Origin of the sequence: Burkholderia sp. AU33545, from assembly GCF_020419685.1 — a bacterium.
Taxonomy (GTDB): Bacteria; Pseudomonadota; Gammaproteobacteria; order Burkholderiales; family Burkholderiaceae; genus Burkholderia; species Burkholderia diffusa.
In genome coordinates, this window is sequence record NZ_JAIZRQ010000008.1 from 57,123 (window position 1) to 286,854 (window position 229,732).

General features: G+C 67.2%; 201 protein-coding genes, 4 pseudogenes and 2 riboswitches (2 of these 207 only partly in view). Of the genes and pseudogenes, 120 read left to right on the top strand and 85 right to left on the bottom strand.

All coding sequences use genetic code 11. From position 1 onward, the window contains the following. On the bottom strand, positions 1–4,602 hold the 5' portion of the coding sequence (locus tag LGM71_RS25395) for an AAA family ATPase (RefSeq protein ID WP_226117151.1). Its footprint begins 483 nt before the window's first position; the window shows 4,602 of its 5,085 coding nt (coding positions 1–4,602); the start codon lies at positions 4,600–4,602; the stop codon falls past the left edge of the window. A gap of 359 nt (positions 4,603–4,961) precedes the next feature. Here LGM71_RS25395 and LGM71_RS25400 point away from each other — a divergent pair, with 359 nt between their 5' ends. The 3 genes from LGM71_RS25400 (at position 4,962) to LGM71_RS25410 (ending at position 7,702) form a co-directional block, all read left to right on the top strand. Then, a complete protein-coding gene (locus tag LGM71_RS25400) occupies positions 4,962–6,446 on the top strand; it encodes a winged helix-turn-helix domain-containing protein (protein WP_185715869.1) in 1,485 nt (494 codons plus the stop codon). Positions 6,447–6,549: 103 nt separating this feature from the next. Then, positions 6,550–6,921 carry a response regulator transcription factor gene (locus tag LGM71_RS25405; RefSeq protein ID WP_059606148.1) on the top strand — a complete coding sequence of 124 codons (372 nt, stop codon included), beginning with the start codon at positions 6,550–6,552 and terminating at the stop codon, positions 6,919–6,921. 106 nt (positions 6,922–7,027) lie between these two features. Further along, on the top strand, positions 7,028–7,702 hold the full coding sequence (locus LGM71_RS25410; protein ID WP_124627256.1) for a response regulator transcription factor: 675 nt from the start codon (positions 7,028–7,030) through the stop codon (positions 7,700–7,702). Positions 7,703–7,781: 79 nt separating this feature from the next. Here the strand turns inward: LGM71_RS25410 and LGM71_RS25415 are convergent, their stop codons facing one another. From LGM71_RS25415 to LGM71_RS25425, 3 genes are all read right to left on the bottom strand, one after another. After that, positions 7,782–8,750 (bottom strand): LysR family transcriptional regulator, encoded by a 969-nt coding sequence (locus tag LGM71_RS25415; protein ID WP_226117153.1) that lies wholly within the window; start codon positions 8,748–8,750, stop codon positions 7,782–7,784. A 148-nt stretch (positions 8,751–8,898) separates the two neighbouring features. Next, on the bottom strand, positions 8,899–10,323 hold the full coding sequence (locus LGM71_RS25420) for an efflux transporter outer membrane subunit (protein WP_226117154.1): 1,425 nt from the start codon (positions 10,321–10,323) through the stop codon (positions 8,899–8,901). Beyond that, positions 10,320–11,348 carry an HlyD family secretion protein gene (locus tag LGM71_RS25425; RefSeq protein ID WP_226117155.1) on the bottom strand — a complete coding sequence of 343 codons (1,029 nt, stop codon included), beginning with the start codon at positions 11,346–11,348 and terminating at the stop codon, positions 10,320–10,322. The genes LGM71_RS25420 and LGM71_RS25425 overlap by 4 nt, the downstream gene beginning before the upstream one ends. 83 nt (positions 11,349–11,431) lie before the next feature. Between LGM71_RS25425 and LGM71_RS25430 the strand changes: the two genes are divergently transcribed. Continuing rightward, positions 11,432–13,012, top strand: a complete 1,581-nt coding sequence (locus tag LGM71_RS25430) for an MFS transporter (protein WP_226117156.1) — start codon at positions 11,432–11,434, stop codon at positions 13,010–13,012. 151 nt (positions 13,013–13,163) lie between these two features. Here the strand turns inward: LGM71_RS25430 and LGM71_RS25435 are convergent, their stop codons facing one another. Then, positions 13,164–13,985: an alpha/beta fold hydrolase gene (locus LGM71_RS25435; RefSeq protein ID WP_226117157.1), complete on the bottom strand. Its 822-nt coding sequence runs from the start codon at positions 13,983–13,985 to the stop codon at positions 13,164–13,166. Between the two features lie 552 nt (positions 13,986–14,537). Here LGM71_RS25435 and LGM71_RS25440 point away from each other — a divergent pair. Together LGM71_RS25440 and LGM71_RS25445 are read left to right on the top strand one after the other, a co-directional pair. Further along, a complete protein-coding gene (locus tag LGM71_RS25440) occupies positions 14,538–14,963 on the top strand; it encodes a DUF3331 domain-containing protein (protein ID WP_059606170.1) in 426 nt (141 codons plus the stop codon). A gap of 59 nt (positions 14,964–15,022) precedes the next feature. Then, a complete protein-coding gene (locus LGM71_RS25445; RefSeq protein WP_226117158.1) occupies positions 15,023–15,844 on the top strand; it encodes an alpha/beta fold hydrolase in 822 nt (273 codons plus the stop codon). A 51-nt stretch (positions 15,845–15,895) separates the two neighbouring features. Here LGM71_RS25445 and LGM71_RS25450 read toward each other — a convergent pair whose 3' ends face one another. Then, positions 15,896–16,537 (bottom strand): HD domain-containing protein, encoded by a 642-nt coding sequence (locus tag LGM71_RS25450; protein WP_226117161.1) that lies wholly within the window; start codon positions 16,535–16,537, stop codon positions 15,896–15,898. 271 nt (positions 16,538–16,808) lie between these two features. On the opposite strand from LGM71_RS25450, the gene LGM71_RS33215 reads away from it, so the two are divergent. The 3 genes from LGM71_RS33215 (at position 16,809) to LGM71_RS25460 (ending at position 20,668) form a co-directional block, all read left to right on the top strand. Next, positions 16,809–16,943: a hypothetical protein gene (locus LGM71_RS33215; protein ID WP_260436532.1), complete on the top strand. Its 135-nt coding sequence runs from the start codon at positions 16,809–16,811 to the stop codon at positions 16,941–16,943. 99 nt (positions 16,944–17,042) lie between these two features. Beyond that, on the top strand, positions 17,043–18,845 hold the full coding sequence (locus LGM71_RS25455) for a winged helix-turn-helix domain-containing protein (RefSeq protein WP_226117163.1): 1,803 nt from the start codon (positions 17,043–17,045) through the stop codon (positions 18,843–18,845). A 311-nt stretch (positions 18,846–19,156) separates the two neighbouring features. After that, positions 19,157–20,668 (top strand): mechanosensitive ion channel domain-containing protein, encoded by a 1,512-nt coding sequence (locus tag LGM71_RS25460; RefSeq protein ID WP_226117164.1) that lies wholly within the window; start codon positions 19,157–19,159, stop codon positions 20,666–20,668. A gap of 59 nt (positions 20,669–20,727) precedes the next feature. Here the strand turns inward: LGM71_RS25460 and LGM71_RS25465 are convergent, their stop codons facing one another. Both LGM71_RS25465 and LGM71_RS25470 read right to left on the bottom strand, forming a co-directional pair. After that, positions 20,728–21,636 (bottom strand): LysR family transcriptional regulator, encoded by a 909-nt coding sequence (locus tag LGM71_RS25465; protein ID WP_226117166.1) that lies wholly within the window; start codon positions 21,634–21,636, stop codon positions 20,728–20,730. A 328-nt stretch (positions 21,637–21,964) separates the two neighbouring features. Next, positions 21,965–22,234, bottom strand: coding sequence for a XapX domain-containing protein (locus LGM71_RS25470; RefSeq protein ID WP_174910995.1), 270 nt, complete (start codon positions 22,232–22,234; stop codon positions 21,965–21,967). A 309-nt stretch (positions 22,235–22,543) separates the two neighbouring features. Between LGM71_RS25470 and LGM71_RS25475 the strand changes: the two genes are divergently transcribed. The 4 genes from LGM71_RS25475 to LGM71_RS25490 all read left to right on the top strand — a co-directional run bounded on the left by LGM71_RS25475 (position 22,544) and on the right by LGM71_RS25490 (position 25,924). Then, a complete protein-coding gene (locus tag LGM71_RS25475; protein WP_124627236.1) occupies positions 22,544–23,230 on the top strand; it encodes a hydrolase in 687 nt (228 codons plus the stop codon). A 169-nt stretch (positions 23,231–23,399) separates the two neighbouring features. Then, entirely contained in the window at positions 23,400–23,567 is a 168-nt protein-coding gene (locus tag LGM71_RS25480) for a DUF1427 family protein (RefSeq protein ID WP_059606194.1), read from the top strand. Positions 23,568–23,586: 19 nt separating this feature from the next. Then, a complete protein-coding gene (locus tag LGM71_RS25485) occupies positions 23,587–25,476 on the top strand; it encodes an amidohydrolase (protein ID WP_226117168.1) in 1,890 nt (629 codons plus the stop codon). 1 nt (position 25,477) lies between these two features. Beyond that, complete coding sequence (locus LGM71_RS25490) at positions 25,478–25,924, top strand: DoxX family protein (protein ID WP_226117174.1); 447 nt, start codon at positions 25,478–25,480, stop codon at positions 25,922–25,924. Positions 25,925–26,090: 166 nt separating this feature from the next. On the opposite strand, the gene gfa is transcribed toward LGM71_RS25490, so the two are convergent. The 4 genes from gfa to LGM71_RS25510 form a co-directional block, all read right to left on the bottom strand. Further along, positions 26,091–26,666: an S-(hydroxymethyl)glutathione synthase gene (gfa, locus tag LGM71_RS25495; RefSeq protein ID WP_059606341.1), complete on the bottom strand. Its 576-nt coding sequence runs from the start codon at positions 26,664–26,666 to the stop codon at positions 26,091–26,093. Positions 26,667–27,104: 438 nt separating this feature from the next. Further along, entirely contained in the window at positions 27,105–27,509 is a 405-nt protein-coding gene (locus tag LGM71_RS25500; RefSeq protein ID WP_226117176.1) for a cupin domain-containing protein, read from the bottom strand. Between the two features lie 4 nt (positions 27,510–27,513). Further along, entirely contained in the window at positions 27,514–27,993 is a 480-nt protein-coding gene (locus LGM71_RS25505) for a carboxymuconolactone decarboxylase family protein (protein WP_059606201.1), read from the bottom strand. Positions 27,994–28,141: 148 nt separating this feature from the next. After that, on the bottom strand, positions 28,142–28,642 hold the full coding sequence (locus tag LGM71_RS25510; RefSeq protein ID WP_059606204.1) for an Ohr family peroxiredoxin: 501 nt from the start codon (positions 28,640–28,642) through the stop codon (positions 28,142–28,144). Between the two features lie 456 nt (positions 28,643–29,098). On the opposite strand from LGM71_RS25510, the gene LGM71_RS25520 reads away from it, so the two are divergent. The 3 genes from LGM71_RS25520 (at position 29,099) to LGM71_RS25530 (ending at position 34,077) form a co-directional block, all read left to right on the top strand. Continuing rightward, positions 29,099–31,066 carry an efflux transporter outer membrane subunit gene (locus LGM71_RS25520; RefSeq protein WP_319000403.1) on the top strand — a complete coding sequence of 656 codons (1,968 nt, stop codon included), beginning with the start codon at positions 29,099–29,101 and terminating at the stop codon, positions 31,064–31,066. A 34-nt stretch (positions 31,067–31,100) separates the two neighbouring features. Next, positions 31,101–32,417 carry an HlyD family efflux transporter periplasmic adaptor subunit gene (locus LGM71_RS25525; RefSeq protein ID WP_226117183.1) on the top strand — a complete coding sequence of 439 codons (1,317 nt, stop codon included), beginning with the start codon at positions 31,101–31,103 and terminating at the stop codon, positions 32,415–32,417. Positions 32,418–32,520: 103 nt separating this feature from the next. Further along, entirely contained in the window at positions 32,521–34,077 is a 1,557-nt protein-coding gene (locus tag LGM71_RS25530) for a DHA2 family efflux MFS transporter permease subunit (protein ID WP_059606346.1), read from the top strand. Here the strand turns inward: LGM71_RS25530 and LGM71_RS25535 are convergent. The 6 genes from LGM71_RS25535 to LGM71_RS25560 all read right to left on the bottom strand — a co-directional run bounded on the left by LGM71_RS25535 (position 34,071) and on the right by LGM71_RS25560 (position 40,046). Then, a complete protein-coding gene (locus tag LGM71_RS25535) occupies positions 34,071–34,301 on the bottom strand; it encodes a hypothetical protein (protein ID WP_226117186.1) in 231 nt (76 codons plus the stop codon). The two genes, LGM71_RS25530 and LGM71_RS25535, sit on opposite strands and share 7 nt — an antisense overlap. Positions 34,302–34,708: 407 nt before the next feature. After that, positions 34,709–35,866, bottom strand: coding sequence for a VTT domain-containing protein (locus tag LGM71_RS25540; protein ID WP_226117194.1), 1,158 nt, complete (start codon positions 35,864–35,866; stop codon positions 34,709–34,711). A gap of 22 nt (positions 35,867–35,888) precedes the next feature. Next, entirely contained in the window at positions 35,889–37,160 is a 1,272-nt protein-coding gene (locus tag LGM71_RS25545) for a DUF3734 domain-containing protein (RefSeq protein ID WP_226117197.1), read from the bottom strand. A 10-nt stretch (positions 37,161–37,170) separates the two neighbouring features. After that, positions 37,171–37,953, bottom strand: a complete 783-nt coding sequence (locus LGM71_RS25550) for a 3-hydroxybutyrate dehydrogenase (RefSeq protein WP_124902551.1) — start codon at positions 37,951–37,953, stop codon at positions 37,171–37,173. A 15-nt stretch (positions 37,954–37,968) separates the two neighbouring features. Next, a complete protein-coding gene (locus tag LGM71_RS25555; RefSeq protein ID WP_124627218.1) occupies positions 37,969–38,748 on the bottom strand; it encodes an acetoacetate decarboxylase in 780 nt (259 codons plus the stop codon). A gap of 296 nt (positions 38,749–39,044) precedes the next feature. Continuing rightward, complete coding sequence (locus LGM71_RS25560) at positions 39,045–40,046, bottom strand: bestrophin family protein (RefSeq protein WP_226117199.1); 1,002 nt, start codon at positions 40,044–40,046, stop codon at positions 39,045–39,047. Between the two features lie 229 nt (positions 40,047–40,275). Between LGM71_RS25560 and LGM71_RS25565 the strand changes: the two genes are divergently transcribed. Continuing rightward, positions 40,276–41,484 (top strand): NAD(P)/FAD-dependent oxidoreductase, encoded by a 1,209-nt coding sequence (locus LGM71_RS25565; protein WP_124627214.1) that lies wholly within the window; start codon positions 40,276–40,278, stop codon positions 41,482–41,484. A 109-nt stretch (positions 41,485–41,593) separates the two neighbouring features. On the opposite strand, the gene LGM71_RS25570 is transcribed toward LGM71_RS25565, so the two are convergent. Both LGM71_RS25570 and LGM71_RS25575 read right to left on the bottom strand, forming a co-directional pair. Then, entirely contained in the window at positions 41,594–42,094 is a 501-nt protein-coding gene (locus tag LGM71_RS25570) for an Ohr family peroxiredoxin (protein WP_124902555.1), read from the bottom strand. A 349-nt stretch (positions 42,095–42,443) separates the two neighbouring features. Further along, positions 42,444–43,964, bottom strand: a complete 1,521-nt coding sequence (locus LGM71_RS25575; RefSeq protein WP_174911030.1) for a PLP-dependent aminotransferase family protein — start codon at positions 43,962–43,964, stop codon at positions 42,444–42,446. Between the two features lie 192 nt (positions 43,965–44,156). Between LGM71_RS25575 and LGM71_RS25580 the strand changes: the two genes are divergently transcribed. Both LGM71_RS25580 and LGM71_RS25585 read left to right on the top strand, forming a co-directional pair. Next, complete coding sequence (locus LGM71_RS25580) at positions 44,157–44,900, top strand: SDR family oxidoreductase (protein WP_059606219.1); 744 nt, start codon at positions 44,157–44,159, stop codon at positions 44,898–44,900. An 83-nt stretch (positions 44,901–44,983) separates the two neighbouring features. Beyond that, entirely contained in the window at positions 44,984–46,030 is a 1,047-nt protein-coding gene (locus LGM71_RS25585) for a LysR family transcriptional regulator (protein WP_226117201.1), read from the top strand. Here the strand turns inward: LGM71_RS25585 and LGM71_RS25590 are convergent. The 12 genes from LGM71_RS25590 to LGM71_RS25645 all read right to left on the bottom strand — a co-directional run bounded on the left by LGM71_RS25590 (position 45,975) and on the right by LGM71_RS25645 (position 58,843). Beyond that, positions 45,975–46,910 (bottom strand): LysR substrate-binding domain-containing protein, encoded by a 936-nt coding sequence (locus tag LGM71_RS25590; protein WP_226117203.1) that lies wholly within the window; start codon positions 46,908–46,910, stop codon positions 45,975–45,977. The genes LGM71_RS25585 and LGM71_RS25590 overlap by 56 nt on opposite strands. A gap of 40 nt (positions 46,911–46,950) precedes the next feature. Further along, positions 46,951–47,676 carry an amino acid ABC transporter ATP-binding protein gene (locus tag LGM71_RS25595; protein ID WP_124627204.1) on the bottom strand — a complete coding sequence of 242 codons (726 nt, stop codon included), beginning with the start codon at positions 47,674–47,676 and terminating at the stop codon, positions 46,951–46,953. A gap of 40 nt (positions 47,677–47,716) precedes the next feature. Beyond that, complete coding sequence (locus tag LGM71_RS25600) at positions 47,717–48,373, bottom strand: amino acid ABC transporter permease (protein WP_226117205.1); 657 nt, start codon at positions 48,371–48,373, stop codon at positions 47,717–47,719. Beyond that, positions 48,370–49,134 carry an amino acid ABC transporter permease gene (locus LGM71_RS25605; protein ID WP_059683861.1) on the bottom strand — a complete coding sequence of 255 codons (765 nt, stop codon included), beginning with the start codon at positions 49,132–49,134 and terminating at the stop codon, positions 48,370–48,372. The genes LGM71_RS25600 and LGM71_RS25605 overlap by 4 nt, the downstream gene beginning before the upstream one ends. 43 nt (positions 49,135–49,177) lie before the next feature. Then, complete coding sequence (locus LGM71_RS25610) at positions 49,178–49,996, bottom strand: transporter substrate-binding domain-containing protein (protein ID WP_226117207.1); 819 nt, start codon at positions 49,994–49,996, stop codon at positions 49,178–49,180. 40 nt (positions 49,997–50,036) lie between these two features. Next, positions 50,037–51,107, bottom strand: a complete 1,071-nt coding sequence (locus LGM71_RS25615) for an ABC transporter ATP-binding protein (protein WP_124627198.1) — start codon at positions 51,105–51,107, stop codon at positions 50,037–50,039. Positions 51,108–51,147: 40 nt separating this feature from the next. Then, positions 51,148–51,990, bottom strand: a complete 843-nt coding sequence (locus LGM71_RS25620) for an ABC transporter permease (protein WP_059683865.1) — start codon at positions 51,988–51,990, stop codon at positions 51,148–51,150. Further along, positions 51,987–52,913, bottom strand: a complete 927-nt coding sequence (locus LGM71_RS25625; RefSeq protein WP_124627196.1) for an ABC transporter permease — start codon at positions 52,911–52,913, stop codon at positions 51,987–51,989. Before LGM71_RS25625 ends, LGM71_RS25620 begins: the two co-directional genes overlap by 4 nt. Positions 52,914–52,917: 4 nt before the next feature. Next, positions 52,918–54,015: an ABC transporter substrate-binding protein gene (locus tag LGM71_RS25630; protein WP_226117209.1), complete on the bottom strand. Its 1,098-nt coding sequence runs from the start codon at positions 54,013–54,015 to the stop codon at positions 52,918–52,920. A 149-nt stretch (positions 54,016–54,164) separates the two neighbouring features. Continuing rightward, positions 54,165–55,637, bottom strand: coding sequence for an aldehyde dehydrogenase family protein (locus LGM71_RS25635; RefSeq protein ID WP_226117211.1), 1,473 nt, complete (start codon positions 55,635–55,637; stop codon positions 54,165–54,167). Beyond that, the gene (locus LGM71_RS25640; RefSeq protein WP_226117213.1) at positions 55,634–57,328 is read right to left on the bottom strand and encodes a 5-guanidino-2-oxopentanoate decarboxylase; all 1,695 of its coding nucleotides are present in this window, start codon (positions 57,326–57,328) and stop codon (positions 55,634–55,636) included. Before LGM71_RS25640 ends, LGM71_RS25635 begins: the two co-directional genes overlap by 4 nt. A gap of 483 nt (positions 57,329–57,811) precedes the next feature. Continuing rightward, complete coding sequence (locus tag LGM71_RS25645; RefSeq protein WP_226117215.1) at positions 57,812–58,843, bottom strand: ABC transporter substrate-binding protein; 1,032 nt, start codon at positions 58,841–58,843, stop codon at positions 57,812–57,814. Between the two features lie 136 nt (positions 58,844–58,979). After that, a riboswitch (guanidine-I (ykkC/yxkD leader) is annotated at positions 58,980–59,101 on the bottom strand. A gap of 432 nt (positions 59,102–59,533) precedes the next feature. Further along, positions 59,534–59,667, top strand: a riboswitch (guanidine-I (ykkC/yxkD leader). 57 nt (positions 59,668–59,724) lie between these two features. Here LGM71_RS25645 and LGM71_RS25650 point away from each other — a divergent pair. From LGM71_RS25650 to LGM71_RS25685, 8 genes are all read left to right on the top strand, one after another. Continuing rightward, positions 59,725–60,492: an urea amidolyase associated protein UAAP1 gene (locus tag LGM71_RS25650; protein WP_226117217.1), complete on the top strand. Its 768-nt coding sequence runs from the start codon at positions 59,725–59,727 to the stop codon at positions 60,490–60,492. Positions 60,493–60,503: 11 nt separating this feature from the next. After that, a complete protein-coding gene (locus LGM71_RS25655) occupies positions 60,504–61,160 on the top strand; it encodes an urea amidolyase associated protein UAAP2 (protein ID WP_151047463.1) in 657 nt (218 codons plus the stop codon). Between the two features lie 37 nt (positions 61,161–61,197). Then, the gene (gene uca / locus LGM71_RS25660) at positions 61,198–64,794 is read left to right on the top strand and encodes an urea carboxylase (RefSeq protein WP_226117219.1); all 3,597 of its coding nucleotides are present in this window, start codon (positions 61,198–61,200) and stop codon (positions 64,792–64,794) included. Beyond that, positions 64,791–66,677 (top strand): allophanate hydrolase, encoded by a 1,887-nt coding sequence (gene atzF / locus LGM71_RS25665; protein WP_226117221.1) that lies wholly within the window; start codon positions 64,791–64,793, stop codon positions 66,675–66,677. The genes uca and atzF overlap by 4 nt, the downstream gene beginning before the upstream one ends. A gap of 64 nt (positions 66,678–66,741) precedes the next feature. Further along, positions 66,742–67,716 (top strand): ABC transporter permease, encoded by a 975-nt coding sequence (locus tag LGM71_RS25670; protein ID WP_059606232.1) that lies wholly within the window; start codon positions 66,742–66,744, stop codon positions 67,714–67,716. Positions 67,717–67,761: 45 nt separating this feature from the next. Continuing rightward, entirely contained in the window at positions 67,762–68,670 is a 909-nt protein-coding gene (locus LGM71_RS25675; protein ID WP_059606234.1) for an ABC transporter ATP-binding protein, read from the top strand. Between the two features lie 506 nt (positions 68,671–69,176). Next, positions 69,177–69,680, top strand: a complete 504-nt coding sequence (locus tag LGM71_RS25680) for an inclusion body family protein (protein ID WP_126224699.1) — start codon at positions 69,177–69,179, stop codon at positions 69,678–69,680. A 64-nt stretch (positions 69,681–69,744) separates the two neighbouring features. After that, positions 69,745–70,263 carry an AidA/PixA family protein gene (locus tag LGM71_RS25685; protein WP_124627174.1) on the top strand — a complete coding sequence of 173 codons (519 nt, stop codon included), beginning with the start codon at positions 69,745–69,747 and terminating at the stop codon, positions 70,261–70,263. Between the two features lie 158 nt (positions 70,264–70,421). Here the strand turns inward: LGM71_RS25685 and LGM71_RS25690 are convergent, their stop codons facing one another. Together LGM71_RS25690 and LGM71_RS25695 are read right to left on the bottom strand one after the other, a co-directional pair. After that, positions 70,422–71,123, bottom strand: coding sequence for a FadR/GntR family transcriptional regulator (locus LGM71_RS25690; RefSeq protein WP_226117223.1), 702 nt, complete (start codon positions 71,121–71,123; stop codon positions 70,422–70,424). A gap of 145 nt (positions 71,124–71,268) precedes the next feature. Beyond that, on the bottom strand, positions 71,269–71,514 hold the full coding sequence (locus LGM71_RS25695) for a hypothetical protein (protein ID WP_174912656.1): 246 nt from the start codon (positions 71,512–71,514) through the stop codon (positions 71,269–71,271). On the opposite strand from LGM71_RS25695, the gene LGM71_RS25700 reads away from it, so the two are divergent. The 10 genes from LGM71_RS25700 to LGM71_RS25745 all read left to right on the top strand — a co-directional run bounded on the left by LGM71_RS25700 (position 71,501) and on the right by LGM71_RS25745 (position 85,980). Then, entirely contained in the window at positions 71,501–72,523 is a 1,023-nt protein-coding gene (locus tag LGM71_RS25700; protein ID WP_226117225.1) for a zinc-binding alcohol dehydrogenase family protein, read from the top strand. The genes LGM71_RS25695 and LGM71_RS25700 overlap by 14 nt on opposite strands. Before the next feature lie 17 nt (positions 72,524–72,540). Then, positions 72,541–73,653: a mannitol dehydrogenase family protein gene (locus LGM71_RS25705; protein WP_226117233.1), complete on the top strand. Its 1,113-nt coding sequence runs from the start codon at positions 72,541–72,543 to the stop codon at positions 73,651–73,653. Positions 73,654–73,717: 64 nt separating this feature from the next. Then, the gene (locus tag LGM71_RS25710; RefSeq protein WP_226117234.1) at positions 73,718–75,025 is read left to right on the top strand and encodes an enolase C-terminal domain-like protein; all 1,308 of its coding nucleotides are present in this window, start codon (positions 73,718–73,720) and stop codon (positions 75,023–75,025) included. Between the two features lie 40 nt (positions 75,026–75,065). Next, positions 75,066–76,403: an MFS transporter gene (locus LGM71_RS25715; RefSeq protein ID WP_124902570.1), complete on the top strand. Its 1,338-nt coding sequence runs from the start codon at positions 75,066–75,068 to the stop codon at positions 76,401–76,403. 67 nt (positions 76,404–76,470) lie between these two features. Further along, positions 76,471–78,012 carry a UxaA family hydrolase gene (locus LGM71_RS25720; RefSeq protein WP_124902571.1) on the top strand — a complete coding sequence of 514 codons (1,542 nt, stop codon included), beginning with the start codon at positions 76,471–76,473 and terminating at the stop codon, positions 78,010–78,012. Between the two features lie 181 nt (positions 78,013–78,193). Then, entirely contained in the window at positions 78,194–81,649 is a 3,456-nt protein-coding gene (locus LGM71_RS25725; RefSeq protein ID WP_226117235.1) for an adenylate/guanylate cyclase domain-containing protein, read from the top strand. A 92-nt stretch (positions 81,650–81,741) separates the two neighbouring features. Continuing rightward, positions 81,742–82,791 carry a patatin-like phospholipase family protein gene (locus LGM71_RS25730; protein WP_124902573.1) on the top strand — a complete coding sequence of 350 codons (1,050 nt, stop codon included), beginning with the start codon at positions 81,742–81,744 and terminating at the stop codon, positions 82,789–82,791. A 63-nt stretch (positions 82,792–82,854) separates the two neighbouring features. Continuing rightward, positions 82,855–83,475, top strand: a complete 621-nt coding sequence (locus LGM71_RS25735) for a hypothetical protein (protein WP_226117236.1) — start codon at positions 82,855–82,857, stop codon at positions 83,473–83,475. A 292-nt stretch (positions 83,476–83,767) separates the two neighbouring features. Beyond that, the gene (locus tag LGM71_RS25740; protein WP_226117238.1) at positions 83,768–84,487 is read left to right on the top strand and encodes a response regulator transcription factor; all 720 of its coding nucleotides are present in this window, start codon (positions 83,768–83,770) and stop codon (positions 84,485–84,487) included. Further along, a complete protein-coding gene (locus LGM71_RS25745) occupies positions 84,487–85,980 on the top strand; it encodes a sensor histidine kinase (RefSeq protein ID WP_226117244.1) in 1,494 nt (497 codons plus the stop codon). The genes LGM71_RS25740 and LGM71_RS25745 overlap by 1 nt, the downstream gene beginning before the upstream one ends. 276 nt (positions 85,981–86,256) lie before the next feature. On the opposite strand, the gene LGM71_RS25750 is transcribed toward LGM71_RS25745, so the two are convergent. Next, positions 86,257–87,357, bottom strand: a complete 1,101-nt coding sequence (locus LGM71_RS25750) for an AraC family transcriptional regulator (protein ID WP_059606252.1) — start codon at positions 87,355–87,357, stop codon at positions 86,257–86,259. A 320-nt stretch (positions 87,358–87,677) separates the two neighbouring features. Here LGM71_RS25750 and LGM71_RS25755 point away from each other — a divergent pair, with 320 nt between their 5' ends. From LGM71_RS25755 to LGM71_RS25765, 3 genes are all read left to right on the top strand, one after another. Next, entirely contained in the window at positions 87,678–89,312 is a 1,635-nt protein-coding gene (locus LGM71_RS25755; RefSeq protein WP_226117245.1) for an AMP-binding protein, read from the top strand. Continuing rightward, the gene (locus LGM71_RS25760) at positions 89,312–90,490 is read left to right on the top strand and encodes an AraC family transcriptional regulator (protein ID WP_226117246.1); all 1,179 of its coding nucleotides are present in this window, start codon (positions 89,312–89,314) and stop codon (positions 90,488–90,490) included. Before LGM71_RS25755 ends, LGM71_RS25760 begins: the two co-directional genes overlap by 1 nt. A 103-nt stretch (positions 90,491–90,593) precedes the next feature. Beyond that, positions 90,594–90,746 carry a hypothetical protein gene (locus LGM71_RS25765; RefSeq protein WP_226117247.1) on the top strand — a complete coding sequence of 51 codons (153 nt, stop codon included), beginning with the start codon at positions 90,594–90,596 and terminating at the stop codon, positions 90,744–90,746. Here LGM71_RS25765 and LGM71_RS25770 read toward each other — a convergent pair. The 8 genes from LGM71_RS25770 to LGM71_RS25805 form a co-directional block, all read right to left on the bottom strand. Further along, the gene (locus LGM71_RS25770; protein WP_226117248.1) at positions 90,735–91,967 is read right to left on the bottom strand and encodes an MFS transporter; all 1,233 of its coding nucleotides are present in this window, start codon (positions 91,965–91,967) and stop codon (positions 90,735–90,737) included. The genes LGM71_RS25765 and LGM71_RS25770 overlap by 12 nt on opposite strands. A 136-nt stretch (positions 91,968–92,103) precedes the next feature. Further along, complete coding sequence (locus tag LGM71_RS25775; RefSeq protein ID WP_226117251.1) at positions 92,104–93,531, bottom strand: MFS transporter; 1,428 nt, start codon at positions 93,529–93,531, stop codon at positions 92,104–92,106. Between the two features lie 184 nt (positions 93,532–93,715). After that, positions 93,716–94,159, bottom strand: a complete 444-nt coding sequence (aroQ, locus tag LGM71_RS25780) for a type II 3-dehydroquinate dehydratase (protein ID WP_226117253.1) — start codon at positions 94,157–94,159, stop codon at positions 93,716–93,718. A 19-nt stretch (positions 94,160–94,178) separates the two neighbouring features. After that, on the bottom strand, positions 94,179–95,012 hold the full coding sequence (aroE, locus tag LGM71_RS25785; protein WP_226117505.1) for a shikimate dehydrogenase: 834 nt from the start codon (positions 95,010–95,012) through the stop codon (positions 94,179–94,181). Next, positions 95,012–96,232 carry a CaiB/BaiF CoA transferase family protein gene (locus LGM71_RS25790; RefSeq protein ID WP_226117255.1) on the bottom strand — a complete coding sequence of 407 codons (1,221 nt, stop codon included), beginning with the start codon at positions 96,230–96,232 and terminating at the stop codon, positions 95,012–95,014. The genes aroE and LGM71_RS25790 overlap by 1 nt, the downstream gene beginning before the upstream one ends. After that, entirely contained in the window at positions 96,232–96,690 is a 459-nt protein-coding gene (locus tag LGM71_RS25795; RefSeq protein ID WP_226117257.1) for a MaoC family dehydratase, read from the bottom strand. Before LGM71_RS25795 ends, LGM71_RS25790 begins: the two co-directional genes overlap by 1 nt. 2 nt (positions 96,691–96,692) lie before the next feature. Beyond that, positions 96,693–97,085, bottom strand: a complete 393-nt coding sequence (locus LGM71_RS25800; RefSeq protein WP_124902582.1) for a VOC family protein — start codon at positions 97,083–97,085, stop codon at positions 96,693–96,695. Further along, positions 97,082–98,032 (bottom strand): ketopantoate reductase family protein, encoded by a 951-nt coding sequence (locus tag LGM71_RS25805; RefSeq protein ID WP_226117259.1) that lies wholly within the window; start codon positions 98,030–98,032, stop codon positions 97,082–97,084. The genes LGM71_RS25800 and LGM71_RS25805 overlap by 4 nt, the downstream gene beginning before the upstream one ends. A gap of 99 nt (positions 98,033–98,131) precedes the next feature. Here LGM71_RS25805 and LGM71_RS25810 point away from each other — a divergent pair, with 99 nt between their 5' ends. The 12 genes from LGM71_RS25810 to LGM71_RS25865 all read left to right on the top strand — a co-directional run bounded on the left by LGM71_RS25810 (position 98,132) and on the right by LGM71_RS25865 (position 108,958). Continuing rightward, the gene (locus LGM71_RS25810; RefSeq protein ID WP_226117261.1) at positions 98,132–99,034 is read left to right on the top strand and encodes a LysR family transcriptional regulator; all 903 of its coding nucleotides are present in this window, start codon (positions 98,132–98,134) and stop codon (positions 99,032–99,034) included. 227 nt (positions 99,035–99,261) lie between these two features. After that, positions 99,262–99,942 (top strand): hypothetical protein, encoded by a 681-nt coding sequence (locus LGM71_RS25815; RefSeq protein ID WP_226117263.1) that lies wholly within the window; start codon positions 99,262–99,264, stop codon positions 99,940–99,942. A gap of 31 nt (positions 99,943–99,973) precedes the next feature. Beyond that, a complete protein-coding gene (locus LGM71_RS25820; protein WP_048021211.1) occupies positions 99,974–100,471 on the top strand; it encodes an Lrp/AsnC family transcriptional regulator in 498 nt (165 codons plus the stop codon). A gap of 150 nt (positions 100,472–100,621) precedes the next feature. Then, entirely contained in the window at positions 100,622–101,701 is a 1,080-nt protein-coding gene (locus tag LGM71_RS25825) for a homoserine dehydrogenase (RefSeq protein ID WP_226117265.1), read from the top strand. Beyond that, positions 101,698–103,128: an aldehyde dehydrogenase family protein gene (locus tag LGM71_RS25830; protein ID WP_226117267.1), complete on the top strand. Its 1,431-nt coding sequence runs from the start codon at positions 101,698–101,700 to the stop codon at positions 103,126–103,128. Before LGM71_RS25825 ends, LGM71_RS25830 begins: the two co-directional genes overlap by 4 nt. A gap of 80 nt (positions 103,129–103,208) precedes the next feature. Beyond that, on the top strand, positions 103,209–104,006 hold the full coding sequence (locus LGM71_RS25835; RefSeq protein ID WP_226117269.1) for an ABC transporter ATP-binding protein: 798 nt from the start codon (positions 103,209–103,211) through the stop codon (positions 104,004–104,006). Between the two features lie 31 nt (positions 104,007–104,037). Then, positions 104,038–104,817, top strand: a complete 780-nt coding sequence (locus tag LGM71_RS25840; RefSeq protein WP_226117278.1) for a transporter substrate-binding domain-containing protein — start codon at positions 104,038–104,040, stop codon at positions 104,815–104,817. 66 nt (positions 104,818–104,883) lie between these two features. Then, positions 104,884–105,567, top strand: coding sequence for an ABC transporter permease (locus LGM71_RS25845; RefSeq protein WP_226117279.1), 684 nt, complete (start codon positions 104,884–104,886; stop codon positions 105,565–105,567). Positions 105,568–105,577: 10 nt separating this feature from the next. Further along, positions 105,578–106,276: an ABC transporter permease gene (locus tag LGM71_RS25850; protein WP_226117281.1), complete on the top strand. Its 699-nt coding sequence runs from the start codon at positions 105,578–105,580 to the stop codon at positions 106,274–106,276. A 44-nt stretch (positions 106,277–106,320) separates the two neighbouring features. Then, positions 106,321–107,490 (top strand): trans-sulfuration enzyme family protein, encoded by a 1,170-nt coding sequence (locus LGM71_RS25855; RefSeq protein WP_124627126.1) that lies wholly within the window; start codon positions 106,321–106,323, stop codon positions 107,488–107,490. 104 nt (positions 107,491–107,594) lie between these two features. Next, a complete protein-coding gene (locus LGM71_RS25860; protein ID WP_226117283.1) occupies positions 107,595–108,524 on the top strand; it encodes a homocysteine S-methyltransferase family protein in 930 nt (309 codons plus the stop codon). Further along, complete coding sequence (locus LGM71_RS25865; RefSeq protein WP_124627122.1) at positions 108,521–108,958, top strand: Lrp/AsnC family transcriptional regulator; 438 nt, start codon at positions 108,521–108,523, stop codon at positions 108,956–108,958. Before LGM71_RS25860 ends, LGM71_RS25865 begins: the two co-directional genes overlap by 4 nt. A 128-nt stretch (positions 108,959–109,086) precedes the next feature. Here LGM71_RS25865 and pntB read toward each other — a convergent pair whose 3' ends face one another. The 3 genes from pntB to LGM71_RS25880 form a co-directional block, all read right to left on the bottom strand. Beyond that, a complete protein-coding gene (gene pntB, locus LGM71_RS25870; RefSeq protein ID WP_059683965.1) occupies positions 109,087–110,502 on the bottom strand; it encodes a Re/Si-specific NAD(P)(+) transhydrogenase subunit beta in 1,416 nt (471 codons plus the stop codon). A gap of 13 nt (positions 110,503–110,515) precedes the next feature. Next, complete coding sequence (locus tag LGM71_RS25875) at positions 110,516–112,117, bottom strand: Re/Si-specific NAD(P)(+) transhydrogenase subunit alpha (RefSeq protein ID WP_226117285.1); 1,602 nt, start codon at positions 112,115–112,117, stop codon at positions 110,516–110,518. Positions 112,118–112,570: 453 nt separating this feature from the next. Then, positions 112,571–113,161 carry a dimethylsulfonioproprionate lyase family protein gene (locus LGM71_RS25880; protein WP_226117287.1) on the bottom strand — a complete coding sequence of 197 codons (591 nt, stop codon included), beginning with the start codon at positions 113,159–113,161 and terminating at the stop codon, positions 112,571–112,573. A gap of 157 nt (positions 113,162–113,318) precedes the next feature. On the opposite strand from LGM71_RS25880, the gene LGM71_RS25885 reads away from it, so the two are divergent. The 5 genes from LGM71_RS25885 to LGM71_RS25905 all read left to right on the top strand — a co-directional run bounded on the left by LGM71_RS25885 (position 113,319) and on the right by LGM71_RS25905 (position 119,257). Next, positions 113,319–113,633, top strand: coding sequence for a hypothetical protein (locus tag LGM71_RS25885; protein WP_226117289.1), 315 nt, complete (start codon positions 113,319–113,321; stop codon positions 113,631–113,633). Then, the gene (locus LGM71_RS25890) at positions 113,623–115,413 is read left to right on the top strand and encodes an acyl-CoA dehydrogenase (protein ID WP_124902595.1); all 1,791 of its coding nucleotides are present in this window, start codon (positions 113,623–113,625) and stop codon (positions 115,411–115,413) included. Before LGM71_RS25885 ends, LGM71_RS25890 begins: the two co-directional genes overlap by 11 nt. Positions 115,414–115,492: 79 nt before the next feature. Next, positions 115,493–117,121, top strand: coding sequence for an electron transfer flavoprotein-ubiquinone oxidoreductase (locus LGM71_RS25895; RefSeq protein ID WP_413226917.1), 1,629 nt, complete (start codon positions 115,493–115,495; stop codon positions 117,119–117,121). Between the two features lie 49 nt (positions 117,122–117,170). Next, complete coding sequence (bktB, locus tag LGM71_RS25900) at positions 117,171–118,364, top strand: beta-ketothiolase BktB (RefSeq protein WP_124629830.1); 1,194 nt, start codon at positions 117,171–117,173, stop codon at positions 118,362–118,364. Between the two features lie 38 nt (positions 118,365–118,402). Then, positions 118,403–119,257 carry a 3-hydroxybutyryl-CoA dehydrogenase gene (locus tag LGM71_RS25905; RefSeq protein WP_124613136.1) on the top strand — a complete coding sequence of 285 codons (855 nt, stop codon included), beginning with the start codon at positions 118,403–118,405 and terminating at the stop codon, positions 119,255–119,257. Positions 119,258–119,347: 90 nt separating this feature from the next. Here the strand turns inward: LGM71_RS25905 and LGM71_RS25910 are convergent. Further along, positions 119,348–119,824: pseudogene (locus LGM71_RS25910) on the bottom strand (hypothetical protein); the annotation flags it as partial. Between the two features lie 164 nt (positions 119,825–119,988). Here LGM71_RS25910 and LGM71_RS25915 point away from each other — a divergent pair. Then, positions 119,989–120,192, top strand: a complete 204-nt coding sequence (locus LGM71_RS25915) for a hypothetical protein (RefSeq protein ID WP_226117293.1) — start codon at positions 119,989–119,991, stop codon at positions 120,190–120,192. 278 nt (positions 120,193–120,470) lie between these two features. Then, positions 120,471–123,992 (top strand): pyruvate carboxylase, encoded by a 3,522-nt coding sequence (locus LGM71_RS25920; RefSeq protein WP_226117295.1) that lies wholly within the window; start codon positions 120,471–120,473, stop codon positions 123,990–123,992. A gap of 146 nt (positions 123,993–124,138) precedes the next feature. On the opposite strand, the gene deoC is transcribed toward LGM71_RS25920, so the two are convergent. Further along, the gene (gene deoC, locus LGM71_RS25925) at positions 124,139–124,819 is read right to left on the bottom strand and encodes a deoxyribose-phosphate aldolase (protein WP_226117297.1); all 681 of its coding nucleotides are present in this window, start codon (positions 124,817–124,819) and stop codon (positions 124,139–124,141) included. 146 nt (positions 124,820–124,965) lie between these two features. Here deoC and deoR point away from each other — a divergent pair, with 146 nt between their 5' ends. After that, the gene (deoR, locus tag LGM71_RS25930; protein WP_124625545.1) at positions 124,966–125,736 is read left to right on the top strand and encodes a DNA-binding transcriptional repressor DeoR; all 771 of its coding nucleotides are present in this window, start codon (positions 124,966–124,968) and stop codon (positions 125,734–125,736) included. Between the two features lie 38 nt (positions 125,737–125,774). Here the strand turns inward: deoR and fucP are convergent, their stop codons facing one another. From fucP to LGM71_RS25945, 3 genes are all read right to left on the bottom strand, one after another. Continuing rightward, positions 125,775–127,148, bottom strand: a complete 1,374-nt coding sequence (fucP, locus tag LGM71_RS25935) for an L-fucose:H+ symporter permease (protein WP_226117299.1) — start codon at positions 127,146–127,148, stop codon at positions 125,775–125,777. Between the two features lie 41 nt (positions 127,149–127,189). Further along, on the bottom strand, positions 127,190–128,116 hold the full coding sequence (gene rbsK, locus LGM71_RS25940; protein ID WP_226117301.1) for a ribokinase: 927 nt from the start codon (positions 128,114–128,116) through the stop codon (positions 127,190–127,192). Between the two features lie 310 nt (positions 128,117–128,426). Then, complete coding sequence (locus LGM71_RS25945; protein WP_226117310.1) at positions 128,427–129,398, bottom strand: AraC family transcriptional regulator; 972 nt, start codon at positions 129,396–129,398, stop codon at positions 128,427–128,429. A 94-nt stretch (positions 129,399–129,492) separates the two neighbouring features. Here LGM71_RS25945 and LGM71_RS25950 point away from each other — a divergent pair, with 94 nt between their 5' ends. Next, positions 129,493–130,326, top strand: a complete 834-nt coding sequence (locus tag LGM71_RS25950) for an oxidoreductase (protein WP_226117312.1) — start codon at positions 129,493–129,495, stop codon at positions 130,324–130,326. A 220-nt stretch (positions 130,327–130,546) separates the two neighbouring features. Beyond that, entirely contained in the window at positions 130,547–131,383 is an 837-nt protein-coding gene (locus LGM71_RS25955) for an alpha/beta fold hydrolase (protein ID WP_226117313.1), read from the top strand. Between the two features lie 207 nt (positions 131,384–131,590). On the opposite strand, the gene LGM71_RS25960 is transcribed toward LGM71_RS25955, so the two are convergent. Both LGM71_RS25960 and LGM71_RS25965 read right to left on the bottom strand, forming a co-directional pair. Further along, positions 131,591–132,997, bottom strand: a complete 1,407-nt coding sequence (locus LGM71_RS25960; protein WP_226117506.1) for a 3-deoxy-D-arabino-heptulosonate 7-phosphate synthase — start codon at positions 132,995–132,997, stop codon at positions 131,591–131,593. Between the two features lie 133 nt (positions 132,998–133,130). Further along, on the bottom strand, positions 133,131–133,730 hold the full coding sequence (locus LGM71_RS25965) for an NAD(P)H-dependent oxidoreductase (protein WP_059605835.1): 600 nt from the start codon (positions 133,728–133,730) through the stop codon (positions 133,131–133,133). A 109-nt stretch (positions 133,731–133,839) separates the two neighbouring features. On the opposite strand from LGM71_RS25965, the gene LGM71_RS25970 reads away from it, so the two are divergent. After that, positions 133,840–134,757, top strand: coding sequence for a LysR family transcriptional regulator (locus tag LGM71_RS25970; RefSeq protein WP_226117314.1), 918 nt, complete (start codon positions 133,840–133,842; stop codon positions 134,755–134,757). 168 nt (positions 134,758–134,925) lie between these two features. Here the strand turns inward: LGM71_RS25970 and LGM71_RS25975 are convergent, their stop codons facing one another. Next, complete coding sequence (locus tag LGM71_RS25975) at positions 134,926–135,687, bottom strand: 2-keto-4-pentenoate hydratase (protein ID WP_226117317.1); 762 nt, start codon at positions 135,685–135,687, stop codon at positions 134,926–134,928. Positions 135,688–135,953: 266 nt separating this feature from the next. Here LGM71_RS25975 and LGM71_RS25980 point away from each other — a divergent pair, with 266 nt between their 5' ends. From LGM71_RS25980 to LGM71_RS26030, 11 genes are all read left to right on the top strand, one after another. Continuing rightward, a complete protein-coding gene (locus LGM71_RS25980; RefSeq protein WP_059605845.1) occupies positions 135,954–136,433 on the top strand; it encodes a universal stress protein in 480 nt (159 codons plus the stop codon). A 15-nt stretch (positions 136,434–136,448) separates the two neighbouring features. After that, positions 136,449–136,640: a DUF2964 family protein gene (locus LGM71_RS25985; RefSeq protein WP_059511565.1), complete on the top strand. Its 192-nt coding sequence runs from the start codon at positions 136,449–136,451 to the stop codon at positions 136,638–136,640. 816 nt (positions 136,641–137,456) lie between these two features. Continuing rightward, positions 137,457–141,236 carry a nitrate reductase subunit alpha gene (locus LGM71_RS25990; protein ID WP_226117319.1) on the top strand — a complete coding sequence of 1,260 codons (3,780 nt, stop codon included), beginning with the start codon at positions 137,457–137,459 and terminating at the stop codon, positions 141,234–141,236. Further along, the gene (gene narH / locus LGM71_RS25995) at positions 141,233–142,762 is read left to right on the top strand and encodes a nitrate reductase subunit beta (protein ID WP_124625530.1); all 1,530 of its coding nucleotides are present in this window, start codon (positions 141,233–141,235) and stop codon (positions 142,760–142,762) included. The genes LGM71_RS25990 and narH overlap by 4 nt, the downstream gene beginning before the upstream one ends. Then, a complete protein-coding gene (narJ, locus tag LGM71_RS26000; RefSeq protein WP_226117321.1) occupies positions 142,759–143,454 on the top strand; it encodes a nitrate reductase molybdenum cofactor assembly chaperone in 696 nt (231 codons plus the stop codon). The genes narH and narJ overlap by 4 nt, the downstream gene beginning before the upstream one ends. Before the next feature lie 24 nt (positions 143,455–143,478). After that, positions 143,479–144,162: a respiratory nitrate reductase subunit gamma gene (gene narI / locus LGM71_RS26005; protein ID WP_059605860.1), complete on the top strand. Its 684-nt coding sequence runs from the start codon at positions 143,479–143,481 to the stop codon at positions 144,160–144,162. A gap of 9 nt (positions 144,163–144,171) precedes the next feature. Then, positions 144,172–144,960, top strand: coding sequence for a peptidylprolyl isomerase (locus tag LGM71_RS26010; RefSeq protein ID WP_226117325.1), 789 nt, complete (start codon positions 144,172–144,174; stop codon positions 144,958–144,960). A gap of 15 nt (positions 144,961–144,975) precedes the next feature. Then, positions 144,976–146,241, top strand: coding sequence for an MFS transporter (locus tag LGM71_RS26015; protein WP_226117326.1), 1,266 nt, complete (start codon positions 144,976–144,978; stop codon positions 146,239–146,241). Positions 146,242–146,339: 98 nt separating this feature from the next. Next, positions 146,340–148,076, top strand: coding sequence for a site-specific integrase (locus tag LGM71_RS26020; protein WP_226117327.1), 1,737 nt, complete (start codon positions 146,340–146,342; stop codon positions 148,074–148,076). A 90-nt stretch (positions 148,077–148,166) separates the two neighbouring features. Continuing rightward, complete coding sequence (locus LGM71_RS26025; protein ID WP_059605872.1) at positions 148,167–148,490, top strand: TfoX/Sxy family protein; 324 nt, start codon at positions 148,167–148,169, stop codon at positions 148,488–148,490. A 59-nt stretch (positions 148,491–148,549) separates the two neighbouring features. Continuing rightward, positions 148,550–149,461 carry a hypothetical protein gene (locus tag LGM71_RS26030; RefSeq protein ID WP_124625519.1) on the top strand — a complete coding sequence of 304 codons (912 nt, stop codon included), beginning with the start codon at positions 148,550–148,552 and terminating at the stop codon, positions 149,459–149,461. Between the two features lie 31 nt (positions 149,462–149,492). Here the strand turns inward: LGM71_RS26030 and LGM71_RS26035 are convergent. After that, positions 149,493–150,389 (bottom strand): annotated as a pseudogene (locus LGM71_RS26035) (branched-chain amino acid ABC transporter substrate-binding protein); the annotation flags it as partial. Between the two features lie 638 nt (positions 150,390–151,027). Here LGM71_RS26035 and LGM71_RS26040 point away from each other — a divergent pair. Beyond that, entirely contained in the window at positions 151,028–152,452 is a 1,425-nt protein-coding gene (locus LGM71_RS26040) for a PLP-dependent aminotransferase family protein (RefSeq protein ID WP_124901537.1), read from the top strand. Positions 152,453–152,576: 124 nt separating this feature from the next. Here LGM71_RS26040 and LGM71_RS26045 read toward each other — a convergent pair whose 3' ends face one another. Further along, positions 152,577–153,194: a LysE family translocator gene (locus tag LGM71_RS26045; RefSeq protein WP_226117329.1), complete on the bottom strand. Its 618-nt coding sequence runs from the start codon at positions 153,192–153,194 to the stop codon at positions 152,577–152,579. 67 nt (positions 153,195–153,261) lie between these two features. Between LGM71_RS26045 and LGM71_RS26050 the strand changes: the two genes are divergently transcribed. After that, the gene (locus tag LGM71_RS26050; protein ID WP_226117331.1) at positions 153,262–154,185 is read left to right on the top strand and encodes a LysR family transcriptional regulator; all 924 of its coding nucleotides are present in this window, start codon (positions 153,262–153,264) and stop codon (positions 154,183–154,185) included. A gap of 122 nt (positions 154,186–154,307) precedes the next feature. Here LGM71_RS26050 and acnB read toward each other — a convergent pair whose 3' ends face one another. Beyond that, the gene (gene acnB / locus LGM71_RS26055; RefSeq protein ID WP_124625504.1) at positions 154,308–156,893 is read right to left on the bottom strand and encodes a bifunctional aconitate hydratase 2/2-methylisocitrate dehydratase; all 2,586 of its coding nucleotides are present in this window, start codon (positions 156,891–156,893) and stop codon (positions 154,308–154,310) included. 273 nt (positions 156,894–157,166) lie between these two features. Here acnB and LGM71_RS26060 point away from each other — a divergent pair, with 273 nt between their 5' ends. After that, on the top strand, positions 157,167–157,916 hold the full coding sequence (locus tag LGM71_RS26060) for a glutathione S-transferase family protein (protein ID WP_226117333.1): 750 nt from the start codon (positions 157,167–157,169) through the stop codon (positions 157,914–157,916). Positions 157,917–157,974: 58 nt separating this feature from the next. Here LGM71_RS26060 and moaD read toward each other — a convergent pair whose 3' ends face one another. The 5 genes from moaD to fdhD all read right to left on the bottom strand — a co-directional run bounded on the left by moaD (position 157,975) and on the right by fdhD (position 162,326). Next, positions 157,975–158,232: a molybdopterin converting factor subunit 1 gene (gene moaD / locus LGM71_RS26065; protein ID WP_124625502.1), complete on the bottom strand. Its 258-nt coding sequence runs from the start codon at positions 158,230–158,232 to the stop codon at positions 157,975–157,977. A 79-nt stretch (positions 158,233–158,311) separates the two neighbouring features. Then, the gene (locus LGM71_RS26070) at positions 158,312–158,875 is read right to left on the bottom strand and encodes a molybdenum cofactor biosynthesis protein MoaE (RefSeq protein ID WP_124625499.1); all 564 of its coding nucleotides are present in this window, start codon (positions 158,873–158,875) and stop codon (positions 158,312–158,314) included. 46 nt (positions 158,876–158,921) lie between these two features. After that, positions 158,922–160,040 carry a GTP 3',8-cyclase MoaA gene (moaA, locus tag LGM71_RS26075; protein WP_226117507.1) on the bottom strand — a complete coding sequence of 373 codons (1,119 nt, stop codon included), beginning with the start codon at positions 160,038–160,040 and terminating at the stop codon, positions 158,922–158,924. 202 nt (positions 160,041–160,242) lie between these two features. Continuing rightward, on the bottom strand, positions 160,243–161,457 hold the full coding sequence (glp, locus tag LGM71_RS26080) for a gephyrin-like molybdotransferase Glp (protein WP_226117335.1): 1,215 nt from the start codon (positions 161,455–161,457) through the stop codon (positions 160,243–160,245). Further along, positions 161,457–162,326 (bottom strand): formate dehydrogenase accessory sulfurtransferase FdhD, encoded by an 870-nt coding sequence (gene fdhD, locus LGM71_RS26085; RefSeq protein WP_226117337.1) that lies wholly within the window; start codon positions 162,324–162,326, stop codon positions 161,457–161,459. The genes glp and fdhD overlap by 1 nt, the downstream gene beginning before the upstream one ends. A 407-nt stretch (positions 162,327–162,733) precedes the next feature. On the opposite strand from fdhD, the gene LGM71_RS26090 reads away from it, so the two are divergent. The 4 genes from LGM71_RS26090 (at position 162,734) to LGM71_RS26105 (ending at position 166,888) form a co-directional block, all read left to right on the top strand. After that, positions 162,734–164,134 (top strand): cytochrome ubiquinol oxidase subunit I, encoded by a 1,401-nt coding sequence (locus LGM71_RS26090; RefSeq protein WP_059605895.1) that lies wholly within the window; start codon positions 162,734–162,736, stop codon positions 164,132–164,134. A 3-nt stretch (positions 164,135–164,137) separates the two neighbouring features. Then, on the top strand, positions 164,138–165,145 hold the full coding sequence (cydB, locus tag LGM71_RS26095; RefSeq protein ID WP_226117339.1) for a cytochrome d ubiquinol oxidase subunit II: 1,008 nt from the start codon (positions 164,138–164,140) through the stop codon (positions 165,143–165,145). A gap of 176 nt (positions 165,146–165,321) precedes the next feature. Continuing rightward, positions 165,322–166,242: a bestrophin family protein gene (locus LGM71_RS26100; protein ID WP_226117341.1), complete on the top strand. Its 921-nt coding sequence runs from the start codon at positions 165,322–165,324 to the stop codon at positions 166,240–166,242. Positions 166,243–166,474: 232 nt separating this feature from the next. Then, complete coding sequence (locus LGM71_RS26105) at positions 166,475–166,888, top strand: VOC family protein (RefSeq protein ID WP_226117344.1); 414 nt, start codon at positions 166,475–166,477, stop codon at positions 166,886–166,888. A gap of 117 nt (positions 166,889–167,005) precedes the next feature. On the opposite strand, the gene trpS is transcribed toward LGM71_RS26105, so the two are convergent. The 5 genes from trpS to LGM71_RS26130 all read right to left on the bottom strand — a co-directional run bounded on the left by trpS (position 167,006) and on the right by LGM71_RS26130 (position 173,508). Continuing rightward, complete coding sequence (gene trpS / locus LGM71_RS26110; RefSeq protein ID WP_059605907.1) at positions 167,006–168,019, bottom strand: tryptophan--tRNA ligase; 1,014 nt, start codon at positions 168,017–168,019, stop codon at positions 167,006–167,008. 208 nt (positions 168,020–168,227) lie between these two features. After that, positions 168,228–168,383: a hypothetical protein gene (locus tag LGM71_RS26115; RefSeq protein WP_170296427.1), complete on the bottom strand. Its 156-nt coding sequence runs from the start codon at positions 168,381–168,383 to the stop codon at positions 168,228–168,230. Between the two features lie 567 nt (positions 168,384–168,950). Then, entirely contained in the window at positions 168,951–171,230 is a 2,280-nt protein-coding gene (locus tag LGM71_RS26120) for an FdhF/YdeP family oxidoreductase (RefSeq protein WP_226117346.1), read from the bottom strand. A gap of 399 nt (positions 171,231–171,629) precedes the next feature. Further along, positions 171,630–172,445, bottom strand: a complete 816-nt coding sequence (locus LGM71_RS26125; protein WP_059605914.1) for a family 1 encapsulin nanocompartment shell protein — start codon at positions 172,443–172,445, stop codon at positions 171,630–171,632. Beyond that, positions 172,438–173,508, bottom strand: a complete 1,071-nt coding sequence (locus LGM71_RS26130) for a Dyp-type peroxidase (RefSeq protein WP_226117348.1) — start codon at positions 173,506–173,508, stop codon at positions 172,438–172,440. Before LGM71_RS26130 ends, LGM71_RS26125 begins: the two co-directional genes overlap by 8 nt. A gap of 416 nt (positions 173,509–173,924) precedes the next feature. Between LGM71_RS26130 and LGM71_RS26135 the strand changes: the two genes are divergently transcribed. The 4 genes from LGM71_RS26135 (at position 173,925) to LGM71_RS26150 (ending at position 177,246) form a co-directional block, all read left to right on the top strand. Next, positions 173,925–174,299 (top strand): LysR family transcriptional regulator, encoded by a 375-nt coding sequence (locus LGM71_RS26135; RefSeq protein ID WP_226117350.1) that lies wholly within the window; start codon positions 173,925–173,927, stop codon positions 174,297–174,299. Further along, the gene (locus tag LGM71_RS26140) at positions 174,296–174,748 is read left to right on the top strand and encodes a phosphate-starvation-inducible protein PsiE (RefSeq protein WP_124901555.1); all 453 of its coding nucleotides are present in this window, start codon (positions 174,296–174,298) and stop codon (positions 174,746–174,748) included. The genes LGM71_RS26135 and LGM71_RS26140 overlap by 4 nt, the downstream gene beginning before the upstream one ends. A gap of 364 nt (positions 174,749–175,112) precedes the next feature. Next, a complete protein-coding gene (locus LGM71_RS26145; protein ID WP_226117351.1) occupies positions 175,113–176,648 on the top strand; it encodes an FAD-dependent oxidoreductase in 1,536 nt (511 codons plus the stop codon). 265 nt (positions 176,649–176,913) lie between these two features. Beyond that, a complete protein-coding gene (locus tag LGM71_RS26150; RefSeq protein WP_175817575.1) occupies positions 176,914–177,246 on the top strand; it encodes a four-helix bundle copper-binding protein in 333 nt (110 codons plus the stop codon). Positions 177,247–177,250: 4 nt separating this feature from the next. On the opposite strand, the gene LGM71_RS26155 is transcribed toward LGM71_RS26150, so the two are convergent. Then, a complete protein-coding gene (locus LGM71_RS26155) occupies positions 177,251–178,840 on the bottom strand; it encodes an ATP-binding protein (protein WP_226117353.1) in 1,590 nt (529 codons plus the stop codon). 158 nt (positions 178,841–178,998) lie between these two features. Between LGM71_RS26155 and LGM71_RS26160 the strand changes: the two genes are divergently transcribed. The 5 genes and pseudogenes from LGM71_RS26160 to LGM71_RS26180 all read left to right on the top strand — a co-directional run bounded on the left by LGM71_RS26160 (position 178,999) and on the right by LGM71_RS26180 (position 183,002). Further along, positions 178,999–179,508: a hypothetical protein gene (locus LGM71_RS26160; protein ID WP_413226913.1), complete on the top strand. Its 510-nt coding sequence runs from the start codon at positions 178,999–179,001 to the stop codon at positions 179,506–179,508. A 226-nt stretch (positions 179,509–179,734) separates the two neighbouring features. After that, positions 179,735–179,950: pseudogene (locus LGM71_RS26165) on the top strand (transporter); the annotation flags it as partial. A 37-nt stretch (positions 179,951–179,987) separates the two neighbouring features. Next, positions 179,988–180,989 (top strand): glycosyltransferase family 2 protein, encoded by a 1,002-nt coding sequence (locus LGM71_RS26170; RefSeq protein ID WP_226117357.1) that lies wholly within the window; start codon positions 179,988–179,990, stop codon positions 180,987–180,989. Continuing rightward, the gene (locus LGM71_RS26175; protein ID WP_226117359.1) at positions 180,986–182,062 is read left to right on the top strand and encodes a glycosyltransferase family 9 protein; all 1,077 of its coding nucleotides are present in this window, start codon (positions 180,986–180,988) and stop codon (positions 182,060–182,062) included. The genes LGM71_RS26170 and LGM71_RS26175 overlap by 4 nt, the downstream gene beginning before the upstream one ends. Further along, positions 182,052–183,002, top strand: coding sequence for a glycosyltransferase (locus LGM71_RS26180; RefSeq protein ID WP_124625466.1), 951 nt, complete (start codon positions 182,052–182,054; stop codon positions 183,000–183,002). Before LGM71_RS26175 ends, LGM71_RS26180 begins: the two co-directional genes overlap by 11 nt. Positions 183,003–183,028: 26 nt before the next feature. On the opposite strand, the gene LGM71_RS26185 is transcribed toward LGM71_RS26180, so the two are convergent. Continuing rightward, the gene (locus tag LGM71_RS26185) at positions 183,029–184,093 is read right to left on the bottom strand and encodes a sigma-54 interaction domain-containing protein (protein ID WP_226117361.1); all 1,065 of its coding nucleotides are present in this window, start codon (positions 184,091–184,093) and stop codon (positions 183,029–183,031) included. Between the two features lie 350 nt (positions 184,094–184,443). Here LGM71_RS26185 and LGM71_RS26190 point away from each other — a divergent pair, with 350 nt between their 5' ends. Continuing rightward, a complete protein-coding gene (locus LGM71_RS26190) occupies positions 184,444–185,811 on the top strand; it encodes a sigma-54-dependent transcriptional regulator (protein WP_124625462.1) in 1,368 nt (455 codons plus the stop codon). A gap of 121 nt (positions 185,812–185,932) precedes the next feature. Here LGM71_RS26190 and LGM71_RS26200 read toward each other — a convergent pair. Continuing rightward, a pseudogene (locus LGM71_RS26200) lies at positions 185,933–186,557 on the bottom strand (glycosyltransferase); the annotation flags it as partial. Positions 186,558–186,800: 243 nt separating this feature from the next. Here LGM71_RS26200 and LGM71_RS26205 point away from each other — a divergent pair. The 8 genes from LGM71_RS26205 (at position 186,801) to LGM71_RS26240 (ending at position 191,791) form a co-directional block, all read left to right on the top strand. Next, positions 186,801–187,208: a BON domain-containing protein gene (locus LGM71_RS26205; RefSeq protein ID WP_124901563.1), complete on the top strand. Its 408-nt coding sequence runs from the start codon at positions 186,801–186,803 to the stop codon at positions 187,206–187,208. A gap of 27 nt (positions 187,209–187,235) precedes the next feature. After that, the gene (locus LGM71_RS26210; RefSeq protein WP_226117363.1) at positions 187,236–188,264 is read left to right on the top strand and encodes an SDR family oxidoreductase; all 1,029 of its coding nucleotides are present in this window, start codon (positions 187,236–187,238) and stop codon (positions 188,262–188,264) included. 46 nt (positions 188,265–188,310) lie between these two features. Beyond that, entirely contained in the window at positions 188,311–188,610 is a 300-nt protein-coding gene (locus tag LGM71_RS26215; RefSeq protein WP_059605954.1) for a DUF2795 domain-containing protein, read from the top strand. A gap of 67 nt (positions 188,611–188,677) precedes the next feature. Next, complete coding sequence (locus tag LGM71_RS26220; RefSeq protein ID WP_059605957.1) at positions 188,678–189,244, top strand: hypothetical protein; 567 nt, start codon at positions 188,678–188,680, stop codon at positions 189,242–189,244. 112 nt (positions 189,245–189,356) lie between these two features. Next, positions 189,357–190,214 carry an SDR family oxidoreductase gene (locus LGM71_RS26225; protein ID WP_124901565.1) on the top strand — a complete coding sequence of 286 codons (858 nt, stop codon included), beginning with the start codon at positions 189,357–189,359 and terminating at the stop codon, positions 190,212–190,214. A 28-nt stretch (positions 190,215–190,242) separates the two neighbouring features. Next, positions 190,243–190,854, top strand: a complete 612-nt coding sequence (locus LGM71_RS26230) for a DUF4142 domain-containing protein (protein WP_124901566.1) — start codon at positions 190,243–190,245, stop codon at positions 190,852–190,854. Positions 190,855–190,913: 59 nt separating this feature from the next. Then, a complete protein-coding gene (locus LGM71_RS26235; RefSeq protein ID WP_124901567.1) occupies positions 190,914–191,525 on the top strand; it encodes a hypothetical protein in 612 nt (203 codons plus the stop codon). A gap of 2 nt (positions 191,526–191,527) precedes the next feature. Beyond that, positions 191,528–191,791: a hypothetical protein gene (locus LGM71_RS26240; protein WP_185715836.1), complete on the top strand. Its 264-nt coding sequence runs from the start codon at positions 191,528–191,530 to the stop codon at positions 191,789–191,791. A gap of 55 nt (positions 191,792–191,846) precedes the next feature. On the opposite strand, the gene LGM71_RS26245 is transcribed toward LGM71_RS26240, so the two are convergent. Further along, positions 191,847–192,494: a UdgX family uracil-DNA binding protein gene (locus LGM71_RS26245; RefSeq protein ID WP_226117365.1), complete on the bottom strand. Its 648-nt coding sequence runs from the start codon at positions 192,492–192,494 to the stop codon at positions 191,847–191,849. Between the two features lie 539 nt (positions 192,495–193,033). Between LGM71_RS26245 and LGM71_RS26250 the strand changes: the two genes are divergently transcribed. Both LGM71_RS26250 and dctA read left to right on the top strand, forming a co-directional pair. Then, the gene (locus tag LGM71_RS26250) at positions 193,034–193,957 is read left to right on the top strand and encodes a LysR family transcriptional regulator (protein WP_059605973.1); all 924 of its coding nucleotides are present in this window, start codon (positions 193,034–193,036) and stop codon (positions 193,955–193,957) included. 43 nt (positions 193,958–194,000) lie between these two features. After that, the gene (gene dctA, locus LGM71_RS26255) at positions 194,001–195,323 is read left to right on the top strand and encodes a C4-dicarboxylate transporter DctA (protein WP_226117367.1); all 1,323 of its coding nucleotides are present in this window, start codon (positions 194,001–194,003) and stop codon (positions 195,321–195,323) included. A 24-nt stretch (positions 195,324–195,347) separates the two neighbouring features. Here dctA and LGM71_RS26260 read toward each other — a convergent pair whose 3' ends face one another. The 5 genes from LGM71_RS26260 to LGM71_RS26280 all read right to left on the bottom strand — a co-directional run bounded on the left by LGM71_RS26260 (position 195,348) and on the right by LGM71_RS26280 (position 199,105). Then, positions 195,348–196,130 carry a substrate-binding domain-containing protein gene (locus LGM71_RS26260; protein ID WP_226117369.1) on the bottom strand — a complete coding sequence of 261 codons (783 nt, stop codon included), beginning with the start codon at positions 196,128–196,130 and terminating at the stop codon, positions 195,348–195,350. A 54-nt stretch (positions 196,131–196,184) separates the two neighbouring features. Beyond that, the gene (locus tag LGM71_RS26265) at positions 196,185–197,480 is read right to left on the bottom strand and encodes an MFS transporter (protein WP_124901570.1); all 1,296 of its coding nucleotides are present in this window, start codon (positions 197,478–197,480) and stop codon (positions 196,185–196,187) included. Between the two features lie 278 nt (positions 197,481–197,758). Continuing rightward, positions 197,759–198,241: a PRC-barrel domain-containing protein gene (locus LGM71_RS26270; RefSeq protein ID WP_124625445.1), complete on the bottom strand. Its 483-nt coding sequence runs from the start codon at positions 198,239–198,241 to the stop codon at positions 197,759–197,761. Positions 198,242–198,331: 90 nt separating this feature from the next. Beyond that, complete coding sequence (locus LGM71_RS26275) at positions 198,332–198,763, bottom strand: CBS domain-containing protein (protein ID WP_059605984.1); 432 nt, start codon at positions 198,761–198,763, stop codon at positions 198,332–198,334. An 87-nt stretch (positions 198,764–198,850) separates the two neighbouring features. Continuing rightward, positions 198,851–199,105, bottom strand: coding sequence for a hypothetical protein (locus LGM71_RS26280; protein WP_124625443.1), 255 nt, complete (start codon positions 199,103–199,105; stop codon positions 198,851–198,853). A gap of 154 nt (positions 199,106–199,259) precedes the next feature. Between LGM71_RS26280 and LGM71_RS26285 the strand changes: the two genes are divergently transcribed. From LGM71_RS26285 to ligD, 9 genes are all read left to right on the top strand, one after another. After that, a complete protein-coding gene (locus LGM71_RS26285) occupies positions 199,260–199,562 on the top strand; it encodes a hypothetical protein (RefSeq protein WP_124625620.1) in 303 nt (100 codons plus the stop codon). A gap of 458 nt (positions 199,563–200,020) precedes the next feature. After that, on the top strand, positions 200,021–200,332 hold the full coding sequence (locus tag LGM71_RS26295; protein WP_124625440.1) for a hypothetical protein: 312 nt from the start codon (positions 200,021–200,023) through the stop codon (positions 200,330–200,332). Between the two features lie 50 nt (positions 200,333–200,382). After that, positions 200,383–200,694 carry a hypothetical protein gene (locus LGM71_RS26300; protein WP_059602383.1) on the top strand — a complete coding sequence of 104 codons (312 nt, stop codon included), beginning with the start codon at positions 200,383–200,385 and terminating at the stop codon, positions 200,692–200,694. 246 nt (positions 200,695–200,940) lie between these two features. Further along, positions 200,941–202,374 carry an RNA polymerase factor sigma-54 gene (locus LGM71_RS26305; RefSeq protein WP_226117371.1) on the top strand — a complete coding sequence of 478 codons (1,434 nt, stop codon included), beginning with the start codon at positions 200,941–200,943 and terminating at the stop codon, positions 202,372–202,374. Between the two features lie 70 nt (positions 202,375–202,444). Beyond that, complete coding sequence (locus LGM71_RS26310; protein ID WP_044843386.1) at positions 202,445–202,633, top strand: DUF3008 family protein; 189 nt, start codon at positions 202,445–202,447, stop codon at positions 202,631–202,633. A gap of 54 nt (positions 202,634–202,687) precedes the next feature. After that, positions 202,688–202,849 carry a DUF1328 family protein gene (locus LGM71_RS26315; protein ID WP_027792525.1) on the top strand — a complete coding sequence of 54 codons (162 nt, stop codon included), beginning with the start codon at positions 202,688–202,690 and terminating at the stop codon, positions 202,847–202,849. Then, positions 202,846–203,232, top strand: coding sequence for a DUF3022 domain-containing protein (locus LGM71_RS26320; protein ID WP_226117373.1), 387 nt, complete (start codon positions 202,846–202,848; stop codon positions 203,230–203,232). The genes LGM71_RS26315 and LGM71_RS26320 overlap by 4 nt, the downstream gene beginning before the upstream one ends. Before the next feature lie 265 nt (positions 203,233–203,497). Next, positions 203,498–204,523 carry a Ku protein gene (locus LGM71_RS26325; protein WP_226117375.1) on the top strand — a complete coding sequence of 342 codons (1,026 nt, stop codon included), beginning with the start codon at positions 203,498–203,500 and terminating at the stop codon, positions 204,521–204,523. A gap of 24 nt (positions 204,524–204,547) precedes the next feature. Beyond that, positions 204,548–207,322 (top strand): DNA ligase D, encoded by a 2,775-nt coding sequence (gene ligD, locus LGM71_RS26330; RefSeq protein WP_226117377.1) that lies wholly within the window; start codon positions 204,548–204,550, stop codon positions 207,320–207,322. Positions 207,323–207,336: 14 nt separating this feature from the next. Here ligD and LGM71_RS26335 read toward each other — a convergent pair whose 3' ends face one another. Together LGM71_RS26335 and LGM71_RS26340 are read right to left on the bottom strand one after the other, a co-directional pair. Continuing rightward, positions 207,337–208,659 carry a cation:proton antiporter gene (locus tag LGM71_RS26335; protein WP_124625430.1) on the bottom strand — a complete coding sequence of 441 codons (1,323 nt, stop codon included), beginning with the start codon at positions 208,657–208,659 and terminating at the stop codon, positions 207,337–207,339. A 45-nt stretch (positions 208,660–208,704) separates the two neighbouring features. Next, positions 208,705–209,061 (bottom strand): DUF3175 domain-containing protein, encoded by a 357-nt coding sequence (locus tag LGM71_RS26340; RefSeq protein WP_059680902.1) that lies wholly within the window; start codon positions 209,059–209,061, stop codon positions 208,705–208,707. A 132-nt stretch (positions 209,062–209,193) separates the two neighbouring features. On the opposite strand from LGM71_RS26340, the gene LGM71_RS26345 reads away from it, so the two are divergent. The 5 genes from LGM71_RS26345 (at position 209,194) to LGM71_RS26365 (ending at position 211,725) form a co-directional block, all read left to right on the top strand. Continuing rightward, positions 209,194–209,601 carry a hypothetical protein gene (locus LGM71_RS26345; protein ID WP_226117378.1) on the top strand — a complete coding sequence of 136 codons (408 nt, stop codon included), beginning with the start codon at positions 209,194–209,196 and terminating at the stop codon, positions 209,599–209,601. Between the two features lie 90 nt (positions 209,602–209,691). Then, complete coding sequence (locus tag LGM71_RS26350; RefSeq protein WP_226117510.1) at positions 209,692–210,057, top strand: DUF3022 domain-containing protein; 366 nt, start codon at positions 209,692–209,694, stop codon at positions 210,055–210,057. A 302-nt stretch (positions 210,058–210,359) separates the two neighbouring features. Further along, positions 210,360–210,908, top strand: a complete 549-nt coding sequence (locus tag LGM71_RS26355) for a type 1 glutamine amidotransferase domain-containing protein (RefSeq protein WP_226117379.1) — start codon at positions 210,360–210,362, stop codon at positions 210,906–210,908. 3 nt (positions 210,909–210,911) lie between these two features. Continuing rightward, a complete protein-coding gene (locus tag LGM71_RS26360; protein WP_124625425.1) occupies positions 210,912–211,253 on the top strand; it encodes a DUF1488 domain-containing protein in 342 nt (113 codons plus the stop codon). 262 nt (positions 211,254–211,515) lie between these two features. Further along, positions 211,516–211,725, top strand: a complete 210-nt coding sequence (locus LGM71_RS26365; RefSeq protein WP_124625423.1) for a hypothetical protein — start codon at positions 211,516–211,518, stop codon at positions 211,723–211,725. 41 nt (positions 211,726–211,766) lie between these two features. On the opposite strand, the gene LGM71_RS26370 is transcribed toward LGM71_RS26365, so the two are convergent. Continuing rightward, entirely contained in the window at positions 211,767–213,017 is a 1,251-nt protein-coding gene (locus LGM71_RS26370) for a phosphatidylserine decarboxylase family protein (RefSeq protein ID WP_226117380.1), read from the bottom strand. On the opposite strand from LGM71_RS26370, the gene LGM71_RS26375 reads away from it, so the two are divergent. The 5 genes from LGM71_RS26375 to arsH all read left to right on the top strand — a co-directional run bounded on the left by LGM71_RS26375 (position 213,016) and on the right by arsH (position 216,274). Further along, positions 213,016–213,390, top strand: a complete 375-nt coding sequence (locus LGM71_RS26375; RefSeq protein WP_226117381.1) for a hypothetical protein — start codon at positions 213,016–213,018, stop codon at positions 213,388–213,390. The two genes, LGM71_RS26370 and LGM71_RS26375, sit on opposite strands and share 2 nt — an antisense overlap. Before the next feature lie 150 nt (positions 213,391–213,540). Then, positions 213,541–213,876, top strand: coding sequence for an ArsR/SmtB family transcription factor (locus LGM71_RS26380; protein WP_059602419.1), 336 nt, complete (start codon positions 213,541–213,543; stop codon positions 213,874–213,876). Positions 213,877–213,898: 22 nt separating this feature from the next. Next, positions 213,899–214,393, top strand: a complete 495-nt coding sequence (locus tag LGM71_RS26385; RefSeq protein ID WP_059602423.1) for an arsenate reductase ArsC — start codon at positions 213,899–213,901, stop codon at positions 214,391–214,393. 67 nt (positions 214,394–214,460) lie between these two features. Then, on the top strand, positions 214,461–215,531 hold the full coding sequence (gene arsB / locus LGM71_RS26390; RefSeq protein WP_226117382.1) for an ACR3 family arsenite efflux transporter: 1,071 nt from the start codon (positions 214,461–214,463) through the stop codon (positions 215,529–215,531). Between the two features lie 20 nt (positions 215,532–215,551). Continuing rightward, positions 215,552–216,274 carry an arsenical resistance protein ArsH gene (gene arsH, locus LGM71_RS26395; protein WP_124901583.1) on the top strand — a complete coding sequence of 241 codons (723 nt, stop codon included), beginning with the start codon at positions 215,552–215,554 and terminating at the stop codon, positions 216,272–216,274. Between the two features lie 83 nt (positions 216,275–216,357). Here the strand turns inward: arsH and treY are convergent, their stop codons facing one another. The 6 genes in view from treY to treS are tightly spaced (at most 32 nt apart) and all read right to left on the bottom strand, a layout consistent with a single transcriptional unit that may run on beyond the window. Then, positions 216,358–219,123, bottom strand: a complete 2,766-nt coding sequence (gene treY / locus LGM71_RS26400) for a malto-oligosyltrehalose synthase (protein ID WP_226117383.1) — start codon at positions 219,121–219,123, stop codon at positions 216,358–216,360. Further along, a complete protein-coding gene (gene malQ / locus LGM71_RS26405; RefSeq protein ID WP_226117384.1) occupies positions 219,120–221,426 on the bottom strand; it encodes a 4-alpha-glucanotransferase in 2,307 nt (768 codons plus the stop codon). Before malQ ends, treY begins: the two co-directional genes overlap by 4 nt. After that, positions 221,423–223,294 carry a malto-oligosyltrehalose trehalohydrolase gene (treZ, locus tag LGM71_RS26410; RefSeq protein ID WP_226117385.1) on the bottom strand — a complete coding sequence of 624 codons (1,872 nt, stop codon included), beginning with the start codon at positions 223,292–223,294 and terminating at the stop codon, positions 221,423–221,425. Before treZ ends, malQ begins: the two co-directional genes overlap by 4 nt. A 9-nt stretch (positions 223,295–223,303) precedes the next feature. After that, positions 223,304–225,418 carry a glycogen debranching protein GlgX gene (gene glgX / locus LGM71_RS26415; RefSeq protein ID WP_124901587.1) on the bottom strand — a complete coding sequence of 705 codons (2,115 nt, stop codon included), beginning with the start codon at positions 225,416–225,418 and terminating at the stop codon, positions 223,304–223,306. A gap of 32 nt (positions 225,419–225,450) precedes the next feature. Beyond that, positions 225,451–227,652, bottom strand: coding sequence for a 1,4-alpha-glucan branching protein GlgB (gene glgB / locus LGM71_RS26420; protein ID WP_226117386.1), 2,202 nt, complete (start codon positions 227,650–227,652; stop codon positions 225,451–225,453). Next, positions 227,649–229,732 carry the 3' portion of a maltose alpha-D-glucosyltransferase gene (gene treS / locus LGM71_RS26425; protein ID WP_124901666.1) on the bottom strand. 1,327 nt of this gene lie beyond the right edge of the window, so the window shows 2,084 of its 3,411 coding nt (coding positions 1,328–3,411); the start codon falls outside the window, past its right edge; its stop codon occupies positions 227,649–227,651. Before treS ends, glgB begins: the two co-directional genes overlap by 4 nt.

Sequence of the window (229,732 nt, forward strand, 5' to 3'; positions counted from 1 at the left end):
CGATCGCAACGCGCGGACGATGTCGGCCGCCCGCACGCCGGATGCACGAATGTCCTCGAGGCTCGCGAGCGCTTCGCCGAGATCGGGCTGCGTGCCGCGCAGCCAGCGCATGCACGCGCCGACGCTCGACACGATGCTCGTCAGCGGCTGATTGATCTCGTGCGCGATCGATGCGGCCAGCTCGCCCATCACCGTCATGTGCGCGGTGCGTGCGAGCTCCGTTCGTGCATGCCGCAGCGCGGCCTCGGTCTCGAGCCGGCGCGCGTTCTCGTCGATCAGTTCCGCATAGAGCCGGGCGGATTCGAGCGCATTGGCCGCTTGCGGCGCGAGCACTTCCAGCATCGCGATGCGCCGCGGCGAAAACACGCCGTTGGTCAACGCATTCTCGAGATACAGCACGCCGATCAGCGCACCCTGCTTCAACAGCGGCAGGCAGAACAGCGAGCGCGTCGGATGCGCGCGCAGGCTGTCGGCGTGGTCGGGCATGCCTTCGCGCTGCGCGTTCGCGAGCACGACCGGCTTGCGGGTCCGGGCGACGGTGTTCAGGATCGACAGCGGGACATCCTGCTCGGTCGGTTCGCCGCGGGCAATATCGACGATCACGTCGCTGCCGACGACGCGCGCGGTCGCCTCGATCGTCAGCCGGTCGTGCCGGGCGAGCAGCAGCAGGCCATAGCGTGCGCCGGCGTACACGATCATGTTGCGCATCAGTGTCTGGATCAGGCGCTCCAGCACGATTTCTTCGGATAGCGAATGGGCCGCGCGCATCGCGAGCGCGAAATCGAGATCTTCGCGCGCGGGCAGGGCAGGGCCGCCCGGCGACGGGTCCATCACGAGGAACGGATGCTGCGCTTCCATCGCCTGCGCTTTGCCGGTCGCGCCCCAGCGCCGGTAGCACGCGTGGGCGAGCCGCAATTGGTGGCGCGCGGGACCGGCGAGCCCGAGCGACGTGGCGTGATGCGCGGCCAGTTCGTGCGCGAGCGCCTGTTCGTGCACGAAACCGTGTTCCGCCGCGAGGCTGGCCGACGCCTCGTACTGCTGCATCGCGACGATATGGTCGCCGCGCACGCGCGCGAATTCGGCATCGATCAGCGCGAGCTTGTTGCGGAACGTCGCCGGATTGCGTTCGCTCCACGCGGCGAAGCGGGCGCGTTGCGGCGCATGGCGTTCGAGCAGCCGCTCGGGCGGCGTGGCGCCGCGGTCGCTCGCGATGCCGGCCAATACGCCGAACAGGTGGAAGTCGGACAGCATGATGTGCGCGGGCGTCGACCACGCGCTCGAAGCGGCTGCCTCGAGCGACGCACGCGCCGCGTCCGCGTCGCCGAAAATGAAGGCCGCCTGGCCGGCGAGCACGTCGGTCCAGAATTGCAGGACCGACATCGGCGTCTTCGTCGACGCCCGGGCACGCCAGGTGCCGATCGGCCGATGGTAGCCGAGCTGCAGCGCGTCGATGAATTCGGACTGGGTGGACACGAGATCGACGATGTCGTCGTAACGCGCGCCGCGTGCGATCTGCAGCAGCGGATCGATCTCGTCGCGGATCGCCGGCAGTGCTTCGCCCATCGAGAGCAGATCGCTGACGATATGGTTGCAGCTGTAGCACATCCAGCGCAGCTCGGCGCTCGCATTGCCCGCCGCTTTCGCATCGCGCGCGCGGTCGAGCGCGTACGACAGCGGTTGAGTCCAGACGCTCACCTGGTCGAGCGCGATCAGCGTCGCGGAGCGGTAGCGCTCGAAGCCGTGGCGATTCACCAGTGCGAGCGCGACCTTCGCGAATTCGAAGCCGTCTTCATACGCGTCGTGATGCCCGGCGATGCTGACGCCGTACCACGCAAGCCCCTGCACCGACGCGGCGGTGATGCCGTGGCGCAGGGTCAGCCGGACCATCGTCGCGAAATGCAGCAACATCAGCCCGCCGCTCGGATAGAACATCGCGGCTTCGAGTGCGGTCAGCAGCGCCATCGTGGCTTCGACGCGCGTATCGGTCATCACGGGCAGGTCGACGAGGTCGCGGATGGCGCGGCCGTCGAGGGCTTCCCGCACGGCGTCGCAGGCTGCCGCGAGATCGGCTTCGGCCGGCTCGGCCGGCAGTTCCACGCCGAGCAGCGCCAGCCCGGCCAGCGCGACGTCGACGGCCTGCCGGTAGCGCGACTCCACCGTGAGCTGCGCGGCCTTCAGCCGGTGCGCCTCGGCACGATCGGCCGGCGTGCGCGTACGCGCCATGAGCTCGTCGATCGCGTCGGATGCCTGCGCGGTTTCGCCGATCGCGAGCAGCAGGCCGCTGCGCAGGATGCCGATCCGGCTCGCGAGACCGTAGTGCTGCGACCACGCATGAGGACCGAGCAGCGCTTGCGCGGACGCGAGAAACGACAGCGCGCGATCGCGCGCGGCGGCCGGGGCCGCCGCCTCGGCGGCGGCGACCAGGGCATCCGCGAAAGCGAGCGCGAGCACGCCGTCGAGCGGCGCGGTTTTCGCCTGCTCGATCTGGGTGGCGAGTTCCAGCAGGGATTCGGTCGACCGCGCGTTCGCGCGGCCGAGCATCGCGGCGGCGATCCGGGCGTGGGACTGCGCGCGCTCCGCGCGCCCGGCAAGCGCGTGGACGGCTTCGAGGATGCGGTCGTGAACGAAGCGCCAGCGGTTGCCGGAGAGCGACACGAGCCCCGCCTGGCGCGCGGGGTCCAGCCAGAAACGGAGTTCGGCCCACGTCTTGCCGGCTGCGGCGCACAACAGCGCGTCGTCGGCGTCGGTGCCGATATAGGCCAGCAGCGACAGCAGCGTTCTCGATTCAGGCGGCAACCGCTGCATCCGGATCGCGAGCAGGCTCACGACGTTCTCGGTCGGGTGGTGCGCGTCGATGTCCGACGCACGCCACTGCCACGTTTGCCGCATCGGGTCGTAGCCGAGGAGCTGCTCGTCGATCAGCGTGCGCAGCAGGTGCTGGATGTGGAACGGATTGCCGCCCGTCCTGCGGTGAACGATGTCGCCGAGCTCCGACAGCCGGGCCGGCGCCTCCCCGAGCATGCCGGCCAGCATGTGCGTGACGTCGGGTGCGTCGAGCGGCGCCAGCGTCAAGGCCGACAGGCGGACGGGGTCGAGCTGTTGCAGGAAGCGGCGGAACGCCGGTGTGTGATCGTGTTGTGGTCCGCTTCGATAACCGGCCACGATGCAGAAATTGGCCGGCGGATCGACCGCGATCGACGCAAGAAACGCGAGCGTCGCGTCGTCTGCCCACTGGATGTCGTCCAGCGCCATGACCAGCGGTTCGGCCGGCGCCGCGAACGCACGGAAGGCATTCACGACGATCTGGCACAGATGAAATTCCGGAATCGCATCGGTATGGTCGAACGCGACGGGCTCGACATCGAGCAGCCACGCAATCTCCGGGAACATGCCGGACAGCAGGCTGGCCTGACGCCCCACACATTCGCGCAGCCGCGCGGCGATCGCCGCGATTTCGTCGTCGGGCCTGGCCAGCGCGCTGCCGAACAGCGCGCGCAATGCCTGCAGCACGGGCGCGTACGGCCGTGCGGGCTGGAATTGGTCGACCTTCGCCGACGTGCACCAGGCCGTGCGCAACGCCGCTCGCGCATGGCGCATGAAGTCCTCCGCCAGTGCGGTCTTGCCGACGCCGGCCGGCCCGTCGATCAGGACGATGGCCGTTTCGCCGGTTCGCGATACGGCCGCCAGCACCGCCTCGAGCTGGCGGGATTCGGCTTCGCGGCCGACCAGCTGATCGGGCGCGCGCAAGCCGGCGAGCGGATCGCTGCCGCCGAGCGCGAACGGCTCGACGCGGCCTGCGGCCAGCCAGTCACGCAGGATACGTTCGAGATCGTGCTGCACCGTTTCGCAGGACGGGTAGCGATCGGCGGGCTCCTTGGCGATCAGTTTCAGGATCAGGTCGCTCAGGACGGCAGGCAGGTCGTCACGAAAGGTCGTGGCCGTCGCCGGCTGCATGGCGACATGCGCGTGGACCCATTCGGACGTCGACGTGGCCTTGTAAGGCATCGCGCCCGTCAGCAGGCGGAACAGCGTGATACCGAACGCATACAGGTCGGAACGCTCGTCGACGCATGAGCTGTCGGAGACTTCGGGCGCCGCGTAGGCCGCGAAATCGGTGCGCATCGTACTCGCCACGGCGCGTTCCGTCCGACGGTCCCACGCATGGGCGAACGAGCGGAGCATCACCGTGCCGTCCGGTGCGATGACGAAACTGGCCGGTTGCAGATCGCCATGCAGCCAGCCGCGCCGATGAAGCTCCCCGAGCGTGCGCGCGGCCTGGATCGCCGCGTCGAGAAAGACGTCGAGCGGCAGCCGCCCGTCCGCCAGCGTGTCGAAGCCGCGCACGTCCGGGCGGGGATAGACGAGCACCGGGCCGTCCGCGGCGCGGATCAGCGCAACCGGCATGAGCGCCCACGCCGGCTCCAGCGCTTCGTTCAATGCGTATTCGTGCTCGAATTGCCGGCAGCGCTGGTCGGATTCCCACCCGGTCTGGCACGCGGACCACACCTGCCCCGTTCCTGCGTCGGTCAGGTCGAACCACAGCACGTCGCCCGATCGGACGGCATTCGACAGGCGGGCGCGCGCCAGCCAGTCGGCATCCATTCGCTTCGTGTCGTCCGGGGCGCGCAAGGGTTGGTTCACGGTAGGGGCAGGTTCGGTGGAGCAGGGTGTAACCGGCGCGTCATACGAAATCGGCCGGGCTGGATTGCGCACGTTCGGGCGGCGGCCCGTGCATTGTCCATCAGCCCGACGAACTCTGCAGGCCCCCCCCGCGCACCATTCCCGACGACCGAGCCGGCCGGTACCCGACTAAACCTATAGATAATGGCCGGCGCGCCTGCCACGCCATACGATAGGTTCAAGCCTCCCGACACGCATCGATGCGTGTCCGGCGGGCCGAACAGGGGGTGTCGCCTCGCGAGGCGGCGCAAGGTGCGGAGCAGCATAAGCGAGTGCGGATCATGTACACGTTCGGGCGGGTGACGGTTTCCCTTGAGTGCCGCGAAGTCTGCGTCGACGGGCAGCCCCGGTATATCGGCGCCCGGGCATTCGAGATTCTCGAGCTGCTGGTGAAGGCGGCCGGCAGGCTCGTGTCGAAGGACGAGATCATGCAAGCGGTGTGGCCGAACACGATCGTGGTCGAGAACAACATCCAGGTGCACGTCTCGACGCTGCGCAAGCTGTTCGGCGGCAAGCACGGGTGGATACGAACCGAATCGGGCCGCGGCTATCGGCTCGCGCCGCCGGCCGACCTGGCTTATGCGGACCGTCAGCCGGACCGGGTCGAGCCGGCGCGCGGCGCCCGCGCGGGCACCGCCCCGCGCAAATGTCCGCTGATCGGCCGCGAGCAGGAAGCGGCCGAACTGCACGCGCTGCTCGAGCGGGAGGCGCTCGTGACGCTGGTCGGCCCCGGCGGCGTCGGCAAGACGCATCTCGCGCTGGAGGTGGCGACGGCCTGGTCGGCGGTGCGCGGCATCGAGATGGTCCGGATCGATCTTGCCGGCTGGCAGGGCGGCGCGACGCTGGAGTCCGCGGTGCTGGACGCGCTCGACCTGCCGCTCGGCCCGGCCGCCGGGCCGGCCGACGTCGTGCGCGCGATCGCCGCGCAGCGCGTCATGCTGGTGCTCGATAACGCCGAGCAGCATGTCGACGAACTGGCGGACCTCTGTGAAGCGATCGCGGAGGCGAATGCCGGCACGATACTCGTCGTGACCAGCCGCGAACCGCTGCGTGTCGCCGGCGAGCGCGTTTATCGCGTCGGGCCGCTGCCCGTGCCGCCGGCCGGCGCGAACGACGGCGAGATCGTCGCGTGCGGTGCGGTGCGCATGTTTCTGGCCCGGGCGCGCGCGATGGGCACCGACATCCCCGCGGATGCGAAGACGCTGGACGCGATCGCGACCATCTGCCGCCGCCTGAGCGGCCTGCCGCTCGCGCTCGAGCTCGGCGCGGCCCGCGTCGCGTTGCTCGGGATCCAGGGGCTGGCAGCCGATCTCGACAAGTCTGTCCTGTCGTTGTCCGGCGGTCTGCGCACGGCGCATCCGCGCCAGCAGAACCTCAGGGCCACCATCGAATGGAGCTATCGGCTGCTCGACGATGCGGAGCGCACCGTGCTGTGCCGCCTCGCGGTATTTCCGGATGCGTTCCGGCTCGATGCGGCGTGCGCGCTGGCCGCGTGCGACGAACTGGGTGCTGCCCGCGTGCTCGACTGCCTGGTCAGCCTTGCATCGAAATCGCTGCTGGTCGTCCATTCGGTCGGACTCTCGAAGCATTATTCGCTGCTCGAGGTCGTGCGTGCGTATGCGCTCGAGAAGCTGGCGGAGTCGGGCGAAGCCGGCCGCCTGCATGCCCGGTGTGCGTCCTTCGTCGGCGAGGCGCGCGCGGAGACGCTGCCGCCGGCGCAGGCGACGTCCGTGCAACCGCTGCTGGCGGCACGGTCGTGGGCGTGACACACGGGTTGTGCGCGCGTGGCGCGCAGCGGTAACGCCGTCCGACGCGGCGTAAGCTGCATGGCGATGTTCTGGATTGACAAAATTTTCAGGTTCTCATTTCATGGCCATTGTTTGCATCATCGATGACGATGCGTCGGTCCGTAAGAGTCTTGCCAGCCTGCTGAAATCGGCTGGCCATACCGCATTGCCGTTCGCGTCGGGCGAGGAATTCCTCGCGGCCGGCCCGCTGGACGACGCGGCTTGCGTGCTGGTCGATCTGAAGATGAAGGGGATGAGCGGTCTCGACGTCCAGCGTCTGCTGGTCCAGCGCAAGGCGACGCTTCCGGTCATCTTCATGTCGGCGCACGGCGACGACGAGTCGGTCCGTCGCGCGCTTGCGCAAGGCGCGGTCGCGTTCTTGCGCAAGCCGTTTCCATCGGACGATATGCTCAACCTGATCGATCACATCGCATCCGGCGCGCCGCCTGCGTGAGCGGTGGCCCGTCGACCGGCCGCGCCGCAGGCGGCGCGGCGGTTCCGGTCGGCCTTTTCTTAGTTTATCATTCGATAATGAAGCGGATGCCTACACAGGGAATGCAATGGCGAGCACGCCGGATATGACGTCGATCGGCAACCGGGGCGGGGGCGACTCCGCCCCGATCGTCTATGTGGTCGACGACGACGAAACGCTGCGGCGCGCGTTGAGCTCGCTGTTGCGTTCGGCGGGATGGCGCGTCGAGACGTTTGCGTCTTCGCGGGCGTTTCTTGCGTTCGAGCGGCCTGCCGTGCCGAGTTGCCTGATCCTCGACGTGCGTCTCGCCGACGAGAGCGGGCTGGCCCTTCAGGAGGAAGCGGTGCGAGCGGGCCTGAACGTGCCGATCCTGTTCATGACCGGTTACGGCGACGTGGCCACGACGGTCAAGGCGATGAAAGGCGGCGCGCTCGACTTCCTGACGAAGCCGTTCGACGACGATGCGATGCTCGATGCCGTCGGTCACGCACTGGCCCGCGATGGCGAGCGCCTCGCGCGCGACCGTGCGCTGGACGCGGTGCGCGCGGCCTATGCGTCGTTGACGCCACGCGAACGAGAAGTGATGAGCCTGGTGGTCGCTGGCCTGATGAACAAGCAGATCGCAGCGAATCTCGGGCTGCAGGAAATCACGGTGAAGGTGCATCGGGCCCAGGTCATGAAGAAGATGCAGGTCCGCACGCTGCCGGATCTCGTGCGGCAAGCCGAGGCGCTGGGCGTGGGCCCGGCCGGCGCGCGCGACTGAGCGGGACGGCCGATCGTTCGACGCAACGGCGCCGGCTTCGACGCGGTGCGCCCGGCCGGGACGATGCGGACGACGGCATTCATGCGGCCACTTCGCTGTCGGCATCCGCGGTGTGCGTGACGGCGCGCGCGTCGTGTCGCGCTGCCGGCCGGGCATCGGGGTTGTCGTCGAACGCCGCGACGAGATGTTCGGCGAGCGTTCTGATGCGCGCGGGCAGGTTCCGGCGCGAGTGATAGAGCAGCGATGCGTCGAGGTCACCGACCTGCCAGTCGGGCAGCAGGCGAACGAGTGCGCCGTCGCGCTCGAGCGGCCGCGCGAGATGCTCCGGAAGCACCGCGAAGCCGGTGCCGCGGGCTGTCGCGAGAATCAGCGCATCGAGGCAGTTCGAGCGGATCGCGCCGGCCAGCCGTATCTCGGCGCTCGCGCCGGTACGCCGGTGCCGCAGCGGCCATACCGAGCCGCTACCCGGTTTGCCGCCGCGCGCATCCATGCGTTCGAGCGCCTGTGGCGAGTCGGTTGCCCCACCTGCTGCGCGATACCGCGGGCTCGCGTAAAGGCCCATCGGGATGCGCCCAAGGCGCCGCTCGATGCACGTCAGGCTCGACGTGCGTTCGGTGACGATCGAGAGATCCGTTTCGCCGCTCAGGGCCGCGCTCGGGTGATCGACCCAGTCGACCCGGATTCGCACGAGCGGATGCTGCCGATTGAAATCGGCCAGGGCCGGCACCAGGCGATCGACGCCGAACAGGTTCGACACCTCGATCGAGATGTCGCCTTCCATCTCGCTGGCATTGGCGTGACAGCAATCCGAAAAGTGCTCGTATTGCTCCAGCAGCGCGCGCGCCTGCTCGAGCACGTCCTCGCCGACGCGCGTCAGCGTCACCTTGCGCGTCGTGCGGTGAAACAGCAGCACGCCGAGCGACGTTTCCAGGCACCGGATCGCGCGGCTGATGCAGGGAACGCCGAGCCGATGGGCTTCGGCGGCTTTCGTGAAGCTGCCTTGTTCGGCAACCGTCTTGAGTATCTCGAGCGTTTTCAGGCGATCCATGACACGTCTCGCTTTGGTGGATTCGGACATGACCAATTTATGCGGCACGCCGGCCCCAGGCAACGCAAAAAACGTTAGGTAAGCTTAAGAACGATATGAAAATACGTGAGGCCGTTTGAACCGAGGCAGCGGGCGCGTTGATGTTCTTTCAGAACCGGTCTTCGCGATTCGCGATGTTCGCCGGTTTCGCTGCAGGCGGCGCCCATCCGCCGCCCAGGGCGCGCACGAGATCGACCGTCGCGATAGCGAGTGCCTGGCGGCTATGAATCAGCTGGCGTTGCGCGGTCAGTGCGTCCCGGTCCGCGTCGATGACCTCGAGATAACTGACGTAGCCGTGCCCGTAACGGTTCAGCGACAACCGCGCCGCTGCTTCGGTGGCGCGGGCCGCGCTGTCGTAGCGCACGATCCGCTCCTTCTGCGCGGTGATGTCGTTGAGCGCATCCTGGACCTCGCGCAACGCGCTCAGCGCGGTCGCGCGATAGTTCGCGTCGGCGAGTGCCGCGCCGGCCGTCGCGGCGGCCACCGCGGCCTCGCGCTTGCCGCCGTCGAACACCGTTTCGGCCACGCTCGCGCCGAGGCCCCACAGGGAACTGTTGCGGTCGAGAAACGTGTGGAGGTCGCGGCTGGCGAATCCGCCCTGGGCGGTCAGCGTCAAGGTCGGAAGCCACGCGGTGCGGGCGACGCCGATTTCGAGCGACGCCGCGTCGACGCGGCGCGCCGCCGCATAGACGTCCGGGCGTTGCGCGAGCAGCGCGGACGGCAGACCGGGCGGCACTTCCGGCACGCGCATGGCGGACGCGGTCGGCGCGACCGCGAAGGCGGTCGGCGAGACACCGGTCAGCACGGCGAGCGCATCGACGAGGTTTTCGCGCAGCCGCCGGCTGTCCGCGAAATCGGCGCGAGCCGTATCGAGATCGGCCGCCGCACGCAGCGCGTCGAGATCGCTTGCCGCGCCGGCCCGCACGCGCGCGGCGATCACGTCGAGCGCGGTGCGTCGCAGCTCGATCGCGCGGGCGAGCGTCGCGAGATCCTGCTCGACGAAATGGAGCGTCAGGTAGTCGCTCGCGACATCCGTCGCGACGCGTAGTCGAACGGCTGCACGATCCGCGTCGGCCTGCAGCACGTTCTGCCTGCCGATCTCCGCATCGCCACGCAGGCGCCCCCACAGATCGACTTCATAGCTGGCGTTGAACGGCACCGACCAGTTGTGCATCGTGCGTTTCGGCAATGCGTTGTCGACCGTGCCGGATACGCGCGAGCGGCTGAACGACGGATCGACGCCGACGGTTGGCGCCAGTGCGGCTTCGCGCACACCGAGCAGCGCCTGCGCCTGGTCGACGCGCGCCGCGGCGGCGCGGATGTCCTGATTGCCGGCGAGCGCGGCATCGACGAGCGCGACGAGTGGCGGATCGCCGAACGATGCGGGCCATTCGACGAGCGACGGTGCGGGGTCGCCAGGCGCATCAGCATGGCGGAACCGGTCGGAGCCGACCGCGACGGGAGCGAGCGGCTGCGGCGCGATCGTGCACGCGCTCAGCAGGCCGGCGGCGAGCAGGGCGGCGAGGCGGGTCATGGCTGCGTGCGGCTGCGTTGCAGCGAGACGATGACCGACAGGCCGGGCCGAATACGCGGCTCGGTCGAGGCCGGGCCGTCCAGCAGGATCTTGACGGGCACCCGCTGCGTGACCTTCGTGAAGTTGCCGGTCGCGTTGTCGGGCGGCAACAGCGAGAATTGCCCGCCCGTCGCGGGCGACAGGCTGTCGACGTGTCCGCTGAAGGTCCGGTCCGGCAGCGCGTCGAAGCGCAACTGCACGACGTCGCCGGTGCGCACATGCCGAAGCTGGGTTTCGCGGAAGTTCGCAACCACCCACGGGTGCGGTTCGACGACCGTGAGCAGCGCCTGACCGGGTGCGACATGCTCGCCGGTCTCGACCGTCTTCTTGCCGACGTAGCCGTCCGACGGCGCCACGACGGTCGTGTACTGACGCTGCAGCTCCGCATCGCGCAACTCGGCGTCGTTCTGGGTCGACACGGCATCGGCGGCCTGCCGCGCGGCCTGCGCGCTGCGCTGCTGCGCTTCGGCCGCGTCGATGCGCGCGCGGGCGGACTTGCGCGCCGAGTTCGCGGCATCGAATTCCTGCTGCGACAATCCGCGCGGGGTTTCGCGGGTCAGTTCGCGTGCCCGTGCGTAGTCGAGCTCGGCCTTCTCGGCGTCCGCGCGTGCCGACACGAGCGCCGCGTCGGCTTGCTCGACCAGCGCCTTCGCGCGGCTCGCATCGGAGTGCGCTTGTGCGACGCGGGCGCGCTGCAGCGCGACGCGCACGTCGAAATCGCGCGGATCGAGCCGCACGAGCGGGTCGCCCGCATGCACGAACCGGTTGTCGTCCACCAGCACGCGCTCGACCGTGCCGGCCACGCGCGGCGAGATCACGTGCAGGTGGCTTGTCACGTACGCGTCGTCGGTGCCGCGGTCATGCGCGTCGAATTCATAGACCAGCAGCGCGACGAGCAGCAGCGCGCATCCGGCGATCAATACGACCGGCCACTTGCGCGAGCGCGCGGGGGAGGTGGGCGGCACGTCCGGCGAGTTCGTGGTCACGATCGGGATACTCCATGGAACAGACGGGATTCGTCACATCGCGCTATGCTTGCGCGAGCCTTTTGTGCGGGAGCCGCTCGACGATGAACACCACGTTCGCCCCCGGTGGCACGACACCGGCGCCGGCCGCAGCGCCGGCCTCCGACATACCGACGTTTCGTTCGATCGCCGCGATCGCGGCGGTGCTGCTCGGCGCGATCATTTCGACCTTGACGTCGCGCATCACGTCGCTCGGGCTCGCCGACGTGCGCGGCGCGCTCGGCGTCGGTTTCGACGAGGGCGCGTGGATCAACACCGCGTTCATCGCATCGCAGATGTTCGTCGGGCCGCTCGCGATCGCGGCGGCCTTCGTGTTCGGCACGCGTCGGGTGCTGCTGGCGGGTGCCGCGGTATTCCTGGTCGTCGAAAGCGTGCTGCCGCTGTGCACGAATTTCGGCACGTTCATCGTGTTCCAGAGCGTGGCCGGTTTCGCGTCCGGCGTGTTCGTGCCGCTGACCGTCGGGTTCGTCGTCCGCACGCTGCCGCCACGGCTGATTCCGTTCGGCATCGCCGCGTATGCGATGAACCTCGAGATGTCGCTCAACCTCTCGGCGACGCTCGAAGGGTGGTACAGCGAACACCTGAGCTGGCGCTGGCTGTTCTGGCAGAACGCGCTGCTGACCGTGCCGTTCATCGTCTGCCTGATGCTGTCGCTGTCCACCGAGCCGATCAAGCGCCTCGCGTCCGGCATCGACGCGCGCGGCATGCTGCTCGGCGCCGGCGGGTTCGCGTGCCTGTGCGTCGCGCTCGATCAGGGCGAGCGGCTGTTCTGGTTCCAGTCGCCGCTGATCGTCGCGCTGCTGTGCATCGGCATCGTGATGGTGGCCGCGTTCCTGATCCACGAACTGGCATCGCGACGGGCCGGGCTCGATCTCGGCTACCTCGCGCTGCCCAACGTCGCGTTGCTGATCCTGCTCGTCGGCCTCGTGCGCTTTACCGTGCTCAACACGAGCTTCATTCCGTCGGCGTTTCTCGCGAGTACCTACGGGCTGCGCCCGCTGCAGATCGGCGACACGCTGCGCTGGATCGCGATGCCGCAACTGCTGTTCGCGCCGTGCGTGGCGTGGCTGCTGCAACGCGTCGATCCGCGCCGGCTGATCGTGGCCGGCTTTGCGATGGTGGCGGTCGCGTTCGCGCTCGGCGCGCAACTCACGCCCGTCTGGGCCGAACCCGACTTCATCCCGTCGCAACTGCTTCAGGCATTGGGTCAGACGATGGCGCTCACGTCGGTCGTGTTCTTCTTCGGCAAGCACGTGACGGCCGAGCACGCGCTGACGTTCGGCGCCGTCGTGCAGACGACGCGCCTGCTGAGCGGGCAACTCGGCACGACGTCGATCGCGGTGATCCAGCGCATCATGGAGGCTACCCATTCGAATCTCGTCGGTCTGCATGTCACGCTGTCGGATCCGCAAACGCTGGAGCGCTTGCGAGCCGGCGCGGCGGCGCTCGTGTCGCACGGCGCGACCTTCGCGACCGGCGACCAGGCGGCCTATGTGTTGCTCGATCGGGCCGTCCGCGTCCAGGCGACGACGCTCGCACTCGCAGACAATTTCCGTGTCGCGATGACGTTCGCGGTCGCGGGGGCGCTGATCGGCATGCTGCTCAGGCCGGCGCGTGCGCCGTAAGCGCCCGACGCCGGATCGGCGGATATCCCGCATCGACGATCCTGGCGATCGTGCACGCCGCAACGGAATCGTGACGACCTGAAAAATCCTGAAACGTGCCAAACGACGCGCCGGCGTGGCGGCCGGGCGCGCCGTACGGTGACGCGTGCGCTTACGCTTTCAGAAACGCGAGCAGTTCGGCATTGATCCGGTCTGCGTCGACGACGCACATCCCGTGCGAGCCGCCGGGGATGACCTTGAGCTCCGCGTGCTTCACGATCTTCGCGGACAGGCGAGCCGAATCGTCGATCGGCACGATCTGGTCGTCGTCGCCGTGCAGGATCAGCGTCGGGACGTCGATCTTCTTCAGGTCGTCGGTGTAGTCGACCTCGGAGAATTCCTTGACGCACAGATACTGGCCATGGATGCCGCCCATCATGCCCTGCGCCCAGAACGCGTCGATCGTGCCCTGCGACACCTTGGCATTCGGACGATTGAAGCCGAAGAACGGCACGGCGAGATCCTTGTAGAACTGCGAACGGTTCTCGGCGACGTTCTTGCGGATTCCGTCGAACACGTCCATCGGCAGGCCGCCGGGATTGGACGCCGATTTCACCATCTGCGGCGGCACGGCGCCGATCAGCACGGCCTTCGACACACGCTTCGTGCCGTGGCGCCCGATGTAGTGCGCGACTTCGCCGCCGCCGGTGGAGTGGCCGACGAGCGTGGCTTCGCGCAGGTCGAGCGCATTCATCAGCGCCGCGAGATCGTCGGCATACGTGTCCATGTCGTTGCCTTGCGACGGCTGGCTCGAGCGGCCGTGACCGCGGCGATCGTGCGCGATCACGCGGTAGCCGTGCTGCACGAGGAACAGCATCTGCGAGTCCCACGCGTCGGCGCACAGCGGCCAGCCGTGCGAGAAGACGACCGGGCGGCCGCTGCCCCAGTCCTTGAAGTAAATCTGCGTACCGTCTTTGGTGGTGATCGTGTTCATCGCATGGGCTCCTTGATGGACGGAAGCGGTGTGTTTGGGGGCGGCGGCCGCGGCGGCCGGCAGCGCGGCGGCTGCAACGGCGGTCGCGCCGGCAAGCAGCATGTCTCGGCGACGCGCCGAGGGAACGGCGTCGATGTCTGCTGGACGCATGGGAACTCCTTGAACGTGCGGTGGAACGATGCCGCGTTGGATGGATGGTTCGGATCTGCCCGCATGCGGCAATCGCGCCGGCAGCCGGCGTGCGTTCGCGGTCGCGGGCCGGCAGGCGCGCGAAGGCAGCGAACGAACGTCGACAGGAGCCTATCCCGCGGTCATGCGCCATGTACTGAAATCGGGCTGAATTTTCATGAAGCCGGTCGCGGCGCATGCCGCGCAAACGCACCGGCCAGAAAATTTAAGCCCGGAATAAAGACTCTTCAGCGGCGGCTCGCTATCGTCAGCATCAGGTCATCCCGTCGCGGGTCGGTGCCGGTCCGCGTCGGCGGATGGCGATCGCGACGCGGGCGGGTGTGCAACATCCGGACCGCTCGCCACTTGCCTGGGTACGCCGCCATGGACGAATTCAATCGCTGGGAGCACGTGATGACGCTGCTCGACCCGTCGCCGGCCGCGAGTCGGTGCGCGCCGTCGCATCTTCGCGACCCGGACCCCGCGCGCCGTCGCCATCGTGACGACGCGCCGCCTGCGTCGAGCGGCGGCGCGCGCCGCCGGTGCGCGATCGTCGCCGCCGAGCGGCAGACCGATTCGTCGGTGTTGATCTCGTGGAGCGACCCGACGCGCTGCCGCTACGACGAGCAGCGCTGGATCAGCGCAAAGTCTCGCGCCCTCGGGCGCTGCGCGCTGACCGGCATCACGATTCACACGGGCGATGCGATCTACAAGCCGCAGTGGCGCGGCGCGAAGCGCCCCGCGAACTACCGGGAGGTGATCCTCGCGTCCGAACTGGAGCGGTTCATCGCCAGGCTGTCCCGTTCATGATCCGTCCGTCGGCCCTGGCTGACGGCCGCCACTTTTTCACCGCTGAGGAAGAAATCCGCATGAGCACGTTCACGACACGCGACGGCGTTTCGATTCACTACAAGGACTGGGGAGCAGGGCGACCGGTCGTGTTCATTCACGGCTGGCCGTTGAATGCGGACATGTGGGACGTCCAGATGCATCATCTCGCGTCGAACGGCTTTCGCTGCATCGCCTACGACCGGCGCGGCTTCGGCCGGTCCGGCCAGCCGTGGACGGGCTACGACTACGATACGCTGGCCGACGACCTCGCGACGCTGATCGAGACGCTCGGGCTGCGCGACGTGACGCTCGTCGGCTTTTCGATGGGCGGCGGCGAAGTGGCCCGCTACATCGGCCGGCACGGCACGCGACACATCGCGAAGGCCGTCCTGATCGGATCGGTGACGCCGCTGGTCGCGCGGCGCGACGACCATCCGGACGGTGTCGACGTGGCCGTGTTCGACGGTATCCGCGCGGGCATCATGGCCGACCGCGCGGCATTCTTCGAGCAATTCTGGCCGCTGTTCACCGGTTCGAACCGGGCCGCTTCGACGATCTCGCGCGCCGCGCTCGACTGGACGTCCTTCATGGCGCTGCAGGGCGGCTTGAAGGGCACGCTCGATTGCGTCGGCGCGTTTTCCGAAACCGATTTCAGGGCGGATCTCGACAAGTTCGACGTGCCGACGCTCGTGATTCACGGCGACGACGACCAGACGGTGCCGTTCGCGCTCACGGGCGCCGCCGCGGCGAAGCGCGTGCCGCACGCGACGCTGAGCGTCTACGAGGGCGGGCCGCATGCGTTGTATCTGACGCACGCGCAACGATTGAACGACGAGCTGCTGGCGTTCGCCCGCGCATGACTCGACGGCGGTTGCTGCCGTGACGTGGCGGAGCGAGCCTGGCCGACCGGCTCACTCCGTCCATTTCGACCCGAGCACCAGGCCGCAGAAATTCGTCCGGCGATAGTCCGGGTCGCACCGCTCGAGCACGTCGGCGCAGACGTTGCCGAACGCAGTCGCGGGGCGATGCGCGGTGCCCGCGGCGAGCGCCTCGAGGAACAGTTCCTTGAAACACGGGCCGCGTGGCCACGCGTTGAGGATCTCGTCACGTTCGGACCGGCTTACTTCGTCGAAATGGCGTGCAAAGAGATCCGTCTCGATGCCCGCGCCGAGCAGCGCCGTCAACGGCGTCATGTACGGGTGAATGCCAAAGGTCGTGTGCAGCGCGATTGCACGCCACACCTCAGCCGCGTCGTCGGCAGCGACGCCGTATCCGCCGAGGAATGCATGCGCGGCATTCGCGCCGTCGATCTCGAAGCGCCGGCGCGAATGCCGGTAGCGCTCCGTCAGTCCGAAGTCATGGAACAGCGCCGCGACGTACAGCAGCTCGGCGTCGAATGCGATGCCGCGACGCAGCCCGATGATCGACGCGAACGCGAACACGCGCATCGCGTGCCGGAACAGGAGTTCCGGCCCGCCGGCGCGCACGGCCGCGGCGGCCTCCCGTGCGATCGGGCCGTCGGGAATCCGGATGCCGGCGATACGGTTGCCCATGGTCGTGTTCCTCGCGGCGTGACGGCAGTCGCTCGACGCTGGCGCCGTGGAACCATCGTCGCGCGTCGCGCCGCTGAATGTCCTGAGCGGCGCCTGAATCGTTCTGAACGGAAAATCCGACCGGCCGTCACGGCTGGAATCGGTTTCGCCGCGCCTTGCACGTCGTTGTTACCGGCTTTTTTCTCGGGAGCCATCCGAACCGCCATCTCAATTCACGAGACTACGAAATCAAGTTCGGTCAATCGGCCGTTTTATCCTACGAAACAGGTTCATGAGTAAACGGCTATTTCACGCATTGAAAATGCAGGTTGCCGTGGTGCGTCGTGCCTTGCCAGTTGGGGCGGGGCACGTCGTCGTGGCGATCGCGGCATTCATCTATTCAAAAAATTTGCTGTTTGAGTTCTGATAATTTGAATCATTTGACCGGACAAATGCCGTAGCATTGCCGTCAGACCGGTGTCATTTCTGACAGGGCATCGATGAATGCAATCGATTAAAAATTCCCATGATCCGGATTGGAACACTTCACGTTTTTCTCGACAGACGTGAAATTCGCTCGAACGGCAAGCTGCTGCGTATCGGCAGTCGCGCATTCGAAATTCTCGAACTCCTGATTCGTGCGAACGGCGCACTTGTATCGAAAGACGAAATCATGCAGCGCGTGTGGCCGCACACGATCGTGGAGGAAAACAACCTGCAGGTGCATATCGCCGCGTTGCGCAAGGCGCTCGCCGACGACCGGAACCTGATCGTCACGGTGCCGGGGCGCGGCTATCGGCTGGTTGGCGGCCACGCCGAAGGCGCGGCGCCCGCACCTCCCGCAACGTCGCGGCTGACGGCCGCGCCGACCGCGCTCGTCGGCCGCGAGCAGACCGTCGCCGACGTCCTTGCGGCGCTCGACACCGCGCGCGTCGTGACGCTGGTCGGTGCGGGCGGCATCGGCAAGACGCGGGTCGCGCTCGAAGCGGCGATGCGGGCCGAGGCGCGCTTTCCGGATGGCGCCGCGTTCGTGTCGCTGGCCACGGTGGCGAGTCCGCGATTCGTGCCCGACGCACTGGCGGGTGCGTTCGGCATCGTGGAGCCGACCGGATCGCTGACGCTCGAAGCGGTGCTGGCGAGCGTGGCGAACCGCCGGATGTTGCTGGTGCTCGACAATTGCGAGCATCTGCTCGACGCCGCCGCGCAGATCGCGACCGCACTGACCGAATCCGACGCCGGATTGCGCGTCCTCGCGACCAGCCGCGAGGCGCTGCGTATCCAGGGCGAGCGGCTGTGTCCGATTCCGCCGCTCGATGTCCCCGGCGAAGGCGCCGACGATGCTCAGACCCTGAGCGCCAGCGCGGTGCAACTGTTCTCGGCGCGCGCGCGTGCCGCCGATCCCCGCTTTCCGCTCGACGAACGCAGCGTGGCGCTGATGGCGTCGGTGTGCCGCCGTCTCGACGGTCTTCCGCTCGCCATCGAACTGGCAGCAGCCCGCGCGGCCGTGCTCGGCATCGATGTGCTGGCCGCGCATCTCGACGATCATTTCAGGTTGCTGACCGGCGGTTTTCGCACGGCCTTGCCGCGTCATCAGACGCTGCAGGCGATGTACGACTGGAGCTACCGCTTGCTCGGGGACGCGGAGCGCCTGCTGTTGCGGTGGCTCGGCGTGTTCCGCGACAGCTTCTCGATCGACGCGGTGCGGGATATCGTCGGAACGAAGGGGTTGGCCGATGCGGACCTGCTCGACACGATCGCCGGCCTCGTCTCGAAGTCGCTGCTGAGCCTCGAGAGCGCGCACGGCGCACCGCGCTACCGGCTGCTGACCACGACGCGCGCCTATGCGCTGCAGCAGCTCGAGAACAACGGCGAATGCGCGGCCGCGGCACGCGCGCATGCGAACTACTTCCATACGTTGTTCAGGCGTGCGCCCGGCGGCGGCGGCGACGACGACGGGCCGCGGGCCGAATCGCGTCTCGACGTGATCCGCCGCGAACTCGGCAATCTGCGCGCGGCGCTCGACTGGGCATTTTCGCCGAATGGCGATGCGGACGTCGGCGTCGCGCTGGCGGCTGTCGCGGTCCCATGCCTGTTCGACCTGTCGCTGGTGGACGAATGTCGCGAACGGGCGCGCGCGGCGCTCGATGCAATGCGGAACATGGACGAGACACGTGCGCGCGAGAATGCGCGCGTGCGCCTGCTGGCCGCCTATGCCGCCGCGCTCGCCCATACCTCGGGGCCGACGCACGTCGTACACGACGCGTGGTCCGAAGTGCACGCGTTCGGGTTCGAAGCGGGCGAGGCCGAGTTGCCGCCGCGCGAATCGTAACGGCGCGCGCCGCCGGCGAATTCAGAACGTTTCAGCCTGAACTCAGGACCGGGCCGGCCGGTGCGTCTACATTGCATGTACGGAGACCGTCGGCGATTCGCAGGCGTGCGCGCAGCAGACCGGGCCGCACCGCAGCATCGATGTCGCGACGCCACTGAATGCCAGCGCGGGGCGGCAGCGACACTCGCGTTGCCGCCGCGACTTCGCGCGTCATCGAACGACTACCGCATGAAACCTGTCCAGTCCGACCTTTCTCGCCACGATTCGTTGCCGGCGGCCGCTCGCCGGATCGGGTAGCGCGCCATGCGATCGTGCGGATTCCCCGCCCGTCGCGCAACGCGCACGCGGCCCGTTCCGGCATGCTGAACCTGTCGGTCACGGTCGCTTACGGCGCGCCGATCGTCGTTGCCGACCTCGTTGCATGGCGGTTGCTCGGGCCAGGCCGTTCGACGACGAAAGCGGTCTGGCGCTGTGCGTCGTTCGCCGCGCTGACCTATGTGCTGTTCGCAACCGGCGTGAGCCCGCTCGCGGTGCCGGCGTCGCCCGACCGGTTCGACCGGCTGGCGATCCAGGCGATCGGTGTCGCGTGGTGGCTGCAGTGCGCGCTGGTGTTCAGCCTGATGCTCGACCATCTGCTGCTGCCGCGCGCGTGGCGCAACCAGCGGCTGTTTCATGACATCGCCGCAGGCGCCGTGTTCGGTGCGGCCGCGGTGGCTGCGCTGGGATATGTCCTGGGTCTGCCGCTGAGCGGCCTGGTCGCGACCTCGGGCGCGGTGGCCGTGATCCTGGGCCTGGCCGTCCAGAACACGCTGAACGACGTGTTCTCGGGCCTCGTCCTGAATACCACCCAGCCGTTTCGCCTGGGCGATACGGTGGCCATCGGCGAGCTGGAAGGGCGGATCGTCGAAAGCAACTGGCGCGCGACCAAGATGATCAATAGCCTCGGCAACCTGGTCGTCGTGCCGAACAGCACCGCGGCGAAGGCGACGATCGTCAACCTGAGCGAACCGCCGAGCGTGCACGGCGTGACGCTGACGATCGAGATCGATCCGGAAGTGCGGCCGGCCGTCGTCGTCGATGCGCTCGACCGGGCTGCCTCCAGTTCGCTCGACGTGCTGGCCAGCCCCGCGCCAGTCGCGGTGGTCAAGGCATTCAGGACCAACTCCGTCGAATACGAACTCGTCTGTTACGTCGACGCGCTGCAAAAAAAGGTGGCGGTGCGTAACCGGCTCTACGATCTGGCCCACCGGCATCTGGCCGCCGCGGACATCGCGTTGCGCCCGCTTGGCGGAACGGCCGCGGCGCACCGACCGGTGTCGCGCGGTCAACGGCTGCTGCGCGCGGTCGAGCTTTTCCGGCAACTCGGTGACGAGGATCTGGCGGTGCTGGCCGACGCGCTGGCGTCTCGCGTATTCCACAAAGGGGAGGTGATCTACGCGTCGAATTCCGATACGCGCCTGCTGACGATCGTCGGGTCCGGCGTCGCATCGGTGTTCGTGCCGGGCGCGACGGGCGACATGGAGGTCAGGCGGATGGCGCCCGGCGACGCGATCGGCCAGTCCGTCGTGCTGGCCGGCACGCAACTTCATGCGAGTGTCTATGCCGTGACCGCGGTGACGGCCTATCAGTTGAGCAGCCGCGACCTGACGCCGCTGATCGCGAGGAAGCCGGAACTCGGACGATTGATGTGCGAATCCCTGACCGAACACATCGCGACCGAGGAAAAGATGATGATCCCGCCGGCCGCGAAGGCGCACGCGTCGTTCAACCTGATCGAATGGCTCGAGAAGGAGATGAAGCGCCTGCACGATTCGTTCGGCTGATGCGGCGGGAGATCTTGGGGACACGTTCGATCGACGGGCGCAGCCGACGGGCGGCGGAATCAGGCGAGCGCGGTGAAGCGGTCGACGAGATCGGGGTGGGCGAGCTGCTCGACCCACCAGTGCAACGCGCGTCCGGCCTCGTCGCCGCGCCACGCGATATAGCAATGCGTCGTGTCGCGCATGCCGGTCACCTTGCGTGCGACGAGCTTGCCTTCCGCGATCGCGCGTGCCGCGATGCAATCCGGCAGTGTGCCCACCGCGAGTCCTTCGCACTGCGCGGCCAGCTTTGCGGCGAGCGTGGGGACCGCGAGATACGGCTGCCCGGCGTCGACGGCGACCGAGCGTGGCTGCAGTTCGCGAGAGGTGTCGCTGATGACGGCGCCGCGATGCTCGACGACCGACGCCATCGACAGCGGTTCGGGCAGCGCCGCGAGCGGATGGGTCGGGGCGACGGCGAACACATGCCGGATCGTGCCGATCGGCCGCGCGACGATGTCCGGCAGTTCCGGCGGCTCGCCCGCCGCGCCGACGACGAGATCCGCGCGGCGCGAAATCAGCGCATCCCAGGTGCCGCCGAGGACTTCGGTGGACAGGCGCAGCCGCGTGTTCATCTCGAGTTCGTAGAACGCATGCACGTAGGGCCACAACGCCTCGAACGGCAGGATCTCGTCGATGCAGATGCGAACCTCGGTTTCCCAGCCTTGCTGGGCACGCAGCGCCTTGAGTTCGAGCTGTTCGGCGGCATGCAGCAGCCGGCGGCCCTCTTCGACGACTACGCGACCCGCGTGCGTGAGCTTCGCGCGGCGCCCGCTCCGGTCGAACAGTGCGACGTCGAGGTCGCTTTCGAGCTTTTGTACGAGATAAGTCAGCGCGGACGGTACGCGGTGCAGGAGCTCCGCGGCTTCGGCGAACGTGCCGGTGCGGTCGATCGCGTCCAGTGCCTCGAGCGCTTCGAATGACAGCTTCATGATGAATTCCACGGGGGCGTCGGCCTGCCATGTTATCGCCAAGCACCGCCGAGTCCAATACGATTCGGAACAATTCGTCCGTGAATCGGAGCCGGGGCACCATCCTGTCCGCGCAGGATTGCCGCTCGCGGTTGCGGCGTCCGATCGGTATTGGTGGTGTGTGCCGTCTCCGGAGCGTCGGCACACGGGGGGAGCCGTGCCGACCGGGGCCGCGTTTCGCGGGTGCTGCGCGTTTTTGCGTACCCGCGTGCCGTCGGCGTCGGTAGATCGGTTGGCGTGCCGATCTGCCTGCGCGAATCCGGTCGATCAGCTTGGGGTACGACGGTGTCTATTGAGGTTTCTTCGCGGCGGCATCGGATGCCTGGGCGCCGGGCAGCGCGCCGAACATGTGCTGGCTGCACTTCGCCTCGTTCCACGCGGTTTTCAGATGAATCCCTCCGAGCATCCGGCGTGCGACCGGCAGGATCTGTTCGCCGGCAAGAATGCCCAGCAGGCCGGCCAGCGCGATCGTGGGCGGAGCAGGCGACGGCACGCCGATCAGGTAGTAGACAGCGCCGGCGAGCATTCCGGCAAGCAGCGATGAAATGTACGGCTTCATGATTCAGAGACAAGTGAATGACAACCGTGTGAAAAATACGGATAACTACCGATCCGGAGACGAGCATGAATTCATTCGATAGCCTAGCAGGTCTTTTCTGATGTGACCGTTGAATTCTGCGGTTTTTAAGATCTTTTAAGGCCTGAATTTAGGGATTTTATTAATAGAATTGATTAAGTGGCATTACCATCGATTCGCGTGTTGAATGACAACGGCTGGCAGGCGAACCTTCCGGCACAGCGCATTGGGCGCCTCCCGCTTGCCGGCGAGGCAGGCAAATTTTTCTCCGCGTCAAAGGACATGACCGCCATGAGCAATCCGAAGCTTGAAGTACTCACCCCCCATAACAGCCAGCTGATCTTCATCGACCAGCAGCCGCAGATGGCATTCGGCGTGCAGTCGATCGATCGTCAGGCGCTGAAGAACAACGTCGTCGGGCTCGCGAAGGCCGCGAAGGTATTCAACATCCCGACCACGATCACGACCGTCGAAAGCGACAGCTTCTCGGGTCACACCTATCCCGAACTGCTCGACGTGTTCCCGAACCAGAAGACGCTCGAACGCACGTCGATGAACTCGTGGGATGACCAGAAGGTGCGCGACGCGCTGGCCGCGAACGGTCGCAAGAAGGTGGTCGTCTCGGGCCTGTGGACCGAAGTCTGCAATACGACGTTCGCGCTCTGCGCGATGCTAGAAGGCGACTACGAGATCTACATGGTGGCCGATGCATCGGGCGGCACGTCGAAGGACGCGCACGACTTCGCGATGCAACGGATGATCCAGGCCGGCGTGGTGCCGGTGACGTGGCAGCAGGTCCTGCTCGAGTGGCAGCGCGACTGGGCACACCGCGAGACGTATGACGCCGTGATGGCGATCGCGAAGGAACATTCGGGTGCGTACGGCATGGGCGTCGACTACGCGTACACGATGGTCCACAAGGCCGCGCCGCGCACCGCGACGCCGCACGAGTCGATCCCGGCCGTGCCGGCGAAGTAAGCGCGGACAGTCAGCGACTGTCGATGCCGAAGCGGCGTGTTCGATCCGGACGCGCCGCCTCGGCGATGCGTCGACGCGGACGGTGGAACGTGACGATTCACGATGCCGTCCGCCAGGCGTTTGCCAGGACCTAGGGCCTGCATTCCAACCTGTCCGAGAAATTGATCGTATGGAACCTTATCTGGTTTCCCTTGGTGCGGGCTTGCTGATCGGTGTCATTTACAGCGCAATCAAGGTCCGCTCTCCGGCACCGCCGCTGATTGCCCTGGTCGGGCTGCTCGGCATGGTGATCGGCGTGCAGGTCATCCCCACCCTCAAACAGCTCTTTGGCTTCTGACCGAATCGAGGTGATGTATATGACCGCAACCGAGTCCCAACCGGATCTGATCCTTCACAACGGAAGGTTCACGACTCTCGACCGCGCAAACCCCACCGCGACGGCGGTGGCGATCGCCGCGGGCCGCTTCGTCGCGGTCGGCAACGAGGCGGACGTCATGCCGCTGGCCGGCCGTGCGACCAAGGTCGTCGACCTCGGGGGCCGCGCCGTGCTGCCGGGCCTGATCGACAATCACTGCCACGTGATTCGTGGCGGCCTGAATTACAACATGGAGCTGCGCTGGGACGGCGTGCCTTCGCTCGCGGTCGCGATGGACATGCTCAAGCGGCAGGTCGCGATCACGCCTGCGCCGCAATGGGTGCGCGTGGTCGGCGGCTTCACCGAACATCAGTTCGTCGAGAAGCGCCTGCCGACGATCGACGAACTCAACGCAGCTGCGCCCGATACGCCGGTGTTCATCCTGCACCTGTACGACCGCGCGCTGCTGAACGCGGCCGCGCTGCGCGTGGTCGGCTATACGAAGGACACACCCGAGCCGCCGGGCGGCACGATCCTGCGCGATGCCGCGGGCAACCCGACGGGCCTGCTGCTCGCGAACCCGAACGCGACGATCCTCTACGCGACGCTCGCGAAAGGGCCGAAGCTGCCGTTCGAATATCAGTACAACTCGACGCGCCATTTCATGCGCGAACTGAACCGTCTCGGCGTGACCGGCGTGATCGACGCGGGCGGCGGTTCGCAGAACTACCCCGACGATTACGAAGTGATCCGCAAGCTGCACGATGCGGGCGAGATGACGATCCGGATCGCGTACAACCTGTTCACGCAGAAGCCGAACGCCGAGAAGGAAGACTTCGTGAACTGGACGAAGAGCACCAAGTATCACGACGGCACCGACTATTTCCGCAACAACGGCGCGGGCGAGATGCTGGTGTTCTCGGCGGCGGATTTCGAGGACTTCCGCGTCGCGCGTCCGGACCTGCCCGCGCAGATGGAGGACGATCTCGAAGGCGTCGTGCGCGTGCTCGCGCAGAACCGCTGGCCGTGGCGCATGCACGCGACCTACGACGAAACCATCAGCCGCGCGCTCGACGTGTTCGAGAAGGTCAACAAGGACATCCCGCTGGAAGGGCTGAACTGGTTCTTCGATCACGCGGAGACGATCACCGAAAAATCGATGGATCGTATTGCGGCGCTGGGCGGGGGCATCGCGGTGCAGCACCGGATGGCGTACCAGGGCGAATACTTCGTCGAGCGCTACGGTGCGCAGGCGGCTGAAGCAACGCCGCCCGTCGCGAAGATGCTCGGCAAGGGGCTCAAGGTTTCGGCCGGCACCGACGCGACGCGTGTTGCCTCGTACAACCCGTGGGTGTCGCTCGCATGGCTCGTGACGGGCAAGACGGTCGGCGGCCTGCGCATGTATCCGCAGCGCAACCTGCTCGATCGCGAGACCGCGCTGCGCATGTGGACCGAATACGTGACGTGGTTCTCGAACGAGGAAGGGAAGAAAGGGCGTGTGGCCGTCGGGCAGCTTGCCGACCTGGTGGTCCCGGATCGCGATTTCTTCGCGTGCGCCGAGGACGACATCGCGGGCACGACCGCATTGCTGACCGTGGTCGGCGGAAAGATCGTATGGGGCGCAGGGCCGTTCGCGTCGCACGACGTGCCGATTCCGCCCGCGATGCCGGACTGGTCGCCCGTGCGCGAGTACGGCGGCTATGGCGGCTGGGGCGCGACGCAGCGCAACGGCGCACCGCTGCAACGGGCGGCGGCCGCAGCGATGTGCGGTTGCGCGAATGCCTGCAACGTGCACCAGCATGCGCACGCGGGTGCATGGGCAAGCGCATTGCCGACGTCCGACGCGAAGGGCTTCTGGGGCGCTTTCGGCTGTTCGTGCTGGGCGATCTGACATGTCGACGCGCACCTTCTACGGCAACCCGGCATGGGTCCGCGTGCTGCTCGCGCAGCCGTGGATCGGTGCGCTGGTGCGGCTTGCACTCGTCTCCGCGTTTCTGATCGGCGGCATCAACAAGGCGATGCATTTCGACGAAGCGGTGGCCGAGCAGGCGCATTTCGGCCTGCACCCGGCCGCGCTGTGGGCGGTGCTCGCGATCGCAGTCGAGATCGGTGGTTCGCTCTGCGTGGTGTTTCGCCGCTTCACGTGGCTCGGCGCCGGCAGCCTCGGCATGTTGACGCTCGTCGCGATGGTCGTGGCGAACGATTTCTGGAACCGCTCGGGCGTCGAACATTTCATGGCGCTCAACAGCTTCTTCGAGCACTTGGGCCTGATTGCCGCGCTGGTTCTCGTCACGATGGTCGGCGACGCCCCGCGTGTGGAGGGGGGCGGTCGCGCCTGAGCGCCAGGGCGGCATGGCGCATCAGGAAGGTTGTTCGATCATGGCGCCCGTTCGCGGCGCCATGACTTGCACTGAAGATCGCGCACGGTTTCGTCGTCATCGCCGACCCGACGGACGACCGGCGCGACGACGACGCGTGCCGCGCGCCGGCCGTGGCGCCGCGCCTTCACGCCTCCCGGTACGTCCCCTTGGCCTTGGCCGTATGCGTTGCCAGAATGTCCATCAGCGCCGGGCTCAGGCAATCGTAGGGCTCCAGTCCCTTGCCGCGCAGCGTGTCGCGCACGTCCGCCATCAACGACGGCGGCGTGCCGCTCTCGATGATCGACGATACGAACGCGGCGAAGCCTGGGCCGTCCCAGCCGACATCCTGCGACAGTTCGGTATGGATGAAGTCCAGGCCGTAAAACGCATGATCGGCATTTTCGATTCGCCCGAACAGATGCGTGCCGCAGGCGGTGCACGCGTGGCGCTGGATCAGCGCCTTGTCGTCCACGACCCGCAGTTTCTCGCCGTGCGCGGTCACGGTGACCTTGTCGCGCGGCACGACGCCCACGACTGCAAACAGCGCACCAGCCGGTTTCCAGCACTTCGTGCAGCCGCACGCGTGATTGAACGCGACCTGGGCGTCGACCCGAACCTCGACCGGATCCTGCGTGCACAGGCAGCGCAGCGTACCGCCCGCGAATTCGGCGGCTCCCTTCTGAATGCCTTGATCGACAGCGGGATGAATGGCGACGGACATGTTCATGCTCCTCTTCGTTGCTTCAGTTGAACGACGGTTCGGATCGACTTTCCTGCGTGCATCAGATCGGGTGCGTCTTTGCGCCGAGGCTCCATCATCGACCCTTTGAGCGCGCCATGCACGGCTGCAATCCGCTGAAGAATCGATCTGCCTTTCATCGCAACGCACGGATGCGGGAGCCCGCATCCGTGCTCCGGCCGCATGTTGGCTCTTACGCGCTGGCATCAAACTGGGGGGGAGTATATGCGGATACTGGCGGGGAGTATACCCGGCGATCAACCGAGGGCGGCGATCGTCGAGACGGGGCACGCCGAACGGGTGCCACACGGACGCCACGCTCGGGCGTCGCCCAATTTCGTCCGGCGCGCCTGAGCGCGCCTCCGGCAGGTTGAACGTACGGGGCGGGCCCGGCGCTGCCGGGCCTCGACGACGGTCCCGCTATTTCACTGGCGTGAGGACGGGGGCGCCCTTGTTCTTGATCAGGAACACGACGAATTTTGCCGGCTTCGTGCTGCTGGCGTTTCGTCCAACTGTGTGCACGTCCTCCGGGCCCTCGTGGAACGTGTCGCCGGCATGGAGCGTGACCGTCTTGCCGCCGTTCAGGCCCATTACGATGCTGCCGTCGAGCACATAGACGAATGCGTGTGCGTCGTGGCGATGGATCGGGTCGACGCTGCCTGGCGGATAATCCACGATGATCATCTCGACTTCCTTGCCCGGATACTCGGGCAACGGTTCCGTTGTCAGTTGCGTGACCTTGGCTTGCGGTGCGGCGGCGACCGGCTGAACGGGCATCAGCAGCGACAGCGCAAGCGGTGCAAGTGCGAACACGATGCGTTTCATGTCGTTACTCCAGGTTGGCCTTGTCGAGCCCGAACATCTTGTCGAACGAGCCGGGCACGACGCGGAACGCGACGTTCAGCCGGTTCCAGCAGTTGATCGCACCCACGAGGACGGTGAGATCCGACAGTTCCTTCTCGGAATAATGGGCCCGCACGCGTTCGTAGAGATCGTCCGGTACGCCATGCGACGAGAGATGCGTCAGTGCCTCGGTCCATTCGAGCGCGGCGCGCTCGCGCGGCGAAAACAGCGGCGACTCGCGCCAGATCGCGACGTGATGCACGCGCAGTTCACGCTCGCCATGAATCTTCGCCATCTTGATGTGCATGTCGACACAGAACGCGCAGCCGTTGAGCTGCGACGCGCGAATCTCGACGAGCTCGCGCACCGGAACCTCGATCGTCGTCTTCTGAAGCAACCCGTCGAGTTCGACGAGTTTCCTGGTCAGATCCGGCGATTGCTGAAAATAATTGATACGTTGCGTCATGATCCGTTCTCCTGATTGGTGAAAGTGGCACGAGTGGCCGTGCGCATGGCGATGCATCGCACGACCTGCCTGTCAACCATCGTAATAGCCGGTCCAGCGGGCCGGTAGAACCGGGAACGTGCGCACTCTGTTGCCGCTTCGGCACCAATCACGTCGACACGGCGACGACATTGCAGATTCCCTGCCGCGCCATCTTCGAATAGGGGCACAGGCGCTCCGTGTCCCGGACGAGACGCTCCGCGACATGCCGGTTCACGCCCGGCATGCGGATGGTGACGTTGGCGGTCAGCGCATATCCGCCATCGACCGGATCGCGACCGAACGTCACTTCGACAGCGACGGTCGCTTCCCGGATGTCGATCCGGTCGCGTTGCGCGAGCAGGCTCAGCGCGCCGTGAAAGCACGCGGCGTAGCCGGCAGCGAGAAGTTGTTCGGGGTTGGTCCCGCCGCCCGGGCCGCCGAGTTCGGTCGGCAATCGCAGATCGAGGGCGAGACAGCCGTCGTCGGATCGTGCGACGCCCGATGCACGGCCATGACCGGACTGGCCGCCGGATACGGTGACCGTGGTCGTGTAGAGCGCCGCGAATTCTCGTCCGCGGTATTTGTCGAGCAGCGTCAGCGGCGGAGGTTGCAACCTCTCGTTCTCCATATTCCTCCCGGTTGCGTGTATTGATCGGCGCGAGTGTTCCGAGCCCTGCGGATCGGCGCGGCGCGTCGTTTCCCGAAGCGAATCGGCGCAACGGTGCAACGCTTGCCTGCGGGCCGTTCCCCACGACCGTCATCCGAACGATGGCCCCAGCGCTCTTGCATGCTAGGCAAAGACGGATCGTCGGACCAGATCGTTCAGGGATGCATGGTGTTTCCCGCTTCGCACCAATGCGGCGAGAGCGGCGGATGTCGCTCGCATCGAGCGTTCCACGACCGCGGGGACGCAGCCGATTGGTGCCGATGAGGAACGGGAAAGTGTTCCGATGCGGGTCTACCTGCGCGTGAGTGCGGATCCTAGTATGACGGCACGGGAATGCGGGCCGACCTTCGGTTCGCGCATGCAGGCAACCCATCGGTGACGCGACATGCGGCACACCTACGTAATCGGAGGCTCGCGATGGACACTTTGAATATCGATTGGCCGACACTTTCGCACGTACCGATTCGTACGGAACCCAACATCGACGCTGGCGCGCATCTCGTCAGCGAGCGCGACGGGTATGTGCATCACGGCATCTACGTGGGAGACGGCCTGGTTGTTCACTACGGCGGCTTCGATCGTTCCGCGAGGCGGTGTCCGGTGGAATGCATCCCGTTGCGTCGCTTCGCGGCGGGAAACGGCATCCGTGTTCAGGCGGATCCGGACGCCATCTATACCGGAATCGCTGTCGTCGAGCGGGCCTGGTCGCGCCTCGGCGAGGACCACTATCGGCTCCTGACGAACAACTGCGAGCACTTCTGCAGCTGGTGCGTGTGCGGTGTCGGTCACAGCGGGCAGGTACGCCGCGGCTTGCTGAATCCATGGATCGGCATCCGGACATTGATCGCGCTCGTGAAGGGACGCGCGACGACCATGCTTTCAACCGCGTGGCGGTATGGATCGCGCGTGTCCCGAGCCGGCGTGCCGGTGATCGTCGCATCGGCGTTGTCGGCATGCGCGAACTACGCCGGCATTCACGGCGATGCGGCGATGATCGATCCACAGCATTACGCAACGCAATGGAGCCTGCCGTTCGAGCAAGGACATTGGCCGACCGCGGATTGGGCCGATCAGTTCGGTGACGGCCAGTTGAAGTCCTTGATCGACGAGGCACTCAACAGCAGCCCGACGCTCGATCAGGCGCGTGCACGCGTGGCGGCCGCGCAGGCCTACAGCGAATCCGCGCGAGCGGGGACGATGCCGCGCGTCGACGCCAGCTACGCGCTCACGCGCCAGCAGTTTTCCGGAACGGCGCTCGTGCCGCCGCCGTACGGCGGGTCATGGCAGACGGAGAACCGCGGCATCCTGGGCGCTTCGTACGAGCTCGACCTCTGGGGCAAGAAACGCGAGGCGCTGCGCGCGTCGGTGTCCGATCTGCAGGCGAGCCGCGCCGACGCGGAAGCGGTCAGGCTGACGCTCACGACCGCGATCGCGCGTACCTACAACGAATTTGCACGCCTGTTCCTGTTGCACGACATCGCGCAGCGGGAGATCGCCCGGCGCGAGCAGATCGATCGCATCGCCGCGGGCCGAATCGCGACCGGGCTCGATACGCAGGTCGAGCGAGAGACCGCCCGTGCGAATCTCGCGACCAGCCGTGCGTTGCTGAAATCGCTCGACGGCCGGATCCTCGCGGCGCGCTACCAGATTGCCGCGCTGGTTGGCGCCGGTCCCGATCGCGGCCTGGGGATCGCGCGCCCGACGCTCGGCACCGGCAACGAGGTACGCCTGCCCGACAATCTGCCTGCGGATCTCGTGAGCCGGCGCCCCGACATCGTAGCTGCCCGATGGCGTGTCGATGCGCTCGCGCACGGCGTGAAGGAAGCGAAGGCCGAGTTCTATCCGGACATCAACCTGAGCGCCGCGATAGGACTCGATGCGTTCGGCTTCGGCCGTTTCCTGACGGCAGCGAGCCGCACCGCGTCGGTCGGACCGGCCATCCACCTGCCGATCTTCGACGCTGGCGCACTCCGTGCGCAACTGAAGGGGCGCTATGCGGACTTCGATCTCGCCGTCGCGACCTATAACCAGGCGCTCGTCACCGCGCTGAGCGAAGTCGCGACGCAAGTCGCCGACGTGCGTTCGACGGACGCACAGCTGGTCGATGCGCAGACCGCGCAGCAAGCCGCGCTGAAGGCGGCCGCGCTGGCGCTCGTGCAGTACAAGGCCGGTCTCACGAATCAATTGACCGTGTTGAACGCCGACGTCAACGCACTTTCCGCCGATCAGCGCGTCGCGAATCTGCGCATGGACCGCCGCGATCGTCAGATTGCGCTCGCGTCCGCGCTGGGCGGCGGCTTCGTCGACGCGTCATTCGCAGGCGCGGGCACCGTGGCACATGCCGATGCGCGCGTATCGGCCGTGCCCGCTGTCGCCGCGCGCTGAGCGGCGATCCATCGAATCTGCCTGGAGAATTGAAATGAGCGAAATCGATCCCCCGGTACGCAAGCCGGTCGACACACCCCGCGTGAATCGTGATACGTCGCCGTCGGGAGGCGACGATGTCGCAAGCGAAGACGCGACGCGCCGCCGCCGGCTGCTGCTGGCGCTGCTCGGCGTGACGGTCGTGGCGGCGTCGGTTGCCTACACCGCGTACTACCTGACGTTCGCGCGCTACCACGAATCCACCGACGATGCGTACGTCAGCGGCAATCTCGTGCAACTGACGCCGCAGGTGGCGGGTACCGTCGTTGCCGTGAACGCCGACGATACGCAGATCGTGAAGGCGGGGGAACCCGTCGTCACGCTTGACGCCGCCGATGCGAAAGTCGCGCTCGGCAACGCCGAAGCGGCGCTGGGTCAGACCGTGCGGCAAGTGAGCAGTCTCTACGTGAACGACGATCTGTATGCCGCGAACGTCGCGCAGAAGCAGTCCGATCTCGTGCGAGCCCAGGAGGACCTGCGTCGTCGCGTGGCCGTCGCCGATACGGGAGCCGTGTCGGCCGAGGACATCGCGCACGCGCGCGACACCGTGGCGGCCGCGCGGGCGGCGCTCGACGCCGCGCGTCGACAGGCGGAGGCCAACCGCGCATTGACCGACCGCACGACGATCGATCAGCACCCGAACGTGCAGGCGGCCGCGTCGAAGGTACGCGACGCGTATCTGGCGTACGCGCGCAACGTGCTGCCCGCGCCCGTCACCGGCTATGTCGCGAAGCGCTCGGTTCAGGTCGGCCAGCGCGTGTCGCCCGGCATGCCATTGATGGCGATCGTGCCGCTCGACGGCGTGTGGGTCGACGCGAACTACAAGGAAAGCCAGTTGCGCAACATGCGCATCGGTCAACCCGTCACGCTGACGGCCGACGTGTACGGCGGAAAGGTCAGGTATCACGGCCGCGTGGTCGGCTTCTCGGCGGGCACGGGCAGCGCATTCGCGAGCCTGCCCGCGCAGAACGCGACAGGTAACTGGATCAAGATCGTTCAGCGACTGCCCGCGCGCATCCAGCTCGACCCGAAGGAACTCGACGCGCATCCGCTGCGCATCGGACTGTCGATGGACGTCGACGTGGATACGCGCGACGACACGGGCCCGCAGCTCGGCGCGGCGACGAACACGTCATATCGCACGGACGTGTTTGCCGAATACGGCGCACAGGCGGACGCCGAGATCGAGAAGATCATCGCGCGCAACATCGTCATCGGGCGTGCGGGTACGACGGCGCGTGGCGGCGAACCGACGGCTTCCGCCACGCGCGATGCAAAGGGCCCGCGCGACACGACGCGGCGCGCGAGTTGAACCGTCGACCCGGATGCGCGTTGCAGTCGCGTTCCGGTCGATTCAATCATCCGACTGGCCGGAACGATGTGCCGGCGCGGTCGACCTTCGGAGTGTGAGCAAGATGAATTCCTCGACTCAACCCGCGCCGCCACCGCTGACGGGCGGAAAGCTGGTGCTGGCGACGCTCGCCGTCGCGCTCGCGACGTTCATGAACGTGCTCGATTCGTCGATCGCCAATGTGGCGATTCCGACCATCTCCGGAAACCTCGGCGTATCCGTCGACGAAGGCACGTGGGTGATCACGCTGTTCTCGGCGGCCAATGCCGTCGCAATTCCGCTGACCGGATGGCTCACGCAGCGCGTCGGGCAGATCAGGTTGTTCGTGGCCGCGATCGTGCTGTTCGTGTTCTCGTCGTGGCTGTGCGGCATCGCGCCGAACCTGCTCGTGCTGCTCGCCGCGCGCGTATTGCAGGGCGCCGTCGCGGGGCCGCTGATTCCGCTTTCGCAGGCGATCCTGCTGGGTTCGTATTCGAAGGAGAAGAGCTCGACCGCGCTCGCGCTCTGGTCGATGACCGCGACGGTCGGCCCGATCGCCGGTCCCGCGCTGGGCGGCTGGATCACCGACAGCTACAGCTGGTCGTGGATCTTCTACATCAACATTCCGGTCGGCCTGTTCGCGGCCGGCGTGACGTGGATGATCTATCGCGACCGTGAGACGCAGGTGCGCAAGCTGCCCATCGACAAAGTCGGCCTGATGTCGCTGGTCGTATGGGTCGCGACGCTGCAGATCATGCTCGACAAGGGCAAGGATCTGGACTGGTTCAGCTCGCCCGTGATCTGCTCGCTTGCCGTGATTGCGGCCGTCAGCTTCCTGTTCTTCCTGATCTGGGAGTTCACGGCGCGCAACCCGATCGTGGACATTCGCCTGTTCGCGGTGCGCAACTTCCGCGGCGGCACGATCGCGATCTCGGTCGCATACGCGGTATTCTTCTCGAACCTCGTGATCCTGCCACAATGGATTCAGGGCTATCTCGGCTATCGATCGGTGGACGCCGGACTCGTGACGGCGCCGCTCGGGATCTTCGCCGTGCTGCTCGCACCGTTGATGGCGAAGATCATGCCGAAGTCCGACGCGCGGGTGCTCGCGACGCTGGCCTTCGTGGGTTTCGCGGGCGTGTTCTTCATGCGCTCGCGTTACACGACGGGCGTCGACCCCTACACGCTGGTGCTGCCGACCCTGTTGCAGGGTATTCCGATGGCGCTCTTTTTCACGCCGCTTACCGCGATCATTCTGTCGGGCCTCGCGCCCGACCGGATTCCGGCCGCCGCCGGGCTGTCGAATTTCGTGCGCGTGTTCGCGGGCGGTGTCGGCACCTCGCTGATCGCGACCGGATGGAACGACCGGACGATCCTGCATCATGCGCGGCTCGCCGAGCAATCGAGCGTGAACAACCCCGCTTACACGAGTGCCGTCACGCAGCTCCAGGCGACGCTCGGCGGCGGCGTCGATCAGGCGTCGGCGTTTTTCGAACGCACGCTGAATGCACAGGCTGCGATGCTCGCGCTGAACGACATCTTCTGGTTGTCGTCGATCATCTTCATCGTGATCATTCCGCTGGTCTGGCTCACCCGGCCGGGCAAGGGCAGCGGCGGCGGGATCGCGGCAGGCGGTCACTGAACGAGGCCGTTGGCGTCGCGCGGTGGCGATCGCTCGCACGCCGCCGAGCCGGGATGCGCCAAACCCTTGAAGATCGATGTCGGCATGGTGTCCGTCAAAATGATGGACACCATGCGGTCGCATTCGGCGGACCGGGCGGGTCGTTGCAGGAAGCGGCCACACCTTGCGTCAAACGCTTCGTCAAACTGATCAAGCCGTCCGGGGCCAACCAGTGCCTTCGTCATCACGGAAACGCGCCGGATGGCGTACCAAGCGTGCTGACGTCGAACGTCCGTTACGCCGATCTCACTGTCTGTGTCGGGGAATGTGCCCGCCAGGCGCGCAACGGCGGAAGGAACGCTTTATCCGTTACGCGATCGACAGATCGTCTGGCCCCCGGGTTCGAGACAAGCGGCGCAGTCGCCGCATGGCGCAACTGTGGTCGGGAGAGGATGTCAGGTCCGCCGACGATATGACCAAGAAGAGGCGTGAAACCCGGCTAGCGTGGGTCGCGATGCCGAGGTCCGGCACTCGCTGCGTGAGCCGATGGAGGCGCCATGGAGGTGTTGTCCGTCGCCAGGCGAATCGGCGGCCCGACAGGCCGCCAACGGTGCGATACCGCGCTGCCCGGGAACGCGGGCGCGCCACGGCGTCAATACGTGAAGGCTTTCCGCTCTTCCGGGGCGATTGCCGCGTCGTTCATCGCGACCATCGGTTCCACGTCGAAGCCCGCGACGCGCCATGCATCGATACCGCCGGTGAGCGGTAACGCGAGCTTGACACCGGACAGGCGCAACTGCCTGGCCACCGACACGGCAGACGTTTCGTGCGGGCACGCACAATAGATGACGAGCGTCCGGTTCGTGCCATAGCGCTCCATGATCTGGCGCGGCTTGCGTTCATCGCCGATCACCGCGCCCGGGATGACGAACGGATCGAGCATTCTTCGCTCGGCGGAACGGATATCGATCACGGCCGGCCGCGGATTGCTCGCGAGCAACGCATGCAGTTCACCCGCGCTGATCCGCGCTTTCCCGAGGGCGCTTGCCAGCATCCGTCGGCGGCAGTGGCGATACGGAAGATACAACGCCGGTGCGATGCCGATCACGATGAGCACATGCCAGCCAAGACGGGTGACGAGGGCGAAGACCGCGTCGATCTGCGAGGCGAACAGTGTGCCGACGGCCAGACCGATCGACGCCCACAGCGCAATGCCGACGCAGTCATGCAAGATAAAGGCGCGCAACCTGACGGCCATCGCGCCGCATAGCGGAACGGCCACGAGTGACAGGCCGGGTACGAACCGCGCGATCACGAGCACGCGAACGCCCCAACGCCCGAAGAAGCGCTCCGTCGTCCTGACGCACGCGTCGCGCGACGGTGTCAGTTTGCAGACGGTGTGAAGCGTGCGCTTGCCGTACCGTTTTCCACCCTGGTACCAGACCAGGTCGCCGAGCAGGCCGCCAACCACGGCGGCGGCGAGTATCGTCGAGAAATGCAGGAGCGTCGACGACGCGACATGGGTCACGAGCGCGATGCCTGCGCCTACCGTGACCAAGGTCGGAATGGCAGGCAGCGGCAGGCCGAGCGACGACCCGAGAACGTTCAGGAATACGATCAACGTGCCGTACCGCGCGATCATTTCATGCGACATCATGGTGCTCTCCTTGAGGCGGGCGCATGCGCGATCTCGACGATCGGTCATGGCTCCGCCTGAAGCGGTCCTGCAAGGGCGGTACCGCGAGTCGGGAACAGAGCAGGCGGGCCGCCGGTCACGCGTCGCCGGCACGCGGTCGACCGCCCGGCTCACCCGCGGCTGGCGTCGATACGGGTTACCCGGCGACGGACGATTCCTTCTCAGGCGGCAGTTGTTCCGCGGGAGAAGCATGCTTGCCGAGGCTGCCGGCTTCGTCCACGTCGTGCCGATAGCGGTGCACGTCTCGCGTGACGAAGCCGATTTCCCGGCTCGGAATCTCGAACCACTCCGGGTGTCCGAACGAACGGCGAATATCCTCGAGACCGCTCGCCCAATGCTCGCGCATCGTGTCCTTGCTGAACTCATAGTCCTTGTAGTGCCCCTCGAACGTCTTGTTCTTGTAGATCAGGTGCACCACGTTCACGGCACTGCCATCCGCCGTTTTCTGAGCTTCCCGCAGCAGCGGGTGGGCAAGCCGCACGTGTTCCGGAATGTGTTCGAGCAGCGCCTTGATCATCTGCGCATGTTTCTGGTTCTGCGACATGAACGCGGTGATCGCGCGCGTGCGGCTCGAATACTGAATGTCCTTGGTGCGCTCGCTGACATCGAGGAAGTTGCCCGGCAACTTGCCGCGCGAGCTCCACAGATCGAGCTGGAAGACGAGCGTGTCCTTGTGCTGGCTTTCGCGGATGATCTCGGTGAGCGGCGTATTGGAAACGAGGCCACCGTCCCAGTAGAACTCGCCATCGATCTCGACGGCCGGAAAGCCCGGCGGCAGCGCACCGGACGCGATGAAATGCTCCGGCGCCAGGCGCATTTTCGTATTGTCGAAATAGACGAGATTGCCCGTTCGCACGTTGACCGCTCCGACGGAAACGCGAATGTTTCCGTCGTTGATGCGGTCGAAGTTGGCGTACCGCAGGAGCGTTTCACGCAACGCCGACGTGTCGTAGTAGCTGACCTGATCGGGACGCTTTGCGCCGAATCCGGCGAAAGGCACGTGCGTGCGCGGCGAGAAGAATCCGTTCTGGCCTTCCATCAGCGTTCGCGTGGCGGCCCATGCGCTCGACCACCTGCGCCCCACGTCGGCAAGCCCGGGCCACGCCGACATGCACGCGCCGACGTGAGCGAGCGGATCGCCCGGCTGACTGATGGTGTTCCAGAAGCCGCGGAGTGCATCCGTGCGGTCCGCCGGCGCATTGCCGGCGATAATCGCCGTATTCAGCGCGCCGATCGATATGCCGGCGATTCGCGTCGGCTCCACGCCGACTTCGGCCATGCCTTCATACACGCCGGCCTGATAGGAGCCGAGTGCGCCGCCACCCTGCAGCACGAGTCCGATTTCGTCATACGCGGGCAGCTTGATGCGATGGGGCTGCTTCAGCTTGTTACGCTGGCTCGAATACATGGTGTTCTCCTTACTGCATGAACCAGCCGTGGCTGACGACGATCGATTGTCCGGTGAGCGCGTTCGACTCGAAGCCGGCCAGGAACGCAACCGTGTGCGCGACATCGGCCGCCGACGTGAATTCGCCGTCGACGGTCTCTCTCAACATCACGTCCTTGACGACCTGCTGTTCGGAGATGCCCAGCGCTTTCGCCTGCTCCGGAATCTGCTTGTCGACCAGCGGCGTCCTGACGAAGCCCGGGCACACGACATTGGCGCGTACGCCGCGTGGCCCGCCTTCCTTCGCGACGACGCGCGCGAGACCGAGCAGCCCGTGCTTCGCGGTCACGTAGGCGGACTTCAACGGCGAGGCCTCGTGCGAATGCACCGAGCCCATGTAGATCACCGTGCCGCCCTTGTTCGACGCGTACATGTGCCTGATGACGGCACGCGTTGTCAGGAATGCACCGTCCAGGTGAATGGCCAGCATCTTCTTCCAGTCGGAAAATGCGTAGTCCTCGATCCGGTTGACGATCTGGATGCCGGCGTTCGACACGAGCACGTCGATTCCGCCCAGCCGGTTCACCGTTTCGGCCATGCCCGCATCGACGGCTTCCTCGCTGGTGACGTCCATCGCGATCGCCAACGCCTTCCCTCCGCTCGCGACGATATCGTCCGCAACCTTGCGCGCGGCCGCGAGGTTCAGATCGGCGATCACGACCGTGGCGCCGTCCGCTGCTAGCTTGCGTGCGCACAGATCGCCGATACCGCTTGCCGCGCCCGTCACGAGCGCGACCTTGTCATTCAGTGCCATACGTCCTCCGGAGGTTTACTGGTTGACCGCGAGCTTCAGCGACGCGGCGGGGGCGAGGTAGTCATGGGCCACTTCGCCGATATCGAGTGTGAGATGTGCGATGACGTGGCGCGCGCCGATCACCTTGCGAACCGGCAGGTCGGCAACCGACGCGAGCGCATGCGGATGCAGTTCGAGCGCGGCAGGCCCCTCCCATGCGCCGATCACGTCGACATCGCGCAGGAAGAAGCGCACCAGTTCGCAGATGCGCGCGGTGCCGTCGACGTGCGGAATGACCTTGAGCAGATAGTTGGGCGTGCCGGCGAGCTTGCGGCGCTCGGCTTCCGTGTCGAGCGCGCGGTACTTGTAACCCATCGTTCCGGTGGCGATGCGCTGCGTGCCGTAGTCGAGCGTGCCGAGCAGCGTGTCCTTGCCGTCGACGCAGAGCCGCGGCGACGCCAGTTTCTTGGGAAATCCCCAGATTTCCCGTCCGGCGGCGATGGGGCCTTCGTCGTCGAGGTACATCGCATGCGTGAAATTGGCTCGCGTGCCGTCCTCGTCAAGAACGGAGATCACCTGACCGCTTTCGGTGTAGTCACCGAATCCCGACGAATCGGGCATCCGGATGAACTCGTAATGGACGACGGCCTGGTCGACCGTCAGAGGTTCCGGGACGACGGCCCGGAGGGCGTCCATGTCCGTCTCGTACGAGATGATGAAATACTCCCGATTGACGAAGCGGAAGGGCGGACGCGGATACGCCGGGTTGTGCACGGGCATCGCGAATGCGTTGCTGCGGATGTCTTCTTCTGTCACGGATCGTTCCTCGGTTGATGAGGTGCTGGGTCACACCCATGGCAACAGCCTTGGCTGCCGCGGCCAATGACGCGCGACGACGCGACGCGGCGCAGACGGCCGCGCGGGTCGCACGTTGCACTTGCGGTGTCGTGTCCGTTTCCCGGAGGGGATCGGGCATGCATGCACGGCCACCGTCATCGCCAAGCGTAGGCGATGTGCTCGTGCGGCAGTAGCGTCGCGACGGACCTCATCATGTTGTCTCGGCGACAACAATCGACGAACGGAGGATGGCGAAACGAAAAACGTGTGACGCGCTACAGCGCGATGATGGTGCGGCTCGACGGATCGCGCGCATGTTCACCGAGCATCGCTTTCAGATCGCGCTCGATCGTGCTGCACAGCGTCGAAATGGGCACGTCGTTGGCGCCGCCTTCGAACGGGTTCTCCGTGCTTTCGCCAACCTGCTCGAGCGAGGTGTACATCCAGGAAACGGCGACGCTGCACGGCACGACCAGCCAGACCATGTTGCCGTGCATGAAACCGCTGACGCTATCGTTCAACCGGTTGAATTCGTTCAGAAGACCGAACGGAAGCGACAGGCAGAAAAACCGGACGAACAGGGAGCTGACGGTCGCATACTGACGCGGGTAGGGAAAGTTCTTGAAGCGTTCCGATCTTGCCTGGAGATCGATGAAATCGCCGACGGTTTTCTGAAGCTCCATGTAAAAGTTCGAATTCAGATGCCCGGCCATGTGAAGCGTCCGGAGCGAAGTGCCCTGCAGGCTCAGCACGAACGTTGCGATGCAAGCCGAGGAGAGCGACTGTTCCGTTTCGGTCGAGGAGAGGTACTTCGGCAACAATTCGCTGATGTCCTTTTCCCACTCCGGAACACGATAGAACCGGCGGTACTCTGCGTTGTAGCGTTTGTTCGTGCTTTCCCAGATGCGCGGGCGGCGCAGGTCGTAGCGCAGCGCGGTCAGCCACGCCAGGTGGCGATCGACGAGTGTTCGGGCGATCTCGTCATCGGTGACGAAGTCGCGGACGAATTGGCCCCAGCGCCGGCTCGTGCTCAGGATATCCGTCCAGATGTCCAGCGCGTCCATTGCGCGGTTGTAGGTTTGGACGTTCTTGAAGCCGACGATGAACGACGTCGCAGTTCCGAGCAGAACCACGATCGTCAGGGGGATCGACAGCCACGTAACGGAGAAAAACTTGTACAGGACAACCGGAACGGAACCGAAAACGAGCAGCTCGTAAATTTTCCAGCGCGTCCAGATCAGGAACTCCGACAGTTTGTACGATTTCCCCATGTGCATTTTATTTGCCTCATCGTTGAGTCAGGTGGGTGACGAAGACGGCGTTCGAGTCGCGTGCGATCGTTCGTCGACATCATGCCCGCGATCGATCAGTGCGGCGTGTGATGGATTGGTGCCGAAGCGGCAACATCGTGAGCACGACTGCGGATCTACTGCGCAATGCCGTGTCGACCTAGGATGACTTCGCGCGGCGAGTTGCCGCCATCGACATCAACCGAGGGCAATGATCATGTCGCAGAAGATCCTGATAGTGGGTGCCGGTTTTGCCGGCGTGTGGGGCGCACTGGGCGCGGCGCGCGTGCTGGATGGTGCCGGTGTGACGAGCGGCGACGTCGAGATCACGTTGATCTCCCCGAAACCGGAACTGCAGATCCGGCCGCGGCTGTACGAAAGCGAGCCGCAGCGGATGGCCGCACCGTTGCTGCCGCTGCTCGATGCGGTCGGCGTGAAGTTTCTCGAAGGTAGCGTCGAGGAGATTTCCGTCCGCGAGAAGACGGTCAGTGTCGCGTGCGCCAACGGCCAGCGACGTCTGCTCGCGTATGACAGGCTGTTGTTGACGAGCGGCAGCAGGTTGGGCAAGCCGCCGGTGCCGGGGCTCGCGGAACACGCGTTTTCGGTCGATCGCATCGAGGACGCCGTCGCGCTCGACGACCACTTCGCGGCGCTCGCGAAACTGCCGGAATCGCCGGCACGCAATACGGTCGCGGTGGTCGGCTGCGGCTTTACGGGTATCGAGGTTGCCACCGAGTTGCCCAAGCGTTTGCGCGAGTGGTTCGGCCCGCAGACGAAAGGGCGTGTCGTCGTGATCGGCGCGCAGGACGACATCGGTCCCGATCTCGGCCCGAATCCTCGGCCGTATGTCGCCGAAGCATTCGCGTCGCTGGGCGTCGAGGCCGTGCTCGGATCGCGCGTCGTGTCGGTCGCGGCCGACGGCGTTCGTACCGCGTCGGGCATGCACATCGAGGCGATGACCGTGATCTGGGCGGGCGGAATGCTTGCGAGCCCGCTGACGTCGCAAGTCTCGTCGCACCTGGATCCGCTCGGGCGCGTCGAGGTCACACCGGATCTTCGCGCGGCGGAAGCGCCGCACGTATTCGTCGCGGGAGACGTGGCGCGGGCGCGCAGCGACGATGACGGGCACTATGCATTGATGTCGTGCCAGCACGCGATCGTGATGGGGCAATTCGGCGGGCACAACGTCGCGGCGGATCTGATCGGCGTGCCGACACTGGAATACCGGCAGCCGTTCTATGCGACATGCGTCGACCTGGGCGATTGGGGCGCCGTGTACTCGGAAGGCTGGGATCGGCAGATCAAACTGACGCATGCCGAAGGAAAGGCGCGCAAGCAGATGATCAACACGCAATGGATCTATCCGCCGGCACCGAATCGTGCCGAGGCACTGGCGGCCGGTAACCCGCAGGCGTCGTTCGATTGACCGATCGCCCCCCGCGCGCGCGTCGCGAGATGCGCGGCGGGGGGCATGCCGCTGCGGCAACGAACGCCGTCGGCGGACGACGCGCTGTCGCGGCGCGACAGGCGCCGGGTCAGTCGACGACGGTCACGATATTGACGGTGCCTTGCCGGGCCATCTTCGCATATGGGCACAAGCGTTCCGCGGTTCGAACCATTTCTTCCGCGACGTTTCGATCGACGCCCGGCATCCGTACCCGAACGTCGATGAGCAACGCATAGCCGCCGTCCATGGGATCGCGGCCGAATGAAACCTGCACTTCCACGGCGGTATCGGGGGTTTCCATATCGGCGCGCTTCTCGAGCAGATTGAGCGCGCCGTGGAAGCACGCGGCGAAGCCGGCCGCGAACAACTGCTCCGGATTGGTCCCGTTGCCGGGCCCGCCAAACTCGGTGGGCAGGCGCAAGTCGACGGCGAGATTTCCGTCGTCCGAGCGGACGACGCCGGATGCGCGGCCGTGTCCGGTCTCGCCGCCGGACACGGTGACGGTCGTGGTGTAAAGCGGTTGAAAATCCCGGCCTCGATACCTGTCGAGGAGGGAAAGCGGCGGGGCTTGCAGCTTGTTGTCATCCATGATGCGTGCTCGAATTCAGCGACACGCTTCGACCTCGGTCATTCGATCGTCGAAACGTCTTGCGAAGGGGCCGGAACGCCCGGGCAAGTAGCGTCGTCAAGGAATGACGGGCACGGAGGATCGTCCGAGGAATGCGGCAATCTTCCGGTGCAGCCCGATTCCCGGTTCGTCTACGGGAGAAAGACGCTTCCATGCTAGAGGCGCGCGCGGGATGGCGGTATGGCCGTTCCGGGCGATTGTATGTTTCCCGTTGGACACCAATCGGGAACGCGGCACGAATTTCAATCAGGCGCCCGGCGGCAGCGGTTGCCGGCACGCAAGGCCTCACGCGATTGGTGCGCGCCGCGCGTCAGCGGCCCAGGCACGCGCGCAGCGCTCGTGCGTGACGTTGCGCTTCGTCCGCGTCGGCGATGTTCGCGAACCCGATGATGAGGCCGCGTGGCGTTTGCTGCGTGTGGCTGTTCGTGTACCAGATCGACAGCGGCAGGACCGCGAGCCCGGCTTCGCGGGCGCGCGCGGCGACGGTGACATCGTCGACCGGCCCCTCGGGCCCAACCGTGAACCGCACCGCGAACTGGATGCCGCCAGGCGGCAGGTCGACGATCAGCCGCTTGCCGAACGCCTGCCGCAATGCGTGCACGATCAGCGTGCGGCGCTCGCCATACAGCGTGCGCATGCGCTTCAGGTGCCGGGCGAAGTGACCCTGTTCGATGAAATCCGCCAGGGCCGCCTGCAGGAGCGCCGGCGAGCCTGCGTTCATGCTGCAGGCCACGCGTTCGACACGCTCCACCGCACGCTCCGGCACGACTGCGTACGCGAGCCGCAAGCCGGGATACATCGCCTTGCTGAAGGTACTGCAATAGATCACGCGATCGCGCCGGTCGAGACTCTTCAGCGCCTGCAGCGGGCGGCCCAGATAGCGGAACTCGCTGTCGTAGTCGTCCTCGACGATCCACCCGGACGTCTTTTCGGCCCAGTCCAGCAGCGCGATGCGGCGGGACAGCGACAGCGTATGCCCGAGCGGGCTCTGATGCGACGGCGTCACGAGCGCGAAGCGCGCATGCGCGTCCAGCTGCAGGCCGCGCTCGACGTCGATTCCCTCGGCATCCACCGGCACCGGGACGAGGTGCACGCCCGTCTCGGAGAGGAAACTGCGTGCGAGCAGATAGCCGGGGTCCTCGAACCAGACGCGGTCGTTCGGACGCGCGAGGCTGCGCAGCACGAGTTCCAGCGTGGCGCGGTAGCCGCTGGTGATGAACACCTGTTCCGGCACGCAGGTGACGCCGCGCGACAGCCCCAGATAGGTGGCGATGTGTTCGCGCAGCGGCCTGTAACCGGCCGGATTCGGGTAGCCCAGCAGCGCACGATCGCCGCTGCGCGCGCGCAGCGACACGAGGCGGTGCCAGACCTTGCGCGGAAAGGCGTCGAGGGCAGGGACCCCGGGCTGCAACGGGCGCGGCTCGCCGCTCATCGCGACGGCGATCGGTTGCGCGCGCCGCGGAGGCGGGCTGTCGCGCGACATGCCCGGTACCTGAAGCACGTCGGCGCTGTCGACGTGCGCCGCCGATTCGTCGTCATGCGCGGGGGTCGCCCGCGGCAGCGATTTCGGCAGGGACGGCGAGACGAACGTGCCTGCCGCGCCGCGCATTTGCAGATATCCCTCGTCGACCAGGATCGTGTAAGCCTGTTCGACGGTGCCGCGCGCCGTGTTCAATTGCGTCGCCAGACCGCGTAACGCCGGCACGCGATCGCCCGGACGCAGGTGGCCCGCGGCGATCGCGGTTCTGAACCGCTCACAGATCTGCAGATAGATCGGCAACTGATGCTGCCGGTCGATTTCGATGGTCAGCATGGAGGATTGCGCAGACATGACGGCCTCGTGGGTAACGGAACAGACACGGCATGGACCAGTCCGATCGACGATTCTTGGCACTGATGGATAGGACATGATTCTTCCACAATTGCTCCACGCGATGCGACGGTCATCACCGCCTTCACCGGATCCGGCACCCGTCATGTCCCCTCGCATTCACATGCAATCCATTCGTCAGGAGATTTTGCGATGAAGATCGTTGTCATCGGCGGTTCGGGCCTGATCGGCTCGCGTGTCGTCACGCTGCTCGAGGAAGCGGGCCATCGGGCGGTTGCCGCATCGCCGCGCACCGGTGTCAATACCATCACGGGCGAGGGCCTGACCGACGCATTGACGGACGCGGACGTGGTCGTGGACGTGGCGAACGCACCGTCATGGGAACCGCAGGCGGTCCTGGACTTCTTCCGCACGTCGGCACGCAATCTCGGCAAGGCCGAAGTGGCCGCGGGCGTGCGCCATCACGTCGCGCTGTCGATCGTCGGCTGCGACCGGATGCCGGAGAACGGCTATTTCGCGGCCAAGGTCGCGCAGGAGCAGGCGATCGAGGCGGCGGGCGTACCGTACACGATCGTGCGCGCGACGCAATTCATGGAATTCATCGGCGGCATCGCGGATTTCGGCACGGTTGACGGCACCGTGCGCATCGGCGACGGACTGTTCCAGCCGATCGCCGCGGAAGACGTGTCGGCACTCGTCGCGCAGGCCGCGCTCGCCGGGCCGCAGAACGGCACGATCGAGATCGCGGGTCCGGATCGCGCGCCGTTCGCGGAGATCGTCGCGCGCTACCTGAAGTCGGTCGGCGACACGCGCGCGGTGGTGACCGATCGCGACGCCCGCTACTACGGCGGCCGCGTCGAGGAAACGTCGCTGGTGCCGCTCGGGGACGCGCGGCTGGGCCGCATCGGTCTCGACCAGTGGCTGGCAAGAAGCTGATTCACGTTCGCACGTATGCGATACGCCGGCGCATGCCGGCGACGAGTCGATCCGTGTGAGCAGCACGTGTGGGGGCAGCGGAAATGAATCATTCGGAACCATCGGAACACGGCGCGCGTCGCGACCTGGCCAGTCGCGCCGATGCACTGTCGGCGAGCTTCGGTGCGAGCTATGCAGGCATCCTTGCATTCGTTGCCGTGGCGAGCGAGGGGAGTTTCACCAAGGCCGCCGAACTGCTCGGCGTCGGGCGGCCGGCCGTGAGCCGGAACGTCCAGAAGCTGGAGGCGCAGCTGAGCACGCGGCTGTTCCAGCGGACCACGCGCACGACCGAGCTGACTTGCGAGGGCCGGCGCTTCTTCGAGAATTGCCACCAGGGCGTGGCGCAGATCGTCGAAGCCATGAACGACATGCTGGAATTGCGGCAGGGGCCGCCGCGCGGCCTCATCCGCATCAGCTCGGCAGTGGGATTCGGCAGGAAGATCGTGGCGCCGCTGCTGGAAAAGTTCGCGCACGCCTATCCGGACATCATCATCGATCTGCTGCTCGACGACCGGCCCGTCGATCTGGTGTCCGAGCGGATCGACGTGTCGTTCCGTAACGGCCGCATCGAGGACTCCAGCATCATCGCCCGGCAACTGATTCCGATGCAGATGGCGCTCTGCGCGGCGCCGTCGTATGTGGCGAGGCACGGTCTCCCGCAGAGCGTCGAGGACCTCGACCGGCACGAGTGCATCAATTTCCGGTTTGCGAGCGGGCGCCTGTTCGAATGGGAGTTCAACGTGGACGGCCGCGTGCAGAAGTACCTGCCGACGTCGCGCCTCACGTTCAACGACGCGGATCTGGTGTTGCGTTCGGTGCTGAACGGATCGGGCATCGCGCAGATGGCGGGCTACCAGATCCGCGACCATCTCGCGTCGAACGAACTCGTCGTCGCGCTGGCGAAGCACGTGCCGGAGGATCGCGGTCACTACATCTGCTATCTGAGCCGGCAACACCTTCCGACGCGCATCCGGATCTTCGTCGACTTCATGACCGAGCAGATTCGCGCGCTCGATCTGAACTGCATGACGCGGTTCAATCCGGAAGTGCCGGTGTTGTCGTCGGCCGCGTCGGCGGGGCTGGCGGCTTGACGCAGCTCCACGCGCGTTCGTCCGCAATCCAGTCGCCAAACAGCTGGATCTTTTGTTGCTGTTCGGTTCCGCCCGGATACACGAAGTAATAGCCCATTCCCGTCGGCAACGAGATGTCGAACGGCATCACGAGCCGGTGTGCAGTCACGGACTCGTCCACCAGCGTCCTGTCGCCGATCGCGACGCCGTAACCGTCGATCGCCGCATGTGTCGCGAGATCCAGCGTCTCGAAGCTCAATCCGCGAGTCGAGTCGACGTGCGGCGCGCCCGCATGCTCGAGCCACCGTTTCCAGTCGCGGTGATCGCGAGTCGGATGCAGCAGCGTATGACGGACCAGGTCGCCGAGACTCGCGAGCGGTTGCCGGTCCAGCAGGCTCGGGGCACAGACAGGGGTGAGCCGCTCTTCGAACAACGGGATCGCGTGCATGTCGGGACCGGCGCCGGGGGCGTAGATCACCGCGGCGTCGAACGGTTCCATGCGGAAATCGACGTGATGCTCCCAGGTGGTCGTGATCTGCACCTGAAGTTCGGGATGCTCGGCCTGGAACCGCATGATTCGCGGCAGCATCCACTGCATCATGCAGGTCGGCACCTTCAGCGCGAGCTCGGTGCGCCTGCGCGAAAGACGCATCGATACCTCCTCGATGCGCGCGAAGCTCTCGCGCACCGTCGGCAACAGGAGCTCGCCCTCGGCCGTCAGCGTCAGTCCCTTGGGCGTGCGCTTGAAGAGCGGAAACTGATAGAAGCTTTCGAGCGCGAGAATTTGCCGGCTCACGGCGCCCTGGGTCAGGCACAGGTGCCCGGCGGCGCGCGTGAAGCTGCCGTGACGGGCGACGACGTCGAAGACCTGCAGCGCGTTGAGGGAAGGAAGTCGTTTCATCGGGAGAACTGGCGTGGAGCGGGCGGCGACGCGGTATCGTTCAGTGCAGGATTTTCGCGAGGAAGTCCTTCGCGCGATCCGACTTCGGATTCGAGAAGAAATCGTCCTTGCGGTCGTCCTCGACGATCGCGCCACGGTCCATGAAGATCACGCGATGGGCGACCTTCTTCGCGAAGCCCATTTCGTGCGTGACGACCATCATCGTCATCCCTTCCTGCGCGAGCTCGACCATCACGTCGAGCACCTCGTTGATCATCTCGGGATCGAGCGCGGACGTCGGTTCGTCGAACAGCATCGCGATCGGGTCCATCGACAGCGCGCGCGCGATCGCGACCCGCTGCTGCTGGCCACCCGACAGCTGGCCCGGAAACTTGTGCGCATGCGCCTTCAGGCCGACGCGATCGAGCAGCTTCATGCCCTTGTCGGTCGCTTCGTCCTTGCCGCGTCCGAGCACCTTGACCTGCGCGAGCGTCAGGTTCTCGGTGATCGACAGGTGCGGGAACAGCTCGAAATGCTGGAACACCATCCCGACCTTCGAGCGCAGTTTCGACAGGTTCGTCTTCTTGTCGCCGACCGACTGGCCGTTCACGAGAATCTCGCCGTGCTGGAACGGCTCGAGGCCGTTGACGGTCTTGATCAGCGTCGACTTGCCCGAGCCGGACGGGCCGCACACGACGACCACTTCGCCTTTCTTCACGTCGGTCGTGCAATCGGCGAGGACCTGAAACTGGCCGTACCACTTCGAAACGTTACTGATGGAAATCATGAAAGTACCTGCATCGTAATGAGGCGCGCGCGGCGCCGGTTCAGCGCGCCTTCGCGACGCGATGGCGCTGCTCGAGCGCGCGGGCATACCACGTCAGCGGGAAGCAGATCGCGAAGTAGAGCAGCGCGACCATCGCGTAGATCGGAAACGGCTTGAATACCGCGTTGGTGATGATGTTGCCGGTCTTGGTCAGTTCGGTCAGCCCGATGATCGACGTGAGCGCGGTGCTCTTCACCGCCTGCACGAGGAAACCGACGGTCGGCGCAAGCGCGATCTTCCACGCCTGCGGCCACACCACGTAGCGCAGCCGCTGCACCCACGTCATGCCGAGGCTCGCCGCCGCGTGCCACTGGCCGTGCGGCACCGCGTCGACGCAGCCGCGCCAGATGTCGGCCAGATAGGCGCTTGCGTTCAGCGTCAGCACGACCGACGCCGCAACCCAGGGCGTCACGTCGATGCCGACGAGCGGCAACCCGAAGAAGCCGAGGAACAGTTGCATCAGCAACGGCGTACCCTGAAACAGTTCGACGTACAGGATCACGAAGCGGCGCAGTGCTGGCACGGGCGAGATGCGCATCGCAAGCAGCGCGAACCCGGCGATGCTGCCGCCACCGAACGTGATCAGCGACAGCAACACGGTCCAGCGCGCGGCGAGCAGCAGGTTCCATGCAATATTCTGGAAAGTGAATTCGATCATCGCGCACGTTCCGTCGGCAAGTGGGTCTCGGGGGAGCGGGCGCGCCACGCGAGGCGGGCAACCCGGGTGCGCCGCGGCGCGGCCGCCGCGCCGTGCGGCGCGCGGCCGGAGAACAGCCGGCGGCCGACGCGATTGAGCAGCATGCGCAGTGCGATCGACAGCAGCAGGTAGATCGCTGTCACGACGATGTAGATCTCGAACGCGCGGAAATTGCGCGACTGGATGAAGTTGGCCGCGTAGGTCAGGTCGGGCACCGAGATTTGCGACACGACCGCCGAGCCGAGCATCACGATCAGGACCTGCCCGAGCAGCGCAGGGTAGACGTTCGCGAGCGCCTGCGGCAGCACGACGTGGCCGAACACCTGCCGGCCGTGCAGCCCGAGCGCACGCGCGGCCTGAACTTGTCCGTGCGGCACCGATTCGATCCCGGCGCGCAGGATCTCGACCGCATAGGCACCGAGGTTGATCGTCATCGCGAGCACGGCCGCCTGCGCTTCGTCGATGTGTACGCCGATTCCTGGCAGCCCGAAGAAGATGAAGAACAACTGCACCAGGAACGGCGTATTGCGGATCAGCTCGACGTAAGACGCGACGAGCGCGCGCGCCCAGCGCGGGCCGGCGAGCGCGGCCCACGCGCCGGCGGTGCCGATCAGGCCGCCCAGCACGGTGGCGGCCGCGGTCAGGCCGAGCGTCACGCCGATGCCGCGCGCGAGCATGCCGGCGTAGGGGCCGAAATCGCTGAAGTCGAACACGTAGGTCATCGCGATGCCTTGGGTCGAGAATGCGGGGCGGAGGCGGTGCGCATCACAGATCGGTCGGCAGTGCCGCGTGCAGCCACTTCTGCGACAAGGTGTTCAGCGTGCCGTTCTTCTTCGCGCCGGCGATCGCGTCGTTGACCTTCTGCATCAGACGCGGTTCGTTCTTGTTCAGGCCGACGTGGTCGGGCGAGCTGAACAGCGAGAACTTCTGTTCGGGATCGATCGACGGATGGCGCGCGATGATCGTGGCGCCAACGTCGTTGCCGACCACCAGCAACTGCGCTTGCCCCGACAGGAACGCCGCGATCGCGCCGTTCGGGTCGTCGAAGCGCTTGATCGTCGCGCTGGGCGGCGCGACCTTGCTGACGCTCAGGTCCTCGAGCGTGCCGCGCGCAACCGCGACCGATTTGCCGGCGAGATCGGCGTTGCCCTTCACGGCGAGCGACTTCGGGCCGAACACCGCAAGATAGTACGGCGCATACGCGTTCGAGAAGTCGATCACCTTGGCGCGTTCCGGCGTCTGTCCGACCGACAGCAGCATGTCGGTCTTGCGGTCGGCGAGATACGCCATCCGGTTGTCGCCGGTGACCTGCACGAGTTCGACCTTCGCGCCGAGCGCCTTGCCGATCAGGTTCGCCATGTCGATGTCATAGCCTTGCGGCTTCATGTCGGGCCCGATCGAACCGAACGGCGGGTAGTCCTCGAACACGCCGATGCGGACGACACCCGATTTCGCGATCGTGTCGAGCGCGTCGGCGTGCGCGAGCGGCGCGAAGGCGGCAAGGCCGCTGGCGCAGGCGAAGAGGAGGGCGGTACGGGCGAGCAGGCGTCGCACGAGGCGGTTGGCTTGGGTCGATGCGTTCATGGTGAGATCCTTGTTGCTGCGCTGGGGAGGAAAGGGAAAGTCAGGCGCCGCGTGCGGCGATCAGCTTGCATGCATGCGCGGGCAGTTCGGCGGCAACCGGCATGCCGACGTGCAGGTCGGGCGTCTCGCGCGGCGTCGTCGTCGCCGTCAGCGTGAAGCCGCGGCAGTTGATCGTCGCTTCGATCGATGCGCCGACGTCGCGCACGAACATGATCGTGCCGGCGAGCGTATTCGGCGCCGCAGCCGGCTGGCCCGGACGCACGCACACGTCCTCGGGACGAATCAGCAGGCGCACGGCGTCGGTCCCGCGTGGCGTGTCCGGCGCGCGCCGGATCGCGAGACGCTGCCCGCCGGGCAGGACGATGGCGTCGTCGCCGTCGCACGCGACCGGCAGGATATTGCCGAGGCCGATGAAGTCCGCGACGAATTCGTTGACCGGATCGCGATAGATGTCGAGCGGCCGGCCGACCTGCTGGATCCGGCCCTTCTCCATCACGACGATCTCGTCGGCCATCGTCATCGCTTCGCGCTGGTCGTGCGTGACCATGATCGTCGTGATGCCGAGCCGTTGCTGGAGCAGCCGGATCTCGACCTGCATCGCCTCGCGCAGCTTCGCGTCGAGTGCCGACAACGGTTCGTCGAGCAGCAGCAGGCGCGGCGACGATGCGATTGCGCGCGCAATCGCGACGCGCTGGCGCTGCCCGCCCGACAGTTGCGTGACGAGCCGGTCGGCCATGTGTGGCAGCTGGATCAGCTCGAGCAGCTCGGCGACGCGCCGAGCCTGCGCGGCCTTGTCCGTCTTGCGCAGCCGCAGCGGATACGCGATGTTCTGCGCGACCGTCATGTGCGGAAACAGTGCGAGCGACTGGAACACCATGCCGAAGTCGCGCCGGTTGGCGGGCACGTGCGTGAGGTCGCGGCCGGCGAACGTCACGGTGCCGGAGGTCGGCGTTTCGAGACCGGCGATGATCCGCATCAGCGTGGTCTTGCCGCAGCCGGACGGGCCGAGAAAGCAGACGAGCTTGCCGTCTGGCACCGACAGGTCGACATGTTCGACCGCATACGCCTGATGGAAGCGCTTCGTCACGCTCTGGAGGATGAGCTGGTTCATGAGGGTTCCTTGCACGGGCGAGGGCGAGGCTGTGCGCGCGTCAGAGCGCGACACCCTTGTCGCCGACGAGTTTTTCGAGCATCCAGATCAGCGCGAAGTCGATCGCGACCGTGAACACGGCGAAGCAGAACACGGTCGGGTCGAGCGACGACACGGTGCGGCTGTAGAGCCAGACCGGCAGCGTCATCGTGTCGATGCTGTACAGGAAGAACGTCACCGTGAATTCGTTGAACGACACGATGAAGGCGAACAGCATCCCGGCGAGGATGCCGGGCCGCATCAGCGGCAGCACGACGTCGACGAGCGCGCGGCGCGGGCTCGCGCCCATCAGGCACGCGGCTTCTTCGAAATCGGGGCCGATCGACGCGACCGAGGCCGCGCAGTTCTTCACCGTGAACGGCAGTGTCAGGATCACGTGCGCGACGACGAGCCGCACGATGCCGAGTTCGACCGGCAGCGCGTTGAACACGATCAGCAGCGCGAGGCCGAGCATCACGAGCGGATAGACGATCGGCAATGCGACGAGCTGCTCGACGAGCGTCTTGCCGCGGAAGCGGTAGCGGGAGAGCGCGTAAGCCGCGGGTACCGATACGGCGGTCGCGATCAGCATCGTCGCGACCGCGACGACGAGGCTCGTCGTCAGCGCGGCGCCCATCGATTGCGCGCTACCCGCATCGGACGACACGAACGTCTGCCAAGCGGTGCGATACCAGTGCAGGCTGAATTCGCGCGGCGGGAATTCGAGCGTGCCCGATGCGCCGAACGACATCGTGATCATCGTCACGATGGGCAGCGAGGCGAGGAACAGCACGAGCGTCGCGAGGGCGCCGGTCACGCGTCCGAGGCGGCCGGGCATGGGCGCGCGCAGGAGCAGGGCATTCATCGGTTCACCTCGTCGGCACGTCGCAGGGCGTGCACGAGGCGCTGCGACACCGCCATCACGACGAGCGTCGCGCCCATCAGCACGGCGCCGGATGCCGAGGCGGCAGGCCAGTTGAGCAGCGGCGCGACCTGGTCGTGCACGAGCACGGCGAGCATCGGCACGCGCCGGCCGCCGAGCAGCAGCGGCACCGCGAACGCGCTGGCGTTGTACGCGAACACGAGCAGCGCGCCGGAGACGAGGCCGGGCATCGCGAGCGGCAGCGTCACGTGCCGCAGCGTCTGCCAGCGGCTCGCGCCGAGCGTCGCGGCGGCTTCGTCGTACGCGCGTGACACCGCGCGCAGCGCGCTCGACAGCGGCAGCACCGCGAGCGGGAACGCGGTCTGGATCAGTCCGAGCAGCACCCCGTGCTCGCGGTACAGCAGCTGCAGCGGCCGATCGACTACGCCGGTGGCCAGCAGCGCGCGATTGATCAATCCGGCCGGGCCGAGCATCACGAGCCAGCCATAGCCTTGCAGCAGCAGGTTCACGAGCAGCGGCAGCAATACGCCGGCGAGCAGCAGCCGGCGCGCGAGCCGCGATTCGGTGCGCGCCATCGCGAGCGCGACCGGGATCGCGAGCAGCACCGCGCACACCATGCTCTGGAACGCGAGGCGCAGCGTGAGCCACAGCGACGTCGCGAAGTACGGGTCCGCGAGGTCAATGTAGTTCTGCAGCGTGAAGGTCCGCCATTCGTCGCCGGACACGCCGACGCTCATTCGCAACACCGTGAGCGTCGCGGCGGCGAGCACCGCGAGGAACGCGAGGATTGGCGCGAGCAGCAGCCAGGGCGGCACGCCGGGCAGCGCGGGCGCGGCGTCCGACCCGGCACCGGCCGAAGCGGCGGCGGCCGGCGCCGTATCGCGGGGGGAGGACAGAGAGGCCATGTCGTTACGCCGAGAAGAGGCTCGTGTAGCGCTTGATCCACGCCGGCTGGACGATCGCGAGCGCCTTGTCGTCATGGAGCACGGCTTTCTCCGCGATCTGCTGCGGCGACGGCACGAACGCGCGGCTTTCCACGGGAATCACGGCCTTCGCGTTCACGGGCCCGTTGAGCACGTCGGCCGCCATCCGGCCCTGCACGCCCGCGTCGAGCGAATGGTTGATGAATGCGTGGATCAGGTCGAGGTCGCCAGGATGCGCCTTCGGGATCACGGAGAACATCAGTTGCGTCGCGAAGCCTTCCTTCATCCCGTATGTGACGCCCATCTTGTAGTCGGGCTTGCGGATCTGATCCGGGAAGAACGCCGGCGAATAGATACCGCCGATGTCGAGCGAGCCGGTGCGGAACAGGTCGGCGACCTGGTTCGGGTTTTCACCGAGGGTCATCACGCGATCCTTGAGCTGCGCGAGCTTCGTGAACCCCGGATCAATGTTCTGCTGCGAACCGCCGGCCAGCTTCGCGGCGATGATCGCGAGGTCGACCGCTTCGGCCCACTCCGGCGGCGGCAGGAACAAGCGACCCGCATACTTCGGATCCCACAGCGCCTCGTAGCTCGACGGCGCGCTCTTCACGGTCGCCGTGTTGTAGATCAACCCGTCCGACCACAGCAGGTAGCCGATGCCGAAGCCGTTCGCGCCCGTGCGGTATTGCGGCGCGACGTCCTTCAGGTTCGGCAGCCGGTTCAGGTCGGGCTTCGCGAGCAGGCCCGCGTCGGCGAGGCCGGCCGCGCCGACGCCCGCGAGCGTGATGACGTCGTAGGTCGGCCGCTCGCCCGCGGCCTTGACCTTCGCGACCATCCCCGACGTGCCGTCCGCGCGGTCGGCGATCACGCGCGCGCCCGTCTGCTTGCTGAAGGTTTCCGCGATGTTGCGCAGCGCGGCCGCGCCGGTATCGTCAGACCATGTGAGCAGGCGCAGCGTCTTGCCGGCGAAACGGCTCGACTGTGCCTTCGTAGTACTGATGAACGGCATCGGAATGGCGGATGCGGCGAGTGCCGTGCCGAGCGTTTTGATCACCTGCCTTCTTCCCGCCTTGAAGTGTTGCATGGCCGTCTCCTTATGAACGATGCCGTGTGGTCCGATGCCGGTCGCCGAACTGCGGCGCGGGGTGTGGATGAACTGTAGGGAGGTCAAATTTCCGCAACAAACGAAATATCCGCATGCGCGGCATGACATAAACGCATGGGCCGGCGGCCTCAGCCGGCCGGCGTCATGACCTGCTTGATCTCCTGGAATGCGGCCAACCCGAACGGGCCGAGCTCGCGCCCGAGGCTGCTGCGCTTGTAGCCGCCCCATGAGGTTTGCGGATAGATCAGTTGCGGCGTGTTGATCCAGACGACGCCCGCCTCGAGCGCATTGGCGACCCGCCTGCCGCGCGCCGCGTCGCGCGTGACGACGGTGGCGACGAGCCCGTATTCGGTATCGTTGGCGGCCGCGATCGCGTCGTCCTCGGTGTCGAACCTGCGGACGCACAGCACCGGTCCGAAAATCTCGTCGCGCCATAACGGGCAGGTGTCCGGCACGTCGGCGAACAGCGCGGGCCGGATGAAGTAGCCGGGGCCGGCGAGCGCGTCTCCGCCCGTCACGAGCCGCGCGCCGTCTGCCTGGCCTTGCGCGATGTGGCGCTTCACGCGTTCGTATTGGGCGCGGTTGGTGAGCGGCCCCATCTGTACGCCGGGCGCGAACGGGGGGCCGACGACGGTCGTATCGATCCGTCGTGCGAGGCGCGCGATCAGGTCGTCGGCGAGTGGGGCCGCAACGAGCACGCGCGAGGTCGCCGAACACATCTGCCCGGCGTTGAACAGGCCGCCGCCCGCGATCAGTTCGACTGCGTGATCGAGGTCGGCGTCGTCGAACACGACAATCGACGACTTGCCGCCGAGTTCGAGACCGACGCCCTTGATCGTGTCCGCCGCCGTCTTCATGACCTGTGCGCCGACCGCCGTGCTGCCGGTAAACGACACCTTCGCGACGAGCGGATGCGCGCACAGCCGGGCGCCGACGTCGTGGCCGGTGCCCGTCACGACGTTCAGCACGCCGGGCGGCAGGCCCGCTTCGGCAATGATCGCGGCGAGTTCGAGCTCGGGCAGCGGCGTGATTTCGGACGGCTTCAGCACGACGGTGCAGCCGGCGGCGAGCGCGGGCGCGAGCTTCCACGCGGTCGTCACCATCGGGAAATTCCATGGCACGATTAGCGCGGCGACGCCGGCCGGTTCGCGCCGGATCCATGCACGATGGTCGCCGCCCGGCAGGGCGATCTCGGTTTCGCCGTCGGTGTCGAGCGCGTCCGCAAGGCCCGCGTAGTAGTCGAAGGTGGCGATCACGTCCGCGACGTCGATCTCGGCTTCGGCGAACGGCTTGCCGTTGTTGAGCGACTGCAGCGTCGCGAGCCGCATGCGTCGAGCGTCGACGCCGCGCGCGATCGCGCGGAGCAGGGCTGCGCGCGCGGCGCCCGTGGTGCGTTTCCAGCCGGGAAACGCGCGCGACGCAGCCTGAACGGCACGCTCGACGTCGGCCTCGCCGCCCGCGCTGACGTTGGCGATGACCGCTTCCGTCGACGGGTCGACGACGGGCAGCGTCGCGCCGCTGAAGCTGGTGCGCCACGTACCGTCGATGAAGTGGCGCGTGTGCAGCGGGGGCTCGAACGCGAGATCCGGAGTCGTGCTCATCGCTGCACCTGATCGAACCAGGTTGCCTCGTCGATTTCGATCACGGTCGGAATCGTGCGTGCCGTGGCGTCGTGCAGCGCGTCGGTCAACGCGTCGGGTGTCGCGGCCGTGTGCGCCGCGCAGCCGAAGCCGCGCGCGAGTGCCTGGAAATCGGGCGTATACGGATCGACGCCGACCGGCGTGATGTCGCGCGCGACCATGTATTTGCGGATCTCGCCGTAGCCGCGGTTGTTCCAGACGATCACGATCACCGGCATGCGGGCCCCGACCGCGCTCGCGAGCTCCGGCAGTGTGAACTGCAGGCCGCCGTCGCCGATCAGGCACACGACAGGCCGCGCGGGCGCGGCGAGCTTTGCGCCGATCGCGGCGGGCAGCCCGTAGCCGAGCGTGCCGTAGCCGGTCGACGAATTGAACCAGCTGCGAGGCGCAGGCGCGTCGTGCGTGAAGTTGCCGACATAGACGGGGCTCGTCGAATCGCCGGCGATGATCGCACCGGGCAGCGCCGTGACGATCGTGTCGATCAGCAGCGCCTGGGCGCGCGCGGCGCCGTCGTTGCCGGACGCGATCGCCGCGCGCACGGCGGCCACCCGCGGCGCGCCCCAGCCGGGCTCGGGCGCCGGCGCCGGTCGTTCATGCAGGCGGGTCGACAGCGCGCCGAGCGCCAACCGCGAATCGCCGGCGATGGCGACTTCCGCGCGCGCATTGCGCATCAACTGTTGCGCGTCGATGTCGATGCGGATCAGCCGGCCGTCGATCGCGAAGCCGCCGTCGAACGTGACGTCGTAATCGGTTTCGCCGAGTTCGGTGCCGACGGCGAGCACCACGTCGGCCTCGCCGATTGCCGCGCGAGTGGCCGGCAGCGACTGCGTGGAGCCGATCAGCAACGGGTGGCCGGCCGGCAGCAGGCCCTTCGCGTTGATCGTCAGCGCGACGGGGGCGTGCAGGCGTTCGGCGAGTTCGCGCAGTTCCGCCGCGGCGTGGATCGCGCCGCCGCCGGCCAGTATCAGCGGCCGGCGAGCGTGCGCGAGCAGGTCGGCGGCTGCGGCAAGGGCATTCGCGTCCGGTGCCGGGCGCGCGGGCAGCGCGAGCGGAGCGGCGGGCAGCGCGGGCGCCGGCATCACGATCACGTCGAGCGGGATCTCGATGTGCACGGGCCGCGGACGCGCGCTTTCGAAAACCGCGAATGCGCGCGCGAGGACCTGCGGCAGGTCCGCCGCATCGAGCAGCGTGTGCGAGAACGCGGTGAGCCCCGCGAACACGTCGCGCTGCGACGGCAGCTCGTGCAGGCGGCCGTCGCCGCTGCCGAGCTCGCGCCGCGCGTTGACGCTCGAGATCACCAGCATCGGAATCGAATCCGCATAGGCCTGTGCCATCGCGGTCGCGATATTGGTCATCCCCGGCCCGGTAATGATGAAGCAAACCCCCGGCCGGCCCGTGACGCGGGCATAGCCGTCGGCCATGAATCCGGCCCCTTGTTCGTGGCGCGGCGTCACATGACGGATCGACGATGCGGCAAGGCCGCGATACAGCTCGACGGTATGCACGCCGGGAATGCCGAACACGCATTCGACGCCCTGGCGTTCGAGGAGGTCGACGAGCGCTTCGCCGCAGGTGCGGGGGCGGGCATGGAACGGTGTCGCCGTGGCCGCGCGGGCCTCGGCGATGCAGGAGACGGGGGCTGGATGGTTCATGGATCGTGACGTGCCGATTGGGAGGGGGAGTGGCCCGTACCGCAAGCAAGGGGCATGAAGCGGATTGTCGGTGTCGATCGGCGCTGCCAACAATCGATAAGTTTTCATGCGGCGCATGAGCGCCGCGCATGGCGGAGTCGTTGCTTGTCGCGGCCACGATCGGCGTTACGACGAACCGGTTCGATGGCACGGTTGCCGTATCGTTTCGCGCTGCGTGAAGCAGGAAGGCACGTCCAAGGGGCGTCGACGTCGTCTCCAAGGACGCACGCCCCCTGTTCGGACTGAATTCCGCCACCGGCCTTATTTGCGTCGCGCGTTCTCCTCCAGGCGTCGCTTCAGTAGCATCGGTACGCGGACCTGATGCGATGCCAGGCCCACGTACCGCTGATTCGATCGGTCATGCGTACGCGCGGATATCCCGCGTTGCCGAACCAGACCAGCCGCCGGCATGCCTGGCTCGGCCTGCAAGCGAGCCCGCGACGGTCAATGCAGCTCGCTGAAGCGCGGATCGATATACGCGTCGACGTCCTGCGATTGTTTGTACACGGCATTGCGCACGTTGAACGCATTCGCGTTGCGGGTCGACCCGTAGATCGAGTCGAGCCCGTCGCCCTTGCGGAACGCTTGCTTCGCGGCCGCCGCGTCGAGCAGGTGCGTGCCTTTCAGCAGCGGGAGATATTGCGCGGGCGTGAGGCCCACGCGCGCCGACATGATCTTCACCGCATCGGCCTGCGTCTTCGGGTCGTTGATATAGGCGACGCAGCGATACCAGACCTTGACCACCTTCGCCCAGTCGGCCCGACGCGCGGCGAGGCTCGCCGGCGCGACCGTGATCGCATCGTAGATCAGCCCCGGCGCATCCGCCGACGTGAAGATTGCCCGTGCGCCGGGTGCGCGCTTCAACGCCTCGCCCGCGTTCGGCTGCCATGCGGCCACCGCGGCGATGTCGGTCGACGAACCGAGCACCTGCGGGAGTTCGTTCGTCTTCGCATTCACGAGCGTGACGTCGCCGTCCTTGAGCCCGTGCTTCTGCAGCGCGGTTTCGAGCAGCAGGTGATCGACGAGGCCAAGCTCGACGCCGACCTTCTTGCCTTTCAGGCCTTCGACGGTGCGCAGCGGCGGCTTCGCGACGATCATGTCGTTGCCGGCCGAATAGTCGGTCAGCAGGATCATGACGTTCTTCGCGCCGGCCGCGCCGGTGACGAGCGCATCGCCGTTGGTCGCCGCGACCGCGTCGAGCTTGCCGGCGGAAAACGCGTCGAGCGAGGCCGAATAATCGAACCATTCGAAGTCGACGTCGACGCCGGCTTCCTTGAACCAGCCCTTGTCGAGCGCGACCTGGAACGCAACCCAGCCCGGCCAGTCGCTGTAGCCGATTTTCAGCGGCGCCGCCGCGTGCACGGCGGGCGCTGCCAGCAGCGCGGCTGCCGCGACGGCGGCGCCGAATGCGTGACGGATGGAACGAAAGAAACGGAGGGACGGCAGGCGGCGGAACGCCAGGGCGGGACGGGTCATCGTTGTTCTCCAGGAGACCGGGATCGGGATCGTCGATTCGGACCGTGCCTGTGCACGGTCCGGCCGCGTGGCCGGTTCCTGCGGATGCGGAACGAGAAGCGGCCACGGAGAGGCGCGACGGCCGTTGCCATCGCCAATCTCCCGGGCTTTTGTCCCGCCGTGTAGCGCGCGTGCATCCGGTCTCGCGATCGGACGAACCCGCGCCGGGCTGCTCTCGGACCAGACGTTCGATGAACCGGAACCCTAGCACCCCTAAGATGCGACGCCGCCGCACCTCTCGGCATCATGCCGAGCGAGAAGCGTGCCAATGACGCGCGGCAACGCGATTCAACGGCGGCGGACGGTGCGCTGAAGTTCGATGAAGCGGGCGGAGAACAGCGCGCTCAATGCGCGCCGGAGCAGGTCGAGCTTGTTCATGAAGAGTGGGGTATCGAGTGAGGATGCACCTGTTCAGCAATGCCCATGCCATCGCGGATCGCGCGGTGCGCGCGTGCGCGATGCGCACTGCGCCGGTGCGCGATCGCGTGCGCATGGTGCGTCGCACGCCCGCCGCGAGGGCAGGCCGCCGCCGCCGATGCGTGCATGCCGTGCGTCATCGGGCCGTCGTGCCGCGTCGTGCCGTGATTGCGCGGCGGCTGGCACGCAACTCGCTTTATCGACACCCGAGAGGTGCGAAGCAATTTGCATCATCTTCAGGATCGCTAGGGTTCCGGTCGTGCGGCGTTCGCGCCGCGCGATGACTGGTCCGAGAGCAATCCGGTCTTGCCTTTGCCTCGATTCGAGGAAACGGCGAGGCTCCACGGAGGGATAAAAGCCCGGGAGGTCGCGATGTCGTTCGGTCGCCCTCTCACGCCTTTTGTCCAACCGACCACGGAGCCGCCATGTCGCCGAGCCCCCAAGCCGTCCCCGTCCCCGTCCTTGTGCCACCGCCACACGTCGCGTGGGAAACGCTGATCCCCGCAGGAACCCACTGGTCCGGCATCCTGCGCCGCGGCCTCGCACTGCGCATCGTCGATGTCGACGGCGGCGCGAACCTGTCCGCCGTCTTTCATCGCCAGGAAGATCCGCTCGAACGCTACAACATGGCCGACACGCTGAAGGCGCAGCACACCGCGCACCTCACGTGCGGCCATGCGCTGTATACGGACATGGGGCGCGTGATCGCGTCGATCACGGCCGACACGCTCGGCTGGCACGACCCGCTCGGCGGTGTCGGCGATGCGCGGTTGTTCGCGCACAAGTACGGCACGACCTCGTACCAGGCCGATCGCAACGCGATGATCCGCAACGGTCGCGACAGCCTCGTGCTCGAGCTCGCGAAATACGGGCTGTCGGCGCGCGATCTCGCCGCGAACGTCAACTTCTTCAGCAGGCTCGACGCGCGCGACGACGGCACGCTCGATTTCGTCGCCGGCCACTCGCCGGCCGGCAGCGCGCTCGACCTGCGCTTCGAGATGAACACGCTGGCGGCGTTCTCGACCGCGCCGCATCCGCTCGATCCGCGTGCGGACTACGCACCGAAGCCCGTGAAGTTGATCGCGTACCGCGCGTATCCGGCGGACGGCGCCGCGCCCGAGGACGACCCGTGCCGCCGCGCATGCGCGGAGAACATGCGCGGCTTCGCCAACACCGACCGTCTGTTCGCGTAAGGAGCCCTTCAATGCCGATCATCGAAAGCCGTCTCCACCCGCGCGACGCGATCCATGACACCACGCTGAAAGCCGGCGAACCGTGGCTGCACGACCTGAAACGCGGACAGGTCTTCCGCATCCTCGACCTGGAAGGCAACCAGGCGGTCGACACGTTGTTCTATCGCACCGACGACATCGAGGAGCGCTACAGCGCGCAGGACACGATTCGCGCGCAGCGCAACCTGTACCTGAGCGCGGGCAGCGTGCTGCTGTCCAGCCGGGGTAACCCGATGGTGACGATCGTCGCCGATACCTGCGGCCGCCACGACACGCTCGGCGGCGCGTGTGCGGCCGAGAGCAACACCGTGCGCTATGCGCTCGACAAGCGTTACATGCACAACTGCCGCGACAGCTTCCTCAACGCGATTGCGCACTGCACGTGCGGCGCGGGCACGCGGCTCGGCAAGCGCGACCTCGTCGGCAACGTCAACTTCTTCATGAACGTGCCAGTGACGCCGCTCGGCGGGCTCACGTTCGAGGACGGCATTTCCGCGCCCGGCAAGTACGTGGAGATGCGCGCGGAGATGGACGTCACCGTGCTGATCTCGAACTGCCCGCAACTCAACAATCCGTGCAACGGCTACAACCCGACGCCCGTGCGCCTCACGATCTGGGAGGCTCAATGAACTACACCTACGCTCACGCTCGTTCGCGGGAGGCAACATGAGGTTCGCCAAGGTCCTCGTCGCGAACCGCGGCGAAATCGCGTGCCGCGTGATCCGCACGCTCAAGCGGCTCGGCATCGCGTCGGTCGCGATTTATTCGGATGCCGATCGCGACGCGCGTCACGTGGCGCTCGCCGACGAAGCGGTGCGTGTCGGGCCCGCGCCGGCGGCCGACAGCTACCTGAACGTCGCGGCGATCCTCGCTGCCGCACGCGAGACCGGCGCGCAGGCCGTGCATCCCGGCTACGGCTTCCTGTCCGAGCATGCCGGTTTCGCCGATGCATGCGAGGCAGCGGGCCTGCGCTTCATCGGGCCGCGCGGCGATCACATGCGTGCATTCGGCCTCAAGCACACCGCGCGCGCGCTCGCCGCCGCGCAGGGCGTCGCGTTGCTGCCGGGCACGGGCCTGCTCGACGATGTGGCGACGGCGCTCGCCGAAGCCGACGCAATCGGTTATCCGGTGATGCTGAAAAGCACCGCCGGTGGCGGCGGGATCGGCATGTCGCTCTGCCGCGATGCCGCGCAGCTCGAGGCGGCCTTCGAATCCGTCGTGCGGCTCGGCAACGCGAACTTCGCGCATGCGGGGGTCTATCTCGAGAAGTTCGTCGAACACGCGCGGCACATCGAAGTGCAGATCTTCGGTGACGGGCTGGGCGGCGCGATCGCGCTCGGCGAACGCGACTGCTCCGTGCAGCGCCGCAACCAGAAGGTGATCGAGGAAACGCCCGCGCCGGACCTGAGCGGCGCCGAGCGCGATGCGCTGCATGCGAGCGCGGTGCGGCTCGCCCGCGCGGTCGGCTACGCATCGGCCGGCACCGTCGAATTCGTGTTCGACGCGAACGCGCGGCAGTTCTATTTCCTCGAGGTGAATACGCGGCTGCAGGTCGAACATTGCGTGACCGAAGCGGTGACGGGCGTCGATCTCGTGGAATGGATGATCCTGCAGGCCGAAGGCGACCTGCCGCCGCTCGACACGCTCGCCGTCGCGCCGCGCGGCGCGAGCATCCAGGTGCGGCTCTATGCGGAGGATCCGCACAAGCAGTTCCAGCCGAGCGCGGGGTTGCTCACGCACGTCGCGTTTCCGGACGACGTGCGCGTCGACGGCTGGATCGAAGCGGGCACCGAGATCAGCGCGCATTACGATCCGCTGCTCGCGAAGCTGATCGTGCGCGGCGATACGCGGCGCGACGCGCTGGCCGCATTGCAGGCCGCGCTCACGCGTACCGAGCTGTACGGCATCGAGACCAACCTCGACTACCTGCGCGCCGTCGTCGGCTCGGACACGTTCGCGCGCGGCGCGCCGACGACGGCATTCCTGTCGCGCTTCGCGTTCGCGCCGCACACGATCGACGTGCTCGACGGCGGCGTGCAGACCACCGTGCAGCAAGCCCCCGGGCGCGTCGGCTACTGGAGCGTCGGCGTGCCGCCGTCTGGCCCGATGGACGATCGCGCGTTCGATCTCGCGAACGCGCTGCTCGGCAACGCGCGCGACGCGGCGGGGCTGGAATTCACGATGGTCGGCGCGACGCTGCGCTTCAACACGGCGACGCTGTTCGTGCTCGGCGGCGCGCCGCTCGCGGCCACGCTCGATGGCGAGCCCGCGCCGTTCTGGCAGGTGCTGCGCGCGCGGCCCGGCGCGGTGCTGAAGCTCGGCGGCGTGATGGGCGCGGGCGTGCGCGCGTGCCTTGCCGTGAAGGGCGGCCTGCAAGTGCCCGACTATCTCGGCAGCAAGGCGACCTTCACGCTCGGCCAGTTCGGCGGCCACGCGGGGCGCGCGCTGCGCAAGGGCGACGTGCTGCATCTGCACGCGGACGCGGGGCGCGGCGACGCGGGCGCGACGCTGGCCGCGGCCGACGTTCCTGCGCTGACGCATGCCTGGACGCTCGGCGTGCTCGACGGGCCGCACGGCGCGCCCGATTTCTTCACGCCCGACGACATCGCGATGCTCTACGGCACGCAGTGGACGGTCCACTACAACTCCAGCCGCACCGGCGTGCGGCTGATCGGACCGAAGCCGCAATGGGCACGCGTGGACGGCGGCGAGGCAGGCCTGCATCCGTCGAACATCCACGACAACGCGTATGCGATCGGTGCGGTCGATTTCACCGGCGACATGCCGGTGATCCTGGGCCCCGACGGTCCGAGCCTCGGCGGCTTCGTGTGCCCGGTGACGGTCGTGCGCGACGAGTTGTGGAAGCTCGGGCAGTTGCGCCCGGGCGATACCGTGCAGTTCGTGCGCGCCCGCGTGTCGCCCGCGCCTGCCACCGCCTCGATCGCGATCGCGCCTGCGGCATCCGCTGGCGCGCCGGACGATTGCGTGCTGCATCGCGACCCGTCGGCCGGCGGCGGCATCGGCGTGGTGTACCGGCGCTCGGGCGATCGCAACGTGCTGGTCGAATACGGGCCGCTCGTGCTCGACCTGAACCTGCGCTTTCGCGTGCACGCGCTGATGTGCTGGCTCGACGCGCACCGGCTGCCCGGCATGCTCGACCTGACGCCGGGGATACGTTCGCTGCAGGTGCAGTTCGACGCGCGGACGCTGCCGCTCGCCACGCTGCTCGCGCATTTGCAGGCCGCCGAGCGCGAATTGCCCGACGTGGCCGACATGCGCGTGCCGAACCGCATCGTGCATCTGCCGCTGTCGTGGGACGACCCGTCGACGCGCGTCGCGATCGAGCGCTACATGCAGTCGGTGCGGCCCGATGCGCCGTGGTGCCCGAGCAATATCGAGTTCATCCGGCGCATCAACGGCCTGGCGAGTATCGACGACGTGAAGCGCATCGTGTTCGACGCGCGCTATCTGGTGATGGGGCTCGGCGACGTCTACCTCGGTGCGCCGGTCGCGACGCCGATCGATCCGCGGCACCGTCTCGTGACCACGAAGTACAACCCCGCGCGCACCTGGACGCCGGAGAATGCGGTCGGCATCGGCGGCGCGTACCTGTGCGTGTACGGGATGGAAGGGCCCGGCGGCTACCAGTTCGTCGGCCGGACGGTGCAGATGTGGAACCGCCACCGCACCACGCGCGAATTCGAGGCAGGCAAGCCCTGGCTGCTGCGCTTCTTCGACGAGATCCGCTTTTACGAAGTCAGCGAGGCGGAGCTGACCGCGCTGCGCGCGGATTTCATCGCGGGCCGCGCGGCGCTGAGGATCGAGGAATCCGTGTTCGATCTGGGCGCATACAACCGCTTTTTGCGCGACGAGGCGGATTCGATTGCGACGTTCAAGGACGCGCAGCAAACCGCGTTCGAAGCCGAGCGTGAGCGATGGCGGGCGGCCGGGCACGCGGAATACGTCGGCGACGCGGAGCAGGGCGACGCGCAGGCGGCGCGGGCAGCGGGCGCGCTCGACGACACGCAGCGGGCGATTGCCGCGGACGTGTCGGGCAGCGTGTGGAAGGTGCTGGTCGAGGCGGGCGAGCGCGTGACCGAAGGGCAGGTCGTCGCGATCGTCGAGTCGATGAAGATGGAGGTGGTGGTGACGGCAACGGAAGACGGCACGATCGAGACGATCGATTGTGCGCCGGGCGCGGCGGTGGTGGCCGGCCAGCGGCTGATGGTGATGAAGGCGGGCGCCGCCGAGGAGGTCGCATGAGCACGGCGGAACGTTCCATCCTGCCCGGGCTGCGCTCGATTGCAGCGCTGCGCGCGCGCTACGTGGCGGGCGACCTGACGCCGCATGCGCTCGTCGACGCGATCGCCGCGCATTTCGACGCCGGCGACCCGCATCATGCCTGGATCCGTCCGCTGACGCGCGCGGAGATGACGCGGTATGCCGACGCGCTCGCCGGGCGCGACGTCGCGTCGTTGCCGCTTTACGGCGTGCCGTTCGCGATCAAGGACAACATCGACCTCGCCGGCATACCGACGACGGCGGCCTGCCCGGCGTATGCGTACACGCCGGCGCGCAGCGCGCCCGTCGTCGAGCGGCTGATCGCGGCCGGTGCTATTCCGGTCGGCAAGACCAATCTCGACCAGTTCGCGACCGGGCTCTCGGGACAGCGCTCGCCTTACGGCGCGTGCCGCAACGCCCTCGATCCGCGCTATGCGTCGGGCGGGTCGAGTTCCGGGTCGGCGGTGGCGGTCGCACTCGGCGTCGCGACGTTCTCGCTCGGCACCGACACGGCCGGTTCCGGGCGCGTGCCGGCCGCGTTTCACGGCCTCGTCGGGCTCAAGCCGACCCGCGGTGTGGTGAGTACGCTCGGCGTCGTGCCGGCCTGCCGGTCGCTCGATTGCGTGTCGGTGTTCGCGCACTCGCCGGCCGATGCGCGGGCGGTGTTCGACGTCGCGCATGGCGTGACCGAGGGCGATCCTTACGGGCGCGCATGGCAGCCGTCGGCGGGCGTGGCCGGACTGCGCGCGCATCCGGCGCGGCCGCTCGCGCAGGTGCGCTTCGGCGCACCGCGCGCCGATCAGCTCGAATTCTTCGGCGACGAATCGTATCGCGCGGCCTGGGGCGCGGCGCTCGAACGCCTGCGCGCGACCGGAGCGGAAGTCGTCGAGATCGATTTCAGCCCGTTCCTGGCGGCCGCGCGGCTCCTGTACGACGGCCCGTGGGTTGCCGAGCGGCTTGCCGCGATCGGCGCATTCGCCGCGCGGGAGCCCGATGCGCTGCATCCGGTGATCCGCGAAATCGTCGGCGGCGCGTCGCGCTTCAGCGCGGCCGACGCGTTCGCGGCATTCGACCGGCTCGCGACGCTGCGCGTCGAGGCGGCGCGCGAATGGGACGGGCTCGACGCGATCGTGATGCCGACCTCGGCGACGACCGCGACCGTCGACGCGCTCGAAGCCGATCCGATTGGCGTCAACTCGCGCTTCGGCTACTACACGAATTTCGTCAACCTGCTCGACCTGTCGGCGATCGCCGTGCCGGCCGGCACGTGCGAAAGCGGGCGGCATGCGGGTTTGCCGTTCGGGATCACGTTCGTCGGCCGCGCAAACGACGATGCGCGGCTGCTCGATCTCGCCCAGGCGTGGACCGGCGGCGCCGTCGCTGCCGGCGATGCGGCCGTCGGGGATGCCGGGTCGCCAGCGCCGGTGGCATCAGCCTCCGACGCGTCGTCCGCTGTCGTGCGCGTGGCCGTCGTCGGCGCGCATCTGCGTGGCGAGCCGTTGAATGGGCAGCTCACGCAGCGGGGCGCGCACTTCGTCGCCGCGACGACGACGGCTGCCGCCTATCGACTCTATGCGCTGTCCGCGGCGGCCTGCGGTGGCGTCGCCAAGCCTGGCCTCGTGCGCGTGCCGGACGGCGGCGCGCCGATCGCGGTCGAGATCTGGGAGATGCCCGTCGACGCATACGGCAGCTTCGTCGCCGGGATTGCGGCGCCGCTCGGCATCGGCACGCTGACGCTCGCGGACGGCACGCGGGTGCAGGGATTCCTGTGTGAAAGCGCGGCCCTCGACGATGCGCAGGACATAACGCGCTTCGGCGGCTGGCGCGCATACCGCGCTCAGGCCGCCAGCGGCGCGTTGCAATGAACGTCCGGTCGCGCGTTGCTCCGGCACCCGCGCGACCGGCACCCGAAACGATACGGAGATTCCCATGTCAACGACCCGCAACACGACCGGCTGGCTCGCCGTTCGACGCGAGCTGACGGCGCGCGGCAAATGGACGCTCGGCCTGGCGTCCTTTCTGCTGCCGTTCGCCGTCTGGTGTCTGATCAGCTATGTGCCGTTCGTCTGGCATCCGCAAATGCGCATCACGAATCCGGGAAGTGTCGACTATTTCCAGACCGGCATGCAGATCGACCGCGACGTGTTCGACGACGAGCTCGCGCATGCGCGTGCGACGCACGCGGCCGTGCCCGAGGGCGTGCGCGCGAACCCGGTGTACCTGCCTGCGCCGCATCAGGTGCTCCGAGCGTTCTACACGGCGTTCACGACGCCGCCCGCATCGCGTGATGGCGTGTGGCTGCACGAGAGCCTCTGGCACAGCATCCGGATCATCTTCTGGGGCTTCGTGATCTCGTCCGCGATCGGCGTGCCGCTCGGCATCGTCTGTGGCACTTTCAGCGCGCTCGCGCGGCTGCAGGAGCCGTTCCTGGAGTTCTTCCGCTATCTGCCGGCGCCGGCATTCGGCGCGCTGATGGTCGCGATCCTCGGCATTTACGACGCGCCGAAGGTCGCGATCATCGTGATCGGCACGCTGTTCCAGCAGGTGCTGATCATTGCGAACACGACGCGCAAGCTCGAATACGGGCTGTTCGAGGCCGCGATGACGCTCGGCACGAAGAAGCTCCAGCTGCTCACGCACGTCGTGATTCCGGGTGTGCTGCCGGATCTGTATCGCGACCAGCGGATCCTGCTCGGCTGGGCGTGGACCTACCTGATCGTGGCCGAACTCGTCGGCACGAGCTCGGGCATCACGTGGTACATCAGCCAGCAGGCGCGCTACCAGCATTTCGACAACGTATACGCGGCGATCCTGATGATCGGGATCATCGGCCTCGGCACCGACATCGCGCTCGGACTGCTCGGCCGCAAGCTGTTTCCATGGGACCGCACGCTGAGGGCGTGACGCCCGTCGACGCGCATCCATCGACCGATTTCCGTAGAGGGCATCATGCAGAATCCGCAAGCCGTTCCCGATTACCTGATTCAATCCGACGCGGTGCGCGAGCGCTTCGCGCGACTCAAAGCCCGCGACGTGATTCTCGACGTGCGGCATGTCGGCAAGCGTTTCGCGACGCCGCAGGGCGAGTGCGTCGCGCTCGACGACATCAGCTTCCGCACCCACCGGCGCGAGTTCGTGTGCGTGATCGGTCCGTCCGGCTGCGGCAAGTCGACGCTGATTCGCATCCTGGCGGGGCTCGAGGCGCAGACGAGCGGCGAGGTGCTGCTGGACGGCAAGCCCGTGCAGGGGCCGGGCGCCGATCGCGGGATGGTGTTCCAGGGCTATACGCTGTTTCCGTGGCTCACCGTGAAGAAGAACGTGATGTTCGGCCTCCGAATGAATGGCAGCAGCGGCGGCGAAGCCGAGCGCGAGGCGCTGCAGTGGCTCGACCTGGTCGGACTGACGCGTTTCGCCGACGTGTATCCGCATCAGTTGTCGGGTGGCATGAAGCAGCGCGTGGCGATCGCCCGCGCGCTCGCGAACCGTCCGCGCATCCTGCTGATGGACGAGCCGTTCGGCGCGCTCGACGCGCAGACGCGTGCGCGGATGCAGACACACCTGCTCGACATCTGGCGCAATATCGACGTGACGATCCTGTTCATCACGCACGATCTCGACGAGGCGATCTTCCTCGCGGACCGGATTCTCGTGCTCAAGGCGAACCCGGGCGGCGTGCAGGAACTGATCGAGGTGCCGGTGGCGCGGCCGCGGGACTATTCGCAGGTCAATACGCCCGAATTCATCGCGACGAAGGCGCGGCTCGAAGCACTGATCCATCCGAAGGAGGAGGCGGCGGACGATGAGGGGGTGAAGCCGCACATGATCCGGATGACGGACGTTTCGGACAATGTCGAGTAACGGGAGTGGTTATGGTTCGGTTTTTTTATTAATCGTGTCTGGTGGCGTGCGGGGCGAAATAATGCGCGTTGCGCGCACGATCCTTTTTGTTTTGATTTGGTGTGGAATTCTGGATTCAATTCACATATTTGCGTATCAAGTGAATGAGGTTTTTTTAGGAAAGGGTGATGTTAATAGAAATACTGCTGAAACGGTGGAGTGTTCCTCTTGGTCTGCGCGTCGCCAGCCTTGCGGCCGCGCCTGCCCCGTCGACTTTGCTTTATCGCGGACTGCATGAAGTGTTGAGACAATTGATAATATTGTTTTATTAAATAACGGTCTCTATAAAATCAGGTGGGAGCTGTCAGCGTTTACAGGTTTATCGGATTGCTGATCGATGTAAATTTAAATCGCGTTGGCAAATTGAATTTTCAAGGTTTCATGCGATTCTTCATTCGATCGGCGATCGGAAGTCGTATGGAACAGTCCGCGCACCGGCAGCCCCATTTACCTGAACGGGAGTTCCTATGTCACGCGTTACCGATGTGCTCGTCTCGATCGATACCGAAACGATTCTCCAGAAATATCCGAATCCCAGCCGGGATCCGAAAAACCCGACGCTGATCGACTGGAAGCACGTGTACATGGTCACGAACCAGGACAACGTCGTTTCCGGCCAGGCGGGCGGCGAACTTGACCTGAAAGCCCAGGTGGGCGACCTGATCCGATGGCGCGAAACGAGCTTGTCCCTGGGCTTCGAGAAGCAGGTGGTCTTCTACGGCTTCATCGCCAACCAGGGCAAGGACCTGATTTCGACGCCGACGCCGCGCAAGGCCACCGCATCGATCCCGATTCCGAATCCGAGCTCACCGTCGACGCCGACCTGCCAGAAGGTGGACAACTACTACTGGTCGTCGGAAACGCTGTCGGAAGGCCGCGTCACCTACCACTTCTACTTCCAGATCATCGACCGCAACTGCCAGTCGCTGGGTTGCTATCAGTGGGATCCGTTCATCTCGATCCACAACTGATCTCGGCCGGCGGGCGGCCGCGTGGCGGTCGCTCGCGTCATATTCCCGTTCCGGAGGACGTGCCATGTCTGGTCTTCGTTGCGATGTGCTTGCGATCGTCGATGCCGTCACGCTGCTGTCGACCTATCCCGATGCGAGCCGGAACGCCGATATGCCGACCGTGATCGACGGCCGGCACATCTACGTGGTGAGCCCCGGCGACACCGGGCCGCTCGGCCGCAACGACAGCCGGCTCTTTGCCGGCTTGTCGCCGGGCGACCAGCTCCGCCTGCGCGAAACGGCGCTGGCGCTGCGTGCCGAAGCGAGCGTTCTGTTCATCCGGTTCGCGTTGAAGGATGCCGGCATCGTCGCGCCGATCGAACCGGAGGTGCGCGATGCCGCGACACCGGTGCCGTCCGACGACGACCTGCTCCATCCACAGTGCCGGCCGATGCCGGACCACTACTGGCGCAGCGATGTGCTGGCCGCGGGCGCCACCACGTGTACGGCCGATTTCGCCGTACTGGACCGCGATGGTGCCGTGTCCGGCTATTTCCGCTGGGAGACGTCGATCGAGATCGCCGGAGGCGGGGCGGATTCGTAGCAGCCCGATTTCAGGCCGTCGTCGGGCCGCGACGGCAACGTCAACCTGGCGCCCGATACCGGTTTCCCGGCGATCTTCCGCGCGAATGCCGCATTCAAGCAGGATGCCGAACCGTTTGGTTCGCGGGACGCACGCGTTTCATGGACGGCCCGCCAGCGTTAGTTTCGCTCCTGTTCCAGCCAGCGTCGTTGCGATGCATAGAGATGCGTGCGCATGGCCGCCTGGGCCATCAGCACCTCGCCGTTTTCCAGCGCGTGAAGAATGGACTCGTGTTCGTCGAACGCCTTGGCCCATGTCTGCCTGCTTTCGGTGCGCGCGCTGACGCGCGACGAGATCGGACTGTGGCGTCCGTCGAACAGTTCGCCCACCAGCCTGACCAGCACCGAATTGCCGGTCATCGCTGCAATCGCGACGTGAAATTCTCGATCGTGCTGCAGCGGGGAACGGCCTTCCGCGATGGCGGACCGCATTGCATCGACCGCGCGGCGCACGGGCGCCAGCCGTTCGGGCGTCGCGTGTGCGCATGCGAGTTCGACGACGCTGCCTTCGAGTGCGGCGCGGGCGCTTGTCAGTTCGATCGGGTTTTCGCCCAGCGGTGTCGCCGCGGTATTCGACGCCTTCGCTGGAGGGCACACGAACACGCCGGAGCCCATCCGGACTTCGACGATGCCTTCGATTTCCAGCGCGATGAGCGCCTCTCGAACCGACGGGCGTGACACGCCCAGCTGCTGAGCCAGATCCCGCTCGGGCGGCAGGCGTTCTCCGTCGGCGAACCGCCCCGCATCGATGAGCGAACGAATCTGGTCGGCGATGCGCTGATACAGGCGGCGTGTATCCACCTGTTTGAACTGGTCCAGCAATGCTCCCCCTTGCCGCATACCGCGGATGTCTGTTCCGAAGCGATCAGTCTACTGCACTTTGAATGGCCTGACCAATTCAGACGAAGTCGATGGCGCCTTCCGATGTCGCAGGGAGCTGGATGGATAAATTGGCCTTACCAAGTTTTCAATCCAGTCGGTTCTTGCCGATTCCGCTTTGCGCCCAATGAAAAAGCGGCAAGGTGAGCGTATTCGAGCCACCCGATGCGCGCTTTGTCACCATGCCTTTTAGGGATTTCCCCAAATTCCCGGCGATTGGCTTGACCAATGGTGGCCAGACCAATAGCATGTGTTTGGTCAGGCCAATTTGGTGGTGCCGCGCGCCACATCGTCCTGTTTCACCCATTACAGAGATACCGATGAGAACCGTCATTTGTGAAGAACCCGGTCGTCTGGTCGTTGCCGAGCGCCCGGTGCCGGCCGTGGGCCCCGACGATGTCCTGATCCGCGTGAAGCGGGTTGGTGTATGCGGCACCGACATGCATATCTTCACCGGCAACCAGCCGTACCTCGCCTATCCCAGGGTGATGGGGCACGAGCTGGCCGGCGTCGTCGAGACGGCGCCGGCGGGCGCACGCGTCAAGGCCGGCGACCAGGTCTACGTGATGCCGTATCTGTCGTGCGGAACGTGTGTCGCGTGCCGTGCGGGCAAGACCAATTGCTGCACCCGGATCCAGGTGCTGGGCGTGCACGCCGACGGCGGCATGGTCGAATACCTCGCCGTTCCGCAGGCCTTCGTGTTCGCGGCCAACGGCGTCACGCTCGACCAGGCCGCGATGATCGAATTCCTCGCGATCGGCGCGCACGCGGTCGCGCGTGCCGAGGTCCGGGCCGGGCAACGCGTGCTGGTTGTCGGCGCGGGCCCGATCGGCATGGCCGCGCTGATCTTCGCCATGCTGCGCGGCGCGCAGGTCAGCGTGCTCGACGGCCGCGCGGACCGGCTGGCGGTCTGCGCGGCGGCGCTGGGCGCACACGCCACCGTGCCGCTCGACACGAGCGGGGCCGGCGCCGATGTCGAGCGCCTCGCGGCGCTCACCGACGGCGAATTCTTCGATGTCGTGTTCGACGCCACCGGCAATCTCGTCGCAATGGAGCGCGGCCTGGACTTCGTCGCGCACGGCGGGAAGTACGTGCTGATCTCGCTCGTGAAGGGCCGCATTTCGTTCTCCGACCCGGAATTCCACAAGCGCGAGACGACGCTGCTCGCGAGCCGCAACGCGACGCCGGCCGATTTCGAAACCGTGCTCGACGCAATGCGTGCGGGGCGGGTGCCGACCGACGCGCTGAAGACGCACGCGCTGACGCTCGCGGACTTGCCCGTCCGGTTCGCGGAACTCCTCGAACCGGACGCCGGCGTGATCAAGGCACTCGTCGAATGCTGAACGCGGAGCGCGAACCGATGGGCAACCCGATCCTGCAGTTCGGCACCAGCCGCTTCCTCCAGGCGCACGTCGACCTGTTCGTGTCGGAAGCGCTGGCAGCCAGCCGCGCACTCGGTGCGATCACCGTGGTGCAGACGACGTCGAGCGCGGAAAGCCGTGCCCGCATCGATGCGTTGCGCGCGACCGGGCGCTACCCGGTGCGGATTCGCGGCCGGCGGCACGGCGAGACGATCGATCGCGAGGTCGACTGCACGGCGATCACGGAAGCGTTGCATGCGGCGGACGACTGGGCGCGGTTGCGCGAGCGCGTCGCATGCGAGGTCCGGGCCATCGTGTCCAACACCGGCGACAGCGGCTATGCGCCGTTCGACGACGACGGGGCCGATCTGCTTGCCGGCCACCGCGCGCCGCGCGGTTTCGCGGCGAAGCTCGCGGTGCTGCTGCACGAGCGTTTCCGCGCGGGCGGGGCACCCGTCACGCTGCTGCCGTGCGAACTCGTCGCGCGCAACGGCGACACGCTGCGCGACCTGGTGGTTGCCGTCGCGCGGGGCTGGCGCGCGGACGCGGCTTTCGTCGATTACCTGATCGACGGCTGCGCGTGGGTCAACTCGCTCGTCGACCGGATCGTGTCGGAGCCGATTCACCCGGTCGGCGCGATCGCCGAACCGTATGCGTTGTGGGCGGTGCGGCGCACGGCGGGGATGACGCTGCCGTGCGAGCACCCCGACATCGTCGTGACCGACGATCTCGAACGCTACGAGCGCCTGAAGCTGCTGCTGCTCAATCTCGGGCATACGGTACTCGCCGAACAATGGCGCACGCGCGGCGGCTCGCCTGACATGACGGTGGGCGCGGCGATGGGCGATCCCGCGTACCGCGCACCGCTCGAGGCGGTATGGAGCGAAGAGGTGATGCCGGTGTTCGATGCGCTCGGCGAGCGCGACGCGGCGCTGGCCTACCTCGATGACGTGCGCGAACGCTTCCTGAACCCGTTCCTCGCGCATCGGCTGGCCGATATCGCGGGCAATCACGACATGAAGAAGACACGGCGCCTGCGCCCGGTGGTCGAGATGGCGCGCATGCTGAAGCTATCGGTCGCGCAGCCGTACCTGATCGCGGCGCTCGGGTGAGCGGGCGTCCGGGCCGGCATCCAGCGAAGTGAAATCAAATGAAATGGAATGGAGACACGCAACGATGACGACACGCATTATCGATGTGCTGGTACGTGACATTCGCTTTCCAACGTCCAGGAGCATGGACGGCTCGGATGCAATGAACGGCAACTCCGACTATTCGGCAACCTACGTGACGCTCGTCACCGATGCCGGTGACGGCCTTCGCGGGCACGGGCTCACGTTTACGATCGGCCGCGGCAACGACCTGTGTGTCGACGCGGCGCACGCGCTCGCGAAGCTGTTCGTGATCGGCCGGTCGCTCGACGAGATCACGGCCGATTTTGGCGCGTACTGGCACGAAATGGTCGCGGGCGACTGCCAGTTGCGCTGGGTCGGCCCGGAGAAGGGCGTGGTGCATCTCGCGACGGCCGCGCTGATCAACGCGATCTGGGATCTCTGGGCGAAAACGGCGCGCAAGCCGGTCTGGAAATTCCTGGTCGACATGCCGCCCGAACAACTCGTGAACTGCATCGACTTCACGTACATCGACGACGTGCTGACGCGCGACGAGGCCGTCGCGTTGCTGCGCCGGGCCGCACCCGGCAAGGTGCAGCGCGAGCGGGAGATGCGCGAGCACGGCTTTCCCGGCTACACGACCGCGGCCGGCTGGCTCGGTTATTCGGAGGAGAAGATGCGTGCGCTCGCACGCGCCGCCGTGGCCGACGGATGGACCCACCTGAAGCAGAAGGTCGGCGCGGATCTCGAGCAGGACGTGCGGCGTGCGCGCATCCTGCGCGAAGAACTCGGTTGGGAGCGCAAGCTGATGATGGACGCGAACCAGAACTGGGGCGTCGACGAGGCGATCGCGAACATGCGGGTGCTCGCGCGGTTCGATCCGTGGTGGATCGAGGAGCCCACCAGCCCGGACGACATTCTTGGTCATGCGGCGATCCGGCAGCGGATCGGGCCGATCGGTGTCGCGACCGGCGAGCATGCGCACAACCGCGTGATGTTCAAGCAGTTCTTCCAGGCCGGCGCGCTCGATTTCTGCCAGCTCGATCCCGCGCGGCTCGGCGGGCTCAACGAAGTGCTCGCCGTCGTGCTGATGGCGGCGAAGTTCGGCGTGCCGGTGTGCCCGCACGGCGGCGGCGTTGGCCTGTGCCAGTACTCGCAGAACATCGTGATGTTCGACTATATCGCGGTGTCGCGCTCGCTGGAGCGGCGTGTGCTCGAATACGTCGACCATCTTCACGAGCATTTCGAGGCGCCGATCGTGATTCGCCGCGGGCGCTACATGCCTCAGGAGGCGCCTGGTTACGGCGTCACGATGAAGCCGGCTTCGCTCGATGCATTCGCGTACCCGGACGGGCCCGAATGGCGAGCGTAGTCGAACGGGCATCACGACAAGAACCATATCGGAGACAACGATGAACCACGATTCGCAGCAATCGCAGCACCTTGCCAGGGCGGTCAGGAAGGCCGCCGTCCGGCTCTTGCCGTTCCTCACGCTGATGTACGCGCTCGCCTTCATCGATCGCGCGAACGTCGGCTTCGCGAAGCTCGCCTATCAGGCCGACACGGGCTTGAGCGATGCGGCATTCGCATTCGGCGCCGGCATTTTCTTCATTGGTTATGCATTGTTCGAGGTGCCGAGCAATCTCATCATGAATCGCATCGGCGCGCGCGTGTGGATGAGCCGGATCATGGTGACGTGGGGCTTCGTCTCGGCGTCGATGATGTTCGCGCATACGCCGACGCAGTTCTATACGATCCGCTTCCTGCTCGGCGCGGCGGAGGCCGGGTTCTTTCCCGGCATCATCCTGTACCTGACCTACTGGTTTCCTGCGAAGGGGCGCGCCCGCGCGCTCGGACTGTTCTACTTCGGCGTGCCCGTCGCGATGCTGATCGGCAATCCGCTGTCGGGCTTCCTGCTGCAGATGCATGACATGTTCGGTCTGCGGAACTGGCAATGGATGTATCTGGTCGAGGGGCTAATGGCGACCGTGGTTGGCGTGATCGCGTTCTTCTACCTGACGAGCCGGCCGAAAGACGCGCGCTGGCTGACCGACGACGAGAAGCGCGCATTGTGCGACACGCTCGACGCGGAAGAGCGCGCGAAATCGCGGCACCTGTCCGCGGCCGTGTTCGGCGTGCTGAAGGACCGTCGCGTGCTGACCTTCATTGCCGCGTACTTCTGCATCCAGATCGGCAATGCGCCGCTCGCGTTCTATCTGCCGTCGAAATTCGCCGCGACGATGGGCACCCAGATCGATGGAAAGATCGGGTTGCTGCTGATGATTCCGTGGCTGTGCACGATTGCGGCGATGATCGTCGCGACGCGATTCGCGGATCGCCACGACAACCATCTGCAGGTCGCGACCGGCATGCTGACGGTCGGGATTCTCGCATTCGCATCGATATCCGTGATCAACACGCCGGTGCTGGCGCTGCTCGCCTTCTGCATCGCGATCCCCGGGCTGGTTGCGTGCCAGCCGGTGTTCTGGTGCCTGCCGACACGTTATCTCGGCGGGACGGGCGCGGCGAGCGGCATTGCGTTCATCGTGTCGATCGGCAATCTCGGCGGCTTCGTGTCGCCGCAGATCAAGGCGTTCGCGGATGCGGCGTCGCACGATTCGCGCACGGGCTTCGTGGTGGTTGCGGCGTTGTGCTTCGTCAGCGTGCTGCTGCTGCGCTCGCTGCGCGGCATGGGGCACGCGGGCGCGGAAAGCGGGACGGGCGGCGTGCAGGCCGGTTCGCATCGCTGAAGCGTTCGCCGGCGCCGCAAGGCGGCCTGTCGGCGCGGAACCACCCATCTTGTCCAGGATTACCGTCATGTCTTTTTTCCCTACCGGGCCGGTTGCGATCCGACTCCATCCGAACGACGATGTCGTGATCGCGACGCGCCAGCTCGTGTCCGGCGACCTGATCGCGTCCGAGGCGCTCGCCGTGTCCGGCCTGATTCCGCCGGGCCACAAGGTGGCCGTGCGCGACATCGCGAAGGGCGAGCCGGTCAGGCGCTACAACCAGATCATCGGCGTCGCGCGCGAGACGATCGCGCGCGGTCAGCATGTGCACGTGCACAATCTCGGCATGGCCGAGTTCGCGCGCGAGCACGCGTTCGGCGCTGCCGCGAGTCCGACGCGTCTCGACGACACACCGGCGACCTTCCTGGGTATTCGTCGTGACGACGGACGGATCGCGACGCGCAACTACATCGGCATACTGACTAGCGTCAATTGCTCCGCCACAGTGGCGCGTGCGATCGCCGATCATTTCCGGCGAGAGGTGAACCCGCGGGCGCTGGCCGACTATCCGGACATCGACGGCGTGATCGCGCTCACGCACGGGCTCGGCTGCGGGATCGATTCGCGGGGAGACGGAATCGCGATCCTTCGGCGCACGCTGGCGGGCTACGCCGCGCATCCGAATTTCCACTCGGTGCTGTTCATCGGTCTCGGTTGCGAGACCAACCAGATCGGCGACGTGCTGCGCGAAGGCGGGCATGCGGATGCTGCGCGCCTGCACCACTTCACGATCCAGGAGAGCGGCGGCACGCGCAGGACGATCGAGCGCGGCATCGCGATGGTCACGGACATGCTCGCGGACGCGAACCGTGCGGTGCGGGTCGCGATGCCGGCGGCGCATCTCGTGGTGGGGCTGCAGTGCGGCGGCTCGGACGGCTACTCGGGCATCTCGGCGAATCCCGCGCTGGGGGCGGCCGTCGACCGGCTGGTACGGCAGGGCGGTACGGCGATCCTTTCCGAGACGCCCGAAATCTACGGCGCCGAGCATCTGCTCACCCGGCGTGCCGTCAGCCGCGACGTCGGCGAAAAGCTGCTCGCGCGCATCGCGTGGTGGGAAGCCTATTGCGCACGTCACGGCGCCGCGCTGGACAACAATCCGTCGGCCGGCAACAAGGCGGGCGGGCTCACGACGATCCTCGAGAAATCGCTCGGCGCGATCGCGAAGGCCGGAACCACGAATCTCGTCGACGTATACGAATATGCGCAGCGTATCGATGCGCGTGGCCTCGTTTTCATGGATTCGCCCGGCTACGACCCGATGTCGGCGACGGGGCAAGTCGCGTCGGGCGCGAACCTGATTTGCTTCACGACGGGGCGGGGTTCGGCGTACGGCTGTGCGCCGGCGCCGTCGTTGAAACTTGCAACGAATACCGCGCTGTGGGTGCGTCAGGAAGACGACATCGATATCGATTGCGGCGGGGTGATCGACGGCACGTCGAGTGTCGACCAGCTCGGCGCCGCGATCTTCCAGCACATGCTCGACTGCGCGTCCGGCAATCGCTCGAAAAGCGAGCTGCACGGCTACGGCCAGAACGAATTCGTGCCCTGGCAGGTTGGCGTGATCACCTGATCGTGTTTTGCTCGTTGCGGTGTGGCCCGGATGACGGTGTCGCGCGCGCTGCGAGAACTGACGGCCGAACGCGTGCTGACCCTCACCCTGTCGGCACATACGATCACGCTCGCGGCCCTGATTCCCGGCAGGGAGTGGCGCATAATGTTTCGAGGTCGACCCTTGGCTGGAAGAGGGTTTTATGCGCTGCACAATATGCGGGTCCGAGAATCCTCCCGGTGCGAGGTTCTGCCAGGAATGCCAGGCCGTGCTGTCCCGCACGTGTCCGCAATGCGGGCATGAGGCGGCGCCGGCGGCCCGCTTCTGCAGCCATTGCGGAACGTCGCTGACACCGCCCGCCGCCGCGCCGTCGTTTTCCCGACCGTCGGGCCGCGAACCGCCACCCACCCCGATTCATTACACGCCCGATCATCTTGCCGAGCGCATCCGTGCCGAACACGCGGCCATGGAAGCGCGCGGCGAGCCCGCCGGCGAGCGCAAGACCGTGACCGCGCTGTTCGCCGACATGGCCGGGTCGACCGCGCTGATCCACGATCTCGATCCCGAAGTGGCGCATCGCCTGATCGTCCCCGTGGTCGAGCTGATGATGGAAGCGGTCCACTACTACGAGGGATACGTCGCGAAATCGCTCGGCGACGGCATCCTCGCGTTGTTCGGCGCACCGATCGCCCACGAAGACCATGCGCAGCGCGCGCTGTTCGCCGCATTGCGCATGCAGCAGGCGATGCGGCAGCATGGCGACCGCATTCGTCTGCAGGAAGGCATTCCTCTGCAGATTCGCGTCGGCGTTCATACGGGCGAAGTCGTCGTCCGTTCCATCCGCACCGTCGACCTGCACACCGAATACGATCCGCTCGGGCATACGATCCACATCGCGTCGCGGATCGAGGGCATCGCCACGCCCACGTCGATTCTCGTCAGCGAGTCCACCCATAAGCTCGCTGAAGGCTATTTCGAGTTCAAGGCGCTGGGCGCGACACAACTCAAGGGCATTCCCGCGCCGCTGTGCGTATTCGAGGTGCTTGGCCTGGGCGCTTTGCGCACGCGCCTGCAACTGGCGGCACATCGCGGTCTCGCGCGCTTCGTCGGTCGCGAGACGGAAATGGAGCATCTGAACCGTGCGCTGGAGGCAATGAGGTCGGGGCACGGGCGCGTCGTCGGCGTCGTGGGGGAGGCGGGCGTCGGGAAGTCTCGTCTGTTCCACGAGTTCAAGGAGCGCTCGCGACGTGGCGCGCTGGTGCTGGAGACGTTCTCGGTCTCGCACGGCAAGGCGTTTCCCAATTTACCGCTCATCGAACTCCTGAAGAACTATTTCCAGATCACGACGCAGGACGACGAGCGGCGCTGCCGGGAGAAGGTCATCGGCAAGGCGCTCGCGCTCGAGCGCAGTTTCGAGGACCTCGTGCCGTACGTCCTCTATCTGCTTGGAATCGGCGAGGGCGGGTCGGTACTCGTCGACATGGATCCGCAGATCCGGCGCGACCGCACCTTCGACGCGATCAGGCAGCTTCTCGTGCGAGAGAGCTGGAATCAGCCGGTCCATTTGCTGTTCGAGGATCTGCAATGGCTCGACCGCGAAACGGAAGCGTTTCTCACCTACCTGGTCGACCACGTGCCCGACGCACGCATCCTGCTTCTCGTGAACTACCGGCCCGAATATCAGCCCGCATGGGCCGGCGCGGATCATTGCAGCAGGATCCGGCTCGAACCGCTTGGCCCGTCCGATGCGCAAGGACTGCTCGCGGTGCTGCTCGGCGAGGATCGCACGCTCGTGCCGCTCAAGCAGCTCATTCTGGAGAAGACGGAGGGCAACCCGTTCTTCATGGAGGAAGTGGTCCAGACGCTCGTGGAAGAGCAATCGCTGCTCGGCGATGCCGGGCGTTATCACATCGTCGAGACCCCGACGACGCTGCACATTCCCACCACCGTGCAGGGCGTGCTGGCCGCGCGTATCGACCGGCTTCCCATCGAGGAAAAGGAGCTGCTGCAGGCGCTCGCGGTGATTGGCCACGAATTCCCGTTCAGTCTGATCCGGCAAATTTGCGGTGAGGCGCCGGCGCGCGACGACGAACTGCGTCGTCTGCTCGCCCACCTGGAAGAAGCGGAGTTCATCTTCGAGCGCCCGGCCTTTCCCGAAGTCAATTACTCGTTCAAGCACGCGCTGACCCAGGAAGTGGCCGGACGCTCGTTGCTCACGGAGCGGCGCACCACGCTGCACGAGCGCACCGCGCAGGCGATCGAGATGCTGTTCCCGACACGCATCGCCGATTACTGCAGCGAACTTGCGCACCACTACGGTCAGAGCGGAAACATTCCCAAGGCAGTCGAATACCTGCATCGCGCGGCACAGCAGGCGCTGCGCCATGCCGCCCATCACGATGCGATGAATCATCTTGGAGCGGCGCTTGCGTTGCTGAAGGGCCTGCCGGACACACCCATGCGTGCGCATTGGGAACTGACGGTGCTGCTTTCCCTCGGCCCCGTCCTGATGGACGTGCGCGGGTATGGCGCGACGGAGGTTGGAACGACCTATACGCGTGCGCTCGAATTGTGCGAGCGAACGGGCGAGGCATCGCAGCGCTTTGCGACGCAGCTGGGATTGCGGATGTACCACCTGGTGCGCGGCGAGTACGCTCTCGCGACCGATCTCGGCAAGCAGATGCTCGTAACCGCAAGGAATGCGAATGATCCAGGTCTCCTCGTCGAGGCGCACAGTGCACTGGGCTCGTGCTTTTTTCTGCAGGGCGATTTCGGCACGGCTCGCATACACCTGGAACGGGCCCTTGCGATCTACGATCCGGAGCAGCATCAGGCGCACGTCTTCGCACATGGAGTGGATCCCGGTATCCGGGCGCTCAGTTTCCTCGTGCTGACCTTGTGGATTCAGGGGTATCCCGACCAGGCGCTCAAGCGCAGCGTTGAAGCACTTGCGCTCGCACGGCATCTTTCTTATGGGCCGTCTCTGGCGTTCAGTCTGACCTACACGGCGCACTTGCATCAACTGAGGCGGGAGCCGATGCTTGCCGCCGAGCGCGCGGACGCGGTCATTGCCGTGTCGACCGAGCACGGATTGCCGTACTGGCTCGCCTGGGGGACGCTTCTGCGAGGCTGGGCGATGAGCGCGCAAGGAGACATCCAGGACGGCATCGAGCAGATGCGGCTGGGCCTCGACGCGCAGCGGGCAGCGGGCGGCGAAGATCAGCGGCCTTATTGTCTTGCGTTGCTCGCCGACAGTTACTGGCGCGCGGGTGACGAGCGGGCCGCCCTGGACATGCTGGAAGAGGCGACGACGATCGTCGAGCACTCCGGCGAGCATTGCTACGAGGCCGAGCTGTACCGGCTCACGGGAATCTATCTGGCCGGCGCGGCGAGCAAGAAGGGGGCTGCCGCCACACGTGAAGACGAAGCGGTCGACTGTTTTCATCGGGCGATCGCGCGCGCGCGCCGGCAGGGTGCCAGAGCGCTGGAATTGCGAGCAGCATCGGACCTCGCTCGGCTACTGCAACGACAGGGGAAGATTGTCGAGGCAAGGCAGGCGCTGTCCGAGGTGTACGCCTGGTTCACGGAAGGATTCGACACGTGCGATCTGCGAGAGGCGAAAGCGCTGCTGGATGCCTTGGACGGGCGCGCAGAATGAATGGGCCTGCGACGCACGACGACGTATCGCGTGACGACGTACCGTCCATGACCGGCCGTTGTTCCGTATAGCGAAGAACTGGGGAGACGGACATGACGATTACGCACACACGACGCCGCAACGATCTGCCGCGCAAACAGATCGCGCTGGCCTTGCAGGGGGGCGGGATGCACGGCGCCTTCACCTGGGGCGTGCTTGACCGGCTGCTCGAAGACGGCAGGCTCGAAATAGAGGGTGTCAGTGCAACCAGTGCCGGCGCGATGAACGCCACCGTGTTCGCGTACGGGCTGCAACAAGGCGGCGAAGACGGCGCGCGTCAGGCACTGCACGACTTCTGGCAGGCGGTCGCGCGATCGGCGGAGCACTACAACCCGCTGCGCTGGGTGCCGTGGCTGAAGGGCACCCACAGCTTCGGGCTCGATCATTCGCCGCTCTATGCGTTTGCCGACATGATGCTGCGCGTCTTTTCGCCGTATCAGTTCAATCCGAACAACCTGAATCCGCTGCGCGAAGTGCTCGAAAGCCACGTCGATTTCGACGCACTGCGCAAGCACTGTCCGATCCGGTTGTACCTGTGCGCCACCAACGTCGAGACGGGAAAGATACGCATCTTCACGGGCGAGGACGTCAGTGCGGACGCGGTGCTGGCCTCGGCATGCGTGCCGACACTGTTCCAGGCGGTCTCGATCGATGGCGAATATTTCTGGGACGGCGGCTACATGGGCAATCCGGCCATCTATCCGCTCATCTACAATTGCGCGACGCGCGACGTCGTGATCGTGCACATCAATCCGCTCGTGCGACGCGGCGTGCCGATCACGGCCGCGGAAATCCTCAATCGCATCAGCGAGATCAGTTTCAATTCGTCGCTGATGCGCGAGATGCGGGCGATCGCGTTCGTCACCGACCTGATCCAGCAGGGCACGATCGATCGCGGCGAGATGAAGGAAATGCTGATCCATTCGATTCGCGCCGACGACGCCATGTGCGCGTTGAGCGTATCGAGCAAGTACAACGCGGATTGGGCATTTCTCAGCGAACTGCATGACCACGGTCGGCGCGAAGCCGACGCATGGCTTGCGCATCACTACGGAAACATCGGGCAGCGGTCGAGTATCGACATCCGCAGGGAGTTTCTCTGAACGCATCGCGGTAATGTCGGCATGGGGCGATCATGCGCACCCGCCCCGGGCCAAGGAGCGAACGTGAGCCGGATGCAGGAGCGGTTCGTCGCGTTGTGGTCGTGCAGCGGCGGGGCAGATGCCGAGGGTGTCTATCGGATGCTGGCGCGATGCTATGCGGAGCCGGTGCGCCATTACCACACGCTCGTCCACGTGCGGCGATGCTTGCGCCAGTTCGACCTGGCACGCGAGTCGATTCCCGAACCGGACGCCGTCGAACTCGCGCTCTGGTTCCATGACGTGATCTTCGTGCCCGGCGCGAAGGACAACGAGCAGAACAGCGCGGACTGGTTCCGGCGCCGGGCGGGCGAGCGAATCCGCGCCTGCGACCAGATTTGCGCGATGATTCTCGCGACGACCCACTCGGGTATTGCCGCAGGACTCGATGCCCGTTTCGTCTGCGACATCGACCTGGCCGTGCTCGGCGCTTCCCGCAGCCGGTTTCGCGAAGACGGCCGGCGTCTGCGGGCGGAGCGTCCCGATCTTGACGACCAGGCCTACGACCTTCATGAGCGAACCATTCTGCGCGGGTTGCTCGTGCGTCCGCGCATCTATCTGACGGACTTCTTCTACACGCGTTGCGAGATGCAGGCGCGCAGGAATTTGAGTTGGCGGCTCGGCTTGCCGGTTTCCGAATCGGAATGAAGAACGGCTGCGCCGACGTGATGATCGATCGAAGCGGTGCTCGAGCCCGGGCGATTGCCGTCTGAATTTTTGGGGGCCGGAATGAAGCGTCGCGCCGGTATTGCCCGTCAGCCCGCTCGCTACCCAAACTTAAACGAAATGTGACCCCTTCCCGCTGCAAAATTTTGCACAATGGCGGCAGCGCGGCGTTGCTGCCGCGATTCGCCCTCGCTGGCCGGTCTTTCGGCCCTGGGCAGACCAGAACCCGTCTTTCGACTTCCGGAACCACTACGACGTGCCGCCGCCGACCGCCATGGACCACCCCAAACGCATCCTGATCGTCGAGGACGATGCCGACATCGCCGACGTGCTGAGCCTGCACCTGCGCGACGAGCGCTACGAAGTGGTTCACAGCGCGGACGGCGCGGAAGGGCTGCGCCTGCTCGAACAGGGCAACTGGGACGCACTGATCCTCGACCTGATGCTGCCCGGCGTCGACGGCCTGGAAATCTGCCGGCGCGCGCGCGCGATGGCGCGCTACACGCCGATCATCATCACGAGCGCACGCTCGAGTGAGGTGCACCGGATCCTCGGCCTCGAACTCGGCGCCGACGACTACCTCGCGAAGCCGTTCTCGGTGCTCGAACTCGTCGCGCGGGTCAAGGCGTTGCTGCGGCGCGTCGACGCGCTCGCGCGCGATTCGCGGATCGACGCGGGCACGCTCGACGTGGCCGGGCTGTCGATCGACCCGATCGCGCGCGAAGCTGCCGTCAATGGCGCGCGCATCGACCTCACGCCGCGCGAGTTCGACCTGCTGTATTTCTTCGCGCGGCATCCGGGCAAGGTGTTCTCGCGGATGGACCTGCTCAATGCCGTGTGGGGCTACCAGCACGAAGGCTATGAACACACGGTGAACACCCACATCAACCGGTTGCGCGCGAAGATCGAGGCCGATCCGGCCGAACCCGTGCGCATCCTCACCGTGTGGGGACGCGGCTACAAGCTCGCCGCGCCGGATCAGCGGGACACGTGATGAAGCTGACCCTCACCCAGCGGCTGTCGCTCGTGTTCTCGGTCCTGCTGCTCGCGTGCTCGGGGGCGTCGGCATGGCTGCAGATCCGCGCGAACGACATGCGCGAGAAGGAAGTCGTGCAGGGCCTGTCGCGCGATCTCGCCGCGCATATCGCGAGCAGCACGCCGCTGATGGACGCGAACGGGCTGCGCCCGGACGCCGTGCGCTCGTTGTTCGGCCAGCTGATGGGCGTGAATCCGAGCGTCGAGGTGTACCTGCTCGACAACGCGGGGCACATCCAGGGCGACGACGCGCCGCCCGGTCACGTGAAGCGCGACCGCGTCGATCTGGCGCCGGTGCAGCGCTTCATCGCGGGCGATCCGCTGCCGATCCTCGGCGACGATCCGCGCAGCCCCGACGCGCGCAAGGTGTTCAGCGCCGCGCCGCTGCAGCGTGCGGGACAGCCGCCGTCCGGCTACATCTACGTGGTGCTGCTCGGCGAAGCGCACGACCGGCTGGCCGCGCGCGTCGACGCCGGCAACGTGCTGCGCACGACGCTGTGGTCGATGGCGGTTGTCGCGCTGCTCGGCCTGCTTGCAGGCCTGACCGCGTTCAGTTTCATCACGAGCCCGCTGCGCCGGCTGACCGATGCGATGCGCCGCTTCGACGCGAACGCGGCGCCCGACACGCAGCCGCCGGTGCCACGTTCGCCGCCCGGGCGGCGCGGCGATGACATCGCGGTGCTCGAATCCGCGTTCGCGCAGATGGCCGACCGGATCGGCGACCAGTGGCGCGCGCTGACGCGTCAGGACCAGCAGCGGCGCGAACTGATCACGAACATCTCGCACGACCTGCGCACGCCGCTGACGTCGCTGCACGGCTACCTCGAAACGCTGTCGCTGAAGTCCGACGCGCTCGCGGAGTCCGAGCGCCGCCGCTACCTGTCGATCGCGCTCGCGCAGAGCACGAAGGTCGGCCGGCTCGCGCAGGCGCTGTTCGAGCTCGCGCGGCTCGAATCGGGCGGCGTGCAGGCCGAGCGCGAGCCGTTCTCGCTCGTCGATCTCGTGCAGGACGTATTCGAGAAGTTCGAACTCGCCGCGCAGTCGCGCGGCGTCACGCTGCATGCGCGCATCCCGCCGCGCGTGCCGGTCGTGTCGGCCGATCTCGGGATGATCGAGCGCGTGCTGACCAACCTGCTCGACAATGCATTGCGGCACACGCCGCAGCATGGCGAAGTCGAAGTGGCGCTGACGCCGCAGGAAGACCGCGTGGTGGTGACCGTGTCGGATACCGGCGAAGGGATTCCGCCGGCGCGGCGCGAAGGGCTGTTCCAGCGGCCGCAACGGCCGATGAGCGGCGGTGCGGCGACGAGCGGCGGGCTCGGGCTGCTGATCGTGCACCGGATGCTCGCGCTCAACGGCAGCGGGATCCGGCTCGTCGACCGGGAGGGGAGGGGCGCGGTGTTCGAGTTCGCGCTGACGGTCGCGCAGCCGGCGGCCGGAGAGGCGCGCTGAAACCGACCGGCGCCGTCGTCGCGATTTCCGCCGATCTGCATGCGTGGAATGCCGGACGGCCGACGCTGGCCCATCGGCCGTCCAACGCAGTTGGCGCCGCGTGCGGCGTGGCAGGAGGCGCTACGTATCGATGCCCGGGCCGGTCTGGCACGATCGTGCAGACGCGTTTGAACCACGCGACTTGCGACCAGCAGAACGCGAGCTAGGCGCGAACGATGGCCGACGGATGCCGATGTGACGGATACGGTCGGGCTCGCGCCCGCTCGTGCGTAGCGTCTACCCGCCGCGCTTGCGCCGCACGTCGCTCGGCGTCGTGCCGGTCCAGCGCTTGAACGCGTGGCGGAATCCCACCGCGTCGCTGAAGCCGAGCGTCAGCGCGATGTCCTCGGTGCTGAGCGTGGTGGTGCTCAGGTAGTCGATCGCGAGCGCCTTGCGCACGCTCGTCAGCAACTCGCTGTACGACGTGCCTTCGGCGTCGAGCTTGCGGCGCAATGTGCGCGACGTCATGCACAGGGTGTCGGCGATCGCGTCGATGTCCGGAAACTGCCCGGGCGTGCGCGTGAGTTCATGGTAGACGCGCCGCGTGACGCCCGCCTGGCTGCGCAATTCGTCGAGCAGGCGCGCGCAGTGCGACGACACCTGCGCGGCGGTGATCGGATTCGCGAGCTGCGGCGCGCGCGTGAGCCACGCGGCCGGGTAGCTCAACACATGGTGCGGCTGGTCGAACGCGATCGGGCATTCGAGCGCATCGGACAGCAGCGCCGCATGCGGCGGTCGCGGCTGCGCGAACTGCGCACGGGCCGGCACGCACCACGCGCCCATCACGTCCTTGATGATCGTCACGTGCAGCGCGAATTGCATGTCGATCAGGAAGCGGTAGAGGGGCAGGTCCGGCTCGGGCAGTGCGGTTTCATGCGGATCCGGGAACAGCCACGACGCGGTGTCGCCCTGTTCGACCCAGCGGATCGCGAGCATCCCGTTCGCGAGCTGGTGATATTTGACTGCCGAATCGAACGCATGCGCGAGCGATTCCGAACACAGCATCGCGTAGCCGTACATTCCGTAGCTCGACGCATGCAGCCGGCGGCCGACGCGCACGCCGAGATCGGTGCCGTCATAGCGGCCGATCGCGTTGCGCGCGGCGGTCAGGAACTGCAGTTGCGATGTGAGCGTGAACGGGTCGGTGACGGCGTCCGGCGACAGGCCGGTGCCATCGAGCACGGCGGTCGGGTCGAGGCCGAGTTCCTGGGCGACACCGACCAGCACGGCCAGCTTGGCCGGCGAGAAGCGCTTCTCGCGCAACGCGTGGGCGAGCGGGGCGTCCGGCAGCGGGGCGGCGCCGGCGGCCGTCGGGGTCAAGAGCGCACTGCGCGGCATGGCTGGTTCTGCGTCCGATTCGATACCGTTCCGGGTTCGCGATTTTGCGCCGGAACGCGCGGGCGCGCCATAGGGTTCACCCTGATGCGCATGGGCTTGCACGGCCCGACAACGGCAAACCGACGCGCGAGCGCAAGCCGCGGCTGGCGGTGCGCCGCGCGTCCGCGTGTCCGTTTCGATCATCTTTTCGACCGCCCGGATCATTTTCAAAGCACCGTTGGCGGGCGATAGTCGTCGGTCAGGCGACGGCCCATGCGCATCCGGTGCGCGGGCCGCCGTGCGAACGGCGCTGCCTGGCGCCGTCCCCCGAGGAGCAGGACATGACGAAGAGACACTGGATCGGCTCGTACGGCTCGATCCCCGCCGAGATCGATGCCGATCGCCATCCTTCCGTAACCGCGCTGCTGGACGACGCGATGCGCCGCTTTGCCGATCGCCCCGCGTTCCGTGCATTCGGCCGCACGCTGACCTACGCCGACGTCGACCGCCTGTCCGCCGCGCTCGCCGCATACCTGCAGCAGGTCGTGGGCGTGCGCAAGGGCGACCGCGTGGCCGTGATGCTGCCCAACGTGCTCGCGTTTCCGGTGACGTTCGTCGCGCTCGCGCGAATCGGCGCGATCCAGGTCAACGTGAACCCGTTCTACACCGCGCACGAGCTCGAACACCAGCTGAACGACGCGGGCGTCGAAGTGGCCGTGGTGTGCGGCGGATCGATGGGCACGTTCGCCGACGTGGCCGGCAAGACGCGCATGCGAACCGTGCTGAGCGTCGGGCGCGGCGATCTCGGTGTCGTCGATGCGCCGGCCGGCGCGTGCGACGCGCTGCCGCCCGGCTCGATACCGCTCGCGGACGCGATCGCCGCCGGCGAATCGCTCGCCTTCGAGCCGGTCGCGCTCGGCGGCGCCGATCTGCTGCTGCTGCAGTACACGGGCGGCACGACCGGGCTGTCGAAGGGTGCCGCGCTGTCGCACCGCAACCTCGTCGCGAACATCGAGCAGTTCGCGGCGATCGTGCCTGCCGCGCGTCAGCCGGGCGAGGAGGTCGTCGTTACCGCGATCCCGCTGTATCACATCTTCGCGCTGACCGTGAACTTCCTGTCCTACTTCGCGATCGGCGCGGAGAACTGGCTCGTCGCGAACCCGCGCGACATGGACGGCTTCATCGACGTGCTGAAGGCGGCGCGGCCGTCGGTGTTCGTCGGCGTCAACACGCTGTATGCGGGGCTCGTGGGCCATCCGCGGTTGAAGGAGGTCGACTGGTCGCGGCTGAAGCTGTCGGCCGGCGGCGGCGCGGCGGTGATCGACGTGATCTCCGCGCGCTGGAAGGCGGTGACGGGCAACTTCATCCGCGAAGGGTACGGGCTGTCGGAAACGTCGCCGGTGGTCACCTTCAACCCGCAGTCGATCGACGCGTTCACGGGCACGACGGGCCTGCCGCTGCCGTCGACCGACGTGAAGCTGCTCGACGACCAGGATCGCGAGGTGGCGATCGGCGAAGCGGGCGAGATCTGCGTGCAGGGGCCGCAGGTGATGGGCGGCTACTGGCAGAAGCCGGAAGCGAACGCGGCGGCGTTCACCGCGGACGGCTACTTCCGCACCGGCGACATCGGCGTGTTCGACGCGGCCGGCTTCCTGAAGATCGTCGACCGCAAGAAGGACATGATCATCGTGTCGGGCTTCAACGTGTACCCGAACGAGGTGGAAGCCGCAGCCACGTCGCTGGCGGGCGTGGCCGAATGCGCATGCATCGGCGTGCCGGACGAGCGCACGGGCGAGGCCGTCAAGCTGTTCGTGGTGCTTGCGCCGGATGCGGCCGTCACCGAAGCGGAGATCGTCGCGCACTGCCGCGAGAACCTCGCGGCCTACAAGGTGCCGAAGCTGATCCGCCTGGTCGATCGGCTGCCGAAGTCGACGGTCGGCAAGATCCTGCGCCGGGAACTCAGCCGCGCTGACTGATGGCGCCGAAGCGCCGCGCGCCCGTCGGCGCGCGGGCCGGCACGCCGAAAGCCCCGAAGGCTCCGAAGGCTCCGAAGGCCCGGTCCGGGTCGCTCAAGTACAATGCGAGCGGTTCGACCGACGGGGACGCGATGACCGGTTCAGACTCACCTTCCGCCCGGCCCGGGCATGCGCTGCCGTCGCCGAGCGCGACGGTGCCGATCTCGCTCGTCAACGGTTTTCTGGCGAGCGCCGGCGCGCGGCGCGACGTGGTCGAGCGCTACCTGCGCGGGGCCGGCATCCCGCTCGAGCTGCTCGGCGAGCCGCATGCGCGCGTGACGGAAGAGCAGTTCTCGACGCTGTACCGCACGCTCGCGATCGACCTCGACGACGAGATGCCCGGCATCTTCTCGCGCCCGCTGCGCGGCGGCACGCTGAAGTACCTGTGCCTGAGCCTGCTCGATGCGCGCAACCTCGAAACGGCGCTGCACCGTTTCGGCCAGTTCTTCCATATCCTGCTCGACGACTTCTTCGTCGAATCGAAGCGCGACGGCCTCGTCGCGCAGGTGCTGCTGCGGCCGAACCCGGCCGTCGGCCCGATCGGCGCGCTCGGCCAGGAATTGATGCTCAAGCTCGTGCACGGCGTGTGTTCCTGGCTGATCGGGCAGAAGATCCCGCTGCTGAAGATCGAGTTCGCGTGCCCGCGGCCGCGCCATGCGGTCGAGCACCTGTACTTCTTCACCGGTTCCGTGCAGTTCGACTGCGAACGCACGCTGATGCGCTTCAGCGCCGACTACCTCGACGCGCCGATCCGGCAGAGCAAGCGCAACCTGCGCAAGTTCCTCGCGCGCGCGCCCGGCGACTGGATCTTCGAATCGTTCAGCGAACAGCTCGTGTGCCATCGCGTGCGGCAATACCTGTCGGCGGCGCTGCCCGACCTGCCGGTGATCGACCAGGCGGCCGAGCATCTGCATTGTTCGGTGCGCACGCTGAGCCGCCACCTGGCCTCGGAAGGCACGACGTTCCAGGCGCTCAAGGATGAACTGCGCCGCGACATCGCGATCCAGCGGCTCACCGATACGCTCGACACGATCGCCGCGATCGGCGCCGATATCGGCTTCGACGATCCGAGCGCGTTCCATCGCGCGTTCCGCCACTGGACGGGCAGCACGCCGGGGACTTACCGGCGGCGGGCGTAGCGCGGGTTTTTCAAACCCGATTTCAATCCCGTTCCCATAACCGGCATCCTTCGCGCGCTCCCATGGACGGCTCCCCGTCGTCACGCGTCATCGTGCGTGCGGCATGCTGTTGCGCTTGTCGTATCGGGAATGGCGCATCGCGAAGATCGTCCACATCGCGTCGTTCGCCGTCACGAGCGGGCGGCGTCGCGTCGCGCTCGACGAATTCGACGGACAGGGCGAGCGCGTCGGCCTGGCAGCCCGGTCAGCTGCATGAACTCGCCGATGCGCCGGATTGCCTGCCGACCGAAGTCGCGTGGGTGATTTTCGGCAGCCATGCAAACGCGATCGTGACCAGCATCACGCCGACGACGAGCATCGGCACCACCATTGGCCACGCGCCCAGTTGATAGCGCGCATCGGTGAAAGCTGCTGCCGTCTGTCCCACGCTGAAAGCGAAGAACATCATGATGAAGCCGGACCACGATACCGCGCGGCCCGCGAGATGAGGCAGGCTGCTGACAGCCCCTGCCTGCCCGCATGGCTGATGGATCCCGTGGCCGAGGCAATACACGCCATGCCCCAGGAGCAGCGGCCAGATGCTGCCGGGAAGCAATGCACACCCCAATGCCTGAATCACTGCGCCGGAGAGGCTCAAGGTTGCGCCTTGTCGTACCGTTCGCAGCATGCTCTGACGTCGCAGCAACAGGCGGCAGCCATACGTACTCAGGACATAGACGAACGTACCGCTCGCCGGTATCCAGCCATATCGCTGGGGCGACAGGCCGAGATACCGGATGTAGATTGCGGGAGACAGCAATAGAAAGCAGAACATGCCGGTGTACGTCGAGGCGGCCAGCAGCGCCCATACCCGGAACGTGGCATTGCCGAATATCTCGCGCACGTCCCGGATCGAGCCCCGGCTCGAAGCGATTCTGGTGAAGCTTTCCTCGAAGCCGTACCAGCACATGACGAGCAGCCCGAATGCATACAGGCTCATCCCCGCGAGCACCCATCGCCATCCTGCCTGCTGCGTGACATACGCACCGAGAATCGGCGCGAGGAACGCCATCATCCCCATTCCCATGAAACCACGTGCCATCACGTACGGGCCATCGGCCGCCGAATACCGGTCGCGCACCGTCGCGCGCGCGCATACCAGGATCGCGGCCATGGCAAAGCCCTGCATCGCGCGAGCGGCTACCAGCATTGCTGCGCTCGAAGCGAGCGCCGCCGCGAGCGCTGCCAGCGCATAGAGCGCAAGGCCGCTCAGCAACACGGGGCGGCGGCCGTATCGGTCGGAAAGACTGCCCATCGGCAATTGCCCGATGCCGAATATCAATGCGAAAACCGTGAGGCTGACGCTGGCGGACCCCAGCGTCGCGGCGATTTCAGGCAGCGCCGGCAGGTAACTGTCGGTCGCCACCGGCTGGGCCGCCAGCAGCAGCGGCAACATGAGCGCGAAGTTCAGGCGGGCAGGGCGCGTGGTGTCCGGCATGACGGTTTTCGGCACGGTATCAGGCATCGGATGAAGACAGCGGCAACGCACGTTCGCGCTGCCGGTGAGGGCGCGGCAGCAAGCTGAAAATGCTCGGCGAAAGGGGCGCCGAACACGACGCCCCGTCGAGCGCTGGCTAGCTGCCCAGGGAGCCGGGCACGTGTTCGCGCACGATGCGATGGCGCGCCATCGCGTCGACGCGCAGCCGGTCGTATTCTGCCTTGTCGACCGGTTGAGCGTTCGCTCGCCCCAGGTCGTTCATGTGGACACGATGGGTCTCGCGTGCGCTCGCGGCTGCGAGCGACGCAATCACGGTGATGCCGAACGCGATCGCGCCGACGATCAGCCAGACGTGGTGCCCTCCAGGCGGCGCGACTGCCGTGAACAGGGCGGGCAGCATCGCCGTGGCCGCGGTGCCGAGGTTCTGCGCGATTGCCATCGCCGAGACGCGCGTGCGGGTCGGGAAGAGTTCCGGGTAAAAGGCGGGAAATACCGCGTTGTAGCCCTGGTACACCACACCCCACATGAGCATCGACATCACGAATGCGAGCGGCACGTTGCGGATGCTGATCGCATACAGGTAGGCGAACGCGAGCAGGCCGGCCGCCAGCGAGCCGACGATGATCGGCGGCCGGCGTCCGATCTTGTCGGACAGGTTGCCGACGAACGGAATCACGATCATCGCAACGATATTGCCCACCACCGTGATCCAGAGATAGACATCTTTCTGGAATCCGATCCCATACGCTGGTTGGACCGCATAGGCTGCGCCGAAGATGGTGGCGACGACCGGAATCACGTTCATCATCGACATGCAGGCAACGCGCACCATGTCGGGAAAGTGGTGCTTGAAAGCGTCGGCAACGGGCGAGCCGGCTTGCGACCGGTTGCGTACCGCTTCATCGAAGGCCGGCGACTCGTCGACCTCGCGACGAATGATCAAACCCGCAACGATGACCAGCGCACTCAGCAGGAACGGAATGCGCCAGCCCCAGCTGTCGAATTGCGCGGAGGGCATGTAGTAGGCGAGCGGCAGGAACACGGCGGCGGCCAGCACTTGCCCGGCCTGCACGCCCTGTAGCGTGAAGCTGACGAAGTATCCGCGCCGACCGAACGGCGCGTGTTCCAGGATCATCGAGCTCGCGCCGGTAATCTCGCCGGCCACGGCGAAACCTTGCAGCAGGCGAAGCGTCACCAGCAATGCCGGCGCGAGCAGCCCGGCTTGCTGATAGGTCGGCAGGAGGCCGACTCCGACGGTCGAGATGCCCATCAGGAACATGCAGAAAAGCAGGACGGTTTTCCGTCCGCGCGTGTCGCCGAGATGGCCCAGCACGAACGCGCCGATCGGGCGCGACACGTAGCCGACACCGTAAGTGGCCAGCGACGCGATGATGGCTGTCGTGGGGCTCCCGTGCGGAAAGAATATCTGCGGGAAGATCAGCGCCGATGCCGTGGCGTAGATGAAGAAATCGTAGTATTCGAGCACCGATCCGATCCAGCCGCTGACGGCGGCTTTTCTCGATTGGTGCCTGCCCCTGGGCTCGTCCCGCAAGGTCGTGGTCATCGTCGTCTCCAGATATTGATATGTGTGCCGGGCAACGCGGGTGATGCGGGGAGTCGTCACTGCCCGATGTATCGACTCCGTTGTGTGACCGGACCGAGGCCCATCGATACGACGCACGGCGAACGACCGCGGAACGGTTGCGCATGTGCGTCGATCCCGCATCGGCAGCCGATGCGGGAATCGGTCATTCCTCGCCGAGCGCCGCGACCGCGGCCCTCAGCGCCAGCAGATAGCTTTGGACACCGAAACCGCAAATCTGCCCGCTGACGATCTCGGCCAGGACGGAGTGATGCCGGAACGGCTCGCGCGCATGAATGTTGGACATGTGCAGTTCGACGATCGGGCACGTGAGGATGGCAAGGGCATCGCGAATGCCGTAGCTGTAATGCGTCCATGCCCCGGCGTTGATCAGCACCGCATCCTGGCGTTCCTCGAAGGCGCGATGAATGCGCTCGCACATCGCGCCTTCGCCGTTCGTCTGGAACGATTCCACCTGTACACCCAGTTCCTTCGCCAGCCCTTGCAGCCGCGCATCGATCTGCGCGAGCGTGATCGTCCCGTACTGTGCGGGGTCGCGCTTGCCGAACATGTTGTGATTGATGCCGTGCAGCATCAGGATCTTCTTCATGCGAAACTCCATCGCGTGTTCAATCAAAGGGCACGGCCAGCCGATCGATCACCGAACTGGTCTCGGGGCGTACGCCGCGCCACCATGCGAACGCTTCGGCCGCCTGCTCGACCAGCATGCCGACACCATCCGCAATTCCGTGTACGCCTGCGTTTTTCGCGAGCCGCAGAAACGGCGTCAGACGCTTGCCGTATGCAAGTTCGTAGGCGGTGCCGGCCGGACTGAACACGCTCGGCGGGACCGGCGGCAGGTCGCCGGTCAGGCTCGCCGACGTCGCATTGACGACCAGGTCGAAACGCCCCATCCGTGCGAGGTCCGCGTAGCCGCCGGCAACGAGCGGACCGCGTCCGGCAACCTGCGCGACCAGGGCGCGCGCCTTGTCGACGTTGCGATTCGCGATGACCAGTTCAGCCGGTCCGGCTTCGAGGAACGGCAAAAGCGCGCCGCGTGCCGCGCCGCCCGCACCGAGCACCAGGACACGCTTGCCGGCCATCGGCAGATTGAGGTTCGCTTCGATATCGCGAACCAGGCCGATGCCGTCGAAGTTGTCGGCCAGGATGCGGCCGCCGTCGAACTTGAGCGCGTTGGCGGCGCCCGCGAGCTGCGCCCGCTCGCTGCGTTCGTCCGACATCGCGAACGCGTCGAGCTTGAACGGCGCAGTGACGTTGATGCCCTTGCCGCCGCCCTCGAAAAAGGCACGAACCGCGGCTGCGAAAGCGCCTGCCGGCTCGACGGGCCCCTCGATGGGCGTATAGCTGATGTCCTGACGCGTCTGCTGCGCGAAGAGGCCGTGAATCAGTGGGGATTTCGTGTGCCCGATCGGATTGCCGATCACCGCGTATGGGTCGGTCATCATTGGCTCGCTTTTGAATAGAGGACGCCGTCGGCCTGCATCGCGTCGATTTCGGCCGAATCGAACCCGAGGGAGCGCGCGACTTCCGCGTTGTGCTGCCCGAGATCGGGCGCGACGTCGCGAATCGTCGTATCGCAATCGGAAAACCGGAACGGCAGGTTGGGCAGGCGCAGCGTCCCGTAGCGCGGATGCTGTTGCTCGACGACCATGCCTCTCGCCTGGATCTGCGGATCGTTCAATACCTCGTCGATGCGCTGCACCTTCGCGCACGGAACGTCGATGCCGTCGAGCAGTTCGAGCACCGACGCGACGGAACGCGCGGCCACCCACGGCTCGACCACCGACAGAATCTCCGCGCGGTGCGCGTTGCGCCCGGTGCTGTCGTGAAACCGTGTGTCGGCGCCGAAGTCCGACGGGCCGCCGTGCGTCGCGATCAGCCCGGCGAAGCGTTTCCACGCGTCGTCGACTTGTGCGGCGATGACGAGATCGCCGTCCGCGGCACGGAACACGCCATAGAGTGTCGAGGTCGGCATGTCGTGCCCGGTCTGCTCGGGCAGCACGCCCTGCAGCGTGTAGCACTGCACCGCATATTCGTGCATCGATACCAGCGTGTCGTACAGCGCCATGTCGATGTGTTGCCCGCGGCCGCTCTTCACGCGCCCCAGCAGCGCGGCGTTGATCGCCGCGACCGCATGAATGCCGGTGTACATGTCGCCGAGCGAGATGCGCAGCAGCGGCGGCCGCTCGCCCGGCGTGCCCACCATCTGCATGATTCCGCTCCTGGCTTCCGCGATCAGCCCGAAGCCTGCGCGATGCGCGTCCGGACCGGTGTGCCCGTACGCGGAAATCGAACAGTAGACGAGGCCCGGATTGCGCGCCGACAATTCCGCATAGCCGAGCCCGAGCTTGTCCAGTGCACCCGGCCGATAGTTCTCGATGAACACGTCGGCGGAGTCGCACAGCCGCTGCATGAACGCCTTGCCGCGCGCGTCCTTCATGTTGACGCTCACGCCGCGCTTGCCCATGTTGAGCTGCAGGAAGTAGCCGCTTTGCTGGTCGTCGAGCACGGTCGCGTGCTGGCGTCCGGCGTCGCCCGATCCGGGGCGCTCGACCTTGATGACTTCGGCGCCGAGCGCCGCGAGACAGCGCCCGACATACGGACCGGCAAGGAAGTGGCTGTAGTCGACGACGCGAATACCTTCGAGTGGGCGAGCCTGCATTACAGTGCCTCCGGGCGGCGCGGCACCATCAGGCGATGCTCGCCGCGTTGAACGACCTGACCGTCCTGATTGACCAGCTCCGACGGCAGCACGACGATGCCCCAATCCGGGCGACTCTTGCTGGCCCGCATCGAGCCGACGCGGAACTTCACGTGCAGCACGTCGCCGACCTTGATCGGCAGCAGGAAATCCCAGCTCCAGCCGAGCGACATGCCCGGCAGAAAGCGATAGTCGCTCTGCGTCTTCAGGCCGTCGGCGATGGACAGGCCGAACAGCCCGTGCGCGACGAGGCACCCGAAATGGCTCGCGTTGGCGTATTCCTCGTCCACGTGGACGGGCGTATGGTCGCCGGTGAGGTCGGCGTACGCGAGAATGCGTTCCTTGGTCACGATGTAGCTCGGGCTCGTGCACGTGTCGCCCTCGCGGGCGTCGTCCCAGTATTTCTCGACGATCGTCATGGTCATGCCTCCGCGCGCGGGTTGATCGCCAGCGCCTGCGCCACGCAGGAAGCCGGCCGGGCCTGGATCAGTTCGACGGCGAGCCCGTCGGGCAGGCGAAGCCAGTTCCGCCCTTGCGGCATTTCCGACACGCCGAACCGTTGTGCCTCGGCCAGCGCGGCTTCCAGGTCTTCGCACATCACGCCGAGATGCGCGAGCCGGCCTTCCGGGCCATCGTGGTCCGGCGCGTGGATGAACTGCAGGCCGCCGAGCGTCCAGTACTGCCGCGGCGCGTCGAGCGTGCCGTCCACTTCGCGCAGGGTCATGCCGAGCACTTCCTCGAAGAAGCGGATGTGCCAGCGGATGTCCTTCACCCAGATCGCAACGTGTTCGAGATAGGCTTTCGTGGCATTCATGCGGCGGCCTCCTGCCGTTGGCGATCGGCCATCGCGCGTTCCAGCCCCTTGATGCAGGCGACGAGCGTTGCATTGACCGGGGTCGGCACGCCGTAGCGCTGCCCCCAGCGCACGACCGAACCGTTGATGAAGTCGATTTCGGTGATCGAGCCCTTCTCGAGGCTTTGCAGCATCGACGTCTTGAAGGTCGCGGGGAGCCCCTCGGCGGCGAGCGTCCAGGCCTGTTCCGGATCGGTCATCGACAGCTTGACGCCGGCCGCCTGCGCTGCCGAGATCGCCTCGGCCACGGCTGCAAGCGACGTCGCCTTCAGCAGCGGCTCATCGTAAAGTTGCCCGTAGGTGAGGCCGGTAAGGCCGGTCAGCGCACCCGTCGCGACATTCACCAGCAGCTTGTCCCACATCGTGCCGACGATGTTGTCGCTGATCGTCGTGGCGAGGCCGGCGGCATCGAATGCGGCGGCGATTGCCTGCACGCGCGGTGTGATGCGGCCGTCGAGTTCGCCGATATAGGTGTATTTGCCGATCACGCCGGATTCGATATGGCCCGCGCCGCGCAGCACGCCGCCGACGTAGGTCTTGCCCGCGAGCACGCGCTCGCGGCCGACGACGTCGATCAGGATGTCCTCGTGTCCGAGGCCGTTCTGCAGCGATAGCACGGTGGTATCCGGCCCCACCAGCGATTGGGCGCCGCGGATGGCCGCGTCGGTGTGGAACGACTTGACCAGCACCACCACCAGGTCGGCAACGCCGACATCGGCAGCCTGAGTCGTCGCGTGGACGCGTACGTGGCGGGTGCCGCCCGCGTCGTCGACGCGCAGGCCGTCACGGCGCATCGCATCGACGTGTGCAGGCGAGCGGTCGATCAGCCAGGTCTCGTGGCCGCCTTGGGTAAGGGTGGCGCCGATCGCGCAGCCCAGCGCGCCAGCGCCCAGAATTGCTATTTTCAATGGCTTCTCCTTGACGTATGGCATCACGATAGGAGTCGCCGCTCATGCCGACAATGCAATGGATACAATGGCATCATTGCCACGGACAATAACGCCACGATGCCCGCCGACCTGCCCGACCTGAAGCTGCTTCAGCTTTTCGATCTCCTGTACGACGTGCGCAGCGTCACGCGCGTCGCCGAGCAACTGGGCCAGAGCCAGCCGACGGTCAGCATCTGGCTCGGGCACTTGAGGGAACACCTGCACGATCCGCTCTTCATCCGGACCCCCGGCGGGATGGCGCCGACACCGCAAGCCGACGCGCTGATCGGGCCATGCCGGGAAATTCTCGAATCGCTTCGGCGCTTCACCGCATGGGAGATCGCATTCGATCCAGCGACGGCCCAGCGACGCTTTCGTATCTGCATGACCGACGCGAGCCACATCACGCTGCTTCCAAGGCTGCTGGCCCATGTCCGGGCGCAGGCGCCCGGCGTCCGGCTGGAAGTCGCACGGATCGACGGCAATACGGAACGCGCGCTCGAATCCGGCGAAGCCGATCTCGCGATCGGCTATGTGCCGTGGCTGGGTGGCGGCATCTATCAGCAGAAGCTGTACGACCAGGACTGGGTATGTCTGGCCAACCGGCATCATCCGAGGATTCGCGGCCGCCTCGGGGCCAAGCAGTATCGTTCCGAAGGACATGTCGCCATCACCGCGGGAACCGGGGCGCAACTCCTCGAACAGGCGCTGCGGCAGGCGCGCATCGAGCGAGACGTCGTGCTGGAGTTGCCGGGTTTTCTGGGTCTGGGTGCGATCGTCCAGACGACCGACCTGATCACGACGCTCCCCCGTCATATCGGCCAGACACTGGCTCAGGCGAGTGATCTGGCGGTTCATGCGTGTCCGATCCCGGTCGACGGGTTTGCGGTACGGCAGCATTGGCATGCGCGATATCACCATGAGGCAGGCAACCGGTGGCTGCGCGGCGTCGTGATTCAACTGTTCGGTGCATCGCAGTGACCTGCGGCTCTGGCGTTCGCGAGGGACGCCGGACTGGCCGGCGTCTGGCTGGATGCGAAACGTCCATCAAGCGGTGTTTTTCGACGTTTTGCGTCGATGTTCGATGCGGTTGAGATTTTTTTAGTCGCATCGAGGCGATATGATTTCTCCAGCCCCAACATCGTCGGCCAAACCATGAAGCGCGCCAGCATCGCTGCGACGCGGCCCCGCAAGCACGAGAGAGTTGTATGCCGGACACGCCAATCGTCATCGTTGAACACGCCCGCAGGCGAACCGCTCAAGTCCGGGCCGGCGACGTCCCCGCCGCCTTGCAGGATGGTCCCAAGTGGGTGTGCAGGATCGTCCCGGAGCACGCGCAGCAGTCCCGCGAAGGGCACCGGTCCGCTGCAAGCGCGGCTGAAGTGCTCGGCCGACTGAAGCCCGCGAACGTCGTGTTGACGAACCCAGTCCCGAGCGCCGGCGGCTGGCTGGCGCGCGCTTCGACAGACGGGGCCGGCCGGTGTCGCGCCTATGCGCATCTCGGTGCGGACCGGGTCCTCGAGATGGTCGGAATGCCGGGCGTCGGCCCGTGGCTCGACGAGCACGACACCTGGTGGCCCGGCGCTTACGAGTTGCCGCTGCTCGAACAGTTGTGCGCGAACGCGTCGCCTCTGCGCGACCTGCTTGGTACGACTGCACCCGCCCATCTGATGATGAGCCTGACCGAAGTCGACGGCACTGCACTCGTGACCGAATCGGACGATGGCATCGAGCGTCCGTTCCGAATTCCTGCGGGCGTGGATACGATCCATTTCGCGCCCGTACGTATCTGCGGGCCAGCGGCGCAGTGGCGCGAAACGCTCGTTACCGCGTTCGACCGTGTCCGGCATCTGGTCGGGCTCAGATCGGCCCGCCCTTTCTATCTTTGACGCAAGCACCCGTTCTCCGGCAGGCCACGCCATGACCGACGCACTCGACTCCTTCGACCGCAAGATCCTGAATATCGTCCAGCGCGATTGCACCGCGACTGCGGATGCCATTGCCGAACGAATCGGCCTGTCCACGTCGGCCGTGCAGAAGCGGCTGAAGCGCATGCGCACCGAAAAGATCATTTCGGCGGAAATCGCGGTGGTCGATCGCGCGGCGGTCGGCAGGCCGATGACGTTCATCGCGGCAATCGAGATCGAACGCGAAAACTACGAGACGGTCGCCAGGTTCCGCGAGTGGTCGAAGGCGCATGACGAGATCCAGCAGATCTACTACGTGACCGGCTCCGTCGACCTGATCGCGATCATCACCGCGCACGACGTCGAGGCGTACGACCGGCTGTCCGCGCGGATCATGCAGAGCAATCCGATGATCCGCCGGATCAACACGAATGTCGTGCTGAGCGCGGTCAAGGTCGGGCTGTTCGTGCCGGTCGACAAGGACGGCGACGACGAACCGCCGGCCACCTGACGTACTCGTTTCGCGCGGGACGGGCGATCCGTCCGTCCCGCATGACAAACCGCAACGGATGATGACTTGAATCGGGCGAAACGCCTAATTTGAAAATCGATTCGCATAACTAACATGTGTCGTGTCGTCAATGAACAGGAGAAGATCAAGATGGAACTCAAACTGGCACTGGTCGGTTTCGGCGGAGTCAATCAGGGACTGGTCGATTTGCTCAAAAAGAAGCGTGCGATGCTGGGTGCGGCGGGACTCGACGTATCGGTGACGATGGTTGCCGACCTGCGGCTCGGGATCGCGACGAATCCTCGCGGTATCGCGCTGGACGTCCTCGACGAAACCGCTCGACGGGGCGTCGATGCCGAAGCGCTGCGTCGCGATCCCGGCACGCTGGTGTCGCCGGACGTCAGCCTCGGTGCGGTGCTGAAGGCGATTGCGTCGGAACACGTGGATGTCGTCATCGAGGCGACCTTCACCGATCCGAACACCGGTGAGCCCGCGCTGTCGCATTGCCGTACCGCGCTCGAATGCGGCAAGCACGTAATCACGACCAACAAGGGGCCGATCGCGCTCGCGCAGCCGGCACTGGCGCGGATCGCCGCGCAATCGGGTGCTTGTGTGATGTACGAGGGCACGGTGATGAGCGGCACGCCGGTGCTGCGGCAACTCGCGACCTCGCTGCGCGGCTGCGACATCCACGGCTTCGCCGGCATCCTGAACGGCACGTCGAATTACGTGCTCGGTGAGGTCGAGGCCGGCGCGAGCTTCGATGCGGCGATCCGGGATGCGCAGCAGCGCGGCTATGCGGAGGCGAACCCGGCGGCCGACGTCAACGGTTCGGACGTACAGCTGAAGGTCGTCATTCTGGCGAACGCACTGTGGAATGCCGGCCTCAAGCGTGGCGACGTGACCTGCCGCGGCATCGTGGAACTGACGGAGCACGACGTGCGCGCAGCGGCAGCGGAGCGCACGTCCTGGCGGTTGATCGGATCCGCCATCCGCCATCCGGACGGCTCCGTTACCGCGAGCGTCGAACCGCGCAAGCTGCCGGCCGGCCATCCGCTGCTTGCCGCGAGCGGCGTGACGAATGCGATCACGTTCGACACCGACGTGCTCGGCGGCGTGACGATCAGCGGGCCGGGTGCAGGCCGCGAGGAAACGGCGTTCGCGATCCTCTCCGACCTGATCGAACTGGCGGACAGGATCGGCGCAACCTCGCACGAGGTGGCGGCATGAGCGCGCGCGATGCGGTGATGAGCGACTGCACGGCAGCCGCCGTAGCCGATGTTCGGTCGCCGTATGACGGCTCGATCGTCGGCCAGGTTCGTCTGTCGCCAGCCGATGCGGCGCCGGTCCTCGTCGAGCGCGCGCTCGACGGCGCGCGCGCGGCCGCAACCATGTCGCGCAGCCAGAGGGCCGACATCCTGTTTCGCGCAGCCGTGAGCGTGGAGGCACAAGCGGAGACGTTCGCACGCACGATCGCGCTCGAAGCGGGCAAGCCGCTGCGGCAGGCCCGCAAGGAAGTCGCGCGCTGCGTGAACACGCTGCGCCTGTCGGGCGAGGAAGCGAAACGACTCAACGGCGAGACGATCCCGTTCGACGGGTATCCCGGCTCGGAGGATCGCAGCGGCTACTACACGCTGGAGCCGCTGGGCGTGATTCTCGCGATCACGCCCTTCAACGACCCGTTGAACCTCGTCGCACACAAGCTCGGGCCGGCGATCGCGACCGGCAATGCGGTCATCCTGAAGCCCTCGTTGCTCGCACCGCTGTCCGCACAGGCGCTCGTCGAGGTTCTGTGGGATGCCGGTGCGCCGCGCGCCGCGCTGCAGATCGTGCACGGCGGCGCGGATATCGCGTCCGCTCTGGTGCGCGACCGGCGGATCCGGATGGTGACCTTTACCGGTGGCCCGCAGACCGGCGAGGCCATCACGCGCGATGCGGGGCTCAAGAAGATCGCGATGGACCTGGGCGGAAATGCGCCGGTGATCGTCATGGCCGACTGCGACCTGAAGGATGCCGCCGAATCGTGCGTGTCGGGCGCGTTCTGGGCGGCGGGACAGAACTGCATCGGCACGCAGCGGATCTTCGTCGCCGAGGCCGCGTACGAGCCGTTCGTGCGGTATTTCGTCGAACTGACCGGCAGGATGGTCGTCGGCGATCCGCTGGACGATGCGACCGACATGGGGCCGATGATCGGCGAGGAGCAGGCGATCCGCATCGCGCGCTGGGTCGACGAAGCGGTCGCGGGCGGTGCGACGGTGCTGACCGGCCATCGGCGGCGCGGGGCGCTGTATGAACCGACGGTGCTCGCGGATGTGCCGCACGACGCGCGTGTATGGACCGACGAGGTATTCGCGCCGGTCGTGACCATCGAGAAATTCACCGACCTGCAGCAGGCGCTCGACGCGGCCAACGCGTCGGAGAGCTGCCTGCATGCAGGCGTGTTCACCAACCGCCTGGAGGTGGCGCTCGGCGCGGCCGAGCGCCTGCAGGCGGGCGGCGTGATGATCAACGATTCGTCCGATTACCGCTTCGACGGCATGCCGTTCGGCGGATTCAAGCATGGGTCGCTGGGTCGCGAAGGCGTTCGATTCGCGATGACGGAAATGACGCAGCCGAAGGTGGTCTGCTTCAGGCGCAACCGGCGGCTGTCGAGCTGATGCGCAAGCGCGGGCCCCTCGCGGGCCGGCGCGGCGCGAACCGGAGCGGTGTGAGCAACGTATCGAAGAAGGAGTCGAGGATGCCAGCAGCAATTCATGCATGCAAACCGGCGGCGGACGCGCTGGTGGTCGAGGATATTCACAAGTCGTTCGGCGGTGTCGAGGTGCTGAAGGGCATCTCGCTGACCGCGAAGAATCATGAGGTCGTGTCGATCCTCGGCAGCAGCGGGTCGGGAAAAAGTACGTTCCTCAGGTGCATCAACTTGCTGGAAATGCCCGACCGTGGCCGGATCTGCGTGAATGGCGAAACGCTCGCGCTGAAACGGGCAGGCCGCGACGGCGCGCTCGTCGCGGCCGACGCGCGGCAGGTGATGCGCGTGCGCCGCAAGCTCGCGATGGTGTTCCAGCAGTTCAACCTCTGGGCGCACATGACCGTGCTGCAGAACGTGATGTTCGTGCCGGTGCGCGTGCTCGGCGTGCCGAAGCGCGACGCCCGCGACAAGGCGATTGCGATGCTCGAACGGGTCGGGCTCGCCGGCAAGTGCGAACACTATCCGAACCAGCTGTCGGGCGGCCAGCAGCAGCGCGTCGCGATCGCACGAGCGCTCGCGACCGACCCCGACGTGATGCTGTTCGACGAGCCGACATCGGCGCTCGATCCGGAACTCGTCGGCGAAGTATTGAAGGTGATGCGCTCGCTGGCGGACGAGGGACGCACGATGCTCGTCGTCACACACGAGATGGGATTTGCGCGCGAAGTCGCGAACCGCGTCGTGTTCGTCCACCAGGGACGAATCGAGGAAGACGGCAGTCCCGACGAGGTATTCGCGAGCCAGAAATCGCCGCGTTTCCAGAAGTTTCTGTCCAGCATCATCTGATGCGGATTCAACGTCAACCGGAGGGGAAATCATGAAAAAGCTGCTTCAGTCGCTGTGCGTGGGCGCGGTATTGCTCGGTTCGGTCGCGCATGCCGAGCAGGTCGTGCGGGTCGGCACGCTCGCCGATTACGCGCCGTTCGAATACAAGGATGCATCCGGCAAGCTGCAGGGCATGGAGATCGACATCGGCAAGAAGATGTGCGACACGATGAAGGTCAAGTGCCAGTGGGTGACGATGGATTTCGACGCGCTGATTCCTGCACTCAAGGCGAAGCAGATCGATGCGGTGCTCGCGCAAATGTCGAAGACGCCGGAGCGTGAGCAGTCGGTGGACTTCACGCGCATTTTCACGACGGCGCCGGTGCAGCTCGTCGCGAAGCAGGGCTCGGGCATCACGGACAACGCCGCCTCGCTGCGCGGCAAGACGATCGGCGTTCAGACGGCATCGACGCACGAATCCTATCTGCGCCGCCGCCTGCCGGCGAGCAAGTCGGGCATCAACGTGAAGGTCTATCAGACGCTCGATGAGGCGTGGCTCGATCTCGAGGCCGGGCGCGTCGATGCGGTGTTTGCCGACAACACGGTTGCGTACGACTGGCTGACGAAGGCCGGCAGGAAGGAGGGCTTCGACTTCGTCGGCAAGCCGATCGCCGATGCGGAGATCTTCGGCGACGGCACCGCGATCGCGGTACGCAAGGGCGACGCGCCGTTGAAGGCGCTGTTCGACAAGGGCATCGCGCAGGTGCAGGCGGATGGCACGTTCGCCGCGGCCAACAAGCGCTATTTCCCGTTCAGCATCGCGCCGCAATAACCGCGCATCGGCACCGCGCGGGCGCCGGACGGCGGCCTGCGCGATCCGCGTCTTACACGGAGCGACATGACGATGGACATCTTGATGAACTACGGCGCGCAGATCGCGGCTGGCGCGCTCGTCACGCTGGAGCTTGCGGTCGCCGCGCTGTGTGTCGGCATGCTGCTCGGCATCGCCGGTGCGTCGGCAAAACTGTCGAGCCTGGGGTGGCTCAGGCATGCGACCTATGCGCTGACCAATTTCCTGCGCGGCATTCCCGAGTTCCTGATCCTGTTGATCTGCTACTTCGGGCTGTCGCATCTGCTCAACGCGCAATTCGATGGCGCCCTGGTCATCAGCCCGTTCTCCGCCGGCGTGATCGCGCTCGCCGTGGTGTTCGGCGCCTACTCGTCGGAGATGTTCCGCGGCGCGTTCATCGCGGTGCCGGCCGGACAGATCGAGGCCGCGCGCGCGTACGGGATGACACGCCTGCAGACACTGTGGTACGTGCGGCTGCCGCAGGCGTGGCGCATCTGTCTGCCGAGCCTGAACAACATGTGGCAGAACCTGCTGAAGGACACGTCGCTGGTGTCGATCGTCGGGCTCGAGGACATGTTGCGCAAGGCGAACATCGCCGCGCAGTTCACCAAGCAGCCGTTCGTCTTCTACGTGACGGTCGGAATCGTCTATTTCGGCTTTCTCGCCGCATCCAACCCCGTGTTTGCGTGGCTCGAGCGCATCGCGGGCCGCGGTTACGCAAAACGCGCCTGAAGAGGGCCATATGATCAACGACTTTCTTTCCCTCATCGAGCAGTCCGGCCCGGACGTCGCGCGCGGCATATGGATCACGCTCGAGCTGCTGGTGCTGTCATGCACGCTTGCGTTTGCGCTCGCGGTGCCGCTGGCTGTCGCGCGCACGTCGGCGTGCCGGTGGTTGTCGACCCCGAGCCGCCTGTTCATGTCGGTGTTTCGCGGCACGCCGCTGCTGGTGCAGATCTTCGTGCTGTATTACGGGCTCGCGCAGTTCTCGATCGTGCGTGCGTCGCCTCTGTGGCTGCTGGTCGGCGGATCGTTCTCGTGTGCATTGTGCGCGCTGACGCTCAATCTCGCGGCCTACATGGCGGAAGACATCCGGGGCGGGATCGCCGGCGTCCCCGCCGGCGAGAAGGAAGCCGCGCTCGCGTTCGGGATGAGCCGCTTCATGCTCACCTGGTTCGTGATCGTGCCGCGCGCGATCGGCATCGTCGCACCGACGCTCGGCAACGAGATCGTGCTGCAGCTGAAGTCCACCGCGCTTGCCAGCACGATCACCGTGCTCGACCTGACCGGTGTCGCGCGACGCATCTCCATCGAAACCTATACGACCGACGCGCTGATGCTGGCCGGCATCGTGTACGTCGGTATCACGGCTGTGCTTTCGACCGCGCTCAAACGCGTCGAAGGTCTGCTGAATCGCCATCTGGGCAGCGTGCGTGCCTGACGGGCGCCGCATGAACGCGACACAACGAACGATCCGAGGACGACATGGGATACAAGCTTGAAACGCTGGCGCTCGCCGCGGACCGCGACGTGACCGACGAGAAGTCGGTCGCGCCGGCGATCCACTATTCGGCGGTATTCAAGGCAGCCGGCAGCGAGGAATTCGCGGAGATGTCGAGCGTGCCGCAGCATCCGCGCAACTACACCCGCTACGGCAATCCGGTTCACGAGCGCGTGAAGGCGATCATGGCGGAGCTCGAGGGCACCGAGACCGCGCTCGTCACGGCGTCCGGAATGGGCGCGATCGCGACCGCGATCCTCAGTGTCGTGAAGGCCGGCGATCATGTGGTCGGCCAGACGCGTCATTACATGAGCACCACGAAGCTGCTCGACGACATGCTGCGCCGGTTCGGCGTCGAGGTGACGTTCGTCGACCAGACGGACGTGTCCGCGTTCGATCGCGCGATCCGGCCGAACACACGGCTGATCGTGCTCGAGTCGCCGGTCAATCCGCTGCTGCTCGTGACCGACATCGCCGCGGTGACCGAAATCGCAAGAGCCCGCGGCATCCTCACGCTCGCGGACAACACCTTCGCGTCGCCGATCAATCAGCAACCGCACCGGCTCGGTGTCGACATCGTCGTGCACAGCGCGACCAAGTATCTGGGCGGCCATCACGACCTGACGGGCGGCGTGATCTGCACGAGCCGCGTGCTCGCCGAGCAGATCTGGCATACGCACATCACGCTCGGGGCGGTGCTGTCGCCGATGGACGCGTGGCTGCTGCTGCGCGGGCTGCGCACGCTGCCGATGCGCGTCGAGCGGATCAACGCGAACGCTCAGGCGCTCGCCGAATTCCTCGAAGCGCACGAGAAGATCGAGCGCGTGTTCTATCCGGGCCTGCGCAGCCATCCGCAGCATGGGCTCGCATGCCGGCAGATGCGCGGTTTCGGCGGCGTCGTTGCGTTCGGTGTGCGGGGAAGCTACGGCGAAGCGCAGCGCTTTGTCGAGGCGCTGCGCTTGCCGCTGAATGCAGGCAATCTCGGCGGCGTCGATTCGCTCGCGATCCATACGGCGTCCATGTGGGCGGGCACGATGTCGGCGGAGCAGATGCGCGCTGCCGACATCCCGCTCAATTTCATCCGCTATTCGGTTGGCATCGAGCACATCGACGACCTGAAAAGCGATATCGCGCAGGCATTGGAGCAGATCTGACACGGACCCGCGCGCACGCTCGATCGACGCCCCACGCGCGTCGCGCCGGCCTTTGAATCGATTCGCGCACGAGATGCGCGGAGTGCAACGACGGAGCACGGACTATGCATGACATCACGGTACTCGACGGCGGCATGGGCCGCGAACTGGCGCGGATGGGCGCGCCGTTCAGACAGCCGGAATGGTCGGCGCTCGCACTGATGGAAGCGCCGCATTACGTCGGCCTCGCGCACGACGCATTCATCGCGGCGGGTGCCGACGTGATCACCGCGAACAGCTATGCGGTCGTGCCGTTCCATATCGGCGAGGAGCGGTTCCGTCGCGACGGTGTCGCGCTCGCGGCACTTGCCGGGCAACTCGCGCGGCAAGCGGCAGACCGCGCGGGGCGGCCCGTGCGCGTTGCAGGATCGCTTCCGCCGACCGGCGGTTCCTACCGACCCGACCTGTTCGACGCAGCGCGCGCGGATGCGATCCTGGCGACGCTCGTCGATGGGCTCGATCCATATGTCGACCTGTGGCTGGCCGAGACGCAGAGCCTGACCGACGAGATCGGCGCGGTCCGGCGTGCGCTCGATGCGAATCCGAAGCCGCTGTGGGTCTCGTTCACGCTGCGCGACGACGTCGACGCAGGCGCCACGCCGGTATTGCGATCGGGACAGACGCTCGACGAAGCGATCGACGCCGCCGTGTCCGCGCGCGCGACCGCGCTGCTGTTCAACTGCAGCCAGCCGGAAGTGATGGGCGCGGCGATCGAGACGGCGCAGCGCACGCTCGAGAGAGCGGGAACGTCGCTCGTGATCGGCGCGTATGCGAACGCGTTTCCGCCTCAGCGCGCCGATGCGCGCGCGAACGAGGAACTCGACGGCCTGCGCGGCGACATCGATCCGCCCGGCTATGCAGGATGGGCAGAGCAGTGGCTTGCGCTGGGCGCACGGATTGTCGGCGGGTGTTGCGGAATCGGCCCCGGCCACATCGCGGCATTGCGCGACGCGGTCGATGCGCGCGGCGCCGGGTACACCGGATTCGGACAATGAAGATCGACGGCCTGGACCAGAAGATAATCGACGCGTTGTGTGCCGATGCGCGGATTCCGCTCGCGGTATTGGCCGACAGGATTGGTCTGTCCAGGCAGGCGGTCCGGAACCGGATCGACCGGCTCGAAGCGCTGAACATCATTGCCGGCTATACGGTGCGGCTCGCAGTGCCCGACGATGTCGTGCCGGTGCGCGCCGTGATGCTGGTGTATCGCAAGGACCGGATGCGCGGCGCCGACGTGCTCGCCGCGCTCGAGCGGATCGCCGAGGTGCGCGATTGCGCGGTCCTCAGCGGCGAGGTCGATTTGCTCGTGCAGATCGAGGCGGCCACACACGAGCGCATCAGCGACATCTGGGCAACGATCAGCGCGCTGGACGGCGTGCAAAACATGACGACCAGTTTCGTGCTCGACTCCGTTGTCCACAAGCGCTGACTAAACCGGCTCAATGGGAAAAGGGCAGGTGGGGAACTGCTCGTCGCCCGGTTCGGCGTGCGTGTCGGCGTATCGAAGCCACGCGGCGCTGGAGCGGCTTGCTGCCCGCTCCACGCGCGTGGCCGTACTCAGGCTTTCAGTGCACCGAAGATTTCATTGAGCATCGACTTCGCGTCGCCGAACAACATGCGGTTGTTGTCCTTGTAGAACAGCGGATTGTCGACGCCCGCATAGCCGGACGCCATGCTGCGCTTCATCACGATCGACGTCTTCGCCTTCCACACTTCCAGCACCGGCATGCCGGCGATCGGGCTCGACGGATCGTCCTGCGCGGCCGGGTTCACGATGTCGTTCGCGCCGATCACCATCGACACGTCGGCCTCGGGGAAGTCGCCGTTGATCTCGTCCATCTCCAGCACGATGTCGTACGGCACCTTCGCTTCCGCCAGCAGCACGTTCATGTGACCCGGCATGCGGCCCGCAACCGGGTGGATCGCGAAACGCACGTCGACGCCCTTCTCGCGCAGCAGCTTCGTCAGCTCGAACACCGTGTGCTGGGCCTGTGCAACGGCCATCCCATAGCCGGGTACGATGATCACGCGCTTCGCTTCGCGCAGCAGCTCGGCCGTCTCCGCCGCGCTCACCGCGACCGCCTCGCCGGCCGGCTGTGCGGCGCCGCCGCCTGCTGCCGCCGGTGCGCCCGCGCCGCTGCCGAAGCCGCCCGCGATTACGCTGATGAAGTTGCGGTTCATCGCGCGGCACATGATGTACGACAGGATCGCGCCGGACGAGCCCACCAGCGCGCCGATCACGATCAGCAGGTCGTTGCCGAGCATGAAGCCGGTGGCCGCCGCCGCCCACCCCGAGTAGCTGTTGAGCATCGACACCACGACCGGCATGTCCGCGCCGCCGATCGCCATCACCATGTGCACGCCGAACAGCAGCGAGATCACGGTCATCACGACGAGCGGCAGCATGCCGTCCTGGATCGTCTCGGCATGCAGGAACGCGCGGCCGTAGTAGATCACGATCAGCAGCGCGGCGAGGTTCATCCAGTGCCGCGCCGGCAGCAGCAGCGGCTTGCCGCCGATCTTGCCCGACAGCTTGCCGAACGCGATGATCGAGCCCGCGAAGGTGATGGCACCGATCAGGATGCCGACATAAATCTCGACCTCATGAATGGCCTTCTCCGCGCCGGTGAATTGCAGCGACGTGTCGATGTAGCTCGCGAAGCCGACCAGGCAGGCCGCGAGGCCGACCAGGCTGTGCATCAGCGCGACCAGTTCCGGCATCTGCGTCATCTGCACTTTCTTCGCGGCGTACAGGCCGACCGCGCCGCCGACGACGAGCGCGGCGATCACGTACGGAATGCCCGCGGCCGACACGCGCGGCCCGGCCACGGTGGCCAGGACGGCGATCAGCATGCCGATCATGCCGAGCAGGTTGCCGCGGCGCGCGGTTTCGGGGTTCGCGAGGCCGCCGAGGCTCAGGATGAACAGGATCGCGGCGCCGATATAGGAGACGGTAGTCAGGTTGGAAGTCATTGTTGTCGTCCCCTTATTTGCGGAACATCGCCAGCATGCGGCGCGTGACCGCGAAGCCGCCGAACATGTTGACGGCCGTGAGCGTGAGCGCGCCCACTGCCAGGCCGATGATCAGCCCGGACGGGCGGTCGCCCGCGCTGGCCAGTTCGTCCAGCGGCGGCGCGACCTGCACGAGCGCGCCGATCGCGATGATCGACGAGATCGCGTTGGTCACGCTCATCAGCGGCGTGTGCAGCGACGGCGTGACGTTCCAGATCACCATGTAGCCGACGAAGCACGCGAGCACGAATACCGTGAAGTGCGACAGGAAGCTGGCCGGCGCGAACTGGCCGACCAGCAGGAATGCCAGCGCGCCGATCGCGAATACGATCGCGAGTGCCTTGGCCGACATCGGCTCGCCGCTGTGGCCGTGGCCTTTCGACTTCGCCGGGGCGGCCGCCGCGGGTGCGGCTGCCGGGGGCTTGGGCGCGACGGCCGCCTGCTTGATCGGCGGCGGCGGCCAGGTGACGTTGCCTTCCTTGATCACGGTGAGGCCTCGGATCGCGTCGTCGTCGAAGTCGACGTTGATCGTGCCGTCCTTGGCCTTGCACAGCTCCTCGATCACGCGCAGCAGGTTCGTCGCATACAGCGTCGACGACTGCCGCGACAGGCGCGACGCGAGATCGGTGTAGCCAACGATCGTCACGCCATGGCGCACGACCGCCTCGCCGGGCACGGTGAGCTCGCAGTTGCCGCCTTGCTCGGCGGCCATGTCGACGATCACGCTGCCGGGCTTCATCGACTGCACCATCTCGGCGGTGATGAGCTTCGGCGCCGGCTTGCCGGGGATCAGCGCGGTGGTGATGATGATGTCGGCATCCTTCGCCTGCTGCGCGTACATCGCGCGCTGCGCCTGCTGGAAGCCCTCGCTCATCACCTTCGCGTAGCCGCCGCCGCCCGAGCCTTCCTCTTCGTAGTCGACCTTGACGAACTCGCCGCCCAGCGACTTGACCTGATCGGCCACCTCGGCGCGCGTGTCGTTCGCGCGCACGATCGCGCCGAGACTCGCGGCGGTGCCGATCGCGGCCAGTCCGGCCACGCCGGCGCCGGCGATGAACACTTTGGCCGGCGGGATCTTGCCGGCTGCCGTGACCTGGCCGTTCAGGAAGCGGCCGAACGCATGCGCGGCCTCGATCACGGCGCGATAGCCACTGATGCTGGCCATCGACGTGAGCGCGTCCATCTTCTGCGCGCGCGACAGCGTGCGCGGCAGCGAATCGATCGCCAGCACCGTGGCGCGCTTCGCGGCCAGCTGCTGCATCAACTCGGGGTTCTGCGCGGGCCACACGAAGCCGATCAGCGCGCCGCCCTCGCGCATCAGCGCCACTTCGTCGGCGCTCGGCGGGCGGACCTTGAACACGATATCGCTGCCGGACCAGAGCTCGGCGGCGGTGGCGGCGATGCTCGCGCCGGCCGCGCGATATGCGTCGTCGTCAAAGTTCGCGCCGGCCCCGGCGCCGCTTTGGACGGCCACCGTAAAACCCAGCTTGATCAGTTTCTCGACCACTTCGGGGACGGACGCAACGCGCCGTTCCTGAGTGGCTGTCTCCAGAGGAATCCCAATCTGTAATGTCATAGTATGAAAGATGGGTGATAGATCGGTGATGGCCATCGCGAAGCGCTCGGGCCGGTGCGTCAAGGTACCAGAATCATGTGCGTGTTTAGTGCAGTGCGTGACGGTCTGTGTCAAAAATAGAACGACCGTTCGCTGAATGCGGATAGAGTATGCCGCATAACGATGAGGCTATCGGGGACACAGATGCGTCGAACGCGTTTTCCGGTGTTCTGTTGCGTTTTATCCACGCGCGGGCGATATCGCGTCGGCCGAATGGATGTTGACGATGCGATCGGATCACCGCTTCCACGGTGCGGCGCAGCCGCGCGGCGGGACTGCGTGGGCTTCCCATAACCGGCTTCCTGCGCGGGTTCCCATGGCCGGCTCCCCATTGGCGATTCCGACCGACCGGCTGGTCAATGGCCGGCTGCTTGTCGCAGGTGAGTCCGTTGGCATCACGCGTCGATCGTCGGATCAATTCAGCAGGCACCAGATCGCGAGGAACGGCGCGTGGCCGGAGCGCATCGCGTGCAGTGCGCCAGGCGCATTGTGGATCCCGCCGCCGATCCCGGGATCGAACCACGTGCCGTTTCGCTGCCGGAATTCGCCGGCCGTCATGAGCACGTACGCTTCCTCCGGTGCGTGACCGTGATCCGGATATCTGACGTCGGGCATCATCAACGAGAAGCCGAGCTGGATGTCGTCACGGCTTTCCGCGCCGCCGGGCCCGCAGATCATCCCGTTCACGTGCCCGTCGATGTAGTTCGGGCTGCCGTCCTTGCCGGACGTGCGACGCGACCATCCGATCACGGGTTCGAGCGACTTGATCAGCCTTGCGACGGTGGCGAACGTCGGGCTGACGCGCGCGACCGACTCGAGCGCCGGGTCGAGCCATTCGCATGCGGGGTATCGCACCGAGCGCCGCGTTCCGTTGTCCGACGGGGTCTGCAGCCGTGCGAATACTTGCGGCGCGAATGCGCGCGCGGCGGGTGGAAGCTTGTCCGACTCGAACAGATCGCCGGCGACCCGGACGAAATCCGCGATGTCTTTCGGGCGTACACTCATTCTGGTTTCTGCTCCCGCGCTCGCTTGGCGTGATGACACGAAAGTCTACGCAGAAACCTGCCGGCCCGGACAGCGAAAAAGGGCGGCCGATTTGGCACCGGCCGCCATGTGCCCGCCGCGACTTCCGTCCATCCCGAGGCGCCGTCGGCGACTTCCCATGATCAACTCCCGGTCTTCGGCTTCGCCGGTGATTCGAGTCGCCAGCCAACTCATCCGGCCGGCATGCGGATTGCGCGTCGTCTGTGCCGCAATCGGCATCCGAACGCGCCACCTGGACGCCCGTTTCCGCCATCGCCGCGCGCATCGCGTGGCCGGTTTTGTCACCATGTGGGCCGGATATGACAATGGAAAACCGCCGGCACGGCATTACGATGGGCCACGACGTCGCCTGGCGCTGGCCGGTTTTGCCGCAGCCGCCCGGGCCGCGCGCCTCATTCACTGCCTGATTTGGAACATCGACCATGAGCTATAACGCCCCTGTCAAGGACATGCTGTTCGTGCTGAAGGAACTCGCGGGCATCGACACCGTCGCGCAGTTGCCGGGCTTCGAGGAAGCCGGCTACGACACCGCGCAGGCAGTGCTCGACGAATCCGCGAAATTCTGCGGTGAAGTGCTGGCGCCGCTGAATGTCGAGGGCGACCGCAACCCGAGCAGCTGGAAGGACGGCGTCGTGACGGCGACGCCCGGCTTCGGCGCCGCGTTCCGCCAGTTCGTCGAAGGCGGCTGGCAAGGTTTGCAGCACCCGGCCGAATATGACGGCCAGGGGCTGCCGAAACTGATCGCGACGCCGTGCATCGAGATGCTGAACGCGTCGAACCTGTCGTTCGCGCTGTGCCCGCTGCTCACCGACGGCGCGATCGAGGCGCTGCTGACGGCCGGCACCGACGAACAGAAGCAGCGCTACGTGCCGAAGCTGATCTCGGGCGAATGGACCGGCACGATGAACCTGACCGAGCCGCAGGCCGGCTCGGACCTGGCGCTGGTGCGCTCGCGTGCCGAGCCGCAGGGCGACGGCACGTACAAGGTGTTCGGCACGAAGATCTTCATCACGTGGGGCGAGCACGACATGGCGGACAACATCGTCCACCTGGTGCTGGCGCGCACGCCGAACGCGCCGGAAGGCGTGAAGGGCATTTCGCTGTTCATCGTGCCGAAGTTCCTGGTCAACGAAGACGGTTCGCTCGGCGCTCGCAACGACGTGCACTGCGTGTCGATCGAGCACAAGCTCGGGATCAAGGCGAGCCCGACCGCGGTGCTGCAATACGGCGACCACGGCGGCGCGGTCGGCTATCTGGTCGGCGAGGAGAATCGCGGCCTCGAATACATGTTCATCATGATGAACGCGGCGCGCTTCGGCGTCGGGATGCAGGGGATCGGCGTGGCCGACCGTGCGTACCAGAAGGCCGCGGCATTCGCGAAGGAGCGTGTGCAGAGCCGCCCGGTCGACGGGTCGGCGAAGCAGTCGGTGACGATCATCCATCACCCGGACGTGCGCCGCATGCTCGGCACGATGCGCGCGCTGACTGAAGGCGCGCGGGCGCTGGCCTATGTGGCAGCCGCGCACAGCGACATTGCCCACCGCCATTCGGACGAGGCGACGCGCACGCGTCATCAGGCAATCTACGAATATCTGGTGCCGGTCGTGAAGGGCTGGAGCACGGAGATGGTGAACGACGTGGCGAGCCTGGGCGTGCAGGTGCATGGCGGGATGGGCTTCATCGAGGAAACCGGCGCCGCGCAGTACTACCGCGATGCGCGAATCCTCGCGATCTACGAAGGCACGACCGCGATCCAGGCGAACGACCTGGTCGGCCGCAAGACGATGCGCGACGGCGGTGCGGTGGCGAAGGCGCTGATCGCGGAGATCGGCGAGACCGTCGCGGCGCTCGGCAAGGTGGACGGCGCTGCGGCCGCGTCGATGAGGGCGCAGCTCGAGAAAGGCGCGCGCTCGCTGTCGACGGTGGTCGACTACGTGGTCGCGAACGTGAAGCAGGATCCGAACGCGGTGTTCGCGGGCAGCGTGCCGTACCTGAAGCTGGCCGGCGTGGTGCTGTGCGGATGGCAGATGGCGCGCGCACTGCTGGCGGCGCACGCGAACCGCGCGAGCGACACGGCGTTCTTCGATGCGAAGATCGCGATCGCACAATGCTACGCGGAACACGTTCTCGTGCAGGCAGGCGGGCTCGAAGCGTCGATCGTCGGCGCGAAGGGTAGCGAGAGCGTGCTCGCGTTGACGGAAGACCAGTTCTGACCGTAACGGTCGGGGCGCAGGAGGAGACAGGATTTTGACCACACAGGACTTGCTCGCGCAATACGGCCCGCGCGAATCGATGGAATACGACGTCGTGATCGTCGGCGGCGGCCCCGCTGGGCTGTCGGCGGCGATCCGGCTCAAGCAGCTGGCCGCCGAGAAAGGCACCGAGATCGGCGTGTGCGTGCTCGAGAAGGGTTCCGAGATCGGCGCGCACATCCTGTCGGGCGCGGTGATGGACCCGCGCGCGATCACCGAACTGTTCCCCGACTGGAAGGAACAGGGCGCGCCGCTGACCGTCGAGGTGACGGAGGACCGCTTCCTGTTCCTGTCCGAGAAGAGCGCGATCACGACGCCGAACTGGGCGCTGCCCGAGAACTTCAAGAACCACGGCAACTACGTGATCTCGCTGGGCAACGTCACGCGCTGGCTCGGCCAACAGGCGGAAGCCCTGGGCGTCGAGATCTTCCCGGGCTTCCCGGCTGCCGAGATTCTCTATAACGACGACGGCTCGGTGAAGGGCGTCGCCACCGGCAACATGGGCGTGGGCAAGGACGGCGAGCCGACCGAGAACTTCCAGCTCGGCATGGAGCTGCACGCGAAGTACACGCTGTTCGCCGAAGGCTGCCGCGGCCACCTCGGCCGCCAGCTGATCTCGAAGTTCAAGCTCGACGCGAACGCTGATCCGCAGGCGTACGGGATCGGCATCAAGGAACTGTGGGAAATCGATCCCGCGAAGCACAAGCCGGGCCTCGTGATCCACACGGCCGGCTGGCCGTTGAAGTCGGACACCTACGGCGGCTCGTTCCTGTATCACATGGACAACAACCAGGTCGTGGTCGGCTTCGTGGTGGGCCTGGGCTACACGAACCCGTACCTGTCGCCGTTCGAGGAATTCCAGCGCTACAAGACGCACCCGTCGATCCGCGCGTTCCTGGAAGGCGGCAAGCGCGTGTCGTACGGCGCGCGGGCGATCACGGCCGGCGGCCTGCTGTCGCTGCCGAAGACGGTGTTCCCGGGCGGCGCGCTGATCGGCGACGACGCGGGCTTCCTGAACGCATCGCGGATCAAGGGCAGCCACGCGGCGATCAAGACGGGCATGCTGGCGGCGGACGCCGCGTTCGACGCGCTGCAGGCCGGCCGCCAGAGCGACGAGCTCAACGCGTATCCGGACGCCTTCAAGCAGTCGTGGCTGCATACGGAGCTGTACCGCGCGCGCAACTTCAAGCAGTGGATGGCGAAGGGCCTGTACCTGGGCACGCTGATGGTCGGGCTCGAGCAGAAGGTGATGGGCGGCAACGTGCCGTGGACGCTGCACCACAAGCATGCGGATCACGAGATGCTGAAGCCGGCCTCGCAATGCACGCCGATCGAATATCCGAAGCCGGATGGCAAGCTGACGTTCGACCGGCTGTCGTCGGTGTTCATCTCGAACACGAACCACGAGGAAAACCAGCCGGCACACCTGACGCTGAAGGATGCGAACGTGCCGGTGAACGTGAACCTGCGGACCTACGCGGGGCCGGAGGGGCGCTTCTGCCCGGCGGCGGTGTACGAGTTCGTGAAGAACGACGACGGCAGCGACCGGCTGGTGATCAACGCGCAGAACTGCGTGCACTGCAAGACGTGCGACATCAAGGACCCGACACAGAACATCGTGTGGGTCACGCCGGAAGGCGGTGGCGGGCCGAATTATCCGAACATGTAACGCAAACGCATCCCCGCGCCTGCGGGCGCGAACGAACCGGAGTGAGACGATGAGCAATGCAGCGAAGGAAGTCGTGGTGGTGAGCGGTGTCCGTACCGCGATCGGCGCTTTCGGCGGGAGCCTGAAGGATTTCTCGCCGACCGATCTCGGCGCGAAGGTCGTGAGTGAAGTGCTGTCGCGCGCGAACGTTTCGGGTGACGCGGTCGGGCATGTCGTGTTCGGCCACGTCGTGAACACCGAGCCGAAGGACATGTATCTCGCGCGCGTCGCGGCGATCAACGGTGGCGTCGCGCAGCACACGCCGGCGCTGACTGTAAACCGCCTGTGCGGCTCGGGCCTGCAGGCGATCGTGTCGGCCGCACAGACGATCATGCTCGGCGACGCCGACATCGCCATCGGCGGCGGCTCGGAGAACATGAGCCGCGCGCCGTACAGCGTGCCGTCCGCGCGCTTCGGCCAGCGCATGGGCGATGCGAAGCTCGTCGACATGATGCTCGGCGCGCTGCACGACCCGTTCCAGACGATCCACATGGGCGTGACGGCCGAGAACGTCGCACGCAAGTACGGCATTTCGCGCGACGCACAGGATGCGCTCGCGCTCGAATCGCATCGTCGCGCGGCGCGCGCGATCGCGGAAGGCCGCTTCAAGGACCAGATCCTGCCGATCTCGATCCGCACGAAGAAGGGCGAGGTCGCGTTCGACACCGACGAGCACGTGCGTCACGACGCAGGCCCGGACGATTTCACGAAGCTGAAGCCGGTGTTCGTGAAGGAAGACGGCACGGTGACGGCCGGTAACGCGTCGGGGATCAACGATGCCGCTGCCGCGGTGCTGATGATGAGCGCGGATGCCGCGCGTGCGCAGGGCGTGAAGCCGCTCGCGCGTCTGGTCGCGTATGCGCATGCGGGTGTCGATCCGGCGTACATGGGCATCGGCCCCGTGCCGGCCACGCAGAAGGCGCTCGAGCGCGCCGGCCTGAAGATCACCGATCTCGACGTGATCGAGGCGAACGAGGCGTTCGCGGCACAGGCATGCGCGGTCACGCAGGAGCTCGGTCTCGATCCGGCCAAGGTCAACCCGAACGGCTCTGGCATTTCGCTCGGTCACCCGATCGGTGCGACGGGCGCATTGATCACGGTCAAGGCGCTGTACGAGCTGAAGCGCATCGGCGGGCGTTACGCGCTCGTGACGATGTGTATCGGCGGCGGCCAGGGGATTGCGGCGATCTTCGAGAACATCTGATAATCGACCGTTCAGCACCCGAATACACAGGAATCGTCATGGCCATCGAAACCGTCGGCGTCGTGGGCGCCGGAACCATGGGCAACGGCATTGCGCAGACCGCCGCCGTTGCAGGACTCAACGTCGTGATGATCGACGTCAGCGATGCGGCACTCGACAAGGGTGTCGCCGCACTGAAGGGCAGCCTCGAGCGGCTCGTGTCGAAGGACAAGCTCGACGCCGCCGCACGCGACGCCGCGCTCGCACGCATTACGACGTCGACCGACTACGCGAAGCTCGCCGCGGTCGACATCGTGATCGAAGCCGCGACCGAAAATGTCGAGCTGAAGAGCCGCATTCTGAAGCAGATCGAGTCGGTCGCGCGGCCCGACGCAATCATCGCGACCAACACGTCGTCGATCTCGATCACGTCGCTCGCGGCGCTGCTCGCCGATCCGTCGCGCTTCGTCGGCATGCACTTCTTCAACCCGGTGCCGCTGATGCCGCTCGTCGAGATCATCCGCGGGCTGCAGACGAGCGACGCGACCGCATCGGCGGTGCGCGCGCTGACCGAGCGATTCGACAAGTCGCCGATCGGCGTGCGCAATGCGCCGGGCTTCGTCGTGAACCGGATCCTCGTGCCGATGATCAACGAAGCGTTCTTCGTGCTGGCCGAAGGCATTGCGTCGGCCGAGGAGATCGACGCGGGGATGAAACTCGGCGCGAACCATCCGATCGGGCCGCTTGCGTTGGCCGATCTCGTCGGGCTCGACGTGTGCCTCGCGGTGATGGACGTGTTCCTGAAGGACTTCGGCGACACGAAGTATCGTGCGTGCCCGCTGCTGCGCGAGATGGTGTCGGCAGGGCGGCTGGGGCGCAAGACGGGGCGCGGGGTGTACGACTACAGCAAGTAAGCGGCGCATCGATGCCTCTTCGCGCGGCCGCCTTCGGGTGGCCGTTTGCTTTGGGCGGCATGCTTGCGCGTCGAGCATCGCCAGGTTCCGCGGCAACGTCCGCTTGAACATCGCGAGCAACTGCCGTGCTGCCTTCGGCTGCAACGTGATCGCATGCCGCACGGCCGCGGCGATCCGAATCATCATCAGCTCCGCGAACGCGCCGCGTTGCGTGCGCGTGGCGCTGGGCGCCACATTGGCTAACGCTTCGGCGAGTAGCCCGGCCAGAAGCTCCCCGTCGGCGGGGTCGAGCGCCAGCAGCGCACGGTCGGCCTGCGTCGCGCGGCAGATGTCGCGCATCAGCCGCTCGTCGACGAACATCCGGTGATGGCTGTCCGTGATGCGCGCGAGCGCACCGTGCAGGTTGCCCGAACCCGCGTGCGATCTTGGCCAACGACTTGCAAGAAACCAGAAACACTGATGTCTCGTGGCCCATCGATCCGCGCGGCCGATCCGTCCCGACGCGCAAGATTTCAGAATTGAAACTTCGATTCCATATCTGAGCCCGTGCGCGACCGGGCTTCGCATCCGATCCCCCTACATCCACACCGTCTGGTCGATATCCGACATGGCCTGGTTTTTGCATTAACCGGACGGCATGCTCGATGTCCTCTCGCCTGACGGGTCTTTCCTGACGAAACGAAGCGGACAGTTCGAGAGGCGACTCGCTTTTCAATCGTAAGGTGAATGCAATGACTGGCAGCGGTAAACAAAGCACGGTACCCGGCGACGACGCACGTCGCGTAGCGCCGGAGCGCGAGGCGGACGCAGGTCGATCCGCGATGACGCGCGAATCGTTCGGTGAGCGACGCCACGATACCAACTGGGCGTGGGCAAAGGGAACACCAGGCTACGACTGGATGGATCACGCGCCGCTTTTCGATCCCCGCGATTGATCCTCCCGCGAGCGCAGGTCGTGCCACGGGCTCGCCGTGGTTAGACCGGCGACCGAACCGGCCGGCGAGCCAGTCCCTTATTTCCGGCCGGTCGGCTGGATGCTATTCGTCGTCGCGATGTCGATAGCGGCTGTCCGGCGATCTGGCGAACATGTCGACTGGCGAAAGCCGGGACGATGCAACCTCGAATGACCGACGCGAGAATCCGCACGCCGCCCAGCGAGGCAGGCGGGTGGAGGACGGCGCGTCGGCGAGCTCAATTCAACTCTTCACTATCCATGGCCGCCGTGACGCCTACTCCCATCCAGTCCATCCTGATCGCGAACCGCTCGGAAATCTCGATTCGCGTAATGCGTGCCGCCGCCGAACTGAACATGCGTACGGTGGCGGTCTATTCGAAGGAAGACCGGCTCGCGCTGCATCGCTTCAAGGCGGACGAGAGCTACCTGATCGGCGAGGGCAAGAAGCCGCTTGCCGCGTATCTGGACATCGACGACATCCTGCGTGTCGCGCGGCAGGCGAAGGTCGACGCGATTCACCCCGGTTACGGCTTCCTGTCCGAGAACCCGGACTTCGCGCAGGCCGTGATCGACGCCGGCATCCGCTGGATCGGCCCGTCGCCGGACGTGATGCGCACGCTCGGCAACAAGGTTGCCGCGCGCAATGCGGCGATCGCGGCCGGCGTGCCTGTGATGCCCGCGACCGCGCCGCTGCCGGACGATTTCGACGCGTGCCGGGCGCTGGCCGCGGAGGTCGGCTATCCGCTGATGCTGAAGGCGAGCTGGGGCGGCGGTGGACGCGGGATGCGCGTACTGGAAAACGCTCAGGACCTCGAAACCCTGCTGCCTGTCGCGCGCCGGGAGGCGCTGGCCGCATTCGGCAACGACGAGGTGTACGTCGAGAAACTCGTGCGCAATGCGCGGCACGTCGAGGTGCAGGTGCTCGGCGATCTGCACGGCACGGTCGTCCATTTGTACGAGCGCGACTGCACGGTGCAGCGACGCAACCAGAAGGTCGTCGAACGCGCACCGGCGCCATATCTCGACGACGCGGGCCGGCAGGCGCTGTGCGAATCCGCGCTGCGCCTGATGCGCGCGGTCGGTTACACGCATGCGGGCACCGTCGAATTCCTGATGGATGCCGACACCGGCCGGTTCTACTTCATCGAGGTGAACCCGCGCATCCAGGTCGAGCACACGGTGACCGAGATGATCACCGGCATCGACATCGTGAAGGCGCAGATTCGCATCACGGAAGGCGCCCGTATTGGTCTTGCCGAGGACGCAACGGACGGCGACGGCGCGCTTGTCGCACGTGCGGCAGGCGTGCCGGAACAGCAGGCGATTCCGCTGAACGGCAACGCATTGCAATGCCGGATCACGACCGAGGATCCGGAGAACGACTTCCTGCCCGACTACGGGCGGCTCACGGCCTATCGCAGCGCGGCGGGCTTCGGTGTGCGCCTCGACGCCGGCACCGCCTATGGCGGCGCGGTGATCACGCCGTACTACGACTCGCTGCTCGTGAAGGTGACGACCTGGGCGCCGACGGCCGCCGAATCGATCCACCGGATGGATCGCGCGCTGCGCGAGTTCCGCATTCGCGGCGTCACGTCGAACCTGCAGTTCCTCGAGAACGTGATCAATCACCCGGCCTTCATCGCGGGCGACGTGACGACGCGCTTCATCGACAAGACGCCGGAGCTGCTCGCATTCGCGAAGCGCGGCGATCGTGCGACGAAGCTGCTGCGCTATCTCGGCGAGCTGAACGTGAACGGAAACGCCGAGATGAGCGGCCGCACGCTGCCGGCACTGCCGTTGCCGAAGCCGGTGTTGCCGAAGATCGATACGGCCGTGGCGATTCCTGCGGGCACGCGCGATCGCTTGCGTGAGCTTGGTCCCGAGAAATTCGCGCGCTGGATGCTCGACCAGAAGCAGGTGCTGCTGACCGACACGACGATGCGCGACGCGCACCAGTCGCTGTTCGCGACGCGCATGCGCACCGCCGACATGCTGCCGATCGCGCCGTTCTATGCGCGCGAGCTGTCGCAGCTGTTCTCGCTCGAATGCTGGGGCGGCGCGACGTTCGACGTCGCGCTGCGGTTCCTGAGGGAAGACCCGTGGGAGCGGCTCGCGCTGCTGCGCGAACGCGTGCCGAACATCCTGTTCCAGATGCTGCTGCGCGGCTCGAACGCGGTCGGCTATACGAACTACGCGGACAACGTCGTGCGCTTCTTCGTGCAGCAGGCCGCGAGTGCCGGCGTCGACGTGTTCCGCGTGTTCGATTCGCTGAACTGGGTGCGCAACATGCGCGTGGCGATCGATGCGGTGGGCGAGAGCGGGATGCTGTGCGAAGGCGCGATCTGCTACACCGGCGATCTGTTCGACACGTCGCGCTCGAAGTACGACCTCAAGTACTACGTCGGCATCGCGCGCGAACTGCACCAGGCCGGCGTGCACGTGCTCGGCATCAAGGACATGGCCGGCATCTGCCGCCCGCAGGCGGTCGCGACGCTCGTGAAGGCGCTCAAGGAGGAAACCGGGCTGCCCGTGCATTTCCATACGCACGACACGAGCGGCATCGCCGCGGCGTCGGTGCTTGCGGCAGTCGGTGCGGGCTGCGATGCGGTTGACCGCGCGCTCGACGCGATGAGCGGGCTCACGTCGCAGCCGAACCTGTCGAGCATCGCGGCGGCGCTGGCCGGCGGCGAACGCGATCCGGGGCTGGATCAGGACCGCCTGCACGGAGCGTCGATGTACTGGGAAGGCGTGCGCCGGTATTACGCGCCATTCGAATCCGAGATCCGCGCGGGCACGGCTGACGTTTACCGTCACGAGATGCCCGGCGGCCAGTACACGAACCTGCGCGAGCAGGCGCGTTCGCTCGGTATCGATCATCGCTGGACCGAGGTGTCGCGTGCGTATGCGGACGTGAACCGGCTGTTCGGCGACATCGTCAAGGTCACGCCGACGTCGAAGGTGGTCGGCGACATGGCGTTGATGATGGTCGCGAACGACCTGAGCGTGGACGACGTGCGCAACCCGGACAAGGACCTCGCGTTCCCCGAATCGGTCGTATCGCTGTTCAAGGGCGAGCTGGGCTTCCCGCCCGACGGCTTTCCGGCCGAACTGTCGCGCAAGGTGCTCAAGAGCGAGCCGCCGGCGCCGTATCGTCCCGGCGACCAGATTCCGCCGGTCGACCTCGACGCGGCACGCAAGCAGGCCGAGGTCGCGTGCGAGCAGCCGCTCGACGACCGGCAACTCGCGTCCTATCTGATGTATCCGAAACAGACGGTCGACTATTACGCGCACGTTCGCGCGTACAGCGACACGTCGGTCGTGCCGACGTCCGCGTTCCTGTACGGCCTGCAGCCACAGGAGGAAGTGGCGATCGACATCGAGCCGGGCAAGACGCTGCTCGTATCGCTGCAGGGCCAGCATGCCGATGCGCAGGACGGCATCGTGAAGGTGCTGTTCGAGCTGAACGGCCAGTCGCGTTCCGCGCTGGTCGAGCAGAAGAGCGTCGTGCAGGCGGGCAAGGAGCGCCATGGTCTGCAGCGTGCCGATCCGGCGAATCCGATGCATGTTGCCGCGCCGATGCCGGGCTCGGTCGTGACGGTGGCGGTGCAGCCGGGCCAGCGCGTGGCGGCCGGCACCACGCTGATCGCGCTTGAGGCGATGAAGATGGAAACACACATCGCGGCGGAGCGCGACTGCGAGATCGCGGCCGTGCATGTGAAGCCGGGCGAACGGGTGGCGGCGAAGGATCTGCTGATCGAGTTGAAAGACCCGACACAATGAGGGTTGCCGCGATCGGTCGTGCGTGGTGACCGGGCAGGGCATCGCAATCGGCACACCGCCTGCTCGGGGGGGCGTGCCGAACTGTTCGGCGACGGCTGCCTGCGCGTCGTTACGCGCCGACGCGCAGGCAGCCGGCCCGCCATCGGTCAGTACACCGCGTCGCTGCCCCCCTGATCGGTCACGATCGCAACCCCCGAGCTCGTGCCGAGCCGCGTCGCGCCGGCCTCGATCATCGCGAGCGCGGTCGCGCGATCGCGTACGCCGCCCGATGCCTTCACGCCGAGCACGGGGCCGACCGTGCGGCGCATCAGCGCGACATCCGCGAGCGTCGCGCCGCCGTGACCGAAGCCGGTCGACGTCTTCACGAACGCGACGCCGAGGTCGCGGCACATCTCGCACACGCGCACCTTCTCGTCGTCGGTCAGCAACCCCGTTTCAAGAATCACCTTGAGCGGCACCGTGCCGCAGGCGCGGTGCACGGCGTCGATATCGGCCTTCACGTCGTCGGCGCGGCCGCTCTTCAGCGCGCCGAGGTTGATCACCATGTCGATCTCGCGCGCGCCCGCCGCGATCGCGGCCGACGCCTCGAACGCCTTCGCGGCGGACAGGCCCGCGCCGAGCGGGAAGCCGACCACCGCACACACAAGCACGCCGGTGTCGGCCAGCTCGTGCGCGGCGAGCGGCACGTTCGCCGAATTCACGCAGACCGAGTAGAAGCGATGCTCGGCCGCCTGGCGGCAGAGTTCGCGGATCTGTGCGTCGCTCGCGTCGGGCGCGAGCAGCGTGTGATCGATGGTTTGAGCGAGTTGGGCGTTGGAAAGCGGCATGTTTCAGGACTCCACGGATCGTGTGCGGTAAGGGCACACGTAAAGTTGATGTTTTCACATCGGTTTGTTACAAATACGACATTCCGGCCGGGCCCGCGCGCCCGGCATGACACGCGACGGATGCGACGGGTACGCAGGATACTGGCATGGAAACGAAGAAGGGCGAACGGATCAAGACGCTGATGAACGTGCTGCAAGGGCAGAACGCGATTCATCTGAGGGAAGTCGCCGAACTGTTCGGCGTGTCGGAGATGACGATCCGCCGCGACCTCGCGGACAATCCGCACGGCCTCAGCCTGATCGGCGGCTACGTGACGCGCCACTTCGCCGCGCAGCGCAGCGACATCGGCGAGTACGTCGTCAGCGCCGAGAACAACCGGCAGACCGAGGAGAAACGCCGCATTGGCAAGCTGGCCGCGCAGTTCGTGACGACCGGCGACACGATCTTCGTCGACTGCGGCTCGACCACGCCGTTCATCGTCGACTTCATCCCCGACGACCTCGAATTCACCGCCGTCTGCAATTCGCTGAACGTGTTCGCGAAGCTGCAGCAGAAACCGCATTGCAGCGTGATCCTGTGCGGCGGCGTGTATCACCGCAAGAACATGGTGTTCGAGTCGGTGGCCGAGACGGGCATCCTCGACACGGTGCGCGTGTCGAAGGCGTTCATCTCCGCGGCCGGCGTGAGCGACCGCTGCGGCGTGACCTGCTTCAACTTCCACGAAGTCGACGCGAAGAAGAAAGTGATGGAACGCGCGCAGAACCGCTTCCTGCTCGTCGACCACACGAAGTTCGACGAAGTGCGCGCGGCCTATTTCGCCGAGCTGACCGACTTCAACTACGTGATCTCGGACGGGCAGCTGAGCCGCCGGTACGAAACGACGATCCGCGAACACGGGATCGCGCTCGTGACCTGATGCAGCATGGCGGCGCAGTTCGATCTCGCCTCGCATCGTCAGGCTCCTGACGTGTTGCGCGCAGCGGCATAGCGCGCGGGCGCGTTGCCGTCGGCGGCTGCGTCGGGCATCGCCGCCGGCTGGTGCCGCAGGCAGTAGAAGCCGTAGTAGACGATCACGACGAAGCACGCGAGCGGCACGACGAATGCGAGCTGCATGTTGCCGCCCGTGTGATCGGAGATCAGCCCCTGGATCAGCGGTACGACCGCGCCGCCGACGATGCTCATCACGAGGATCGAGCCGCCGTATTCGGTGTCCTTGCCGAGCCCGTCGATCGTGAGGCCATAGATCGTCGGCCAGCACGGGCCGAGGAACACGCTCACGCCCACGGCTGCATAGACGGCCGTGATGTTGTGCACGCTGATCGTGTACGCGAGCAGCACGATGCACAGGATGCCGTAGACGATCAGCACCTTGGCCGGGCCGACGCGCTTCATCACGAGCGTCGCGATCAGCTTGCCGACGAAGAACGCGAAGAACGTCGCGAGCAGGTAGTGCGACGCGCCGCGCTCGGTGAGGCCGCCGATCTGCATCGCGAGCCGGATGGTGAAGCTCCAGACGCCCACTTGTGCACCGACGTACAGGAACTGCGCGACGATCCCCGCGACGAAGCGCCGGTTGCCGAACAGGCGCGCCAGCGTGCCGCGCGCGTCGATCCGGTGCGTGGCCACGCCGGGGCCGTTACCCTTGCAGGCCGGGTAGGGCGTGAGCGCAAACACGACGAACACGCCCGCGAGCACGACGATCAGCCACTTGTACGGCTCGAGCGTGGCCTGGATCATCGCGAGCTGGTGGACGTGGGCTTCGGCCGCCGACATCGCGGCGAGCTGCGCATGCGACGCATCGCCCTCCTTGAAGATCAGGAAGCTGCCCATGTACACGCCGGCCATCGCGCCGAACGGATAGAACGTCTGCGAGATGTTCAGCCGCCGCGTGCTGGTTTCGCGCGGGCCCATCAGTGTCGAATACGAGTTCGACGCGGTTTCGAGGAACGACAGGCCCGCCGCGATCACGAACAGCGCGACGAGGAACATCCCGTACTTCGCCATCGACGCGGCCGGGAAGAACAGCAGGCAACCGATCGTGTACAGCAGCAGGCCGACGAGGATCGTCGTCTTGTAGCTGAACTTTTTCACGACGGTCGCGGCTGGAATCGCGAGAAAGAAGTAGCCGAGATAGAACGCGGACTGCACGAACGCCGATTCGAAGTCGGACAGGAAGAACGATTTCTTGAACTGCGCGATCAGCACGTCGTTCAGGTTCGCGGCGGTGCCCCACAGCGCGAACAGGCAGCACAGCAGCGTGAACGCGAAGAGCGGCGTGCGGTTCAGGTAATAGCCGTCGGGGGCGTGTTCGATTCTGGTACGGCCCATGGGTGTCTCCTTCCCGGTTGTCTCGTCGATGAAGGCGCCGTTCAGATGCCGGCGTCGCGGAGGAAGCGTTCGAACGTCGCGGCGTCGGCGTACGACTTCTGCGTGCCGAGGCCCATGACCGAATGCGCGGCGTAGGCCGACGCGTAGCGCATCGCGTCGATCGCATCGCGCTTCGCCGCGTAGCAGCGCGCGAAGCAGCCGATGTACGCGTCGCCGGCGCCCGTCGTGTCGCGCGCATCGACCCGTACGCCCGGCACGTGCCGCGCGCCGTCGCGTGACGCGAGCAGCGAGCCGTCGCTGCCGAGTGTGACGAGCACGTGCTTGAGCCCGCGCGCGATCAGCGATTCGGCGGCGCGGGTGGCGCTCGCGCGCGAATCGACCGGCATGCCCGACACGATCGCGAGTTCGGTCTCGTTCGGCACGAAGAATTCGACGGACCGGATCCGCTCGAAATCAAGATCGGCCACGGCGGGCGCGGGGTTCAGCAGCACGGGAATGCCGTGCCGGGCACCGAATTCGATCGCGTGATAGACGGTGTCGAGCTCGATCTCGAGCTGCAGCACGATCAGTGCGCATTCGACGAGCTGCGGCGCGGCCGCGTCGATGTCGGCGGGCGTCAGGTGGCGGTTCGCGCCCTTGACGATCAGGATGCTGTTGCTCGAATCGGGTTCGACGAAGATCGGCGCGACGCCGCTCGGCACGCCGGCGACCTTGCGCACGTGCGTGGTGTCGATGCCCTCGCGCTCGAAGTTGCGGATCGTGTTGTCGGCGAACACGTCGTCGCCGACCTTCGTGACCATCACGACACGCGCACCGAGGCGCGCAGCCGCGACGGCCTGGTTCGCGCCCTTGCCGCCGCAGCCGAGCTCGAAGTTCGGCGCCTCGAGCGTTTCGCCCCGGGCGGGTATGCGCGTGACGTAGGTTACGAGATCGACCATGTTGCTGCCGATGACGGCGATTGTCTCCATCTGCGTCTCTTCCTTGGAATGGGGGGGCGTATACGATCGACGGCGGCCACCACGGATGAGAATAAAATCACAATAAATGTGATAATGCAATCGTATGATGTTAGGTGGATCACTATGTGGGATCGGCCCGGGTGCGCCTGGTACTGGGCGGACCAGACGCAGGACATCTGGGCGTGACCGCGCTCATCCTGAAGTCGCTGGCGGGTCTGGTGCGCGACGCCGCACGCGGCGAGCGTGCGCGTCCCGACCAGGTTCGCGCACCGGGCATCGGGCCCGCGAAGGTCACACGTGCGGCTCGCGGCTCAGCCAGTCAATGCGACGACACGAACACCGCATCGTCGAATGGCGCCGGAATCGCGAACTGCGCGCGCATGCGCTTCGTCTCCTGCGCGGGCGTCAGGCCGAACAGCCGCTTGAATTCCCGGCTGAACTGCGACGCGCTCGCATAACCGACCGCATGGCCGGCCGCCTCCGCAGTCAGGTCCTGGCGCACCATCAACAGGCGCGCCTGATGCAGCCGCGTCGACTTCAGGTACTGCATCGGCGACACCTGCGTGATCGCCTTGAAGTGGCTGTGGAAGCTCGGCACGCTCATGCCGGCTTCCCCGGCCAGTTGCGTCACGTCGAGCGACTTCGCGTAGTCGGCATGGATCATGCGCAGCGAACGGCCGATCCGGCCGAACGGTCCACGCATCGTCAGCGCGCTGCGCATTGCGCCGCCCTGCTCGCTGGTGAGCACGCGGAAATACAGTTCGCGCAGCAACCCGGGGCCGAGCACCGCCGCTTCGAGCGGGCGGTGCATCGCCTCGACGAACCGCAGCACGGTCGCGTGCATCGCATCGTCCATCGGCGTCGACATCATGCTTTTCGGCGCTTGCACGGGTTCGGCGATTCCCTCGCGATCGATCTGCGCGGCCAGTTCGGCGGCCATCGGGAAATCGAGGTGCAGATACAGCGCGAGCAGCGGGTGCTCCGCCGTTGCGTCGGTTTCCATGCTGAACGGCACGGGCACCGATACGGCCAGGTAGTGGTCCTCGTCGTACAGATAGCGTTCGCCGCCGAAATAGCCGCGCTTGCTGCCCTGGCACACGATCACGATGCCCGGGTCGTACAGCACCGGCGTGCGGGATAGCGCGCGGTTCGAACGCAGGATGCGCACGCTCGGTAGCGCGGTCAGGTTGTAGCCTTCGTCGGGCGCCAACGCATGCAGCAACGCGATCAGGCGTTTGCGACCGCGCGCGGGCAGCGACGGCGAGCGGGACGAGGAGGAGGCGGCGTTCATAGTTTCAGGCAAGAAATTCAGCGGAATCGGGCTTATTCGACCTAGTTCGTCAGACTAGCATGCATGCTTCGATCGACATTCGGGAGAAGCTCACATGGCATCCGGCAACATCATGCTCATCACCGGCGTCAGCAGCGGCTTCGGCCGTGCGCTCGCGCAAGCGGCGCTGGCCGCGGGTCATACGGTGGTCGGCACCGTGAGAAGCGACGCGGCAAAACGGGCGTTCGAGGCGCTGTCCCCGCGTGCGGCCATCGGGCGCGTGCTCGACGTGACCGACTTCGAGCGCATCAACGGCGTCGTCGCGGAAATCGAGTCGAGCGTCGGGCCCGTCGACGTGCTGGTGAACAATGCCGGTTATGGGCACGAAGGCATCATGGAGGAGTCGCCGCTGTCGGAGATGCGCCGACAGTTCGACGTGAACGTATTCGGCGCCGTCGCGATGTTGAAGGCCGTCGTGCCGTTCATGCGCGAACGCCGGCGCGGCCGCATCCTGAACATCACGTCGATGGGCGGCCACATCACGATGCCGGGCATTGCCTATTACTGCGGCAGCAAGTTCGCGCTGGAAGGGATTTCGGAGGCGCTCGGCAAGGAGCTCGAGCCGTTTGGCATCGCGGTGACTGCCGTGGCGCCGGGCTCGTTCCGTACCGACTGGGCTGGTCGTTCGATGACGCGAACGCCGCGTTCGATCGCCGATTACGACGCGCTCTTCGATCCGATCCGCCAGGCGCGCGAGGAGAAAAACGGCCGCCAGTCGGGCGATCCCGCGAAGGCGGCGCGCGCGATGCTTGCGGTCATCGCGGCGGACCATCCGCCGGCCCATCTGTTGCTCGGCAGCGATGCGCTTCGGCTCGTGCGCGCCAAATGGTCGGCGCTGGAAGACGAAATTCGCACATGGGAGGCGGTGACCGTGTCGACGGACGGTTGAAGCGCGATCGGTCGTGCGTGACGCGTCACACGGTGAGTACCAGGGTGCCGATGCACGGCGCGACGTAATTGGCTTCATGACACGGTCGCGGTTTTCCGCTACAACACTGAGGTGCTGCGTCGACCGACGCGGTGTGCCACCGCGCCGCAGCTCGTCACCGACACCCGCCCGGGTGGCCGGCCGGCACGTATGTTCACTTACCTCAAAGGAGCCTGCAGCCATGCCGTACATCACCACGAAGGACAACGTCGACATCTTCTACAAGGACTGGGGCCCGAAGGACGCGCAGCCGATCATGTTCCACCATGGCTGGCCGCTGTCTTCCGACGACTGGGATGCGCAGTTGCTGTTCTTCGTTCAGAAGGGCTATCGCGTGGTCGCGCACGATCGCCGCGGCCACGGCCGGTCGGCGCAGGTTTCCGACGGCCACGACATGGATCACTACGCGGCGGACGCGTTCGCGGTGGCCGAAGCGCTCGACCTGCGCAACGCGGTTCATATCGGTCACTCGACCGGCGGCGGCGAAGTCGCACGCTACGTGGCCCGCCACGGCGAGCCGGCCGGACGTGTCGCGAAGGCGGTGCTGGTCAGCGCGGTGCCGCCGCTGATGCTGAAGACGGACGCGAACCCGGAAGGCCTGCCGCTCGAGGTCTTCGACGGCTTCCGCAAGGCGCTCGCCGACAACCGCGCGCAGTTCTTCCTGGACGTGCCGTCGGGCCCGTTCTACGGCTTCAACCGGCCGGGCGCGGTGGTGCACCAGGGCGTGATCCAGAACTGGTGGCGTCAGGGCATGATCGGCAGCGCGAAGGCGCACTATGAAGGCATCAAGGCGTTCTCGGAAACGGACCAGACCGAAGACCTGCGGTCGATCTCGGTGCCGACGTTCGTGCTGCACGGCGAAGACGATCAGATCGTGCCGATCGCGGACTCGGCGCTGAAGTCGGTCAAGCTGCTGAAGAACGGCACGCTGAAGACGTATCCGGGCTATTCGCACGGGATGCTGACGGTCAATGCGGACGTGCTGAACGCCGATCTGCTCGCCTTCATCCAGTCGTAACGCTATCGGCGCATGCCCGCTTTCGCGGGCTGTGCCGCGCTGGCCGGTCATGCCGGCCGCCTCGGCGCCGATTTGATTCGGTGTCCTGTGCGTTGCGCGGAGCGGGGACGCCGCGTCGACTTGCGTCTGCGCGGTGTCGTCTTGCCGCTGAACCGGTGCGTCGGCGGCAACGCGCGTGCAGCCGGGTCGCGCCGCGCGCGTCACACGTCACGCATTGTTTGCGGCGCTGTCGCCGACATCGCCTTCGATCGCGGCCATCAGATCGTCGACGCTCACCATCAACGCTCGAACCTGCCGCAGCGATTCGTACTGATGCAGCACTGCGCGCCATGACGGCAGTTCCAGCAACGCTTGCCATACGGCGCCGAGGCCGTGCGGATCGGCATCCGCGTCCTGCGCCAGCGCGCTCGCGTATTCAAGGCTCGCCGGCGCCGACAGCAACTGCATCCGGCTTGCGGCCCCCAGCAGGCGCGGCGCAGGGTCTGCCGATGCATCGCAGCAGTACAACACCTCGCGTTGCAGTGACGCGTCGTCGATCGTCAGTGCGTGCAGCGACGCACCGTGCAGGCGTACCGCGCCTTCGCGCGTGTCGAACGTATAGACAGTGTCCGGATCGGCTTGTGCGAGCAGGCTCAGGCCGCGCAGCAGGCGCGGCAGGTCGGTGGTCGCGGCATCCGCGGACGCTTTCGCTTCGACGAGAAACAGGACGTGCCACGCGGCCGACGGATCGTCGCCGCGCGCGCGCTCGAGCAGCACCGCATCCCACTCGGTTTTCGCGCGGTCGTGTTTGCCGGGTATCGAGGCCGGCACGCGCATCGACGTGACCACGCGATACGTGCGGTGCGCGTCGCTCGCATCGAGCTGCGCGGCCAGGGCGTCGAGCGCCTGCGCGGCCAGCGCTTCGACGGCCGCGCCCCGCTGTTGCGACGTGACGCCTTGCGCGACGGCGAGCGCGCTGCCTTCGAGCGGACCCTGGCGGCTCCACAGCGTGCGGTACCGCTGGACGTCCGGATCCGGCAACAATGCGTCGAGACGCTGCAGCCGGGCAAGTGCAGCGCTGTCCTTCAGTTTGGCGATGTCCTGTTCGAACGCGGTGTCGGTCGCCGTCTCCGGTCGCGCGAGCAAGTGGCGCAGCGTGGCATCGAGAGCGTCCCACGACGCGCCCGCCGCGGCCGCATGCAGCCGTGCGAGCGGCTCGCGTTGCCATGCCTGCGCACGCCGTTCGAGCCTGGCCGGATGCGCGATCGTGTTGACGGCCGAACGCAGTGTGCGCCGATCCTGCTCGGCATGCGAGGCGAGCGATGCGTATTCGCGCACGGCCGGGGCACCATGTCGAAGCACCGCGGCCTGGAATGCGGGGTCGCCGGATCGTGCGTCCATCGCGTCGCCGATCATCCGCGCGAGCGCGTCGATGAACCGGCGTTGCAATGCCGGGGCGGGCGTGAGGCCGTCGGTGTGCATCCGGCGCGCTTCCTCGATCACGATGGCGATGATGGCGGCCGGGTTCGCGGCATCGGTCAGCGACGATGCGCGCACGAACGGCGGCAGCCGGTAGCGGCGATCGACTGTGCTCAGGACTTCGTCCAGCAGGGCAGGCAACGGTGTCGGCGGCATGGCGAGTGACGGGAGGGGCACGCGGTTCGCGCGTGACGGGCGATGTGCAACGGTATCACGCAGTGCCGACATGCTGCATCGTGTGCCACGGCGAAGCCGCCGTTCGCGTGGCGCGGGCCGTGCCCGACGTGCGTTACGCGTGGAGCGCTTCGATCTGCTTGCGTGCGTTCGCCAGCCCCGCTTCGAAGCCGTGCGGCTTCATGTCGAGCCCTTCCGCGTAGACGAACCGGACTTGATGGATGCCCATCAGGCCCAGCACGGCACGCAGGTACGGCGTGACGGCGTCGGTCGGCTGCCCGACGTGCACGCCGCCGCGCGAACTGAACACGATCGCGTCGACGCCGTCGACGAGCCCCATCGGATAGGTGTCCGTGTAGCGGAACGTCACGCGTGCGCGTGCCACCAGGTCGAACCAGTTCTTCAGCTGGGTCGGCACGTTCAGGTTGTACATCGGTGCGCCGATCAGCAGCAGGTCGCTGCCCTTCAGTTCGGCGACGAGCTCGTCGGACAGCGCGACCGCCTGCCGCGCACGCTCGCCCGGATTCTCCGCGCCGCGCAGCGCATGGAACAGTTCGCCGTCGAGCACCGGCAGGTCGAGATCGACGAGATCGCGCACGACCACGTCGTCCGCGTGCCCGCTGGCCTTGCGTTGCGCGAGGAATGCGTCGATCAGCGCGTTGGTTTGCGACTGGTCGCGGTTGATGCTGGACTTGAGTACGAGAATGCGGGCCATCGGGATCTCTCCGTTCATATATGAACAACGGAGCCGATCGTATCATCCACTTTTTGTCTCAAAAAGCGATAAGATCTCCCATCAATGTAGACTTTATCGATCCAATTGCATGCGAAACAACCTCAACGGCATCGCCGTGTTCGTTGCCGCGGCGGAAGCCGACAACTTTGCGCAGGCCGCCGAGACGCTGCACATCACGCGTTCTGCGGTCGGCAAGAGCATCGCGCGACTGGAGGCGCGGCTGGGCGTCGTGCTGTTCCAGCGCACGACGCGCAGCCAGAGCCTGACGGACGACGGCGCGTTGTTCTATGAATACTGCCTGCGCGCGGTGGAGGAGATCCACGCGGGGGAGGCGCTGCTCGAAAGCGGCAAATGGCAGATGAAGGGGCGGCTGCGCGTGTCGATGCCGGCGCTGTTCGGGCATCTGTGCGTCGCGCCGATCCTGATCGGGCTGGCGCGCGACCATCCCGAGCTCGATCTCGACCTTTCGTTCAGCGACCGGACGATCGACCTCGTCGAGGAGCGCGTCGATCTGGCGGTGCGGGTCGGTGCGCTGCCCGACAGCAGCGGCCTCGTCGCGCGTGCGCTCGGCGAGCACAAGATGGCCTTTTGTGCGTCACCGGCGTATCTGGCACGCTGCGGTGAACCCGCGACCGTCGACGCGCTCACGCAGCACAAGGCGCTGGCCTATACGCGTTACGGTCAGGTGCATCGCTGGCAAGTGGTCGTCGGTGGCCGGACGGAGGAGTTGCAGCCGACGGCCCGTCTGCTCTCCGACGATTTGCGCGCCGTGCTGGACGCGGCTGTCGCGGGGCTCGGTGTCGCGTGGCTGCCTTACTGGCTGGTGCGCGACGAGATTCGCCGCGGCGCGTTGCGCGAGCTGCTGCCGGATCAGCCGGGCGTGACCTATGCGATCCATGCGGTGTGGCCGTATACGTCGCACCTGCCGCTGAAGGTGCGCGCGGCCATTGATGCGCTCGTGAACCAGCTGCCGGCGCGACTGGCCGAGGTGGAGGCGCAGGCGTAGCGTGCGGCGAGCCGCGCATGCGGCAGGCTCGCGGAAACGGCGCGACGTGCCGGCGGCGAGCGATGAATATGTGACGGGTGTCGGCCGGCGTGAGTCGTTCAGCGCGACGATGCCGACACCCCGCTGCGCGCCGACGACGATACGCGCCGCGTTTCCCCCCGCCGGCCGTCAGGCCGTCAGCGTCACCGACAGGCTGCCGAGTTCGCCGAAGCGCACCGTCAGCGCGTCGCCGATCGGCACGTCGATCGCGCCCGCATACGAACCGGTCGTTACGATCTGGCCGGCACGCGCGCCGTCGCCGCGCGATGCGAGGAAATTGACCAGCCACACGAGCGGCTTGAGCGGATCGCCGTCCGGATGACGGCCGTCGATCGTGCGATTCAGCGCACCTTCGAACGACAGCGCGAGCGTCTCGAGCGGCACGTTCAATCCATCGGGCACGACGGGGCCCACGCACAATCCCTGGTTGAACTGCCCGTCGGCGAGCAGTTCGAACTTCGACGCGCGCGCGGGCTCCGCATAGCGGCAACCCAGCACCTCGAGCACGATGCGCACTTCGCGGATCGCGCCGCGCACGTCGCTCTCGTCGTACGGCTGCGCGCGCGCGGGCAGGTCGCGATCGAGCACGAACGCAATCTCCGGCTCGATCCGCACGATCGGGCCGCCGACGACGCGATACGGCACATCGGCTTCGCGGATCGTCGACGCGAAGATCGGCGCGACGATCACGCGGTCGGGCGGCGGCAGCGCGCATTTCCATCCGCCGATAGTTTCGCCGAGCAGGTCGGCGACGCGATGCTGGATCGCCAGCGCGGTATCGACGCTCTCGGGGCGCAAGGCGTCGGGCAGCAGCGGGCCGGGCACGCCGGCATGGCGGGCGGCGACGAGATGCTGGGCGGCGCCGTCCACGCGTTCGGTAGTCGTTGTCATGTCGGTTGAGCGAGTTGAAAGTGAGCCGGCAAAAAAAGGGCCGGACGAAGGTCGCAACGTCGATGATAGCGCTTTCGGCGGCATGGCCGCCCGGTTGCCCGGCGCAGCCTCGGGGATGGCGCGCCGATTTTTGCGCGTGGCGCTTTGCCGCACGCCGCGTTTTGGGTGGATTTTGATCGCCGTCAAGCTTCCAGCCGGCCGTCCGCCGATGATGGGGACATGGCCACGCGCGACCGCGCGCGGCAACTCACCCCAGCGAGGTTCGCATGTACAAGAAGATCATGGTGGCCGTCGACGGCAGCGCTTCGTCGAAACAGGCGCTTGCCGAGGCAATGAAGGTGGCACTGGCGGGCGACACGCACGTCAGCGTCGTGTACGTGGTCGACAAGTCGGTGCTGTTTACGTACGCGGGTCGTTTCGATCCGCATGCGCTCATCGAGGAAATCCGCGACGACGGGCGCAAGGTGCTGCGTGAAGCCGAAGAGGTCCTCGCGCGGGCCGGCGCGAAGGGCGAGGGCGAACTCGTCGAGACCGAGAGCATTGGCGAGGACGTCGCGGAACGCCTGCAGCGTTACGTCAAGGAGCGCGGGATCGACCTCGCGGTGGTCGGCACGCACGGGCGGCGCGGCATCCGGCGCGTGGTGCTCGGGAGCGTCGCCGAGCGCTTCGTGCGTGGCTCGAAGTGCCCGGTGCTGCTGATTCGCGGCGACGATGCCGGCGAGCCGGCTTCCGCCGCGGCAGCCTGATCTGGCGGACGCGCGATGATACGTCGTCAATACCGGATCGTCGTCGCGGCGATCGCCGTGTTCGTGTCGCTCGCGGGGATGATGGCCGTGGTGACCGGGCTGCTGTTCGACGAAACGATCGCGCTGCGTGGCGGCGCGGTCGCGTTGATCGTCGGCGTGGCCTGCTTTGTCGTCATGCTCAACCCGGGGCCGAAGGGCGAGGGGTGACGCGCGGCGCTTCCTCGGTTTCATGCAAGACCGGCAATCACCGCAGCAGCACCGCCGGTCCGTCTTTCCGCCTCTCTCCGTCCGTCATGTCCGGCGCATTCGCGTCATCCTGCCCGGCCGGCATCGCCCTGGCCGGCATCTCCCGTCTCATCGATTCCGCATCAGGCAGCGCACGCTTTGATTGAATGACTCGCGCATGCGCGAGCACGCCGCTGCTTACCTCATCGCGGCGGTCGAGTCCTGTCCTCGCAGCTTTCCTTCGGTGGCGCACCCGCATTGATCCGGCCTGACACGGCAACCGTTAGCGCGCGCGTGGCAGCGACCCGTGCGTGATCGCATCGCGCCGCGAAAGCGCGTGATGTCGTGACAAAGCGGCTCACGAGCATAACCGTGTGATCGAGCGCCGGCCTGCAACCCGTCAAACCCATTTCGAAGTCCTTCGTGAAGGCGGGAGCCGCGCGGCGGTTCCAGATGGCAAACACCGGTTGATTCAACGCCACACGGTGCAGGTGAATCCCGAGCCTCGCTCCGGCTACGAGTGGCCGCGATGGACGAACGCGTGATGCGAAGGTCCGGTGCCGGGCATGCCATTAGCGCTCCTGAATCGATCCCCATTTAATACCGATGCGTGCGGGGGCAACGATATCGTGATTTGTATCAAGTCGTGATATGTCGATCCGAAAGAGAATTCATTCGATCCGGACGCAAGGGATGGAACCGGACGCCACGAGCCGAATGCCGATCGTCCTTTACATCCGGAATATCACCTCCTTAAATACTCAGGGTCTGCGAAAAGACCGGAAAAACGAGATCCCCATGAGCCATTTCCTGGATAGATTGCGTTATTTCTCCACCACAAGGCCAACATTCTCCGACGGACATGGCGCCGTCACGGACGAGGACCGCAAATGGGAAGACGGCTATCGGCTGCGCTGGCAGCACGACAAGATCGTCCGTTCGACCCATGGGGTGAATTGCACGGGTTCGTGCTCCTGGAAGGTCTATGTGAAAGGCGGGATCGTCACCTGGGAAACGCAGCAGACCGACTACCCCCGCACGCGCCCCGACATGCCGAACCACGAGCCGCGCGGCTGCTCGCGCGGCGCTTCGTACTCCTGGTATCTGTATAGCGCGAACCGTCTCAAGCATCCGATGGTGCGCAGTGCGCTGGTGAAGCTGTGGCGCGAACGCCGCCGCACGCTCGCGCCGGTCGACGCATGGCGTTCGATCGTCGAGGACGACGACGCGCGGCGCTCGTATCAGAGCCGACGCGGGCTCGGCGGTTTCGTACGCGCCAGCTGGGACGAGGTCAATGAGATCGTTGCGGCCGCAAACGTTTACACGGTCGAGCGGCACGGCCCCGATCGCGTCGTCGGCTTCTCGCCGATTCCGGCGATGTCGATGGTGTCGTACGCGGCGGGCTCGCGCTACCTGTCGCTGATCGGCGGCGTGTGCCTGAGCTTCTACGACTGGTATTGCGACCTGCCGCCCGCGTCGCCGCAGACCTGGGGCGAGCAGACCGACGTGCCGGAATCGGCCGACTGGTACAACTCGACGTTCATCATGATGTGGGGCTCCAACGTCCCGCAGACCCGCACGCCCGATGCGCACTTCCTCGTCGAGGCGCGCTATCGCGGCACGAAGGTCGTGTCGGTGTTCCCCGACTACTCGGAAGGCGCGAAGTTCGGTGATCTGTGGCTGCATCCGAAGCAAGGCACCGACGCGGCGCTCGCGCTCGCGATGGGTCACGTGATCCTGAAGGAGTTCCACCTCGCAGGCAAGAGCGACTATTTCATCGACTACTGCAAGCGCTATACCGACATGCCGGCGCTCGTGCGCCTCGTGCCGCACGGCGACGGCTACGTGCCCGAGCGCCTCGTGCGCGCGTCCGATTTCGACGACGCGCTCGACGAGGCTGCACATCCGGACTGGAAGACCGTGATGATCGACGACGCGACCGGCGAATTCGTCGTGCCGGTGGGCTCGATCGGCTTCCGCTGGGGGCAGCAGGCCAAGGACGGATCGAGCGACAAGGGCAAGTGGAACCTGCGAGGCGAGACGTCGAAGGGTGCGGCGCTGTCACCACGGCTGTCCTGCACGGCCGGGCACGACGACGTGGTCGACGTGCTGTTTCCGTACTTCGGCAACCAGCCGCACGCGCATTTCAACTCGACGCAGCACGGCTCCGAGCTGTCTCGCCGGATCGGCGTGCGGCGCGTCGCGACGCGAGACGGCGAGATGCTGGTCGCGACCGTCTACGACCTGTTCGTCGCGAACTACGGGCTCGACCAGGGGCTGGGCGGGCGCGACGTGGCCGCGAGCTACGACGACGATCTTCCGTATACACCCGCCTGGCAGGAAACGATCACGGGCGTGAAGCGCGCGGACGTGATTTCGGTCGCGCGGCAGTTCGCGGAGAACGCGCACAAGACGCAAGGCAAGTCGATGGTGATCATCGGCGCGGGGATCAATCACTGGTTCCACATGGACATGTCGTACCGCGCGATCATCAACATGCTGATCATGTGCGGCTGCGTCGGCAAGCCGGGCGGAGGCTGGTCGCATTACGTGGGCCAGGAGAAGCTGCGTCCGCAGACGGGCTGGACCGCGCTCGCGTTCGCGCTCGACTGGAACCGGCCGCCGCGGCACATGAACGCGACGTCGTTCTTCTACGCGCACACCGATCAGTGGCGCTACGACACGATGGACCCGGGCGCGTTGCTGTCTCCGCTCGCGGACAAGACGCGGTTCCACGGTTCGCCGATCGACTACAACGTGCGCGCCGAACGGATGGGCTGGCTGCCGTCCGCGCCGCAGCTCGCGGTGAATCCGCTGAAGGTCGGTGCGAGTCTCGGCGACCCCGCGCAGGCCGGCGCCGAGGTCGCGCGGCACCTGAAAGCCGGGATGCTGCGGATGGCGTGCGAGGACCCGGATTCCCCCGACAACTTCCCGCGCAACCTGTTCGTGTGGCGCTCGAACCTGCTCGGTTCGTCGGGCAAGGGCCACGAGTATTTCCTGAAGCACCTGCTCGGCACGACCAACGGCGTGCAGGGCGACGACCTCGGCGCGACGGGCGGCGCGCGTCCGGAGGAAGTGAAGTGGCACGACGAAGCGCCGCGCGGCAAGCTCGACCTGCTCGTCACGCTCGACTTCCGGATGTCGACCACCTGCATGTACTCGGACGTCGTGCTGCCGACCGCGACGTGGTACGAGAAGGACGACATGAACACGTCCGACATGCACCCGTTCATCCATCCGCTGTCGGCAGCGGTCGATCCCGCATGGGAATCGAAGAGCGACTGGGAAATCTTCAAGGGGATCGCGAAGCGCTTCTCCGAGCTGTGCGACGGGCATCTTGGCGTCGAACGCGACGTCGTCCTCGCGCCGATCGCGCACGATACGCCGGGCGAACTCGCGCAGCCGTTCGACGTGCAGGACTGGAAGCGCGGCGAATGCGAGCCGGTGCCGGGCCGCACGATGCCGTCGGTGATCGCCGTCGAGCGCGATTATCCGAATACCTATGCACGCTTCACGTCGCTCGGCCCGCTGATGGACAAGCTCGGCAACGCGGGCAAGGGCATCGGCTGGGACACGAAGGACGAAGTGAAGCTGCTCGGCCAGCTCAATTACCAGGTCGCCGGCGGCGCCACGCAGGGGCGCCCGCGCATCGACACCGCGCTCGACGCCGCGGAGGTGATTCTCGCGCTCGCGCCTGAGACCAACGGCGAAGTCGCGGTGAAGGCGTGGCGCGCATTGTCTGGCATCACCGGCATCGACCACACGCACCTGGCCGCCGCGCGCGCGGACGAGAAGATCCGTTTCCGCGACATCCAGGCGCAACCGCGCAAGATCATCTCGTCGCCGACGTGGAGCGGGATCGAATCCGAGCACGTGTCGTACAACGCCGGTTACGTGAACGTGCACGAACTGGTGCCGTGGCGCACGCTGACGGGCCGTCAGCAGCTGTACCAGGATCACGCGTGGATGCGCGCGTTCGGCGAGTCGCTGTGCGTGTACAAGCCGCCGATCGACACGGGCAGCTATGCGCACATGGTCGGCAAGCGCTCGAACGGCAACCCCGAGCGCGTGCTCAACTTCCTGACGCCGCACCAGAAGTGGGGGATCCACAGCACGTACACGGACAACCTGCTGATGCTCACGCTGTCGCGCGGCGGCCCGATCGTGTGGATGTCGGAGGACGACGCGAAAGCGATCGGCGCGGTCGATAACGACTGGATCGAGTGCTACAACTCGAACGGTGCATTGTGCGCGCGGGCGGTCGTGAGCCAGCGGATTCCGTCCGGGATGGTGATGATGTACCACGCGCAGGAAAAGATCGTGAACACGCCGGGCTCCGAGATCACCGGCACGCGCGGCGGCATTCACAACTCGGTCACGCGCATCGCGCTGAAGCCGACCCACATGATCGGCGGCTACGCGCAGCTGTCGTACGGCTTCAACTATTACGGCACGGTCGGCTCGAATCGCGACGAGTTCCTGATCGTGCGCAGAATGAGCAAGATCGACTGGCTCGACGGCGAGGAAGCCGCGGTCGACCCGACCACACAGGCCGTACGGGATGGAGAAACGTCATGAAGGTACGCGCACAGATCGCGATGGTGCTGAACCTCGACAAGTGCATCGGGTGCCATACCTGCTCGGTGACCTGCAAGAACGTGTGGACCAGCCGCGAAGGGATGGAGTACGCGTGGTTCAACAACGTCGAGACGAAGCCGGGCATCGGCTATCCGAAGGACTGGGAGAATCAGGACCGCTGGCGCGGCGGCTGGCAGCGCCGTGCGGACGGCCGGATCGAGCCGCGTATGGGCGGCAAGTGGCGGCTGCTCGCGCAGATTTTCGCGAACCCGCACCTGCCCGAGATCGACGATTACTACGAGCCGTTCACATTCGACTACGGCCATCTTCAGGAAGCGGGCAACACGCGCGCGATGCCGGTCGCGCGGCCGCGCTCGCTGATCAGCGGCCAGCGGCTCGAAAAGATCGAGTGGGGTCCGAACTGGGAGGAAATCCTCGGCGGCGAGTTCGAGAAGCGCGCGAAGGACTACAACTTCGAGTCGGTGCAGAAGGAGATCTACGGGCAGTTCGAGAACACCTTCATGATGTACCTGCCGCGCCTCTGCGAGCACTGCCTGAATCCGGCGTGCGTCGCGTCGTGCCCGTCGGGTTCGATCTACAAGCGGGAGGAAGACGGCATCGTGCTGATCGACCAGGACAAGTGCCGCGGGTGGCGCATGTGCGTGTCGGGCTGCCCGTACAAGAAGATCTACTACAACTGGCAGAGCGGCAAGGCCGAGAAGTGCATCTTCTGCTATCCGCGCATCGAGGCCGGCCAGCCGACGGTGTGTTCGGAAACCTGCGTGGGCCGCATCCGCTACCTCGGCGTGCTGCTGTACGACGCCGACAGGATCAGTGAAGCCGCGAGCGCGGAGAACGAAAAGGACCTGTACGAAGCGCAGCTGTCGCTGTTCCTCGATCCGGAGGACCCGGCCGTGATCGCGCAGGCCGAGCGCGACGGCGTGCCGGCCGCGTGGCTCGACGCCGCGCGGCGCTCGCCGACCTACAAGATGGCGATCGACTGGAAGATCGCGTTCCCGCTGCATCCGGAATACCGGACGCTGCCGATGGTGTGGTACGTGCCGCCGCTGTCGCCGATCAACTCGGCCGCCAACAGCGGCGCGCTCGGGATGAACGGCTATCTGCCGGACGTCGAATCGTTGCGCATTCCGCTGCGCTATCTCGCGAACCTGTTGACGGCGGGCGACGAGGCGCCCGTGAAGCTCGCGCTCGAACGGCTGCTCGCGATGCGCGGGTTCATGCGCGCGCGCCACGTCGACGGTGTCGACGCGCGCGGCGTGCTCGACCAGGTCGGTCTGTCGCTTGCGCAGGTCGAGGAGATGTACCGCTATCTCGCGATCGCGAACTACGAGGATCGCTTCGTGATCCCGACGACGCACCGCGAGTATGCGGAAAACGCATACGACCTGCGCGCGTCGTGCGGCTTCTCGTTCGGCAACGGCTGTTCCGACGGCCGTTCGGAGGGCAGCCTGTTCAGTCCGAAGAAGGGCACGAAAACCATTCCGATCCACGAGGCGTCCCGATGAGCACCGCACCCGATCCGACCTACGCGGCGTTCGCTGCGCTGCTTGACTATCCCGACGATGCGCTCGTCGACGTGCTCGACTCGATCGAAGCCCACCTGCGCGAATGCGCGCGCGTGCCGAAGGCGGTGCGCGCGGGCCTCGACCGCTTCTTCGCCTACGTGCGCGAGCGTGACCTGCTGACGCTGCAGGAGAACTACGTCGCGCTGTTCGATCGCGGTCGCGCGACGTCACTGCACCTGTTCGAGCACGTGCACGGCGAATCGCGCGACCGCGGGCAGGCGATGGTCGACCTGCTGCAGATGTACGAGCGGCACGGGTTGACGTTGAATCCGGGCGAGCTGCCCGACTACCTGCCCGTGTTCCTCGAATACCTGTCGCGGCTGCCGGCGACCGATGCGCGCAACCTGCTCGGCGAGACCGGCGAGATCCTGCGCGCGTTGGCCAGCCAACTCGCGCAGCGCGGCAGCCATTACAGCTTCGTTGTCGGCGCGCTGCTGCCGATGGCCGGCCTCGCGTCGGTCGACGCACCGGCGGCCGCGGACGACGACATCGCAGGCGAGCGGCCGAGTGCCGACGACTACCGCGCGCTCGACGCGTCGTATGCGGACGAGGCAGTGCGCTTCGTCGGCGCGGCAACGCCGGCCGAGCAGACGGTGCGGTTCCACGACAAGCGGCCGGCCTGTGGCGCATAAGCGCGGGCTCAACTGGGGAAAGACATGAACGCTTATTTGCATCAGTTCCTGTTCGGGATCTACCCGTACATCTGTCTTGCGGTGCTGCTGGTCGGCAGCCTGATCCGCTTCGACCGCGAGCAGTACACGTGGAAGAGCGATTCGTCGCAGCTGCTGCGCCACGGGATGCTGCGGCTCGGCAGCAACCTGTTCCACTGGGGCGTGCTGGTCGTCGTGCTCGGGCACTTCGGCGGCTTCCTCGCACCGCACTGGCTCGTGTCGCCGTTCCTGTCGGCGTCCGGGCACCAGCTCGTCGCGATGGTGGCGGGCGGTGCGGCCGGCGTCGCGGCGATCATCGGGCTGACGATCCTGATCTGGCGCCGCCTCGGCGACCCGCGCATCCGCAAGAACAGCCGCCAGTCCGACATCCTGATCGTGCTGATGCTGTGGGTGCAACTCGCGCTCGGGCTCGGCACCGTCGTGCTGTCGACGCGCCACATGGACGGCGTGATGTTCGAGCAGCTCACCGATTACGTGAAGGGCGTCGTCACGTTCCGGCCGGACATCGCAAGCCTGCTGGTCGGCGTGCCGCTGACGTACCGGCTGCATATCCTGTTGGGCTTCACGATCTTCCTCGTGTCGCCGTTCACGCGGATGGTGCACATCTGGAGCGGCATCGCGTCGGTCGCGTACCTGATCCGCCCGTACCAGCTCGTGCGCAAGCGCTGAGGAGGCCACATGAACGACGTTCTCTCCGAAGTCGCGGCCGCGCCGCTGACGATCAACGGCGTTGCGATCGACGACGCGGCCATTGCGGCCGAGGCCGAGCATCACGGCGATGCACCCGATCCGCTCGACGCGGCACGGCATGCGCTCGCGGTGCGCGAACTGCTGCGTCAGCGCGCGGTATCGCTCGGGCTGATCGATGAAAGCACACCCCTCGACGACGCAGCGGTCGATGCGTTGCTCGAGCGCGAGCTGACTCACGTGCCCGAACCCGATCGCGCCGATTGCGAGCGCTACTACGGGCAGCATCCGACGCGTTTTCGCCGCGGCGACATCGTGTATGCGAGCCACGTGCTGTTCGCGGTGACCGACCGCGTGCCGCTCGCACCGCTGCGGCAGCGCGCGGAACGTGCGCTCGCCGACGTGGTGGCCGCGCCCGACACGTTCGAAGCGGTCGCGCGCGCGTCTTCGAATTGTCCGTCGGCACAAGTCGGCGGCAGCCTCGGGCAGCTCCTGCGCGGCTACACCGTGCCGGAATTCGAGGCTGCGCTGTTCGATACGGACGGGCTCGGCGTGCTGCCGAAACTCGTCAATACCCGCTTCGGCTTCCACATCGTGCGCATCGAGCGCCGCGTGCCTGGCGACGTGGTGCCGTTCGACGAGGCCGCCGGCCAGATCGCCGCGTACCTGTCGGAACGCGTGCGGCAGCGGGCGATACGGCAGTACGTGGCGATACTCGCGGGCGGCGCGCGGGTCGAAGGCGTGACCTTCGACGGCGCGAACGGCCCGCTCGTCCAATGAAACGAGGTTTTGCGTATGGCAATTCAACAAGGTAGCGCTCGCCTGGCCGCGGAGACGCCGGCCGTTCCGCTGCGCGCATGGTCGGTGCTGGCCTCGAGCACGCTCGCGTTCATGGTGTGTTTCGTCGTGTGGATGATGTTCGGCGTGCTCGGCGTGCAACTGCGCACCGATCTCGGGCTGAACAGCACGGAATTCGGGCTGCTCACGTCGACGCCCGTGCTGACCGGCGCGCTGATGCGCTTGCCGCTGGGCACGTGGACCGACCGCTTCGGCGGCCGGATCGTGATGACGGTGCTGCTCGTCGTGTGCGCGATTCCCGTCTACATCGTCAGCTACGCGACGCAGCTGTGGCAGTTCCTCTTGATCGGGCTGTTCCTCGGCTGCGTCGGCGCGTCGTTCGCGGTCGGCACGCCGTACGTCGCGCGCTTTTTCCCGCCGAAGCGGCGTGGGCTCGCGATGGGCGTGTTCGGTGCGGGCACGTGCGGCGCGGCGGTCAACCTGTTCGTCACGCCGCTGCTGCTGTCCGCATATGGATGGCGCTTCGTGCCGCGCGTCTACGCAGTCGCATTGCTCGTCACGGCCGTGATCTTCTGGTTCGCGTCGGCACCCGATCCAGGGGCAGGCAAACGGGGTGGATCGATGCTCGACGCGTTCAAGGTGTTGCGCGATCCGCGCGTGTGGCGGCTCTGCCAGTACTACTCGATCACGTTCGGCGGCTTCACGGCGCTCTCGCTGTGGATCCCGCAGTACCTGAAGAGCGAATACGGGATGTCGCTCGTGATGGCATCCGCGTTCGCGGCCGGCTTCTCGCTGCCGGGCTCGGTGCTGCGTGCGCTCGGCGGTGCGCTGTCCGACCGCTTCGGCGCGCATGCGGTCACCTGGTGGGGACTGTGGGTCGCGTGGATCTGCCTGTTCCTGCTGTCGTATCCGGCGACCGACTTCGTGATTCACACGATCGACGGCACCGCGTCGCTGAATCTGTCGATGCCGGTGGCAGGCTTCGTCGCGCTGACCTTCGTGCTCGGTGCGGTGTTCGCGTTCGGGATGGCGTCGACCTTCAAGTACGTAGCCGACGATTTCCCGGACAACATGGGCGTCGTCACGGGCATCGTCGGCCTCGCGGGCGGGCTCGGCGGCTTTCTGCTGCCGATCCTGTTCGGCCTGCTGCTCGACTTGCTGCGCGTGCGCACGACCTGCTTCATGTTCTTGTACGGGATCGTGTGGGTGTCGCTGATCCTGATCTACCTGTCCGAGGTGCGGCGCACGCCTGTGACGGGCTGAACGTTCCTGCGCGATGCCGGTAGCCTGCGGCATCGCGCACGCATCTTGCAGCACGCCGGGCGTTTTCGAGCGTCCGCAGTTCTGTCAAACTGGCGCCCATGACACCGCGCCTCGCCTTATCGCCTTCCTCCGATTCCACACCTGCGCCCGCGGGCTTCCCCGACGCCGACGAACTGGCCGCGCTGCGCGCGTGGTACGCGGGCATGACCGTGCGGCAGGCCGTCGAGCGCTACCTGCCCGATCGGCTCGGCGAAGGGCGCTCGGCGCGCGGCGTGATCGGCGGGATTCGTCGCCGTCTCGTGCGTGTCGCGCGGCAGGCAGGGCGGCCCGATCTCGCGGAGCAACTGGGTCATGCCGACAGCGCGCGCATTCAGATGGCGAGGGCCGCGACCGATGCGATCGGCCTGCTGCGCCATGCGCGAGCGCCGGTGCCGCAGATCAGCGACGACGTTGGTTTGTGGCTGCCCGCACGCGCAGTCGTCGCGCTGCGCGCACACGGGATCGCGACGCTGGCCGACCTGACCGTGCGGATTCCGCGGCGGCGCCAGTGGTGGCGCGCAATAACGGGGCTCGGCGTGGCGAGCGCGCGCCACATCGAGGCGTTCTTTTCCGCGCATCCTGACTTGACCGAGCGGGCGCGGGCGCTGATCGCGGCGACGCCGCGCAGCGCCATTGTGCCGTGGGAGCAGTTGAAGTTACCGCACGAGGTCGACGGGTCGGCCGGCACGTTCCGCGCGCCGCGCGCGACCAGCACGCTCGACGCGGACAACGATTACGCGGCCGTGCACGCGTGGCTGTCGCTGCACGAATCGGCCGCGACGCGCCGCGCGTACCGGAAGGAGGCCGAGCGGCTGATCCTGTGGGCGATCGTCGAGCGCGGGCGCGCGCTGTCGTCGCTGACCACCGAGGATGCGGTTGCGTATCGCGCGTTCCTGCGCAACCCGACGCCGCACGAACGCTGGATCGGCCCGGTGCGGCCGCGCGGCGCGCCGGACTGGCGGCCGTTTTCGGGCGGATTGTCCGCGCGTTCGGCCGCGTACACGCTATCGGTCCTCGGCGCGCTGTTCCGCTGGCTGATCGAGCAACGCTATTTGCTTGCCAATCCGTTCGCGGGCGTCAAGGTGCGCGATACGCGCGGCGCGAATGCGCTGGACACGTCGCATGCGTTCACCGAAGGCGAGTGGCTGCTCGTGCGCACGATCGCGGACGGGCTCGAGTTTCGCAAGGGCAAGCCGCCCGGCGCACCGCAGTCCGGCTGGACGCCGGCCGCCGCGCAACGGCTGCGTTTCATCCTCGATTTCGGCTATGCGACCGGGCTGCGCGCGAGCGAACTGGTCGGCGCGACGCTTGGCGACATCGAAACGGACGCGCACGGCGATGCGTGGCTGAAGGTGATCGGCAAGGGCAGCAAGGCCGCGCGCGTCGCGCTGCCGCCGCTCGCGCGCACGGCGCTCGATCGTCATCTGGTCGCGCGGCGGCTGCCGGTCACGCCGGTGCGCTGGCGGCCCGATACGCCGCTGATTCCGAGCCTTGCGGAAGACGGGGCGGCCGGAATTACGAGCGTGCGGCTGTGGAAGGTGATGCAGCGTTTCTTCGCGCAGACGGCCGCGCTCGTCGATGACGACAACCCGTCGCTCGCGCAGAAGCTGCGCCAGGCGAGCCCGCACTGGATGCGTCATACGCATGCGACGCATGCGCTCGCGCGCGGCGCGGAGCTGACGACGGTGCGGGACAACCTGCGGCATGCGTCGATCTCGACGACGTCGATTTATCTGCACGGGGACGATGTGAAGCGGGCACGGCAGATGTCGAGTGCGTTTTCGGCTGACAAATGAGCAGGGCGCGCGCGTGATCGCATGAAATCTGAACGGAACGACACCGCGTCGGTGACGGTCAGAAGGGTTATTCGGTAACGGTGCGGATGGATGGCATCGAGTCAGGGAACCGTCGATTTCGTCGTCGAGCAGATGGCTGCAGCGGGTACCGTGTCGGCGCGCAAGATGTTCGGCGAGTACGGCATCTACTGCGATGGCAAGATGGTCGCGCTGGTGTGCGACGACCGGTTGTTCGTCAAGCCGACGCCTGACGGGCGTGCGTTTCTCGGCACCTGCGACGAAGCGCCACCGTATCCGACGGCGAAGCCGCATCTCGTCATCGGGGGCGAGCGCTGGGACGACCGCGAATGGCTGTCGACGCTGATCCGGATCACTGCTGCGCAACTGCCGGTGCCGGTGAAGCGGGGTCGATAGCAGTCGGCGTATTCTGTGAACCATGTGCGCGACCATCGCGCCCCCGCTGGAGCACAAGAATGGAGACATCCGAACATCCGCAAGCACCGCGATATGCGCGCCGCGCATGGCACGCGCTCGTCGCAGCCCTGTGCCTCGGCTGGTGCGCGCTGTCGTTCGGCGCGGACGGCGCGGCGGCGCTGCTCGACCGTTACCACAGCCTCGGTGCGCAACTGAAGGACAACGCGTTTCACCGGCCGCTATACCTCGAATCGTCGGAGGCGTCGTCGTCGCTGAAGGGCGACATCTACGCGGTCGTCGACTATCCGTTTTCCGTCGTGAACGGCAAGCTCAACGATCCCGCGCAGGGCCCCGCGAACTGGTGCGCGGTGCTGATCCTGCACCTGAACACGAAGTACTGTCACGCGTCGACCGGCAGCGACGGCCCGGTGCTCGACGTGAACCTCGGCCGCAAGATCGAGCAGAAGCTGTCGGATACCTATCGCGTGCAGTTCCGCTACCGCGTGGCCGCCGCGACGCCTGACTATTTTCAGGTCGACCTGACCGCCGACAGCGGCCCGATGGGCACGAAGGACTACCGGATCGCGCTGGAGGCCGTGCCGGTCGGCGCGTCGCGCACGTTTCTGCACCTGACGTATTCGTACGGCTTCGGCGCCGTCGGCCGCATGGCGATGAAGACCTACCTCGCGACGGTCGGCAGCGACAAGGTCGGGTTCACGGCAGCCAGCGGCGCATCGGCGACGCAGCCGCAGTACATCGGCGGCGTGCGCGGATTGCTGGAGCGCAACACGATGCGCTACTACCTCGCGATCGACACGTATCTCGCGACGCTCGACAAGCCGCTCGACCAGCGCCTTGCGCGCTGGTTCGACGCGACCGAGCAGTACCCGAAGCAACTGCACGAAGTCGAGCGTGGCGCGTATCTGCAGATGAAGGCACAGGAGGTGCAGCGGCAGCAGGCGGCGCGATGACGCCGCCTGCTGCCGGCCTGCTCGGCGCCGATCAGTTCGACGCGCCGCCGACCGTGCGAATGCTGTGCCACTGCCCCTGTTCGACGCGGAACAGCGTGTAGGGCGGCTTGATCAGGTCGCCGCGTTCGTCGAACGAGATCTTCCCCGTCACGCCCGTGACCGACACCCCCGGCAGGCTCGCGACGATCTTGCCGCGGTCGACCGAATCGGCCTTGCGAACGGCCGCGATCATTGCGAGCGCCGCGTCGTACGCGAACGGTGCATACAGCTCGACGTCCTGGTTGAAGCGCGCCTTGTAGCGCTGCGCGAACGCGATCGCGGACGGCAGCTTGTCGAGCGCCGGGCCCGGCTCGAGATCTTGCGTGCCTTCGCCCGCGTTGCCGGCGATCTTCAGGAACGCATTGCTTTTCAACGCGCCGGCGCCGAACAGTTGCGCGCGGATGCCGAGCGAGCGCATCTGCTTGACGAGCATCGCGCCCTGTTCGTCGAGGCCGCCGAAGAACAGCAGGTCGACGTTGTTGCTCTTCATCGTCGTCAGGATGCCGCGTAAATCGACGGCCTTGTCGTTCGTGTATTCGCGGCCGACGATGCTGCCGTGCGCGTCCTTGACGCCTTTCTCGAATGCGTCGGCAAGCCCCTGGCCGAATGCGGTGCGATCGTCGATGATGCCGATCCGCTTCGCCTTCAGCTGCTCGACCGCGAAGCGGCCGGCCACCACGCCGCCGACGCCGTCGTGCCCCATCGTGCGGAACACGTTCTTGAAGCCCTGCATCGTCAGTTGCGGATTGGTCGAGCCGGGCGTGATCATCGCGACGTTCGCCTGCTTGTAGACGGCCGACGCGGGGATGCTGCAGCCCGAGTTGTAGTGGCCGATCACGCCGTCGTCGACGAGTTTCTGTGCGACGTGGATCGCGATGCGCGGATCGTCCACGGTAGCGACGATACCGCGTGCAACGGCGAAGGCTGCCGGTTCGCTCCCCGTGTCGGGCAGACCGACGTCGGTGCCCGCACCGGGCGCAGGTGAACAGCCGCAGCGCGTTGCGCCAACGGGCAGCGTCCGCATCTCGTCCCGAGCCCTTCATCTTCGGCTCGCCGCCGCCCGTGCCGCACGCCCCATCGCTCTCGCGCCATCTTCATGGCGGTGCAGCTCGGGCCGCCTCGACCTTTTCCCGTCTGGCCGGTCGGGCATGACCAGCCAGCGCCCGCGGCGCTGCGCGTCAAGTCGTATTGCTCTCCGGTCGCCGCTCTCCGCCCCTGATTCGTAAGACGTACAGTTCGCCCGAAGCCGCAAATTCGCGACGAACTGTACTCTTCTGTGCGTGTCCGATGTGTGTACTCTGCGTCAACTGTTCTGCTCTTAAGATTCCATCATCAAGTGCACAGTGCCGCAGGCCCAGACATCACGGGCCTTCCGGCGCATCTTCAAAAGCGAGCCACTGCGATGGAAAAGGCAAAACCCGAGGGAGCAATCAGGCATCACGACAGCCTGGTCAGCAGGCAGCACACGCACGGAACGGGCGTGCACGGGGCGGCGGCGCGCATGCGCTGGGCGGCGGGGAGCACGCGATGAAGCTCTACGAAAAACTCGCGGACGACATCGAACGTCTGATCCGCCAGGGCGTGTACCGGCACGGCGACCGGATTCCGTCGGTGCGGCAGGCGAGCCAGCAGCACCGGATCAGCATCACGACCGTGCTGCACGCGTACCTGTTGCTCGAAAGCCGCGGGCTGCTGGAAAGCCGTCCGCAGTCGGGCTACTTCGTGAACCTGCGTCGCGACGACAACCATGCGCCGGTGCGCGAGCTGCGGCCGTCGAAGCCGATCGCGATTTCGTCGTCGGTCGACATGAGCCGGCTCGTGCTGTCGACGTTGCGCTCGATCGGCACCGACGACGCGGTGCCGCTCGGTTCGCCGTATCCGGATCCGAGCCTCTTTCCGTTCGAGAAGCTGAACCGCTACGCGTATGCGGCCGGCCGGGACAAGTCGCTGTGGGGCGTGACCGACGGGCTGCCGCCCGGCCATCCGCGCCTGATCCGGCAGATCGCACGGCGCTACCTGGAAAACGGCATGTCGGTCGACCCGAACGAGATCATCGTGACGGTCGGCGCGACGGAGGCGATCAACCTGTGCCTGCAGGCGGTCGCGAAACCGGGTGACACGATCGCGGTGGAGTCGCCGACGTTCTACGCGATGCTGCATGCGATCGAGCGGATGGGGATGAAGGCGATCGAGGTCGCGACGCATCCGGAATACGGGATCGATATCGCCGCGCTGGCGGCAATCGCAAAGTCGCAGCCGATCGCCGCGTGCATGGTGATGCCGAATTTCCAGAATCCGCTGGGCTTCCAGATGCCCGACGAGCGCAAGCGCGAACTGGTGGAATTCGCGACCCGCGTCGACATGCCGATCATCGAGAACGGTGTGTATAACGAACTGTATTTCGGCGAGTCGCATCCAGGCACGCTGAAGTCCTACGACCGCAACGGGATCGTGCTGCATTGCGCATCGTTTTCGAAGAGCCTGACGGCGGCTTACCGGGTCGGCTGGGCGTTGCCGGGCCGGTATCGCGATCAGGTCGAGAAGCTGAAGTTCCTGAACACGCTGGCCACGCCGTCGCTGCCGCAGCTCGCGATCGCCGAGTTTCTCGAACGCGACGGCTACGAGCATCACCTGCGGCGCTTGCGCAAGGCGTATGCGCAGCAGGCGAACCTGATGCGCGCGATGGTGTCGCGATTCTTCCCTGAAGGCACGCGCATCTCCAGCCCGGCCGGCGGCTACGTGCTGTGGGTCGAGTTGCCGGTGCAGGTCGACGCGATGCGGCTGTATCAGCTCGCGCTGGAGCAGGGAATCACGATCGGCCCCGGCTACATGTTCTCGATTACCGACAACTACCGGAACTTCATCCGGCTGAACTACAGCAGCCCATGGTCGCCGGAGATCGAGCGGGCGGTGATCGCGGTCGGGAAGCTCGCGGCCTCGTGCGTGCGATGAAGTGAAGGCCGGTGCGCGTCGCACGCACCGGCCGAAATGGTGTCGCGCGGCGATCAGCCGGCCCTCGCGCGCAGAAACCCGGACACGCGCGCGAGGTGCATCGCTCCGGTCGAGCGCGTGATGCTCAGCGACTGCCGCGCGCAACGGCCAGCAAGATCCCGAATCCGACGAGAAGGACACCGAAGGTCCGGTCGATCCAGTGACGTAAGGATAACAAACGATCGCGGACGGCCCGGGCGGAGAAGCAGGCGGCCACCAGGCTGAACCAGCCCGCATGCGCCAGCGCGATGAACAAGCCGTAACCGATCTGCACGATCAATGGCGTGTCGGGGCGAACGGCCTGCATGAACAGGCTGACGATGAACACGGTGGTTTTCGGATTCAGCGCATTGGTCAGGAAGCCGGTGCGCAGCGCCGCCAGATCGGACAGCGGCGCGGCAGGCGTTGCGGGCTGTCCGCGCGCGGGCCTGGCTGTGAGCATCTTCGCGCCGAGGTAGATCAGGTAGATCGCCCCGAGGAGCTTCACGGTATTGAAGAGCCACAGGGATTGACGGATCAGCAGTCCGACGCCGAGCAGCGTATAGCTCACGTGTACCGTCACGCCCAGCCCGATCCCCCATGCGGTGAGCAAGCCCGACCGGCGCGACAGCATCAGGCTGTTGCGCGTGACCATCGCGAAATCCGGCCCCGGGCTGATGACCGCGAGTAAAGTGATGGTGACTACGACTATCCATTCCGTCATTGCATCGTCCTTTTGATTTTCACCGTGATGCGCCAATATTAGGGATCACGGTTCACCAGGAAAAGCGATGATTTCTGACCAAGATGGTGAGTTGGAGTCACAGAATGTTCGCGCCAGTCTGCCGTCGCTGATAGCGCTGCGCTGCTTCGAGGCGGCGGCGCGCCATGAGCATTTCAGCCGCGCCGCCGACGAATTGCACGTGACGCACGGCGCCGTCAGTCGCGCGGTGCGCCTGCTCGAAGACGATCTGGGCGTGGCGTTGTTCGAGCGGCGCAGTCGCCGTGTGTTCCTGACCGATGCGGGCCGCAAGCTGGCGCAGGCCGTCTATGAAGGTCTGCATCTGATCAGGCAGACCGCGCATGAATTGCGGACCGAGGCGGCTCGTGCGCAGCGTTCGGTGCTGTCGTGCGAACCCACGCTGCTGATGCGCTGGCTGATCCCGCGCTGGCCGAACTTCCAGGCAATGTACCCGGGCGTCGACATCCACCTCGCCGCGGCGGGTGGCCCGTTCTCGTTCGACCACGGCATCGACATGGCGATCCGCCGCAACGACTTTGCGTGGCCCGACGGTTATCACGCGGAGAAACTGTTCGCTGAAAGGGTGGGTCCGGTGTGCCGGCCCGACAAGGTGGACAGGTGGTTTTCCGGCAGCCGGGACGGTCGCGCGCTGAAGCGCGGCGCGCCGCGGCTGCATGCCCGGACACGGCCGGACGCATGGAAGGAATGGGCGGCGGCCGCGCATCGACCGCCGGGCAGCGGGCGCGGGCAGGTGTTCGACCATTTCTACTTTAGCCTTCAGGCGGCCGTCGCGGGGCTGGGTGTCGCAATCGGTCCGTGGCATCTCGTTCGCGATGACCTCGAGAGCGGTGTGCTGGTCGCGCCGATGGGTTTCGTCGAGGACGGCTCGCACTATTGTCTGCTGACGCCGGCGCCCGTGAAGGACGGGAGCGCGCAGTGGGCGCTGCGCGATTGGCTGAAGACGATGGTCTGACGCGTGAGCCGGATCGATGCGCGATGCCGGCAGCATAAAAAAATGGCGCCGCAGGCATTCAGCCCGTGGCGCCATTGCGTGTCGCCACGACGGGCACAGCCCGCCGTAGCTCGACCGCATGCTTAGATCTGCACGGTGTCGGCGACTTCCTTGAAGTCTTCGATCTGGTCGAAGTTCATGTACTTGTAGATCTTGTCGCCGTTGGCATTGAGCACGCCCATGTCGGCCATGTACTCGTCCTTGGTCGGGATCCGGCCGAGACGCGAGCAGATTGCCGCCAGTTCCGCCGAGCCGAGGTACACGTTCGTGTTCTTGCCCAGACGGTTCGGGAAGTTGCGGGTCGACGTCGACATCACCGTCGCGCCTTCGCGCACCTGCGCCTGGTTGCCCATGCACAGCGAGCAGCCCGGCATTTCGGTGCGGGCGCCGGCCGTGCCGAACACGCCGTAATGACCTTCTTCCGTCAGTTGCTTCTGGTCCATCTTGGTCGGCGGCGCGACCCACAGCTTGACCGGGATGTCGCGCTTGCCTTCCAGCAGCTTCGATGCGGCACGGAAGTGACCGATGTTGGTCATGCACGAACCGATGAACACTTCGTCGATCTTCGCACCGGCGACGTCGGACAGCGTCTTCACGTCGTCCGGATCGTTCGGGCACGCAACGATCGGTTCATGGATGTCGGCCAGGTCGATCTCGATGACGGCCGCGTATTCGGCGTCGGCATCCGGCGACAGCAGTTGCGGGTCGGCCAGCCACTGCTCCATCGCCACGATACGGCGCTGCAGGCTGCGCGGATCCTGATAGCCCTGCGCGATCATCCACTTCAGCAGCGTGATGTTGCTGTTGAGGTACTCGATGATCGGTTCCTTGTTCAGGTGCACCGTGCAACCGGCTGCCGAACGCTCGGCCGATGCGTCCGACAGTTCGAACGCTTGCTCGACCTTAAGATCGGGCAGGCCTTCGATTTCGAGGATGCGGCCCGAGAAGATGTTTTTCTTGCCTTGCTTGGCGACCGTCAGCATGCCCTGCTTGATCGCGTACAGCGGAATCGCGTTGACGAGGTCGCGCAGCGTGACGCCAGGCTGCATCTTGCCCTTGAAGCGGACCAGCACCGATTCCGGCATGTCCAGCGGCATCGTGCCGGTGGCGGCCGCGAACGCGACCAGGCCCGAGCCTGCCGGGAAGCTGATGCCGATCGGGAAGCGCGTGTGCGAGTCGCCGCCGGTGCCGACGGTGTCGGGCAGCAGCATGCGGTTCAGCCACGAGTGGATCACGCCGTCGCCCGGGCGCAGCGCGATACCGCCACGGGTGCTGATGAAGTTCGGCAGCGTCTGGTGCGTCTTCACGTCGACCGGCTTCGGATAAGCGGCGGTGTGGCAGAACGACTGCATCACGAGGTCGGCCGAGAAGCCGAGGCAGGCCAGATCCTTCAGTTCGTCGCGGGTCATCGGGCCGGTGGTGTCCTGCGAGCCGACCGAGGTCATCTTCGGTTCGCAGTACGTGCCCGGACGCACGCCCTGGCCTTCCGGCAGACCGCATGCGCGGCCGACCATCTTCTGCGCGAGCGAGAAGCCCTTGCCGCTGTCGGCCGGCTGGTGCGGCAGGCGGAACAGCGTCGACGGTGCGAGGCCAAGCGCTTCACGTGCCTTCGCGGTCAGGCCGCGGCCGATGATCAGCGGAATGCGGCCGCCGGCGCGCACTTCGTCGAACAGCACGTCGGACTTGACCTGGAATTCGGCGATCACGTTGCCGTCCTTCAGCGCCTTGCCTTCGTACGGGCGCAGTTCGACCACGTCGCCCATGTTCATCTGCGACACGTCGAGCTCGATCGGCAGCGCGCCGGCGTCTTCCATCGTGTTGTAGAAGATGGGGGCGATCTTGCCGCCGAGGCACACGCCGCCGAAGCGCTTGTTCGGGACGAACGGGATGTCTTCGCCGGTGAACCACAGCACCGAGTTGGTGGCCGACTTGCGCGAGGAGCCGGTGCCGACCACGTCGCCCACGTAGGCGACCAGATGACCCTTTTCCTTCAGCGATTCGATGAACTTGACCGGGCCGCGCTTGCCGTCTTCTTCCGGCGTGATGCCCGGGCGCGCGTTCTTCAGCATCGCCAGCGCGTGCATCGGGATGTCCGGGCGGGTGGTGGCGTCCGGGGCCGGCGACAGGTCGTCGGTGTTGGTTTCGCCCGTGACCTTGAACACGGTGATGGTCAGGCTTTCCGGCACTTCCGGACGGCTCGTGAACCATTCGGCGTCGGCCCAGCTCTGCAGCACGGCCTTCGCGTGCGCGTTGCCCTTGTCGGCGAGTTCCTTCACGTCATGGAACTGGTCGAACATCAGCAGGGTTTTCTTCAGTGCGTCGGCAGCGACGGCCGCGACTGCGTCGTCGGACAGCAGCTCGATCAGCGGCTGGATGTTGTAGCCGCCCAGCATCGTGCCGAGCAGTTCGGTCGCGCGCTCGCGCGAGATCAGCGGGCAGGCCGTCTCGCCCTTTGCGACGGCGGCCAGGAAGCCGGCCTTCACGCGCGCGGCTTCGTCGACGCCGGCGGGGACGCGGTGGGTGATCAGGTCGAGCAGCGTCTGCTCTTCGCCTGCGGGCGGGTTCGCCAGCAGTTCCACCAGTTCGGCGGTTTGCTGAGCCGTCAGCGGCAGGGGAGGAATACCGAGCGCGGCGCGGGCGGCCACGTGAGCACGAAAGTTTTCAAGCATGGGGGGACCTGCTGAGATTGCGTTTCAGGGGAAGGGCTTTCCAGGCACGCCGAGGCTGCTGTTCCGGACACTGCTTCACTGCTTGGACGGGATTCTAATCCCAATATGGTCACGCGTCAAATGTCTTATGTCTTATATAAGAGTTGATTGTGGAACGTCGAGAAACGAGTGCTGTCGCGGCGCACCTTGCGGAAGAATTCGGCGGATTAGGTAGCGGCGTGGTGCAGGGAGTGACCGCGGATCGGGGCGCTGTGGGACGTACGCACGTCGCAGATGAGGCATTCGCTCGACCGGCGCGATTTCATTATGTGGAAAATCCAGGGGCGTACCGGTCGAGGTCAGGAAGCTTCAGGATCCCAACGGATGACGAGCGCGACGAGCAAGATAGAGCACGATGAAGACACCGATGCCGATCCAGGCGGTCTCGACCGGCGGCGACGTCCGAAAAGCGCCCATCACGGTGGTGTGCGCGGTGAACACGGCGAGTGCGAGCAACTTCGCGCTGATCACGCCGCAAATGTTGGCGCGTCGTCGATCGTCGGCGGCGCGGGTAAGTACAGCGCCTTCGTCGCTGCAACCTCGTCGGTCAGTCGAACCACGAGTTCCCGCGGCCCGAGCACTTTCAACTCCGCACCATATCCAAGCAGCTTCCGCGCACCGTGCTCGATCGAGGTTTATTTTCCGCACGTGATCCGGCTGATGGGCCTCGAAGAGACGCCGGATCATCCCGCGGCACAGGCCGCACGCGACGAAGCGCGGCAATACTGTCGACGCATGGAGCGCGTGCTGGCGGACCGGGAATTCCTCGCCGAAAGCTATTCGTACGCCGACATCGCGTTCTACATGGCGCAGTTGTTCGGCGCGCGCAAGGGCGCGCCGATGACGGCGGAGACACCGAACCTGCTCGCCTGGCGCGAACGGATGACCGCGCGTCCGGCCGTGCGGAAAGTGGCCGGTGCGATGGCGGATTATCTCGCTTCGATCGACCATCCGGTTCCGGATTTTCTTCGCGGGCTCTATTAGCCACCCCGTTGCGCATCGAGCGGCTACGATCTGTCAGTCGCCGCTGGATGTGCACGAATCACCCGCCTGTCACCGGCGGAAAGAACGCCACCTCGCTATCCTCCCGCACGACGAATCCGCCGGTCACCATCTCGCGATTCACGGCCGCGCGCACGGGCCGGTCTATCCGCAGCGCTTCACCACTGCGCGCGTCGCGTGCGGCGAGCGTGGCGCGCAGCGCGTCGACGGTGAGCTCATGCGCATCGATCTGGATCACTTCCTCGTCGGTATCCAGTTGTTCGCGAATGCTCGCAAAGTATTTGATCGTCAGTTTCATTTCGATGTCCCGAGCGAAATCGGTGAAGTCGGTGAAGTCGGTGATATCGGCGGAATCGGAAAGGCATTGGCCGGCACGTTCATCCCCATCGACGCATCGCCTGATCGTCATGCGCCTTCGGCTCGACCCAGCCGGCCACGCCGTCGTGCCGGATCTCCTTCTTCCAGAAGGGCGCGTGCGTCTTCAGGAAGTCCATGATGAATTCGCACGCATCGAACGCCGGCGCGCGATGCGCGGCGGCCACCACGACGATCACGACCGCGTGGCCGAGCGGAATGCGCCCGACGCGATGCACGATCCTGACCGCCTCGAGCCGCCAGCGCGCGCTGGCTTCCTCGACGATGCTCCACAGCGCCTGCTCGGTCATCGTCGGATAGTGCTCGACTTCCAGCGCGATCACGTCGTCGACGTCGCCTTCGTTGCGCACGACACCGAGGAAATTCACGACCGCGCCGACATTCGGATTGCGAATGAACGGCGCGATCTCGGCGCCGGCGTCGATCGTCGCGTACTGCACACGCACCTCGAATCCGGCTGCGATCGCCGGCGGCGGCTCGGTGTGTGGGTCGACGGGTTCGGAATGTCCGCCGTCACGCGACGGATCGTCGGATGACGCGGCACGGGATTCGGTGAATCTGGTCATGACGGTTCTCCAGTAGGCGGTGCGCTCCGCTTCGCGCGGCAGCCCGTCAGCCGCCGACGAGCGACATGCGCACGATCGGATGGGTCTTGCCCGACGGCCTGGCCGCACGCGTGGCCCGCCGTTCGGAATAGCGGTCGTCGCGCCGCATCCATCGCGCGCGCACGGTGTCGGCAAGGCGGTCGATCGATTCGGCATCGTCGAGCCACGGCCGCAGGTCGGTGCCCTGCATCGCGAACAGGCATGTATAGAGCTGGCCGTCGGCCGACACGCGTGCGCGCGAGCACGTGCCGCAGAACGGATGCGACACGCTCGCGATGAAACCGACGTCGCCCGCGCCGTCGATGTGCCGGCAGCGGATCGCGGTGGCATCGTGTCCCGGTTCGCCGACGAGCACGAGCGGATAGCTCGCTTCGATGATTTCGCGCATCCGCGCGGCCGGCACGACCTTGTCGCCGGACCACGCGTTCGCGCCGCCGACGTCCATGTATTCGATGAAGCGCACGGCCACGCCGCTATGACGGAAGTGGCGCACGAGCGGCAAGATCTGGCCGTCGTTCGCGCCGCGCTCGATCACGGCGTTGACCTTCACGGGCGCGAGCCCGGCCGCCTGCGCGGCCTCGATGCCGGCCAGCACGCGCGCCACCGGCACGTCAGTGTCGGTCATCCGGCGGAACACGGCATCGTCGATCGCGTCGAGACTCACGGTCACGCGCGACAGGCCCGCATCGCGCAGCGCGCGTGCCTTGGCGGCGAGCAGCGAACCGTTGGTCGTCAGCGCGATTTCGACTGGCTTGCCGTTGACGGTCGTCAGCGTCGCCAGCCGTTCGATCAGCGCTTCGAGGTTGCGGCGCAGCAGTGGCTCGCCGCCGGTGATGCGGATCTTTTCGACGCCGAGCGAGACGAACGCGCGCGCGATCTTCTCCATTTGCGCGAACGACAGTCGCTCGGACGACGGCATGAACGCATAGTCGGAACCGAAGCTGTCTCGCGGCATGCAGTAGCCGCAGCGGAAATTGCACCGGTCGATGACGGACAGCCGCAGATCGCGCAGCGGCCGCGCGAACGTGTCGAGCGGGCGGGAGAAGGCACCGGGCGATGCGCTGCCGGATTCGGCGGCGGCCGGCGCGGAAGCGATGGCATTCACGATGGGTTCGTCTGCCTGCAGGAAGTGAGCGGAACGGCGTCGCCGATCGGCCATGCGTGTGCCGACGTGTCGGCGTACGGGTCGTGACGAGCCTCATCGTGAGGATAGGTCGCCGGATTCCATCGGCAGAGACACAATCCCGCCTGGAATACAGGAATACAGTTCGTCATTCTGGATGCGCGAAAGGTGGGCATGGCGAGCCGCCGCATGCTCATGTTCGTGCTCATGCGAGCCAGTGCCCGAAATCGTAATACGGCACGGCGTCGCCGCGTGCGATGCGTCGGCCGGCCGGCAGCCGTGCGAGCCCGGTCGCCTGCAGCAGCGATTGCAGCGTGCCGGCGCCTTGCTGCCGCAGTGTGTCGAGGACGGGCGCGCCGGTGGCGTCGATGGTACGGCGCACGCGCACGAAGCGTTCGCGCTGCGCATCCGGTTCGGCGTCGATGTCGATCGGCAGCGACGGTACGGCCGGCAGGCAGTCGTCGCGTCCCTGCAGACAGCGGATCAGCGGCGCGACGAACAGCGCGAAGGCGATCATCGCCGCGCCCGGATTGCCGGGCAGCAGCACCACGGGCCGTTCGTCGAACCGCGCGAGCGCGACGGGCTTGCCCGGTTTCATCCGCACGCCCGACACCACGAACGACGCGCCGAGCGCGGTCAGCGCGGGGCGCAGCAGGTCCTTGTCGCCGACCGATGCGCCGCCGACGCAGACAACCAGATCGCAGCGCGCGGCCATTTCGCGCAGTGCCTGATCGACGGCGGCCGGCGTGTCGGCGGCGTGTTCGCTCGCGGTGACGCCGGCACCGGTTCCCGATACCAGAGCCGCGAGCATCGGCGCGTTGCTGTTGTAGATCTGCCGGGGCGCACGCGGCTCGCCGCACGGGACGAGTTCGTCGCCGGTCGTCAGGATGCCGACCCGCAGCGGCGGCCGCACGGCGATGCGCGCGCAACCCTGCGCGGCTGCGACGCCGACGTGCATCGCGCCGAGCCGCACGCCGGCAGGCATCAGCAGGTCGCCCGCGCGCACTTCCTCGCCGCGGCGGCGGATATGCGATCCGCTGCGCTGCGGTGCGTCGAACGTGACGCCGCCGTCCTGCTCGCGCGCGTGCTCCTGGATCACGACGGTGTCGGCACCGGGCGGAATCAGGCTGCCGGTAAAGATCCGCGCTGCCGTGCCCGGTGCCAGCGGCGACGGCGCGTCGCCCGCGTAGCAGCGCTGCGCGACGCGCAGCGGCTCGCCGTGTTCGAGGTCGGCGTGACGGACCGCATAGCCGTCCATCGCGCTCTGGTCGGCGGGCGGCTGGTCGAGCACGGCGGAGAGCGGCGTGGCGAGCACGTGGCCGGCCGCCTGCTCGACCGGAATGGAGACGGCCGCATGCGGCGGCGCGAACGCGGCGGCGAACTGCCGTTGGGCGGTATCGAAATCGGTCAGGGGTTTCATCAAGCGGTGAGCGCATGCGGTTGCGCACGCGTTGGTTCGGGTAGCGGGAGCGCGTCGGGCGACACGTATTCGACGAAGCCGTCGTTGCGGCAGAAGCCGAGCAGCCGCACGCCGGCTTCGCGCGCGACGTCGATCGCGAGCGACGTCGGCGCCGAGATCGTCGCGATCATCGGGATGCCGACGCGCGCCGCCTTGCGCACGAGCTCGTAGCTCGCGCGGCTCGACAGGAACACGAAGCCCGCGCTCAGGTGGGCGCGACGCCGCGCGAGCCAGCCGATCAGCTTGTCGAGCGCGTTGTGGCGGCCGACGTCCTCGAAGACTTCCTGAACGGCGCCGTCGCTGTCGCACCATGCGGCCGCATGGATGCCGCCGGTCGCCCGCATCAGCGGCTGCCGCTGCGGCAACGCGCGGGCCGCGCGCGCGACGGCGTCGGCACCGATGCCGGCCGCCGCACCCGCGGCCGCGATGCGCGGCGGATGGAGGTCGAGCTGCGCGATGCTTTCGATCCCGCAGACACCGCAGCCGGTGCGGCCGGCCAGCGCGCGCCGGTGTTCCTTCAGCGCCATGAACGCCTGCTGCGATACGGTCAGCCGTACTTCGGCGCTGGTCGGCCGATATTCGCTTTCGATGTCGAAGACGTCCGACGCGCGCTCGACGATCCCTTCGCTCAGCGCGAAGCCGAGGCCGAACGCGTCGAGGTCGATCGGCGTCGCCATCATCACCGCGTGTGCGATGCCGTTGAACACGAGTGCAACCGGCGTTTCGTCGACGACGCGATCGACGGTGTCCCATGATTCGCCGGCACGATGACGCGTCACGTGACACGCGCAGCTCCCGGCCGGATCGTCGGGGCTGTCGTTGGGCTCCATGCTGTTTTCTCCTGGGAGATCGCTCGGCGCGTGCGCCGAGCGATGGGCGCGAATTATGCCGGGGTGGTGCGCGGTGTCGCGCCGGCTCGCCACCGGCAGGCTACGAGTCGATGGTACGGGCGTTCGGCCGTGCGGCGGATGCACAGCGTCGCGGTGCGGAAAGCAGTACAGCTGAGGGCCTCGCGGCCCCGCAACGGGTTTTCCGTACACACATCTTCGGCCCAGGGGAAAGCACAGTTTCAGCGCACGTTCGCGCGATTGCGAGTATCGTCGGAAACGCGATATCGTCATTCACGCTTCGTTGCCGTGCCTCGCGATCCGTCCACGCTTGCACGTGCCGTCGCGAAGCCGTCGCGCGACTTCCTGCTTCGAGCTGACGTTCTCACAACCACGAGCACATTACGGTCATGGAAATCTTCGATGCGTTCCATCTCGCCCGATTGCAATTCGCGTTCACGGTGTCTTTCCACATCGTGTTTCCGGCGATCAGCATCGGCATGGCGAGCTTTCTCGCGGTGCTGGAATGGCGCTATCTCGTCACCGGCGATGCCGCCTACAAATCCATGTTCCAGTTCTGGTCGAAGATCTTCGCGATCGGCTTCGGGATGGGCGTCGTCTCCGGCGTCGTGATGGCGTACGAGTTCGGCACGAACTGGGCGGGCTTCTCGCGCGTCGCCGGCAACATCACGGGCCCGCTGCTCACGTATGAAGTGCTGACGGCGTTCTTCCTCGAAGCCGGCTTTCTCGGCGTGATGCTGTTCGGCTGGCAGCGCGTGAGCCCGCGCGCCCATTTCTTCGCGACGCTGATGGTCGCGGTCGGCACACTGATCTCCACGTTCTGGATCCTGGCGTCGAACAGCTTCATGCAGACGCCGCAGGGCTACAAGATCGAGAACGGTCTCGTCGTGCCGGTCGACTGGTTCAAGGTCGTCTTCAATCCGTCGTTCCCGTACCGTCTCGTGCACATGACGATCGCGGCGTTCATCGTCGCGGGCTTCATCGTCGCCGCGTGCGGCGCGTGGCACCTGCTGAAGGGGCGCCGCGACGAGCCCGTGAAGCGCAGCTTCTCGATGGCGCTGTGGATGCTGCTGCTGCTCGCACCGATCCAGATCGTCGCCGGCGATGCGCACGGGTTGAACACACGCGAATACCAGCCGGCGAAGATCGCGGCGATCGAAGGGCTGTGGGAAACCGAGAAGGGCGGCACCGCGCTGAACCTCGTCGGGCTGCCCGACATGCAGGCCGAAACCACGCGCTATTCGATCCAGGTGCCGCACCTCGGCAGCCTGATCCTGACGCACAGCTGGGATGGCGAAATCCGCGGGCTGAAGGAATTCCCGCCGCAGGACCGCCCGTATTCGCCAATCGTGTTCTGGACGTTCCGGATCATGGCGGGCCTCGGGATGCTGATGCTGCTGACCGCGCTGCTCGGGCTGCTGCTGAGAAAGGGCGGGCGCCTGTATGAAACGCGCTGGTTCCAGTGGTTCGTGGTGGGCATGGGGCCGTCGGGTATCGTCGCGCTGCTGGCCGGCTGGATCACGACCGAGGTCGGGCGGCAGCCGTGGACCGTGTACGGCGTGCTGCGCACCGTCGATTCGGTCGCGCCGCTCAGCGCGCAGCAGGTCGGCGTGTCGCTGCTGATCTTCGTGGTCGTGTATTTCCTGGTGTTCGGGACGGGTATCTACTACATGATGAAACTGATGAAGCGCGGGCCGGCCGCCGAGGCCGGATACATCGAGCTGCACCGGCATCCGGGGCTGCGCAAGAGCGCGCTGTCCACGCCGCTGAACGTCACCGAAGCGGAGTAAGCCATGCACATCGATCTTCCTGTCGTGTGGGCCGCGATCATCGGCCTCGGCGTGTTCATCTACGTGATGCTCGACGGCTTCGACCTCGGCATCGGCCTGCTGTTTCCGTTCTTCGACGCGAAGGCCGAACGCGAAGTCATGCTGAATACCGTCGCGCCGGTATGGGACGGCAACGAGACCTTTCTCGTGCTCGGCGGCGCGGGCCTGTACGGCGCGTTCCCGGTCGTGTATTCGACGCTGCTGCCGGCGAATTACCTGCCGCTGGTGCTGATGCTGGTCGGGCTGATCTTCCGCGGCGCGGCGTTCGAGCTGCGCGCCAAGGCGACCCGCACGCAACACATGTGGGATCTCGCATTCATCGGCGGCTCCGCGCTCGCGGCGCTCTGCCAGGGGATCGTGCTCGGTTCGCTGCTGCAGGGCATCAAGATCGAGAACAACCAGTTCGCGGGCGGGCCGTTCGACTGGCTGTCGCCGTTCAGCCTGTTCTGCGGGATCGGCGTGCTAGTCACCTATGCGGCGCTCGGCTGCGGCTGGCTGATCCTGAAAGTCGACGGTGAGCTGCAGCGCAAGATGCGCATGCTGATGAAGCCGCTCACGGGCGTGCTGCTCGCGGTGATGGGCGTTGTCAGCCTGTGGACCGTGATCGGGCTGCCGGCCGTCGCGCATCGCTGGTTCGGCAGCGGCAACCTCGGCTGGTTCCTGCCGGTGCCGATCCTCGTTGTCGCGTGCGTGTGGGGCATCTTCCACACGGTCAAGCGCGAGCACGAGGCGACGCCGTTCCTGCTGACGCTCGCGCTCGTGTTCCTCGGCTACACCGGGCTCGTGATCAGCATCTGGCCGAACATCGTGCCGCCGTCGCTGACGATCTGGGACGCGTCGTCGAGCCATTCGAGCCAGCTGTTCGCGCTCGTCGGCACCGTGATCGTGCTGCCGGTCATCCTCGTGTACAACGCGATGCAGTACCGCGTGTTCCGCGGCAAGGTTCGCGAGGGTGACGCCGGCTATCACTGACCGGCGCGCTCCGGTGACGGGGCAGGGTGTGCGCGGGCGTATCATCACGCGCAAGCGCGGTGAATCGCGTCACCCGGCCCGGTATCGACCGGACAGCGGCCCGCCACGCGCGGGCCGCTGCACATCGGGCGACGGTGATTCGCATTGCGTATTTCATCGGCAGTCGAGACAACACCATGATCGTCAGACCACGACAAAACTGGCTCAGGATGCTGTTCGTATGGAACGGCTCCGTGCTGCAGTCGATCATACCGCAACTCGTGTTCATGGCGATCGTCAGCACGCTGGCGGTCTTCACGAACGGGCGCATCTTCGGCGAGAAGATTCCGCTGAACACCGCGCCGTTCACGCTATTCGGGCTGGCACTCGCGATCTTCCTCGCGTTTCGCAACAACGCGAGCTTCGAGCGCTTCAAGGAGGCGCGGCTTTTGTGGGGCAACCTGCTGATCGCGGCGCGCACCGTCACGTCGCAGCTGCGGCGCTACCTGCCCGACAGCGTCGGCGACGCGGAGCGCAACCGGCTCGCCGATCTGCTGATCGCGTTCACGTATGCCTTGAAGCATCAGCTGCGTCATACCGATCCGGCGCAGGACCTGCAGCGCATCCTTGGCGCCGAGCGCGCCGCCTTGTTCGCGCACAAGTGCTATCAGCCGGTCGCGATTCTCGATGACCTGCGCGGCGGAATCGTCCGCGCGCTGGGCCGCGCGCCAGGCAGCGAAGCAACGTGCTGGATGTTCGATGCGCAACTGGCCGAGTTGGGCAAGGCGGTGGGCGGCTGCGAGCGGATCCTGACGACTCCGATCCCGTTTTCGTACAGCGTGCTGCTGCATCGCACCGTCTATGCTTATTGCGTGCTGCTGCCGTTCGGCCTCGTCGATTCGACGGAATTCTTTACGCCGCTCATTTGCGTATTCATCTCGTACACGCTGATCGCGCTCGAAGCGATCGCAAACGAGGTAGCGGAGCCGTTCGGCCTCGCACCGAACGCGCTGGCGCTCGATGCGATGGCGCGTACGATCGAGCGGTCGGTGCTCGAGCTGGGCGATCGCGCGATGCCGGAGGAGTTCGTGCCGGCGTCGACGTATCAGATCACATGAGCGGCACCGCGACGCGCGCAGTGGCACGCACGATCGGAAGCACTTCACATGCGCATCTACGTGACGTGCATCTTCGTCGATGATCTCGAACCGGTCGATCATTTTCCGGGGCGTCATGACGGCGTGAGGTGGCGTGCGCGCTGATGACGGCGAAACGATCGCGCCGGCGCGACATTGGCGGAGTGGACTTAGGAAGTTTGTGTAGACTCGTGCTCGTTCAATGGAGCCAACAATGCACCTTCTCGACCACGTGTCCATCGGCGTTCCGGATATCGACCAGGCACGCCCTTTCTACGACGGTGTCATGGCCGCGCTGGGCGCGACCAGGGTTTATGACCGCGGTACCGCGCTCGGTTACGGCGAACGTTGCAGTGCCACCGACACTGCATCGACCTTCCTGGCGATTTATCTGGACCCCGCCGAAGTCGGGGCGAGCAAGCGACACTGGTGCTTCAAGGCGGCTTCCCGCGAGCAGGTGCATGCATTTTTCGAGGCAGCGCTGTCGGCGGGCGGGCGGCCCGACGGCGACCCCGGCTTGAGGCCGCACTATCACGCCGACTACTATGCGGCCTTTGTCGTCGATCCGGCCGGCAACCGGATCGAGGCGGTATGCCACGCTGCGCCATCGGCCCACGAGCGGCCGTGACCGCGCGCGCCGACAACTGATTGCCAACGGCACGGCGTTGTGCCGTTGGGTAGCTGACGAGCGCCGCGCCGGCATGCCGCCGCGCCTCGCCGCCCGGTCGCGTTTGCCGCGCGTGGCTCAATCGAAGTACGTCAGCCCCATCGCGCCCTTCACCTCGGCCAGCGTCGCGCCGGCCACCTCGCGCGCATGCATCGTGCCGCGCTTCAGGATCGCCATCACCTCCGCCTTGTCCGCCTCGAATTCGCGACGACGCGCACGGATCGGCTCGATCAGCGCCTGCAGCCGCTCGTTCAGCACGCGCTTGACGACGCTGTCGCCGAGTCCGCCACGGCGATAGTGCGCCTTCAGTTCGTCGACTTTCTGCACGTCGGGCTCGAACGCGTCGAGGAACGTGAACACGACGTTGCCTTCGACCTGGCCGGGATCGCTCACGCGCAGGTGGTTCGGGTCCGTGTACATGTCCTTCACGGCCTGCGCGATCTCGTCGGGCGTCGAGCCGAGCGTGATCGCGTTGCCGAGCGACTTGCTCATCTTCGCCTTGCCGTCGATGCCCGGCAGCCGCGTGACCGCCGACAGCACGGCCTCGCATTCCACCAGCACGGGCTTGTCGACCGTCGCGTTGAAGCGGCGCACGAGTTCGTTGGTCTGCTCGATCATCGGCAGCTGGTCGTCGCCGACCGGCACGTGTGTCGCCTTGAACGCGGTGATGTCGGCCGCCTGGCTGACGGGATAAGTCAGGAAGCCGGCCGGGATGTCGCGCTCGAAGCCGCGCAGGCGGATCTCTTCCTTGATGGTCGGATTGCGCTCGAGGCGCGCGACCGTCACGAGGTTGAGCAGGTATTGCGACAGCTCGGCGAGCTCGGGCACCTGCGACTGGACGACGATCGTCGAGATCGCCGGATCGATGCCGACGGCCAGGTAGTCGAGCGCGACCTCGATCACGTTCTCGGTGACGCGCTGGCGGCGGCCCATGTTGTCGGTCAGCGCCTGCGTGTCGGCGAGCAGCAGGAACTGCGTCGCCTCGTGCTGCATCTGCACGCGTGCGCGCAGCGAGCCGATGTAATGGCCGAGATGCAGCGGGCCGGTCGTGCGGTCGCCGGTGAGGATGGTCGGTTGGGTCGGGTGCGTCATGGTGTGAATTGGCTCCGGATTATCGAAGCCACCAGCCATGACGTGAGCGCAGAAACGACAATGCCGCCATGGCTGGCGGCATCACGTTCGGGACATGCAAAAGGAAACGGGCCGCCTGGGTCAGGCGCGCCACCAGCGATGCACGTTCGGCGAGGCAGGTTTGGTTTGCATTGCGCGAGTATAGCGTAGTGCGGGGATGGGCGTTGCGTCAGCGCAGGACCGACTCCATCGCGAGATAGGCGGTTTCTGCCGACGGCCACAGCAGGTACAGCAGGCCGGCCATCAGCAGCAGCGCGCCGGCGCGTGCCAGCGGCGTGCGGTCCATGTCGTTCAGGGTGCGGATGTGCTGCTTCAGTTTCTTCATGCTTGCAGGCGCGACGTGCGCCACTCCAACGGTTGCTGCACCGGGTCGCGTGGAGCGACGCCGGGGTGTTGCGGGCTTCAACGGGGGCTGGGTGCGTTTGGGGCACCGTGTCGTCTGGGCGGGCGGCCGGGCTGGCCGATCGCGGGCATAAAAAAGGGACGGTTGAACGTCGTTTGGCTGCCGTCCACGCCCAGGCGACGGGCATCCTACCAGTTCGGCGGTGTGGACAAGGTCAAGAATTGTCGGGACAGGGGCCGCAAGGGCAGCGTCGAGTCGTCGAGACGGCTGCCAGCCCGGGCTGTCGTCGTCCAGATGCAGCGATGCAATTTTTCCTGCCCGACGATCGTAAGGTATCCGTCGGCCGATTGCATCAAGGACCGGGCTGCCTCGTCAGACGGGTGCGCAACTGCCGTCGTCGGCGGTGCGATAAGCGGATCGTTCGACGCGATGAAAGGGAGCGGCCGCCGCATCGGATGCAATGCGGCGGCCGGGGAGAGGGTGACGAGCGGCGGCGGGCAGATTCAGGTTCGTGGCGTGCCGTACGTCGCGAACCTGCCCGCCCGCGGATTACACGACAGCGGAACGTGCGACCCGCACCGGCACCGACTTGTACGACGGCGTGCCGCTTTCCTTGTCGATGTAGTCGAGCGGCACGAGCACGTTCGCTTCCGGGTAATACGCGCCGACCGACCCCGGCGCGATGTCGTACTCGATCGCCGTGATCTGCTCGAGGCGCAGCGTGCGGCCGGATGCGGTGATCGTCTCGATGTCGACGAGGTCGCCGTGTTCGAGCCCGTACTTCGCGAGATCGGTCGCGTTCATGAACAGCACGTCGCGCCGCCCGAACACGCCGCGATAGCGGTCGTCGAGCCCGTAGATCGTCGTGTTGTACTGGTCGTGGCTGCGCAGCGTGATCAGCCGCAGCACCTGCTCGGCGCCGAGCACGTCGGCGTCTTCCTTAACGCCCTTGTAGACCGAAAACATCGCCTTGCCGGTCGGCGTGGGCCACACGCGCTCGGTGGGCGGCAGCGGCAGGCGGAAGCCGCCCGGCGCGCGGATCCGCTCGTTGAACGCCTCGAAGCCGGGCACCGTCTTGTCGATCAGGTCGCGGATGCGGTCGTAGTCGGCAATCAGGTCGAGCCACGCGACCTTGCTGTTCGGCAGCGTCGCGTGCGCGATCCCCGCGACGATCGCGGGCTCCGAGCGCAACTGGTCGGACGCCGGCTTGAGCTTGCCGGCCGACGCATGGACCATCGACATCGAATCCTCGACGGTGATCGACTGCCGGCCGCTCGCCTGCATGTCGAGCTCGGTGCGGCCGAGCACGGGCAGGATGTAGGTTTCCTTTGCCACCAGAAGATGCGAGCGGTTCAGCTTCGTGCCGAGATGCACGCTCAGATCGAGCTTCGCCATCGCGGGGAACGACAGCTCGGGGTCGGGTAGCGCGACCGCGAAGTTGCCGCCGAGGCACAGCAGCGCCTTGGCCTGGCCGTCGATCATCGCCTGCATCGCCTGCACCGCGTCGTGCCCGTGATGCGCGGGCGGCTTGAAGCCGCACACGTCCTCGATCTTTTGCAGGAACTCGGCCGACGGCTTCTCGGTGATGCCGACCGTGCGGTTGCCCTGCACGTTGGAGTGGCCGCGCAGCGGGCATATGCCCGCACCGGGCTTGCCGAAGTTGCCGCGCATCAGCAGCAGGTCGGCGATCAGGCGCACGGTCGCGGTGCCCTTGTTGTGCTGCGTGACGCCCATCCCGTACGTGACGATCGTCGCGTTCGACTTCGCATAGGCGAGCGCGACCTGCTCGAGCTGCGCCTGGCTCAGGCCGCTCGCGCGCTCGATGTCGTCCCACGACGTCGCCTGCAGGTCGGTGGAAAACGCGTCGAAGCCGTCGGTGTGCTGCGCGATGAAGTCGCGGTCGAGCACGTCGCCGCGCTCGGCCTCGAGCTGCAGCAGCGCCTTCATGATGCCTTTCAGCGCGGCCGCGTCGCCGCCCGCGTCGACCTGGTAGTACGTCGATGCGATGCGCGTCGAGCCGAACGACGCCATCTCGATCATGTCCTGCGGATCCGCGAAGCGTTCGAGCGCGCGCTCGCGCAGCGGATTGAACACGATGATCGGCACGTTGCGGCGCGAGCACTCGTGCAGCGTGCCCATCATCCGCGGGTGGTTCGTGCCGGGGTTGTGGCCGATCGAGATGATCAGCTCGCAATGGTCGAAGTCCTCCAGGGACACCGTGCCCTTGCCGATCCCGATCGACTGCGGCAGGCCGACGCTGGTCGGCTCGTGGCACATGTTCGAGCAGTCGGGGAAGTTGTTGGTGCCGACCTCGCGCGCGAAGAGCTGATACAGGTACGCGGCTTCGTTCGACGCGCGGCCCGACGTATAGAACTCGACTTGCTCGGGTGGCAGCGCGCGCAGCACCTCGCCGATGCGCGCGAATGCGTCATCCCATTCGACCGCGCGGAACGTGTCGGTCGCGCGATCGTAGACGAGCGGATGCGTGAGCCGGCCCATGTTCTCCAGCTCGTAGTCGGACATCCGCAGCAGCGACGATACCGTGTTCGCCGCGAAGAACTCGGGGGTCACGCGTTTGGTCGTCGCTTCCCACGTGACAGCCTTCGCGCCGTTCTCGCAGAACTGGAACGTCGACTTGTGTTCCTTGTCGGGCCATGCACAGCCGGGGCAGTCGAAACCGTCGGGCTGGTTGGTCCGCATCAGCACGATCGGCGCTTCGATGGTTTCCATCTGCGTGCGCACGGCCTCGGCAGTCGCGCGAAGCGCGCCCCAACCGCCAGCGGGCCCATCGTACTTCCTGATGCCTGGCACCTCGCGTCGATTTGTCATGTGAATCTCCATGAGCCGGACCCGCTGCGGGGTGGCTCGGGTTGCGCCGCGTCGCGGCGTGAGGCGGCTCCGTCCGGCGAACGGAGCCGGTCATGCGCGCCCGTGCATCCGGGCCCGTCGAGTGTCAGTGCGCATCCATCAAAATAGCGAATCGGCCCATGGCCTCCAAGACACAGTTCGGCATCGGCCCGGCCGGGAATTGCACCCTCACATGCGTGTGCTCGGGAGACGCAAGGAGTACAGACGAGCGCGCATGCGGGTGCCGCGTGCGGGACACGGAAAGGTGGCGGCGTGCGACGCGCGCGAAGCGCGGTGCGACAGTGGCGCGTCTGGCGCGGCACGTGTTGAACGGGAAGAGGCGCACGCGATGCCCGGCAGGCATCACGCGCGGGCGGGACGTCAGGTCGCCGCGTTGCCCTGCGGCGCCACGGCCACCGATGCCTCGCTCGTCAGCATCAGGAACGTGAACGTTTCGCGCAGGTACAGGCGAACAACCTTGTCGGTGTGGCTCGTGTAGCCGATCGACACGTCTTCGCCGAGGTGCAGTTCATAGTCGCCGCCGCGGGTGGACAGCACGCAGCCGCCGCTGATCGCCGGCGCCCAGATGATCTCGCCGCTGACGATGCGCTTGATGTGGCCGAGGACCGGGTAGCCCTGGTCGCGCGCTTCGCTCAGCGCCGTGTAGGCGTCCGAGCCGAGCACGACCGAGTACGGGCCGTCGACGCCGGCGAGCCGAAGCGCTTCCAGCGCGTCGCTGATCGCGTCCGGGTACGCGCTGACATCGGCCGGCAGCGTGAGCTTGCGGTTCGACGTGCCTTCGCGGATGCCGACGATGTCCGCGGCGAGATAGCCGTCGAAGATTGCGCCGTCTTCCGCGAATGCGAGTTGTTGCGCGGCGTCCTTCGCCGGCTGCCAGTCGGCGTCGCGCGCACCGCGCTCGACGCTGTCGATCGCATCGCGGCTCAATTCGAACGGCACCGTCAGCTCGACGATCGTGCGCACTTCGCGCAGCCGCGCGTTCACCTGCTCGCGCGGTGCGGCGACCTCGCGCAGATGCCCGGTGCCGACGGCCGACAGCTCAGGGCCGGCAGGGCCCTCGACGTCGACCACGCGGCGCCCGGCCACCGAGCGCTTGAAGGTACGTGCCACTTCCTCCTCGATCTGCTCCCAGGCGGACGAGGAAACCGGCGCGAGTTCGCGGTGCAGGTTATTCATGGGCTTTGGCTCCTTTCAGCGATCCGATGTTCAGCGAGCCGTCACGACGCGACTCGGGCGAGGTGGGGGCCGGCGGCGCGGCGGTGGCGTCGGCCGGTGCGGCGCGATCGGCGAGCGCTTCGAGCAGGTCGGCCGACGGCACGAAAAACAGCGAGCCGGTGACTGCGCGGCTGTAGTCGAGCAGCCGGTCGTAGTTGCCGGGCGGGCGGCCGACGAACATATTCTCGAGCATCTGCTCGATCGGCGCCGGCGAGCGCGCGTAGCCGATGAAATAGGTGCCGAATTCGCCGAAGCCGGGGCGCCCGAACGGCATGTTGTCGCGCAGGATCTTCACTTCCTTGCCGCCTTCGTCGAGGGTGGTCAGCGAGCTGTGCGAGCACGACGGTTTCACGTCCGGCGCGAGCTCGATGTCGGACAGTTTGGTGCGCCCGATGATGCGCTCCTGCGTCTCGACCGCGAGCGCGTTCCAGCCGGCCATGTCGTGCAGGTACTTCTGCACGATCACGTAGCTGCCGCCCGCGAATGCCGGATCCTCGTTGCCGATGACCGTGAAGTCGACCGCCTCGCGGCCTTCCGGGTTCTCGGTGCCGTCGACGAAACCGATCATCGCGCGCTGGTCGAAGTTGCGGAAGCCGTGCACCTCGTCGACGACCGTGACTGCGTCGCCCAGCGCGCCGAGCAATTGAGTTGCGAGCTCGAAGCACAGGTCCATCGCCTCGGCGCGGATGTGCAGCAGGATGTCGCCCGGCGTCGCGACCGCGACACGCTGGCCGGCGCCGAATTCGCGGAACGGATGCAGCGACGCGGGGCGCGGATCGCCGAACAGCGCATCCCATGCGTCGGCGCCGAAGCCGCACACGCAGGACAGGTTGCCGCCCGGCACGCGCTTGCCGACCGAGCGCACGAGCGCGGCGATGTCGCCGCACCACGCGCGGATCGTGTCGGCTCGGTCGGCGCCCGGGTTGACGGTTGCGACGAGGAAGATCGCGCTGCGCGTGATCGGACTGTGAACGGCCTGGGAGAGCGGGGGAAGGGTTTGCATCGCGGCCTGCCGGTCAGTCATGTCGGGACGGACGGGCCGCGGACGCCGCGGCGCGCGAAGACGCACGGTTGGACTGTGTCATGCGACTGTTCTCTTTGTGACATGCGGATGAAGGACGTTGCGCGGGCATCGCGCAACGGGCCGTGGCAGCGGCGGCCTGCCGCCCGGGCGCGCAAGGGGAGGCAGGCAGGATGGCCGCGCGTTCGCCCGGCGCATGACCTCGCCGCACCGCGTAACGTCGTCGAGCCTGCAATCTAGCAGCTTCGGCGGGTCTTTGGAACACGTATCGGCAATCTGTGATTCGAATGGATTGATCGGAGTCCGTTTTCGCGTCGCGGGCGCGCGGCTGTACTCCTGAAGCGCGCGGCGCTGTGCTCTTGAGCGGGTGTGGCGCGTGCAGTAGATTAGGTTCGCTCCGCCCACCGACGAGGACCGTCATGATGAACCTGCTGGAAGCGATGCCGGTTTTAGTCGCGGTGGTCGCGTATGGCGGGGCGTCCGGCGCGGCGTCCGACCTGAAACGCGGCGACGCGGCGGTGAACGCGCGGCTCGATTGCCTCGAACGGGATCCCGGCTGCAGGTCGTTGCCGGACCGCGCAGGCGACGCCATGGCGTGTACCGATGCTGGCGTCGCGTTCCACCCGTGCTGCCGAAGAACGCTGTCCGAGGTCGCGCAAGCCATCGCCAAGATCGATGCGTGCGCAACCGTTCAGGATTTACCCGTCGGGGGCTATCCGCCGCTCGAAACCATCGACCGTGTCGACGGAGCGTCGATCGCGGAACCTATACCATTGCACGAGTCATCGCGTTGAATACGTCCACTGTTTCCGCCGATACGGCCGCCGAGCGCATCCGCCGCCGCTTCGGACACTTCCTCCATGCGGCCGAGCTGGCCGGGCTGATCGTGATCGGCCTCGCGACCGCGTTCGCGATGGCGCAGGAAGCGTGGAAAGTCGTGCTCGCGGGTGAGGTGTCGCTGACCGACCTGCTGCTGATGTTCCTGTATCTCGAAGTGCTCGCGATGGACGTGCGCTACCTGCGACTCGGCCGGCTGCCGGTGCGCTTTCCGCTGTTCATCGCGATGACGTCGCTCGCGCGCGACCTGATCCTGCGCGGCGCCACCGACAGCCCCGAGCGAATGCTGATGACCACGTTCGGGATCGTGCTGCTTGCGGTGGGCGTACTGATCCTCAGCTTCGGTCAGCACCGCTTTCCGGCGGAAGTCGACGATGTCGAGGAGGACGCGCACACGCGTCGTTAAGGCCGCGCCTGGCCGGCGCTGTCGGAGAAGAACGAAGGATTCCGCATCGATAACGGTGTCATCGTTGAAACGGACACAGCCGGCAAGCCTGCCGTGCCCGGCACGGATTGGCCGTTCAAGGGTCACCCGCTCGGGACGCTCGCCAGGCCGTATGCCGCACACGGCATGCGGATTGCTCCGGTTGCCGGACACCCGCGCACGCGTATCCAGCGTGTTGCGCCGCAACGTCGCGGACGTTCCATGCCGGTCGCGGATCGCATACGAGCCATGGTCCGCGTTTGCGTGCGCTGCGGGGTCGCCCGTACCTGCTCTTTTCAGGAAGGACGCCGATAATGGGATCGTTACCTCAGCCGGGAGCCGCGCCATGTCCGGAAGCGACGCATCGTCTTCACGCCTCGATCTTGCGCGGGGCATTTCGCTCGATGACATCGCCGACGGCGCGATGATCGAGGGTCAGGTCGGCGACGCCACGGTGCTGCTGGTGCGCCGCGCCGACGCGCTGTTTGCCGTGAGTGCGCAATGCCCTCACTACGGCGCACCGCTGGCCGAAGGGCTGCTGGTCGGCGACACGATTCGCTGCCCGTGGCATCACGCTGCGTTCTGCCTGCGCACCGGCGAACGGCTGCGCGCGCCGGCGCTCGACGGCCTGACGTGCTGGCGCGTCGAACGTCGAGACGGCCGGGCGGTCGTACTCGGCGAGCAGCCTGCCGCGTCGCCGCCCGTGTCGAACGCGGCCGGATTGCCCGAATCGGTGGTGATCGTCGGCGGTGGCGCGGCCGCTATCGCGGCGGCCGTGACGCTGCGGCAGGAAGGCTACCTGCACGCGATCACGCTGCTGAGCGCGGACAGCGAGCCGCCGTACGATCGACCGAACCTGTCGAAGGACTATCTGGCCGGCACGGCCGAAGCCGACTGGCTGCCACTGCTCGGGGCGTCGTTCTATACCGACCAGCGCATCGACGTGCGCTGCGGCACGCGCGTCGCGCGGATCGACCCCGCGCAACACGCGGTCGAGCTCGCGGACGGCAGCCGTGTCGGCTACGGTGCGCTGCTGCTCGCCACCGGCGCCGAGCCGAACCGCCTGACCATACCGGGCGCCGATCTTCCGCACGTGTGCGTGCTGCGCTCGCGCGCCGATTGCGATGCGCTGATCGGCAAGCTGAAGGCCGCGCGTCGCTGCGTCGTGGTCGGCGCGAGCTTCATCGGCCTCGAAGCGGCCGCCGCGCTGCGCACGCGCGGGCTCGACGTAGCGGTGGTCGCGCCCGATGCACGGCCGATGGCGCGCGTGCTCGGCGACGCGCTCGGCGACACGATCCGCGCGCTGCACGAGTCGCACGGCGTGGCGTTCCATCTTGGCGCGACGCCCACGCAGATCGCGCAGGATCACGTAACGCTGTCGAACGGCGATGTGCTGCCGGCGGACGTCGTGCTGGTCGGCATCGGCGTGCATCCGAACGTCGCGCTCGCGCAAGACGCGGGGTTGCTCGTCGATCGGGGCGTGACGGTCGACCGTTTACTGAAGACGAGCGCGCCGGACATCTACGCGGCCGGCGACATCGCGCGCTGGCCCGATCCGCTGACGGGCGAACGCATTCGCGTCGAGCACTGGGTCGTCGCGGAGCGACAGGGAATCGCCGCGGCGCGCAACATGCTCGGCCGGGAGCAGCCATTCGACGCGGTGCCGTTCTTCTGGAGCCAGCACTACGACCTGACGGTACGCTATGTCGGCCACGCGGAGCAATGGGATCGCGTCGAGATCGACGGCGATCTGCGCGCGCATGACGGTTCGGTGACGTACTGGCGCGGCGACAAGCGGCTCGCGGTCGCGACGATCGGCCGCGATCTTGACTGCCTGCGCGCGGAAGCGGCGCTCGAGCAGCAAGGCGCGACGCACGCGTGAGCAGGCTGCCGACTGTGCGTTGAGCGGTGCACGCTCCGGTCAAGATGTTGCGTATGCAACGGTTGTTGCATCGTCGCGACATGCGCGGAGATGGCCGAACCGGACATGAGCAGATAAACCGCGACTTCGGCTGCTCCATCGAGGTGTTCGCGACGCGGTTCCCGAACGCAATCGACGCGTATCGCGCGTTCGACGTGCACGAGCCGGGCTGGATGAAGGTGAAACCGACGCCATGACGATGCGAACCGGAACGAGGAGGGCTGTGATGAACCAGATCGACGATCGCTACGACAATTGCATGGCCGCGTGCGACGCGTGTGCACATGCGTGCGACGCATGTATCGCGGGGTGCCTGGCGGAACCGGAATCGCACACCCTGGCAGGCTGCATCGCGCTCGACATCGAGTGCGCGCAGCTGTGCCGCCTTGCATCGGGCGCGATGGCGCGCGGCAGCGCGCTCGCGCCTCAGGTATGCGCGCTTTGCTCACATGCGTGCGAGCTGTGCGCGGCCGAATGCCTGCAGCACGCGCAGGACCACTGCCGCCGCTGCGCGCTGGCATGCGACACCTGCGCCGCGATGTGCCGCGCGATGACCTGAGCGATCAGCGCGCGTCGCGAACCTGGCGGGCAACGCGCTGCAGCAGCGCGTCGAGCACCGCCATCTCGACGGGCTTGACGAGGTGATCGTCGAAGCCCGCGCACGCGGTGCGCGCGAAGTCGGCCGGGCTCCCATGGCCGGACAGCGCGACGCAGGTCATGCCGGCCAGTGCGTCGATCGCGCGCAGTTGGTGCAGCAGCGTGAAGCCGTCGACGTCGGGCATCGACAGGTCGACGAGCATCAGGTGCGGAACGAGGTCGCCCGCGAGCGCCAGCGCGTCGTCCGCGTTGTACGCGACGCGCGGCGCGTGGCCCTTGACCTGTAGCAGCACGGCGAGCGTGTCGGCGGAGTCGCGGTTGTCGTCGACGATGAGGATGCGCAGCCGCGCACGGGCCGGTTGTTCGGTTGTGCGCGGTGCGGGCGCATCGCCCGGCGTCGCGCGCGTGGCATGCTCGAGCGGCAGCCGCACCGTGAACGTCGCGCCATGGCCGGGGCCGTTGCTCTCAGCGGCGATCATCCCGCCGTGCAACTCGACGAACGACCGGCAGATCGCAAGGCCGAGCCCGAAGCCGTCCGACGCGCGCCGGCCCGGCACGGCTTCCTGTTCGAACAGGTCGAAGATCGATTCGAGCGAGCCAGGCGCGATGCCGACGCCGTGATCGGTTACGCGGATCGCGACGATCGGCCCTTCGGCGTGCGCGCCGACGTCGATGCGCCCGCCCTGCGGCGAGAATTTAGACGCGTTGTCGAGCAGGTTGTGCAGCACCTGCACGAGCCGCGTGGCGTCGCCGCGCACCACCAGCGGATCGGCCGGCAGATCGACGCGAATGTGCTGCCCGCGCGCGGCCAGCTTCGGCTGGATACTTTCCACGCCGCGGCAGACGAGGTCGCGCACGGTCACCGGCGCGTCGTCGAGTTCGACCTTGCCGGCGGTGATGCGCCCGACGTCGAGCAGGTCGTCGACCAGCCGCGTCAAGTGTCCGACCTGACGGTGCACGGCGTCGCGGCATTGCGCGAGCTCGGGCGCCGGATCGGGCAGGCTCTGCAGCACGCCGACCGAATGGCGCAGCGGCGCGAGATGGTTGCGCAACTCGTGCGCGAGCATCGCGATGAACACGCTGAGCCGGTGCGTTGACACTTCGAGCTCGGCCAGCCGCTTGCGCTCGGTCATGTCGCGCGTGATCTTGATGAAGCCGGCGAGCTGGCCCGCATGGTCGCGCACCGCCGTGATCGTCACGCTTGCCCAGAACAGCGACCCGTCCTTGCGCACGCGCCAGCCTTCGTCCTCGAAGTGGCCGTGCGCGACGGCTTCCCGGAGCCCGAATGCGGGCCGCCCGGCCGCGATCGCGTCGAGCGGATAGAAACGCGAGAAATGGTGGCCGACGATCTCGGCCGTGCGATAGCCCTTGATGCGCTCGGCGCCCGTGTTCCACGTCGCGACGTTGCCGTGCGCGTCGAGCATGAACACCGCGTAGTCGGTGATCGCGCCGACGACGGTCTCGAAGCGAAACTCGGCGAAGCGGTGCCGCAGATCGCGCGCATCGTTGGGTCCGAGCGGCGGGGGCGGATTGGAAATGGTGTCGTCTGTCTTCATCGGAACGGCAAGTCGTATGCGGGCGGAGGAACGCCGCCCCGCCGCAGCCGGCAGGGCCGGCAGCGGCCATTCAAATCGGATTGACACCCCGAAAGCATAAGGGAGGTCAATTCACCTGATCAATGGGGACGCACGGCCTGTGCCGCGCGGCGCCCGTGGTGCGAAATCCTGCCGGTGGCGGCGGTGCGGCATGGCGATTGCATCTCTGTGCGGTCCGCCGCGGCGCTTTGCGGCTACACGAGGACATCGACATGAGCAGCACACTGAACCCCGACAACGAACCGGCCGGCCCGGACGACGACAACGCGCGGCGCGGCCGCGACGGCCGCGCCCTGGGGCCGAGCGATTCGTCCGACAGCGGCAGCGATACGGCGGGCGCGCGGCGCTATCCGTTCGACGTCGATTCGCCGCTCGACGAGCACGCGCTGGAGCGCGGAGACGCGGCCCTCGACAGCGATACGGACCGCGCGGGCACCGGCGAGCGCGCGTCCGCGGACGGCGATTCGGGGCTGGAGGAAGCCGCCGACATCGAGCCGGATCGCACGGACCGGCTGAGCGAGCCCGGCGGCATCGACGATCCGGACGCGCCGGGGAACCCGGCACGGGCGGCGTATAGGGCCATAGCAGGACGACCGGCTGCGCAAAAACTGCAATCCCGTTGCAGATAGGGACGCCCGGCAAGAGACGTGCGGCGACGAGTGGCCGATCAGCGTCGCCCGTCGGCGGGCATCGGGCGCGAGGTGCGGGGATCACGGCGTCGACCGGAATATTGACGTCGGCGTGCCGTCCCTTCGCGCCGGCAGGCGGCACGTGACTTGCAACCGGTTGCCCGACGCGCGCCGCGACGCGACGTGGGGCCGTGCGCGGCACAGGCGCGGATCAAGGAGAGACACGATGCAACGACGATATCCCGGACCGCAAACCGAACGGAGCGGCCTGCCCGACTGGCAGGCGCGCCCCGAACGCGCGTACGGGGACACCGGCGAGCGCGATCTCCGTGGCGACCCATTCCGACGGGACGATGCCGACTACGAATCCGCGTACCGGCGCTTCGCGAGCGAGGACGTCGGCCCGGAAGACTGGGGCAGCGAATGGAGCGAGCGCCCGGCGGGCTCGTGACCGGCTCGTTCCTGCAGGAGAAGCCGAGATGAACATGCGCGACGTGCAACTGCCGCCGGTCGTGTCGGTCGTCGTGCCGACGTATCGGCGGCCCGATTTGCTCGAGCGCTGCCTTGAAGCGCTGTGCGTGCAGGTATTCGATCCGACCACCTACGAGATCGTCGTCGTCGACGACGACCCGGCGGGCAGCGCATGGGAGACCGTCGACGCGTGCCGCGCACGCGTGAGCGATGTGCCCGTGATCCGTTATATGACCGCACCCGATACGCAGGGGCCGGCGGGCGCGCGCAACATCGGCTGGCGCAGCGCGCGCGGCGCGCTGATCGCGTTCACCCACGACGACACGATTCCCGACCCGACCTGGCTGCGTCATGGCGCGGCTGCGCTGCTCGCCGAACCGGCCGCGGTGGCCGCGGCGGGGCGTATCGACGTGCCGCTGCGTGCGCACCCGACCGACTACGAGCGCGACGCGGCCGGCCTCGCGCGTGCGGAATTCGCGACCGCGAACTGCTTCGTACGGCGCACGGCGCTCGAGTGCGTCGGCGGGTTCGACGAGCGCTTCACGCGCGCATGGCGCGAAGACGCCGACCTGATGTTCGCGCTGCGCGAGCATGCGGGACCGATCGTCGAGGTCGACGCCGCGCGGATCGTGCATCCGGTGCGCCCCGCGCGCTGGGGCGCGAGCATCGGCCAGCAATCGAAGGTCTATTTCGACGCGCTGCTGTACAAGAAGCATCGTGCGACCTACCGGCGTCATATCCGGCCGATGCCGCCATGGCATTACTACGCGGCCGTGCTGTTCGTGCTCGGCGCGATCGGCTGCTTCGTGGCCGGGTGGCGCGCGCCGGGCATCGCCTGCGCGGCGGCCTGGGCCGTGATTACCGCCGCGTTCTGCGCGAAGCGGCTGCGCGGCACGCGGCTCACCCCGTCGCACATTGCCGAGATGATCGTCACGTCGATCGCGATCCCGCCCGTGTCGCTGTACTGGCGCATGCGCGGCGCACTTCACTTCCGGGTGTTCTTCCTATGATGCTCGAATCCGTTTCGTCGTCCGGTCCGATCCGCATCGCGGTATTCCGCGCGCTGCAGCTCGGCGACATGCTGTGTGCGGTGCCGGCGCTGCGCGCGTTGCGGCGCGGCGAACCGGCTGCGCGCATCACGCTGATCGGGCTGCCTTGGGCACGCGAGTTCGCATCGCGCTTCTCGGACTACGTCGACAACTTCATCCCGTTTCCCGGCGCGCCGGGGCTCGACGAGCAGCCGGACGCCGAGCCAGCCGCGCGCGAGGCGTTCGTCGCGGAATGCCGCGCGCGCGACTTCGATCTGGCGATCCAGTTGCACGGCAGCGGCGCGCAGACCAACGCGATCGTCGCGTCGCTCGGTGCGACGCGTACCGCCGGCTTCGTGCCGCCTGACGGCGGCACGACCGCGCTCGACTGTTCGCTCGTCTGGCGCGACGGGGAGCCCGAGGTCACGCGCTACCTGTCGCTGATGCGCAAGCTCGGCTATCCGGACTGGGGCGATTACCTGGAATTTCCGCTCGGCGGCCTCGACTATGCGCTATGGCATGTGCTGTGCGACGAACATGCGCTTGATCCGCGCCGCTACGTGATCGTTCATCCGGGCGCACGGATGGCGTCGCGGCGCTGGCCGGCCGAGCGCTTCGCGAGCGTGGCACGGCAGCTCGCGGACGACGGCTGGCAGATCGTGCTGACCGGTACGCGAGCGGAGCTTGCGCTGGCCGGTGCGTTCGTCGAACATCTCGCGCGGCCGTGCGTGAACCTGTGCGGGCGCACGCCGCTCGGCGCGCTGGCCGCGCTGATCGGCCGCGCGCGGCTCGTGCTGTGCAACGACACGGGCGTGTCGCATGTCGCGGCGGCGTTCGGCACGCCGAGCATCGTCGTCGCGTGCGGCAGCGACACGGCCCGCCGGGCGCCGCTCGATGCCGAACGCCATCGCGTGCTCGCGAACTATCCGGCTTGCCGGCCGTGCACGTTCGACACGTGTCCGTACGGGCACGCGTGCGCGACGGCGATCGGTGTCGACGACGTGATGGAACGGGCGTGCGAACTGCTCGCCGAGGAGAGACGTCATGTCACGTAAGCGGTTGCGCGTGCTCACCTGGCACGTGCATGGCAACTATCTGTATTACCTGTCGCAGGCGCCGCACGATTTCCATATCGTGACGAAGCCGCAGCATCCGCCCGGCTACGCGGGGCGGGCCGGGCACCTGCCATGGGGCGACAACGTGCACGAGGTGAGCGTCGAGTGCGTGCGCGACACCGAGTTCGACTGCGTGCTGTACCAGCATCACGATCACTACGCGCACGACCGGTTGCGGCTCCTGAGCGACGCGCAGCGTGCGTTGCCGGCGCTGTTTGTCGAACACGATCCGCCGCGCGAACATCCGACCGACACACTGCACCCGGTGCAGGACCCGAACGTGTTGCTGGTGCACGTCACGCCGTTCAACGCGCTGATGTGGGACAACGGCGTCACGCCGACGCGCGTGATCGAGCATGGCGTGCGGATTCCCGACGGCGTGGAGTATCGGGGCACGCTGCCGAAGGGCGTGACGGTCGTGAACAACATCGCGCGGCGCGGGCGGTGTCTCGGTGCTGACCTGTTCGAGGTCGTGCGTCACAGCGTGCCGCTCGATCTGGTGGGCATTGGGTCGAACGAGCTCGGCGGCATCGGCGAGGTGCCGAACCCGGCGCTCCCGCAGTTCCTGTCGCACTACCGCTTCTTCTTCAATCCGATCCGCTACGCGAGCCTCGAGCTCGCGGTGATCGAGGCGATGACGATCGGGCTGCCGATCGTTGCGCTCGCAACGACGGAGATGGCACAGCTCGTGAAGAGTGGCTGCAACGGGGTCGCCGATACGCGGCCTGCCGTGTTGATCGACGCGATGCGCATGTTGATCCGCGATCCGGACCTCGCGCGCGAGTGGGGCGCGGCGGCGAAGCGCGATGCGTGCGAGCGATTCGGGATCGAGCGGTTCGTGCGTGAATGGGATAGCGCGTTGCGCGACGTCGCGTCGTGAGCGGTTCAGCCGCCGAGGCGGCGCGCTTACGGGCTCGTTGCGCTCGGTGGCGCGCCCGCGCTCGCGGCGCCGCCGGCGCCACTTGCACCACTTGCATCACTCGCGCCTGACGCCGGTGCTGGCGCGCCGCTCGCGGCATTGCGCTCGTGTTCGGGCAATAGCGCGAGGCGGTTGTACAGCGTCTTCAGGCTGATGCCGAGCGCCTTCGCGGTGCGCGGCTTGTCGCCGTTGAAATGACGCAGCGACGCGACGATGAAGCGCTGCTGCGTATGCGCGAGCGTCGTGCCGATATGCAGCGTCATCGCATTGTGTCGGACTTCCTCTCGCGGCTGTTGCCGACGCGGCAACTGCAGTTCGATCTGTTCGTCCGCGAGGATGAACGCACGCTCGAGCGCGTTGCGCAGCTCGCGCACGTTGCCGGGCCACGTATACGCGCGCAGCGCCTTCATCGCCTGCATCGACAGGCGCTTGCGCGTGCGGTGCCGCGCGTTCAGCCGTTCGACGATCTGCAGCGCGATGTCGCCGACGTCGTCCTCGCGCTGCCGCAGCGCGGGCACGTGCAGCGCGATCGTCGCGATCCGGTAGAAGAGATCCTCGCGTAGCCGACCGCTGCGCACGGCCTCCACGGGATCGTGACGAGTGGCCGCGACGATCCGCACATCGAGCGGAATCGCTTCGTGACCGCCGACGCGCATGATCGTGTTCGACTCGAGCGTGCGAAGCAATTTCACCTGCAATTCCGCCGGCATTTCCGCGATTTCGTCGAGAAACAGCGTCCCGCCGCGCGCGGCTTCGAACATGCCCACATGTTGTGCGACGGCGCCGGTGAAGCTGCCTTTCTCATGTCCGAACAAATGGGATTCCGCGATGTCTTTCGGAATGGCACCGCAATTGACGGGCACGAACGGGCCACGCCGGCGCGGGCTCATGTCGTGGATGAGCCGCGCGACGATGTCCTTGCCGGCGCCGCTTTCGCCGACCACCAGCACGCTGACGCGTGTGCTTGCGACGCGCGAAACTTTCAGCAGCAAGTTCTGAATCGTTCGCGAGCGGCCGAACAGTCGCGTGCCGTCATCGTCGGATTTCGACATGAGTGATATCGCGTTGGGAAGTATTGACCGAAACCGTCGAAGACTGGATGAAAAAATGACCGACACGCGTCGTTTTTTCATGTGGAGATCATACCTTTTATGCCGAAATCGGCGGATTGAATCTGGCAATGCCACCGCCGCCGGCGGATAGATTTATTCGATGAGTGCCGATTGCGCGACGTGCTTCTTCTATACTGCTAAGCACTCGATTGTCATGGCAGGACAGCTAGTCTGCTCATTCGTGTGCAGTGCGGACGTGCATGCCAAGTACCGGCGTCATGCCCCGCATTGCATGCCAGCCGCGGTTTCGGCCGATGCTTGGCGCCGGGGCCGCATCACAAGGAGCTTCGATGCCTTATGTCCTGATCGTCGAAGACGATGCCGATACGCGCATGATGCTCGCGACGCTCGCCCAGGCGCAGCAACTCGCCTGCGACACGGCCGCGACGCTCGAAGAAGCGCGCACGCTCGTTTCGACGCATACCCCCGATCTCGTGTTGTGCGACCTCGTGCTGCCGGACGGCAACGGGATGGATCTGTTCGACGCATTGCCCAAGCACGCGCATTGCGAAATGGTGCTGACCACCGGTCACGCAAGTCTCGAAACCGCGATCGACGCGTTGCGGCGCGGCGCGACCGACTATCTGGTGAAACCGCTCAACATGCAGCGGCTGAACAGCATCTTCGCGCGCGTGCCGCGCACCACCGCGCTGCACGAGGAAATCGCCGAATTGCGCTCCGAGCTGAAGCGTCTCGGCCGCTTCGGCCGGATGCTCGGCAGTTCGCCCGCGATGCAGGCCGTCTACGATGCGATCGGCCGCGTCGCGCGCACCGAAGCGTCGGTGCTGCTCACCGGCGAATCGGGCACGGGCAAGGAGCTCGCCGCGCAGACGGTTCACGATTTGAGCCTGCGCCGCCGCGGCCCGTTCCTCGCGGTGAACTGCGGCGCGATCGCGGCGAACCTCGTCGAGAGCGAGATGTTCGGCCACGACCGCGGCAGCTTCACCGGCGCCGAGCGGCAGCACAAGGGCTTCTTCGAACGCGCCGACGGCGGCACGCTGTTCCTCGACGAAATCACCGAGATGCCGGTCGAATCGCAGGTCAAGCTGCTGCGCGTGCTGGAAACCGGGCGGCTCACGCGGCTCGGCTCGACGCGCGAGATCGACGTCGACGTGCGCATCGTCGCGGCCACCAACCGCGATCCGGAAGCCGCGATGGCGGACGGCAAGTTGCGGCCCGACCTGTTTCACCGGATCAACGTGTTTCCGATCCCGCTGCCGTCGCTCAGAGAGCGCGGCGAGGACATCCCGATGCTCGCCGACGCGTTCCTGCAGCGCTACAACGAGGAAAGCGGCCGCAACCTGCGCTTCGCGCCGGCCGCGCGCGAAGCACTGAAGACCTACGCGTGGCCCGGCAACGTGCGCGAGCTGCGCAACTTCGTGCAGCGCGCGAGCATCTTCACCGACGCGGACGTGATCGACACGCTGCCGCCGCCGATCATGGAAGAACTGTCGAACATGGTCGACTCGGACGAGGAGCGCGTGACGGTACCGTTCGGCACGCCGCTCGAGGAAGTCGACCGCAAGCTGATCCTCGGCACGATCGCGCAATGCGGCGGCGTGAAGGCGCAGGCGGCGGAGGTGCTCGACGTCAGCCTGAAGACGATCTACAACCGGCTCGCGCAACTGGAAGACGAAGTGGAGAAACCGGATTCCTGATGTCGTGCCGGACATGCTCATGCGCGCGCACCCGCACGGCGACGCGTTTCTTCGTCGAGCCGGCGGCGCATGCGCTCGACATGCGGCGGCAACGTGCGCCGCTCGCCCAGGATCCACAACAGGCTCGCGAACGCGGGCGCGATGCCGCGTTCGAGCCACAGGCGCGGAAACATGCGGTCCATATGCACGCGGCATCGGCGCGGTAGGGCGTGGTCCGGTCGAGCGCATCCTGCGGGCACTCCGCGATCAACCAGTCTGCGCGGCGCGCGAGCGTGTCCTCGATCGCGAAGCGTTCGTCGGGGAAACCGTCGGTCACACGCTGATGCAGCCGGCGTGCGTGGTCGAGCGCATGGAACGTCATGACGAGCGGAATCCCGAGATGCTTCTTCACGCGTAGCGCGGCCTCGCCCGACACGAAGCAGTTCGCGTGCATCACGTCGACCGGGTCGGGCTCCTGCCGCATGCGCGCCGTCATGTAGTCCGCAAGCGTGCCCGTATAACGTAGCAGCCGTTCCTTCGGGATATCGGCGGGCGGCCCGACCGGCACGTGGATCACGCGCATGCGCGGACCGATCCGCGCGACTTCCAGCAGGTGCGGATTGTCGCAGCGCGTGCGGACGTCGACGTCGAGGCCGTGCTCGGCGCTTCGTGACGTTCGCGACATAGATGTTCTGCACGCCCGCATCCACGCCGCCAATCACTCCCAGCGGCGACGCATCTTCACCGATCCACGCGGTTCCTTGCATGGTGCTGCTCCCGAGATCGGGGCCACGCCGGCCAGCCCCGTTGCGTCCCCCTTCGGCAATCACCATACCCGCCACTTTGCTGGGCGCATGCCCCGCCCCCGTGCCGAAAAAATTACAACGCGTTGGATGAAAGGTCGTCCGGTCAGCGCGTCGCGCGTGCGCGCCGCGTATTGCGCGCGGCACGCGATTTGCGCCACCCGGATGTCCGCCGGCCATGCCGGCATCACCCGACAGGAGGTCACGATGAAGGTATTCCCGTTGCAAGCCCGCGCTCCGCGATTCCGCCGTCGTGCCGCGAAGCGTCTCGGCATGGCGGTCGCGATCGCCGCGGCCACTGCCTGTATCGCCGTCGCGCCGAACGTGTTCGCCGCAGGCGACGACGGCACGGCATCGTCATCCATGTCGTCGTCGACGCATTCGAGCACCGGTACGAAGATCCGCGACGCGACCATCACGACCAAGGCGAAAGCCGAGCTGGTCGGCACGAGCGGCCTGTCGGCCGGCGACATTCATGTAAAGACGCGCCACGGCATCGTGATGCTGACCGGCAGCGTGCCGGATGAACAGCAGCGCACGCAGGCCGTCAGCGTCGTCAAGCAGATCGACGGCGTGCAGGACGTGCGCAACCAGTTGACCATCCGCCCGAAATAACTTCGGCCTCGTAGAAGGAGTCCAGTGATGAACTGCATGCTCAAACCGGTCGGCGAGCAGACGATCGTGATCACGGGCGCCACGAGCGGCATCGGCCTCGTCACCGCGCGCAAGGCGGCACGGCGCGGGGCGAAGCTGGTGCTGTTCGCGCGCAACGAGACCGCGCTGAACACGCTGTGCGAGGAAATCCGCCAGCACGGCGGCCTTGCGGTGCCGGTCGCCGGCGACGTCGGCATTCTCGAGGACCTGCAACGCGCGGCCGCGAAAGCGGCCGATACCTATGGCGGCTTCGATACGTGGGTCAACAACGCGGGCGTGTCGATCTTCGGCACGGCGGCGGCCGTGCCGCTCGAGGATCAGCGCCGGCTGTTCGACACCAACTACTGGGGCGTCGTGCACGGCTCGCTCGTCGCGTCGGACCATTTCCGGCGCAAGAGCGATTTCCACGGCGGCGCGATCATCAACATGGGCAGCGAGGCGTCCGATGCGCCGGTGCCGCTGCAAAGCGCGTATGCGGCGTCGAAGCACGCGGTGAAGGGCTTCACCGATTCGCTGCGCCTCGAGATCGAGTCGGATCACTTGCCCGTGTCCGTCACGCTCATCAAACCGGCCGCGATCGACACGATGTTCGTGATGCACGCGAAGAACTACATGAACGTCGAGGCGAAGCTGCCGCCGCCGATTTACGACCCGGACCTCGTCGCCGACGCGATCCTGTTCGCCGCCGCGCACCCGCGCCGCGCGCTGTTCGTCGGCGGCGCCGCGAAGCTGACGTCGGCCAGTGCCTATCACGCGCCGCGCCTGTTCGATCGCGTCGCCGCCACGCTGTTCTCGCGCGGCCAGCGCACGGTGCGACCGGCGCGCCCGCGCGACGACAACGCGCTGTACGAGTCCCGCCATGCGCTGCACGAGCGCGAAGGAATGGAAGGGCTCGTGCTGCGCGGCTGCGCGTACAACGCGGTGGTGCAGCAGCCGAAGGTCGCGGGTGCGGTCGCGCTCGGCGCCGCGGCGCTCGTGGTTGCCGCGCTGGCACGTGCGCGGCGTGCCTCGACGTAACCGCGTTCGTTTCCGTATCCCGGTTTCTCATTCGAAGGAGGTTTCCATGTCATCCCGACAACATACGGGCCACGAATACAGCCACGCTCGCGCGCACGAAGGCGAGCGCACGCAGCAGGACCACGACAAGGGCGGCCACCAGACGGGGCACGGCAAGGCGCCGGGCCCGGTCGACGTGCAGAAGGCGCTGAAGGGGATGGACTATCCGGCGAGCAAGTCGGAAGTCGTCCAGTGCGCGGAGCGCTCGCACGCCGACCCGCGCGTAATCGACATGCTCAGGCAGATACCCGATCGCGAATATGGCACGCCGGCATCGGTATCGAAGGAGCTCGGGCGGCTGATGTGAGCGCCGCCACGTCGCGTCGCGCACGCCGTCGCGTGTGCGGCAGCTTACGGTCACGAGGAGCACGAACATGGCGATGATCGTCGCAGGACGCTTCACGACGTTCCATGAAGCGGAAGGTGGCGCGCGCCACCTTTACGAGCGCGCGTTCGGCCCGGACGACGTGTCGATCTTCTTCCTGAACCCGGGCGGCCAGCACGCGCGCTTTCCGATCGGCGGCGACGTATATGCCGATACGGCCGCGAAGCCGGGTGGCCGCGGCGCGATGGTCGGCGCGCTGCGCGGGCTGCTGATCGGCGCGATCGTCGGGCTGATCGTCTATGCGCTCGGCGTGCACTACTGGTTCGTGCCGGCCGCCGGCGCGCTCGCCGGTGCGTATCTCGGCGCATTCGGCGGCGCGCTCGGGCGGATGCGCGGCGAGCAGGCCGAAGGCAAAGGCACGCTTGCGCATACCGAAACCGGCGTGATTCTGGCCGCACGCGTGACGGCGACGAACGCGGCCGCCGCGGAAGACGTGCTGCGTGCGACCGGCGCGCAATCGATCGAGCGCGTCGAAGGCGACTGGCACGACGGCGAGTGGCGCGACTTCGATCCGGTGCGCCGGCCGGACGGCACCACGCAGGGCCGCCCGCGCTGAACGAGTCGTTTTCGCCTGCGCCTGCAGCGCGGCGTGCCGCCGCGCGGGCCGGTGCGCGGCACACGGCACGCCGCTTGCGATGCATTCGCGACACCCGTTCAAGGAGGAACCCATGACCATCGCCAGGACACCGCCGCCCCAGACGCAGACGCAACAGCCGGGCCGCGAGCGGGAGATGCATCCGAAGCCGCGCGACGAAGCGGCCGATTACGTTGGCAGCGGCAAGCTGGCCGGCAAGGTCGCGCTCGTGACGGGCGGCGACAGCGGGATCGGCCGCGCGGTCGCGATCGGTTTCGCGAAGGAGGGCGCGGACGTCGCGATCGTCTACCTGAACGAATCGGACGATGCCGCGCACACGAAGCGCCTGATCGAGCAGGCGGGCCGGCGTTGCGAGGCGATCGCATGCGACGTCGGCGACCGCCGGCAGGCACGCGCCGCCGTCGCGCTCACGGTCGAGCGGTTGGGACGCCTCGACGTGCTGGTCAACAACGCGGGCGAACAGCATCCGCAGCAGGGCATCGAGGACGTGACCGAGGAACAGCTCGAAGGCACGTTCCGCACGAACCTGTACGGAATGGTGTTCTGCACGCAGGCCGCGCTGCCGCACATGAAGGCGGGCGGGCGCATCGTCAATACCGCGTCGGTGACCGCGTATCACGGCAGCTCGAAGCTGCCCGACTACTCGGCGACCAAGGGCGCGATCGTCGCGTTCACGCGCTCGCTGTCGATCGAGCTGGCCGAGCGCGACATTCGCGTGAATGCCGTCGCCCCCGGCCCGATCTGGACGCCGCTGATTCCGTCGACCTTCACCGCCGAACAGGTATCGAAGTTCGGCGCGAACGTGCCGCTCAAGCGGCCGGGGCAGCCGGACGAGCTGATCGGCTGCTACGTGCTGCTCGCGTCCGAAGGCGCGAGTTACATGACGGGACAGACCTTGCATCCGAACGGCGGCTCGATCGTCGGCGGGTGACGATTGTGCCCACACAAGGAGAAAGCGCATGAAACAGCCCAACTGGACGATCGCGGCGCTCGCCGCGGGCGTACTCGCCGTGTCGGGATTCGCGCATGCACAGATGCCGAGCGAGCCGCCCGCATCGAATTCGCACGTGCCGGGCGGCGTGATCAACCCGACGTCGGGTGCCGGCGCGGGCGATCCGGGCATCGCGAAAGCACCGCAGGGCGTCGATGCGGAATTCGTCGACAAGGCCGCGCTGGCCGGCAAGGCCGAGGTGCAGGCGAGCCAGCTCGCGCTGGAGCAGGCGCAGTCCGCGGACGTGCGCGCGTTCGCGAAGAGGATGGTGGCCGACCATGGCAAAGCCGCTATGAAGCTCAATGAGATTGCCGCGCGCAAGGGCATGAAGCCGCAGGTCGAGCAGATCACGGATCCGGACGTCGAGGCATTGCGCGGCAAGCGCGGGCACGACTTCGACACCGCCTATGTTGCTGCGGTCGGCCCGGACGCGCACAAAAAGGCGGTTGCGCTGTTCGAGGAAGAGGCGCGCGACGGCAAGGACGCGCAACTGCGTGCGTTCGCGACATCCACGCTGCCGACGCTCAGGCATCACCTCAGCATGGCGGAGGCACTCCAGCGCAAGGTGGGCGCGCAGTAACGCGCGTCCGTTTCAACCCCAGGGCCGCGTGGGCGGCCCGTTCTTTCGGAGAAGCAGTCATGGCCCAACGACAATCGAAGCATGCAGGCATCCTCGAACTGCTCTGCCAGGCATACGAGACCGAGCTTGGCGGCGCGAAGATCTACGAGGCCGCGCTCCAGTGCGCGACCGACGAGGACCTGCACAAGGAATGGGAGAAGTACCACCGCGAAACGATGCATCACCAGGACGTGCTGCGCAAGGTATTCGAAACACTCGGCCTCGACCCGGATACGAAGTCGCCGGGCCGCGCCGCCGTGGAGGCGACCGGCAAGTCGCTCGTCCAGGTGATCGAGCAGGCGAGGAAGCAGGCCGAGCCGGCGGTCGCGCAGGTCGTCGCGGCCGAATGCGTGGTGCTGGCCGAAACCAAGGATCACCTGAACTGGGAACTGATCGGCTATGCGGCCGACCAGTTGCGCGACGGCGACGCGGCGAAGGCGCTGAAGGCTGCACACGATGAAGTCGAGGCCGACGAGGATCATCACCTGTATCACACTCGCGGCTGGGCGCGCGAGATGTGGATCGAATCGATGGGCTTCAAGGCGGTGCTCCCGCCGCCGGAGGAAGTGAAGAAGGTCGAGTCGGCGGCCGATGCGGCGCGTGCCGAAAAGTCGCGCGGCAAGATGATGTAACCATGCCGATCGGGCAACCGGGCCATGCTGCTTGCGCGGCCGCCCGGCTGTCCGATATCGTTGCTCTGCCGTCCCGGTCCTCCCCGGTTGAACGGTTGCTGACGCAACCACATCGTTCCGATCAGGTCAGCATGTCCACGGCCATCACGATCACCGATCCCGCCATCATCAGGACCGCCAGCCACCCGAACATGTTCTATGCGATGCCGCTGCCGGGCTGGCCGGCCGCATCGCGTCGCTGCGACAGCCGTCGGTACCACGGCTGACCGGTGGATGCGGCGGTCGTGGTTTCCCGCGCCGCGTCGTTGCCGCGCGGGCCGCTCATTCGGCGTCCCCCGCTGCGCCGTGCGCGAGGCGCGACGCAGTGCGCAGCGCGTCCACGAGCGTCCGGTATGCGTGCTCGCGCGAATCGGCGCCGCGCGTGCGCAGCACGTAGGACGGGTGATAGGTTGCGACGACTAAACAGCCGTTGGGTGAGCGAACCGGCTTGCGCGTGCGCTCGAGCGTTGCTTCGTTGTCCTGCAGCACCGCGCGCAGTGCCGTCGCGCCGAGCGCGACAATCACCCGCGGGCGGATCGCATCGAGTTCGCGTTCGAGCCAGTAGCGGCACGCGGCGACCTCTCGCTGCGCGGGCGTCTTGTGCAGCCGACGCTTGCCGCGCGGCTCCCATTTGAAGTGCTTGACCGCGTTGGTCAGATAGACGGACGTGCGCTCGATCCCGGCTTCGTCGAGCGCGCGGTCGAGCATGCGGCCCGCCGCGCCGACGAACGGGATGCCCCTGCGGTCTTCCTGGTCGCCCGGCTGCTCGCCGACCAGCATGATGCGCGCGTCAGCCGGCCCCGCACCGGGCACTGGCTGCGTCGCATGTTCCCACAGCCCGCAGCGGCGGCAGGCGTCGAGCGTGGCCGGTGCATCGTCGGCGTCGACGAGCGAGAGCGCCGCGCGCTTTGCGGACGCATCGCGCATCATGCGGTGCTTCCTGAACCCGTCGGCGCCGGGCCCGCGTCGGCGTGCGCACGACGGCGTGCTCGCCGGTGGGCGGCCAGCGGATCGAAGGCCTGTCCGGGTCGGAATATCGGCAGTGCGCGCATTGACGGTTCCCATATCGACGCTGTGCACTTCGTACAGCAACCGGCGTGCCGCATGCAGTCGAAACGCGTGTGCAGTTGGCGCTGGGGGCAGCATCCGGTTACGGGAGAACGCCGCGATACAATTCGACCCCTACGACGATGCGGGCGCCGGCGACCTGCTGCCGTGATGCGCGGCCGTGCCGCTGACGCCGCACCTGTCCGGAACCGGCGAGTGGCCGCGGACGATCAGGCGTGGCCGATCGGGCGCCTTACACGGCACATGTAAAACGGCATCGGGCGTCGTCGTGCCGAGCGCATTCGCCCGCCTCATGCGATACGGCGGCGCGGCTGGCGCATCGCAGCCGGGCATTTCCCGGCTGGGTGTGCTTGTCCGAATCGTGCAAAATACCCGGCATCAGAGATGCGGAGACCAGGCCCGTGGGAATCAACTTCGATTTGACCGACTTGCAGGCGTTTCGCGCGGTGGTGGAGCTGGGAAGCTTCCGGAAGGCCGCCGAGGCGATCAGCATTTCGCAGCCCGCGTTGAGTCGCCGGATCGACAAACTGGAGGAAGCGCTCGGCGTGCGTCTGTTCGAGCGCACGACGCGCAGCGTCACGCTGACGACGGTCGGCCGCGTGTTCGCGCCGAGCGCCGAGCAACTGCTGGACGATCTCGACGTCGCGCTGCTCGGCATCCGCGACGTCTCGTCGAGCCGCCTCGGTCACGTGACGATCGCGTGCGTGCCGTCGGTGGCCTACTACTTTCTGCCGAACGTGATCGCGAGCTATCATCGCCGCTTTCCGCGCATCAGGGTCAAGCTGCTCGATGCGAGCGCGAACGAGGTGCTGAGTGCCGTCATCAGCGGCGAGGCCGACTTCGGTGTGAGCTTCATGGGCAGCCAGGAATCCGAGGTCGAGTTCAAGCTGCTGCTGCAGGAGCGATTCGTTGCCGCGTGCCGGCGCGATCATCCGCTCGCGCGCAAGAAGCGCGTGACCTGGAACGAGCTTTACGAGTACGAGTATGTGTCCGTGGACAAGACATCCGGCAATCGCTTGTTGCTCGATCAGGCATTGACGAGCGTCGCGCCGCGTGCGCCGAGCGTGTGCGAGACGCGCCACGTGACGACCATGCTCGGGCTGGTCGAGGCGGGGCTCGGCGTCGCCGCGGTGCCGTCGATGGCGATGCCCGGACACGACCATCCGCTGCTCACGAGCGTGCCCCTCGTCGAACCGGCGGTCAAGCGCCGGGTGGGCATCGTGAAACGGCGTGGACGCCCGCTGACGCCGGCCGCGGAGGAGTTTCACCGGGCGATCGTCGACGCCAGACGCGGCAGTGCGCCACACAGCGATGCATCGAAGTAATGCATGCGACGAATACGACCGGAACATCGAGGAAGACCACACCGTGAGGCTGGGAAGACCGCTGCATTCGCTCTACGTGCAGGTTCTGCTGGCGATGGCGCTCGGCGTGAGCGTCGGCCACTTCTGGCCGTCGGCAGGCGCGTCGCTCAAGCCGCTCAGCGACGCATTCGTCGGTCTCGTGCGGATGATGATCGCGCCGATCGTGTTCTGCACGATCGTCTCCGGCATCACGTCGCTGACGAACGGGAAGGCCATCGGGCGCACGATCGTCCGCGCGCTGGTGCTGTTCTACCTGCTGACCGCCGCCGCGCTCGCATTCGGGCTCGTCACCGCGTTCGTGCTGCGGCCCGGCGCCGGCATGCACGTCGACGTGCGCCATCTCGACGCGAGCGTTCTGGCGCAATACGCGCAGCATGCGCAACCGCGCGGACTCATCGCGTTCGCGCTGAGCGTGATCCCGGATACGATGCTCGGCGCGTTCCAGCAGGGCGAGGTGCTGCCCGTGCTGCTGCTGTCGCTGCTGTTCGGTTTTTCGCTGAACGCGTATCCGCAGGCCGGGCGGCCCGTGCTGGCGCTGATCGACGGCGTCGCGCAGATCGTCTTTCGCGTGCTCGCGATGATCATGCGGCTCGCCCCGCTCGGCGCATTCGGCGCAATGGCCTTCACGGTGGGCCGCTTCGGCATCGGCTCGGTCGGCTCGCTCGCACGGTTGATGGTGTCGTTCTACGTGGCCTGCGGGCTGTTCGTCGCGCTGGTGCTCGCGCCGCTCGCGCGGTTGCACGGTTTCGCATTGTGGCGGCTGTTGCGCTACATCCGCGAGGAATTGCTGATCGTCCTCGCGACGTCGTCCACGGAACCGGTATTGCCGCGGCTGATCGTCAAGCTGGAGTCGCTCGGTTGCGACAAGGGCGTCGTGGGGCTCGTGCTGCCGGCTGGCTACTCGTTCAACCTGGACGGCACCGCGATCTATCTGACGCTCGCGGCATTGTTCATCGCCCAGGCGTGCGATGTGACGCTTTCCGCGCCGCAGATCGCGGCGATGCTGGCCATCATGCTGCTGACGTCGAAGGGCGCGGCCGGCGTGTCCGGCAGCGGGCTCGTCGCGCTCGTCGCGACGCTCGCCGTGATGCCCGACCTGCCGGTTGCCGGCGTCGCGCTTCTGGTCGGCATCGATCGCTTCATGTCCGAGGCGCGTGCGCTGACGAGCGTGATCAGCAACGCGTGCGCGGTGATCTTCGTTTCGATGCGTGAAGGGGCGTGCGATCGTGCGCGGCTCGCGCGGATGCTGAATGCGACCGAACCGGCTGACCCGAATGGCGCGGATGAACCCGATGCCGGCACCGGGCCCGACGGGAAGGCGGTCTGACGCGCACCTTCCCGTGGTTCGTGCTCAATGCGCGGAAACGGAATCCAGTCCGGTCGAGTTCACTTCCGCCTGCACGTCGGGCGACGCGAGATAGTCGAGAAGTGCCTTCGCTTCCTGCGGGTGGTGCGCGCCGACGGGGATGCCGGCTGCGAAGCGCGTGACGGACTGCAGCGACTCGGGAATCTTCCCGACGAAGGTCGCGCCCTTCACGGGCAGCAGTTCGCTCACCTGCTGAAAGCCGATCTCGTAGTCACCGTTCGCGACCACGGATGCGACCGGGATTCGCGGGACCATGGTCGCCTTCGATTTCACCTGGTCCTCGATGCCGAGCTTCTTGAACAACTCCCGCTCGATGTAGACGCCGCTCGCGCTGTCCGAGTAGGCGATCGACTTCGCATGCAGCAGAACCTGCTTGAGGCCTTCGGCCGTGCTGATGTCGGGTTTCGCCACGCCGTCGCGCACGACCATGCCGATGCGCGAATCGGCCAGCTCGACGCGCGATCCGGCGATCACCTTGCCTTGCCGGATCAGATCGTCGAGCGCATAGCCGACCATGATCACGGCGTCGGCCGGCTCGCCGCGCGCGAGCCGGTTCGGAATCGCTTCAGGCGATTTGCCCATCGACGGGCCGAGCGCGGTATCGAGTGTGTTGCCCGTGTGGGACGCGAACCGCGGGCCGAGCAGTTTGTAGGCGGCGGTGAAGCCGCCCGAACTCATCACGTGCAGGTCGGCGGCCTGCACGTTCGCGGTGACCGCCGAGGTGGCGACGAGCGCGGCGGCGCAGAGTTTCAGGAGCAGGTTTTTCATGGTCGTGGTCTTGGCCGTATGGAGTCGGGACAGGTCGTTCGGCATGAGGAGGTTTCAGTGCGCCGGCGTCAGCGTGACCGTCCGCCGGCGATACAGGGCGAACGTCGCGAGCAGCGCGCACACCGCGGCGAGGCTCATCCAGTAACCGGGGGCGGCCTTGTCGCCGGTCATGTGAATGAGTGCCGTCGAGATGGCCGGCGTAAAGCCGCCGAACACGGCCGTGGCGAGGCTGTAGGCGAGCGAGAAGCCTGCCACGCGCACCTCGACGGGCATCACTTCCGTCAGTGCGACGACCATCGCACCGTTGTAGATTCCGTACATGAACGACAGCCACAGAAGCACGAGCAGCATGTTGACGAACGATGGCGCATGCGCGAGCAGGGACAGCGCGGGATAGGCCGTCGCAATCGCGAGCAGCGTCATGCCGACGAGCAGCGGCCGGCGGCCGATGCGATCGGACAGGGCGCCGCCGATCGGCAGCCACACGAAGTTCGACACGCCGACGCACAGCGTCACGAGCAGGCTGTCGGCCGTGCTCAGGTGCAGGACCGTCTTGCCGAAGGTCGGCGCATAGACGGTGATGAGATAGAAGCTCGTGGTGGTCATGGCGACCAGCATCATGCCGGCGACCACGACGCCCCAGTTGCGCGCCAGCGTACCGAACACTTCCTTCATGCCCGGACGATGCTTGCGGGCCTTGAACGCCTGCGTTTCCTCGAGGTTGCGGCGCAGCATGAAGATGAACGGCACGATCATGCAGCCGACGAAGAACGGTACGCGCCAGCCCCACGCGGCGATGGCCGACGTGCTCAGCCATTGATTGAGCGCGAAGCCGAGGGCTGCCGCGACGACGATCGCGACCTGCTGGCTGGCAGACTGCCAGCTCGTGTAGAAGCCCTTGCGGCCAGGCGTCGCCATCTCGGCGAGATAGACCGACACGCCGCCGAGCTCGGCGCCTGCCGAAAAGCCCTGCAGCAAGCGCCCGACCAGCACGAGCGCGGGCGCGAGCAGGCCGATCGTCGCGTAGCCCGGCACGAACGCGATCAGGATCGTGCCGCTTGCCATGATGGCCAGCGTCACGATCAGGCCCTTGCGGCGGCCGACGTCGTCGATGTACGCACCCAGCACGATCGCGCCCAGCGGCCGCATCAGGAAGCCCGCGCCGAAGACGGCGAAGGTCATCATCAGCGACGCGAACTCGCTCGCGGCGGGAAAGAATACGGCGGAGATCTGGGTAGCGTAGAAGCCGAACAGGAAGAAGTCGAACTGCTCGAGGAAGTTGCCGGCCGTCACGCGGAATACCGCGGCGGCCTTCGAACGTCCGGTCGGAAGGCTGGGCGAGGGGTGCATCAGGGTGTCTCCAGAAAATGCGGGAAATGCGCGGGGAGCGATCGATTGTCGTTTCGGCAATCTTCACCCGAAGACGAGAAAACGATAAGTGCGATTTTCGGAAGGATTGATGTCGTTTGGTTATCAATCGGGCGGCGCGCTACGCCAGTCGCGCACGGCCGGCGACCGACGACGCCGGCCTCAAAGGATCGGCACGCCTCGTGGATCCGTCAAAAAGCCCCAAAAAAAGCCCCGCATTCGCGGGGCTGTCGCCTGAACCACCGGCAAATCACGAACGGTCAATGCCGCCCGCGCGTGCGCGGATCATTCAGTTCCTCGGTCGGATCGGTGAGCCCGAGCTCGTCGCCCGCGCTCCAGTACGGCGTGCTGCCATAGAACTCGTGCAGCGGCGTGGCCCATTGCGGGTCCGCCATCGCCGGCCAGTGATCCTTGTCGAAGCCCGGCGCGTTGCGGATCCGCTCGGACGACACCGACAGCAGGAAACACTTGCGTTCGGTGTCGAGCGTGAGTGCGCTCCATGGAATCGCGAGCAGCTTGTCGCCGATGCCGAGCAGGCCACCGCTCGACAGCACGGCGTACGCGACGCGGCCCGAGCGCACGTCGAGCATGATGTCCTTGATCTTGCCGACGTCGTCGCCATCGGTCGTGTAGACCTTGTCGCCTTCCAGCGTGTCGGCCGCCATCACGTCGGGGCCTGGGCCGGCCGCCGTCGCGGCGCCCTTGCCGATGATGCGCGTCTGTCCTCGATCGGAAGTCTGCATGGTTGTCCTCCTGGTTGCGTGGAGCGCGGCCGTGCCCGGGATGGGCCCTGCGGGTCGCGCGGGTTGTCGGGCGGGGCGAGGATCGCCCCGTCACGTACGCTTCGGTTGCGACACGCCTTCGAGCGTGTTCGCGACGTCGTCGCGCGCGGGGCCGGCCGTGCGCGTCGCGATGTCCGCGAGCGACAGCATGCCGACGAGGCGCTGGTCGTGATCGACGACGGGCAGGCGGCGCAGTTGCGCGTCGGCCATATAGTGCTGGATCTCGTCCAGCGGATCGTCCTCGAAACACCATTCGATCGGGCCCGACGCAACTTCGTGGATCCGCGTCTCTGGCGGCTTGCCGGCCGAGATCGCGCGCACCGCGAGGTCGCGGTCCGTGACCATGCCGATCAGCCGGTTGTTGTCGCACACGGGCAGCGCGCCGATGTCGTAGCGCTCCATCAGTTGCGCCGCATGACGGATCGAGTCGGTCGGCGCAATGTGCACGACGTCCTGCGACATGATTTCGTTGACGCGTTGCATGGAGTCCTCCTGGCGGCTTGAAGCGGGGCCGTGCGATTCAGCAAGCGGCGTGCCGTTCGGCACGGGTGTCCGTCGAATCGCCGACGGTCATGCGTCGCGGCGCCTGGCCGGGTCCTGCCACGGGCCGTCATCGTGCGTGCCCGGCGGCGTGTCGGGCTCGATGCGCGTGATGCCGCCGGTCGCCGGCGGATCGCTCGCGGGGAACGTGTCCTCGAGCTGCTTGTCGATATGCCGCTCCGAGTGGCGCGTTTTCGTGTGGTCCTGGTCCTTGAGCGGCGGCGACGGGGCGGGACGCGGTTCGTGCGCCGGCGCGTCGCGGCCGGAACGGGTCGAATCCTTCATGGCAGGGCTCCGTGTCGGTGACGATGAGGCGGTTTTCGCGCAACGGCCGTGCCCGCTGCATCCGGACGGCACGCGACTTGCCGCGTCGGCGGCAACGACGACACCACGGCGCGCCACGCGCCGCATGCATGCGCACATCAAGCGGGAGGGCACGATGACGATTCCGAAACGGCGGCCAGGCGTGCGCTATGAAGTCAACGTATGTGGCGGAGGGTTCGAGTCGGTGAAAAGCCACTTCATCACATGGAAGCAGGAGCCGCTGATCTACCGGCCCGATCGCCGCATGTTCGAAGGCAAGGCCGACGTGCGGCCGCTCGACGAGACGTTCGGCTCGACGGAGCCGGCGCGCTTCGCGCTGCAGCGCGCGTGCGACCCGACCGATCCGTATGCGCTCGCCGCGCGGGTGCGCGACGACGACCACGAGCTGTGGCTCGTGATGGCTGCGTACGACGGGTAGCGCGATGGTCTTGAAAGAATTGCAGCGCGCGGTGTAGCGAAGACACGTCGCGCCGGGCGGCGGCCTGCACGTTGGCGCGTCGACGCACGGCAAGCGCCGACAGAGGCCGGCATGCGGCTTGCGGACCTTGGCGCATCGAGCGGCGAACGCGCCGCGCCGCGATCCGGTTCCGCGAGGAGAGCGCAACGATCGAATGCCCATGAACAGAGACACCACCCGAAACCCAGCTCAGTCGATGCACCGGCCCGAGCCGCCTGTGCCCGACGTCGGGCCGGACCCACAACCGCCCCCGCCGGACGACCTGCCGCCCGGCACGCCCGAGCCGTATCACGATCCGGAGGGCGATCCGCCAGAGCAGCCGCCACCGGAACGTGAGCCGCCGACGCGGGAGCCGCCGATCCACGTGTCGCCGACGGGCGTGCCGCCGGTGCGTTCACCAGATCCAAGGAGGGGCCACGATGAGCATCCGCGTGAAACCCGGCATGCTGCGCGACGTGGCCGAGACGCTCGGCCGCCATTTCGAGGCGCGGGCGATGCCGTTCGATGTCGAGGAGCAGCCGCCCGGCGCGCTGCGTTTCGGCTTTCGCATCGACGGCCATCCGGCGTCGCTGACCGTCACCTTCGACGCCGACGCGTTCGCGGCGCTCGAGCAGGCCGGTATCGAGCGGCAACGTGGTGCGCTGGCACGCGTCGCCGCCGAGTTCGACACGATGATGGCGCGCCGCGCGCCGACCGCGTATGCCGGCGATTTCCATTTCAACCGGCTCTGAGCCGTGTCGCCACGGCCGGCCCGGCGCCACCGATTCAACGGAGGATTCCGATGAAGCCGATCCAGTCGATGCGTGTGGGCGCCTGTGCGTTCGCCGCCGCGTGCGCGCTCGGCGCATGCACGCAACCGCAGGCCACTTACGGCACGCGCGGCGCTCCGCCGGCGCCGCCGGACGGTCATGGCGCGTCGCCGACCACGACGATGCCGGACGCGAACACGCGCTACGACACGCGTCCGTCGCCGTACAACACGATGCCGGCGGGTGCGGCCGGCGGTGAGGCGGCCGACGTGCCGCCGCCGGGACCGAACGGCGCGCAGGGCGACCGGACGATGCCGGGCACGCCGCCGCCGATGCAGTACTGACGTGCGGCACGTCGTGCGGCGGCTGCGGTCGGATACACCGGCGCGCCGGCGCGCAGCCGGTGCGTCCGCCCGGCGCGAATTCCGTGCCTCCAACTTGCCTGCACTTGTAAAAAAGGCAGCAGCCGGGGCCGCCGCAAGCGGGGTGCGAACCCGCGAGAGCCGCGACGGACGGCGGTTCGCCCCCTTGGCATGGAAGCTGCATGATTGCGTCTGCACGCAATTCCGCACACCGTCAGGAGGGCATCGATGTCCGTCACGCTTGCGCTCCAGATGCGACAGCATCTGGCACTCACGCCGAGGCTTCAGCAGTCCCTTCGCCTGTTGCAGTTGTCTTCGCTCGAATTCCAGCAGGAACTGAGGCAGGCGCTCGACTCGAATCCGTTTCTCGAAGATGGCCAGGGCGACGACGAAGCCGCCGCCGACGTGCCCGAATCCACCGCCGAAGCCGCGGCGCCCGAGCCGCCGCCAGAGCGCGAGGACGTGCGTCCGCCTGACGGCGAGGTGTCGTATACGGCGGCGCCGGCGCCGCGCGGCACGAGCCGCCAGGCTGACGACGCGAGCGACCTGTCGCCCGGCGAGTGGATGGCGGCGGAGCCGTCGCTGCACCAGCAACTGCACGATGCGCTGCGCCTTTATCCGCTGAACAAGCGCGACCGCGAGGCTGCGCGCATCGTGATCGATGCGCTCGACGAGGACGGCTACCTGCGTCAGGAGCTGGCCGAGCTGCTGGTCGCGGCCGATCCGGCGCTGCTGCTGTCGGAACAGGATCTCGCGGTGGCGCTGCGGCTCGTGCAGATGCTGGACCGTCCGGGCATCGCCGCGCGCTCGGTGTCCGAATGCCTAGTGCTGCAACTCGACGCGATTCCAGCCGGCACGCCGGCGCTCGCGGAGGCGAAGGCGATCGCGCGCGATCATCTCGAACGGCTCGCGCGGCGCGAGACGGCGGAAATCCAGCGACGCCTGGGCTGCAGCCAGGCGACGATGCAGGCCGCGTGCGCGCTGGTGCGCACGCTCGATCCGCGTCCCGGCAACCACTACGGCAGCACGCGCGGCGACTACGTGATACCCGACGTGATCGTGCGCCAGGTGCGCGACGAATGGGTCGTGACGATCAACCCGGCCGTGCTGCCGCGCGCGCGGCTGCACGAGCGCTACGCAACCTTGTTCGCGCAGTCGAGCGGCGAGCACGATTCGCCGCTCGGCCAGCAGTTGCAGGAAGCGCGCTGGCTGATCCGCAACGTGCAGAAGCGCTTCGACACGATCCAGCGCGTCGGCGAATGCATCGTCGCGCGGCAGCGCGATTTCTTCCGCTACGGCGAGATCGCGATGAAGCCGCTCGTGCTGCGCGACATCGCCGAGGCGCTCGACCTGCACGAATCGACCGTGTCGCGCGCGACGGGCAACAAGTACATGGCCACGCCGCACGGCACGTTCGAGTTCAAGTATTTCTTCCCGCGCAAGCTGGAAGCAGCCGGCAAGGGCGTGTGCTCGGCGTTGGCCGCGAAGGTGCTGATCCGCGACATGATCGCGGCCGAGCGCGACTCCGACCCGCTGTCGGACGTCGCGCTCACCCAGAATCTGGCGGGGCGCGGCATCCTTCTTGCGCGTCGGACGGTGACCAAGTATCGCCAGGCGATGAAGATTCCGCCGGCTGAACTGCGGCGGCGCGACGCCGCATGACGATGCCGTTCGAACCGCGCGCGGCCTGCGCACCGCGCTGCCCGCGCGCACCACCGAGAGGAGGAAAGCCATGCCAGCCAAGTCCCAGGCACAGCAGCGCGCCGCGGGGGCCGCCCTGTCGGCCAAGCGCGGTGACACCAAGATGAAGGACCTGAAGCCGCCTGCGAAGTCGATGGCCAAGTCGATGAGCGAGAAGGAGCTCGAAAAAATGGCTTCGACGCCGGTCCACGGCAAACCCAGGCACAAGCACGATTCTTGATCGGCGGCGACACGCGTCGACGATCGCCATTCGTCAGGACTCCAGGAGGAATTCATGCTTCGATACGCCATCATCTTCTTCATCATCGCGATCGTCGCCGCCGTGTTCGGCTTCGGCGGCATCGCGGCCGGTGCGGCCGAGATCGCGAAGATCCTGTTCTACATCTTCGTCGTGATCTTCCTGGTCACGCTGCTGCTGGGCGTCGTGCGCCGATGACGGTCACGCCCGACCGTTCGCAGCGCATCGCTGAACTCGAAGCTGCGCTCGCGAACGGATTTCCGTCGGAGTCGACCCTCGTCGTGCATGCGGATGACACGTCCGGGCGACTGACGATCCAGGTGTCGTGGGTGCGGGTGCCGGTCGACGCGAGCGCGCGTCAGTGGCGCTGCGTGGTGGACCTGCGCTTCGAGCCGGACGTTCTCGCGCGGTACGTGTCCCTCGACGCGGCCGACCGGTTGCGCGTTCGGACGCACGTGTGCGACATGGCGCGGCGCGCGGTGGATGAACAGAAACCGCGCGTCGAGGACGCCGAGATCGAATGCAGCGTCGCGCTCGACGTGACGCGCGAGGAGCTGGATCGCGCGCTTCGCGCGCCCTGACGTCACGGCAGCAGCCCGCCGTGACACCGGAGCGAGCCGTCGCGGCACGCGCCGCGCGGCTCGCTCGTTTCCCGTGACGGCTCCGTGCACGCCGTGACGCACGCAGCCGTCCTTCATCGAACCGACAGGAGGGCGCGCGCATGACGCATCTCCCCGATCCGGCAATCCACCGCCACCCGACGGCGCGAAATCGCGCCAGCGCGCGGAGCGTTGCACGGGGGAGCCGGTACGCCAGGCGCGCGTGCAAGCGGCAAGGAGGACAGGCATGGCCCCGCGGATGATATGGAAAGGCGCGATCAGCTTCGGGCTCGTTCATGTGCCCGTGCAGCTGTTTCCCGCGACACGCACCGTGAAGCCGTCATTCCGGCTGCTCGACAAGCGCTCGATGGATCCGGTCGGCTACCGGCAGATCAACAAGCGCACCGGCAAGGAAGTCACGCGCGAGGACATCGTGCGCGGTTACGAGTACGAGAAGGAGCGCTACGTCGTGCTGACCGACGACGAAATCCGGGCGGCGAACCCCGAATCGACGCAGACCGTCGACATCCTGACCTTCGTCGACGAGGATGCCGTGTCGTTCCTCTATCTCGACACGCCGTACTACCTCGTGCCGGACCGCAAGGGCGAGAAGGTCTATGCGCTGTTGCGCGACGCACTGAAGGACAGCGGCAAGATCGGCATTGCGCTCGTGGTGATGCGCGACCGACAGCATCTTGGCGCGCTGATTCCGGTCGGGCCGCTGCTCGCGCTCGATACGCTGCGCTGGCAGGAAGAATTGCGGCCCCTCGACGAACTGACGGTGCCGGCCGAAGACGCGAAGGGCGCGGGCGTGACCGCGCGCGAGCTGGGAATGGCGAAGAAGCTGATCGACGACATGGCCGGCAAATGGACGCCCGACGAGTATCACGACACGTTCCGCGACGACATCCTCGAGCTGGTCGAGCGCAAGGTGCGCGCGGGCAAGATCGAAGAGATCGAGGAGCGGCCCGCACAGACGAGCCGCGCGGCGACCAACGTGGTCGACCTGACCGAGCTGCTGAAGCGCAGCCTGAAGGGCGGCGGCGGGGCGCGTGCGGCGGATCTGCGCGATGCGGGCGACGACGAGGATGCGAATACCGATGGGGCATCCTCGTCGTCGCGCGGCGGCGGGCGCCGCAAGTCGGTTTCGAAAACCGCGGTGAAGGGCGCGGCCACGAAAACCGCGGCGGCGAAACGGCCGTCCGCGAAACGTGCCGCGACCGGCGAGCATGCGGTGAAGAAAGCCACCGCGCGCCGCAAGCACGCCGCATGACGCCGCGCAAAGCGAGGTGATGCAATGCCCGGCAAGCTCGATCCATATCGCCGCAAACGCCACTTCGGCGCGACGCCGGAACCTGAAGGCGCGCACGGGCGTCGGCGTGCGAAGTCGGATGCGAAACCGTCCGCGCGCGGGCGTGCGCGCACCGGCCATCCGCTGCGCTTCGTGATCCAGGAGCATCATGCGCGGCGATTGCACTACGACTTCCGGCTCGAACTCGACGGCACGCTGAAGTCGTGGGCCGTGCCGAAGGGGCCGAGCCTGGATCCGTCGGTGAAGCGTCTCGCCGTGCATGTCGAGGACCATCCGCTCGAATATGCGTCGTTCGAAGGCGAGATTCCGGCCGGGCATTACGGAGCAGGATCGGTCGTCGTTTGGGACGAGGGCACCTGGACGCCCGACGGCGGCGTCGCGCAGGCACGCGACGGCTATCGCGCGGGCAAGCTCACGTTCCGGCTCGACGGCGAGAAGCTGCACGGCGGCTGGGCGCTCGTGCGCAGCGGGCGCCAGCAAGGGCGACAGGAGCAGTGGCTGCTGATCAAGGAGCGCGACGACGACGCGCGCGGCGCGGACGAATTCGACGTCGTCGGCGAGCGGCCGGGAAGTGTGCATGATGGTGCGGTGGCGCTGCCGGATTCGCCCGACGGCGCCACGCGTACGCGCCGTGTGCCGCGCGGCCGCGGCGACAAGGCCGCGAAACGCGCTGCACATGGCGCGCGGCATGACGAACACGACGATCATGGCCGCCCGCCGGCCGATCCGTCCGGGATCGAAGGTGCAGTGCGCGCGCCGTTGCCCGAGCGCGTCGCGCCGCAACTCGCGACGCTGGTCGACGGCCCGCCCGAGCAGGGCGACTGGCGCTACGAACTGAAGTTCGACGGCTACCGGATCCTTGCGCGTATTGCGGGCAAGGGCACACGCCGGCATGTGAAGCTGATGACGCGCGAAGGCCGCGACTGGACCGCGAAGCTGCGCGCGCAACGCGACGCGCTCGCCGCGCTCGACGTCGACGGCGCATGGTTCGACGGCGAGGCCGTCGTGCTCGGCGAGCACGGTCTTCCCGATTTCCAGGCGCTGCAGAACGCCCTCGGCGCAGGGCGCTCGGACGCGGTCACGCTGTTCGTATTCGATCTGCCCTATCTTGACGGTTACGACTTGCGGGACGCACCGCTCACCGCGCGCCGCGCGCTGCTTGAACCCCTGCTGGCCGACAGCGACCCCGCGCGGCTGCGCTTTTCGCCCGATCTCGGCGACGACGTCGCGTCGCTGATCGCGAGCGCATGCGATACCGGCCTCGAAGGGCTGATCGGCAAGCGCGCGGACTCGCGCTACCGGCCCGGACGCTCATCTGCGTGGATCAAGCTCAAATGCCGACGCCGGCAGGAGTTCGTGATCGGTGGCTATTCCGAGCCGTCGGGCAGCCGCCACGGCTTCGGCGCGCTGCTGCTCGGCGTGCACGAACCGGCGCCGGCCGGCAAGCGGCGGCGCGGGCCGACACCGCTGCGCTATGTCGGCCGGGTCGGCACAGGCTTCGACGCACGCATGCTCGATCGGCTTGCCGCGATCCTGCGCAAGCACGAGCGCGAAACGGCGCCGTTCGATCCGCCGCCGCGCGAACGCTCGCGCACGCGCGTGCACTGGATCGAGCCGACGCTCGTCGCCGAATGCGAATTCGCGGAGTGGACCGGCGACGGCATCGTGCGGCAGGCCGCATTCATCGCGCTGCGCGAAGACAAGCCGGCCGCGCAGATCGTCCGCGAAGTGCCGAAACATGCGAAAAATGCGGAAACGGAGGTGGCGATGGATCGACATCGAACCACGCACGCGGCTCACGAGGCGAATGGCCGCGAGCACCACGCGCGTTCACGGGCATCCACCCGCACGGCGGGCAACGATGCCGGCCCGGATCAGCTCGGCCGCGTGCGCATCACCCATCCCGACCGCGTGCTCGATCCGCGAAGCGGCACGCGCAAGATCGATCTCGCGCGTTACTGGCAATGGATCGCGCCGTGGCTGTTGCCGGACCTGAAGGGGCGACCCGTGTCGCTCGTGCGCGCGCCTGGCGACATCGCCGGCGAGCTGTTCTTCCAGAAGCACGCGGAGCGCCGCGAGATCCCGTTCGTCACGCAACACGCCGGGCTCGATCCAGGGCACGGCCCGCTGCTGTCGCTCGACAGCGTCGACGCGCTGCTTGGTGCCGCGCAGATGGGCACGATCGAACTGCATACGTGGAACGCGCACGCGTCGAACATCGAGCGGCCGGACCGAATCGTGTTCGACCTCGATCCTGATCCCGCGCTGCCGTGGAGCGCGATGATCGAGGCCGCGCAACTCGTGTGCGGGCTGCTCGACGAACTGGGGCTCGCGTCGTTCTGCAAGACGAGCGGCGGCAAGGGGCTGCATGTGGTCGTGCCGATCACGCGACACCTCGGATGGGACGACGTGAAGGATTTCTCGCGCGCGGTCGCGCAACACATCGCGGGTGCGTTGCCCGACCGTTTCACCGCGACGATGGGCCCGCGTCATCGTCGCGGCAAGATCTTCATCGACTACCTGCGCAATGGCCGCGGCGCGAGCACGATCGCCGCGTATTCGGCGCGCGCGCGGCCCGGGATGGGCGTGTCGGTGCCGCTGCGTTGGGACGAGGTGCCCGACACGACGGGCGGCGCGCAATGGACGATCGACACGCTGCACGAACGGCTCGACCGGCTCGAGCGCGATCCGTGGGAAGGCTACGACGACACGCGGCAGCGCATCTCCGCGCAGATGCGCGCGCGGCTCGGCGCGTCGTGACGTCGCGGGCGCGGTCAACGCCGGCGCTGCTGCAGGCGGTAATACCAGGCCATCAGCGGCGTCGCGGATACACCGTGCACGATCACCGACGCCGACACGACGGCCAGCACCGGCGCCGCGAGCGGGCGCACCGCGCTGGACGGCCCGTGTTCGAGCGCGAACAGCAGGTAATAGAACGAGCCGATCCCGCGTATCCCGAACCACGCCATCAACCGCCGTTGCGCGTGGGTCGCGCGCGAGCCGGTCAGCGTCAGCAACACGGCGAGCGGCCGCACGGCCACGAACAGCACGAGGGCGAGCCCGATTGCGCCCCACGTCACGAGCGGCGTCGATAGCGTCGCGAGCACGCTGCCGACCATCGTCATGATGAGCGCCTCGGCGATCCGTTCGAGCTCGATCGTGAAGTCCAGCACCGATTCGGTCATGAACGCGTGCACCTTCTCCGGATGCTTCTCGGTCGCGACCACGTCTTCCGAATCGATCCGGCCGATCACTTCGCGCGGCCGCCGGCCGCCGCTCGCGCGATGCTCGACGCGGCGCATCGCGACGCCCGCGGCGAACGTCGCGATGAAGCCGAACGTATTCGCAAGCTGCGCGACGCCGAACGACAGCACGATCAGCGCGAGCGCGAAGAAGCCTTCGAATCCGAGCGCCTGCGCATGGCGGGTGCGCAGCCAGCCAATCGCCTTGGTGGTGGACGCGCCGAGCACGCCGCCGATCGCGGCCGCGCCTGCGATGCCCCACAGCGCGGCCAGCGCGAACGCAGCCGACAGCGCTGGCCGCGCGTGCGGCATGTCGGACGCACCGCACAGCGCGAGGCCCGCGAGCGCGAACGGCAGCGCGATCCCGTCGTTCAGCCCGCCTTCGCCGGACAGCGCGAAGCGCACCAGGTCGCGGTCGCCGGGATCGTGCACCTGCACGTCGTGCGCGAGCACCGGGTCGGTCGGCGCGAGGATCGCCGCGAGCAGCAGCGCGGGGCCCCAGCCGAGCCCGAGCGTCACCACCGCGCAGCCGGCGAGCAGCGGCACGGTGACGATCATCGCAAGCAGGCCGAGCCGGCAGGGCACGAGCCACAACTTGTCGGACAGCGGAACGCGCAGCCGCAGTCCGATCGCGAACAGCGACACCAGCAGCGCGACTTCGACGATCTCGCGCAGCAGCGGCGCGTCGCGTTCGATGTCGAGATGCAGGAGTCCGGCGCCGGACGGGCCGAGCGCGACGCCGAGCGCGAGATAGATCATCGCGCTGCTGCATGGCAGGTGACGCAGCGCCGACGTCGCGACACCCATGGCCATCAGCACCGCGCCGATGATCAGATACCACAGCGTTTCATGCATGCGTGCAGGCGGAGCAGGTCGATACGGAGCGGTTGGGGGGGAGCGTCACGGCTTGCGGCCGAACGCCTCGCGCAGTTTCCGCTTCGCGCGTTCGAGCGTCGCGCGGCGTGTTTTCGGCAGGTTGCGGCCCGCGCGGTTCACATAGAAGTTGAGCATCGACATCGCCGACTGGAACGGCGGCGCCTTGCGGCGGCGGCTGTGTTCGGCCGAGCGCTTGAGCGACGCCGCGATCTCGCCCGGGTCGTCGGACTTGAAGATCTCGGGTTCGATGTCCAGCGCATCGCTCTTTTTCATGACGTCGGCGGACCAGCGCTTGCGATGATGCGGATCGTTGCTGCGCGCGCGGCCGGGGCGGCGCGTCACGCGTTTGCCGTGCGGACGGGAAGCGGAAGCTGAAGGCATGACAGGGCTCCGTACGGGATCGATGGTCCTGCGCAGCAAGCCGCATGCCGCGCAGCGCTGACGGCACGTGCCTTGCTGAATCAGTGACGCAGGAAATTCCGCGACAGCGGTTCCATCGAGGGAGAACGTTCCATGAAGCCAGTATTCGAATCGAAATTCGCTGCGCGCCGGATCCTTGCGTGCGCGGCCGTCGCACTCGTCGCGGCCGCACCGGCCGCGTGGGCACAGAATTCGCAGCGTTCCGACGAAGGTACCGGGGCGCCGATCCTGTCGCCGCCAGACACATCGGCACAGAGCGCAGGCGGCAGCAAGTCGAATGGCAATACGGCGGCGCCGCCGCCCGCGACCCGCATGCAGGAGTCACGCGCCATGCGTTCGCACGCGCGCCCGCATGTGCGCACCAAGCCGGGCGGCCCGAGCGGTGCCGGCACCGGCGGTAGCGGCAGCACCGGCGGCGCCAACGGCGGTGGCAGCGCAGGGGCGGGCATGGGTGGTGGCGACGCGGGCGGTACGGGCGGCGCCGGTTCCAGCGGCTACTGACGATCACGGCGTCGCGCCGGCGTAACCGGCGCGACGCGATGGCGGGCGCCGGCCGCGGGGCGGCACATCGCCACCACGCAGGAGGACATGATGCACTCGAACCAGCGGACCTCGTTCGACCCGACCGAACTGGACACCGACGAGGTCGATACGGACGATTTCGATACGACGGTGCATGTCGACATCGAGACCGGCAGGATCACGTTTCATGCGGCCTGGGCCCTGGCGCCCGATGCGCCGCCCGATACCGCGCGGCACTCGGTCGTGCTCGCACTCGACTACGACACGATGGAGCGCTACGTCGATCTCGACGACGACGCCCGAATGCGCGTGCACGCGATGCTGCACGATGCCGTGCAGGCCACGCTCGACACGCTGCCCGACGTCACCGAGGATTTGACGCTGACGGTCGAGCTGACCGACGCGATGCTCGACGCAGCGCGTCATCTGCAGTGAGCGTGTCGAGCCGTTAGCGACCCGCCACTGGCGCGACCTTGCATGATGGCGCCGGGCGGCAGTCGCGGGCAGTCGCGTTACATCCCTTTGAAATCTTTGCAGACGCGCGCGGCGCGGCGTGACGTCGGCCCTTACGCGCCACGCGGCGGCTCATGCGCGTGAGGCCATTCGGGGATTGCGGGTCGCGCCCCATGGACGCGATGGTGCGTGCAGTGGCGTCCCCGTGCGCGCGGCAGGCACGCAGATTGCTGCACGACAGGTACGGCACGACCGATGCCGCGACATCAACAGGAGGGCGCTCCATGATCGGCAAGCTGGACCAATGCAAGGTGGCGATACTCGCGGTCGACGGCTTCGAGGAAGCCGAGCTCGTCGAGCCGCAGCGCGCGCTCAGGGCCGAAGGCGCGCAGGTCGACGTGATTTCGCAGAAGCGCGGCGAGATCCAGGGGTTCAGGCACGTCGACAAGGGCGATCGCGTGAAGGTCGACCATACGTTCGACGATGCGCGCGAAGGCGACTACGACGCGGTCGTGCTACCGGGCGGTGTCGTCAACGGCGACGCGATCCGGATGGTGACGGCCGCGCGCGAATTCGTGACGGCGGCAGTCGGTGCGGGCAAGCCGATCGCCGCGATCTGTCACGGCGGCTGGCTGCTCGTGTCGTCGGGGCTGGTGGACGGCCGCACGATGACGAGCTGGCCGAGCCTGCAGGACGACATCCGCAACGCGGGCGGCAAGTGGGTCGACCAGGAGGTCGTGCGCGACGGCAACCTGATCACGAGCCGCAAGCCCGACGACCTGTCCGCATTCAACGGCGCCTTGGTGCAGTGTCTGGCGTCGCGGGGGGCCTGAGCGATGCCCGCCGGTTCGATCCATCACGTGACGCTGACTGACGGGCTGCCCGAGTTCGACGGCGCGGCGCTGCAGATGCGCTTCGTGGTCGAGGTCGATGGGAAGCCGCTCACATGCGCGATCACGGTCGAAGCGCTCGAGGATCATTTCGGCGCGCGCTCCGCGCTCGAGGCCGACCTGCGCGACGCGTTCGAGCGCGGCCGTGCGCGTATCGAGGCCGCGTGCGAGGAAGTGCTCGCGGACGGCGAGGGCGGCGTGGAACTGCACAGCGGCTATTTCCGCGCGCGCGATCAGGCGGCGGGGAAAACGGCGCGGGCGGGGCTGTTCCGTTCGAGGAAGTCGTAATCCGCGCGGCTGCGCGACGCCGGCGCGGGCCGGCTCGCGCGCCGCGCGTGTGCTCGCTTACACGCCGTTGAAAACTTTGCAGCAGCCGTCACGCGGTTCGTGGAGACACATCGCGCCCCGCGCCGGCCGCGAGCGGGGCGGCCGCGTCCCACGATCTGGCACGTTCCCTGCATGCTTCTCCCGTCACCGGCGCACGTTTCGCGCCGTGCGTCGCCGCGATGCCGCCGCTGCATCGTGCGAAGCCGTCAACGGGGAAACAAGCATGCTGACCGCCCATGAATTTGCCGCGCTGTTCCTGGTGCATCGCGCACCGGAACAGATCCAGACCGACCGCGACGACATCGTCGCGCTGGTGGAACGACAGTTGATCGTGATGCGTCCGGACGCGTCCGGCACGAGCCGCCCCGCGCTGACGGCCGACGGGTTGACGGTCGTCCGGTGCGTGCAGCGGGACGCCGGCCGCGACGCGTGACACGCGATGCATGATGCTCGCGCGCGGGGCCGGCGCGCGGTTCAGCGTGCGATCGCGACCGGCGCGTTGACCTGCACGACCGGGGTATCGCCGTCGAACGGCGGCGCGAACTGGAAGCGGTCGATCACGCCGGTCTCGAACAGCAGGCAGCAGGTCGAGCCGCCGTACTGGAAATAGCCGATCTCGTCGCCCTTCTCGACGCGCTGCCCCGGCACGACTTCGACGATGCAGGACGAGACATCACCCATTCCGACGAACACGGCCGCGACGGTCCCGATCCCGGGATCGTCGCAGTCGATCGCGACGATCGCGCGTGCGGCGACGGCCGTCATGTATCCCTGCGAGTCGTTGAGCCCGGCCGGGTCCGGGCCCTCCGCTTCGGCGACCGAGTAGTAGGTGCCGTCGACCCGGTACGCATGCGTGACGGTGCCGCGTACCGGTGCGTGCCAGCGATGATAGTTGTACGCGCTCAGATACGCCTGGTACAGATCGCCGCCGACGAACCGTTCGGCGAGCGGCAGTCGCGCGGGCGTGAAGATGTCGCGCAGCGAATAAGGCTGGCCCTTGATCCAGAACCTGTCGCGGATCTTCACGTTCGATGCGGTTTGATACGGCGCGGCCTCGCATGCGCTGACGATCACGTGCGCATCGTCCGGTGCCGCGACCGGCCGCGCATCCGCGCGAAAGCGTCGCGTGAAGAAGTCGTTCCACGAGTCGAAGCCCCAGTGCGGCTGGTCCTCGCGATACTGGAACTGCGACAGGCCGAGGCGTTTGCGCGCCTCGTCGCAGAACCAGCCGTCGGGCGGCGACGTGTCGAGATGCGCGCGCGAATGCGGGCCGCCGAGGAAGTCGCACCACACGTTCAGCACCCGCTTCAGATGCGCGTTGACCGCCGCGTCGCGAAACACCGCGTGGCCCGACGGCATGCACATCGGCCAGTCGAGGAACGCGTTCAGCGGGCACACGATCAGGCTCGTTTCACTGAATGGCGGCGTGTAGGTCATCAGGTGATCGATCACCATCATTAGTTCGTCGATCGATGCGTAGCCGAGCGTGCGGCCCGCTTCGCGCGCCTCGTCGATCGCGCGGGTGAGGCTCATGCGCAGCACGGCGTCGTCGTCGAACAGCCGCGCGAGTTCCTGCACGGCCGGTGTGCGCAACTGTTCGCCGGCATGCGCGCGTGCGTCGTTCGCGATTTTTTCGCGGTACGCGGCCATGTGCGATTCCTCTTCGGTCATCCATTCGCCGAGGCGATGGCGCGTGGCGGGCGACGTGCTGGGATCGGTCGGCATGCTCATCTCCGGCAAGAATTGCGATACGAACGCAGGCAGCAATGCGCTTGCCCGGTGCGCGGCATCGAAATTGCTGCATCGGGGCGATGGATGCTTTCGACGACTCAGGAGTGGACACATGAACGCAGCCTCGAATGTGCGAAAGACGAACGATGCGGCGTCGACCGACGAGCGCGGCGGCGATCAACAGCGGACCGTGGCGCCGACCCGCACGCGGGCACGCGTGCGCGCGGCGACGTCACGTAACGCCGGTGACGCTGCACGGCAGGCCGAACGCGGCGGCGGGAACGGGCCGGTGGCGACGAGCGGCGGTCACAAGACCGCCGAGCCGCATTGGGAAGATGACAGCGGCGCGATGCCGCCGGAAGAGTGATCGTGACCTTGAGCGCTTGTTGCTGGCCCGCCAGTCGCTCCCGGCGATAGCAAGCGACGAGCGCAAGCTGGATCGAATCGTCGCCGCGGAAAGAGTCGGGGCCAAGTCGCACTGATTCCTTCGTTTCCATATTTCGAGTAATATCGAACAATGGAAACGAACCAGACCATCGCCGCCCTGTCGGCCCTCGCGCACGAGTCGCGCCTCGCCGTATTCCGCGCGCTCGTGCAGGCCGGCCCGTCGGGCCTGCCTGCGGGGCAAATCGCGACGCTGCTCGACGTGCCGCCGTCGTCGCTGTCGTTTCATCTGAAGGAACTGGCCCACGCGCAGCTCGTCACGAGCCGCCAGGAAGGCCGCTTCGTGTTCTATTGCGCGAACTTCGCGACGATGAACGGGCTGATCGGCTACCTGACCGAGAACTGCTGCGGCGGCAATCCGTGCGCGCCGGTCTCCGCCTGTTCGACCTCCTGCTCCGACCAAACGTAGGCACACGTCCACACACTCGCCGATGACCACCAACGTCCTGATCCTCTGCACCCACAACTCCGCCCGCAGCGTGCTCGCGGAGGGCATGCTCAATCACTGGGCCGCGAAACTCGGCCGCGACGTGCGCGCCTACAGCGCCGGCAGCGCGCCGAGCGGCCGGCTCAATCCGTTCGCGCTCGACGCGCTCACGCGCGCCGGCATCGACGTCACCGGATACCGCAGCAAGAGCTGGGACGAATTCGTCGGCGACGGCGCGCCGCGCATGCGCATCGTCATCACGGTATGCGACAGCGCGGCCGCCGAGGCTTGCCCGTACTGGCCCGGCAGCCCGGTGAAAGTGCACTGGGGCTACGCCGATCCGTCGAATGCCGAGGGCGGCGACGCAGGCAAGCGGCTCGCATTCGAGCTGACGCGCGAGGCGATCGGCTACCGGATGCTGCAACTGCTGGCGTTGCCGCTCGACCGGTTGAGCGACGCCGAGCTCCAGGCGGCGTTGATCGCGATCTCGCGGAACTGAGCGTCCCCACTGGGGCACGCTCGAACCCGTGTGCCGCTTGCGTCTTTCCAGCATCGAATCCTGTCCGATGAATACGTCCAACACCATCCCGCCTTGCAACGCCGCCGCGAAGCCGGCGATCAATTTCTTCGAACGCTACCTGACGGTCTGGGTCGCGCTGTGCATCGTCGCCGGCATCGCGCTCGGCCAGGTGCTGCCCGGCCTGTTCCAGCGCATCGGCCGCATCGAGTATGCGCAAGTGAACCTGCCGGTCGGGCTGCTGATCTGGGTGATGATTATCCCGATGCTCGTGAAGGTCGATTTCGGCGCACTGCATGAAGTGCGACGGCACGTGAGGGGGATCGGCGTCACGCTCGCCGTGAACTGGCTCGTCAAGCCGTTCTCGATGGCCTTCCTCGGCTGGCTGTTCATCCGCCAGCTGTTCGCGCCGATGCTGCCGGCGGACCAGATCGACAGCTACGTCGCCGGCCTGATCCTGCTGGCCGCCGCGCCGTGCACGGCGATGGTGTTCGTGTGGAGCCGGCTCACGGGCGGCGATCCGCTGTTCACGCTGTCGCAGGTCGCGCTGAACGACAGCATCATGGTGATCGCGTTCGCGCCGCTGGTCGGGCTGCTGCTGGGGATGTCCGCGATTACCGTGCCGTGGGCGACCCTGCTCACGTCGGTGCTGCTCTACATCGTGATTCCGGTGATTCTCGCGCAGCTCTGGCGCAAGCGGCTGCTGCGGAGCGGCCAGGCGGCGTTCGATGCCGCGATGGCGAGGATCGGCCCGTGGTCGATCGCCGCGCTGCTCGCGACGCTCGTGCTGCTGTTCGCGTTCCAGGGCGAAGCGATCCTGAAGCAGCCGCTGGTGATCGCGCTGCTCGCGGTGCCGATCCTGATCCAGGTGTTCTTCAACGCGGCGCTCGCGTACTGGCTCAACCGCGCGGTGGGCGAGAAGCACGATGTCGCGTGCCCGTCCGCGCTGATCGGCGCATCCAATTTCTTCGAGCTCGCCGTCGCGGCCGCGATCAGCCTGTTCGGTTTTCACTCCGGCGCGGCGCTCGCGACCGTCGTCGGCGTGCTGATCGAGGTGCCGGTCATGCTGCTGGTGGTGCGCATCGTGAACCGGTCGAAGGGCTGGTACGAGCGCGCTTGAGCAAACCACGGAATCCATCCATGACCGACCGACTGACCGACCTGCCGCAACTCGACCCCGAACTCTTTCGCGTGCCGGACGCAAGCCGCTTGCGGCCGGCTTCGCCGTCCACGCATCCGCCGCGTTTCCTGCTGCTGTACGGTTCGCTGCGCGAGCGTTCGTTCAGCCGCCTGCTCGTCGAGGAGGCCGGGCGCCTGCTCACGGCGATGGGCGCCGAGGTGCGCATGTTCAATCCGAGCGGCCTGCCGTTGCCCGACGATGCGCCGGAGAGTCACCCGAAGGTCGTCGAGCTGCGCGAACTGGTGCAGTGGTCCGAAGGGATGGTGTGGTGCTCGCCGGAACGACACGGCGCGATGACCGGCATCATGAAGTCGCAGATCGACTGGATTCCGCTGTCGATCGGCGCCGTGCGGCCGACCCAGGGCAAGACGCTCGCGGTGATGCAGGTCAGCGGTGGCTCGCAGTCATTCAACGCGGTGAACCAGATGCGCGTGCTCGGGCGCTGGATGCGCATGCTGACGATCCCGAACCAGTCGTCGGTGGCCAAGGCGTTCATGGAATTCGACGAAGCAGGGCGAATGAAGCGTTCGGCCTATTTCGATCGCGTCGTCGACGTGATGGAGGAGCTGGTGAAATTCACGCTGCTGACGCGCGACATCGGTTCGTATCTGGTCGACCGGTACAGCGAGCGGAAGGAGAGCGCGGAGGAATTGTCGAAGCGGGTGAATCAGCGGGCGATCTGAAGGAGCGGCGAGTGCGTCGTCTCGCGAGACACGATCGAGACAGGCAGCGTGTGCGAGCACGATCCACAGCCATCCGGACCGATTCAATTCCGAACGCGTGCCGCGACGAGCACCGCCACCGGCAACGCACCCAGACAGCGCTCGAGCCGAATCACGCCGTCAGGCGCCGCGACTTCGCTTCCATCGCTCAGCCAGTCGATCCACCGCTCGCCGGCACCTTGCGGTACGACCACGGCCGTATCGCCCCATGCCCGGGGTTCCACGCGCGGCAGCGCCGGCGCTTCGCCGAGCAGCCGGCACGCGAGCCGCGTCACCGCGACCACGATCGTCGCCGTTTCGTCGCAGCGCGCGAACGCCACCGCGTGCCGCCCGAGTTTTCCGCGAACGCGCAGCGGCACGTACGCGCCGTCCGCGAACGTCGTTGGCCAGCGCGTGCGCAACGCGAGCATCCGCTCGACGAGCGCGCGCTTCACCCGCGCATCGGGCCAGTCGCGCAGGTACGCGGCGACCGGTTCGTCGACCCGCTCGGCCGCCAGCCTCGCAAACGGCACGTCGCGCCGGTTGTCCGGATCGACGAGCGAGTGATCCCATGACTCGGTACCTTGATACAGATCGGGCACGCCCGGCGACGCCATCCGCAACGCCGCCTGCGCGAGACTGTTGACGACGCCGGCCGGCGCGATCCGCGCGACGAACGCATGCAGTCGATGCGCGAAATCGCGCGTGCCGTGCGGCGTCAGGATCGCGCGGACGAACGCCTCGCAAGCGCGCTCGTAGTCCGCGTTCGGCGCGAGCCAGTCCGTATGCCGTTTCGCCTCGCGCAGCGCCTTCGTCTGCCACTGCACCACGCGCTCCGCGAGCGCCGCGAGTCCGGCCGCATCGTCGGGCGCGAGCCCCGGCGGCCAGCAGCCGACCAGCGTCTGGTACAGCATCGCCTCCGCGGAAGGCCCCGGCGTCCATGCAAGATCGCGATGCGCGCCGCCGCGCCAAGGCTGGTTCAACGCGGACCACTCGAGCGACACCGCGCGCCACCGGTCCGGCACTTCGCTCAGCACCGCAAGCCGCGCGCGCGCATCCTCGCCGCGCTTGTGATCATGCGTCGCCGTCGCGACGAGCGTGTGCGGAACGGTGCGCGCGCGTCGCCGGTTGCGTGCATGGAACGCGCCGCGCGACAGGCTGAACTCGCCGGCATCGGCGCCGACCTCGTTGCGCGACAGCAGCCGTCCGTAGCGATAGTTGGCCGTGTCCTCGACACCCTTCGCGGCGAGCGGCGCGGTGAGTTGCGCGAACGCGACACGCGCCGCGTGCAGCGCCGCGGCATCCGCGCGCGGCACGCGCGTGCCGGGCAGCCCGAGCCAGCCGGCGACGCGATCGAGCGCGTAGCGGTCGGACGGATCGATCGCCGCGCACGCCGCGTCGTACGCGTGCGCCAGCACGCGACGATCGGCGCCGGTCGGCTCGTCGCCGAGGGTCGGGTAGAGCCGGTACACGGGCAGATGCACGGCGAGCTCGCCCAGCACCCGATGGATCGCAATCCGGCTGATGTCGCGCGTCGCGGGCGCGGCACGGGCGACGCGGTGCAACGCCCGCGCGACGCGTTCATGCTCGCCCGCAAGCTGCCGTGTCAGCACGCGCCGCTTGCCGGCCACCGCTTCCTGAGCGAACGAGCGCGCCGAACCCGACACGGCCGCCCAGTGCGCGGCGAGCGGCGCGGCACCAGCCGGGTCGTGCAGCAGCGCGGCGACGTCGTTCATGAAGTCGTAACCGGTCGTGCCGTCGACGCCCCAGTCCTCGCGCAGCGTCTCGCCTGCAGCAAGGATCTTCTCGACGACGACATACGGCCGCTCGTCGCGCTGCGCGGCGAGCCGCGCATGCAGGCGCCGGCAGTACGCACGCGGGTCGGCGAGGCCGTCGACGTGATCGACGCGCAGGCCGTCGATGAAGCCGGCGGCATGAAGTTCCAACGGCAGTGCGTGCACCGCGTCGAACACCGCTTCGTCTTCGACGCGCACGGCTGCGAGCGTCGCGATGTCGAAGAAGCGCCGCCAGTTCAGTTCGTCGGCGGCCGTGCGCCACCATGCGAGGCGGTAATGCTGGCGTTCGAGCAGCCGGTGCAGGCACGCGCGCGAGCGCGCGCGGCGCGGATCGGCGCCGCGCAGGATCGCGTCGAACGCATGCGGGCCATGGGTGGCGGCGTAGTCGCGCAGCGCCGCGTGTGCATCCGCGAGGCGCGCGCTGCCACGTACCGGCGCGCCAGCGAAACGTTCGGCGAGTGCGTTCAGGTCCGCCCGATTGGCGATGCGCAGAATTTCTGCATAAGTTGCGGCGGCGACCGGCAACCTCCTGCCCGGGCAGGCGAGGAAGAAGCATCCGGCTGAAGGATCGGCGCCGAGCATGATGTCGCCGGCCGCGAGCGCGTCGCCGTAGGGTGCGCCGAGGCAGGGCAGCAGCACCTTGCCGTCGAGCGCCGTATCGGGCGGATGCCAGTCGATGTCGAAGTAGTGTGCGTACGGGCTCGCCGGTCCCCATTCGAGCACGTCGTTCCACCAGCCGTTCGACGCGCCGCCGACACCCATGTGGTTCGGCACGATATCGACGATCACGCCGAGGCCGCGCGCACGCAGCGCGTCGATGAGGCGGCGGAAACCGGCTTCGCCGCCGAGTTCGGCGCGGGTCGTGCGATGGTCTACGGTGTCGTAGCCGTGCGTCGAGCCGGGCTCGGCCGTCGTGATCGGCGACAGGTACAGGTGGCTCACGCCGAGCCGCGCGAAATAGTCTGCGTGCGCGGCCGCGTCCTCGAACGTGAAGCCCGCATGCAGTTGCAATCTCAGGGTCGCGCGCGGGATCATGCGTCGTTCTCCGGTACATGGCGTGCGCGCTCGATCGCCGCGATGCGTGTGCGCACGTCAGCGTCGAACAGCGCGTCGACCGTGCGCGGCAATCGGCGCAGCCAGTTCGGGTGGCCGCATGGCGGGCCGGGCAGGTTCGGCTGTTCGGCCAGTGCGAGCAGATCCTCGAGCGGCACGATCGCGAGCGGCGACGGGCTGCGCGCGACGTACGCGAGGACGGCGCCGACCGGCGGCATATCGGCGGGCGGGACCGGATCGCTCGCCGGTGCGCAGCCCGCGTGCTGCAACGCGCGCCACAGCATAGCGCGGTCGGTGGCGCGTTCGGCCCGGGCGGTCGTGAGGTCCGGGGCGGGCGACGGTGTGTTCTGCGCGGAGGGCGCGCCGTGGCTGTCATCCGTGGCCGGCGTATCGTCACGCATGACCGGATTGTTCCGTTCGTCGCGGCCCGAGCCGTGTGCGGCCGCGGCGCGACCGATGTCGTCGCCGGCATTGCGTGCACTCGCGGCTCGCCGCACCTGGTCGCTCCGGTCAGCCGCATGCGTGGCCGCATCGGTATCGGCATCCGCGTCCGGGCCCGCCCCGGCCACGACCCGCCGCCATTCGAGATCGACACCACGCCACCAGCCGGCCACAGTCGGCAGATCATGCGTCGACGTCATCGCGATCGCGTCGCGATCCCACGCCGACGGCGGCCGAAACGCGCGACCGGCGTCACGTTCGAACCACAGCACGCGCATCCCCGCGATACCCTGCGCGCCGAGCCGCTCGCGAAAACCTTCCGGCACCGTGCCGAGATCCTCGCCGATCGCGACCGCGCGATGCCGTGCCGCTTCCAGCGCGACGAGCCGCACGAGATCGTCGAACGGATAGCGCAGGTACGCCCCGTCGCGCGGCGACCGGCCCTCCGGCACGATCCACATCCGCGCGAAGCCGAGCACGTGATCGATGCGGATCCCGCCCGCATGCGCGAAGGCCGCGCGCAGCAGCTCGACGAACGGCGCGAAGCCATTCGCGCGCAACGCGGCGGGCGTCCACGTCGTCACGCCCCATGCCTGGCCGTCTGCATTGAACAGGTCGGGCGGCGCGCCGACCGACACGCCGCGCAGCAGTGTCGTGCCGTGCGCCCACGCATCGCTGCCCGCGCGATCGGAGCCCACCGCGAGATCGGCGATCAGCCCGATCGTCATGCCCGTATCGCGCGCCGCACGCTGTGCGTTGCCGAGCGCGTCCGACGCGCACCATTGCAGGAACGTATGGAACGCGATCGTCTCGGCATGCGCATGGGCGAAGGCGTCGACCTCGGCTGACGCCGGCGTCAGCCACTGCGCGGGCCATTGCCGCCAGTCCGCGCCGATCCCGTGTTCGATGCAGAACGCCTGCAGCGCGTCGAAGCGCGCGTGCGCGTCGAGTGCCGTGCCGCCCGCCGCGCGGAACCGCTCGAACGCGTCGCGCGACGGCTCGCCGTTCGCGCGCCACGCATCGAAACACGCGCGCAACCGGCGCAGCTTCAGCGGCAGCACGTGCGGCCAGTCGATCAGCGGCGCGTCGGCTGTGTTCGGCATGCCAGGCGCCGCGCCGCTCATTCGCCGCACGATATCGGCCCCCGGCACCGCATCGCAGTCGAGATACGCGACGTTGTGCCAACGCCGCGACGACGGTGAATACGGGCTGTCGTGCTCGGGCAGCGCCGGGTACCCGGCATGCGTCGGACTGATTGCGACCGCGTGCGCGCCGTGCCGCGCCGCACGCGTGGCGAGGCCGGCGAGCGCGGTGTAGTCGCCTGCGCCGTCGTCGCCGGTGCGGCGCAGGCTGTAAATCTGAGCCGCGATGCCCCAGCGGCGCCGCGCGTCCGGCGCGTCGTCGCAGGCATCGAACGGCCGTGTACGCGGCGGCGCGATCGCAAGCCGGATCCGCTGCTCGCCGATGTCGAGCGCGTGATAGCCGGGCAGCGCGAGCGGCGGCAGCGTGCTGTATTCGCCCGTGCCGCTCACGCGCCCGTCGACGTGTCCGCCCGTTTCGAGTGAAATCCGGAAGCGTGCGCCGGGCGGTGCGACACCGCGTGGCAGCGTGAGCGGCACGCCGGCGTCGCCGGTCACGACGCGCGGCGTCGCGTCGTGCGCGGCGGCGAGCGCGGCCGCGCTGTCGACCCGCTCGATCGGCGTGCCGCACGGCCAGCCGAGCGCACCGACGAGCGCGATGAGCGCGTCGTCGTCGACTCGCCGGGCGATGCCGCCCGCATCGATCCAGTCGGGTTCCAGCCCGGCCGCACGCGCGAGTTCGGCGATCGGGACGTCGGTCGTCATGGCCGCGTATGCGCGTTCGAGCGGTGGCTCAGCGCATCGTGGTTGACCGCGCCGTCGCGCCACGCGATGCAGGTGCGCGCAGGCAGCCGCTCGTCGGCCAGACGGTCGCGCGCGCGCGGCGGCGTTTCGAACACGATCTTGCCGACCGGCAGCGCCGACAGCACCGCGTCGTGCGAGCCGGGATTGAACGCGATCGTCAGCGTGCTGCCGTCGCCGAGCCGCCAGCGTGCGACGAGCGCCACCTCGGCGCCGTCGTCGTTGCGGGCCAGCAGCTCGACGCCGAGCGCGCGGGCGCCCGGCAGGTGCGGCGTCACGAGCGCCGCGCGCACGGTCAGCGCGCTGCGATAGAAGCGCCGCCACGCGTCGGCGTCGGGCCAGGCGTCCTCACCCGCATGGCCGGGCGACGAGCGCAAGAAGGTGCCGACGTCGTTCGGATCGGGAATCGCGTCGCGATGCGCGGGATCGGCGAACGCGGGAAACGCGGGGAACTCGCGGCGCCGGCCTTCGCGCACGGCGTCGGCGAGTTCGCCGCGATAGTCGGTGAAGAACTGGAACGGCTGCGTGCTGCCGTCTTCCTCGCCCATGAACAGCAGCGGAATCTGCGGCGCGAGCAGCATCAGGGCGGTGGCCGCGCGCACCGCGTCGTCGTTCGCGAGCGCGCGCAGGCGTTCGCCGAACGCGCGGTTGCCGATCTGGTCGTGGTTCTGCAGGAACGTGACGAACGCGGTCGGCGGCAGGTGCGCGCTCGGCTCGCCGCGCGGTGCGCCGCCGTGCAGCGGCGACGGCTCGCCCTGGTACGCGAACCCTTCGCCGAGCGTGCGCGCGAGATGGCGCAGCGGCGCATCGGCGTACGCGCGGTAGTAGCCTTCCCGCTCGCCGGTCAGCAGCACGTGCGCGCTGTTGTGGAAGTCGTCGTTCCACTGCGCGTCGAAGCCGCCGGGCCCGAGCAGACTCGCCGCATTGCGTTCGTTCTCGAGCACCAGATGCACGTGACGCGCGTCGCCCGCGTACGCGCGCACGCGGCGCGCGAGCGCGCGCAGCCACGCGTCGTCGTCGATCGCGTGCGCGGCGTCGATGCGCAGGCCGTCGAAACGGAATTCGTCGAGCCAGTACAGCGCGTTGTCGATGAAGAACGCGCTCGTCTGCGCACGCGAGAAGTCGATTGCGGGCCCCCATGCGGTCTGCCGGTCCGCACGGAAAAATGCTGGTGCATAGCGCGGCAGCAGGTTGCCTTCGGGGCCGAAGTGGTTGTACACGACGTCGAGCAACACCTGCAACCCGAGCCCGTGGGCGGTGTCGACGAGTGCCTTCAGTTCCTCAGGGCGTCCGTACGACGCGTCGGGCGCGAACGGCAGCACGCCGTCGTACCCCCAATTGCGCGCGCCAGGGAACGCGTTGACGGGCATCAGTTCGATCGCGGTCACGCCGAGCGCGGCGATATTCCGCAGGCGCCGCTCGACGTTCGCATAGCCGCCGCACGCGCCGACGTGCAGTTCATACAGCACCGTCTCGTGCCACGGCCGGCCGCGCCACGCATCGTTGAGCCAGCGGTACGCGGCCGGATCGACGACCTGGCTCGGGCCATGCACGCCATCGGGCTGGAAGCGCGACGCGGGATCGGGCACGGCGAGACCGTCGTCGAGCAGGTAGCGGTACAGCGTGCCGGGGCCATACGGCGCGACGACCTCGAACCAGCCGTCGCCCGCGGCCGGCATCGGGATGCGCTGCTCGCCGTGCAGTTCGACGGTGGCCGTGCGGCTCGCGGGTGCCCACAGGCGGAACCGCGTATGCGCCGCGTCGATGCAGGCCGCGCCGAACGACGAGGCGAACGCGTGTGAGACGGGCGGATGGGCGGTACGTGACGTCATGGCGGCTCCTTACGCGGGCGGGGAGGGCGGCACGGCAGCGACGGCGATCACGGCGGCGTGCGCGGCGACGTCGAGGCCGGCCTCGGGCCACGAACGCGGCCCGGCGTCGGGCGTCGCGGTGTCGAGCAGCACGCGGTAGTCGAGCACCGGCGCGGGGAGCCTGAACGTGATGGGGTGCGTCGACGCGTTCAGCATCACGAGCAATGCCTCGGTGCGTCCGGTGCGGCCCGTGCCGACGCGTCGCATCGTTAGCGCGCGACGCTCGCCGTCCTCCCACGCGGGCACGCTCAGCGCGCCGCCGCGCTCGTCGAACCAGTCGATCTCGTGCATGCCGGGCGCGCCGTCGCGGTCGCCCGACGGATAGCGCGGCGCGGACATCACCGGGTACATGCGCCGCAGCGCGGCGAGCCGCGACACGAAACGCGTCATCTGCACGCCTTCGTCGCTGCGTGCAAGGTCCCAGTCGAGCCACGACAGTTCGTTATCCTGGCAATACGCGTTGTTGTTGCCGTGCTGCGTGCGACCGAATTCGTCGCCGGCGACGATCATCGGCGTGCCGAGCGCGGTGAACAGCGTCGCGAGCATCGAGCGCGCGACGCGCGCGCGCAGGTCGCAGATCGACGCATCGTCGGTCGCGCCTTCGACGCCCCAGTTCGCGCTGCAGTTGTCGTCGCGACCGTCGCGGCTGTCCTCGCCGTTTGCCTCGTTGTGCTTGTGCGCATACGAAACGAGATCGGCGAGCGTGAAGCCGTCGTGCGCGGTGACGAAGTTCACCGATGCCCACGTATGGCGCCGTTGATGATTGAACAGGTCGGCCGAGCCCGCGAGGCGCGCGGCGAGTTCGGGGCGTTGCCCTGCGTCGCCGCGCCAGAAGCGCCGCACGGTGTCGCGAAAGCGGTCGTTCCATTCGGCGAAACCGGGCGGGTGGCGGCCGAGCTGATAGCCGCCGGGCCCGAGGTCCCACGGCTCGGTGATCAGCTTGCGCTGCGCGAGCACCGGGTCCTGCCGCAACGCGTCGAAAAACCCCGCGCCAGGCTCGAAGCCGTGATCCTCGCGGCCGAGCGTCACGCCGAGATCGAAACGGAAGCCGTCGATATTGAACGCGGTGGCCCAGTAGCGCAGCGAGTCCATCACCATCTGCACGACGCGCGGATGCGACATGTTCAAGGTATTGCCGCAGCCGGTCTCGTCGACGTGGTAACGCGGGTCGCCGGGCCGCAGCCGGTAGTAGCTGGCATTGTCGAGGCCGCGCCACGACAGCGTCGGGCCGAGTTCGTTGCCTTCGCAAGTATGGTTGTAGACGACGTCGAGCACGACCTCGATGCCGGCCGCGTGCAGCTGCCGGATCGCGATGCGCATTTCGTCGAGCCGTCGCGTCGACAGATACGACGGCTCCGGCGCGAAGAACGCGGCCGTGTCGTAGCCCCAGTAGTTGCGCAGTCCGCGATTCACGAGCGCGCGCTGCTGCAGGAACGCGTGCACGGGCAGCAGCTCGACGGTCGTCACGCCGATCGACAGCAGATGATCGACGAATGCCGGATGCGCGAGCGACGCGAAGGTGCCGCGTTCCGGCGCGCGCAGTCCGGCGCGGCGCATCGACGCGCCGCGCACGTGGGCTTCGTAGATCACGGTGCTGCGCCACGGCACGTTCGGGCGCTGGTCGGTGCGCCAGTCGAACGCCTCGTCGACGACCACGGCCTTCGGCATCGCGGGCGCCGAGTCGCGGCGGTCCATCGACAGGTCCGCGCGGTTCGAATGCACGCGATAGCCGAACAGCGCGTCGGACCAGCGGAAATGACCGACCAGTTTGCGCGCGTACGGGTCGAGCAGCAGCTTGGTCGGATTGAAGCGGTGGCCATGCTGCGGCTGGTACGGGCCGTCCGCGCGAAAGCCGTACACGGTGCCCGGATGCGCGTTCGGCAGGTACCCGTGCCACACCTCGTCGGTGCACTCGGGCAGGTCGAGCCGTGCGAGTTCCTTGCGGCCGGTCGGATCGAACACGCACAGCTGGATGCGCTGCGCGTGCGCGGAAAACACCGCGAAGTTGGTGCCGAGACCGTCCCAGGTCGCACCGAGCGGATAGGCGCGGCCGGGATCGAGTCGGGATGGCAGGGCGGTCGGCATGGGGCGGGTCTCCGTGTCGAGGTCGCCGGGTGTCAGGCAGGGCTCAGCCATACGGTCGCGAGCGGCGGCAGGCGCAACGTGGCCGACCACGATTCGCCGTGCGCGGGCACGGCTTCCGCCCACACGGCGCCGTCGTTGCCGGCATTGGTGCCGCCGTACACGGCCGCATCGGTGTTCATCAGCTCGCGCCACTGGCCGGGCGCGGGCAGCCCGATGCGATAGCCGGCGCGTGGCACCGGCGTGAAGTTACTGATCGCGACGACGAGGCGTCCGACATCGTCGCGGCGCGCGAACGCGAACACGCTGTTGTCGCGATCGTCGCCGATCAGCCACGCGAAGCCTTCTGCGTGGCAGTCGAGCGCATGCAGCGCCGGTTCGGCCGCGTACACGCGGTTCAGGTCGCGCACGAGCCGTTGCACGCCGCGATGCGCGGGCGCGTCGAGCAGGTCCCAGTGCGGCGTCGCGTCGTGCGCGAACTCGGCCCATTGCGCGAATTCGCTGCCCATGAACAGCAGCTTCTTGCCGGGATGCGCCCACATGAAGCCGAAGTAAGCGCGCAGCGTCGCGAGCCGCTGCCACGCGTCGCCGGGCATCTTCGTGGCGAGCGAGCCCTTGCCGTGCACGACCTCGTCGTGCGACAGCGGCAGCACGAAGCGTTCGGAGAACGCATAGACGAGCCCGAACGTCATCCGGTCGTGGTGATAGCGGCGATGGACCGGATCCTCGCGCAGATACGCGAGCGTGTCGTGCATCCAGCCCATGTTCCACTTGAAGTCGAAGCCGAGCCCGCCGTCGCCGGTCGACGCGGTGACGCCCGGCCACGCCGTCGATTCCTCCGCGAAGGTGACGACGCCCTGCGGCGCGAGCGCACCGTGCAGCGTGTCGTTCAGCGTGCGCAGGAACGCGACCGATTCGAGATTCTCGCGCCCGCCGTGGACATTCGGCACCCACTCGCCTTCCTTGCGCGAATAGTCGCGGTACAGCATCGACGCGACCGCGTCGACGCGGATCCCGTCGACGTGATAGCGCCGTGCCCATGCGAGCGCCGACGCGACGAGGAACGCGCCGACCTCGTTGCGCCCGAGGTTGAACACGCAGGTGTTCCAGTCGGGATGCATGCCTTCGCGCGGGTCGGCGTGCTCGTACAGCGCGCTGCCGTCGAATTGCGCGAGACCGTGCGGGTCGTTGGGGAAGTGCGCGGGCACCCAGTCGACGATCACGCCGATGCCGGCCGCATGCGCGCGATCGACGAAGCGCGCGAAACCGTCGACCGGCCCGAAGCGCGCGGACGGCGCGAACTGCGCGAGCGGCTGGTAGCCCCACGAGCCGCCGAACGGATACTCGGAAATCGGCATGAATTCGACGTGCGTGAAGCCCATGCCGTGCACGTACGGGATCAGCCGCTCGGCGAGCTCGTCCCAGGTCGCGCTACGGTCCATTTCCTCGGGCACGCGCTGCCATGACTCCGCATGCACCTCGTAGATCGACCATGGGATGCGGAAGCGGCGGTCCGCGTGCGGCCGTGCGCGCAGCCAGTCGTCGTCGTGCCACGCGAACGCGTCGAGCGCCGCCGTGTCGGCGACGACGGACGCGGTGCGCGGCGGTGCCTCGGTCGCTCGCGCGCACGGGTCGGCCTTGTGCGGCAGCACGCGCCCGTCGCTCGCGCGCAGCTCGTACTTGTAGTGCTCGCCTGCGCCGATGCCTGGCACGAACAGCTCCCACACGCCCCACGGCCGCCGTAGCCGCATCGGATGACGACGGCCGTCCCAGACGTTGAAGTCGCCGACCACCGACACGCGCTGCGCGTTCGGCGCCCACACCGCGAAGCGCACGCCGTCGACGCCGTCGATGCGCGCGGGCGTCGCGCCGAGGCAGTCGAGCACGGCGGCCGGGTCGCCGGCCGCGAAACGCGCGAGCGCCGCGTCGTCGAGCAGCATGCCGAACGCATAGGCGTCGTCGGTCACCTGGCGCGTGTCGGGCCAGTCGATCGCGAGCCTGTAGTGGCCGTCGTGCGCGAGCGTCCCCGCGAAACAGCCGGCGTCGTTCACGCACGCGAGCGTGCCGAGCTCGTCGCCGTCGGGCGTCACCGCGCGCACGCGCCGCGCGCCGGGCAGCAGTGCGCGCACGACGATCCGCCCGGCATCCCCGTGCGGGCCGAGGCACGCAAACGGGTCTGGATGGCGGCCGGCGAGCAGTGCATCGATATCGCGACGGTCGAACAGCGTGTCGGTCATTGGGCGCCTCCGTTGTCGGGTGTGCCGTGCGCGTCGAGCAGGCGTTCGACGAGCGCGGCGAGCCCGCCGACCGGCACGCCGAGCCAGTCGGGGCGGTTCGCGGCCTCGTAGCACAGCTCGTACGACGCCTTGTCGATCAGGAACAGCGCGAGCAGGCGATCGGCGTAGCGCGGGTCGACGAAGCGTTCGGGCGCCTCGTCGGCGGCCGCGCGATAGCATTCGACGAAGCGGTCGGCGGCGGCCTGCCCGAAGCGGTCGAACAGCGCACGCTTGCGGCCGGCCGCCTGCGGCGGCGCCTTCTCGATCGCGAATTGCGCGGTCGCGCTCACGTACGACAGCGAGCGCAGGAAGCCGGCCACGTCGCGCAGCGGATGCGACTTCGCGCGGCGCCGCGCGAGCGGACGCGCGGGCTCGCCCTCGAAGTCGATCAGCAGCGCGTCGCCCTGCACGTCGAGCACCTGGCCGAGATGGAAATCGCCGTGAATCCGCGTGCATTGCGCGTCGAGCGTGCGCGGCACCAGTTCGCCAAGCGCCTGCACGGCCGCGTCGCGCGACGCGAGCAGCGTGTCGGCGGCGGCGCGCATGGCCGGATCGAGCGCATCGAGCCGCGTGGCCAGCACGTCGAGCGCGTGCCTGAACGACGTGATCGCGTCGAAACACCAGCCGTCGACGTGCTCGGGCGTCGCGCGCTCCGGCGTGAACGCCGGGTCGTCGCACGGCTGCGCCAGCGCGACGTGCAGCTGGCCGAGCCGCGTGCCGACGATGCCCGCGAACGCCGCGTAGCCGAGCAGCGCATCCGGTTCCTCGTCGGGCTCGGCCGCTTCGCCGTCGGCGACGGCGGGCAGCGCGAGCTCGTCGACCGCGCGTTTCAGGAAGTCGAACGAACGCGTCCACGCGTCGCCCTGGTTGTCGACGTAGCGCTGCAGGATCGCGACCGTATGCGGCGAGCCGTCCGGATCGACGTGCACGACCTCGCCGGCGAGCGTCGCGGTGTTCGCGTAGCCGATCCGCGTCAGGTGGCGGCTCATCTCCGCTTCCGGATGGATGCCGTGCGCGACCTTGCGCACCAGCTTCAGCACGATCTCGTCGCCGATCACGAGCGAGCTGTTGCTCTGCTCGGCCGCGAGCCAGCGCACGTCGGCGTCGTCGCCGGGGTCGAGCGCGGCAAGCGCATGTTCGGGCAGGAAGTCGAGGCGGCCGCCGTCGGACGTCGGCACCGTCGCGCCGTCGCGCAGCTTGCGCAGCATCCCGCGCGCGAACGCGGGCAGCGCGAACGCGTCGGTCAGGTAGCCGACCGTGTGGCCGCGCCGCACGCGCGCGAGCGCGAGCTGGGCGAACAGCGGATGCGACGTCTCGCCGCCCCATGCGGCAGCCAGCGGCACGACGTAGCGTTCGACGCCGCCATCGCTCGCGGACACCCAGGCCTCCGCGTACTGGAACGGCTCGTCCGGTATCGGCGTGACGACATTCAGCCACGCATTGCCGATCTTGCGGTCCTTCGACGCGAACCAGCGCCGCCGCGTGAGCCACGACGCGAGCGCATCGTGCGCGAGCGTATGCAGCTGCCCGACGTCGGGCCGCACGTCGCCGCGCCGCATCACGATCGTCACGTACTCGGGCAGCGGCTCCGCGTGCGGCTGCCGCCACGACGGCTCGCGGCCGTGCTCGGACAGCACGAACCATAGAAACCCGTACGGCGGAAAGGTGAGCAGGTAAGTGAGCTGCCCGATCGGCGGAAACGCCGAGTCCGACGTCATCTCGATCGGCACGCGGCCCGCGAATTCGGAGAGGTCGAGTTCGACCGCCTGCGACGAGCGCGACAGGTTCGCGACGCACAGCACCGTCTCGTGGCCTTCGAGTTCGCGCAGGTACGCGAGCACCTTGCGGTTCTCCGGGCGCAGGAAGCGGATCGTGCCGCGCCCGAACGACTGCGTCGCGCGACGCGTCGACAGGATGCGGCGCATCCAGTTCAGCAGCGAATGCGGGTCGCGCGTCTGCGCCTCGACGTTGACCGCGTCATAGCCGTACAGCGAGCCCATCACGGGCGGCAGCACCAGCAGTTCCGGGTCCGCGCGAGAGA

Excerpts from the sequence above, each read along its gene's own strand:
- moaD (WP_124625502.1), bottom strand. The coding sequence starts at position 158,232 with ATGAAACTGACGATCAAATACTTTGCGAGCATTCGCGAACAACTGGAT.
- LGM71_RS25945 (WP_226117310.1), bottom strand. The coding sequence starts at position 129,398 with ATGAACGCCGCCTCCTCCTCGTCCCGCTCGCCGTCGCTGCCCGCGCGC.
- LGM71_RS25890 (WP_124902595.1), top strand. The coding sequence starts at position 113,623 with ATGAGCTATAACGCCCCTGTCAAGGACATGCTGTTCGTGCTGAAGGAA.
- LGM71_RS26190 (WP_124625462.1), top strand. The coding sequence starts at position 184,444 with ATGCCTTATGTCCTGATCGTCGAAGACGATGCCGATACGCGCATGATG.
- bktB (WP_124629830.1), top strand. The coding sequence starts at position 117,171 with ATGAGCAATGCAGCGAAGGAAGTCGTGGTGGTGAGCGGTGTCCGTACC.
- LGM71_RS25480 (WP_059606194.1), top strand. The coding sequence starts at position 23,400 with ATGGAACCTTATCTGGTTTCCCTTGGTGCGGGCTTGCTGATCGGTGTC.
- LGM71_RS25640 (WP_226117213.1), bottom strand. The coding sequence starts at position 57,328 with ATGAACCATCCAGCCCCCGTCTCCTGCATCGCCGAGGCCCGCGCGGCC.
- LGM71_RS26350 (WP_226117510.1), top strand. The coding sequence starts at position 209,692 with ATGCACTCGAACCAGCGGACCTCGTTCGACCCGACCGAACTGGACACC.
- LGM71_RS25490 (WP_226117174.1), top strand. The coding sequence starts at position 25,478 with ATGTCGACGCGCACCTTCTACGGCAACCCGGCATGGGTCCGCGTGCTG.
- LGM71_RS25630 (WP_226117209.1), bottom strand. The coding sequence starts at position 54,015 with ATGCAACACTTCAAGGCGGGAAGAAGGCAGGTGATCAAAACGCTCGGC.
- LGM71_RS26175 (WP_226117359.1), top strand. The coding sequence starts at position 180,986 with ATGATGCTCGAATCCGTTTCGTCGTCCGGTCCGATCCGCATCGCGGTA.
- LGM71_RS25895 (WP_413226917.1), top strand. The coding sequence starts at position 115,493 with ATGGAATACGACGTCGTGATCGTCGGCGGCGGCCCCGCTGGGCTGTCG.
- deoR (WP_124625545.1), top strand. The coding sequence starts at position 124,966 with ATGGAAACGAAGAAGGGCGAACGGATCAAGACGCTGATGAACGTGCTG.
- LGM71_RS26230 (WP_124901566.1), top strand. The coding sequence starts at position 190,243 with ATGAAACAGCCCAACTGGACGATCGCGGCGCTCGCCGCGGGCGTACTC.
- LGM71_RS25595 (WP_124627204.1), bottom strand. The coding sequence starts at position 47,676 with ATGATTTCCATCAGTAACGTTTCGAAGTGGTACGGCCAGTTTCAGGTC.
- LGM71_RS26020 (WP_226117327.1), top strand. The coding sequence starts at position 146,340 with ATGACACCGCGCCTCGCCTTATCGCCTTCCTCCGATTCCACACCTGCG.
- LGM71_RS26105 (WP_226117344.1), top strand. The coding sequence starts at position 166,475 with ATGCACCTTCTCGACCACGTGTCCATCGGCGTTCCGGATATCGACCAG.
- LGM71_RS25960 (WP_226117506.1), bottom strand. The coding sequence starts at position 132,997 with ATGCCGCCGACACCGTTGCCTGCCCTGCTGGACGAAGTCCTGAGCACA.
- LGM71_RS25845 (WP_226117279.1), top strand. The coding sequence starts at position 104,884 with ATGACGATGGACATCTTGATGAACTACGGCGCGCAGATCGCGGCTGGC.
- LGM71_RS25730 (WP_124902573.1), top strand. The coding sequence starts at position 81,742 with ATGACGATTACGCACACACGACGCCGCAACGATCTGCCGCGCAAACAG.
- LGM71_RS26260 (WP_226117369.1), bottom strand. The coding sequence starts at position 196,130 with ATGAAAAACCTGCTCCTGAAACTCTGCGCCGCCGCGCTCGTCGCCACC.
- LGM71_RS25715 (WP_124902570.1), top strand. The coding sequence starts at position 75,066 with ATGAACCACGATTCGCAGCAATCGCAGCACCTTGCCAGGGCGGTCAGG.
- LGM71_RS26280 (WP_124625443.1), bottom strand. The coding sequence starts at position 199,105 with ATGAAGGATTCGACCCGTTCCGGCCGCGACGCGCCGGCGCACGAACCG.
- LGM71_RS25795 (WP_226117257.1), bottom strand. The coding sequence starts at position 96,690 with ATGACGATCGTCGAGAAATACTGGGACGACGCCCGCGAGGGCGACACG.
- LGM71_RS26285 (WP_124625620.1), top strand. The coding sequence starts at position 199,260 with ATGACGATTCCGAAACGGCGGCCAGGCGTGCGCTATGAAGTCAACGTA.
- ligD (WP_226117377.1), top strand. The coding sequence starts at position 204,548 with ATGCCCGGCAAGCTCGATCCATATCGCCGCAAACGCCACTTCGGCGCG.
- LGM71_RS25775 (WP_226117251.1), bottom strand. The coding sequence starts at position 93,531 with ATGACCACGACCTTGCGGGACGAGCCCAGGGGCAGGCACCAATCGAGA.
- LGM71_RS25760 (WP_226117246.1), top strand. The coding sequence starts at position 89,312 with ATGGCGCCGAAGCGCCGCGCGCCCGTCGGCGCGCGGGCCGGCACGCCG.
- LGM71_RS25985 (WP_059511565.1), top strand. The coding sequence starts at position 136,449 with ATGATACGTCGTCAATACCGGATCGTCGTCGCGGCGATCGCCGTGTTC.
- LGM71_RS25670 (WP_059606232.1), top strand. The coding sequence starts at position 66,742 with ATGTCAACGACCCGCAACACGACCGGCTGGCTCGCCGTTCGACGCGAG.
- LGM71_RS25510 (WP_059606204.1), bottom strand. The coding sequence starts at position 28,642 with ATGGAGAACGAGAGGTTGCAACCTCCGCCGCTGACGCTGCTCGACAAA.
- LGM71_RS26305 (WP_226117371.1), top strand. The coding sequence starts at position 200,941 with ATGTCCGTCACGCTTGCGCTCCAGATGCGACAGCATCTGGCACTCACG.
- glp (WP_226117335.1), bottom strand. The coding sequence starts at position 161,457 with ATGAAACCCCTGACCGATTTCGATACCGCCCAACGGCAGTTCGCCGCC.
- rbsK (WP_226117301.1), bottom strand. The coding sequence starts at position 128,116 with ATGGAGACAATCGCCGTCATCGGCAGCAACATGGTCGATCTCGTAACC.
- LGM71_RS25990 (WP_226117319.1), top strand. The coding sequence starts at position 137,457 with ATGAGCCATTTCCTGGATAGATTGCGTTATTTCTCCACCACAAGGCCA.
- LGM71_RS26225 (WP_124901565.1), top strand. The coding sequence starts at position 189,357 with ATGACCATCGCCAGGACACCGCCGCCCCAGACGCAGACGCAACAGCCG.
- LGM71_RS26345 (WP_226117378.1), top strand. The coding sequence starts at position 209,194 with ATGAAGCCAGTATTCGAATCGAAATTCGCTGCGCGCCGGATCCTTGCG.
- LGM71_RS25770 (WP_226117248.1), bottom strand. The coding sequence starts at position 91,967 with ATGCCGGACACCACGCGCCCTGCCCGCCTGAACTTCGCGCTCATGTTG.
- LGM71_RS25700 (WP_226117225.1), top strand. The coding sequence starts at position 71,501 with ATGAGAACCGTCATTTGTGAAGAACCCGGTCGTCTGGTCGTTGCCGAG.
- LGM71_RS26245 (WP_226117365.1), bottom strand. The coding sequence starts at position 192,494 with ATGATGCGCGATGCGTCCGCAAAGCGCGCGGCGCTCTCGCTCGTCGAC.
- LGM71_RS26215 (WP_059605954.1), top strand. The coding sequence starts at position 188,311 with ATGTCATCCCGACAACATACGGGCCACGAATACAGCCACGCTCGCGCG.
- LGM71_RS26320 (WP_226117373.1), top strand. The coding sequence starts at position 202,846 with ATGACGGTCACGCCCGACCGTTCGCAGCGCATCGCTGAACTCGAAGCT.
- LGM71_RS25950 (WP_226117312.1), top strand. The coding sequence starts at position 129,493 with ATGGCATCCGGCAACATCATGCTCATCACCGGCGTCAGCAGCGGCTTC.
- LGM71_RS26090 (WP_059605895.1), top strand. The coding sequence starts at position 162,734 with ATGGAAATCTTCGATGCGTTCCATCTCGCCCGATTGCAATTCGCGTTC.
- LGM71_RS25975 (WP_226117317.1), bottom strand. The coding sequence starts at position 135,687 with ATGACAACGACTACCGAACGCGTGGACGGCGCCGCCCAGCATCTCGTC.
- LGM71_RS26310 (WP_044843386.1), top strand. The coding sequence starts at position 202,445 with ATGCCAGCCAAGTCCCAGGCACAGCAGCGCGCCGCGGGGGCCGCCCTG.
- LGM71_RS25605 (WP_059683861.1), bottom strand. The coding sequence starts at position 49,134 with ATGACCTACGTGTTCGACTTCAGCGATTTCGGCCCCTACGCCGGCATG.
- LGM71_RS25850 (WP_226117281.1), top strand. The coding sequence starts at position 105,578 with ATGATCAACGACTTTCTTTCCCTCATCGAGCAGTCCGGCCCGGACGTC.
- LGM71_RS26325 (WP_226117375.1), top strand. The coding sequence starts at position 203,498 with ATGGCCCCGCGGATGATATGGAAAGGCGCGATCAGCTTCGGGCTCGTT.
- LGM71_RS26180 (WP_124625466.1), top strand. The coding sequence starts at position 182,052 with ATGTCACGTAAGCGGTTGCGCGTGCTCACCTGGCACGTGCATGGCAAC.
- LGM71_RS25535 (WP_226117186.1), bottom strand. The coding sequence starts at position 34,301 with ATGACGAAGGCACTGGTTGGCCCCGGACGGCTTGATCAGTTTGACGAA.
- LGM71_RS26270 (WP_124625445.1), bottom strand. The coding sequence starts at position 198,241 with ATGCAGACTTCCGATCGAGGACAGACGCGCATCATCGGCAAGGGCGCC.
- LGM71_RS33215 (WP_260436532.1), top strand. The coding sequence starts at position 16,809 with ATGAGTAAACGGCTATTTCACGCATTGAAAATGCAGGTTGCCGTGGTG.
- LGM71_RS26155 (WP_226117353.1), bottom strand. The coding sequence starts at position 178,840 with ATGAAGACAGACGACACCATTTCCAATCCGCCCCCGCCGCTCGGACCC.
- LGM71_RS25500 (WP_226117176.1), bottom strand. The coding sequence starts at position 27,509 with ATGAAACGCATCGTGTTCGCACTTGCACCGCTTGCGCTGTCGCTGCTG.
- LGM71_RS25965 (WP_059605835.1), bottom strand. The coding sequence starts at position 133,730 with ATGGCCCGCATTCTCGTACTCAAGTCCAGCATCAACCGCGACCAGTCG.
- LGM71_RS26125 (WP_059605914.1), bottom strand. The coding sequence starts at position 172,445 with ATGAATAACCTGCACCGCGAACTCGCGCCGGTTTCCTCGTCCGCCTGG.
- LGM71_RS25885 (WP_226117289.1), top strand. The coding sequence starts at position 113,319 with ATGATCAACTCCCGGTCTTCGGCTTCGCCGGTGATTCGAGTCGCCAGC.
- LGM71_RS25820 (WP_048021211.1), top strand. The coding sequence starts at position 99,974 with ATGACCGACGCACTCGACTCCTTCGACCGCAAGATCCTGAATATCGTC.
- treY (WP_226117383.1), bottom strand. The coding sequence starts at position 219,123 with ATGATCCCGCGCGCGACCCTGAGATTGCAACTGCATGCGGGCTTCACG.
- LGM71_RS26335 (WP_124625430.1), bottom strand. The coding sequence starts at position 208,659 with ATGCATGAAACGCTGTGGTATCTGATCATCGGCGCGGTGCTGATGGCC.
- LGM71_RS25680 (WP_126224699.1), top strand. The coding sequence starts at position 69,177 with ATGTCACGCGTTACCGATGTGCTCGTCTCGATCGATACCGAAACGATT.
- LGM71_RS26015 (WP_226117326.1), top strand. The coding sequence starts at position 144,976 with ATGGCAATTCAACAAGGTAGCGCTCGCCTGGCCGCGGAGACGCCGGCC.
- LGM71_RS25830 (WP_226117267.1), top strand. The coding sequence starts at position 101,698 with ATGAGCGCGCGCGATGCGGTGATGAGCGACTGCACGGCAGCCGCCGTA.
- LGM71_RS25610 (WP_226117207.1), bottom strand. The coding sequence starts at position 49,996 with ATGAACGCATCGACCCAAGCCAACCGCCTCGTGCGACGCCTGCTCGCC.
- LGM71_RS26355 (WP_226117379.1), top strand. The coding sequence starts at position 210,360 with ATGATCGGCAAGCTGGACCAATGCAAGGTGGCGATACTCGCGGTCGAC.
- LGM71_RS25880 (WP_226117287.1), bottom strand. The coding sequence starts at position 113,161 with ATGAGTGTACGCCCGAAAGACATCGCGGATTTCGTCCGGGTCGCCGGC.
- LGM71_RS26040 (WP_124901537.1), top strand. The coding sequence starts at position 151,028 with ATGAAGCTCTACGAAAAACTCGCGGACGACATCGAACGTCTGATCCGC.
- LGM71_RS26380 (WP_059602419.1), top strand. The coding sequence starts at position 213,541 with ATGGAAACGAACCAGACCATCGCCGCCCTGTCGGCCCTCGCGCACGAG.
- LGM71_RS26100 (WP_226117341.1), top strand. The coding sequence starts at position 165,322 with ATGATCGTCAGACCACGACAAAACTGGCTCAGGATGCTGTTCGTATGG.
- aroE (WP_226117505.1), bottom strand. The coding sequence starts at position 95,012 with ATGACCGACCCATACGCGGTGATCGGCAATCCGATCGGGCACACGAAA.
- LGM71_RS25435 (WP_226117157.1), bottom strand. The coding sequence starts at position 13,985 with ATGAACACGATCACCACCAAAGACGGTACGCAGATTTACTTCAAGGAC.
- LGM71_RS25855 (WP_124627126.1), top strand. The coding sequence starts at position 106,321 with ATGGGATACAAGCTTGAAACGCTGGCGCTCGCCGCGGACCGCGACGTG.
- treZ (WP_226117385.1), bottom strand. The coding sequence starts at position 223,294 with ATGACGTCACGTACCGCCCATCCGCCCGTCTCACACGCGTTCGCCTCG.
- LGM71_RS25970 (WP_226117314.1), top strand. The coding sequence starts at position 133,840 with ATGCGAAACAACCTCAACGGCATCGCCGTGTTCGTTGCCGCGGCGGAA.
- LGM71_RS26150 (WP_175817575.1), top strand. The coding sequence starts at position 176,914 with ATGAACCAGATCGACGATCGCTACGACAATTGCATGGCCGCGTGCGAC.
- LGM71_RS25710 (WP_226117234.1), top strand. The coding sequence starts at position 73,718 with ATGACGACACGCATTATCGATGTGCTGGTACGTGACATTCGCTTTCCA.
- LGM71_RS25705 (WP_226117233.1), top strand. The coding sequence starts at position 72,541 with ATGGGCAACCCGATCCTGCAGTTCGGCACCAGCCGCTTCCTCCAGGCG.
- LGM71_RS26120 (WP_226117346.1), bottom strand. The coding sequence starts at position 171,230 with ATGACAAATCGACGCGAGGTGCCAGGCATCAGGAAGTACGATGGGCCC.
- narH (WP_124625530.1), top strand. The coding sequence starts at position 141,233 with ATGAAGGTACGCGCACAGATCGCGATGGTGCTGAACCTCGACAAGTGC.
- gfa (WP_059606341.1), bottom strand. The coding sequence starts at position 26,666 with ATGTCCGTCGCCATTCATCCCGCTGTCGATCAAGGCATTCAGAAGGGA.
- LGM71_RS26050 (WP_226117331.1), top strand. The coding sequence starts at position 153,262 with ATGATTTCTGACCAAGATGGTGAGTTGGAGTCACAGAATGTTCGCGCC.
- LGM71_RS25810 (WP_226117261.1), top strand. The coding sequence starts at position 98,132 with ATGCCCGCCGACCTGCCCGACCTGAAGCTGCTTCAGCTTTTCGATCTC.
- LGM71_RS25635 (WP_226117211.1), bottom strand. The coding sequence starts at position 55,637 with ATGAGCACGACTCCGGATCTCGCGTTCGAGCCCCCGCTGCACACGCGC.
- LGM71_RS25955 (WP_226117313.1), top strand. The coding sequence starts at position 130,547 with ATGCCGTACATCACCACGAAGGACAACGTCGACATCTTCTACAAGGAC.
- LGM71_RS26300 (WP_059602383.1), top strand. The coding sequence starts at position 200,383 with ATGAAGCCGATCCAGTCGATGCGTGTGGGCGCCTGTGCGTTCGCCGCC.
- LGM71_RS26070 (WP_124625499.1), bottom strand. The coding sequence starts at position 158,875 with ATGACCAGATTCACCGAATCCCGTGCCGCGTCATCCGACGATCCGTCG.
- LGM71_RS25740 (WP_226117238.1), top strand. The coding sequence starts at position 83,768 with ATGGACCACCCCAAACGCATCCTGATCGTCGAGGACGATGCCGACATC.
- LGM71_RS25825 (WP_226117265.1), top strand. The coding sequence starts at position 100,622 with ATGGAACTCAAACTGGCACTGGTCGGTTTCGGCGGAGTCAATCAGGGA.
- LGM71_RS25860 (WP_226117283.1), top strand. The coding sequence starts at position 107,595 with ATGCATGACATCACGGTACTCGACGGCGGCATGGGCCGCGAACTGGCG.
- pntB (WP_059683965.1), bottom strand. The coding sequence starts at position 110,502 with ATGACTTCCAACCTGACTACCGTCTCCTATATCGGCGCCGCGATCCTG.
- LGM71_RS26385 (WP_059602423.1), top strand. The coding sequence starts at position 213,899 with ATGACCACCAACGTCCTGATCCTCTGCACCCACAACTCCGCCCGCAGC.
- LGM71_RS25650 (WP_226117217.1), top strand. The coding sequence starts at position 59,725 with ATGTCGCCGAGCCCCCAAGCCGTCCCCGTCCCCGTCCTTGTGCCACCG.
- LGM71_RS25570 (WP_124902555.1), bottom strand. The coding sequence starts at position 42,094 with ATGGATGACAACAAGCTGCAAGCCCCGCCGCTTTCCCTCCTCGACAGG.
- LGM71_RS25685 (WP_124627174.1), top strand. The coding sequence starts at position 69,745 with ATGTCTGGTCTTCGTTGCGATGTGCTTGCGATCGTCGATGCCGTCACG.
- LGM71_RS25835 (WP_226117269.1), top strand. The coding sequence starts at position 103,209 with ATGCCAGCAGCAATTCATGCATGCAAACCGGCGGCGGACGCGCTGGTG.
- LGM71_RS25525 (WP_226117183.1), top strand. The coding sequence starts at position 31,101 with ATGAGCGAAATCGATCCCCCGGTACGCAAGCCGGTCGACACACCCCGC.
- LGM71_RS26365 (WP_124625423.1), top strand. The coding sequence starts at position 211,516 with ATGCTGACCGCCCATGAATTTGCCGCGCTGTTCCTGGTGCATCGCGCA.
- LGM71_RS25445 (WP_226117158.1), top strand. The coding sequence starts at position 15,023 with ATGAGCACGTTCACGACACGCGACGGCGTTTCGATTCACTACAAGGAC.
- LGM71_RS26130 (WP_226117348.1), bottom strand. The coding sequence starts at position 173,508 with ATGACTGACCGGCAGGCCGCGATGCAAACCCTTCCCCCGCTCTCCCAG.
- acnB (WP_124625504.1), bottom strand. The coding sequence starts at position 156,893 with ATGCTTGAAAACTTTCGTGCTCACGTGGCCGCCCGCGCCGCGCTCGGT.
- fucP (WP_226117299.1), bottom strand. The coding sequence starts at position 127,148 with ATGGGCCGTACCAGAATCGAACACGCCCCCGACGGCTATTACCTGAAC.
- aroQ (WP_226117253.1), bottom strand. The coding sequence starts at position 94,159 with ATGAAGAAGATCCTGATGCTGCACGGCATCAATCACAACATGTTCGGC.
- LGM71_RS25800 (WP_124902582.1), bottom strand. The coding sequence starts at position 97,085 with ATGAATGCCACGAAAGCCTATCTCGAACACGTTGCGATCTGGGTGAAG.
- narJ (WP_226117321.1), top strand. The coding sequence starts at position 142,759 with ATGAGCACCGCACCCGATCCGACCTACGCGGCGTTCGCTGCGCTGCTT.
- cydB (WP_226117339.1), top strand. The coding sequence starts at position 164,138 with ATGCACATCGATCTTCCTGTCGTGTGGGCCGCGATCATCGGCCTCGGC.
- LGM71_RS25755 (WP_226117245.1), top strand. The coding sequence starts at position 87,678 with ATGACGAAGAGACACTGGATCGGCTCGTACGGCTCGATCCCCGCCGAG.
- uca (WP_226117219.1), top strand. The coding sequence starts at position 61,198 with ATGAGGTTCGCCAAGGTCCTCGTCGCGAACCGCGGCGAAATCGCGTGC.
- LGM71_RS26210 (WP_226117363.1), top strand. The coding sequence starts at position 187,236 with ATGAACTGCATGCTCAAACCGGTCGGCGAGCAGACGATCGTGATCACG.
- LGM71_RS25550 (WP_124902551.1), bottom strand. The coding sequence starts at position 37,953 with ATGGCACTGAATGACAAGGTCGCGCTCGTGACGGGCGCGGCAAGCGGT.
- LGM71_RS25520 (WP_319000403.1), top strand. The coding sequence starts at position 29,099 with ATGGACACTTTGAATATCGATTGGCCGACACTTTCGCACGTACCGATT.
- LGM71_RS25575 (WP_174911030.1), bottom strand. The coding sequence starts at position 43,964 with ATGTCTGCGCAATCCTCCATGCTGACCATCGAAATCGACCGGCAGCAT.
- LGM71_RS25840 (WP_226117278.1), top strand. The coding sequence starts at position 104,038 with ATGAAAAAGCTGCTTCAGTCGCTGTGCGTGGGCGCGGTATTGCTCGGT.
- LGM71_RS26295 (WP_124625440.1), top strand. The coding sequence starts at position 200,021 with ATGAGCATCCGCGTGAAACCCGGCATGCTGCGCGACGTGGCCGAGACG.
- LGM71_RS26010 (WP_226117325.1), top strand. The coding sequence starts at position 144,172 with ATGAACGACGTTCTCTCCGAAGTCGCGGCCGCGCCGCTGACGATCAAC.
- LGM71_RS26370 (WP_226117380.1), bottom strand. The coding sequence starts at position 213,017 with ATGCCGACCGATCCCAGCACGTCGCCCGCCACGCGCCATCGCCTCGGC.
- LGM71_RS25645 (WP_226117215.1), bottom strand. The coding sequence starts at position 58,843 with ATGACCCGTCCCGCCCTGGCGTTCCGCCGCCTGCCGTCCCTCCGTTTC.
- LGM71_RS25440 (WP_059606170.1), top strand. The coding sequence starts at position 14,538 with ATGGACGAATTCAATCGCTGGGAGCACGTGATGACGCTGCTCGACCCG.
- arsB (WP_226117382.1), top strand. The coding sequence starts at position 214,461 with ATGAATACGTCCAACACCATCCCGCCTTGCAACGCCGCCGCGAAGCCG.
- LGM71_RS25565 (WP_124627214.1), top strand. The coding sequence starts at position 40,276 with ATGTCGCAGAAGATCCTGATAGTGGGTGCCGGTTTTGCCGGCGTGTGG.
- LGM71_RS25475 (WP_124627236.1), top strand. The coding sequence starts at position 22,544 with ATGAGCAATCCGAAGCTTGAAGTACTCACCCCCCATAACAGCCAGCTG.
- LGM71_RS26185 (WP_226117361.1), bottom strand. The coding sequence starts at position 184,093 with ATGTCGAAATCCGACGATGACGGCACGCGACTGTTCGGCCGCTCGCGA.
- LGM71_RS25455 (WP_226117163.1), top strand. The coding sequence starts at position 17,043 with ATGATCCGGATTGGAACACTTCACGTTTTTCTCGACAGACGTGAAATT.
- LGM71_RS25915 (WP_226117293.1), top strand. The coding sequence starts at position 119,989 with ATGACTGGCAGCGGTAAACAAAGCACGGTACCCGGCGACGACGCACGT.
- LGM71_RS26265 (WP_124901570.1), bottom strand. The coding sequence starts at position 197,480 with ATGCACCCCTCGCCCAGCCTTCCGACCGGACGTTCGAAGGCCGCCGCG.
- LGM71_RS26030 (WP_124625519.1), top strand. The coding sequence starts at position 148,550 with ATGGAGACATCCGAACATCCGCAAGCACCGCGATATGCGCGCCGCGCA.
- malQ (WP_226117384.1), bottom strand. The coding sequence starts at position 221,426 with ATGACGACCGACGTCCCGATCGCCGAACTCGCGCGTGCGGCCGGGCTG.
- LGM71_RS26315 (WP_027792525.1), top strand. The coding sequence starts at position 202,688 with ATGCTTCGATACGCCATCATCTTCTTCATCATCGCGATCGTCGCCGCC.
- LGM71_RS25865 (WP_124627122.1), top strand. The coding sequence starts at position 108,521 with ATGAAGATCGACGGCCTGGACCAGAAGATAATCGACGCGTTGTGTGCC.
- LGM71_RS25400 (WP_185715869.1), top strand. The coding sequence starts at position 4,962 with ATGTACACGTTCGGGCGGGTGACGGTTTCCCTTGAGTGCCGCGAAGTC.
- LGM71_RS25410 (WP_124627256.1), top strand. The coding sequence starts at position 7,028 with ATGGCGAGCACGCCGGATATGACGTCGATCGGCAACCGGGGCGGGGGC.
- LGM71_RS25465 (WP_226117166.1), bottom strand. The coding sequence starts at position 21,636 with ATGAAGCTGTCATTCGAAGCGCTCGAGGCACTGGACGCGATCGACCGC.
- LGM71_RS26170 (WP_226117357.1), top strand. The coding sequence starts at position 179,988 with ATGAACATGCGCGACGTGCAACTGCCGCCGGTCGTGTCGGTCGTCGTG.
- LGM71_RS26205 (WP_124901563.1), top strand. The coding sequence starts at position 186,801 with ATGAAGGTATTCCCGTTGCAAGCCCGCGCTCCGCGATTCCGCCGTCGT.
- LGM71_RS25590 (WP_226117203.1), bottom strand. The coding sequence starts at position 46,910 with ATGAAACGACTTCCTTCCCTCAACGCGCTGCAGGTCTTCGACGTCGTC.
- arsH (WP_124901583.1), top strand. The coding sequence starts at position 215,552 with ATGACCGACCGACTGACCGACCTGCCGCAACTCGACCCCGAACTCTTT.
- glgX (WP_124901587.1), bottom strand. The coding sequence starts at position 225,418 with ATGCCGACCGCCCTGCCATCCCGACTCGATCCCGGCCGCGCCTATCCG.
- LGM71_RS25600 (WP_226117205.1), bottom strand. The coding sequence starts at position 48,373 with ATGATCGAATTCACTTTCCAGAATATTGCATGGAACCTGCTGCTCGCC.
- LGM71_RS25530 (WP_059606346.1), top strand. The coding sequence starts at position 32,521 with ATGAATTCCTCGACTCAACCCGCGCCGCCACCGCTGACGGGCGGAAAG.
- atzF (WP_226117221.1), top strand. The coding sequence starts at position 64,791 with ATGAGCACGGCGGAACGTTCCATCCTGCCCGGGCTGCGCTCGATTGCA.
- LGM71_RS26145 (WP_226117351.1), top strand. The coding sequence starts at position 175,113 with ATGTCCGGAAGCGACGCATCGTCTTCACGCCTCGATCTTGCGCGGGGC.
- LGM71_RS26135 (WP_226117350.1), top strand. The coding sequence starts at position 173,925 with ATGATGAACCTGCTGGAAGCGATGCCGGTTTTAGTCGCGGTGGTCGCG.
- LGM71_RS25745 (WP_226117244.1), top strand. The coding sequence starts at position 84,487 with ATGAAGCTGACCCTCACCCAGCGGCTGTCGCTCGTGTTCTCGGTCCTG.
- narI (WP_059605860.1), top strand. The coding sequence starts at position 143,479 with ATGAACGCTTATTTGCATCAGTTCCTGTTCGGGATCTACCCGTACATC.
- trpS (WP_059605907.1), bottom strand. The coding sequence starts at position 168,019 with ATGACGCACCCGACCCAACCGACCATCCTCACCGGCGACCGCACGACC.
- LGM71_RS25580 (WP_059606219.1), top strand. The coding sequence starts at position 44,157 with ATGAAGATCGTTGTCATCGGCGGTTCGGGCCTGATCGGCTCGCGTGTC.
- LGM71_RS25560 (WP_226117199.1), bottom strand. The coding sequence starts at position 40,046 with ATGCACATGGGGAAATCGTACAAACTGTCGGAGTTCCTGATCTGGACG.
- LGM71_RS25415 (WP_226117153.1), bottom strand. The coding sequence starts at position 8,750 with ATGGATCGCCTGAAAACGCTCGAGATACTCAAGACGGTTGCCGAACAA.
- LGM71_RS25505 (WP_059606201.1), bottom strand. The coding sequence starts at position 27,993 with ATGACGCAACGTATCAATTATTTTCAGCAATCGCCGGATCTGACCAGG.
- LGM71_RS25750 (WP_059606252.1), bottom strand. The coding sequence starts at position 87,357 with ATGCCGCGCAGTGCGCTCTTGACCCCGACGGCCGCCGGCGCCGCCCCG.
- LGM71_RS25585 (WP_226117201.1), top strand. The coding sequence starts at position 44,984 with ATGAATCATTCGGAACCATCGGAACACGGCGCGCGTCGCGACCTGGCC.
- LGM71_RS26240 (WP_185715836.1), top strand. The coding sequence starts at position 191,528 with ATGCCGATCGGGCAACCGGGCCATGCTGCTTGCGCGGCCGCCCGGCTG.
- LGM71_RS25470 (WP_174910995.1), bottom strand. The coding sequence starts at position 22,234 with ATGAAGCCGTACATTTCATCGCTGCTTGCCGGAATGCTCGCCGGCGCT.
- LGM71_RS26220 (WP_059605957.1), top strand. The coding sequence starts at position 188,678 with ATGGCGATGATCGTCGCAGGACGCTTCACGACGTTCCATGAAGCGGAA.
- LGM71_RS25675 (WP_059606234.1), top strand. The coding sequence starts at position 67,762 with ATGCAGAATCCGCAAGCCGTTCCCGATTACCTGATTCAATCCGACGCG.
- LGM71_RS25625 (WP_124627196.1), bottom strand. The coding sequence starts at position 52,913 with ATGGCCTCTCTGTCCTCCCCCCGCGATACGGCGCCGGCCGCCGCCGCT.
- LGM71_RS26235 (WP_124901567.1), top strand. The coding sequence starts at position 190,914 with ATGGCCCAACGACAATCGAAGCATGCAGGCATCCTCGAACTGCTCTGC.
- LGM71_RS26275 (WP_059605984.1), bottom strand. The coding sequence starts at position 198,763 with ATGCAACGCGTCAACGAAATCATGTCGCAGGACGTCGTGCACATTGCG.
- LGM71_RS25720 (WP_124902571.1), top strand. The coding sequence starts at position 76,471 with ATGTCTTTTTTCCCTACCGGGCCGGTTGCGATCCGACTCCATCCGAAC.
- fdhD (WP_226117337.1), bottom strand. The coding sequence starts at position 162,326 with ATGGAGCCCAACGACAGCCCCGACGATCCGGCCGGGAGCTGCGCGTGT.
- LGM71_RS26060 (WP_226117333.1), top strand. The coding sequence starts at position 157,167 with ATGAGGCATTCGCTCGACCGGCGCGATTTCATTATGTGGAAAATCCAG.
- LGM71_RS25450 (WP_226117161.1), bottom strand. The coding sequence starts at position 16,537 with ATGGGCAACCGTATCGCCGGCATCCGGATTCCCGACGGCCCGATCGCA.
- LGM71_RS25545 (WP_226117197.1), bottom strand. The coding sequence starts at position 37,160 with ATGTATTCGAGCCAGCGTAACAAGCTGAAGCAGCCCCATCGCATCAAG.
- LGM71_RS26375 (WP_226117381.1), top strand. The coding sequence starts at position 213,016 with ATGCTCATCTCCGGCAAGAATTGCGATACGAACGCAGGCAGCAATGCG.
- LGM71_RS25655 (WP_151047463.1), top strand. The coding sequence starts at position 60,504 with ATGCCGATCATCGAAAGCCGTCTCCACCCGCGCGACGCGATCCATGAC.
- glgB (WP_226117386.1), bottom strand. The coding sequence starts at position 227,652 with ATGACCGACACGCTGTTCGACCGTCGCGATATCGATGCACTGCTCGCC.
- LGM71_RS25725 (WP_226117235.1), top strand. The coding sequence starts at position 78,194 with ATGCGCTGCACAATATGCGGGTCCGAGAATCCTCCCGGTGCGAGGTTC.
- LGM71_RS26340 (WP_059680902.1), bottom strand. The coding sequence starts at position 209,061 with ATGCCTTCAGCTTCCGCTTCCCGTCCGCACGGCAAACGCGTGACGCGC.
- deoC (WP_226117297.1), bottom strand. The coding sequence starts at position 124,819 with ATGCCGCTTTCCAACGCCCAACTCGCTCAAACCATCGATCACACGCTG.
- LGM71_RS25765 (WP_226117247.1), top strand. The coding sequence starts at position 90,594 with ATGCTGTTGCGCTTGTCGTATCGGGAATGGCGCATCGCGAAGATCGTC.
- LGM71_RS25980 (WP_059605845.1), top strand. The coding sequence starts at position 135,954 with ATGTACAAGAAGATCATGGTGGCCGTCGACGGCAGCGCTTCGTCGAAA.
- LGM71_RS26115 (WP_170296427.1), bottom strand. The coding sequence starts at position 168,383 with ATGAAGAAACTGAAGCAGCACATCCGCACCCTGAACGACATGGACCGC.
- LGM71_RS25920 (WP_226117295.1), top strand. The coding sequence starts at position 120,471 with ATGGCCGCCGTGACGCCTACTCCCATCCAGTCCATCCTGATCGCGAAC.
- LGM71_RS25620 (WP_059683865.1), bottom strand. The coding sequence starts at position 51,990 with ATGAATGCCCTGCTCCTGCGCGCGCCCATGCCCGGCCGCCTCGGACGC.
- LGM71_RS25695 (WP_174912656.1), bottom strand. The coding sequence starts at position 71,514 with ATGACGGTTCTCATCGGTATCTCTGTAATGGGTGAAACAGGACGATGT.
- LGM71_RS25405 (WP_059606148.1), top strand. The coding sequence starts at position 6,550 with ATGGCCATTGTTTGCATCATCGATGACGATGCGTCGGTCCGTAAGAGT.
- LGM71_RS26045 (WP_226117329.1), bottom strand. The coding sequence starts at position 153,194 with ATGACGGAATGGATAGTCGTAGTCACCATCACTTTACTCGCGGTCATC.
- LGM71_RS25815 (WP_226117263.1), top strand. The coding sequence starts at position 99,262 with ATGCCGGACACGCCAATCGTCATCGTTGAACACGCCCGCAGGCGAACC.
- LGM71_RS25905 (WP_124613136.1), top strand. The coding sequence starts at position 118,403 with ATGGCCATCGAAACCGTCGGCGTCGTGGGCGCCGGAACCATGGGCAAC.
- LGM71_RS26025 (WP_059605872.1), top strand. The coding sequence starts at position 148,167 with ATGGCATCGAGTCAGGGAACCGTCGATTTCGTCGTCGAGCAGATGGCT.
- LGM71_RS25875 (WP_226117285.1), bottom strand. The coding sequence starts at position 112,117 with ATGACATTACAGATTGGGATTCCTCTGGAGACAGCCACTCAGGAACGG.
- LGM71_RS25420 (WP_226117154.1), bottom strand. The coding sequence starts at position 10,323 with ATGACCCGCCTCGCCGCCCTGCTCGCCGCCGGCCTGCTGAGCGCGTGC.
- LGM71_RS25430 (WP_226117156.1), top strand. The coding sequence starts at position 11,432 with ATGAACACCACGTTCGCCCCCGGTGGCACGACACCGGCGCCGGCCGCA.
- LGM71_RS25615 (WP_124627198.1), bottom strand. The coding sequence starts at position 51,107 with ATGAACCAGCTCATCCTCCAGAGCGTGACGAAGCGCTTCCATCAGGCG.
- LGM71_RS25790 (WP_226117255.1), bottom strand. The coding sequence starts at position 96,232 with ATGCAGGCTCGCCCACTCGAAGGTATTCGCGTCGTCGACTACAGCCAC.
- LGM71_RS26360 (WP_124625425.1), top strand. The coding sequence starts at position 210,912 with ATGCCCGCCGGTTCGATCCATCACGTGACGCTGACTGACGGGCTGCCC.
- LGM71_RS25485 (WP_226117168.1), top strand. The coding sequence starts at position 23,587 with ATGACCGCAACCGAGTCCCAACCGGATCTGATCCTTCACAACGGAAGG.